Raw genomic sequence first — 187,033 nt, forward strand, 5'->3', positions numbered from 1 at the left:
CCTCGTATTCCTTGCACCGGGTCAAATCCAGATTGGCAAAGTCAATCCTGCCGTCAAACCACTTGGGATGACCACGTTTTCCTGTTTTCTGCTCCAATGTCGGATAGTACAGGATTACGTCATTCCGAAAGCGGCTGATGACATGGAAATCGTTCTCACACATAGGTGTTATGAATGTTTCCTTGGAAAAGAATGCGTCTGCAACCACCGTTCTGGACAGGCTCTGTAGCTTGTCTTTTCTACTGATAAGATAGCTGCTGTACCAGTCAACGAGGCTCTTGTCCATATTATCCAAGGTCTTACAATCCGGCGTCTGAATGGAACCTAAAGTCATGCATTCATGATTGTCGATGTCAATGACACCGATGCCCATGATTTCCAGTCCACGCTTGTATTCTCCTGCACAACCAGACCAGAAGTAACCTATCCAAGGTGTCTTCTTGCCTGATTTGGGAATATAGGAAGGATCGATGGCGATGGCTTTTCTTTTGCCTGTGAGATGCTTGCTGATGATAGAGCCGTTGAACGCAAACCAGTCGAAAGTTTCATGCTCAAAAAGGTTACGATAAGTCTGTTCTGAGAAACAGCCATATCTGCCCAATTGGAGGAAGTTTATACGATCCGGGATGGCCATGAATAATTTCATGGTGTCCATGAACGTTTTTTCAAAAGGTTTTTGTATATTCGCTACTGATTTGAGAGCCGACAGGCACTCGGATTGGTATTGCATAAGGAGTGTTTCTTTAGTCATAATCAGAAGAGTTGAGAGACTTCTAATTTACTAAAAAACCAGCGAATTATGCAATACTTTTTTACCTTTATTATCAGCAGGTTAGCACATTTTTTTCAGCACATTTCTTCATGCTTAACCATTCGTTTTAGACAACATTTCAATGACCTCTTTAGTGTTTCCGAACCGACTTTTGCCGGTTTTATTGTTTAACTTTTAATTTTTCGGTAAAAATTTACCGAAGTATTGAATTTATAATAGGAGTATTAATATTATTATACAATATTTCATATCTATCAGCACAAATTTTTGAAAAAAATCCTTCGTGGAAAGAAAATTTCAATCAGGGTAATATACCTGATGCGAGTTATTGGAGCTATGTATTAGGAATGAGAGGAAAAGAACTCGAATATTATACCAATAGCAGAGAGAACGTGCATATAAAAAGTGGAAAACTTATAATCAAAGCTATTGAAAAACAAAAGGGAAATGCACTATGTACTTCTGGCAGAATTCATACACAAGGAAAAGTTTCATTTTTATATGGCAAGCTAGAAATTAAAGCAAAATGTCCTACAGGAAAAGGAATATGGCCTGCAATCTGGATGATACCAGAAAAGTGGTCTTTACCATTTGGAGAAATAGATATTATGGAATATATTGATTGTTGGAAAGCAAAAAAATATCAAATTAATATCCATATAGAAACTAATAAAAATGGGGAAAAAAACAGAAAAACATATCCCAAAATGGTAGAAGCTAATGTTAATCAATACCATATATATACTTTGGAATGGTACAAAGATAAGCTTAAATTTTTTCTGGACCATAAACTTTGTTATGAGTTTAATAAAGAAATAGGAAAACCATGGCCATTCAATAAACCATATTATCTCATACTAAATGTAGCTTACGGAGCATGGGGAGGTACATGTGGTATAGATAATTCAAGTTTTCCGCATGAAATGAAGGTAGATTGGATAAAATATTATAAACTAATAGAGCAATGAAATATATACTTGTAATAGATCATATTGCAACAGGAGGAGCTGAACGAATTCTGATTGATTATTATCATCATTTAAAAGAGAAAGGATATCATCCTTATATATTTGTATTATCAGGTTTTCCAGGACAAAGTAAATGGACTAAAGATATTAAAAATATAATTTACGGTTCCAGTGGTGATGAAGATAATCTTATAAGAAAAGGCATACAACAATTAAGCTTATACTTCAAGCTAAAAAAGCTCATTCAACAAGTAAAACCAGATGTTATATTCTCGTTTTTAGAAAAAAGTAATTTATTGACTATTTTAGCTCCTTCTACTGCAATTAAAATTGTATCTGTACATAACGTTTTATCTATTCAATATACAAAAATCAAATCTCCTAAAATTAAAAACATAGTATATAACATTATAAAATGGATGTATAATAAATGTCCAAACGTTATCGCTGTTTCTAAACAGGTAAAAGATGATTTGATTACATCATTTGGAGTAAAAATTGATAATATCTGCATAATCAACAACTATGTTGACAGAGAAAATATACAAATCAAAGCGCAAGAAACAATTGAAAACTTCACATTCCTACCTGAAAGAAAATATATTATGAACATTGGTCGTTTTTCCGACCAAAAAGCGCAATGGAAGCTATTAAAAGCATTTGCATTATACATTAAAAATACTAGTGAAAATGTAGGATTAGTTTTAATGGGACATGGAGAATATACAGAAGAACTCAAACAGTTAGCTCAAAAACTACAAATAGAACAATATACAACTTTCCTTCCCTTCAATATAAATCCATATAAGTACATGAAGCATGCTCATCTTTTTGTATTATCCAGCATTTATGAAGGCTTCCCCATTGTATTAGCAGAAGCCTCATCATTACGTTTACCTTTTTTGGGAACTCAAAAAGCCATACCTGAAGAAATGTTCGACAAAAAAACATTTTGGGAAGAATGTATTTTCCAAAGCAGTTCACTAGAAAAAGATTTTTCAACAACAATACATCAAGACGAGCAAGCTTTAGCCGCATTAATAAAAAAAGGAGTAGAAGATGAAATTTTCAGACACAAGATATTAGAATCTACAGCTCTATGGGAACAAAATAACACAAAAAAGAAACAATTTGAGTGTTATGATTCTATTGCAAACCAATAAAGATATAAACATGTTCTCCACTTTAATTAAAAATATTATTTCTACAGAAAGCAAATCTATCAATCAACTCTTTAATCAAAAAGGGCAAATATATACATTTCTAAATCCGGTATCTTATTTGACTGCTTTAGACAACAAGATATTATTTGAACAATTTGATGGTATATTTGCTGATGGTTCAATCCTTGTAGCTGCTATAAAAGTCCTATATGGAAAAACAGTAACAAGACGAAGTTTTGATATGACTTCACTTGCTCCAGAATTACTGAAGTATGCAGAAGACAATAAAAAAACTATTTATATAGTTGCATCCAAACAAGAACAAGTTGAAAAAGCTATATCTATATTCAAAGAAAGATATCCCTATCTACAATTCTCAGGATATAGAAATGGATATTTTTCTTCTGAAGATGAAATGGATATAGAAGCTGCATATATTACAGAAATAAATCCTGATTTTCTTATCGTTGGTATGGGAGTATTAATGCAGGAAAAATTTTTACTTAAAGTAAAATCGAAAGGCTTTCAAGGCATTGGATTTACTTGTGGTGGATTTATTCATCAAACATCAAAAAATGAAATAGAATATTATCCAGCATGGGCAGATAAACTGAACCTACGATTTATTTATAGAATGTATAAAGAAAAACACACTCGCAAACGATATTTACAAGCTGCATTTTTATTTCCAATACGTTTTTTCTTTGAACGAGTTATAGGATAATTATATTTTCAGCTCTTAAAATACAATATAAACGACATAAATATTAAGTTTTCCGCAGGAAGTAAACAATTCTAAATCTATTAAAACCAGCATGCAAAATCATATAGTTATTATGGCAGGCGGCATAGGAAGCCGTTTCTGGCCCATGAGTACATCCGAATATCCCAAACAGTTTATCGACGTAATGGGGGTAGGAAAATCGTTGATTCAGCTCACGGTGGAGCGTTTCAAGGACATCTGCCCGAAAGAGAATTTCTGGGTGGTGACTTCGGAAAGGTATGTCGACATCGTAAAGGAACAGCTTCCGCAGGTTCCGGCTCAGCATATTCTGGCGGAACCGGAAGCAAGGAATACGGCGCCGTGTATCGCGTATGCATGCTGGAAGATCCGAAAGGAGTTTCCGCAGGCGAACATCGTGGTGACGCCTTCGGATGCGCTGGTGATTGATACGGCGGAGTTTGTGCGCTGCATTGCCGTGGCGCTGGAGAAAACAGCGGACTCGCAGGCTATCGTGACCTTGGGGATGAAGCCTACCCGACCGGAAACGGGATACGGGTACATAGCTGCTCAGGGGGAAGCGGACGCAAAGGGTATCTGCAAGGTGGAAGCGTTTAAGGAGAAACCGGATGTGGAAACGGCAAAGGGATATCTGGCTGCGGGAAATTATTTCTGGAACGCGGGGATATTTGTGTGGAACGCGGACACGATTACGAATGCCATACGCAGGTATGCGCCGCAGATTGCGGGAGTGATGGACGAGCTGGAGCCTGCCTTGTTTACGGACAAAGAGGCGGAGGAGCTGAAGCGGCTCTTCCCTACTTGCGAGAAGATTTCCATCGACTATGCGGTGATGGAAAAGGCGGAGGATATCTTTGTACTGCCGGCGGAGTTCGGATGGAGTGACCTGGGTAGCTGGGGTTCGCTGCGCACGTTGCTGCCGCAGGATGAAGCGGGCAATGCCAAGGTGGGCGGCCGGGTGGATATGTACAACTGCCGGAACTGTGTGGTGCATGCGGCGGAGCACAGACAGGTGGTGCTGGAAGGTCTGGAGGGCTACATCGTAGCGGAGAAGGACAGACGGCTGCTGGTGTGCCGCCTGAGTGAGGAGCAGCGCATCAAGGATTTTGCTGCGGGGAAGTAAACGGGAATCGCCACGATTCCTGCTACTGAAAGATTTTGATTCTCCATTGTTTTTTTAATCCTTTTATCTTATTCATTAGGAAATAAAGAAAAAAATTTGTTCTTTTGTATTAGAACCAAATCCAAATATATGAATACTACAGTTTTTAATCCGGCTCAATTGCAAGTGCTTGAAATGATGTCGTTTGTGGATAGTCCTGAAGCATTAGCAGAACTTAAAAAGGCTATTTCTGACTATTTCGCCAAGCAAGCGCAAAAAGAAATTGACCGTTTGTGGGAGAATGGAGAATTAAATGAGGAAAAAGTCGATAAATTCTACCAACTACATGAACGTACTCCCTATAAATGAATATGAGAAACATTGTATTGGATACAAACTCACTGATTATTGCAATTTCAGCGAAGAATGACTGCCATAAAGTGTGGCAATCATTCTTGAATGGAGACTATACGTTATGTATAAGCAATGAAATCGTAGAAGAGTATCTGGAAGTCATGACTCGCAACATTAATAAGTATGTAGCCGAAACGATTATCTACACGATTCTTACTCGTGAAAATGTAAAGAAATTAACTCCTCACTACCGTTTTCATCTAATTACAGCAGACCAGGATGACAATAAGTTCGTAGACTGTGCCATAACAGCCAATGCGGAATATATCGTGACGGAGGATCACCATTTCAATGAACTTAAAAATATATCTTTCCCATCAGTTGCCATAATTAATTTGAAGGACTTCGCAAAAACATTGTAAGTCTAATGGTTGATTGTCGACGAATATATCAACTTGCATATTACTGATGATCGGCAGAACAGAATCTATCGGTAGTAGCGTAGTACTGAGTGAGGAGCAGCGCATCAAGGACTTTGCAGCGGGGAAATAACCGGAAATCGCCACGGTACTCTATACGGAGGGTATCGTGGCGATTTTTTTGTATTGGCTTGGCACTTTAAGGTTTATTTGTTTACTTTGTAAGTATCAACTACTAAATGCATTCAGTATGGAAAGCTATATTCGTTTTGACTGGGCTATGAAGCGCCTGTTGCGCAACAAGGCTAATTATGCGGTGCTGGAGGGACTGCTTACCACACTGCTGGAGGAAAAGGTGACCATCCAGAAGCTGCTGGAGAGTGAAAGCAACCAGGAGGATGAATTCGACAAGTATAACCGTGTGGATATGCTGGCGGAAAACTCGAAGGGAGAACTGGTGCTCATCGAGATTCAGAACAATAATGAGTATGCGTATTTCCAGCGGATGCTGTTTGGCGCTTCGAAGCTGGTAACAGAGTACATCAACCGCGGACAGGGATACGACAAGGTACGTAAGGTGTACAGCATCAACATCGTGTATTTCTCTCTGGGACACGGCAAGGATTTTGTATATCACGGAAAGACGGAGTTCGTGGGAATTCATGAAGGGGATGTGCTGGAACTGAGTCCGTTTCAGAAACAGACATTCAAAGTGGACAAAGTGAGCCAGCTTTATCCGGAATATTATATACTGAAAGTAAATGATTTTAACCGGGTGGCAAAGACGCCGCTGGAAGAATGGATTTATTACCTGAATACGGGAAATGTGCCGGAGAATGCTACGGCGCCGGGACTGAATGCGGTGAAGGAACGGCTGAAGCTGGATCGCATGAGCCGGGAGGAGCTGAACGCGTATTACAAACACTTGGATAATATCGTGATTTTACGGGACAATATAGAAACGGAACGTGCAGAAGGTCGTGCAGAAGGTCGTGCAGAAGGTCGTGCGGAAGGTCGTGCAGAAACACAAACCGCTATTGCACGTAACCTGAAGTCGCTGGGCATGAGCAACGAACAGATTGCAGCAGCTACGGGACTGGCAGAGGAGGAAATAAACAAGCTGTAAACAAGTGCAAAAGTTATTTCATTTTTACATTAAAGAAAGCAGATGCGACTGAATATTACCCATATCAACAAAATAAAGAAAGCTGACATTATTCTAAATGGTTTGACTGTCATTGCCGGAAACAATGATTCGGGAAAGAGCACAGTAGGAAAGCTATTGTTTTCAGTCATTAAGTCACTCAGTAATGCTGACAGACTGAGCTCACAATCGCAGGACAGAATCATGAGATTGAACTGCGCAGCACTTTATATGTATGTAAAGCATACCGAGACAGAGTCGGGAGAAAAAATCAAAGGGGTGATTCTGCCGTCTACTGCTGCCGCTTTCCTGAAAGAGGTGGAATCTTTTGCGAATGACAAACGATGGGTCAGTCAGCTGAAAGATAAACTGGAAAAAATAAACATTGTACCGCAGCAAAGGGCTAAAATTATAAGAAGCATAGACCAACTGGTACAATTGGCTACCGAAAGCAGCAACTCCGAAAAAATGCTGGAACGGGCTTTCCAAAGTATCATAGGAGCCGAATTTCTTAATTCTATCTGTACATACAATACTGAAATGTCTGAAATTTGTTTTTCTGAAGAACAGGGGAAAGATATAACCATACAGATAAAAGAGAATAAGGTAACGGGGTTTAAATGTAAAACGGAAACTTTTGTCAAAGACGCTACGCTGGTAGAATCGCCACTGTATATTCATCTGATAGATATCCTGGCAAATGCACAAATGCCGGGAGGACATTATTTCAATATTGCCGGAAAGGATGTATTACGCCCGCTGATAAATTATCACATAAAGGATATGGCACAGAAACTGGATGCTTTCCGTTTCTCGCTGCCTGATAACGTCTACTCTCCTTTTATACAAAAGGCACAGACACTTACTGATAACATCACTGGCGGACATTTCTATTTTGACAATGCAAAACGAAACATGTACTGGAAAAAGGGAGAACAGAATTATGCACCGGTTAATGTTGCTTCCGGAATAAAGGCTTTCGGTGTCTTGCAGATGTTACTGGAAACGCAAGCGCTGGATGAAAGTAAAATTCTGATATGGGATGAACCGGAAAATCATCTGCATCCGGAATGGCAGATCAAATTCGCGTCTGTGCTGGTAGAACTTGCCAAAGCGGGAATCCCTATCTTAATAAGTTCACACAGTCCTTATTTCATACAGGCCGTGAGATATTTCGCTGATAAATTGTCGATGAATGACTTTGTAAATTATTATCTGGCAGAGGAAACAGAAGACGAACTGTGTGTGCTGGAAGATGTTACGGACGATTTGAACCGGATTTTTATGAAACTGGCACAGCCTATGAATGAAATTGTAAACCTTGGCTTGTAACTGCAATGAATATGACTCCTGAACATATTTACAAGCAGGTAATGACAAAAACAGGTGTCACACCATGCAGTCTATGTCAGTTGCATGTTCCTTGCCGGCACACACCTTCTTGCCTCTCTTTACAACAAACGCCTGTTATCAATCTGGATGAAGTGGAAACACAATGGCACAGTGCGCAGGGATGTGCTTCTTCTCCTTCGTCTGATGCTCTTTCGTATACGGAAAAGGTATTGTGCTTTGTTGAACTGAAAGGGTGGAAAGAGTTTTTGTCACATCAGCCAATTGCTCAAAAACCATTGGCTTCCGAAAAGGAAAAACAAGTACTTGAAAAAAGGATAACCAGACAGGCAGGAAAATATGACTTGCAACGCAAACTGCTGGAGAGTATAAAGTTATGTGAAGATATTACAACCTGTAACCTGAACACAGGGCAAATTCAGATTGCTTTTATTCTGGTAACGGATGTAAATGTGGCAAGTAATCCTCTAAATGTACTAACACAGCAACTGAATATGCTGGCATTCACGACATCAAGCCGGGAAAAGGTTTGTACTTCGGCATTAAAAAAGCAACTGGATACACAGATTCGGGAACACAGAACTTATTTTATCGGTTGCAGAGATTTCGATGCGCTGATGTCGCAACTATAAAGTAGAATTTCATTTGACTTGTCTGATATTTTATATTAGCTTTGTAACAAAAGAGCATTTCCATGATGAAAAACTATACAATCGCTGTAGCGGGTACGGGCTATGTAGGTCTGTCTATCGCTACGTTGCTGGCGCAGCATCACCGGGTGGTGGCTGTGGACGTGATTCCTGAAAAGGTGGAGAAGATCAACAACCGTATCAGCCCGATTCAGGATGAGTATATCGAGAAGTATCTGGCGGAAAAGGAACTGAACCTGACGGCTACGCTCGACGGGGCTTCGGCTTACCGGGAGGCGGACTTTGTGGTGATTGCGGCTCCTACGAACTACGATCCGGTGAAGAATTATTTCGATACGTCGCACGTGGAGGAGGTGATCGACCTGGTGCTGGAGGTGAATCCGGATGCGGTGATGGTGATAAAGAGTACCATCCCTGTGGGTTACTGCCGGAGTCTGTATGTGAAGTATGCGGAGAAGTTCCGTACCTCTCCTGCCCTGGCGGGAAAGAAGTTCAACCTGCTGTTCTCGCCGGAGTTTCTGCGTGAGAGCAAGGCGCTGTACGACAATCTTTATCCGAGCCGCATCATCGTGGGATTCCCGAAACTGATAGCGGGACTGGATGAGGAGAACAGAGCCATCAAGGAAATCGCAGGTGAGCAGCTGGAGGAAAAAGCGCACGAGTTTGCGGCATTGCTTCAGGAAGGGGCTATCAAGCCGGACGTGGACACGCTGTTCATGGGTATGAAGGAGGCGGAAGCGGTGAAGCTGTTTGCCAATACGTATCTGGCGCTGCGTGTGTCGTACTTCAACGAGCTGGATACGTATGCGGAGGTGAAGGGACTGGATACGCAGGCTATCATCCAGGGTATCTGTCTGGATCCGCGCATCGGCTCGCATTATAACAATCCGTCGTTCGGCTACGGGGGCTACTGTCTGCCTAAGGATACGAAGCAGCTGCTGGCGAACTATCAGGATGTGCCGGAGAATCTGATTCAGGCGATTGTGGAGAGCAACCGCACGCGCAAGGATTTCATTGCCGACAGGGTGCTGCACAAGGCGGGATATTATGATTACTACAACCGGGGCAGCTATAATCCGGCGGAGGAAAAGGAATGTGTCATCGGGGTGTACCGCCTCACGATGAAATCGAACAGCGACAACTTCCGCCAGAGTTCCATTCAGGGTGTGATGAAGCGCATCAAGGCGAAGGGAGCTACGATTATCATCTACGAACCGACGCTGGAGGATGGCAGTACGTTCTTCGGATCGAAGGTGGTGAACAGACTGGAGGATTTCAAGGCGCAGGCGCAGGCTATCATCGCCAACCGCTATGATGCGTGTCTGGACGATGTGAAGGAGAAGGTATATACGCGTGATATTTTCCGCAGGGACTGATAAAAAACAAAACAGAACGGTATAAATGAAAAGATATTGTCAGACGTTGGATCTCTACGACGACAAGGAGTTGATAGAGGCTTACGTGGCAGAGCATGCGCACGTATGGGAGGAAGTGAAAGCGGGCATCCGTGAAGTGGGTATCGTGGATATGCAGATTTATATTTACGGCAACCACCTGTTTATGATTATGGATACGACGGACGAGTTTGATATGGAACGTGACTATGCCCGACTTGCTACACTGCCTCGTCAGGCGGAATGGGAGGAGCATATGTCCAAGTACCAGAAGGTGCTGCCGGGACAGTCTTCTCAGGAGAAATGGAAGCTGATGGAACGGATTTTCAAGCTTTGAAAATCCGGACATACTGATAGAGAAAATGAATGGTCGTATCAACACTCAAGAACAGAGCCTGATACGACCATCATATACGGGTATCTCCGCGGCTGTCGGTGCAGGTGGGAGTACACGGCGTGGGCTATCTGCCGCGCAACCACCGTCCGTATTACAGCATCCAGCCGCACATGTCGGTGAAGTATTTTCCGGGAGAGGACTACACAGTCATTTCATGCGGGCGGCACACTCGCGGCACACGCCCTTTACCATGTAGTTGATGCTGTGCAGACGGAAGCCTTCGGGCAGGTCGACAACGGGAATGTGGATGGACGGAAAGCAGAAGGTACGGTGACAGACTTCGCAGTAGAAATGCGTGTGCATGTCGTCGACGGTACAAGTGTCTTCGTCGGGACAGACCTCGTACTTCAGTGAGCCGCTGCCGTCTTCGATGTCGTGTACCACGTGGTGCGCCAGGAAATGATTCAGCGTACGGAAGATGGTGGAGCGGTCGACAGTGCCCAGCAGTGTTTCAAGCTCGATGAGTGACAGGGCACACGGGGATTCGAGCATGGCTTTCAGCACAAGGATGCGTACGGCTGTAGGTTTTACTCCTTTCTTTTCGAGTCTGACGGCATAAATTTCATTTGTTTCCATGATGTTTTTATTGTTTTCTGCTGTTCCGTTGACGCAAAGATAGGCATCTTTTATTGCAACCCGGTTGCATCGAGCTGTCCGGAATAATGAATGGGCTGCCTGTTGCGCATGGTGACATGAATGTTTGCCGAACCGTCGTCGTACAAGTCGACCGAGAACCTGAAGTTGTCTTCGCTGGTCGTAGCCTCGAACGTTATCCGGTAGCGGTCTTTCTTGAGCTTGCTGGAGTAGTTTTCTACGGGAGCCTTGAAGCGCAACCCCTCTCCTCCTCCATAGGGTATCTGATAGACCCTGCCGTAGTAAGGCAGATAGACATCGACAGAGTCTTTCTTCATCTGCAATCCGTAGGGTGTAGTCAGCGGAATGCTTCTGCCGCTCATAGGATATGCCATGCTTGCCTCCAGCTTGAATGTGCGGCCGTTGACCTGTTCGCCGACATAGGTCTTGAGAGCCTCTTTCTTTTCCTCACGGGTCTGTGCACCCGATGTACCTGCCACCAGCAGGAACAGTACAGCAACGATAAGATATCGGAATATTTTCATAAGTTTCTCCTTTCTGATTGGTTGACCGATGCAAGATAAACAAAAAAATCTGTTATTCATTCTCTATGTCGGAGAATGAATAACAGATTTAATTAAAATTCAGTTATTTATAATTATCGAACCTGAATAACCAGATAGCGTGATACGCTCCAGAACTGGTTAGGGTTAGTAATCTTCAAAGTAAGCTGTCCCTTGTCGTCCTTAGCAAGTTCGTACGAACCGGCAGGATGAGTAGTCAGCAGTGTAGCACGCTTAGAGTACAACTTGATTTCTTTATCCTTACGGATATCGATTTCTGTAAAGTAGTCTTTATTGAACTCATTGTCTTTCAGCACATCACCACGGTTCAGAATCTTCTGATCTTTCAGTTCCGACTTCGTACCGAATACATACCATGCAGTATTGAGAGCCTTATCCTGAGCAGCAACGGTCTTTGTCTTAGCCTCGTTTTCGGCAGTCAGCTGATCGACGTTCTTGTTCAGATCGGAAACAGCCTCATCGAGTTCGGCGATACGGATATTCTTCGAAGCCAGTTCAGCCTGAAGGGTTTCAATCTGGCGTTGTTTTTCTTCCAGCTGGGCAGTCAGGTTCTTGATAGCCTTTTTAAGCTGTGCCGACTGGTAGTTGCTGTTCTTAAGCTGTTCTTCCAGTTTGGCAATCTGTTCACGGTTTGATTTCAGTTTTTCGCTGATAAAGCGGATATCTTCCTTGATCTTGTCGGCGCTCGATTTGTTTTCGATAGCATCGCCGGTAAGATCCACACGGTTTTCAGCTTCATTGATTTCGCGGAAGCCTTCCTGAATTTCATTGAATGCTCCCATTATTTCATCCAGTTCGGCATCGCGGTTAGACAATTCGATCATCAGCGAGTCGTTCTGAAGTTTCAACGCATCTTTATTCTGGCCTGCATTATTACAAGAAGCAAGCACGGCCGCAGCACATAATGAAAATAAAACAACTTTCTTCATAGTTTTTTATCTGTTTAGAATTTATAACTTCAATCTTCTTTTCCTGCCAGTATAATGACAATTTCTCCTCTCGGCTCGGTAGCCGTGAAGTGTGCAATGACTTCCTGCAAGGTTCCCCGCACGCTTTCCTCGTGTATCTTGGATATCTCACGGCAGACAGAAACCTGACGTTCGGGACCGAATATCTCGGCAAACTGGGTAAGCGTTTTCACCAGCCGGTAGGGTGACTCGTAGAAAATCATCGTGCGCGTTTCTTCTACCAGACCGTTCAGACGGGTCATGCGTCCTTTCTTCTGAGGCAGGAAGCCTTCGAAGCAGAAACGTTCGTCGGGCAGGCCTGAAGCCACCAGCGCCGGAACGAAAGCCGTAGCTCCCGGAAGGCACTGTACCTCGATATCGTTTTTCACACATTCGCGTACCACCAGGAAGCCGGGATCGGATATGCCCGGAGTTCCCGCATCGGAAACCAGTGCAATGGTTTCGCCTGCCTTCAACCGGTTGATAATCCCCTCTACCGTCTTATGCTCATTGAACTTATGATAAGACTGCATCGCATTCTTGATTTCGAAATGTTTCAGCAAAATGCCCGACGTGCGTGTATCTTCCGCCAGAATCAGGTCGGCTTCCTTCAAGATACGGATGGCACGAAAGGTCATATCTTCCAAATTACCCACAGGAGTAGGAACAACATATAATCTTCCCATACAATATTTCAACTGTTAATATAGCAAAGATAGAAAGTTTTTAATCTCACTAGTTAATTTCATTCAATATTTAACAGTTGTTGTGTATAAAATAGCCGAAAAATGAAATTTCAGATAGAAGATAAGGCAAATTAACGACACAAATTGTATTTTTGCACCAAATTTTAGAACCAATGGTTGTTTTTTCAGAAGATCATACACATGAAACGTGCCGCAGAGGAAGAATAGAAGTTGTCTGCGGTTCGATGTTTTCGGGCAAGACAGAAGAACTGATCCGCCGCCTGAAGCGTGCTACCTTTGCCCGCCAGCGGGTAGAAATATTCAAGCCGGCCATCGATACACGCTACTCGGAAGCGGAAGTGGTTTCGCACGACAACAATTCGATTCCTTCTACTCCGGTAGACTCGTCGGCAAGCATCCTGCTGTTCAGCTCGGAAATCGATGTAGTGGGCATAGACGAAGCGCAATTCTTCGACGACGGACTGGTGAACGTATGCAACGAACTTGCCGACAGAGGGGTGAGAGTAATCATTGCCGGACTGGACATGGACTTTAAAGGTGTACCTTTCGGTCCGATGCCTGCCCTGTGTGCCATCGCCGACGAGGTGACCAAGGTACATGCCATCTGCGTGAAATGCGGAGATCTGGCCTACGTATCACACCGTACCGTAGCCAACGACAAACGGGTGTTGCTGGGAGAAAAGGAAGAATACGAGCCTCTGTGCAGATGTTGTTACCGGAAAGCGGTAGAAGAGGAAAAAAAGGCTCAGGCAAGTCATTCGTAAAGATCCGGCCGGCCAGAATGGAACGGCAGACCGGCACTCAAGAATAAATAAGGAGATAAAAAGCGGCTGCCGGCATGTAAAAAATCAGGCTGTCCGAATGTAAGAGCTCCGGCAGGAACGGGAATCTACAAGATTTCAGGAAAACCGGTTTGCAAAGGCTTATTTTTTCGAAAGCAAAATACGCTATAAATCAGCAAGATAAAAACGCAAAGGAAAATTTATTTGAAAAAACTTGCCAAAACATTTGGCAGTTTCACTCAAAACACCTACCTTTGCACTCGCAATCAGAAAATGAATGCAACACAGGTTTGATTCGCTAGCTCAGCAGGTAGAGCACAACACTTTTAATGTTGGGGTCCTGGGTTCGAGCCCCAGGCGGATCACCAAAAGAAAACCATCGATAACTAAATTATCGGTGGTTTTTCTTTTTTATATATCCCGATGAAAAAACTGCCCAAACACAGAGCTTCCGATATCTCCGATACTGGCATACACCTTCGTGTATTTTCAGCAGACGGCATACAACATACCCCTGTCGACTATGCGCATCAGGATGACTACTATATGTTCGGCTTCATCGAATCGGGTGAATGTGACATCCATATAGACTTCAACAGCTACAGGCTGACGGCGCATTGTGCCGCTCTGGTATTACCCGGACAGGTACACAGCTTTGTACAGGCTACCGGACTGAATGCGTATATACTGATGATTGACAGCGCATTCATTGAAGAAAATTCCAAAAGACCCTTCGAACAATATACACTTGGCACACAGACGGTAGAACTGTCACCGGAACAGCAGACTGAACTTACATCGCTGTTTACCATCCTGGCCGGCAAACTGGCACAGACCAGCAAACATCCACAGACACTGGCACTGCACCTGTCGCTTGCCATCATCGACATCATCGGAGAAGCTATCACCTCCAAGCAAACGGCTCATAGCCTGCCCCAACGTTATGTGGAGCATACCATCACCTTCAGAAACCTGCTCAAACAGCATGTAGAGCACAGCCACAGTCCCAGTTACTATGCACGCATGATGAATATCTCGCTCATGTATCTCAACGAAGCGGTTAAAGGGACGACGGGGTTCAGTGTCAGCCAGAACATACAATATGAAATTGTGACAAGAGCCAAACGGAGCCTGATATATACCAGTAAAAGCGTAAAGGAAATAGCTCAGGAACTCGGATTTGAAGATTACGCTTACTTTACCCGGCTCTTTTCGAAAACAGCAGGAATATCTCCAACAGACTTCCGCAAAAACCATAAATAGTCCAAGTACTCCCCTATCTTATCCATTGCCTCCGTTTCTTCATCGGGCTAACTTTGCATCCGGAACAACACGAAGTATGTATGCCGGACATACCCCGAACTGTACCGGCTAACCCTAACAAATAATAATCATGAAGAAACAAAGAACATTCTACATCGACCTCGTTCTGGCAGCTATATGTCTGCTCACTCTTATTACCGGTCTGATTATCCATGCGGCAGGTCATGGTATCGTACAGTCAAATGTAAAAATCTGGAGAGTTACACATATCGTATGGGGAGTATTGTTTCTCATCCTGTCCACTGGACACATAAGGGCTCACCGGGGATGGTATAAAAGCTTGCCCGAAAGATTCAGGCAACGCAGCAAGGTTACGGTTTGTCTGTCGGCCGTTTATTTACTGACAAGTGCGACAGGCCTCATCCTGATATTGCATCGGGAAAATGCCGGCACTCATTTAGGAGTACCGCATTATCAGGCAGGTATCCTGTTCGGCATACTGGCAATCTGGCATCTGTGCGGACGTATGAAAATACTCCTGACAATGAGAAAACACACTGAGACAAGGCCTCAGAAAGGGTAGGAACGGGGATGAACGGTAATTTGAGCAGATATTATTATTCATTGAATAAAGATTTTTGTTTAAATTAATGTAAAAAGCCTTTCTTTGCTTAGTCTGTTCTAAGGGACAGGTATCTTTTGTATAAACAAACTAATAAGCTTATGAAAAAAACATTAATTGCATCTATCTTATCAACATTATTCTTAACTGCATGCGTAGGGAACAAACAAGATAATTCTGCTGTTCTCACAGACTCCGGGCTGAACCCTCAGAACTTCGTTACTGACATAAACGGAAAAAAGACAGGTCTATTTGTTTTAAAGAACAAAAACAACATGGAAGTGTGTGTTACCAACTTCGGCGGACGAATCGTTTCGGTGATGGCTCCAGACCGTAACGGAGTAATGCGCGATGTGGTATTAGGATTCGACTCTATTCAGGATTATATAAAATATCCTTCCGACTACGGAGCAAGTATCGGCCGGTATGCAAACAGAATTGCAAACGGACGTTTTACACTGGACGGTACAACTTATCAATTGCCACAGAACAATTACGGACATTGTCTGCACGGTGGTCCTAAGGGATTCCAGTATGTAGTATATGACGCTACCCAGACAGACAGCAGTGAGGTGAAACTGTCTTACTACGCCAAAGATATGGAACAAGGTTTCCCTGGAAACGTGAACTGTACGGTTACCATGCGACTGACAGACGACAATGCCATCAATCTGAAGTACGAAGCGGAAACAGACAAACCGACTATCATCAACATGACCAACCATTCTTATTTCAATCTGGACGGAGATCCAGCCAAAGGAAATGCTGATTATTTATTAATGGTAAATGCCAGCCACTTCACACCGGTAGACAGTACATTCATGACAACTGGTGAAATTCTTCCGGTAGAAGGAACTCCGATGGATTTCCGCCAGCCCGCCGTACTTGGAGAACGTCTGAATGAAGAAACAGAACAACTGAAAAACGGTCACGGTATTGACCACAACTGGGTACTCGATACCAAAGGGAACATCAACGAAGTATGTGCTTCTCTGAAATCGGAACAGAGCGGTATCAAACTGGAAGTTTATACAGACGAACCGGGAATCCAGATTTACACCGGAAACTTCCTGGATGGCACACAAACCGGAAAGAAAAATACCAAATACAACTTCCGCGCTTCTGTATGTCTGGAGACTCAGAAATATCCGGATACGCCCAACAAGCCTGAATGGCCTTCATGCGTATTACGTCCGGGAGAAAAATATACAAGCCATACAATCTTTAAATTTGTTGTAGAATAATAAGCCATCATGAATCTTAGAAAATATATTTCAGTAATAGGTTGCTGTGCGGTATTGTCCGCATCTGCCGTAAATGACGGATATACCAATCAGGACGTATGGAGTGCTTATGAGGGCTTCAACAAGACTTTTCTTGACAGTAAAAAATACATTTACAAGACCGATACTTCCTTTCCAGAAGCAGTAGACCGCTGGAAAGGAGCTGCTGCAATCTGGTGCCAGCCGATGTACTGGGACATGTCGATGAACGCTTATCGCCTGGCTTGCAAACAGGGAGATAAAAAGCGTAAAAAGGAATTCAAGGAATTAAGCCGTAAAATATTTGAAGGAAATAAAGCACAATATGCCGGATTCAACTTTCATGACAACAATGAAAATACCGGCTGGTTTATTTACGACGATATCCAGTGGTGGACCATCACACTGGCACGTGCTTACCAGTTGTTCGGCGACGATGAATATCTGAAACTCTCGGAAGCCAGCTTCAGCCGTGTATGGTATGGCTCAGAAAAAGTCGGAGATACCGGTTCATACGACCCGAAGAAAGGCGGGATGTTCTGGCAATGGCAGCCGATACAGCATCCAAAGCCAAACGACAGTGACCGTGACGGAAAAATGGCATGTATCAATTTCCCGACAGTCGTAGCTGCGATGACACTTTACAACAGTGTACCTAAAAACAGAAAGCCATCAGCAGACAAAATTCCTCTGTATCAGACACGCGAACAGTATCTGGCCAAAGCAAAAGAAATTTACGACTGGGGTGTAGAGAATCTGTTCGACAAGCAAACAGGAAGAATAGCCGACAGCAGACACGGACAACACGAACCGGCCTGGAAAACCCATGTGTACAATCAGGCAACTTTCATCGGTGCTTCTGTACTCTTGTACAAAGCTACCGGAGATAAAAAATACCTGGACAATGCTATTCTGGCAACAGACTATACGGTGAAAGACATGTCGGCAGAACATGGAGTGTTACCATTCGAAAGCGGTATAGAGCAAGGGATTTATACAGCAATTTTCTCACAGTATATTGCAATGCTGGTATATGACTGCGGACAGCAGCAATATGTCCCCTTCCTGAAAAAAACAATCGCTACCGGATGGAGCAACCGTGACAAAACCCGCAACATCTGTGGAGGAGAATACACAAAGAAGTTATCGGAAAATGAAGTTATCGACAGTTATTCCGCATCGGGAATACCGGCACTAATGCTGCTTTTCCCGGCTAATTAATTTCATTTAGTAGAAACAATGAGAACAATCTGGATTTTACTGCTATGCATCTGCTCCGGCATAAAAATGCTGGCACAAGACAATAATACCTCTAATGTCGCATATCAGGACGAACATACTCGCTTTACGATAATCAGTGACGGAACGATTCGTATGGAATGGCAGAAAGACGGGAAATTTGTCAACTCTCCGTCTTTCGTAGCCGTCGAAAGGAGTTATGCACCGGCAGAATTTCAAGTACACGACTCGGATGGGTGGATTGAAATTACAACCAGCAAACTCACTCTGAAATACAAGAAAGACAGCGGAAAGTTTACTGCAAGCAACCTGGCTATTGATTCAAAAAATATCACTCCATCCTTCCACTGGAAACCGGGTGATACCAATGCCGGAAATCTGAAAGGTACATTCCGCACGTTAGACGGATACGACGGCGACATTTTCGTTGGAAACGGGAATGACAATGGTGACCATAAGCCTATGCCGATAGAAGACGGAATATTGTCGACCGACGGATGGACCTTGATAGACGACTCTAAAGGACTGCTGTTCGATGATTCGGAATGGGCATGGGTAACCGAACGCCCTTCCGGTGAGGGACAGGACTGGTACTTTATGGCCTACGGACATAATTACAAGAAGGCTCTCAAAGACTTTACCACTTTTGCCGGAAAAGTACCTTTACCTCCACGATATGCTTTCGGATACTGGTGGTCCAGATACTGGAGTTATTCTGATGACGAACTTCGGGATCTGACTGCCAAATTTGATGCATACGACATACCGCTGGATGTGTTAGTCATCGACATGGACTGGCATTACGTAAACCCGGGAAGAGGCGGATGGACCGGTTATACATGGAACAGATCTCTTTTCCCAAATCCGGCACAATTCCTTCAGTATCTGAAAGGTAAAAAACTGCAGGTTACACTCAACCTGCACCCTGCCGGCGGCATTGAGCCATACGAAGAGAGATACAAAGATATGGCTAACTGGATGGGAATGGATCCCAGCAGCAAGCAGCGGATAGATTATTGCGGTTCAGACAAACGGTTCATGAGTGGATGGCTGAATACCATTCTGCGCCCGATGGAAAAAGAAGGAGTAGATTTCTGGTGGCTGGACTGGCAGCAGGATATGTTCGACAGACATATAAAGACACTGAACAATACATGGTGGCTTAATTATGTACTGTTCAGCGACATGGAGCGCAACCGTACAACCCGTCCGTTGCTGTATCACCGCTGGGGAGGCCTGGGAAATCACCGTTATCAGATAGGTTTCTCCGGTGATTCCTACAGTACATGGAAAACGCTGGAGTTTCTCCCCTACTTCAACTCTACCGCATCTAATGTGCTTTACGGTTACTGGAGTCACGATCTGGGAGGTCACCAGTTTGCCAAAGGCGTATCGGAGCTGGACAAAGAACTATTTGTGCGCTGGATGCAGTTCGGAGCATTCAGTCCGATTATGCGTACACACTCCATGAAAAGCTCGGCTATGAACAAAGAGCCCTGGGTATTCAACCAGGAATATCTCGGTGTACTGCGCAACACGATACGCCAGCGCTATCAGATAGCTCCTTATACTTATACCATGGCACGCAAGACATATGACGAAGGTATCTCACTCTGCCGTCCGATGTATTACGACTATCCGGAAGACAAAGAAGCTTATCAGTTTAAAAACCAGTATATGTTTGGAGATGAAATGATCATAGCCCCCGTTACATCGCCTATGGTCAATGGCTTCGCTACAACAAAGGTGTGGCTGCCTGCCGGAAACGACTGGTACGAATGGCATACCGGTACACTGCTAAAGGGCGGACAGACTGTAGAACGTGTCTTTACCCTCGACGAATATCCTGTGTATGTAAAAGCCGGTGCCATACTTCCTTTCTACGGTGACGTAAAAAATCTGCACGGAAATGACGAGACTGTCAGATTTACATTATTCCCCGGAGGAAACGGTTCTTTCTCGTTCTATGAAGACAACGGTAATGACCAGACTTACCAGAAGCAGTATGCACGTACTCAAGTTTCATCTGTTCGAGACGAAAATACGCTGACCGTAAATATTGGTGAACGCAAAGGTAATTATCAAGGCATGCCTAAAAAGCGCAATTACAGTATCGATATTTTAGGTTCTGCTCCAGCAGTCCGGGTTACCGTCAACGGTAAGGAAGCGGCATACAGCTACGATGGTACTGAATTGAAGCTCAGCATTTCACTGCCCGACAGTAACTGCAAACGTGCATATACGGTTAAGGTAACCTATGACAGCAACCAACCGGAAATAAACGACGGATTGTATGGCAAATTCAAACGAATGAAAAAGAGTTTTGTTGAAATGAGATACCGAAACGCCAGCATCGATTATATCGAGGAACTAGGTGATATGGAAACAACCGGACGAGCCGTAACTTATGATAACAGTTCGTTTGCCGACCGCATCAATGAGTTCCGTAAAAATTACGACAGCCTCCCCGAATTGCTGAAAAAGCAGAGACTAAACGAAAATGATATCCGCTGGTTCCTGCAATCCATTCACTGGCAAAAAAATTAAGACTATACGTTCAAATACTCCAAAACAGAATTCTGTGAAAATCAGAATTCTGTTTTTCTAATTATATAAAGATACATATCAATGCAAGCAAGACTCAATCTAATCCGACTATTCATGCGCAAATAAATCTGATTTATTCCCTTCAAACAGATAAATATTATAACTTTGTACCTAAACATGAAAAACCATTATATAAGACTGACGTATGCTATCGAAAAGCCACTTAATTAAATACTTCTTAATACTATTCGCTCTTTTATTCAATCATCAGATAAAAGCCTCTTCGTTATTCGTAATCGACTCTTATACAGTAAAAGACGGATTGTCACACAATACAATATGGTGTGCTCTGCAAGACAGTTACGGTTTTATCTGGCTAGGAACCAATAATGGTTTAAATTGTTTTGACGGACAAAAAAATACAATATACCGAACTTCTTCACAAGAAAAGGCACAATCGCTGGGCAGTAATTTTATCTTTTCCCTATTTGAAGACAAGCAGCGTCAAATATGGATAGGAACCGACTGCGGTATATACATTTACGACAGAAAAAACAGTTTTAAGGCATTTACACAGACAACTAAATTCGGAGTATCGATCAGCAGTGAAGTAAGAAAGATAGTCCAGTTTTCTGATGATCAAATCGCAATAGCCACTTTAGGACAGGGAGTATTTTTCTATAACCTGAAGACCAAGGTTCTGGAACAAAACAACCAGTGTCAATCATTTATATGGGATATGTATGTGGATGCCAAAAACGAAAAGTTGTATGTTTCGTCTTTGCAAGAGGGGATATTATGTTTTAACAAGAATCAAGAACTGCTTCACTCATATCCCCTGCATACAAAAGCAGAAAAGACAAACACAACTTCATTGAAAGCTAATTCTATATTAGCGGCAAATAACCGGCTATGGATAGGTACTGACAGCAAATATTTATTCGAGATTGACCCTTCGTCAGGCCAGACAACATATCACAGACTAGAATCCAGCAAATTTCAGATTATACAATGTCTGATCAGTTTCAATCCGGAAACATTCCTGATCGGTACAGACAACGGTGTTTTTCTATACAACTATAAGACACAGGTATTATCGGAGTTAACAGAAACCTACAATATCAACAATGCCGTTGTAAATCAGAATATTAATTCTTTCATGAAAGATAAGGAAGGTGGAATATGGGCTTTAACCAATCAGGCCGGAGCAGTTCATATCATACCCAAAAATAAGATATTCAACCAGCATATTATCCCTAATAATCCAATCGTAAACACGTTTTACGAGGATAATCTTCACCGTATTATCTGGATAGGTACCCAAAAAGGACTCTTCAAATACAATATAGACAGTAAAGAAATTCAGGAATATAACCTGGCAGAAAAAGAAAAACAAATCTTCGATATACGAACTCTTTGCCTGAACGGAAACGAACTCTGGATCGGAACGTTCTCGAACGGTCTGAAAGTGCTTAACCTGAGCGACGGAAAAATAAAAAGTTATCACCACTCGTATAATACCCCCAATACAGTATGTAGTGACAACATCCAAAAAATATATAAGTGCAACAACGGAACCATTTATATAGGAACCAACTGGGGACTGTGTTATTATAATTCGGAAGAAGATAACTTCAGAGTAGAAACATCGGTCGGAGCCATGATTTCCATTACAGACATTTACGAAGACTCGCACAACAATCTCTGGATAGCAACTGCCAACAACGGAATATTTTACAATAACAGAAAAGACAATTACTGGAAACACTATGAACATAAACAAGGAGTAAACACATCTCTAAGCAGTAACTCCATCGTAACTTTATTTGAAGACTCCAAACAGAAGATATGGCTGGGAACCAATGGAAACGGTCTTTGCCAATTTAATCCGCAAACAGAAACATTCACTACTTTCAACAGCAACAATAAACAGTTGTCTACACTTGTAGTATACTCTATAGAGCAGGATTTTTCAGGTTATCTATGGGTTACCAGTAACATCGGTCTGACCCAAATAAATCCTCAAAAAGAAGAAGAGTACCAGCACTTCACTACATCTGACGGACTACAGGAAAACCTGTTCTGCGAACGTGCTTCTTACAAGACATCAGAAGGAATTCTGTTATTTGGAGGAGTCAACGGATTCAGTTCATTCAAGCCGTCGCTGGTTCAGAAGAATACGTTCATACCTCCTGTATATATTACCGATTTTGTGCTGACACACACAGATACAACTTTGGATATACGGAAATTACTGAACATTGAGCAACCCATTTATTTAACCCAAGAGATAAAAATACCTTTCCATTACAATAGCTTTACAGTCTATTTCTCATCTTTAAGCTATCAGAATCCTAAAAAGAATCATTTTTCATTCAAACTGGAAGGATTCGATACAGAATGGTACAATAATGTAGAGGGTAATTTTGCGTCTTACAACAACCTTCCGCCAGGAAAATACTGCTTACTGGTAAAAGGCTCGAACAACGACCAGCAATGGAATGAGGAGACAGCCCGGTTATGGATTATCATCACTCCTCCCTGGTACCGTTCTATCTGGGCATATATTGTCTATACACTATGCATAATCGGCAGTATAGTCTATACATTACATAAAAGAGAACAACATTTAAAAAGAAAATATCGGAAAAGAGTAGAAGAATATCAGATTGAAAAAGACAGAGAAGTATACAAAAGTAAAGTAAACTTCTTCATAAACCTGATTCACGAAATCAGAACACCTCTTACATTAATTAAACTTCCTCTGGAAAGCATCATGCATGTGAACATAGACAGAAAAATGGAGGAACGGTACTTAAATGTTATCAACAAGAATGTGGATTACCTGCTAGGAATAACCAATGAACTGCTTGATTTTCAGAAAATAGAATCAGGAGAAATCAAACTTCACCTTCAGCAGCATGATATATGCCACTTGATTAATGATATTTATCAACAGTTTATCGGATCTACCGATTTAAGAAATATCAGCCTGTCAATCCATATACCTGAGAATTTTCAGCTTGAAGCACTGATAGACGGTGAAAAGATCAACAGAATACTGGTCAACCTATTAAGTAATGCAATGAAATATGCCAATAAGGCAATTTCAATAGGTATCGAAAAGAATGACACAGATTTTTCTATCCGGGTAGAAGATGACGGCCCTGGCATATCAGACAACGAGAAAGAAAAAATATTCCAGACCTTTTACCAGATAGCTGACGAAAAATCTGTTCAGGGAAGCGGTATCGGACTTGCTTATTCACTTGCACTGGCCGAAACCCATCACGGAACACTCTGCGTAAAAGACAGTCATCTGGGCGGGGCAGCATTCGTTCTGACTCTTCCTATCTACAGCAAAAATGAACAAAAAGAAGAAATAGGCATCATACCAGACTCACAATATACAGCCGCAAACGATAACAGCAATGATTCGCCTGATGCTCCTCAATATAGTGTACTGCTGGTGGAAGACAACACTGATCTTTTGGAAATGGAGTACTCCGGTCTGGAAAAATATTACCATGTACTGAAAGCTAAAAATGGTATTGAGGCTTTACAAGTCATCGAAGACAATGATATAGATATTGTAGTCAGCGATGTCATGATGCCACTCATGAACGGTCTCGAACTGTGTGCCAAAATCAAGAACAATATCGAATACTCACACATACCTGTCATCTTGCTAACAGCGAAGGTTTTGCCAGAAGCAAAGGTTGAAGGCTTTTCGTATGGTGCAGACGCCTATGTAGAAAAACCGTTTACGATTTTGCAACTACATATGCAAATACGCAATTTGCTGAAACTGCGCACAACATTCCAGCAACATATGACTTCGTTCCTTCCTGATGCCAAACCAGAAGAAAAGGAAGAAGAGGAAACAGGTATTCAGTTAACTCCTCAAGATCAGGAGTTCATCAAAAAGATGCAAGAAATTATAGAGCAGCAACTGGCAGATGAAGGTTTCTCAATCGACACACTTGCCTCAGAAATGAACATGAGCCGTTCTAATTTCTACCGGAAGCTAAAAGCTCTTTCTGTAATGCCACCTAACGACTATTTAAAAAACTGCCGTCTCAATAAAGCTGCACAGTTACTAAAAGAAGGCTACAGAGTTACAGAAGTATTCGAACGTACAGGATTCGGATCGTCTTCTTACTTTGCCAAATGCTTTAAAGCCAAATTTGGAGTACTTCCCAAAGACTATATCTCCAATTAAAATAATTGCTGTCTGATAAAAATCTTTTGCTTTTACGCAGTTTTTATCAGACAGCAATAAAATTTCCAATTAGCCAGAACAAGCGAAAGGCTGATTCTTTACTCTCTTGAACTGTAAATGGAAGTTTTTTATTTTACTTCTTCAATTTGTACACTCAAAATACCAACTGCTGCATGAGGCAAAGGTACAATTCTCAGACGCAGCCCTTCAGTGGTGATATCTTTACCCGGATGAACCATATTGTATTGGTCTTTCAGCATCCGATATTCATCTGTCACATAAATTGGAAAAGTTTTCCATTCTCCATTCTGTTTATACTCCAATGACCATGATTTCGGAACCTGTACACCTCCACCATCATCATACCAGTATACAGAAAAACTTTGCAGTGCAATCGGACGCTTCAGGATAAATTCAACAATTTGCTCCTCACCTTTTTGCGGCCAACTTGTCCAACGTGGAATAGAGGTGTCAAAAGAATTGGCTGGATACCCATTGGTCAACATTGCATATACATCATCCCTATCAAATGTATGTGTAGCTTTTATATCCGAAATATACTCAGAAATTTTAGGTATAGATGCATTTGCCAAAGAATCATTTTCTGACAACCATACAATCATAGCGTCATCGCCTCGATTATCCCAAGCATAATAAGGAAGTAAAGTAAGAGAATGTACATCCTTGTCTTGAACAGAGTGCGCAGGCATTGTTATAAAATCTATATATTTCAATGCACCTGCTCCCTTAGTAATACTTATATCCTCAGATGGATTCACAACATAACTTGCCGGCATGGCAACATTATCTACAGACTCTGCACAATATACTAACGGGCCACGAGTAATACATACACGATCTATATCTGCTTCTACCTGAGAAATAGCCTTATTGTAACGGACTAGCATAGGAAGCTGTAGTTCTACCAGATCTCCACTTTTCCAGGCACGTTCTATGGTAACAAATCCTTTATGCGGTTTCACAGATACCTCTTTCCCGTTCAATAAAACTTTCCACTCAGCCGGTTTATCATTTAAATAATGATATAACTTTCCAGGAACAAATTGTTTGCCTGCCCACGTTGGAATCCGGAAATGCATGGCAAACTTTTGCTTTGACTGCTCTGGTTTTATTTCAAAACGTACAGATTCATCAAAAGGATAGTTTGTTGTCTGTTTAATCGTTACTTTCCCATCAGACAAAGGAACTACTGTAGAAGTACCGGCATAAAAAGTACAATAAATATCATTATCGGTATGAGCATACATCATTCCCGGTATCTGAGGTATCAACCGGGCAATATTGGAAGGACAACAAGCCGTACCAAACCAAGGAGAGCGTCCTTTCAGGCCTTGATTAAATGCATTACGTGCATCAGCTTCCAACGGATTTACATAAAAGAACTTATTCCCATCCAAATTCACCCCAGCTAACACATTGTTATATAATGCTACCTCAGCCACATCGACATACCTGGCGTCTTTTTTTGTCAAGAACATCCGATAGTTAAACATTACATTTCCTACGGCGGCACAAGTTTCATTATAAGCATCTTTATTAGGTAGTACATACTCTGGACCAAAGCCTTCAATACCATGAATAGCTCCCAATCCCCCTGTAATATGCATCCGCGTATCTACAATATTATTCCAAATGCTATCAAGAGCAGGCTGCAAGCTCTTATCACCTGTTTGTGCCAATACATCAGCCATACCAGCATAAAGATAAGTGGCACGAACAGCATGTCCAACCGCTTTAGTCTGCTCACGAACAGGCAAATGCTGCTGTGCATAACTAGGTGCCATTACACCTTCTCCTTCGGGCTGGTAAGTGACACCACGAATATCAATAAACTTTTGAGCCATCTTCAGATAAAGTGAATCTCCTGTTGTACGATATAGCTTAACCAATGCAAGTTCTATTTCCTGATGACCAGAAGCCTGATTTACAGGATTACCATTATTATATTTAGGATCTCCTTCAAAAAAGACATGGTTTATATGACGTGCATTTTTTTCAGCAATTTTCAGCCATTTATCTTTACCCGTTGCCAGATAATAAGCAACTGCCGATTTGACAAACTTATAAAATCATAGAAAAACATATAGAATCCTATAATTTATGTTGTCTTCCTGTCTCAACCTTGCTGGTTGCAATTCCATTTCTTACGAAGCGGGAAAGCAGAGCCGTCAAGTCCTCAGGCGTAGATTCGGGGTAATCTGCCCCTATTTGTTTTTTTATGATAAGAGAAAGAAGATTCAGACTTGCATTGTAATCACGATCTATTATAGCACCACACTTAGCACAATGATAGATGCGGTCGCTCAATCTTAAGTCTTGCTTTATATGACCGCAAACACTGCATGTTTTGCTTGACGGATAGAAACGGTCGGCTTTCAGAACTTTAACCCCGTTCAGCAGCGACTTGTATTCTATCTGTCTGCATAACTCACCGAACGCCACATCTGAAACGGATTGGGCCAGCCTATGGTTGCGCACCATTCCTTTCACGTTCAAATCCTCCAATGCAATATGCGCATAGTGGGTGGTAAGTATTGTAGTGACCTTCTGTGTGAAATCACGTCGTATATTTGCCACTTTTCTTTGTGCATTGGAAAGTCTGACAGACAGTTTCCTGTAGTTGTTCGACTTTTTCTTGCCTTCCAAACGTTCCTGCTTGTTTCTCGCGTGTACACGTTTGTCAAGCTGTCTGCTTATTTTCTTTATTTTTCTCAGGTTCTTTTTCAGCGGCTTCGGATTCTCTACGGCAACTCCGCCGGAAAGTATCAATGCTGACTTTATGCCAAGGTCAATCCCTGCCATCCGGACTCCCTTGTCGGTGTCAGCGTTCGGATGGGTACGCTTGTATTCATCCTCCGTCGCTTGGACACTGAAAGATGCAAAGTATTTGTTTCCCTGCTGTGATATTACCACTCCGTTTATCTTCCCGATAAACCGCAGCCGTTCAGTCATCTTCACCCAGCCAAGATTGGGGACTTTAAGATACTGATGCTTCTGTTTTCCGTTGTGTGGTATCTTTCTGAAAGCCTTTGAATTGCGATTGGTATCAGATAATGAAACCTGGTCACCGCCAATATAGAAACTGCCTTCGTTATCCTTCTTTCTCTTAAATTGCGGATAGGAAACGATACCTTTCTTCAAATCTTCGAAGAACTTCTTGAAAGCCTTTCCAAGATTAATAAACGGCTGCTGCGTAGCATATTTTGTGACTTCAACGACAAACGGGAACTCTTCTTTCTTGATAGCATTGAACGCTTTCTTCAACCCATAAGCATCTACTTTATCACCTTCCTTATAACGGCGTTGCCATTCGGCAAGCCCCCAATTATAAGCAAGACGGGCGCAACCGAATGCCTTGCGGAAGTAGCTCTTCTGCTTGTTGTTCGGTACGAGTTCTATCTTATGGGATATGGTTATCATTCTTTACTATTCAAATTTTCGGCTACTGCCTTGTTTACATCTTCTAATAATTTCTTGTTTTTGTTACTTCTACTTCCATACAGACGGGCAGAAAATACGGTGATGATTTCCAGAACGTCCTTTGCAAGTTCTTCTTCAAACCTTACGTTTTCCTCTCCTTTATTGATAATTATTACCTCCACCTCCTTGGCCTCACAAATAGCGAACACAAGTTCTGCGCCAAAGCGAAGGAGTCTATCTTTATGCGTTAATACCAATCTTCTCACTTGCCCTTCAAGGATGAGATTCAGAAGTTTTGTCAATCCTTTCTTGTAGTAATTCATGCCACTCCCAAGGTCTTGTATTACTTCATATTCAAATCCTTTCTTGGCGCAGTAGGATTCAAGGACAGCAACTTGGCGTATAAGATCTTCCTTTTGGTCGTGAGATGAAACACGGGCATAAGCAATGGTTTTTAATCCGTCTTGAACCATGTGAAGGTCGTCCTTGATGTTTTTCAAAGACTCTAATCTATAACGTCTGTTCCCTCCACGGGTCAGTTCATCAGGTTTGAGCAATCCTTTTTTGTCCCAATTGCGAAGCGTGGTTGTGGTTACTCCCAAAACCTTTGCGGCCTCTCCGATTGTCATTAACTTCTTCATGTATGCAAAGCTAAGAAAAAGATCATACTTATAAAATATACTTCTATCTTTTTATATGATTTTATAATTATAAGCTAACAGCAGTTAGCCCCTTCGTACATATGTCCCATATTGTATAATTCATGGCTATGGACTACCCATGAGTACGGCTTATCTCCCATTCCAGCTCCTCCCCAATGTTCATGTGAAGCCGAAACTCCAGTTGTATGAGCCTCATATAAATATCCATCCTCTTCTTGTGCATTTCCGATGAGATCTATAATGCTATCCATCGTATGCTCTAATGCTAAATCTTTTTCCAAAGTCAACAGATATGCAGCTCCCTCCATCACTTTATAAAGGTCTGAAGCTACAAAACGATGCGGGAATGGAAGCTCATCTTTCACTCCATTTAAATAATTTCCGGTTTTACGCAAATTGTCCATGGCAGGGCGTACTTTTTCCAAAGCAAAGGGAACAAGTACTTCTTTTTAAATCTGTAAACGTGGCAACCAAAAATTATCTTCGAGAATTACTTCATTAAAAGAAACGGGCTGAAGCACATCACTACTTTTCGTCTTCTTTATCGAAGCATACGATATAAAAGGAAGTAAAATAAATAATGTACAAATTACAGTGTTTGTCTTCATATTAAATATAAGTAGTTCTTTAAATATACGTATATACTTTAATTGTCCTAACGGTTTTCTATAATTGAAGTTTTACCTTATCTGTAACAGATATGTTTCTATGTTTTAAGGCAGTAACGTCAGTAGACCAACTATTGCTACTAACATTACCGCCCAACAAATGATAAACAACCTAAGATAAAACTTACAATCTTATCTCATGACAAATCATTATCCAATGGTTTTATCCTATAACCCATTTACTTCCAGGAATAAGCGATATGATCTTCGTTGCAATAAGGCTCGAAATGAATGTACAGACAGCAATACAAGGAATAGCCATAACAGTAGGCAATGCCAAATTGTGCTTAAACAAGGCAGCCCACAATCCTAACCAGAATATATGCATCAGGTACATACCATAACTCAACTTTGACATTTCAGTTACCCACCGTGGAGCAGAAGGAGCCTTAATGGTGCTGAATATCAGGAATGTTCCGGCAGTAAGAAGTACACAGTTTATGGTGCAGAAAGCCCATCCGATTTCGATTACAGGAGTTGAGAGTATTTCACCTGGAACGGCCTGACAATAAAAAGAATAAATGGTCCACAATGCACCTATTACCATCAGGAGTCCACCGCCCCAAAGACGTTTAGAGCGACTCCAGGTAAGATGTACACGTATATAATGTGCCAGCACAAGATAACCTAAATAACCTGAGAAATACCATAACATATGGTACTCATTCCAGAAACACTGTCCCCATACTTCACCCGCTACACGATTCAGATAAGGCATACATGTCGACACCAGAAAAAGCACAATAAAGAAACGTTCCTCTTTCGCACTAGCTTTACTGATCCACGGTGAAACGATCGGGATAAACAAATAAAGGCTTATCAAAGGATACATAAACCAGAGATGTCCTGCCAAAGTCGGAAAATTCAGCCATATACGTGACAAATCTTTCACCGAGGTAGCTGAGTCAATTTGTCCCCATAACATCGGCAACGTGCTATATAAAACCATAAAGATCAAGAACGGAGGCAATATGCGCATAAAGCGATGACGATAAAACTGCCACATGTTCTGTCCTTCCTTCATCGGAACAAGAAGAAAAGCAGACACAATCATAAAAAGTGGAACCGACATACGTGAAAATCCGTCGTATACAGATACCCACAACCTGTCTGTCTCTGATGCAAGGTATGACTGTGGACCTACCATATCAGTAGATCCGGCAGCACCATAAAAATTCTCGCTAGCATGCACAACCATTACCAGAAAGCATGCGAAAATACGTACATAATCTAAAAAAACAATACGTTTCATTCTTTATAAAAAATCTATTGAGTTATCATATCAATATTTACCACTTAACGTTTACTTCTACTCCATCGGGGTTATTTTCAAACCGAACTAGCAAAGTAGAAGATTTCTTGTCCCAGTTACTCTTCCAGTCAAAATGTTCACCATTTATCATTACTTCTTTAGGAACGGAAGGCAAATAAACTCGGGAAACATTCGTCGTGTTCAACGGACTTTTAGCAATAAAAGAGTATTCCTTCTCACCCAGTCTTTCATCACTGATTCTTGATGCCCCACACAAAACATGCGCTTTACTCTTCTCTGTTATTTTCCGCAAATCATACAAATAGGCCTGCTCTCCCGGATTAATCTTTTTCTGAGAAATAACAGGCAGGTCTTTATCGAACAAATCAATATACAACCCTTTAATTTGTACAGGTTTAGAGGAAATACTTTCATCCAGGACGACCGCAATGACATATGCACCACGCTGGACAACAAAATTATTCTTCAGTTCAACTTTTTCACCACTCACCTCCTTATAAAGAGAATATACACACTCTTTAAACACTTTGTTACCATCCGGTTCCAACGCAAAGTATTTCGGATCGCGGCGTATAACCTGTATTTTTCCTTTACCCACCGTATATTTTCCGGCAGCCGGTTTTCTGTCCAGTCCTGCTAATTCAAACAAATGTTCTGAAGGCGAATGATATGCATAAGGAGATTTATTCCACCATTCAGGAACCTGCTGATACGGATCAATATCCTCTCCACAGTAAATCAGTGCACCACCGTTTTTTACCCAATCGACCAACATCTGGTGATAACGTTCTTCCATTGGCTTCATATTGGAATAAGACATAATCAAAACCTTTACATCGGCCAATGTTTGCTTGAACGGCAAGTTTTCCATATGTACAATTTCTACCGGAATACCGTCTTTCATCAATGGTAAGGTCTGTCCGTAAAAACTGGAGAAAGAAGGATCATCATAACCGTCATGATTAGGAAAACGCTGGAACATCATCGAGTTTGCCATCAATACGCCAATGCCGTGAGTTCCACTAACAGCACAATCTGACACTTTGATGTCGTTCAGCGTATTTATCATGATCTGCATCTGTGTAGAATAATCGCGGGGAATACGCTGCTTTTTGTCAGTTCATGCTATATCATACAATCCCTGATATATACGGTCGGGCCATGGCATTACTTCATACGTATCTACATCCGAATACATCAACTGAGCTGCAAAAGTAGCCTGATAATTTATTTTATAATCGGTCCAGTCTTTCGCACGGTCTTCAATAGAATCAGTCAGAAAATACATCTTCCGTCCCAAAGGAGCTGTCATCGATTTCATACAGCCATATTCGAGAAAAGCATTTTCAAAGACTCTCTCCTTACGCACCCCTTTAAAATAATTCGGTTCGCGGGATGTACCAGTCCATACTTGAGCGATATAGCCGTCAACACAATCAAGCGAAGCTAAACTAGCTTCCGGACTCACAATCTGCCATGAAGTATAATTTATCAGAGAATGGGTAGGGACATAACATTTTACTTCCAATCCCTTGCTCTTACCATACTCTTTAGCATAAGAAAATATCTCATCCAAGGCGCGATAATACAGCCAATATTTCAGTTTATTCGACAGATAAGTCATATCCGGTGAGCCTTGCTGATCCTGCCATGGCGTTCCATAATAATTCATCCATTCTTCCTTAAATGCATTACTATAGCCTCCTCTCATCCAAAACTCAGGTTCTTCCAGATAGATATCTGTAATGCCTGAATCTATCACCCGCTTTATCTGCTTTTCTTTCATGTATCTGATAAAGCTTTCGGTTGGAACAACATAAGATGCGAGATGTCTGCACCATTTTTTTCCCGCTGTCCTTCGCGCAAATGATCGGTCACTCCATCCCATTTTCCTAAAAAATAGTCCTGATAATCTCCCCAGGCTACTCCCGTCATAAACTGAATGCCATATCCTCTTTTACGCCATGATTCTATACGCTGTTCAAAGGTCATATTCGGTTTATCTACCGTGCCATATACCATTACGGCATCGGCACGAATATCTGTTTCCTGCTTCCAAGGTTCTGCTGTCTGAAATATGGCCTTGGCATCCTGAGCATTTAGTGTTTCTGCAACACACGCCAGCCCAAGCACGATATTAAATATTGTCTTCATAAATAAGCAATTTTCAAAATAAGATATAAGCAAGATATCTTTTACTCACGACTGAATGAATAAGGAGCATCTTCAGGTGCGATACCTCTGTTCTTGTTCGGTTTGTCACCCATTACATAGTCAATCGTACCGCCATTTTGCAGAGTAGAATAAGTAATGTAATTCTTGGTATATTCCTGACCGTTTACCTTCATGTCCTGAATGTAATAGTTGGTCTCACTGTTCTGAGGAGCATTGATTACAATGTTCTTGCCATTTTCAAAATGGATGGTTGCTTTCTGGAACAGCGGAGCACCAAGTACATACTGGTCGGTTCCCGGACATACCGGATAGAATCCCAGTGCTGAGAACACATACCATGCAGAAGTCTGTCCGTTATCCTCGTCACCGCAATAACCGTCGGGAGTCGGAGTATACATGCGGTCCATTACCTGACGAAGCCAGTACTGAGCCTTCCATGGCTGCTTGGCATAGTTGTACAGGTAAATCATGTGCTGGATAGGCTGGTTGCCGTGTGCATAGTTACCCATGTTCATCACTGTCATCTCACGGATTTCGTGAATCGGGAAACCGTAATAGCTGTCGTCGAATACAGGAGGTACAGAGAATACAGAATCCATCATTGTCACAAACATGTCATCACCGTCCATCAGGTCAATCAGTCCCTGAGGATCGTGGAATACAGACCATGAATAATGCCAGCTATTACCTTCGGTGAATGCATCACCCCATTTCAGCGGTGAGAACGGAGCCATGAACTTGCCATCCTTATTCTTGCCACGCATCAGCAGGGTTTCCTTGTCGAACAGGTTTCTGTAATTCATGGCACGTTTGGCAAACAGGTTCACTTCCTTCTTCGGACGCTTCAGGTCCTTTGCCAGTTTATAGATACACCAGTCGTTGTAAGCATATTCCAGTGTACGGGCAGCATTCTCGTTGATCTTCACATCGTAAGGTACATAACCCAGCTTGTTGTAATATTCATATCCCAGACGTCCGGTTGAAGAAACTTCCGGATGTACATTTTCCGTTCCGTGAATCAGACCTTTATAAAGAGTTTCCAGATCGTCCACCTTCACACCCTTGAAGTAAGCATCCACCAGGATGGAAGCCGAGTTGTTTCCGATCATGCAGCCACGGTGTCCCGGGCTTGCCCATTCGGGGAAGAAACCGCTTTCCTTATATGTATTGATAAGACCTTCCTGAATTTCCTTGTTGACAGACGGATAAATCAGGTTCAACAACGGGAACAGGCAGCGGAATGTATCCCAGAAGCCTGTATCGGTATACATATATCCCGGAACTACCTCACCGTTGTAAGGACTGTAGTGTACGATCTGTCCCTGTGCATCCACTTCGTAGAACTTGCGCGGGAAGAGCAGTGAGCGGTACAGACAAGAGTAGAAAGTACGGTACTGGTCGAGATTGCCGCCTTCCACTTCAATCTTGCTTAATACATCGTTCCATGCAGCCTTGCCCTTTTCTACCAGCGTATTGAAATCATCGTTACCCAGTTCCTTCAGGTTCAGCAAAGCCTGTTCAGGACTGATGAATGAAGAAGCCACGCGTGCATGTACGGTTTCTCCCTTTTTCGTAGCAAATCCGATGATAGCTCCTGCATGGTCTGCCTGCTGTTCCGTACCGTTCTCCTTTACGATACTGTCGGCAACGGTAGCCTGATAAGTGAACGGCTTGTCGAATTCGATAACGAAATAATTCTTGAAGTTAGCCGGAACACCGCCACTGTTCTTGGTAGAATAACCGATGATACGGTTGTTTGCCGCATCAATCTTTACATACGAACCCTTGTCGAAAGCATCTACCACTACATACGAGTGTTCATTTTCGGGGAAAGTAAAGCGGAACATGGCAGCACGTTCTGTCGGAGTCAGCTCGGTTACAATGTCGTATTCTGCCAGATACACTTTATAATAATATGCCTTTGCAGTTTCGCTCTTGTGAGCAAACCAGCTGGCACGTTTGTCTTCATTGAATTCCGGTTTGTTTACCATCGGCATGATGGAGAACTGTCCGTAGTCGTTTATCCACGGACTGGGCTGGTGAGTCTGCTTGAATCCGCGGATCTTCGTAGCTGTGTACTGATACATCCAGCCGTCGCCCATCTTACCTGTCTGCGGGCTCCAGAAGTTCATACCCCACGGACGCGCGATGGCCGGATACGTGTTACCCGTTGACAGCTCGAATGTAGACTGAGTGCCGACCAGCGGGTTTACATAATCTGCATAATTGGTTGCTTTGGCAAAGCTCAAAAAGCCTGCCAGAAAAATAAGTAATGACAGTTTTTTCATGGCTTATCTTATAATCAAAATATTTACTTTGTCAATTTAACAGGAGCAACTCCTTCAAAAGTAATCTTCACAGGTTTAATGTAACCATTCTCATCGAACTCCATCTTATCAATGCAAACTTGACGTTCATTAATACGGTTACAGTCCAAAGGACGACGATGATATACGATATAATATTCATCCTTACCCGGGATTTGTATGACAGAATGGTGTCCGGCTCCGGTAGCTACTTGTGGATCTTGCTGAAGGATTTTTCCAATTCTTTTAAATGGTCCCATTGGAGAATCGGCAATAGCATAAGCAACACTGTAATCAGGACCTCCCCATCCTCCTTCTGACCACATAAAATAATACTTGCCATTTCTTTTCAACATAAACGGTCCTTCCACATATTGTTCAGGCGTAACTTCACGATACATTGTTCCATCCTGAAAAGGCTCCAGACCTAATAAATCAGAGCGAAGCTTCACGACATTACAATGTTTCCAGCCACCATAATACATGTAATAACTACCATCATCATCACGAAAAACAAACTGGTCAATAGGCTGAGCACCATTTATGATTTTATCAATCAGTGGCTTTCCTAAAGCATCTTTATACGGTCCGGCCGGAGAATCCGAAACAGCTACACCTATACCTCCTTTTTGCTTCTCGTTCTGTATATCATTTGCACCAAAAAACAAATAATATTTCCCGTTAGCCTGAATTACCGATGGAGCCCAAAGAGCATATTTTGCCCATTTTACATTTGTTATCGACAAGACCTCCGGATGCTTAACCCAATGAACCAGATCCTTGGAAGAAAAAGCATCAAAATGCGTCTGAAGATTATACTCCTGATTGATTGCATCTGTCTCTCGTTTTAAATCCTGACCGTATTTTTCAACATCTTCACCATATAGTAAAGAAAGAGTAGGATATACCCAGAATGTATCTCCATATATAATACCTTCCGGATCAGCATACCAGCCAGCAAATATCGGATTTCCGTTTTTCTTATCTCCCTTATTTTGTGATGATGCTATACCTGGCAAACATAAAAACAGTACAGCAGCGTAAAAAAATCGTTTTAAAATCATAGATTATCCAATCATACTTTATAAATTATACATGCCTGATTAAAAAACAGGACACTAGTGTCTCTTAATAATTGTAAAAAGACTCGTTAATTATTTGATTTACAATATTTGTTTTCAAAAAATGCTTGTCGCACATTTGAATCAGTTACCTTAGGGGTCGGGTCAAATTGCGATAGCTATGAATATTAAGAAATATGTTTTCAGTCAAATGACTTCATTCCTTCCCAAACGCTATTTTGAGCGGCTGGTAGAAAAGAGCAACGACAGAACAAAAAGTTGGAGCATCAGTTTCTGGAACCAACTATTAGTTCTCATATTTGGTCAGCTGGATGGCTGCAACAGCCTTCGAGAACTGACTGATATTACCATTGCGCATTCTTCTAAGTCATATCATTTAGGGTTCGGCAAGACTCCAATAACACGTAGCACTCTGTCAAAAGCTAACATGCTAAGAGACTATCGCGTATTTGAATCTTTTGCCTATCACATGGTAAACCTGGCTCAACAAAAGCGAATTGACAAAGAGTTCGATTTGAACGGAACTTTTTATGCTTTTGATTCAACAACAATAGACTTATGCCTGTCATTGTATGATTGAGCCCGATTCAGGAGTACAAAGTCTGGCATCAAAGTCCATACCCAGTTGGATATTAGAACTGAAATTTCCACTTCATTCACGATTACAGATGCAGTAGTGCATGATGTAAATGCCATGGATAGTATAGCATATGAACCGTTTGCCTGTTACATATTCGACAGAGGATATTTTGATTTGCGCCGTCTTTATCACATTAACGAAGTAAGTTCATTCTTTGTGATAAGAGAAAAACGCAGACCTAAATATGAGATCACAGCAGGTGAAGATGTGCTTGAAGGCACTGATAATGTCTTGCAAGATCAAACTATAAGATTCACAGGAGAACGAAACTGTACGAATTATCCTTCTGAAATAAGACGTATAGTTTACTACTCTCCTGAAATGAACAGAACCTTTACCTACTATACAAACAATTTCTATTTGAAGGCTTCTGACATAGCTTTACTTTATAAAAACAGATGGAAAGTGGAGCTGTTCTTCAAATTTTTAAAGCAGCATCTTCGAGTAAAATCCTTTTGGGGGAACTCTGAGAATGCAGTCAGAATTCAAATATATGTGGCTATCATTACTTATTGTTTGGTAGCCATTATTGAGAGTGAATTAAAACCCAATAGGGACATCTACGAAGTAATGAGAATCCTTGGTAGTTCTATGCTTGTAAAAGACAATATCAAGGATCTATTTAGCCATGCTGAATACGACATCCTTTACAAAAATGACGGTCAGCTAGAATTGGATTTTACATCATAATGAGCCATATTGAGATGTTTTACATTTTTTAAGAGACACTAGTGAGCCATTATACTAAACAAACTTCTTATTTTCATAACTTTAATATTGATATGGTTTTATAACTTCATTTTTACTTACTGATATATCATATATGCCTTCTGAGTTCTTTTTCATTTTCAAAGGAACTATACGTGTTTTGCGGGGAGAAACACATGAATCCGAGTTATGAACATGATATACGTAATAATAATTCCCTTTGGTATTCTTGAATATGTCTCCGTGACCAGAGCCGTTTTCTCCTACAATACTTCGATGAAGTATAGGGTTGTTCTTATATTTTTTCCAAGGACCAAGCGGAGAAGATGAAGTGGCATAACCTACAGCATAATCAATATTCATAAAATGATTAGCAGAATAGAACAAATAATATACCCCATCTATTTTTATAACACTTGGACCTTCCATGATAGGATCTGACACATAATTAGACGTACTTTCCCACGGCTCTGTACAAGTAAGACATTGTTTTAATGTCCCAGGTATAATTTCACCTTTCTCTACATCAAACTCACATACCCAAATATAGTTTCCTTTATTGAACCTGACATGATATAGATAACATTTACCGTCATCGTCTTTAAACAGGAAAGAATCTATGTTTTTCTCACTTGCATCAATAGGTTTTACCGTATCTTGTCTAAAAGGTCCGAGTAGATTCAAAGACTTAGCCAAAACGGTTTGCTCGTTTGCAGTATAAGTCAAATAATTCATATTATTAAAACTAAACCACTGAGGTGCCCAAAAGCCAGTTTCACCAAATGTATGGTCATTTTTCTTTAATATATAAGGATTATCGCTTAAATACCATTTCTTTAAATCAACAGATTCCATTACAGTAAAACCTTCTGAAACGTTATCCCCTGTACCAGTAAGATAGTATTTCCCTTGGTTCTGAATAATGGTAGGATCTGCAAACAAAATATCTTTGCCCTCTGACTCATTAGTCGCTTGTACTTTTTTTTCAGAAAATCCGCAACCTACAATTGAAGAAGCAAAAACTGTTAATAATAACAACCTGACTGTAGTCATAATTATCTCCTTTCACTAGTGTCTCTTAATAATTGTAAAAAGACTCGTTAATTATTTGATTTACAATATTTGTTTTCAAAAAATGCTTGTCGCACATTTGAATCAGTTACCTTAGGGGCCGGGTCAAATTGCGATAGCTATGAATATTAAGAAATATGTTTTCAGTCAAATGACTTCATTCCTTCCCAAACGCTATTTTGAGCGGCTAGTAGAAAAGAGCAACGACAGAACAAAAAGTTGGAGCATCAGTTTCTGGAACCAACTATTAGTTCTCATATTTGGTCAGCTGGATGGCTGCAACAGCCTTCGAGAACTGACTGATATTACCATTGCGCATTCTTCTAAGTCATATCATTTAGGGTTCGGCAAGACTCCAATAACACGTAGCACTCTGTCAAAAGCTAACATGCTAAGAAACTATCGCGTATTTGAATCTTTTGCCTATCACATGGTAAACCTGGCTCAACAAAAGCGAATTGACAAAGAGTTCGATTTGAACGGAACTTTTTATGCTTTTGATTCAACAACAATAGACTTATGCCTGTCATTGTATGATTGGGCCCGATTCAGGAGTACAAAGTCTGGCATCAAAGTCCATACCCAGTTGGATATTAGAACTGAAATTTCCACTTCATTCACGATTACAGATGCAGTAGTGCATGATGTAAATGCCATGGATAGTATAGCATATGAACCGTTTGCCTGTTACATATTCGACAGAGGATATTTTGATTTGCGCCGTCTTTATCACATTAACGAAGTAAGTTCATTCTTTGTGATAAGAGAAAAACGCAGACCTAAATATGAGATCACAGCAGGTGAAGATGTGCTTGAAGGCACTGATAATGTCTTGCAAGATCAAACTATAAGATTCACAGGAGAACGAAACTGTACGAATTATCCTTCTGAAATAAGACGTATAGTTTACTACTCTCCTGAAATGAACAGAACCTTTACCTACTATACAAACAATTTCTATTTGAAGGCTTCTGACATAGCTTTACTTTATAAAAACAGATGGAAAGTGGAGCTGTTCTTCAAATTTTTAAAGCAGCATCTTCGAGTAAAATCCTTTTGGGGGAACTCTGAGAATGCAGTCAGAATTCAAATATATGTGGCTATCATTACTTATTGTTTGGTAGCCATTATTGAGAGTGAATTAAAACCCAATAGGGACATCTACGAAGTAATGAGAATCCTTGGTAGTTCTATGCTTGTAAAAGACAATATCAAGGATCTATTTAGCCATGCTGAATACGACATCCTTTACAAAAATGACGGTCAGCTAGAATTGGATTTTACATCATAATGAGCCATATTGAGATGTTTTACATTTTTTAAGAGACACTAGTGAGCCATTATACTAAACAAACTTCTTATTTTCATAACTTTAATATTGATATGGTTTTATAACTTCATTTTTACTTACTGATATATCATATATGCCTTCTGAGTTCTTTTTCATTTTCAAAGGAACTATACGTGTTTTGCGGGGAGAAACACATGAATCCGAGTTATGAACATGATATACGTAATAATAATTCCCTTTGGTATTCTTGAATATGTCTCCGTGACCAGAGCCGTTTTCTCCTACAATACTTCGATGAAGTATAGGGTTGTTCTTATATTTTTTCCAAGGACCAAGCGGAGAAGATGAAGTGGCATAACCTACAGCATAATCAATATTCATAAAATGATTAGCAGAATAGAACAAATAATATACCCCATCTATTTTTATAACACTTGGACCTTCCATGATAGGATCTGACACATAATTAGACGTACTTTCCCACGGCTCTGTACAAGTAAGACATTGTTTTAATGTCCCAGGTATAATTTCACCTTTCTCTACATCAAACTCACATACCCAAATATAGTTTCCTTTATTGAACCTGACATGATATAGATAACATTTACCGTCATCGTCTTTAAACAGGAAAGAATCTATGTTTTTCTCACTTGCATCAATAGGTTTTACCGTATCTTGTCTAAAAGGTCCGAGTAGATTCAAAGACTTAGCCAAAACGGTTTGCTCGTTTGCAGTATAAGTCAAATAATTCATATTATTAAAACTAAACCACTGAGGTGCCCAAAAGCCAGTTTCACCAAATGTATGGTCATTTTTCTTTAATATATAAGGATTATCGCTTAAATACCATTTCTTTAAATCAACAGATTCCATTACAGTAAAACCTTCTGAAACGTTATCCCCTGTACCAGTAAGATAGTATTTCCCTTGGTTCTGAATAATGGTAGGATCTGCAAACAAAATATCTTTGCCCTCTGACTCATTAGTCGCTTGTACTTTTTTTTCAGAAAATCCGCAACCTACAATTGAAGAAGCAAAAACTGTTAATAATAACAACCTGACTGTAGTCATAATTATCTCCTTTCACTAGTGTCTCTTAATAATTGTAAAAAGACTCGTTAATTATTTGATTTACAATATTTGTTTTCAAAAAATGCTTGTCGCACATTTGAATCAGTTACCTTAGGGGCCGGGTCAAATTGCGATAGCTATGAATATTAAGAAATATGTTTTCAGTCAAATGACTTCATTCCTTCCCAAACGCTATTTTGAGCGGCTAGTAGAAAAGAGCAACGACAGAACAAAAAGTTGGAGCATCAGTTTCTGGAACCAACTATTAGTTCTCATATTTGGTCAGCTGGATGGCTGCAACAGCCTTCGAGAACTGACTGATATTACCATTGCGCATTCTTCTAAGTCATATCATTTAGGGTTCGGCAAGACTCCAATAACACGTAGCACTCTGTCAAAAGCTAACATGCTAAGAAACTATCGCGTATTTGAATCTTTTGCCTATCACATGGTAAACCTGGCTCAACAAAAGCGAATTGACAAAGAGTTCGATTTGAACGGAACTTTTTATGCTTTTGATTCAACAACAATAGACTTATGCCTGTCATTGTATGATTGGGCCCGATTCAGGAGTACAAAGTCTGGCATCAAAGTCCATACCCAGTTGGATATTAGAACTGAAATTTCCACTTCATTCACGATTACAGATGCAGTAGTGCATGATGTAAATGCCATGGATAGTATAGCATATGAACCGTTTGCCTGTTACATATTCGACAGAGGATATTTTGATTTGCGCCGTCTTTATCACATTAACGAAGTAAGTTCATTCTTTGTGATAAGAGAAAAACGCAGACCTAAATATGAGATCACAGCAGGTGAAGATGTGCTTGAAGGCACTGATAATGTCTTGCAAGATCAAACTATAAGATTCACAGGAGAACGAAACTGTACGAATTATCCTTCTGAAATAAGACGTATAGTTTACTACTCTCCTGAAATGAACAGAACCTTTACCTACTATACAAACAATTTCTATTTGAAGGCTTCTGACATAGCTTTACTTTATAAAAACAGATGGAAAGTGGAGCTGTTCTTCAAATTTTTAAAGCAGCATCTTCGAGTAAAATCCTTTTGGGGGAACTCTGAGAATGCAGTCAGAATTCAAATATATGTGGCTATCATTACTTATTGTTTGGTAGCCATTATTGAGAGTGAATTAAAACCCAATAGGGACATCTACGAAGTAATGAGAATCCTTGGTAGTTCTATGCTTGTAAAAGACAATATCAAGGATCTATTTAGCCATGCTGAATACGACATCCTTTACAAAAATGACGGTCAGCTAGAATTGGATTTTACATCATAATGAGCCATATTGAGATGTTTTACATTTTTTAAGAGACACTAGTGAAAACAGGACTATCATGACTATCTGAAGAAATACTATTTTCTACCTCAGGCCAACCATCTTTCCATTGTAACGGATCGAGCATCAATACCCGACCTTCAGGATCGGCAACTTTTACAGCATGATAAAACAGCCAGTCCTGTCCTTTTTTATCAGTTATAACCTCTGAATTGTGCCCCGTTCCAACAAAATTAGTACTACCCTTGATTAATATTTCGTGCTGATTGTCAAGCATTGACCGGCCTTCTTTATTCCAATAGGGTCCCATCAAAGACTCAGACCTTCCAACTACCGTCGTATAAGTACTTTTCAACCCCTCGCAACAACGACCGATTGAAGCAAACAAATAATAATATTTTCCCCTTTTATGGATATAAGTACCTTCGTACGCATCACCTGCAACTCGTAACGGGCGGGTATTTTCTTTCAAAGACAACCCATCATCCGATAACTCTACAGCATAAATTCCATGAAAACTTCCAAAAAACAAGTATTTTTTGCCTCCATCTTCTATGTAAAAAGGATCGATACTATTTCTGACTCCTATTTCATTACTTCGAAAAAGCATCCCATGATCTTCGAACGGTCCTTGAGGAGAATCAGAAGTAGCAACTCCAATTCCACAAGTCCACTCGCCACCCCATGTAGACATTGAGTAATACAAGACATATTTTCCATCAATCAGATTGATATCGGGTGCCCAAAGGCTTCCATTAGGTACAAAATGCGGACGTGTATTATCAGTGAAGGCAGTTCCCTGAAAACTCCAATCGACTAAGTTTGTAGAACGATAAATCGGCAGATTACGGATATTCTCCGTAGCATAAAGCCAGAAAGTTCCATCAGAGGCACGAATTACGGTAGGATCAGGCAAACTTTCATCTATTATCGGATTGTGATATCTATTTTGTGCCACTCCCCCATATGCCACAAAAGCCAAAACAATAGATGCCCATATTTTTGTTTTCATAATAATAAAATTATAAAATAAGGATCAACAGCATAAAAAGAGATATTTACACTCCTTTTATGCTGTTGTATTAACAACTCTTTTACAAAGATGGGGAAAAGAAACGAGCCTGACACGCAAAAATTATTCAGAAAAGAAAAAAATCTAACCTTTCATTGAAAATTTTATTACATGTCACTTTTAAAGCAATAGTTTCCAGAGCCTAATTCAATTATCCAATTATCCCCTTCACACTGTATACTATGAGCTTTTGCCATTTCTGTTTTTTCGGGATGTAGAGATAAAGGAATATACAACGTTGCAGAACAGTTAGCAGGAATAGTAACATTCCACGAAAAACATCCTTCAGTTCGAGTCCAGTTGCTAACAATTTTACCAGATACAGACTGATAAGAAGCATTGACATAGTCCAGTCCGTCCGGGAAACATGGCTTCATCTCAATATGACGGAATCCAACAGATTCTTTTGAATTTTTTATGCCTGCAAGGTTTTCATAATACCATATCAGCAAGTCACCTAGAAGCATAACATGATTAGCCGAGTTCATATCAGGTGCTGCTGTGTCTCCATTCCATAATTCCCAAATTGTAGTAGCTCCTTTTTCAATCATATATCCCCAGCTAGGATAGTCTGTATTAGTCACAATTTTATAAGCAAGATCTTCTCGACCATGTTCTGTCAGTCCCCTCATTAAATGCTGTATTCCTACAACTCCTGTGCTGACATGCCCTTTACAATCTTTTTCAGTCTTTTCGACGACATTATTAAAAACACGTTTTTCGTAACCATCCGGTACTAACCCATAACGAAGAGACAACAAATTTCCCGTAACTGAATTATTTCCATACTGGGCAGTTTCATAATTGAAAAAGCGTTTATTATATGCTTTCTTCAAGGCCTCAGCATGTGTCTTATAATTGTCAATATCTTCCGAATGGCCTGATATCCGAGCAAAATCAATCATTTTATACAACAATCCATAAAATGTAGTACTACCTAAAATCGCCCCATCAGTTTTTCTCATCGGATCTTGAGAGTGAATCAATTCCGGAGCTTCTGGAGGCATACACCAGTCGCCCCACTCATCACGAACCACAAGTCCGTCTTTCATTGAGTTCTTGTAAATATACTCTACCCAGCGTTTCATTGAATCATAATGTTTTACGATAGCAGTAGCATCTCCATAATGACGATACAGCATTTCGGCTGCTAAGATATAAACAGACGGCCATGTCACATCTCCTGCATAAATAGTCCAAAAACGAGGAGATACGGCTGAAATTACACCATCCTCACGTTGGGATTCTTCTATATCCTGCAACCATTTGCGGTATAACAACGCATTATCAAATACAAAACTTTCCCCCCAGCAGCCGGTTGCACGATCACCAAGCCATCCATGGCGTTCATCCCGTTGAGGACAGTCTGTCGGCATATTATGATAGTTTCCTCTAATGCCCCAATAAGCATTTTTGAAAATCTGATTGATAATAAAATCTGAAGTTTCGAAATGTCCTGTCTGCTGCATTCTGTCATACATAACCTCACCAACAAAATCTTTGATATCAGGATCTCCTTCCACACCATCGATTTCAACATAGCGGAAACCATGATAAACAAAAACTGGTGCCCAAGAAAAATAGCCATCAACAGAAGGAGTAAAAATATCGGTAGCTTTCGCCGAACGTAAATTAGCTACATACAATGTACTATCAGGATTAATGATTTCAGCAAAACGCATAACAACTTTTTGCCCTGCTTTTCCTTTAAAAGATGCTTTCAGTCTGCCTACCATATTCTGTCCCATATCTATCAAGACTTTTCCTGATGCCAGTCGGGTAACCGATGACGGATGAATGCGTTCCATAATGGCAACTGACGGAGATGGCTGGGCTAACAATCGTTTGCATGGAACGGACATTATATCCACGTTCCTCCATGTAGAATCATCATATCCGCTCAAGTTCCACCCGGGCAATTCTTTCTTCATATCATACTCTTCTCCATCGAACTCATTATTTGCGACAATAGGTCCTTTCGATGTAACTTTCCAGGTTTCATCCGAAGCTATGATTTTCTTGCTACCATCAGTGTATTCTATTTCTAGTTGCGCCAATAAGCGAGGCAGACCAAATCCTTCCATTCCACTTCCTCTCACCCAAAAATATCGTCCATTACCGAGGATAACTCCTAAGGCATTATCCCCTTCCTGCAATAAATCAGTAACATCATACGTATTATAATATACTGTTTCAGAATAAAATGTAATGGAAGGAGTAAGTAAATCTTCACTCACACTTTTCCCATTCAGAAAAGCCTGATAATATCCTAATCCACTAATATAAAGCGTTGCACGATCGATATGAAACGAAGCCTGAAAGTCTTTTCGCAAATATCTGGCAGCCAACCGTGTATGAAGTTCCGTCTGTGACTCTCCTGAATTTGACATTGCATTTTCACCAATCCATTCAGCATGCCAGTCTTCGGCATGCAACATTCCAGTAGAAAATCGTTGAATCGCACTCCAACTACTCATTCCATGATTTGTCTGCACACGAACTCTCCAATAATATTCTTCGCATGACTGCATTGGCAATCCTTCATACTCAATCTGCATTTTATCCGATTGAACCAAACCTGATTTCCAAATAAGATTATCACCACGTTTAAGGTCACGCAAATCAGCAGCTAACTGAATTTCGTACCCTATTTGTTTTACATCTTTTACATCAGATGCCAGCTGCCATGAAAAATGAGGATTTTTAAGATCTATTCCTAAAGGATTCTCCTGCATTTCAACTCGAGGGTATACCACCGATATCTTTTTGGCCATACATAAAGAACAGCCCACAAACAAGAATAAAAACAGTATTTGAAATTTCTTCTTCACAAATATTATCGAATATCAAGATTAACAATATATTATAATGAAAAAAGTATTTTTCAAACAATAAAGTCTGTATAAACTCCATGATAAGTTATCAAAACAGAATTTATACAGACTTTTTTAAGAATAACAGATGAGATTATTTTACCAACATTTTATCCATCAGGACTTTCATCCAGTATCCACCTATTACAGAACGAGCACGGAATCCTACCCATTCTCCGCTATCTGTATGATGCCAGTCACTGATAGGAACACGAGAAGGAGTTTCATTGATATATTTATACAAAGGATCTACAAACTTCTGGAAAGTTTCCATATCAGAAGCCATTGCAGCAGTCCACATAATCCAGTCGGACTTAGTATATTCCTTACGGCTATCCAAAGGCAGACCAAAAGCATTTTGTTTTGTCAGATAATAGTTGATTTCCTTATCGATAACACCTGGGAAAATATTCAATCCCCACATTTTATCCCAAACCATATTATATTTCTGACTCCAAGTATTAGCACGGTCGAAAGCTAAACGGTAATGATCGTTTTCTCCTGCCATTTCCATCCATTTCTGAGCCATCTTCTTTGCTTTTTCTGCATACTCGTCTGCCACATTGTTCAGGCCCAGCATCTTAGCCATTTCACTATATCCGGCAACTCCCATAATAGCTTTTACAGAAAGATTGGCATTATGTGCCCAATGTCCTGCAAAGTCATCTGTACAAAGCTGGTTTTCCGGATCCTGACCATATTCAACCAAATAATCAGTCCAGATAGTAAGTAAATCCCAGTACTTTTTAGCATAATTTGCGTTACCTTCAGCTTTAGCTATAGCAGCAGCCAGAATAACCATATTACCACCTTCTTCTATCGGCATATCACCTCCGTAAACCTGACCATTAGCAATAGGATAAGTTCCTAAATCATGAGCAGGGAAAGGTTTATTCCATCTGCCAGTTGCACTATATTCGAAAATACTTGTCATCATTGCTTTTTGCAAATCAGGATTATAAGCAAGGAACAAAGGAGCAGAAGGATATGTTAAATCTACAGTATTAATACATCCATTACTGTTGTTTTCTTTAGAGAAGAACATTAAATTACCTTCTTTGTCGGTAAACAATTTATGAGCAGCCATTACCTGACGATATGAAGCAGCACAAATTTCAGCATATTTTTTACCTCCAGCTTTCTCTGCATCTTTCATGATCATAGCATCAAAATCACGGCAACGTTCCATTACATTCTGATAATTTTGTTTTGCACGTTCAAACGCATCAAAAATAGAAACCTTGCCATCATGTTTCCAATATGCCATACGACGTTCATACATGTATTCGATTGAATATACGTCATCGTATCCGATCATCATGAAGCCACTCTTTCCTGTAGATGAAACATTTCCCAGATCTTCAGAATAAGCCATAGCCGGCATTTCATCGGCATTACGCGTAACTACCTCATTTTGTCCAGGCATCAATTCACCTTTACTTGCAAAAACAGCCTTCATGTCGACATAGTCGCCCAAACTCACAGAAGTATTGGCACCATTATTACCTGCCAAATAAGCATATCCCCAGTCTATGCAAATCAAATCGCCTTTACGACCTGTAATAGGCTGATCGATACTACCAGCCTGCACATAACTGATTCCGTTTTTCTTAATAACTTGTGCTCTGGTTGGCTGAGTCATCTCATTAATAGTAAGCTGTGGAGTTGTCTCAATATAAACTTGAACATCATGATTTTTCTTATCAGTAGATGTGGCTTGATAAGAGATATAGTTGATAGGAGTAGAAATCAAATCAAGATCATCAATCAACATAGGAGCAGTAAATACAACATCCAGCTCTACCGGTCCACATGTAAAAGTATAATAAGTCTGAGTTGGCAATACGTCTACCGACTTTTGTATAGCGATATTTTCAAATCCGGCTGTTTCTTTATTAGTTGTATATAATCCAAAATCGACATACGCTCCTCCGGTTGTATTATGGCAATGTGCAGCGATGACATTCTTTCCTTCGCGCATTTTAGCACGTACCTTGTCTGATAATTCCAAAACAACATTATTCTTCCATGAATAATCGGTAGCAACCAGTTTTTCTCCATTGAGATACAATTCAAAGACATCATCGTGTGAGTATTTAAGATAAATAGGAGTATCTGCCGGAACATCATTCAAATTAAACTCACGACGTACCCAAATATCTTTCGTATTCCAGCTCGTTCGTACAACAGGCATGTCATTTGTACCGAAAGCTCCCTTTCCTTTTTTCCAGCCTTCGGCATTATAATTCACAGCTGTCCATTCACCTTGAGGTGCATCAAAAGTATAATTACCTTCCCATTCTTCACTTCCGGCCATAGGCAATAAAGATTCAAGTGCCTGTTTTCCCATGAAACGATACACTTTTCCATCTACACGCACAGCACCAATAAGTGATTTTTCATCATTAGTCCAATGTCTGGTTGTACCTTCATTTAACTTATCATAAGGCGACCAAATAGAAAGATAAGGATCAGAAGTTATTAAAGGCACAGAAGGAAGTCTTAAATCTGTTTTTTGTACAGGAGTAAATAAATCTGTTGCCTGAAGCTGGGCAAACAGCCCCATAGCGAACAAGGTTGTAGCTGTAAGTTTCTTCATTGTTTTTACTTATTTTGGTATTAAATTAATTAATGTTCTTGTTTCTAAAAAAACAACCGATTGAATCCACAACCGATTCAAAGTCATTTTGTAAATCTTTCAATCCTATGATGCAAAAGTATGCCGTAATGATAAAAAATAGCGGAAATAATTGTTCAAAAAATAGAATTTACAGTTCAAAACAATTAAATCCGCTATTAAAAAAATTATTTATATGATGATAATGAAAACTTTACCATTCAATAGCTTGATCCTCATCAGGAATCTGAGTATTAATCTTACGTTCAAGAGTCATTGTTCCTTTTACATGATATGGGATTTCTCTACCCTCAACAGATGTATAATCGACAAATGTATATTCAATATTAAATATTACATATCTGTGTTTCAAATAAGGAAGTTCTTCATCCATAATCTCTGCAATGGTATATGCTGCCTGGTCTTTCTTTAACTGCTCTAATTTCAGGTTTTCATTTTTAGTAGACAGTTCAACCATTTTTGTTTCAGGATTAAAGTAAAAGTTTACCTTATAATCTTCACGATTTATCAAGTCCTCTTCCATGGCACCGGCATAAAAGAAAATAGTATTTTCATCTACCACCTGTCCTGTTCGGGTATTTCTCACAATCGGATTGGCTTGATCGTAACTACCATCTTCATTCGAAATAAATGTTTGCAAAGTAGTTGTACTATATGTACCAGAATAATCGTTAAACGGCTTAATGTTCAACAAAGCCTTGGCATAATTCTTACGAGGATGACCAAGATATGTTCCCGGCTCATCTACAACGGTCAGAGGCAAGACCCAGCTTCTAACCATATTAATTCCCATAAGGTCAAAATCAATAGGCAATGTGATAACAGAAACTCCCTGCGGTACATTTACTGTACCAGGGAAATTATAATGCTCAGGTGTAAGCTGTAAGAAATATAAATCTTCACGGCCAAAACGTTCATTATTCAAGATTCCCAACGTATCATTATCTACTTCGACCTTCACATTCAAATCTTTCTCATTAAAGGTTGAACCACTTATGATAACCGGAAGCTGATAGGTAACCTTTCCATCTTTCTTATAGCGAATATAAATATCAGTTACGCCATTAGAACCAATGGGGGCCTTAAACGATACATACTGCTCGTACTGTTCATCTTCCCATTCATTATTGCAGGAAACCCAACAAAATGAAACAAGCAATAGAATAATATAAGAATATATCTTTTTCATTATTTTTCTGTTTATAGTTAATTAATCATTATATGTCCATCCTGGATTCTGAGTCAATAAACGGTTACGTTTTAATTCACTATGACTAATAGGCCAGAAATACATTTTCCGTGAAAAGTTAGTAGGCAACGAAGGTACCACTACCGGAATATGGAACAAATCTTTATACTGCCCTGTCATCAACGTATTGCAGCCATAAATAGGTTGAGATTCTTCTTTTTCTGCATCTTTCCATCGGCGCAAATCATAATATCTATGTCCTTCTCCCATCAGCTCAATCATACGTTCCCGTTTAATTTTTTCCCGGAACAAATCTTTACTTGCATATTCGGCAGCTGTATAGTCCGGAATACCAGCACGGCAACGGATAGGACGAATACCTTTTTTCATTTCATTTATATCACGCTTTATGGTATAAGTCTTGCTTCCATCCCATGACTCTATATTATGTGACCCATCAAGCTCATTTAAAGCCTCAGCATAAATCAATAATATTTCAGCATAGCGAATAGCAGGTTCTGCTTTTCGACGTATTCTACCCATATCTCTATTTTCATTAGTGTCATAAGGGTGTACAAACTTTTTAACGCCAATACCGGTACGCAACCAGAAAGCATTATTATTGTTATATCCATTACCCATACCACGATAATAAAATACCTGCTGATTTCTGTTTGCATCATTCGATTCGTTCAGCAAGAACCAGGTTGATCCATTATAAGCGACTGAAGCATAGAATCGTGGTTCACGCTGCACATATTGTAAAGAAACGCCAATACGATGTTCACCCAATTCCGGATAGTTTTCCTGATTTGTTTCATCAACAAATCCCGTTTCACGTACAGTACCATTAGCACCTCCTATTTCAAGGTCTTTTCCAGGACAATCCGAACCGTCATTCATGTAATAAGCATCACACATTTTTTGAGTCAAACCATGCGTATTCCAACCAGTCGCACTAGTTGGCAATTGGTGTACTACCATTATATCAACTCCTTCTGAAGACTGGTTCTGACCACGTGTAAAAATCAACTCATAATTATCAGAAGCACTTACTTCTCCGTCAAACAATGAGCGATAAGATTCAAACGGATCAATATCCTGCCATCCATCAGGCCAAGTATGCTCAGAAAAATCTCCGTCCTTATACGGTTCAATCGTCACAGGATATCCAACAGAACCAGAAGTACGTCTTCCCAAGTGATAAAGGTCATATCTTCTCCCGTTAGCCTGATTTCCAGGCAATTCCATCACATCAAGAGCAGCAGCTGCAGCTCTTGCCCATTTAGTTTCATCATACTCCTGTGCAATCAGATGTTTTCCATCGAAATTTACCATATCACTGAATTTTTCAGTATCACTCGGATGAGGATTATTAATAGGGCTCGCAGCATACAGCAATACTTTAGCACGTGCAGCCAGAGCTGCTCCTCGAGTAGGACGAGCGATTGCTAAAGGACCTCTCTCCAATGGTAAGTCTTTTGCTGCAATCTGCATTTCTGATGCAATAAAATTAGCCACTTCATCATAGCTGGAGCGTGCTACAGCCAAATCTTCATACTCTTGTGTAAAATCCATACCCTCATCAGGCATAATAGGTATAGGTCCATATTTACGCAACAACAGCCAATAATAATAGGCACGTACAAAACGAGCCTGTGCCTTATAGTCAGCACGTTCTTCTTCTGTAAATTTTGTATTACGATCTATATTATGTATAAAAACTGAAGCTTGGTAGATACCGGTATAGCATTCTCCCCATGGACCTTGTTCCCATCCTTCATCATACTCACCATTCTTCCATTTTTTATATTTATCATCACGGTCACCAAAATACATATCGTCTGCAAAGCAATACATCGTAAAACCCTTACTTGATACATCCGCATTGACACCTATAAGATGTGAGTAAGCATCAGATAACCATCTTTCCGAATAATCACGGTCGGCAAACACTTTTTCAATAGTCATACGATCTCCAAAGTACCGGTCTGCATCCAGTTTATCTTCGCAAGAAGACATTGAGAGCAAAAAAAGTGCAGAATATAATAGATATTTATTTTTCATAAGACAAGATTAAATATTAACAGTTAAACCAAATGTTAAGCTTCTAGACAATGGATATTCTGTACCTGTTGAGCTATGCAATTCCGGATCCCAAAGTTTAAACTTAGAGAATGTCAGAATATTGCTTCCACGGAAGAATACACGTATATTATTGAACATGATTTTATTTACAATCTGCTTGGGAAGTGTATAACCAAACTCCAATGTCTTCAAACGCAAATATGAACCGTCACGCAACCAGAATGTAGAAGCACGGTAGTTATTACTGTTTCCTCCAAATGACAAACGAGGATATTCTGCATTCGGGTTTTCTGTTGCAGGATTACCTGATATGTCAGCAGAAATCCAGCGGTCAGATTCGGCCACATCCTTCAGCACATTACCCCATTCACCCGAACTGAATGCATAGACAGTAGGACCACCAATAAAGAATGAACTCTTTCCTGCACCCTGGAAGTGAACGTTCAAGTCAAATCCTTTCCATGTACCAGAAATACCAAAACCATAAATCATATTCGGTCTGGTAGTAGCTCCAATAGCTACACGGTCGCCATCATTTACTACACCATCACCATTTACATCCTTATATTTAATATCTCCCGGCTGTACTGTTCCAAATTCCTGTTTCGGGCTATTACGAATATCATCATAATCCTTGAAAAGTCCCAAAGCAATCAATCCTTTAGCCTGATCTACTCGATAACCTTCTTCCATCTGGTATGGATATACATTGTTTTCTTCATCTTTTTCCAGAACGGTATTCTTGCTATATGTGATATTACCTCGTACAGTTATATCAACTTTTCCTATTTTCTGGCGATAAGCAAAATTACCATCAAAACCTTCAGACAATACGCTACCAACATTTGCTCTTGGAGTGATACCCGAAAGACCAATAATAGCAGGCAGATATTTACGTTCCATCCAGATTCCATCTCGCTGTTCATGGAAATAATCGACTGTTGCAGTAAACTTATCATTGAAAAGTGAAAGGTCTACACCCACATCATGTTTGGTAGCAACTTCCCAAGTAGCTCCTACAGAAGCTACACCTGTATATTTCAATCCGACATATTTACGATCGTAGGAGTAATCTCCCCATTGATAACTTCCTCCATCACCAATTGTGTAAAGATACGGGAAGCGATTTTGAGTACCTCCAAAATTATCATTACCTACTTTACCCCAAGAGTAACGTAACTTAAACATATTACACCAAGGAGCTATTTTTTTAATCCATGGTTCTTCTGCCACATTCCAAGCTACAGAAAAAGCTGGGAAGAAACCGAATCTATGACCATCGGCAAAGTTTTCAGATCCATTGTATCCAAAATTGAAATCAGCAAAATAACGGAACTTCCAGTTATAACTGAAACGTCCAGCCAATCCCATATGACGTCTGGCTATACCATTCTTAATATCATCACCAATATTTACTGTAGCTACCTGAGTATCATAATTAAACTTAACCAATCCACCAATGTGATGCTCATTAAAGGCACGATCGTAATGTAACTCAGCTTCGAATACTTCTTTACGATTACCCTCAGAAGAACTGCTCTGTGTCATCAGCTGTTCATCCGAAACCTGAGTAAAGACTAAATTTCCATACTCATCACGCTGACGCTGTGCCTTCCACTGTTTAGGCCATTTAATACGGTCAATATTCGTTTTATTCCATGTATCAAAACCAAAACGTCCAACGAATCTCAATCCTTTAGTGATAAAATCCAACTTCTGCTCCAGCGTGATATTAGTCTGAACTGTATTTTCCCAATGTTCTTTATAACCAGTCTGAGTAGCCAGCACCCATGGGTTAGTCTGTTCTCCCGTTCCATAAGCCGGTACATAACCGTTTGAATACATAACAGGAATACTGATAGGATTCTGATACATCAAAGATTTCCAGATATCTTTTGACAGTCCCGGTTCATTCCATTTTCTTAATGATCCAGACACACCAACTTTCAACAATGTTGTCTTAGTAATATCAATATCAGTGTTCAATCGATAATTCCATGTTCCTGCATTTGTATTAGTGTTATAGTCCTTCCGGAGAGCTTCATCCGTATTATACATACCATTTTCCTGCAAATAGCTGACAGACACGAAATATCTAGCAGTAGATCCACCACCGTTCAGATTCAAGTTCGCACGATATTGCATAGCTCCGTCACGCAGCAGCATACCCATCCAGTCAACATTCGGATAAAGATCCGGGTCCAGTCCTCTGCGTAAAATTTCCAATTCTCCAGGAGAGTAAATAGGTTCCTGGTTACGAGTAATACGTGCTTCATTCATCATATTTGCATAGGTAATACCATCTGCAAATTCAGGTGTAATAGTACGGGTATTATAAGAAGTTTCCACCTTCGCATCAATATTGATTTTACCAGCACCACCATGTTTAGTCGTAATCAATACAACACCATTTGCACCTCGTGAACCATAAATAGCTGTTGCAGAGGCATCCTTCAATACAGAGAAAGATTCAATATCTTCAATATTTACATCATCCAAATCACGCTCAAATCCATCAACCAATACCAAAGCAGACGTATTTGCACCAAATGTAGAGATACCACGTATCCAGAACTCAGAAGTATTTTGTCCCGGCTGACCAGAAGTCTGCATAGCCATAATACCAGGAACATTACCTGCCAAGGCGTTTGACAAGTTTCCACCCGGAGCTGTTTGAAGTTCCTTTACTCCGACAGTTGTAATAGCACCGGTAACACTGATTTTTTTCTGTGCACCAGTACCTGTAATAACGACTTCATCGATAACATTATTCGAAGATTCCTTCATCTGGACATTTACCACTTTCATGTTTTCCTTAATCAATACCTTATAAGTATCAAATCCAATATATGAAAACAACAAAGTGCTATATGCATCTATTTCAATCCGATAACGACCATCAATATCGGTAATTGTACCCAGTCCGGGAGCATCTTTTACTGTTACGTTTACACCTATCAGCGGCTCTTTATTTGAATCAACAACTGTTCCCGATACGATAACTTTTTCAGCCCAAACAGTTGTAGCGGTGAAGAACACCAAAAGAAATGTGATAATATTTTTCATTTTATCCGTGTTTTTCATTTATTACTTACTGTATTCTCTGCACTAATCTCCTCTTCATCCGACTCATGTGCACTATCTTCATCCTCCATAGCAATTTTACGGATAATATGATTATCCATATCCCCCACATAAAACACATTATTTTGCTCATCGTATGCCAATCCACGAGGATTATTGAAACGGGCCTCACCACGTAGTGTTCCATCTACATATCCCCTAGCTTCATTATTAAGGTTTGCACTACCACGACCTGCATACGTTGTAACAACACCTTCCGGAGTTAACACACGAACACAATGGTTACCTGAATCTGTAAAATAGAAATCATATACGTCACTCTTATTAGCTTTTACATACTCCGGATTTTTAACAAAGACACCTTGATAAGGAGAGTTCAAACGAGCGTTAGCTCCTACACCATCTACCCATGCACTCTGACCTACTCCACCAGCTATAAGGTAAGGAACACCGAATGTTTTTTTCGCTTTGTCATAATTCATACGCATGATATAATGGCGATTGATTACAACAAGATAAGCATAGTCCCCACTAGGATGAATCACAATATTAAATTCCCATTCATTATCTTGAATAGTAGTAATATATTCGCGATGTGCCATACAGTTTTCAGGTCCTACTCCCCATTTATGATAGTCGAAACGATAAAGTACACCTTTCGAGAAATTATTATAATACATTTCATGGTTAACCGGATGAATTGCTACTCCATTACACTGTCTTCCGGCAGCTAACACCCCAGCATTTCTAAATTCTCCGTTTCCATTTTTTGTAACATAAATCGCACTCTTACGATCCTTGTCATTATCGCCGCCGCCGCCATCATCACTGGCTACTATCAATGTATCACCATCCGCAGTCCACGAAAGGGTTCTCATACGACGAATACCAGCTTCACCGGTCGTCAAACCTGTACGAACAACCTTCTCGTCTAAATCAAAAATACGAATTGGTTTTCCGTTATCCTGCGACATATAAAGTTCTGTTGAATCATTCGGATTAAACGAGAACCATGTAGGTTCTTGTACACCATAATAATTTATAAATGATTCATCAAAAGCTCCATCTACCACATCATATTTACCATCATCACGCACTTTTCCATACAGCGTACTGACCATCATTTCTCTATTATAGTGAAATTTCTCAGAAGCTGTAGCTGTTTGATCACCAACCGTAACGGATACAGTTCCTTCATAACTTTTTGCAGGAACCATACAGTAGATAAAGTTACTTTTCGCACTTATCAATACAGCCTTTTTGCCGCCAATGAAAACCTTAACCAAGGATGTATCCGTTCCAAAGTTCTCACCTTCAATAACCATCTGTGTCTTTACCGCTCCCGAATCTGGAGTAAAACCTGTAATCGCAACAGGAAGACTTGGATCATAAGGGATATTCCCTTCTTCTGATATGCTATCTTTACATGCCGATAGCCCCAGAATAAAACTCAGTATCCAATAGATACCACCATGTTTTACATGCATCAAGTTTTTCATAAAACATTAAATAAAAAGTTTAAATCATAAATTAAATTTAAGATTGTAAAAATCAATCAACGCAAAAGTAATTTGAGGTATATAATACAAGGAAAAATATCTATTCAAAAAAAGAAAGAAACTATTCAGAATAGTATTTCACATTTTATAAATCACTAATATTCATCATTATAAACAAGAAGCAAGTACATAAAAAGAAAATCCGCTTCTATGAATAACAGAAACTCAATTCAAAAAATATCTTTTTTAATAAATAAAAATTCTGCGTAACAACACTTAATTCTACCTCCAACCCACCCGTTATACCCTATACTACAACTATATCACGAATCAATATACAACTTTTTATCGCTGAAAATTTACTGCGTATTTTTTAGCACCTAATTTTAAAAGTCATCTCTTCTAGCTTTAATCCTGTTACAAAGAAAATAAACTTCTATTTTGAGCAGACCAAACCCTTCCCTTAAAAAACTTCCCCCTTCCAGCTTCGTATCACAAAGCCGAAAGAGGGAAGAACATATTTATCTGCAAAGATTAACTAAAAACTTATTTCAATTCAAATACGGTTTTCGACTTTATATCTTCCGCAGAAGCAGCTATAACAGCCTCAAATTTTCCAGGTTCTGCAATCCATTTATGCTGCTTGTCATCAAAAAAGCTCAAAGACGATTTGTCTATTGTAAAAGAAACTGTTTTAGTTTCTCCAGCAGCCAGTTTGACTTTACAGAAACCTTTTAATTCTTTTTCCGGACGAGAAAGTGAGCTCTTTTTATCACAAATATAAAGCTGAACGATTTCTGCTCCTTCTCTCTTGCCTACATTAGTAACAGGGACTGTCAGCACAATTTTTCCATCCTGAGTCATTTCTTTAGAATCCAGCGTAACCTTGCCGTACTCAAACGGAGTATAACTTAATCCATGTCCAAAGGCAAACAAAGGCTTAATATTTTCCTTATCGAGCCAACGGTAACCCACAAAAATACCTTCATTGTATTTCGCATCCCAGATATTCTCGTTCTCTCTCTTTACACCAGGATATTCACCCAATTCATGAGCTCCAACATCTTCCAGGCAAACAGGGAAGGTAAAAGGAAGTTTACCTGAAGGATTGACATCTCCCAAAAGGACAGATGCTATGGCGCTTCCGGCTTCACTGCCTAAAAACCATGCCTGAACAATAGACGGCACAGATTTCACCCAAGGCATAGCAACGGCATTACCCGATATGTTTACGACAATCAAGTTTTTGTTCACTTTTGACAAAGCTTCTATCAGCTGATCTTGTCCGTAGGGCAATCCCAGCTGTGCACGGTCTGCATCTTCACAATCCTGTCCTGCACTTTTATTTAAACCACCAAAGAAGATTACATAATCGCATTCTTTTGCCAGGCTGACAGCCTCAGCAATCAATTCTTCCGGCGAACGGTTATCTGACAAATCCTGTCCTGTAACAACTCCGTTGTATTCGCCACTGGCATCTCCGACATATCCTCTTGCAAAAAGAACTTCTGCCTTGCCGGCAACTCTCTTTTTCAAGCCATCGAGCGGTGAAATTTCATGTTTTACCTTCAAAGAAGAGCTACCTCCGCCAACGGTCATCATCTTCAATGCATTCTCGCCAATTACTGCAATTTTTGCAGCTTTATTCAAATCAATCGGAAGCACATTTCCTTTATTCTGAAGCAACACGATACCTTCTTCTGCAATGGTACGGGCCGCATCAAAATGTTCAGGACTTCCCATAGATCCGAAAGGACGATTGCGGTTCATTGTCGTACGGAATGAAAGACGAAGGATGCGACGAACTTTCTCGTCCAGCTCTTTGGTTGTATATTTACCCGATTTAATTTTATCCAGATAAGCTTTAGCCAGATAATAATTGTCATAAGCATTACTTGCTCCGTTCGACAGTCCGTTGGTCCAACTTCCGAACTCTAAGTCCAAACCGTTAGTAATGGCCTCGTCAGTATCGTGAGTACCACCCCAGTCGCTGACAACAACTCCGTCAAATCCCCATTCACCTTTCAATATATCATTCAGAAGATATTGATTATGGCAGCAATGCTGGTCTTTATAAAGATTATACGCTCCCATGATACTCCATGCATGACCTTCTTGCACCGCAGCTTTAAAGGCAGGCAGATAAATCTCATACAAAGCTCTGTCATCGACAATCACATTGGTTGTATGGCGATTGACTTCATGATTATTCAGAGCATAATGCTTTACACAGGCGGCAACGCCATTACTTTGAACCCCTTGTACATAAGGAACCACCATCTTGCTGCTAAGATAAGGATCTTCTCCCATATATTCAAAGTTACGTCCATTCAAGGGTGTACGATAAATATTTACGCCCGGTCCTAATAAAATAGTTTTATTTCGATAGCGAGCCTCTTCACCGATACTCTTGCCATACAACAAAGCCATGTCAGGATTCCAGGTCGCAGCCAGACATGTTAATGCCGGAAATGCAACACATGAATCGTTTGTCCATCCGGCCTGATCCCATTCGTCCCACAAAACCTCCGGACGAATACCATGAGGTCCGTCAGTACACCAGATCTCAGGAATACCCAAGCGGGAAACACCGGGAGAACAGAACTTAGACTGAGCATGAATCATAGCAATTTTCTCTTCCAGTGTCATTCTGGACAAGGCATCTTCAACACGTAACTCAACAGGCTTTGTATCATCTAAATAAACAGGTGTATCGACAGACTGCGCCGAAACAGAGGCAAACAGAACAAACGCCAACGCACCTAACAATATTTGTTTTTTCATGATATTAAATGTTTTATGATATTTCAAGAACTATTTCAACTATTGAAAACTAAAACCTAACGAGTGAATATATTCCTTTTGAGGTATGCAATTTTCTTTCTTACAATTCTGAATGAAATCATTCATCGCTTTCCGTACCATCTGCTGTTCAGGACGTGCCTTACGAATTTCGGCATAGCTGCCTCTGGGAGATTCAGAAAAGGCAACAATATGATTCCAGTTATCAGGCATCTGGATTCCCATTATACACGAGTCATCCTTTTTCTTATAAGGCCAGAATGTCCATCCTATATTATTTTCTTCCATGACTTTGCAAAAAGATGACTGCCATTCTGAAGTATTATGTCCTATCTCTCCCATATACATAGGTAAATTTACACTATCACGAAAAGCTATGAATTCCTGAATTGCTTCTTTCGTAGGAGCTCCGCCATAACGATGACAGGTATACATCAGTTTATCATCATATTTGGCATCCTTAAACGGCTTAAAGTTGCCATTCCATTGAGAACCTCCCAATAATATGATATGGTTGGTATCGACTTCACGTATTGCCTTGACAGCACGCTTATGCAAAGCTTCCAATTTACCATTCAACTCCTCCATGTTATCGAAATACGGAGCAATCGGCTCATTTATCAGTTCATAACCTAATATTACAGGTTCATTTTTATACCTTTCAGCAATGTTTCTCCAGATATCACAGAATAACTGCTGGCTACGTTCGCTTTCGAATAACCAGGGATAACCATAACTATCGTCAATATTGTCGCCAGTCTGTCCGCCCGGAGCATCGTGCATATCCAAGATCAAATACAATTTATTATCTCTACACCAGTTAACAACACTGTCAACACGTGCAAATCCATCTTGTTCCGCTGTCAGTCCCATATAATCTTCATCAGTAAATAGCTTATAATGGAACGGAAGGCGGATTGTATTTGCTCCCAAACCGGCAATAAACTCTATATCACGACGAGTTATATAATTGTCTTTAAACTGTTTCCAAAAATCGGCCGTAAAATCAGGTCCTACCAGTTCACAAAACATCTGGTTAATCATTCTGGCAGAATTGGTATTGGTGAAACCAAACATATATCCTTCAGGATTTAACCAGTTTCCCAAATTAGTACCTTTTATGTGTAAGGTATCTCCATCCGGTTCTATCAGACAGGCACCTTCAACATGTACAAATTTATTCTCATCCAGTTGATTTTCAACTTCCTTTTGAGATTGCTGGCAAGAAAATAAACATCCGGCCAAAGTGAGTGCTATAATCTGTTTTATCATAAAAAAAGCTCCTATATTTATTCTGCGACATTAAACTCAGTTGTCAAGCCTCCCTGACTATCGGAAGCTACCCACAATTTAAAGTCGCCCGGTTCAACTACCTTCTTCATATCTATATTCCAAAAAGCCAATTCTGATACCGGCAAATCAAACATAACCTGCTTAGATTCACCAGGCTGTAAATTGACACGCTGGAAGCGCTTCAACTCTTTCACCGGTCTGGTTACAGAGCCAACTTTATCTTGCACATATAACTGTACAACCTCTGTACCTTCATAACGTCCGGTATTTTTCAATTCAACAGAAACTTTCAATGTATCACTGACCGTCAATTTGCCCGAAACAATCTTCAGATTACCATAACTGAATGTCGTATATGACAAACCATATCCAAATGGGAATAATGGTGTAGAACCTGCATCAAGGAAGAAAGAACGGCATCCCACTGAAGTCTGTCCTGCTTCCATCGGAATTTCATCAAGCAACATTTCTTTCTCCAATGCCGGTCGTCCGGTATTATTGTGAGCATAATACATTGGAAGCTGACCTACCATCTTAGGAAATGTAACAGGTGTTTTTCCGCTTGGATTCACCTTTCCGAACAAGATATCAGCCAAAGCAGGTCCTCCCATTGTACCCGGATGGAAAGCATAAAGTACAGCATCCGATTCTTCTACTTCTTTAGCTATTGTCAGTGGTCGGCCTGCCATAACAACAGTAACAAGAGGTTTTCCTGTCTGTGACAATTTTTCTATCAGTTCCGATTGCAGACCTTGCAAGTTCAAATCGGCCAGAGAATGAGCCTCACCTGATAAAATGGATTCTTCACCTACAAAAGCCAATACGACATCAGCTTGCTTAGCTGCATTGACAGCTTTTGCCAATCCTGTTGTCTGTTTGTCGCGGCTATATGCCAGTGCCGGTTCATAAATAATACGCACCTTATCGCCATATACAGCACGCAATGCAGCCAAAGGAGTCTGCGTATGTGCTTTTTCTCCATCAAACACCCAAGTTCCCATCTGATCATGAGGAGCATCGGCCAAAGGACCAACGACAGCTACAGTATGTACTTCGTCAGCATTTAAAGGCAATGTCTGATTTGTATTTTTCAAAAGAATAACCGACTGTTCTACAGCCTGTTTTGCCTTAGCCAAATGTTCTGGTGAATATTTTACTGATTGTGGAGTAGAAACATAAGGATTTTCAAACAAGCCCAATCGGAATTTTAAGCGCAAGATGTTACGAACCGCCTCATCTATCTGTTTTTCGGATATTTTATTCTCTTTCACCAGATTTTCCAAGTTGCCAGAAAAAGCTCCACTAACCATATCCATATCGACACCTGCATCAAGTGATTTTTTTGCAGCATCGGCAGCGTCTTTACAAAAGCCATGAGTAATCATTTCGGTAGCAGAAGCCCAATCGGTAACAACCATTCCATCGTACTTCCATTCTTCCCGCAAGACATTCTTTAAAATAAACTTATTACCGGTAGAAGGCACTCCATCATTGTCATTAAAAGATGTCATAAAAGTTGCAGCTCCAGCTTTTGCTGCTGCTTCAAAAGGCGGAAGATATACGTTACGCAACAAGCGTTCCGGCAAGAAGGTTGAGTTATAATCTCTTCCACTTTCCGCAGCTCCATATCCTACAAAATGTTTTGCACACGCAGCAATAGAAGTCGGATCATTCAGTGAATCTCCCTGGAAACCTTCAATCATAGCTTTTCCCAATACAGCTGTAAGATAAGGGTCTTCACCACAGCTTTCGGCAATTCTTCCCCAACGTGGATCACGGGATACATCAATCATCGGAGCAAACGTCCATCGTATACCATCGGCAGAAGCCTCAATAGCGGCAACTCTGGCAGACTCACGAACCAGATCCGGGTTAAAAGAAGCAGCCTGTCCTAAACAAATCGGAAAAATTGTTTTATATCCATGAATAACATCACGTGCCATCAGTACGGGAATACCCAGCCGTGACTGCTCTACGGCTGTCTTCTGTATCTTATTTGCGACTTCCGCATTTACAATATTCAGAAACGAACCAACTTTTCCTTCTTTGACCAAAGCATACATTTCTTCCTCACTACCATACGGACTCAGCTGGTTCATTTGGCCGATTTTCTCCTGAAGTGTCATCTTCCCTAACAGATTCTCGACCTTTTTCTCTATCTCATCTTTTCCTGTTTCCTTTTCTCCGGATGAAACACAAGAAAAAAAAGAAAATGTCGCCACCATAAGAGAAGCCGACAGTAAGTATATTTTATTTTTCATAAACAAATTATTTACATTTCAGGAAAGGCATTCCAATGATATAAATCACTGAAAAGCCTTTCCTCATTGTGATTAATATGGATTCTGTGTCAAAGTTCCAGCAGACTTATCGATTTCACTAGACGGTATAGGCAAGTACTTTTTGTTATCTTTATAACCACGACTTCCTAAAACCTCATTAGCTTTTCCTGAACGTACCAGATCCCAGAAACGCTTACCTTCACCATACAATTCAAGATGTCTTTCTTCCAAAACATTATCAATATTGGCAACAACCTTATGAGCTCCCAAATTTTCTACAGTAGTACGATAAGCTCTGGCTCTTACCTGATCCAGATAATTTTGTGCCTCGGCAGTATCGCCTCCAGTACGCAATATCAGTTCGGCTGCATTCAATAATGTTTCAGCATAACGGTATACACGTAAGTTATTTCTATAATTCAAGTCCTTGTCACCCGTACACTGACTATTTCCACCCTGGCGAGGTAAATATTTCAACAAGAAATAACCAGTATCTTCATAGCGCGGTGTATACGAAGCATTCGGATGAGTTTCTTGATATTTTGCAAAATTCAAAATACCGCCGTCCTTACGCTGGTCATCATCGTCGTAAGAATTATACAAGTCCGGATTCACGGTACCAAATCCCCATCCGCCTGCAAACTTTTCATCTTTACATTCGTTTATTCCGATCAGAGTAGGAAGAACTGTACCACCGGCAGCAATCGGATTTCCCCAGCTACGCTGAGCATTCAGATCGTGATAGTTTATTTCCCAAATGGATTCTTCACACCATTCGCCTGCATCTTCCCACATTCCAGCAAAATCATCATGCAGACTATACAACTGAGAAGATATAATAGAGCGCATATCCGACAAGACTTCAGCATAACGGCTTTCATCGTTCTGATACATCACAACTTCTGCTTTCAGCATTTGTGCGACAGCTTTGGTAACTCTTCCTTTCATTGTAATATCAACAGATTCGGGCAAGCGATTTTCTCCCAATGCATAATCCAGATCTTCTATAATTTTCGGATACACTTCATCTGCTGAAATCTGCTCTACCAAATAAGGAGAAGTAGAAGGATTCACGGTATAATAAGGTATGTTTCCCCACAATTTCCACAGCCATGTATAATAATAAGCTCTCAGAAAATGTGCTTCAGCCAAATAACGTTCCTTATTTTCCTGAGATATACCAGGAATACCATCCATTTTTGCCATAACAATATTGGCACGGTTGATTCCTGAATAAAATACACTCCATAAACTACTGCAAACGATTTCGGGAGTAGCTGTAAACTTATGCATGCGATGCCAGTGCTCATTATCTTGCTCTGTTGAACCTCCGGCATAAATATCGTCCGACATAACATCTGCAACCAGATTCAAAGGATTATACTGTCCCAGTCCCCAGTCAGGCCACTGCAAAGGATCGTAAGCAGCAACCAGTGCACTATAAATACGTTCTTCCGAGTTATAATACTCATCCTCGCTTATATTCACGGTAGGATATACTTCCAGAAAAGAATCACTGCAAGAAGCCAAACTCATTAGTGCTAAAGCACCACATATAAAATATTTTTTCATTTTTTCTCAGTTTAAAAGTTAGAAAGTAATATTTGCGCCAACTGTAAATGTCTTGGCCTGAGGATAAACTCCTTTATCAACACCTAAAGAAGTACCACCTGAAGAAATTTCCGGATCGAAACCATCGTAGCCTGTAATTGTAAACAGGTTTTCAGCTCCAACGTATACACGCAAATTCTGCACAAAGAATTTTGTTGTTACAGCCTTAGGCAAAGTATATCCTAACTGAATATTCTTCAGACGTAAGTATGAACCGTCTTTTATATACAAATCAGAAGACAACCAGTTTCCATTTTCATCATTTTCACTCAAACGAGGATATTTGTTGGAAGTACCTTCTCCGTGCCAGCGGTCTAACATATAAGAAGGCAGGTTAATGCTCTTCAAGTCAATACGGCGAGAACCATCAAAGACATCATTACCGATAGTACCCTGGAAGAAAGCATTCAGGTCGAATCCTCTCCAGTCTAAAGCGATAGAGAATCCTACAGTCCAGTCTGGCATACCTTTACCGATCTTCACACGGTCTGCGTCATCAATCTTTCCATCTCCATTCGCATCAACAAAACGTACATCTCCTGGCTGTGCATTAGGCTGGATTTTCTCTCCCTTTGAATTTACATATGAATTGACTTCATCCCAATTCTGGAAGATACCAGCAGTTTTCTTTCCATAGAAGAACGGGAAAGGTTCTCCGTTTTCGGCACGTGTAATTGTTCCGATATTCTGGATAGCATCATAGTTAGCCCAACCTTCGGCATTACCCAGTTCGATCAGTTTATTTTTCAGGTAAGAAGCATTGGCTCCGAATTTAACATTCAAATCAGAAACCTGGAATCTATAAGACAAATCCATTTCAATACCAGAGTTTTCCATCTTACCCACATTACCCATCGGAGGAGTATCACCAACATAAGCAGGCAACGGCATCTGCATCAGCATACCATCTGTTTTCTTCTTATACCAGTCTACTGTAAAAGTAAGTGCATTACCCAAAAATCCGAAATCCAATCCCAAATCAGTCTGGCTGGTTTCTTCCCATTTCAAATCAGGGTTAGGCAATCCATTAGGTTTAGCTCCTACCACAATAGCTTCATTGCCGTTAGCACCAAAAATATAATTGTTACCACTGTTCATAATGGCTGTATAGCGGAAGGCATCAATACGTTCATTACCATTCTTACCCCAGCTTGCACGTAATTTCATAGAAGTAAGCCATTCAGGACGTTTTTCCATGAATTTTTCATTTGTGATATTCCATCCTAAAGATAATGAAGGGAATACAGCATATTTGTTATTCGGGCCAAAGTTAGATGAACCATCCCGACGTATTGTTGCCTGGAACATGTAGCGTTCAGCATAGTTGTAGCTGACACGAGCAAACATAGATGCCAGTGTTGAAAAAGGCTGAGCTTGTCCTGTAGCTTCCTGATCGGCTTTTGTTCCTTGTCCGAAGTTGATGTTGGCTTTATCAGGATCCAGAGATTGCAAATTGTAGTTCTTTCCCCACAAGGTACGTCCCTGATATTTCTTTGCAGACTGTCCTAATATAACAGATACTGAGTGCTGTCCAAAGGTCTTGTCATACGACAATACATTTTCCAGCTGCCATGTATATCCTCTGTTCATGCCCGACCATGCAGAAGACTGAGTCTGACTGTTGCTCTTTCCCAGATAGTAAGGATATATCCAGCCATCATTTCCCCAGAATGCCAAATCAGCACCATAAGTTGTTTTAAACTTAAGACTGTCCCACAGTTGAAGTTCACCCCAGAAAGAAGCGACGAATTTATCAGAGTTGTTTACATCTCCCGGCAACTCCAATTGAGCCAGCGGATTGGTTATTTCGTTATACGCATCACCAACAATGGTATAAACATTTCCATTTTTATCTTTTATTGCTGTAGGATATTCTTTCAATACAGCTTCAGGATCTTCAGCATACACAGGGAGTGTAGGAGCAATCATCAGCGCACTACCCAACGGACCACCTTTTTCATTGTTTGTATCAACTCCTACTGATTTAATACGAGTATAACCGATATTGGTTCCAATTTTAAATGATGAAAGCCAGTTACGGTTTTTAGTCTGATCGAACAATGTATAATTAGAATTCATACGTAAAGTGAAACGTTCGTAATTTGAACGATCGAAATTACCTCCAACAATACCGTCTTGCTTGAAATATCCTGTTGACAAAAAGTATGAACCTTTATCAGAACCTCCGCTGACACTTATCTGGTGATTCATTATCGGTGCATTAGAGTTGAACAAAGCATCTTGCCAGTCTGTTCCCTCTCCTGCTGCTTCCGGATTGGCATAAGGAGCATCTTTGCCTGAGTTAACAGCCATTTCATTCATCAACGTTTCGTACTCAACTGCATTAAGAACATCTCTCTTTCTCCAAGGATTTTGCCAACCGTATGAGAAGTCATAGCTAATAACAGCTTTTCCTTTGCTTCCTCCTTTTGTAGTAACCAATACTACACCATTGGCAGCACGAGCACCATACACAGCAGCAGAAGCTGCATCCTTCAAGACCTCGATAGATTCTATATCAGAAGGATTCAAATAATCGATACCACCATCAACCGGCATACCGTCAACGATGTAAAGAGGGTCAGAATTGTTTATGGTACCAATACCACGAATACGTACCTTTGCAGCATCACCAGGCTGTCCGGATGCAGAAGTAACCGTTACTCCTGAAGTCTGTCCCTTCAACATATTATCTACACGGGTAGGAGTTACATTTTTCAAATCGTCAGAGCTAACCCGGCTGATAGATGCTGTCACAACACTTTTCTTTTGAATTCCATAACCTACTACAATGACTTCATCCAAAGTTTCGGTGTCTTCTTTTAAAATAAAATTCAAAGGTTGTGTACCTGTTGCCTTTTTCATTTGCGTTACATAACCAATGTACGATACTTCAATTTGAGAACCATCTTCTACATTGGCAATACTAAAATTACCGTCAAAATCGGTTATCACACCATTGGTAGTTCCCTTCACCAAAACGCTGGCTCCAATTACCGGCTCGCCCGATGAATCTTTGACGTTTCCACTTACTGTTATTTGTTGTGCAAACAAATGAACAGAAAAACACAATAAACAACATAGAGACAATACAAACCGAGTAATCTGTACCGGTTGAAAATTGTTCTTCATACTAGTAAATTTTTTAGTTAACATAATAGAATATTTGATTAAAAATTCTGGAAGCAAAATTAGATACTAAAGGACGTTAATCTATTCTAAAGTAAAGTCAGCAAGTAAGATTACAAAAAGATAACATACTGATTATCAATGCATATATAAAACTAACAGGTAAACTATACGATTGACATATAGAGTGACTTATACGCCTTTACAAGTCTGAAAAGCAGCTTTCGGGAATGAGATTTACCTCTTCTTCCCATTACAACAGGAAAGAACAAGCTTTTCTAAAACATGAACAATACAAGAAAACAAGCCATAGCACACTACAAAATAGCGTGTACTATGACCTGTTCTCAACCGGAAGAAAAACTTAAATCAAGAAGTTCTCTCCGCTAAAAAAGTCTATTTTGAATTTCCTATTACTTGCCTCCTCTTCCCAACAAGCGAACAGCTTCGGCAAATTTATCTTTAGGTATAATTGCTTTATTTCGCATGCGCAACCTATGATTGTACACTGTTTGAGGAGAACAATGCAAAAAGTCAGCAATCTTGACACTATCATTTATACCCAATCTGACCAATGCATAAATACGAACTTCCGTGTTCAGTTCGCTTGCATCTTTCAATAAAATCTGCTCTTCAGGACGAAGCAAAGAATTTAAATCCGCTACAAAGTCAGGATAAACCCGCAAAAAGATAGCATCAAAATTGGCATAAAAGTCTTTAAGTTCGTTTTGAGTCAATGAAGAGTTATCAGTCAATTGTCTTGCCTCTTCAAACTGACCAGTCTTTAGTTTACGGTTAATGTTTTTCCGATACTCATCCAACTTACTGATATAGTTCGAGCAAATAGAGAACACATGTCCGATATATTCTTCTTTTACATCATTCGACTCTTGAAGCTTCTGGTTAGCACTTCTAAGCAGTTCATTCAAGTTCTGAAGCTCCTGATTGGCTAAGGCCAGCTGTTTATGCATCTGTGAAAGTTCAACAACATGTTGATTAAGAGAGTGATTTGCAGAATCCAGTTCTGTACGCGACTTTCTCAACTTTTTCGTCTGACGATAAAGACCAATCAAGGCCAGTACCAGGATTATCGAGAAAAAAGTAACTACATACAAATAATTTTGCAATGAATTACGCCATCTTATATCACGTTGCTGATAATTAGCATATATCTTATCTAATTCTGTAGATATATTAATGATACGCACCCGGTTGGGATAAAGCAAAGCAGCCTTCAAGCAATAATTCATGTAAGCATACGCGCGGTCAATATCTCCTGCATCATACAATAACGATGAAAGTTCCTGCAACGAAGCAATATCGCGATTGCAGACTCTCAAATCAGCCATTGCCGAATAAATCAGATAAATCATGGTTTTTTCTTTATCTCCTAGCCGCTTATACATATTCGAAAGGCCATAAGCGTTCATTGCATCCAGCCGTGTATTATGATGAGAAGACAATACAACGTTCTCTAAGGCCGAAAACAAGCTATCTTCAGGAGAGAGTTCATTACATGACGCTACACACCACCAATAAAGGGGATCTTTCGGACGGACTAAGGCCAGCATGTGCTTATTGGCATTCTCGAACTCATTATAATACTTATTATTAACCTGCTTCTGGTCGCCCATATATTGCCCTAAATGCGAATACAGGTAAGAACGCTGATAGTAATACGAGAGTTTCAGTCCGTCAGACAAACTGGTAGAATCAACTTTTTCCAGCACTTCACCTGCTTCTTTTAACAATCCTGTTGCAGCAAACATAAACGAACGGTTTATCAGCCATTCATCCTGCCAGTCCTTCTTTTTAAGTTCGGTAGCAATCTGTATATTACGGTCAACGTATTTCATTGCAGAATCAGCATTGAATACGAAAGATTCGTCATATAGCATTTTATTTATCCAGAATTCCTCTTCAAGATTTGCAGCATTCGATAACTTTTTCTTCAATTGCGCTATTTTAAGCTCTTTCTGCGATGCCAACTCTCCAGTTTGTACTAATATAGAATCGAGTGTAGCAAGAAGCTGCGGAATCTCTTTTTCCACCGATTCCGCATAAATCCATCCAATCCAGTTAACTAGCAGCCAAAATAAAATGTGCTTCCTCATAATATCTTTTATATTAGTGCAAAGTTAACCAAAATTCAGAAAAAAAAGATTAAAATCCATTTCGCAATATTTACCGGTCAGGCATAACTTCAACAAAAAAATTTCCTTTACACGCTTACTTCATGACAAACACAAAGCTTACGCATAAAGGAAATTTCCCTGTATAGTATATGTTCAATTATCAGAACAGCTTGCTAGGATATTCTCCAGAGTCGGCAAGAGCCTGCAATTTATCAACTACACCCTGACGGTCGGCTGCATATGTTACTCCAAACCAGCGAGAAGTAGTATCAAGAACTTCTACAGTAGCAGTACCATCGTTGATCAGCTTATTGACCATGAGCGGAATGTAGTATTCAGCTTTAGGCTTATCGATGTTTTCTTTCAGGAAGTCGATGAAATATTCTTCAGAGTAGTTGAAATAGTCAGGAGTGAAGCCCCACATATTCATTGAAACCGGAGTATTATCTTCGATGCCTACCCATTCGCCATTTTCATCTTTATAAGAAACGACACCGTTAATACGCATAATTTCAGTACGTTCTACTACTGTTGTCAGATGTCTGTTTTCGTCGGTAGAACAGATACCGCGAGCTACTGTACCACTTTCACTCAGGGTATTTCCAACACGGAATCCTACCATACAATATGTATTCTTAGCTCCTTCAGGAAGTTCAGACAAGAATTTACCGATTACAGCAAAACTGTCACGTCCGTAGAAGTCGTCAGCATTGATTACGGCAAAAGGTTCACGGATCACTTCCTTACCCATCAACACTGCATGGTTTGTACCCCATGGTTTTACACGTTCAGCCGGACAAGTAAATCCTTCAGGAAGCTTGTCGATGCTTTGAAATACTACTTCTACTGGAATATGGTTTTCGTACTTGCTGATGATTTTCTTACGGAAATCTTCTTCAAAATCTTTTCTGATTACGAATACAATCTTTCCAAATCCGCCACGGATAGCATCAAAAATGGAATAATCCATAATTGTTTCACCATTGGGACCCAGACCGTCAAGCTGTTTCAAACCTCCATAACGACTTCCCATTCCGGCAGCCAGAACAAACAAAGTTGGTTTCATAATATATCTTTTAAAATTAAGTTATAGCACAAAGGTAAAGAATTTATATAAATACAACTAAATAGTTCCAGAACAAAATGAATACTAATTCGGTTATTTTATATAAATTCGCACAAACAATACAGCTTGACTTGGCCTATGAAAAAATATCTGCGATGGACAGGGATCGCCGTAGCATCTCCGTTCATATTATTTATATTGCTATGTATTCTGATATACATACCTCCTATTCAGAATTTTCTGGTAAACACGGCTACACGCTACGCTTCCGAAGCCACAGGTATGCAAATCTCGATAGGAAGAATCTCTCTTTCATTTCCGTTAGATTTGGTAGTAAACAATACCGTAATTATCGACAAGCAGGATACCATACTGAATGCCAAGAAATTAACAGCGAAGATCCAGTTAACTCCCCTGCTGAGAAAGAAAATCGAACTTGACGGTCTGGAGTTGAGCAAGGCATCTGTAAATACGGCAAACCTCATCGAAGGTATGACGCTGAAAGGAAATCTGGGAGAGCTATTCGTATCCTCACATGGCGTAGAGCTCGATCCGGAAACTGCCATTGTCAACACTCTTTCTTTAAAGGATACTCATTTATCCATCTGCATGGCCGATACTACAGCCTCAGATACGACCAGCTCGCAACCGGTTTTCTGGAAAATACAACTGAAAAATGTTGATTTCGAAAACGTTTCGTTTGCCATGCAAATGCCGCTGGGTACATTCAGCATGTCAACATCGCTCGAAAAGCTTTCTCTACGGAACGGACTGGTTGACTTACATAAGTCGGCATACTCGGCAGGTTCACTTAAACTGACAAACGGTAGTGCTTATCTTGATACCAATACACTTCCTGCTGCCGAAGGATTCGATGCATCGCATATCGGCATTACCAACATCAAGCTGGATGTAGACTCTGCCTACTATGCCGGAAATGATATCTATGCCAATATCCGCGACTTCAACTTAAAGGAACGCTCCGGACTGGAAATTGTTTCAACAAAAGGAAAACTGGTATCGGATGCCAAGACACTGAAAGTTCCGTCGTTGCAGATAACAACCCCCGATTCGTATCTCGAATTCAGCGCATCTATGGACTGGGAGGCGACTGATGCTGAAAAAGACGGTATGATCAATGCTCGTCTGATGGCTGACATCGGCAAGAATGATTTACTGAAGGTTATCACCGGAATGCCGGAAGATTTCATAAAAAAATATCCGTCTGCCCCATTGCAGATACGTGCCGGCATAGACGGAAACTTGAAGGAGATTCGTCTTACCACGCTCTCGGCAAGCATTCAGGATGCTTTCCGTGCACAGGCTACGGGAAGTATTACGTTGCCTATGGACAGTCTCCAGAGAAACGGTAACATCAATTTATCGGTAGAAACGGGCAACTTGAACTTTGTAGAAAGTATGCTCAGCGGTGTCGTGCTGCCATATGGCATGAAACTGGAAGGAGAAGCTTCGGTCAACGGCAGTCTGCTCGGAGCAAACATGCAGTTCTTTCCGGGCAAAAAAGCCAATGTTATTTTAAAAGCTGACTATGATTTGCAAAAAGAAGGCTATCTGGTCGACCTGAATATCGACAGTCTCAACATACACGAGTTTATGCCGCATGATTCGATATTCGGACTTTCGACCTCACTGCATGCCGAAGGAAACGGATTCGACTTTTTCTCTCCGAAAACATCCGCTCTGCTGAAGGGTGAGGTTTCACACTTCCGGTATGGCTCGCTTCTGTTTTCCGGAGTCACACTCGATGCCGGTCTGAAACACTCTCAGGCTTCAATGATGCTGAATGTCAACAACCGGGCAATAGACGTATCGGCCAATTTGCAGGCATTGCTTCAGCCGAATATGATAAAGGCCGACCTGAACACCCATGTGCGGCTGTTAGACTGGCAGGCATTGTCACTTATGAGTACGCCTTTCAGTTCGTCGATGAACATCGAGGTGCATGCACAGACGGATATGAAGCAACGCCACAAAGCACGTGCTACCGTCAGCGGTATACAGCTCGTAACAGCCGAAAGAAACTTCAGGACTAAAGACCTGCATGCCGGTTTCGATATGGCTACCGATTCGGTAAGGGGATATGTCAATGCAGGCGATTTGACTTTCCTGTTCAAATCGGCCAACAGCCTCGACAAGTTTATGAGCAAGAGCGACCTGGTAGCCAAGGAGTTTGGAGAGCAGTGGAAGAAAAAACACATAAATCAGCGCCTGATCAGAGAAATGCTGCCTTCGGCACAGTTGAAAGTATTCTCCGGATCAGACAATCCGGTGGCCAACTTCCTGGCTTCACAGCATGTAAACTACAATCGTCTGCGGGCCAGCTTCAGTACTTCGCCGGAAGACGGATTAAACGGTTCCATCGACTTGTACGGCTTGCGGACCGACAGTCTTCAACTGGATACGATTTACTTCAAAACGTTGCAAGACTCTGTGCAGGTGAAATTCTACAGTGGTGTAAAGGCTCTTGCCAACAAACGTCAGGAAGCCTTCGACATTTCACTGAACGGATATATCGGATCTACCGATGCACAACTGGCAATAGGTTACCTGAACGGTAAAAGAGAAACCGGAGTTGATCTCGGCCTAAAGGCACAGCTACGCCCCAACGGCATCAGCATGCACATCACTCCGGACAATCCTACTCTGGTATATCGTCCGTTTAAGGTGAACCACGGCAACTATATCTATCTGAGTGACGAGGGACGTATCCATGCCGACGTCAAGATATACGATGAGAATCATTCCGGATTATCCTTATATTCTACTCCGGACTCTCTCGTACAGCAGGATCTTACCGTAGCTCTCAACCAGATAGACATAGCTGAGTTCCGGCGCATCATCCCATATATGCCCGACATAGCCGGCTTTATCAACGCCGAGGCACACTATATACAAAGCGAGTCGAGCATGCAAGTTGCAACCGACATAGGAATCAACAACCTTGCCTACAACAAACAACAACTGGGCAACTGGGAAATGAGTGCCGTATATCTGCCTAAAGAAACAGGAGAACACAGCATAGACGGCTTCCTGATGCTGAACGATGAAGAAATAATGAGCCTGAACGGAACGTACCTTTCTGCCACGGGGAAAAATGATAAAGATAATCTGACGGCAGATGTGAACCTGCATCATCTGCCGCTGAAGGTAGCCAACGCATTCATTCCCGATGATATAGCCAGGCTGAAAGGCGACCTGGACGGTTCGATTTCCATAGAGGGTTCCACGTCACAGCCCGTCTTGAACGGAGAACTGGAACTTGACAGTGTAATAATCAATATTCCACAGGCTTCACTGAACCTGCAACTCGACAACCGACCGCTGAAGATTGAGAACAGCCGACTAAAATTCGAACGCTTCAACATCTTTACCAAGGGAAAGACACCGTTCAGCATAGACGGTTACGTAGACATGACCGACATGGCTGCCATGGATATAAACCTGAAAATGGAAGCGCATAACTTTGAGCTGATCAATGCCAAACAGACCAAAGAGTCGCTGGTACACGGTAAGATTTATGTCGATGTAAATGCCATGCTGAAAGGACGGCCGGATGCCCTTACCATGAGAGGCAACATGAATATTTTAGGAAGCAGTGATTTCACTTATGTACTGAAAGACTCTCCGCTGACCGTAGAAGACCGCCTGAACGAAACTGTCACGTTTGTGGACTTCAGCGATACGACTCACATAGCCAAGCCTCACATTCCTGCCATGTCGCTGGGAGGTATGGATATTTTGATGACACTTCACATCGACGAGGCTGTGCAGGCACGTGTCAACTTAAATGAAAGCGGAAGCAACTACATGCTGCTGGAAGGTGGAGGCGACTTGTCATTCCAGTATCAGCCCGACGGAAACATGCTGCTCAACGGCCGTTATTCGCTGATAAGCGGAGAAATGAAATACGAAATGCCTATCATCCCGCTGAAGACTTTCTACATTCAGGATGGAAGCTATATCGAATGGACCGGAAACGTTATGAACCCGAATCTGAACATAAAGGCTTCGGAACGGGTGCGTGCGTCGGTTTCTTCCGATGGAGAAAGTACGCGTATGGTAAACTTCAACGTGGGAGTGAATCTGACAAACCGCCTGGAAGATCTGGGCTTTACCTTCACACTCGAAGCTCCCGACGACGGTGCCATGCAGAACGAACTCGCTGCCAAATCGGCCGAAGAGAAAAACAAGCTGGCTGTCACCATGCTGGTTACGGGTATATATATGTCAGAAAGCAATACCGGAGGCAAAGGATTCGACACCAACAGTATGCTGAACTCGTTCCTGCAAAGTGAGATAAACAAGATAGCAGGAAATGCACTGAAAACAATAGATATAAACTTCGGTATGGAAACGACCGATGAAGGCGCAACCGGAAATACCCGTACGGATTATAACTTCCAGTTTGCCAAACGATTCTGGAACAACCGCTTCCAGGTTATCATCGGAGGAAAAATATCTACCGGAAACGATGTACAGCAGCAAGACGAGTCGTTTATCGACAACATTTCGCTGGAATACCGTCTGGACAACAGCGGTACACGCTACATCAAGATTTTCCACGACAAGAATTACGAAAGCATACTCGACGGTGAAGTGATAGAAACAGGAGCCGGTATCGTACTGAGAAAGAAAGTGAGCAAACTAAGCGAACTGTTCATCTTCCGCTCCCGCAAAAAGAAACAGCCCGAACAAACAACAGAAAACTGATTGAAGCATAATTACATATCCATGAAGAAATATAAAACATATCATATCCTGACGCTTCTGCTTGCAGCCATGATGGCTGTATCATGCTCTACAACAAAGCACTTGCCGGAAGGGGAAACCTTGTATCTGGGATTGAAGAAAGTAACCATCAACAACGAAGACAAGAGCAAGGCAGGACAAAAGGCACTTGCCGAAGCGGAAGGAGCTATCAGCATTGCTCCGAACAACGCCATCGTGGTAAAGCCCAATATCCGTTTTCCGATACCTTTCGGACTATGGATATACAATCGCTTTGAAAGGTATGAAAAAGGCTTCGGAAAGTGGATATTCAAAAAACTGGCTGCCAAACCGGTATATGTTTCTACCGTAAATCCAGAAACCCGAATAAAAGTAGCGTCCAATCTGCTGCACGACTACGGGTATTTCGGCGGAAAAGTAACTTACCGGGTAGACAGTACCCGTAACCCGCGGGCTGTAAAACTGAGTTACGACATCGATATGGGAAATCCGTACTACATAGATACCGTGACATACGAAGGATTCAGACCACAAACCGACAGTCTGATTCATGCACATTTCGACGAACGGCTGATACACAGCGGAGATAATTTCGACGTGACGGTCCTGAATCAGGAACGGCAGCGTCTGATAGACCTCTTCCGCGACAACGGATACTACTACGCAAGAAATGAATTCATCACTTTCCTTGCCGATACAATCATGCGCAAAGGGTACGTCAAGTTAAAGATTGTACCCCGGCAAAGTATTCCCGAAGAAGCCCTCCGCACGTATCATATCGGACATACTTCTGTGTACCTGACGGGATATAACGGTGAACAGCCTGACGACTCACTGAAGATGCGCAACTTTACCATCTATTACTCCGGAAAGAAGCCGGGCATCCGCTACGGCGTACTGCGCAAGCGTTTCCTGTACCGTAAGGGAGAAGTCTATTCGCAGACCAGACAGAACTATACCCAGGAAGCTCTGGCACGACTGGGTGTGTTCAAGTTCAGCGAGTTTCAATATACTCCCCGTACAGGAGCAGAAAAAGATACACTCGACGTACGCGTGAATGCCATGTTCGACTTGCCCTACAACAGTGAGCTGGAGCTTAACGTCACTACCAAGAGTACCAAGCAGACCGGTCCCGGAGCCATATTCAACCTGTCGCGTAAAAACTTCCGCCGCATGGGAGCCTCACTCAATCTGGAGCTGAAAGGTTCATACGAATGGCAGACCAGCTCAACCGTCGACGGCGACAAGTCTGTCATGAACTCTTACGAACTGGGAGCAGCCCTGTCACTGGAGTTCCCTCGCCTTGTACTTCCATGGGTACGCGACCGCATTGACCCGTTCCGCTTCCCGTCGCAAACGAACTTCAAGATTTATGCCGAACAGGTAAACCGTGCACGATACTTCAAGATGCTGTCTTTCGGAGGAACCGTTTCGTACAGTTTCCGCCCGTCAAGAAGCATGAAACATACCGTAACACCACTCCATCTGGCGTTCAACCATTTGCAGCACCGTACGGCTACATTCGACTCGATTGCACAGGCCAACCCCATGCTGTTTCACAGTCTGGACGACCAGTTCATCCCTTCGGTCACCTATACCTTTACCTACGATGATTCATGGCGTCACCGCCGGATGCGAATATGGTGGGAAAACTCTTTCAGCTCGGCAGGTAATGTCACCTCACTTATTTATGCAGCCTTCGGCAAGAGTCTGAAAGAAAGAGAAAAGAAATTCCTCGGAACTCCATTTGCACAGTTCCTGAAGTTCTCGAGCGAGATACGACCGCTTTACTACATCAACGACAAGCAGCAGATTGCCGGACGACTGATGGCCGGAGTAATCTGGGCATACGGTAACAAGACCATTGCTCCCTATAACGAACAGTTCTACGTAGGAGGAGCCAACAGCATACGTGCTTTCACGGTACGTTCTATCGGTCCCGGACGCTTTCATCCGGCCGAAAACGCAGCCTATTCGTACGTAGACGAAACGGGAGATATCAAGCTGGAAGCCAACCTGGAGTATCGCTTCCGCATTTTCTCCAACCTTTTCGGAGGCAATCTGAACGGAGCATTGTTTCTCGATGCCGGAAACGTATGGCTGATGCGGAAAGACGAAGCACGTCCCGATGCGCAGTTTACGTTCAACAAGTTCTTCGACAATATTGCACTGGGAACAGGTCTGGGTATCCGATACGACTTGTCTTTCCTTGTACTTCGCCTCGACTGGGGAGTAGCCCTGCACGTACCTTACGAAACAGGAATCTCCAAATACTACAACATACCGAACTTCAAGGACGGAATGGGTATCCACTTCGCAATCGGTTATCCGTTCTAAAATTAGAACAAACTATATGCAGAATACAGGAAAACCCACTGAATTCTGAAACAATATCCCCAACTTGCTAAATAAGTTGGGGATATTGTTCTTTTATTAACAAAATGTAATATAAATACCTAATTAAAGATAATAGAATTCATAATCTGCCATTCATGACGAGCATCAAGCACAAGCACTCCGGCTGAACTTAAATCGATAGGCTCATCTTCACCATAATTCTGCGATTGCCTCTTTTCCCCCATCGTATACAAACGATTACGTACAATACTAAAACAAGTTTCTGTATCAATATTATCGAGTTCGGTAATCACAGTACGTCCGTTCTCCCCATCAGGCAACGATACCAATGTACGGTCTTCACCTGCAGTTTCGTAATTACGTAAAATAATATCCCAATACTTTATCACTCTTCCTTCCGCATCAAGCATCTGCATTTGGAAAGTAGGTATTCCTTCTTCCACATCTCGCTGCGTCATAACAACCGAAACCCAAAAGCTATCACCGAACACCGTACCCCTCGGTAATGAAATCGTCCCCTTAGGATAGGCTTCCTCATCAGTCCGCCAGTTCGTATCGGCACTATCCAGATAACCATCACCATTCATATCCAGCGGCAACTGCACATTCTCTGTATTACCTGGAAACCACTTGCACAAATCAACCTCATATACAGAAAACGCATTGTTCACTGCCGATCCTGCCAGTGCACAGTCATAATCCATACGCGGATTCATGCCGTTTATCACATTATCCTTATGAAAATCGAAAGCATCGTCCACACTTCTGAATCCTCCGAAGATAATAGTCTGATTACGTTTGGTCGCAACTAGCCGCAGCTTAGCCACACTACTGCCGTTTACCTGCACCGGCACACGGGTAAAATAGCCGAACGTACCCGCTACCTGCCGGCGAGCTACCATCAGTCCATGCTGTGCCTCTGCTTCAGCACTCAGTTTGGAAAGAATCACTCCATTTTCCACCAAAAAAATTTCTGCACCTGCAAAAACTTCTTCAGCATACCCTCCATTAGGGACAGTTACGGTTTCAGTCTGATTGTAATAATCCCCTACTTCTACACCTTTAAACGGCTCATAGCCTCCGTAAGTTCCGCTTTGGTAACCAATTACATATGCCATGTAATTCTTTCCTTCCTCCAGACACTCACTGCCGGTAAGCGTAATCGTGGCATATCGTCCCTGTCCGTCTTCAGTACTCCAGGGATAACTTGCTTTGTTATCCGGATTACTCCAGTTTTCAATCGTCTTTTTATATACCACCTTTGCCGGGCTCTGATACTCCACAATCAGTATACTGAGCTTGTCGAACGTCTGCGTAGGTGTAACGCTCGAAATAGGACGGCGTGATGTGACAGTAGCCGGATTCACCCCTTCTCCACCTTCAAAAAGCTCGCCCACACTTTCTACCGCTACAGTAAACGTCTGCTGCAGTGGCTTCCCATTCTGTCCTTCTGCATCAAGCGACGACGAATCGCTGCAGGCAGAAAGAAGCATCAGGACGATGCCTGACATATAAATCAATCTAGTATATTTCATAAGTTAATCATCCAATTAAGAAACTTCATACCCTTGTAACTACCTTACACAGTGCCAATTGTTATTGCAACACGCCAGAACAGTCTATAGGTTTTGACGGAATCCCCAGACAATAAAAATGATTTGCCTCAATCGGGAAAAGATACTTGTCGAGGTCGTCGATAATACCTGTGCCTATATCAGTTTCGTCTTCGAAATCAAGCCCGTCGCTATTTTGCCAAGGCTTTATCAACCGTACCTTTTTGCTGGAACCTACAATACCGGTCATGGAGGTAGTAACAAACTCCGCTACAAGCGTATAGTCGTACAGCTCCCTGTCTGGGATATTGACAGGCAGCATAAATGCCGTCAGGGAACATTTGTAAGCATAATCAGAAACGACTCCTGAGCCAGGTTCTGGAAGATATAAATCATCCTTTGTAAAGGTCTTATCCATCAGTACCCTGCCCTCTTCGTTGAAAGAATCATTCCCGTAAGGGCTGGTAATATAATCTGTAATTCCACTTGCTGCTGGAGCACTGGGCAATAGTTTCACTTGTGTATTCTGCGAATTATAAAGCAATATTCTCACGCGCTCTACTTCCAGCGGAATCTGATCCAGGCAAACCTGCAGACCTGCGACTCTGCGCCACAAATTAATCTCACCAATATTCTTGTCACTCTCCGATGCTGGCTTATCTACGTACCCCGTAAAGAATTCCGAATGTGCCATATCAGTCGGAGTTTTACCTTCTTGAAGTGTAATCGGATCAATCAGCTTACTGCCTGTCTGAATAGACTCAGGCAAGCCATAGGTTTCTTTCGAGTTCATCCCGTCATAGTCTGGCATATTATCTTGCCCTGTCGCTCCATCTACACCTACCGCTACCAGCCGGTAAGTTTTTCCGACCGTAAATGTATAAGCAAACGTATACCGCATTACTGCCGTTTTATCCGGAAGATTATTAGCTCCAAAGTATTCTCTCCACCCCACATTAAAGCGGGCTTTACACTCACCATCGGTCCCAGCTTTGTCCATTTCGTAAATATAGAGATATACATCCGTAACGTGCTGCACACCACGAATATTATTTCCATAATCTCCATCATAAACCGGCAAGGAAGTACGGGTCTGCAAGTCACTCTGAGCCGCAATGGTAACCGTTACTCCCTCAACAGTCTGTATCGGTTCATTCTCCTTGCTGCATGAGGCTCCCAGCAGGAGGAAGCCACACACAGTCAGGGCACAAAATACAGCATGTATGAATTGTTTCATTTTCATAACCTACTTTCCTTTCATTCTTTTACGAGATAGAAACGTCCGTCATTACTCTTCATCGCACCTGCATTTACTGTAAGCGAAGTACCATCCAGCAGGTAGCGCTTTCCTGTCTGCTTGTCAACCAGTGTCCATCCCTTCCAGTTGCTGCCATAGTCCAAAGTGAATTCTGTCTGTTGCGAACCGTCCTTTACCATGAATCCTAAACCCACACGAGTTGCATTACTCATTTTCTGAATATCGAGCGCACGCTTGTCGGCTACGGTATACACCTTTACCTTCGGCATAAAGTCCTCGTCAATCAGTGAAACAATATCCTCCTTCGCATTGTATGCATCCGATGCTCCGGCACTGCGAATCAGCGAACAAGAACTTACAGAGTTACCCGATACAGCCGAGATTTTCATTTCGCCTGCTGTCGGAACAGAAGCACTGCGGGAACTTCTGGTTGCGGTACTTGCAGAAGGCTGTACAAACATATCCGAGGTATAAGTTATATTAACATTGTCTGAAGTATAACCTTCTAACGCCTCTACATAAAATGCCTGCAACGGTGCAATGGTGTTGCTCTGTTCTCCAGCTACATTAAAGCTTAAATCTCCGTTTTTACCTAAGGAAATTCTGACCAATCCCTCTTCTTCTCCGAAAACACTTTCAGAATCTATGATACGGATAGCCTGAACAAACTGTTTATTTTCTGTCAGGAATGTCTTTATATCCAGATAACTCATAAACGGATTGCCTGCCACAAAATAGGTAGCTCCTTTTCCATCATTCCGCAATTCAAAAGTAAATGAATTACCTGCATTCTCCGGATTAAATCCACTCACTTCATAAGCAAATTTTCCATTCATATTTCTTGCTTCTACCGGCAAAGTTTCTTTTTTAACACATTCGCCGGAAAGCGTATAATAATTGTACTCGGTATATGCTTTCGGGAAACGAAGACGATAAGAAGTTCCCCAATCATTTCCAACCATCATCTTGATGCCCTGTGCCTGCTCGTACGGCTGAGCCACGGCATTGAATGTACGACTCCAGTCGGCAGTAGCAACTACAGTACCGTTAGTACCAGAAGTTGCAGTTGTAACCGCACGACTGTACATTTTCTGACGTACTATCGGATTGTGTCGCACTTCACGATAAGTAGCCCCATTCAGCGGAGTAAAGTATGCCGGCATCTCAGGCGAAACAAACATATCGCCCGTAACCATGCCGTGAAGCGGAGTAGAAATCATATGATACATACCGCTTTGTACTTCCATTTCCACGTATGCACAGTCATACTCCAGATATTGTGTATTGAGTACAGCAGCTCCCGGTTCGAAATGAATATTCGCACAATAGTTACCGCCATAGAATTTATCTACACTACCCCAAGCATTCAAGTCAGGATAACGTGTGGCTCCTGCAGGAATCACCACATTAGTACATCCCCAAGGAGAACCGTCCGTCCAGTTGCTCCAGTTGTTCCAGTCGGTATCTGACGCATTTCTCTTCCAGGTAGTCTTCAGCGGATGTACCTGAGCACGCAGCCCGTTGTAAGTAGACAATCCCGAAATAGAATAATCGCCTACCGGCAATGACAATTCAAAGAAATAGCCCTTATCATCCTGCCGCAATTCAGCCTCCTGTTCTATCTTCTGTCCGTTGCCGTTATACGGATAGCAGGTAAATGTAAGTTTAGTACCAACTTTATCATCCTGAGCATCGACAAAGATACGTACATTGCCCAAATAGGTTGTTTCATCCACACAAACATGTTCGGTTATACTCTTATATGCAATGTCGGTTTCTCCTTGATCATCCGGTTCTTCCGCACAGTCGGGAATACCATTTCCGTTGGCATCCGGACGGATATAGAAACCCGACAGCCAGACTGTTTCGAGCGCATCTGCCAATGAAGGGAACGAAATACGTACTTCATCGTAATCCTGTAAAGGAGTAACCTCCATATAAGCCAGTCCGGCATCGCTTATCACCTCGATGGAAGCCAATCCGCCGGAAGTAGACTCACTTGCTACCGCCTGTCCACCATTGTATGCCGCAATTGCCACATTCTGAAGAACAGACGCATTCAGCACATATCCCGGCGTACGGAGTATGGCACCTACTGGCTGTCCGCCTCTGATGGAATTAAATTTTACAGCCACGGTAGAACGGCTTATCAGGCTGACTCCAGCTACAATAGAAGCCGCTGTCTGCTGACTGTTGTCGATTACGTACGACAGGTTGTTCATGGTAGCCCCCACACTTGCCGCCGACGAAGATTTTGTTTCCGCATAGTTGATAGTCGCCCCATGCTTCTGTGCCGTGATCATTTCCATACAAGCCTCCGATGTCCCTGCATACTCTTCGCAAGTAGTGGGTTCGTAGAAAGCATAATACAAACGGAAGGTATTCAAATTGACATTCAGCAAGCCTGCAGTCCAAAGCTCCACCTGATCGAATGTCTTATCTGTTTCCACATAAAAACGTAACTTGCTTCCGTCGTTTCCTACCAGTCCCACTCCTATCGCGTCATTTTCTGCCGTCAGTCCGGAAAACACTTCTTCACCATCTTTATACAGTCTGATAAAGAAAAACTTCAAGACATCGGCACCCAGCAGCTGATTATTTGTCTGCATCACAAATCCCACGCGGGTCTTTCCTCCTTGCGGAGCAATGTCTTGAGAAGAATGTACACCAGCCAGACTGCCAAACTGAATCAAGCTCAATACATTGGTAGCTTCTGCATAATTAGTATAATCACCATCAACCAGATTCTGGCGGTTGTTTATCTTATTGAACAAAGAAATACCTCCCTGTGATCCACTGGATTCAACCACCGTATACTGTCCTTGGTTCGCAGAAGTATTAATCATCATCGTATTACAACCCGCCACAGCTTCTTTTTTATTGCGATGAATCACCGCATACGACCATGAAATTTCTTTTTCTTCTCGGGTATATACAGCCTTTACTACATAGTCACCATTTACTGTCATGCCGGTCATGTGGTTGCCCGATATAGAAGGAGATGTAGCTCCGCTGGGCCAACTAATAAGTGAATAGATTACAGAACCTTCCGATGGTGTCGGGAGGTTGTAATAATCGGTAGAAATGGTATCATTGCCAATGGTAAAATAAGAGGATACGTCTATCTCTACCGGGTCGCGGGAGTAGGCGTAATGAACTTTCACTGCTGATAACAAATTAATACCAGAAGGTAAATCAAGTTCCAATCTTCGGGTATCCTTTTTTGTTAATATCATGCTAAACTCTCTTGCGCCTCCTGCTAAAGCAGATACTCCGATACCACTTTCCGTATTAATGCTTTGAGGATTATTATCACCTGTGTCATAGGCATTTAATTTAGTAGCTCCTAAAGAAATAGAAGCTAATCCACCTCCAGTTGTATAATATCCTACTTCTGAACCAACGGGTATCGTCGCTCCAAAATCTACACGACATGTGAGCCCACCCAAAAGTCCGCTTACAAGTTCACATACCGGTCCATCATTTAGATTCTTGTTTACTAAATCTCCTTTCGACAAAGAATGTAGTGGTCTTTCCTGCTCAGCGTAAGGATATTCATGTTTTTCTGCCGCTATCTTTTTAGGATTCTCCCCCACAAACGCATAGTAGAACTCCAGTCCACTAAGTACATCGACACTGATGGAAGCACAACCGATTCGTACTTCATCGAAAGGTTTAGTAGTAGTGAATGAAATTTCACTTAAACCTCCAGATACATTCAAGAGATTTAAGTTTAGTAACTGAAATTTATCACCACTTCCTGATGTAGAGGAACCGTCTTGTTCTTTGCCTTTTAAATAAGTCTTTACCCAAAAGCCTTGCAATACATTTAAGCTTAGTAAACCTCCTGGGGCTTTATACAAGAATCCGACCTTAATGCCATTAGAAGAATCGTAGTAAACACGATTGACATCTTTTACAGACAAAATTGGAAGCCCTGCATTTACCTCTGCCAATCCCTTCAGACTAACAGAGTTATCTAAGTTCTTGTCTACCAAATATTCCAACTTATTATCCGAGTTACTTAAAACGCCTACCAAATTCTTGGTTATCTGGTTGATTACTCTTCCTTCACCCACCAAAGGGACACGACAATTGGGCTTGTATGTAGCACCGGTAGCATCCTGTACCACATCAAGTCCCGAGGTACTTGCAGCCTCAGCACGTGTTCCGCCTTGTTCGAAAGATTGCACCGAGGGAAGTAAATCCTCATCGCGGCATGAATAAAATACAACTGTCAGCAGTGCAGCCAGAAACAGCGGCACCGATGCAGACCATTTCTTTCCGGCTATTCGACAGGCGGAAAGAAAACTCCTTTGTCTGGATGTCTGGAAAAATACGCTCATTATCTTTAAATTTTATAGTTTTTACAATATTTCTTCACTTCCCCGTCGTGCATAAAACGGTACTACCTGACTGCGGTTTTACGCGATTCTTTCTCTGAATAATGACGGAAAGCTGCCTGGCTCTTGCCTTCGGAATAATCATGAAAGACAGGCAGTCTTCCGGCTCCGATTCGTATCGTTCATGAGAAATCTCACTGTTGCCGGCGTCTTGCAGAAGAGCTTTTTGTTACTTGACTTCGGAAATTCAAAAAACAGGGTAAAATAGTATTGCCTGATTTTCAGGCAATACTATTTGATTTATCATTCTGAAAATTAATCCAATTCCATTCCGTGAATCACTTCCCAGTTATCGTTTACTTTCAATACAAGTTCTTGCTTGTTGTTCAATGATTCTGGTTTGTCATTTGGATTTTCTGGATTTGGATCTGGATCAACACCCGGCTTTCCGGGATTAGCTTCATCATTCATTCTGGTACCAATACCATACAAGTGGTTACGTACAAGGCTGTAGGTGTTTGCAGATGTATCTGTAATAGTACTATCCCAATTTCTATTCCAGTATGTAATTGCCTGATTCAACTGAACATCAGTTGAACCCAGATTCACTTTCCAGCTTCTAAGTACCTTTCCACCTGCATTTGTCAATTGCAAAGTCAAAGTCTGTTTTCCATCTACATGTGCAAACGGGATAACAAATTCACCACCAAAAGCAGAACCTTTCTGGAAAGTAGGATGACCTTTTCCATCTGAAGAATATGGATTTTTCCAGTTTTCACCCGCATCAATCAAATTATCTTTGTTATCATCCTTAATAGCAGTAAACCATTTATTCAAATCAATAGTGCTAATCACACAAGTATCACTTCCAGATTTGCCATTGGTACCGTTTACTACATATTTTACATTAGCATTACCAGAACCATTTCCAGTAAGATCAAAGCTATTGAAATTACCAAGAACCAATGACTTATTCTGAGCACTTGCAACCAGTTTCAGATACCTGGCACCTTCCATAAAAGGAATATCTTTAACGTAGGCAAAAGCACCTGCTACCTGACGGTTCAGTACTACCGGTTTCTTGAAACCTTTTCCCTTTTCAACAGTCAATTTCATCTGTCCGGCAAAGATTTCTTCACCAATCTTATTCGTATCGCCCCCTTTAATTGGCAACACCATGTTTTCGCTGAAAGTATATTTACCTCCACCTTCTTCTATCTTTTTAACTTCAGTAACCTTAGTTAAATCATAATCACTAGTAGCACTATAACCTACCGCATAAATCTTATAAGTACCGGCAGCAAGTTTATCTGCACCCTTCAGTTCAATAGTAGTCTGGCGACCGTGACCACCGGTAGTATATACTGTTGAAACATCATCAGTATTCCAATCAGAAATTTCTTTTACATACTTTACATTACCAGCACCATCACCATCACAAATCCACAGCTTCACATTTTCAATAGTCTGTTTAGCCTCAGCACTATACAGCGGACGTCCGGCACGGGTAGCCAGTCCGTCGCCACCATTTTCCACCTGAAGTGTGATAATCTGAGCACCGTCAGCTACACTCTCTACACCATTTCCGTCTTGCACATAGACAACTTCCTTGTCGCAAGAATAGAATGACAATGACGCCATCAAAGCCATTCCCAATAAATAGTTTTTCTTCATACGTAAAAAATTAAACTATAAATAATAACATTATCAATAATCGGTCAATCAATCCAGTTCCATATCGTGCAGTAACTCCCAGTTGTCGTTTACCCGAAGGTAAATCTCGAAGTCGCCCTCACCGCTTCCGCCTTCGTCTACATACACATACTTCAGGATGGTAATCTCGTTACGCCCCATGGTGATGTTTATGTCCTGTGGCTCCAGCGTAGGATAATAAGCAGCTCTGCCCTGACTTCCGGCTGCCGATTTGTCGATAAACATCACACTCAGCGTAGAACCTTCGTACGACGGCGACGGACACATCAGGGTTTCGCTCTTTATTTCACTGCGTATCTCCTGCCACTCGAGCTCGGTATGTATATCGGTCAGACTAGAATAATGGAAACCATTGTCTACAAAATTGTAAATATCCTGTATATCCTTGGTGGAGAAGTCGATGTTATCGGGGATTCCCTCCGCCTTGATAAGCAAGTTGCCCTTGGTACGCTCCATGGCAAGCGAATGTTCTTCGTTGCCGTAACGATAGTCGAACGTAGCACTTGCCAGATAGATGTCGTTTGCCGCCGCACCCACAGCTTCCATTTCTGCCGTAGTAGCATCTTCTCCCAGCGGTTCATCGCTCTTCATGTTTCCCCATACGGTAAGAGTATATTTTCCATACGGCAACGACTCGGGAAGAGTGATAAGCTGAGTCTGATTATCGTTGTCTACCAGCGTATTTTTCTGCTCTGCCACTACCTTTCCTTCGGCATCGTGTACAATGTAATATAGCGTGCTCACGTAATCGCGAAACGGCAGGTTTTCTGCCTTGCGCTCCATCAGTCCCAGCTTCACGGCATCGTCGATGTTGAAGTAATTCTTATCTTTTACTGTAAGCGTAACCTGCAGCGGCGGACAGGGAGGAATGGAGTCGCGTATGCAACTGCTCCACAGAAGACACACAGCCACCGGCAATACATACAATATCTTTATTCCTTTACTCATAGTCTTTTCCTTCTGTCAATGCTTGAAATGCCGGTGTCGTAAGGTAAGGAAGGAAATCCGGCTCTGTTTGCATTCGTTCCTTTAATCGGCTGTCGGGCAGCGCATGTTCCAAACGGGCTGCTACCTCGTCTGCCTCTTTCTGCATACGTGCAGCCACCAGCGCACGTACGTATTCTGCCAGCGGAGTGTGGTCTTCGCAGCGATCCATAATGGAAGCCGCATGCTGTGTATCGCCAACACTGAGCGATACAACCGCCGCATTCACGTCTTCGTACCCTTGCATCAGCGTGTATGCCTCTTGCAGCTTTCTTTCCTGTGCCTTAAGCAATGCCAGGTTGTAGCGCGCCTGAGGCAGTTCGGTATTGGTCTGAAGCAGCTCAATAGCTTTTTCGTTGTTTCCCTTATATACATATACGGCTGCCTTGGTATTCAGCACCTCGGGTGAATATTCTTTCAACCCGTTGAGCACTGCCTCGGCCTCATCTGCCTTGTCTTCACGCAGCAGAAGTACCGCCAGATTATTGGCTGCCACCTGCGACTGCGGGAAGTAGTGCAGAATGGTACGGTATACCTCCTTCTTCTCTTCGGGAGTCTTCTTCAGGGTCGATACGCGCAACAGCTCTTCTTCATTGAAGGCATCGGGACGCTTGCCGTACATGTCGAGCAGTTCGGCATCGGTAGTGAAACTCTTCAGTGTATATGTATATACGTATTCTACCTTGCGGTCTTTCTGCAAGTAATTGTTTTTGATGTCGTTCCAGCAAGACAGACGGCGGATATAGTGTTCTGCCACATCGTCGTTCTCGGCATTATACTTATCTAATATTTCTCTTACCTTCAGCGAGTCGGGGTGTCCGTCGGCAATCATTGCCTGCAGCACCGGCATCCAGCCTTCGGGACGGGAACCGACACTGAAACGTGAAGCCTGCGACGCACTGATATGAAGCTGGTCTACCAGCCAGTTTTTGGCAGAATTGGCACGGTTGCGCGACAAGGTAGTATTGAAAGCATACGAACCGTCAGCCGATGCCATACCGTAAATGCTTACCCTGTTCAGTGTGGCAAGCGAGTCTGTCACGATTTTCTGCAGCGTAGCAAGCATACGGTTCATCTCGTTGCGGTTATCACCCAGCGAGAGGTTGATGTCGTAACGGTTTATCACGAACTGCAACAAAGCTTCTCCTCTGCCTTCCATAACCTTGGGACGGATAACAAACTCTGGCTCAATCCAGTTCAGTTGAAGCGATTTCTTAGGTTCTATCAGCGTAGGGATATTGTTGATGTAAGCAATATCTACGGTATCGGCAATACCACACTCACCACATCCGTCGGTAGAAAGTACGGCCACAATGCGTCCGCCGTCAATATCGGCAGGCACGGCTACCCGTTCGGAATAGGTTACATCGTACTCCTTGCGGTTGTTTACCTTGCGTGCGACATTTGCCAGTGTATCAACATAGCCGTCGAGAAGTACACGGCGGTTCATTTTCTTACTATAGATAGGAGCATCGAACACCATAGGAGTGTATTCTGCCAGCATAGAGTCTTTCTGCAGCAACTGCGGAACAACAATGAGGCGGGTGCGACCTGTAAAGGCCTTTGCCGGAATGTGAATATTCACATCCACACCCACAGTAGACATGCTGTCGGGAGTAAGCGTACGCACCGGTGTTACCGCAACTTTCTTATTCATACCCGATGATGCACAGCCGGCTACTCCAAGCCACAAGCATCCAGCCCAGATTAAATATGTATATCTGAATTTCATATTGCAAACGTTTAAAAGATATAAGAAACCGATACAGCCAATTTTGTAAGCCCCCAATAATCTTTGGTCTTGTCTTCATGGCACTTACTACAAGGAATGCGGGGACTCTCCTTATACCACAGGCGAGCGTATCCGGCACCAATCAGCGCTTCCAGATTCCAGTGCGACGACAATATCCAGTTGTAGCCATAGGTTACTCCCCCTCCGGTCAAGCAACCGTCGTATCGCTTATCACTGAAACCTCCATAATATTGTGCTCCATGCAAGTGAGCTCCTACAAAATGACCTTCAAAACTCTCGCAGAACCAGTATCTCAATTCTGGTTGCACAAGCCAGAAACGCATCTTTCTGTCATCCCTAAACGTCCAAGGATTGTATGCCAGCTGCCAGTCGGTAGTAAACTTTCGGCTCAAACCAATTTCAACGCTGGCATTGGGGGTAGTAGCTCCCCAATAAAGAGCATTTGTCTTCAAAGCTACGTTTTGAGCATTTCCGTTTCCTCCGAAACACAGAAAGGCACATAGAAAGAGTAATTTTCTATATTTCCGTATCATCTACACTATCATTTTATTTTTTTGCAAAGGTAAACAGCAACGGAAATACAAAAATTACAAATTCACGTCAAATAATTACAATTTACAATCACCCTATAATTCTAGTCAACCTATACAGTTTTTTCCAATTGCTTCTTTTCGTATTTCTTTAGGAGTCTTTCCAAAATATTTTTTACAGAATGTATCCAGATACGAGGTTGAAGAGAACTTATATTTTTCGGCAATCTCACTAAATGACAAATTGCTCAAAGCAATATCGCGCTTCACAAACTCCTGTTTACGTAATAAGAGCCAGTTTTTAGCTGTTTCATTGAAAGTTTCCTTAAAGCGCCGATTAAACGTACTCTGACTCATATTTGCCTGTAAAGCAAAATTCTTGACATCAAATATCTTGCGGCTATTCATTAATACAAAATCCTTAAATTCTAAATTTTGGCCCAAAACGGGATAGAAAAACAAAGCCAGTTCTTCTTTTGTATATCCGGCACGCAAATACAAGAAAAGTTCATCACGCTTTATCTGATGATAGTGTATGCACCCCAATCCCTCTTTTAAACAATCTACTAGTAAAGAAAAGAAACTTTGCAAGCGTATATCTAGTTTCAAGCAATATGGATTTTGACAAGCGCTTTCAGATATAAAATGCGACAACTGTTGAATGGAAAAACGCGAGCACAACTTCAAATCGTTTGTAAACGAACATAATAATAAGGTCGTAGCTTTCCGAGCAAAGGTCGTTATTTGTTTATTTTTTGGAAGTAAAAACATATACCCCAATTGAGGAGTAAAATATTTATCTATTTCATATCTTATCTCAATATCTCCTTGTAACAAAATAACCAAAAAAGTTGTATTAAGAAACCGACGTTCCACAGTATGCCCTTCGGGAATCTCCATCAACGTAAAAACTTTATTGAATTCTTCCGCATAATTAGTACACGAAATATGTTCATTTTTATACAAGAGTGTCATGCCTTTTCACTAATTAGGTTAATACTTACTCCTCAAAAAGCTTCTTTGACTTGTTAAGAACTTTACATATCCATTTATAAAAGCACAACAAATATAATTATTCTCTATATAAAAAACACAAAAAAAAAGTTTTTTTCCTAATTAAACTAATCTTTCTCTAATGAAAATATGCTAAAATCAATAAGTAAAAACAGGCTAAATAGCCAAAACTTATCAACAAAAAATCCGGAAATTTGTACAATATCCTTTTGCTTTTGTACAAATTTCCGGAAAGGTTCCCCGATAAAAAAATCTCAATTATTTGTTTTTCTGCTTTTCACGGTATTCGGTAGGAGTCATGCCAAAGCGTTGCTTGAAGCACTTGCTGAAGTAACGCGGATCGTTGATTCCCACCATATACGAAATCTGTGTCATGTTAAACTCTCCAGTCTCGATAAGCTGGGCAGCACGTTTCACACGCATTTCCTTGATAAATTCTATCGGAGCAAGTCCGGTCAATGATTTCAGCTTCTTGAAGAAGACTGAACGGCTCACAGCCATTTCATGCACCAGATCGTCTACAACAAGTTCTCCATTGTCGATATTCCGTTCCATAAAGTTTGTCAGCTGCTCCAGGAAACGACGGTCCTGCTGCGACATGACATCTACCTCTTCTTCCTCATTTTCCACTTTCGGAGGATTGATATCCATCAGGTGGTCGCAATAGAACTGACGCAACTTCTGACGGCGTGCCAGCAGGTTATCAACACGTGCTTCGAGGTAAGTGGCACTGAACGGTTTGGTGATATAACTGTCGGCCCCCAGTTCCAGACTCTGCAACTTGGTGTCCATATCGGTCTTTGCAGTAAGCAATACGATTGGAATGTGGCTGGTAGTCAGTTCCTCCCTCAGTTCCTTCACCAGAGTTATTCCGTCCTTCTCGGGCATCATAATATCACTGATTATGATATCGGGCACATACTTAATGGCTTTCTCCAGTCCTTCCACTCCGTTGGCAGCTTCTATAATGCGGAAACGCTGGCTGAAAATGCTCCGCAAGAAGAAGCGCAACTCCAGATTGTCTTCTATGAGCAGCATTGTCTTTGTTTCAGAAACCGATGCCTTGTCTGCCTCATCAGCAGCAGGAACAGCTTCCGGCTTATCCTCCGGTACAGCAACGGCAGGAGTTTCGACATCCACAGGCAAGGAATGCTTGGATGCTTCACCGATTATTTCCACGTTATCCGACAAGACAAATTCGGCATTCTCACCGTAATGGTCTTTTCCCTTCAGGAAGTCTACGCTAAAGCAACTGCCTTCTCCTTCCTTACTGTCTACATGTATGCTGGCATGGTGCATTTCCACCAGTTCTTTCACAAGCGAAAGTCCGATGCCAGAACTGTTCGGATTGAACAGGTTCTTATCGAGCAGGGTTTCAAAACGTACAAACAGTGAAGCCTTCTTATTTTCAGAAATACCTCTACCCTGATCCTGCACTCCTACGGTAACCGTATCTTCATTTTCAAGGATAAATACGGTAATGTTTTTTCCGGGCTGCGTATACTTGAATGCATTCGACAGCAAATTGAAGACTATTTTCTCTACCTTGTCAGCGTCTACCCACAACTTGAGCTTAGGCTGTTCGGTTTCGAAAATAAAATCAATCTTGTTCGATTCGGCTATGGATTCAAAATTCTCCATAATCTTATGTACAAACGCGACGATATCAATCTGTTCGATGCATAGTTTCATCTTGTGATTCTGTATCTTACGGAAATCCAGAATCTGATTGACAAGCCTCAGCATCCGATGTGTATTACGTTCTACCACCTGCAACTGTTCGCGTACGTCCTTACTTAAATCCGAACGTTTCAAGATATATTCCAGCGGTCCCTCTATCAAGGTAAGCGGTGTACGGAGTTCATGAGAGATATTGGTAAAGAAGCGGAGCTTCATGTCCGTTACCTGCTGTTCGACAGACACCTCATGTTTCAACCGGTAAATAACGAAAAGTGTATAGGCTCCAACCAGCAGAATCAGCATAAAGCCTAATGTGTAAATCACATAGGCATAAGGAGTCTCCCAAAACGAAGGCTTGACGGTTATCCGCAAGGCACGTTCGTTCTCCACCCAGATACCGGCTCCGTTGGTCGACTTCACACGAAAGACATAATTACCTTTCGGCAGGTTTGTATAAGTAGCCGTACGCTGTTTACCCACATAATTCCACTCCTTATCGAACCCGTCGAGCATATAGGCATACTTTACATTTTCCGGGAAACTCATATCCAGAGCAGCAAAAGAAAGCGTTACGGTGTTTTCCTTATGCGACAAATACAAATGCGACAAACTGTTCAAAGACTCAGGCAATACGGATTCCGGTCTGGGAACAACATCTTTATTGGCTATCTTCAAGCCCGACAATACAATGCCAGGCACATAGGAGTTTTTCCGTATCAGTTCGGGAGTAAAGCACAAAAGTCCTCTGTTTGTTCCGAACAGCAAGCGTCCGTCTTCGGCACGTATTGCCGTACTTTCTTCAAACGAAAGCTCCTCTCCTATCTCCTGCTTCAGATAATTATCGAAATGATGGTTGACAATATCCATCTTGCTCAGACCGCTTTCCGAACCAATCCATATATCTCCTTTCGTATCTTCGGCAAGTGAAGAAAGTACATCGGTAGGAAGTCCGTCTTTTGCCGAATACGAAGTAAACAGGCCGTTACCATTCTTATCAAGGCTCTTAAGCTCATTCAGTCCTCCACCGAAAGTAGCAAAAAACAGACGTCCGTCGTGTGTAAGCAAGATATCGTATATATCGTTGCAGCTCAACACTTCACGCTTATTAGGCATGCACACGAACAAATGAAAATCAATCGTATCGGGACGTTCGAACTTTTCACTGAAAGCCAGCAGTCCATTGGAAGTAGCTACCCACAGCATACCTTTTTTGTCGAGCAACATACGACGTGCCTTATAGCAACGTTCCATTGGATACGATTTCAGATTATTGCGCGAGTTTATAAAACGGACACTTCCATCACTCTCCTTTTCGATGTAATCGATACCTCCACCGAAAGTAACAACCCAGATACGACCGTAACTGTCTTCACACAAGTCGTACACATTGTTATGGCTCAGACTATAGATATCGTTGGCATCGTAAGTATAATGAAGCATCTTATATCCGCTTCCCTGCGGTATCAGCTGAACGATTCCGTTTCCTTTCGTAGCAATCCAGATATTTTTTTTCGAATCCTCTATTATCTTATAGGCAGATCCTCTGAAAGGAGTGCCAGTAAGTGATATGCGTCCGTCGACTGTAAGATAACCCTGTAACTGGAAGTCAAGAGAATACACAGAAACTTTACTATTACGTGTACCTATCCACAACTGCTTACGGGAATCCTGACAAAGCGAACGTACCTGATTGGCATTGGTATCGTACTTACAGTTCTGCGGCTTAATCAACTGGAATTCGTTTTTGAAGAATGTAACCTTATCCAGTCCTTTGGAATGAGTGCCCAGCCATAAATTGCCCTGATGGTCGAGCATCATAGCATGAAGTTTGTTTGAGAAGCGCCATGCATCTGTTCCCACTTCATTATAGAAAGGCTTCAGCTCATTACTTTCTCTGTCGAACCAAGACAGTCCTCCTCCTACCGGATGTACCCACAGATTGCCTTGCTTATCCTCGCAGACAGCAAACTTTGGAGCATCACCCGGTTCTTTTTCAACCGGAACCTGTTCCACCTTGAACACCTCCGTCGACGGATTAAAATGACAGACCGTACCAATCTTGTTTACTTCGAACCAGACCTCATTATGACTGTCGACATATATTGACCGTATCGGATGCTGAGAAAAATCAAATTCATTTTTCAGACCGTAATACTTCAGTGATTCGAGCGCTGCATCTCCCACAACAAAGCCCGACCGGCGGGTAGCCATAATGACCTTTCCTCCAGACAATTCCCGTATGCTTATCACATCGTCCTGCAAGCCCAGGTCTTTCAACTCGAATGTTTCATCCTTCAGCGAGTATTTCCATACCCGTCCTTTATTAGAGGTAAAATATACGTGTCCGTTAACGAATGCAGCCGAAAAAAAAGACTGGTTAGGCCGTCCGGATTCAGGATGCGTATTTACAAAAAAAGGAGTCTGCTTTCCATTATTACCTTCGATGCAAAGCAATCCATCTTTTGTAAGTAGCCACTCTCTGTTTTTCTTGTCTAAAAAAACAGTCTTGATAGCAGTACCTTTTTCTTTTGAAGCAGTAGACAAATAAACTTTCGAAGCAAGTGTTCCGGTTTTCCTGTCAGGCACCACTCTGATACCTCCGTTTTTATCAGTAAGCAGCCATACAGTTCCATTATCCAACGGCAAGATAGAAGTTATAACCAAGTCTTTTTCAGCCCCATTTGCCGTAACTTCGGTAAACGCTTCCATCCGCTTATCGAAACGGAATGCCTTCCCATCGTAAGTAATGCACCATACATCTCCATACTTGTCGACCTGCAAATGGTCTACACGATTGGAACTCCATCGCATATCGTTTTCCTTACGGGCCTTATAAACCTTAAAGTCGTAGCCATTGAAGCGATTGATTCCATCCCACGTTGCAAACCATATCATACCGTCGTGATCCTGTACCATATCCATTACCGAATTCTCGGACAGACCATTCTCCTGAGAATAATGAGTAAACGTACAGTTCATTTGTGCCTGAGCTAAAGCACTGACGAACAAAAGCAAAAGGATATAAAAAAATTTTCTCATACTAAATTTCTGCTATTCGGACAAAAATAGGAAAAATTAAATGATTCCGCAAACATGAAAATCGGAGGGAGTCTAAAATTGTTTAAAATATTTCCCTTACAAAGATTCACTGGCAACCCAACCGATACAACGAGTAGGAGGAAAACGAAGTAGTTTTCTTCCTACTTTCGTTTTCCGACCTCTCACACCACCGTACGTGCCGTTCGGCATACGGCGGTTCTTTACTATGGATGCCTTTCGTATTCTTCGAAAGACACTTCCACGACATCTTCTTCAACCATCCATTTGTAGGTCTGCGCTCCTTTATACCCTTCGCATTCCGTCCTATCTCTTTAAAGGTAGCCCAATACTTCTGTTTTGGTTTTATGCATTCGTTCCAACAAACGGTAGTTTTCAGTTATGCCGTTTAAATAAAGTTTGGTCCTTCCCTATAGGCATACATGCCTTGGGTACTACGACCTCTGCTGACTTCTCACGGCAAGCTTTACTCCATCATGGTACTTCGAATCATTCATCCTCACCATATGTCCGTGAGACATCCTCGGATAAGGGTATTAACTTTCAATCTTATGTCTGCTCCATTTACACTAACCGTCCCGAATAGCTATAGGGCTTTAGTTTGTTTCGCAACCTTACCCACGGTCATATGCCTTATATGAAGTTTCTGTTCGTCAGACCAGATGTTTGCCGCCAGCTTCTTTCAGATTCCAACTCGCGATGGACACCCTTGCTTTTGGCTGTATGATTCCCGCTATTAGGGCTCATTGGGGACTTGCACCCGTTAGCTAATACTCATGCCGAGCATACGAACAAAAAACGGAGTATCCGCCATTATGCGAATCTCCGTTTTCGAATATTATTTAAAACCGGCGATGGGGAGGACCACCAAATCCTCCATGACGTCCGCCAGGTCCGGGAGGCGCAAAGCCGGGACCTCCCTTACCAGCTCCCTTACCGCCGAACAGGTTCAGACGATAGATGAAATGTACCATGCAATAGCTATAAATAGCATTATACTCAGTATCCTGACGCATAGCAGCCGTAATTACACGACTGATATTGCTCTGGTTTCTCAATATATCATAGAACTGAATACTTACGGTAGCAGCATTTCCCTTCAAAAAGTCCTGAGAAATCTGAGCGTTCCAAATTAGTTCATCGGTATTCATACTCGACTCGGCATATCCTCTGCGGGAGTTCTGCGACAAATCTGTAGAAATGGACATATTCCACGGCAAACGCACATTGGTGCTGGCTCCATAAGCAAACTGATAAGTATCCAGATTGTTGCTTTCCTGATAACTGTTTCTCGAATGGGTATAATCGAGTGAGCCATTCAGAGAGAACTCCCACCAGTCATTACGGTACGTACCTCTTAAACGTTCACCCAGCGACAAGCGTTTGGTAATATTCTTGTCTGTATCAGAAACAAGATCCTTCTCGCTTATATAGCTCACCATATTCTGGTAATTTGCTCTGGTAAACGTATTGATGGTATATTTCTTGTTTCTCAAGGCAATGTTGGTTCCCACCATTCCGATCAGGTTCCAGTTTCCGTTAATATTTTCAGGAGTAGTAACATATCCACCGGTTTCCGAATCGTAGACTTTGCGGTCGCTTATATTGTTCATGATATTCTGGTAACGGAAAAATGAAAACATTCCCCGTTGTTTTTCCGTATTAAAGAAATTATATTCGGCACGCAATTCATTTGTAAATGTCGGCTTCAGTCCTGGATTACCGTTCCGAATATTAAGCGGGTCTGTATTATCGGAGATAGGCAGCAAATCTACCATGTTCGGCTGAGAAGCCTGTCCGCGATAACGCAAGCGCAACTGACTGGTTTTTGAGAATTTATAGCGGAAATCGAATGTCGGAGTAAAATTAAATACATTTCTGACAGTCGTTGTATCCAGATCACCTTTCTTATAAGAAAGATCCGACTTCTGAGGCTGGAAGCTGACTCCCGCATTCAAGCGCATCTTCTCACGTATCCAGCGGAAAGTAACATCCATCTGGTGATTATAATAATTATAGGCTGCACTCTTGCTCAAGTCGTTGTTGAGCACTCCCGGATTACTTTCATTCACTCCGTCACCAATCGTCCAGTTGTCACCCATATCGAATGTAGAATTATCTGTGGTAGAGTGTTTATACTGGAAATTGTAGCTGAACTGCAAAAATCCCCCGGTAAAAATCGGCTCACTGTACGTCAGACGCGCACTATAATCGTAGCTCTTTGTAGGAGTTGTAATATAGCGGTTCAATATTTCCATACGTTCTTCCGGAGTTTTCTGGAAATACTCTGTTTCCGATGTAGAAAACTGTTCACTGCTGCTATTGGTGTAATTATATTTTCCACGGAATGTAATATTCCGGCCAAGCTTGCCTAATCTCCGGTTCACGAGCACCGAACCTCCTACAGTCAGGTCATCACCTTTTTTCAGTGTATTCTTCAGCACCGTATTGATAATATCTTCTTCGGAAACCAGCGAAGTCAAGTCGTCCGTACCGAAAAGTTCATCAGTTGTATATCCAGGATCCTGACTGAATGTATAAGAGTTCTGTCCGTTGGTATTGTCGGTCTTACCATAGCTGAAACGAGGACGGAATACAAAAGTAGTCATAGTATCCGGTTTCCACTCGATAAAGGCATCTGCCACCAGCTTGGTAGTTTTATTGCGAGAATGGTCTAACGCGTTTTTAAAAGAACTGCTTTCCGATGATACAAAAGTTTCGGATGCCTGTTTACTGACGATATCAGCATCCTTATAATTAAAGTTGACACTTCCTTCAGTCTTCAACTTTTCTGTTTCAGTGGCAAAGTTCACACCTGCCATTTTCACAGCAGTCAGACCGTTTCCTCCCTTACGGAATCCTCCACCTCCACCGGGAAAAGCATTGTCATTTACGTTATTGACCGAACCGATGGCAGTCAGCTGGTTCTTGTTGCGGAAATGATTGATCATCACCTTTCCGCTATAACGGTCTTTCGTACCGGCAGCCAGATCGGTATTACCAATCCATCCCTGATTCATTCCGGGCTTCACACTCAGGTCGAGCACGGTTTCCTCTTCTCCATCGTCCACACCAGTCATTCGTGCCATATCCGACTGTTTTTCATAGGCACGTATCTTATCGATGATATTAACCGGCAGGTTCTTCATGGCGATATTAGGATCATCGGCAAAAAACTCCTTGCCGTCGATCATAATTTTCTTTATTTTCTTTCCGTTGATCGTAATTTTACCGTCATCGTCAATTTCTGCTCCCGGCAATTTCTTAACCAGTTCTTCCAGTGCAGAACCCTCCGGAACACGATATGCAGAGCTATTGTATACCAATGTATCTTCGGCAGCAGTAACCTCTGGTGCCTGAGCTACAATGACAGCTCCTTCAAGCATAACTGCATCCGAGTGCAGGGAGATTGTTCCCAGATTAAGACGTGGTTTAGAACTCGTTAATGTAATAGGCTGAAAAGACGGCGAATATCCGACAAAGGAAACCTTCAACAGGTATTTACCCGGACGAGCTGACAAAGAAAAGCGTCCGTCCAAATCAGTCACATTACCAGCTACCATCGAACTATCTTTCAACGCAAGAATCTGTACCGTAGCCTGCATCACCGGTGAGTTATCATCTCCATCGACAACTGTACCCGAAACTAAACCTTTGCTACCTCTGCTTTGTCCAAAAGCGTATATCCCACAGGATAACAGTAGCAGCCCCATAACCCAGTTTTTCATTATTCCGATCTAATCAAATGTTTTAACGCTGGTTTGACATCAAAACATTTTAAAGGTTTAATATTGCAACCTTTTTTAAAACTTATTTTTTTCTGAACGTTTTTTCTATACGATGCTTCTGATACAAAAACTCCCAACAAATCACACAGATAATCAGATAAACTATTCCGACAGAATTGTCGGCCACCTGCAAATCTTGGTTTACTGCTCCCTTTATCAGCATCACGATGTAATACACTCCCCAGATATATAAGGCATATTTCATAGCTTTACTGCGCAGACATGCCGTCTCTTCGGCCTCATCCTTTACTTTAGAGAGAAAAATCATGAACAGCGACAGCCAGACAACCAACTTAATCCCCAATTTTACATAAATCAGATTCCCGTCGTGTACCTGACCAAACATATACATCAACAAAGGCACAAAAACAGATAAAATAAGTAATGCGTATCCTGCTATTCTACAGGCAACCGGTAATATTCCTTTCATAAATCAATTTATTGGTAAATTCAGCACAAAAATAATTAATTGTCAACGTACACACATGTACTTTTTACTTTTTTTCTATTTTTGCAGGAAAAACAATAGATTTATGAGTAAACAAGAAGTTGTAATCTGCCATAACCTGGAAGAAAACCTGCAAAAGGCAGTCACCAGCAAAACATACGATAAATTATTTATTCTGACCGACGAGCATACGCGCACGTATTGCCTTCCGATTATCGAAAAATATCCGTTTCTTGCACAGGCAGAACATATTTGCATCGGAGTGGAAGATATTCATAAGAATCTGGAAACTCTTGCCTACGTATGGAGCCAGCTTAGCAACAAGGGAGGTACACGCCACTCACTGATGATCAATCTGGGCGGAGGTATGATAACCGACCTGGGTGGTTTTGCAGCTGCTACTTTCAAACGAGGTATCGACATGGTTAACATTCCTACTACATTACTGGCCATGGTAGATGCTTCTGTAGGAGGAAAGACAGGCATCAACTTCAATGGGTTGAAAAATGAGATTGGAGTGTTCGCACCAGCCAATTATGTTCTGATAGACTGTGAATTTCTTAAATCACTCGATTATCCCAATATCTTGTCGGGATATGCGGAAATGCTGAAGCACGGACTTATCAGCAACACGGAGCACTGGAGCGAGCTTATCAAATTCGATATGGAGCACGTAGACTACAAGCATCTGCAACAACTTGTCGCTACTTCCATCGAGGTAAAAGAAAAAGTGGTAGAACAGGATCCTTTCGAGAAAAATATCCGCAAGGCCTTAAACTTCGGACATACCGTAGGTCATGCATTCGAAAGTTTTGCTCTGGAAACAGGACATCCTGTATTGCATGGATATGCCGTAGCATGGGGAATGGTGTGCGAACTATATTATTCACATCTCAAGGTTGGTTTCCCCAAAGACAAGTTACGCCCTACCATACAGTTCATCAAGGAGCATTACGGAAAACTGGCATTCAGCTGTAAGGATTATGACCGTCTGTACGAGTTTATGAAACATGATAAGAAAAATTCCTCACTGGGCAATGTCAACTTCACCCTACTCGGTGAAATAGGTGATATCCATATCAACCAAAGTGCCACTCAAGATGAGGTATATGATATGTTCGACTTCTATTGCGAAACAATGGGCTAAAAGGCATTATTAAAGATATTACAGCGACAGCTTATTCTAAAAAAGCAGAAAAAGCATATGAAATAATTTGCTAATTTAAAATAAAGCCTTACCTTTGCATCCGCAATTCGGGGTGTAGCTCAGCCCGGTTAGAGTACGCGTCTGGGGGGCGTGTGGTCGCTGGTTCGAATCCAGTCACCCCGACTGGTAGAAAGCATTGATAATCTGATGATTATCGATGCTTTTTTATTTTAATCTAACTCTTGGTTTTACGATGAAAAAGGGTAAGAAAACGACGTTAGTGTAAACCATAGTGTAAACCGCTGCACAACCTTTAAAACTATGAGTATCAAGGTTTCAGTGATTTGTTTTAAGAGCAAGGTGTTATCAAATGGAAACCACCCTCTTATGTTACGCATTACAGAGAACAAAAAACGAGTGATGAAAAGTTTAGGAATCTCCATAAACCCTAAATATTGGGATTTCGGCAAAGAAGAACCTAAACCTAAATGTCCGGATTACGAATTAATCCAAAACATCATTCTAAAAGTAAAATCTGAATATCAACATTTAATCTTAGAGAAGTTATCAAAAAATGAAGAATTTACCGCCTCTTCATTAATCAACGAGCAAAAAGAAGAAATCAAGGCTAAAACAGTTGAAGAGTTTTACTTGTCATTAATAGAAGAATTAAAGCAAAAAGGCAGAATTGGTAATAGTTACGCTTACTTGAACTCATACAATACTTTGAGAAATTTTAATCATGGGAAGAAATTGAACTATACTTTCAGCCACATTGATGTAACCTTCTGTCGTAAGTTTGAAGATTGGATGCGTAGTAAAGGAAACAAAGATACAACTCTCAGCTATCAATTTCGGACTCTACGTGCTGCATTCAACAAGGCAATTGAAGCTAAAATTGTAGCACGAGAAAAGAATCCGTTCATTAAATACAAATTAAGCCATTTCAACACAAAGACTATTAAACGAGCTTTATCCAAGAAAGATATTATGAAAATTATCAATGCGAATTGTATTGGGAAGAGCGAGCTTAGACAGCTTACGCATGACTTATTTTCATTCTCATATTTATGTGGAGGAATCTCATTTGTGGATATTGCCAATTTAACCCCTAAAAACATAGTGGATGGTAGGCTTATCTATCAACGGCAAAAGACACATGGAAACATCAACCTCCCTCTTTCAGACAAAGCACAGAAAATTATAGATAAATACATTGACTATCAGAAGCAAGCAATCTATCTATTTCCTATTCTACATGGAAAGAAACATATTACTCCTATGCAAAAAAGTAATAGGGTACACAAGGTCTGCCATCAAATAAACCAAGAGTTAAAAATATTCGCTAAAGAACTGAATATAAAATCAGAGGTCACAACCTATGTTGCCCGTCATTCATTTGCAACCATTTTAAAAAAATCAGGAGTTAATATAGGAATCATATCTGAAGCATTGGGGCATCAAGATATTAAAACCACTCAAATCTACCTTAGCCGTTTTGATAACGAACAAGTAGATGAAGCAATGAAAAACTTGTTGTAGTTTATTGCATTAATGATTTTCATAGCTGAAGCACATATACTATATATTAAAATTGCTTAAAAAAATAAATCAGATTATCGTTGTCAAGAAAAAAAATAGGATATTTGCAATCAATATGGAAGCTAAAAAAGCAACATATAGTATTTCTTTTTTTGATATGAACTTATCTAAAGGAAGAATAATTATTTTGGAAAAAATGACAGGAAAAAATCTGCATTTAGTCACAAATGCCCCATTTATTTCGTAATTTTTTTCAAAAGTATGATCATATTATTGAATAAACTATTTAAACTAACAAAAACAGATATAAAAAACATAGAGATATAAAATAGAGTAGAAATAATTAATAGAATTAATGGGCATAAATGACTTAAATATAAAAAGTTATTTATGCCCATTTTTATTGCTAAATAATTAAACTATGGAATTTTCAGCAAAAGCAATTAATACAATAGCTGACCTATACAGTAAGTATGGTTGGAAAAAAGGTAGCGGATACACTGTTTTAAGTTTGCTTGCCATAGCAGGAGGTTACTACCTCTTTATGGAAATAAAAAAAGCAAATCAAAACAATTTATCGAAAAACCGCAAACAAGAAACAAAATTTGCTTCTTCATGCAGGATGGAAGAAAATAAAGCAAAAACAGAAGAAAAAATAAAAATTATTAACGCAAAAAAAGAAGCAACTATTGAAATAAAAAATCTACAACACCAACAAAAAATGGAAAGGGATAAGGCAAAAACGATTCCTTTATTTGCCACCAATGATATGTCAAAAAATAAGATTGAAAGCTATCGTGAAGCAGTACTAAATGGAACAGTTGATAAGACTATAGAACGTTGTTTAGGATACTCTTGGCTAAAAGAAGGGTATGACACAGGGCTTGTCGGTCCAACGGACTGTGGAAAAACAACTTTCATTATGCAGTTAGCTATTTCATTAGCAAGAGGAGAATGTAACAATCTTTTATCACAAGAATGGCTTGAAACACCTCCAACCCCGGTTATTGTATTCACATTAGAACAAAATTACAGTGAAATCCAAAAATATTATGGAGAAATTATTGACAAAACACCCTTACTTGAAGTTTACGGAAATACTAAAATATACCCATCAGAGATAATTGAAATAATAGTAATCGAAAAGAACAAACATAAAAACAAAGGAATTGCTGTTTTTATTGATAATTACACAAAACTTGAAGAACTTTATGGAGTCAAAGCCATGAAAGAATTCAGCGAAAAATTAGAAAAGCTCCGTCTAGAGAATTCAGCACCCAATAAACCTATAACTCCACTAAAAGTATATCATACAAAATCAGATTGGAAACCAACACAACCATTAACATCTGATAATGTCAGAGGCAATAAAAATAATGTTTATTTCACGCAAAACTTCCTATACTTCACATACTGCAAGCATAGTAATGAACAGCGTGTACTTGGATTTATAAAATTAAAGCATGGTAATAAGAATATCGCATATATATTGGAATATGCGAATACGAAAATCAATCAGTTTTGTTATGTGAAAGAGGGGAACAAAAATGACATTGGTATACCTCCCAGTGAAGATAATAGTAAAAATGATAAACAAAAACGAGGAAGAAAATCGCGTTATTCCCTTGAAGAAATAAAATTCCTTTACAAAGAGATACAATCTGGTGCATATACGTATAAAGAAGTTGAAGAAGCCTATGGCATATCAAAAGACGCAATAAAAAAACGGATTCAGCGTTCTTAAATGATTCCAAACACAAAGAAAGCAGGGATGACAAATTCCCCATTACATCCATTTTTGCCTTCTGTCAGCAAATTGATATACAGCATAATACAATTATTATATATGTATATCATAATTTGTCCCTCCTACCTACCTTAATAAAGAAACAGGGCACTAAAAAATGGAAGTAAGCTGTTATGTAGCTTACTTCCAGAATTCACACCAGAATTGAAGGTTTATTTTCAATGCAGCTCCGGGAGAAGGAATTATTGCATTATGCCAACGAGCCTACACCGCCCCGAACGATCATCTTTGAATAAAATTTGATTACATTATCTCAATAAAAAACACTCGCTTTCCTTCCGCATTTTTACACTGTTTTTCTTTGACTGACAAATAAGCAGAAAGATCTGTTGCTTTAGCAGTCTTACCCCAAAGCCCAAGATTATCATATATCTGTTGGAGCATGTTTTTTACGTCTCGTTTAGAATAAAGTACACCAACCTCGAAAGCTTGTTGGCAAGCCTTCCTTATTGGTTCTTGAACGAGTCGTTCATTGTAAGCTTTTTCCACTTCTGATTCCTGAAAATAAAGTTTCTGCAATACATCATAACCGAACATGTCATACCAAACATGAAAACTTAAATCAATGAATGGATTCTGTAAAAGAATTTCATCATACTGAGGACAACAATGCCTAAAATCGGCATATATAGATAGCCGATCTTCTTCGGGTGTATTGTAGTATTTATTTTCAAAATTCTTAACATCCTGAGGCTTCTGACGCATCTTTAATACAGACTGAATTCCGGTCAAAAGTTGGCAGGAATTTTGATAGTAGAAAAACCTTTGATACCACTTATTCCATCTCGCTACCATTACTAGATGATTGAACCCAAGAGTTTCACAGCCGTTCTCCTGTAGAACGTCAATATAATCATCCGTAAACTTTTTATCCGCTGCCTTATCACGGTATAGCTGGATAAGCAGATCTTTCGCATCAGCTGGAGCAGTCTGAAAGATTTCCAAAATCTTTTTTGAATTCTCTTCCATTTCATTTTGTTTCTGCATGAATTCCTCTTTATTTATCACTTCAGGCTTTGTCTTGTAATAGATAGTAGCATCGTTTCTGAAATGATTTGCATACAACCGCTGCCTTCCAAGTATTTGTGGAACATCAAGCACAATATCCAGTGTCTGCCATTCTTTCCCAGCATTAATGAATATATAAGTACTAGCGTTAGTGGAATAAAAATCAATACCCTCGAAGGAGGCTTTTGTACAAAAAGTGAAAGGCTTGTTTACTGGATTATTCCTGTCTGTACATAAACCACCTATTACAAAGCCTTCCGGTAAAAGTGATGATTTGCTGTCAGAACATAGAATCGTCACTTCCTCCGGTTTCAAATTATTTTGCTTGATAATATTTAGTATGGACTTGACTTCATTTAAGAAAATGCAAGCTTCGTGAGATTCTACAACAAGACCTTGTACGAATTTCCTTTCAAAATAGCCCGTCTTTCTATACCGTTCTATTAATTGACCACATATTTTTTCTGCACTCTCGCCTCTCTTCATCTGGACTTCTTTCAAAGTCGGTTCTTCAATCACATCAGGATCCCATTCCAGCTTGCAATAAGGAATATTTGCAAACTGAGGTATATAGTTAAGATACATATCCGGTATAGGTGTGGCAGAGAGATAACAGATACGGCTTACTTCATTATCCAAACGCATCAGAAAATTCATATCCGTATTTCCTTTGAATGCGGCATCCCCAATCAGACATTGAAATTCATCCACTACAAAGAGGAATGAATCCGTTTCCCTTCTTGAATTGAGTACGTCAAGCACCTTTCCCGATGAGTCCAGTGTAACCAATATTTTAGCCGGTTTCGGTGAATGACAGAAAGGATTTTTCCCATGATAGCTAAGATAACATCCCAATTGCGACATTTTTTCTTTAATTGCTTCTTCTCTATCGTTACATAAGGGAATATGGAACAAGAAGGTATCAGGATGTTGGATGTGCTTATCCTTCAACACTTGAATACGTGGAGAAATTATCACAACAGACAAGCTGGAGTTTAGAAACAATGATGTACCTCCACAACCTGTCAATGTCTTGTTTAGAATAAACTTTCCGTCTATCGGTAAAATATTATCAATAAGTTGACTATAATCGCTCATATACCTACAGCCTTTAGGCATATTAATTATTTGTAGTTGATTCATAGTATCATTCATTATCCTTGCAATTTTTTATTCATAAAATACCATTATTAATGAGTAAACAGAATGCAATATTTTTTCTATATAAAGCATATTCTTTTAAGTAATATTCCTGATTTCAAGAAAAAAAGTTGCATTCTTTCGTTTGTTGTAGGCAAACGCCGCTTGAGTGGTATAATACACTTATTATGTCTGCCTTCGGTTTACTCATACCATATTAAACTTTCAATATATCCTAAATTGCAATATTTCAAAGTTATCAGATTCTGCCTTATAAGCATTTCTTACATGGCTTACAATTTCATCTTCACTCATAGTCCGATCTTCCCAACCATCAACAAAGTACTCAATAGCAAAGTCTTCATCTACTCCCCATTTGCACATCAGACAAGCCAATTTAAATATACTATTAGCTCTTTGACCTTCCAGCCAATATTCAGGATGTTTCTTCTTCCATACTGAATCCATAATTCGAATAATACTTTCATCCGAAACGCTCTTTACACTATTACCGGAATATTGTTTTGAATAATTTTGAGGTTTTATGGTTGGTATATAATGAAAAGCAACCGGACTACGATTAACCCAAATATCCGGATCATAGCTAAGATAGTTTCTTCTGGCTATATCCTTACAGCTCTCATCTTTACTTGCTACATCGAATTTCTTCAATAGTTGTTCATACAAGTCCCTATGCAAGTCCGGATTTTCATTATCATGCAGTACTAGAGCTTTCAGTCCTTCTCCACTGGGAGTAACAAACACACAGACTACACATGGAGTAATTATCAAGCGATTTCGTAGATGTATCATTTCATCTCTTGTAGCTATATGGTCAAAATCCATAGCTGTAATACACGAATAATCATCCAGTCCCTTACTATTAACCTCTAAAAATCGGGCATTATAAGCAACAGCAGGCAATAATCTGGATTTCCAATATTGCCTATCTTCTTCTGGTACAGTTCTGATGTGTTCAATTGCTTGTCTTAGTGTATATTTCCCATATTCACTATCATACAATACTAAATCCCCATTACGAATAACTTCTACAACTTCATTAAAGTCAATATATTGCAAACCATACTTTGTGTAATTAATTCTTTGCAATAAAGTAAACATTTTGTCTTCTTTCATAATTTCATTGTTTATTCTGAAACTCTTCTTTTTTTCAGATATAAAGTTTTCAGGCCCTTCAAATTTCCCATTTTTATTAAATGACAAAAAAGGAGACAGTCTCAAATTCGACTATCTCCTTACATTATTATTATTTCGTCTGTATTCGCAATATGATGGAGCCTAAATTTATCTCCAGCCAAGCATCCTTTATTTTACTGGCACCTAATCTTTTAGCACTTTCTTTATAAATCTCCAGAAAGTCTGACTGTTCCAGATTATAAATTATATGTCCTAAATAAGGCATAGGAGGAAGAGGTGATGGCATTTTAAATCCATTATATCCTTCTCCAGTTATTATTAAGGCATCAGCAGCATTTATATCCTTCTCCGGATTAGCCCCTAAAGTGGAATAGTCTAAACATCTATTGAAAAACATGGCTACAACATTTCCTAATGTATATAGCTTAAATTCAACTTTATCTTTACCAACATAAGCATCCAAATCTTCCTGCACCGCTTTTTCAATTTCACTAATGTTTGTTTCAGTTATGGTATATACTTTACCCATAACGAATACCTTCTTTTCTTTTTTCATTACTGTCTCCTCCTTAGTTTAATACGTGATTTTCATTATGATACAATCGGGATAACATCTTATACCGATTTCTTCAACAATCCCTTCCCCTTTACATGTAAATAGTAACAGTGTCTTATAGAACTGAATGAAGGTAGTTACATCGGTATAGAAATTTTTACCATTAAAACACAGTGGACTAATTAATGGATAACCACCCATCTTTTTAGGAGTAAAGGCTCTAAGACCAATACCTGATAAAATATTTGCGTCAGTATCATATATCACTGGTTTGTCTGGATTGATATAAAAGTCACGAATAAATTTCATAATTACATGATTTTCGCTTAACTCCTCAATCGCGAAAGACACCATTCCACCAGTTGTTTCCTCCAAAGAATCATTTACGGCTGATTCAATCTCCTCTATCGTCATTGTAGTATCGAGGACTTCTCTGTTTGCAATAAAATAGTTTTTCATAGTTTAGATTTTTGTGATTTAATAGTTAATTTGATTCCTAATTCTTTAGAAAGATAAGATACTAACCCGGTATAAGCGTCCGTTCTTTTTCTTTCTCTTGGGCATATCTCCAGAAGTTCCTTCAGTGTTATTTCAATGCAGAGACCAGTTTTAAAATTCTCTCCATACCTCTTTCGTAAGGCTTCAACATCTTTCTTATACTTTTCAGGGATAGGTTGGGCGATTGTACTACTTTTTTCGATAACATCAGGAGTAGTTTCTCTAACCTGACGCTCTGACGATTCTTCTAAAGTACCATCAAAGAATATATTCATTAGATTTCCTAACATAGTTGTTGATATTATTTTTGTCATTAGTTAGAGTTTCAATCCACCAGAATCGCGTTTTGTCATTTTGAGAGATAGATACAAAAAAAGAACGACTAAGTTTTTATTCTTAATCGTTCTTTCTTAATCATTTAATTGTATTACTTATGGATGTTTATATATAGTTGGTCTAGGATTAGGATGTTTTATAGCTTTGGAGTTTGATACACCTCTTGTTTGTACTTGATTTTTAGCTGCTACAAAATCAGCGTGTCCCAGTGCATCAAATTTCACAAATTCCTCATAATCGTATTTCCAGCTATCACCATAAGCCAGTTTCATTACACGTTTATAAATGATTTCACGGCTCGGCGCATTGAATTGCATAATTATATTTCCTCCCATGATGCTATGCTCTGTTGGTCGGTAAATACCTTTAGTATAATAGTCACCTCCTTCAAATATTCCTATTTCTTCGTCAACATAACGAGAGTCAGACATAAAGTGCGACCAATTTACCTTGTCTACGGTATTATTCAAACTGAGATTGAGGAATTGACCATAGGATTGTCTTCTTTTAACATCTTCAATAGTGTTTGAAGGTAGTGTCATATCATACATGGCATATTCATCTCCAAGTAATCCAAATCCATGTCCATTCGCCTCATGCCACACTAATTCTGAAAGTTTATCGTCAGAATCATTTGGATAAGTAACGTAAGCTATTGTAAAGCCATTATCATACATCATACATTCTCCAGCACGAACCATTTCATTAATCACAATAATGGTCTGTATATTATCCGAAGTGTTTACTCCAAGTGCCTTTTGTACATATTCTAAAACTTTGTCATCATTTCCTCCTACACCTGCACCTAATGGGATAGTTTCAAAAACTGTTTCTTTTCCCATTACATTGTTTTTGGACACGGCTTTTACCATAATGACATCATAATAATCTCGTAAAGATTTAAATGGTTCAAGCACGAAATAAGATTCCATTGTTTTTCTCATAATCTCCTCATATTTCCCTTCATTTTCCATATCTTTATCAACAAAGGCATCTCCCATTAAAACCAATTTGATACCATTACCTTTACTATGAGTCTGTAATACCTTTACTTCACCGTCCTTTGAGTAATCTGTAGATGTATACAATTCTGTATAAAGTATATAACCTATTTGTTGAAATAGTATCCAAGTTCCTGGTTCCCAACTCATCCACTTAGGAGATTGGTACAAAGCAGGAGGAATTTGGCCCTCAAGTCTATTAAAGGCAAGTTGCAAATTTGTCAAGTTAGGCAAATAGGCGAATCCTTCCGGTATATTTCCTCCTATGTTATTGTAGGAAATGTCAAAGCGTTTTAGATTGCTTAACATCCCTACATTCTCAGGTATAGTACCAACTATATTATTTCTGTTCTCTTGCGGATAAACCGTATTACCTATTCCCAGCGCGTCAGCATTCCCAATGCTGAATATTTCAAGGCTTGACAAATTACATATTGAGGTTGGAATATCACCCGTAAGTAAGTTATTACCACAAGAAAACTCTTTCAGATTAGACAAAGAACCAAGCTCGTCAGGGATACTACCAACCAACCCATTTCCTGCTATATTCAATATTTCAAGTTTAGATAAATTCTTAATATCAACGGGAATTTCACCTGACAGTTTATTCAGGCTTAAATCCAACTCCTTTATATTTTTAAGCGTTGTTATATTCTGCAAAGAGCCTTCAATATTATTTGCGCACAAATTGAGAGACTCAAGATTGCCTGCATTAGATATTTCAATCGGAATTTCTCCCGAAAATCGGTTTTGGGACATATTTACTTTTCTCAGGCTCTTGACAGAAGACCATATATCAGTAGGTATTTCTCCAGAGAATTGATTATGAGCAACATTCAGTTCTTCCAATGATGTATTTGCTATTTCCACTGGCAGCGATCCGGAGAACTCATTATCCCCCAAATCTAAAGTTCTCAGCTTGCTTAAATTACCTATGAATGACGGAATCTCTCCTTTAAAAAGATTTTCAGTCAGACCAATATAAGTAAGATTGGTCAAATTTCCGATAGCATCGGGTATATTCCCAGATAGTTGATTATACCTTAAATCCAAATACTCAAGATTAGTATTTTCTATTGAAATTGGAATTTCTCCTGAAAGATTGTTTCCCCATAGTCGAAGTTGAGAAAGCCCTTTTAAATTCCCTATTTCATCAGGTATTATGCCTGATAAATTATTTGCTGATAGGTCTATTTCATACACTTCTCCTTTTGCTTTCACACCATACCACTCACTTATTGGTTTATCACTACACCAGTTTGTATTATTTTTCCATGCTTTTCCATTGGTTGCATTATATAATGCTATTAAAGCATCTTTTTCCATTTCCTCTTCTGCACCGTCCAAATACAAAGAATATACATTACCAGGTTTGAATCCACCCTTAGGGGCATGTTTTTGCAGTAATAAATTGAGAGTATGCTCTCCAGGAATATCTGGAGCATAAAAAATTTTTATTATTGCATTTTCAGTTTGGGGCAATATTGCAATATAGCAAGTTATTTTTTCTGCATTTCCAAGTTCTTTTTGAGTTGGCAAATTATTATAATATATATTTTTTTCGTATGAAGCATTATCTATCGCTTCTGTTTTAAAATTAAAGAAACCAGAGCTACAACTGATATTTTCATTTGATGTAATTGTTAGATTCCATTTATCTATTTCTTCGCTAATTTGTTCTAAAGGAATTGTTATTTTAAGAAAAGCAAAACAATGCTTAAATTGTAATGAAATCTTTCCGTTGCTAATTTGACTTGAAGCATATAAGAAATCGTTTCCTGATGCCTTTTCTTTATAGTCTTGAAAAGTTGAACTAGGTAATTGAATTTTGCCATCAGAAAGAGAATATTGATAAGGATAATAAGCATAAACACTTTCTCCTTCATTAGCCTGTATTTTTTCTCCACAAGCTTCAAATGTACAACTGTTCCCTTCGTTTAATGCTTTATACTCAAGATTCTTTTGCTTTTCCGAGATTAATCCAATAGCATCATTTTTATTCCACTCAACATGTACAACACCATCATCTTCTACAAATGTTGTTCGAGTATTAGCAAAATTTGCTGTTACCACAATATCTCCTTGAGTTGTTTTAAACAAGTCTTCCTCTCTGCATCCAATAGAAAATATAACAGAAAGTAACAAAATTATATATTTAGTCTTTTTCATATAGTTATTTATTTTACCAAGGTATGTTAGGCATATCATCAATATTTCCATCTGGATTTTTAAGTCCTTTACCATATTGAGAAATTTTAATTTCTTGTTTTATTTTCTCACTTGAAAGAACAATAAAACCTATTCTATCTTCTTCCATTAAATTTTCTACTATAGAAAAGTTTAATTGCTTTTCAACCAATTCTCGTGTTTCTATTGGCTTAATCCAACTGTCAGACACGGAAACATTGAATTTTACATTAGAATTGACACTAAAACTTAAAACTTCTCCTTCTGATTTTACCTGATACTCATTTCTTGCAACTAGAATAGCCCCCTTATACATCTGATAGATTGAAACTGTATCTGCAATGGTTTCATCTTCCGTATTGTAGAATATGATCTTCGCTTCTCGTGAATCGTAGTTTTCATTTGGTTCAACTTGATAATGTCTTGTATGGGTAGATACAGCCCTACTTTGAATTTCTGTAATCCAGTTTGCACCGGAAGGCATTTTCACATCGTAACCAACCGTACTATTTATTTCTATATCAACTGTACCTCCTTCTTCAGGGAGAGTGAAGTCCTTTTGTGTCAAGGTTATAAAATCTCCATATTCCTGATAGACCTTAACTGTTTCCGACAAGTTACCGCTTTTAATGATAATTTCTCCTTCCCGTTTGGATTCGGTATCATTAAAATCTACTTTAAAGTTCAATAAGCTACTTGTCAAGGCTCGTGTATCCTGATTTTCTACCTGTTTTATCCAATCAGCTTTAACTTCTATCTCATATTCAATATTAGCTTTGACCTCCACGCTGATATTTCCTCCACCACTGGGAACTTCATATTTGGAGGATGTTACGGTTAAAGCGTCTTTCTGCTTCTGTGTTACAACTATCTCTTTCTTATCATCTCCACATTGCAAGACAATTGTAGCATTACGCTCATCATAAGTTTCATTGGCTGTTGCTGTAACAGACAATTCAATATCACCACTCTTCCCAGAAGAAGGATTAATTGTTATCCAGCTTTCAGCTCGGTCGTTTATCATTGTAGCATTCCATTCTCCTGTTGCGGTAAATGGAATATTGATTGTACCTCCCTGTTGTGATATAACAGGATGAGTATCTCCTTCATCAATCGTAATTTTGAATGATGGATTAGGAGAAGGATTCTCATTATCGTCCTTACATGAATATAAACCTATCAGTAAGAACATAAAAACTGAAAACAAATAAGATACTCTCATTCTCATTATAATACGATTTTTTAAGTTAGACATTTCTTATAAAAAGATACCGTTATAATATCAGACCGATAAGCCCCCGAAGTCAGTATTAGATTAAACAAAAAAGAAAGGCATAGGACTTGTTCTGCTATTCATCGCAACTAGGTATCGCCAAACACCATACAGAAATGAATAAAAAGAAACAATACTCCCATGCCTGTTGTTATGTTAGTTGATACAACATGGGCTGTACCAAGAACATACACAAACAGAAAATGAGCGTAATATTGTCCTTTATCCCTCTGTTATGAAATTGGCGATTTCAGTTGCAGGATAAAAGCAAAAAACGCTTTCTATTATGATCCAACCATTTCTCCGGTCAGACTTTACAAATATACGTTTTTTGTTCAATATTACGCTCGATAAAGAGTATTATTTCTTCCAAATATAAGGCTTTTAACTATCTGATAAGCGGCAAAAAGAGGAAAAAGCAAAAAGAGAAGCCAAGTTTTACCTCAGCCTCTCCTTTTACATATTATTCTACTACCTCAAAGACATGGAACGAATACCAAACATCTTCATCATCGTACTGTTCCACATAGTCATCTAAAGCCTGAACTATATCGTTTTCTGTAGGTGGTATTGTTTTCCCAACGATTTCTGAAACACAATCGGCTGCTTCTTCTATTGTCCGAAAATATTCGCAATCATCGTAAGAATCCAAGTAATATATCTCCGGAAAATATTCACCACTTGAATCATTGGTATAGTACACTCCACATCCCGGTTCTTCTTCACGATAATACACTTTGATTGAAGGGAATCTTTCTTCAATTATTTCTCTGACTCCCTCTTGTTCGCACCAAGCGGTAGATTGATAGATTGTAAGTACATTATCCTCCATATTATATCCGGTAATTTCACCACGACACCTGTATTTTTCCCAATCACCGCCAAGTTTAGTGACAAGATTACCGAGCCACCATTTACCGAAACCGTTCTTTACAATTGAAGTCTTGCGCTTTTCGATATACTTCAATACTCTATACAGTGATTTTACTTCTTTCGGTTCACCTACGCATTTATAGGTACAATCACACCAATTAGGCATTTTCTACCTCCTTTCCATCCTTGTATCTGTAAAAATTCAGATTTTCAGTAGTCATCCAATAACAATCAGACAATCTGAATCCATACTTACCCTCGATTGTTGTAAGGAATGATTCAAAGTCCTCGTAGTTTTCTGATTCTCTTAGTTCATTTTCCGTCAGCTCTATTATATTTAAAGCTCCACAGCAATAATCCAGTATCAATACATATTTGGGTTCCATAATTTTTCACTTCTCATTAAATGAATACTCGTTGCCATAGGATAAAGTCTTTTCACTTTCACATAGGCAGACATTTGATTTCTCGCATCTATATGTACTTTAATCCGTACATGATTGATTGTAACGCTAAAATGGTATCTTGTCATGCTATCGTAAAATAGTTAGGTTCATTAGGGTTGATACTAACAATTACAGTTTTTATACCATTAGGCACTTTCTTAATTTGAGGTCGAAAAGGAATTATCTTTTCTGCGCCTCCTTTCTGTTTTTTCTCTTTCATAACAAACCGTATCTTTTAATCAGTTTATATACAGTGGATTTTGTGAAAGCACAGCCTTTTGAAGATACAAACCCTTCATTGTTCAGTATCTCCGCCATTTCTTTATAGCTGTGATTCTCTTTCACCAAAGTCCGTAACATTGCAACAGCCCTCTTGTTATTGGGATTGCTGTCCGCTTTAGCCTTACAGGTATTTATACTGTTCTGAATAGCTTGTCTGTGCTTATTCAACAAATGCTCAGGGTTTCCAAGTCTGAACCCTCTGCTTTTCTTCGCCTGTAATGATGCTTTAGTCCGGGCTGCTATCAATTCTGCTTCATATTGTGATATTGCGGAAATGATATGCAGCACCATTTTGTTTGCCTGTGGAAAATCGCAGAACACAATCTCCACATCGCTTTCCAATAAGCCGGACAGAAATGAAACTGATCTTGCCAGCCTGTCCAACTTTGCAACAATTAAGGTAGCATCTTCTTTTCTACACAGTGTCAATGCTTCCTTTAGTTTTGGTCGTTCTGATTTACGTCCGCTTTCCACCTCTACAAATTCAGCTATGGGATTTGTGTCATGCAGGTGGTTGCGTATGATTTCCCGTTGGGCTTCCAGTCCGAGTCCGCTAAGCCCTTGCTTATGGGTCGATACACGGAGATAAGCTACATATTGACTGTTCATTTATTATTGAATTTAACATCCGTTCCACCGGTTAGATGGTCGTCTAATCTTTGGAACGGAATCGGTTGAATACAAAAAGGGGAATATATGAGTGTCCTAAAATCCAAATTCTCACATATTCCTCGATAACACGAATTATTGTCTGCCTTATATGGCTACCTTATATACAAGTCCGTATTTTGAACAGATATAATCATAAGAGGATAAGCCATATTGAACAGTGTCGTCTATCACATTTACTATTTTGTCAAGTGGTACACAATTATATACAGCTTGTGATTTCTGATTTTCCGGTTTGAACGCTATCTGATAAAGACTCATTTCTGACAAAAAACGAATCTCTACCCAACATCGTATTTTAAACAGATAAAAAGCCGTACCTCTATCTATGACCTTTACATTGCAAAAATCAATTTCCCATGAAAATGGCTTTATGGAGTTCTGCAATACGTCATGCCATATTATACGACAGATTTGCTCATTATATTTTTCTTTTTCCATATCTCAAAAGAATGATAACAACATATACTCGTTTTTATGGTCGGACTCTGTCAAGAGCCTTTCCATTGTGCTTATGATTTCTTCCACAGGCTCATCGAGTCCGTCCAGTGCTTCCTTGATTTCTTTTCTTTCTCCTGCATCAAGTTTATCATAAGATTTCAATTTTTCTAAGCCAAGTTTAAAGTCATCCCTGTAAACTTCAACATCATCGTCCCAGCTTTCACCGGCATAAGAGATTCCGAGTGATGTAAGCAGATTATGAAATTCTACTACCTTGTAGTTGAATCCTAAAGAAGATGAATATTCGATTTCATACTTCTTTACCACGTGTAATCTGTGTCCCATATTTGTCTATCTATTTTTTTGCGGCTGACAGAGTTGTAAATACATCATTTTCTATATCACCGCCACTGTTAATAATAAATGCCTGAAAATCATTGGAAGAGAAACATATTATTTTGTTCCCCTTGTATATTTTCTCATCCATCATCTGTAGTATTCCTTCATATAACATTCCTCACACAGGCTTCCGTAATCGTTCACTTCAGACCGTGTGAGAGGTTTTCCGCAATATTCGCATTCTCTTACTACCTCATGATGGGTTTCATGAACCGTCTGATACATCGGTTTGTCAGCGTTTTTCTTGCCATAGAGGAACTCCATTTCGTCCTTATGTCTATTGTTTTTCTTTTTCATCTTTTCTTCCGTTTTAATCGTTATTACTACTTCTGAACCGGTAAAGTCTTCATCGCAGTGAAGGCATTGAAAACTGTATCCTTCCGTTTCTGACTTTATAAGTTCTCTACCGCAGATAGGGCAGTGATGTTCCTTACTCATACACATATCCTTATTCCAGAATTATCTTTATATCTTCATTAATCCACCCTCCTAAAGGATCATCATCAAAACGCCTTCCGAAATAGCATATATGGTCATTCAGTTTTTTGTTTTTATAGAAACTGTAAACCTCTTCTTTTCCGGTGCCGTAATTGAAAAGATTTTCGGTATCTCCAAAATATAGCCCTTTATCGTTCTGAAAGACCGGACGGTTCCAGTCATCTATTGCCACGAATTTTAATCTGAGTTCTTTCATTGTTGCTTCTCCTTATTGTTTAGTTCGTTCTACATAAAAGAAAAGACCGGAGAGACATCATTATGTATTATTCTACACTTGTCTCCCCGGTCAATGTTCCGAGTTGTTAAATTGATATTACCAAAGCCCCTGCAACTTTTGAAGTTTTCATGTAGGACTCGAAATCAATATCGGGATGGTCTTTTTTGAATGCCTGCAAATCAAATGAGGTTCTTATTCCCGGCAGTTTTCTGGTAAGCCTCATGGTGTCTGTAAACCAAGACCTGACATCCAGCAGTTCCATTTCTGACAGAATATTTGATTTGAGGACACTTAGTTTTTCCTCTACTTCATTCTTAGTCTGAATCAGTTCCCTTATTTCCGATTCTTGATTTCTGATATTTTCCGGTATGCTGTAGGGATTATTGAATTGTTCCCCTCTTAAATCACAGTCCATAAGTTCCTTGCAGACATCGGAAGGTATCCGGTTCACAAAAATCACGTCCTTTATATGATCGAATGTACCGTCTTTCTTCGGCTTGTTCCTAAGGTGTATTATGAAAAGCCTGCCAACTTTAGCCTTCCTGTTCTGAAACTCAAACAAGTAAGCATAGATACTAAGCTGCCATCTTGCTTTTTCAAGTTTATCGGATGTCATCGTTCCATAGGTCTTTATATCGCCTATGTCAAACGTGGTATCATCAACTCTATATACCTTGTCAATCATGCTTGCCCAGTTCTTACTGTCCGTCACACAATATTCAGAGCATTCATGAACCAACCCGTGTTCTTTGCAGATTTCAATGTAATCTGCAACTTCCTGAGTACCGTCATTAATCCAGTGTTTATCAAAATCCTCAATGGAAGCATGAACATCCGTACCATATTCCGCTGCCGCCATCATCATTTCTTCAGGTACTCCTTCAAATTCATCAGGAAATAACTGTCTTTGAATCATTCCTGTTATGCCTGACAGTTCTTTACCGTCAAGCAGATACTGGTGCAGTTCTTCATTGAAAACCACACCGCTTTCTTTAAGTTCCATTCTTTTTGTTTCCATAATTAAACCGCTTGATTAAGTTGTAATTTCCGTTCTGTAAATAAAGCCTTGATTTCAGTATTGCCCGTTACTTCATTTTGATGTTGCTTATAAAGTTCCATCAGTGAGTCCTGAGTCTTGCATTGCTGTAGAGCTGTTCTGATTCCTACATATTTATCTGTTACGGATTGTTGGACAGCCCTGCTCTTTCTTGTTCTCTTTGGTTGTTCCGGTACAGTTTCTTGCGTAGCGGCATTATCATCCGCCATTTTATCAGGTATATCTTCTCCTGCGTAGATGTAAAGTCCAAGCCCGAACATTGCCAAGTTTTTGACCAGACAACGCATGATAGTCTTGTTGATGTCAAACATACTTGCCGCTTCTACGGTTCTTTCTACATACTCTTTCTTGAACTTGTCAAACACCTTGTATGTGTAGGGTTCAAGTTTCATCGCCTTATTGGAAGTGTTCATTACAGGCAACCACATTTCATGGGTCACATCATCTGCTGTAACTTCCGTATATACGATAATTCCTATCCTCTCATCTGCAAAATATGGGAGGTTGGTGATTGGATCTTTTACAATCCTATAGGTTGCGCTTGGGCAGGCTCTTTTAAATTCCGCCCAGGCATTAGCCCAACTAAGGTAGCTCAGGTTTTCTCTTTTCTCTACCTTATCATTCATATCAAGCGAGTAAAGAGCATCAAAATAGACTGCTCTTCTTTCATCCGCTGTAGCTCCTTGCGGAACTGTCGGTTTTATAAATTTACACATGGTCATTGCTGTTTTAAACTGTTGGTTATGTGATTAAGTCTCTCCTTGTATTTCGTATTGACATATTCAAGGCAGATGCTTCTCATAACTTCTGCCTTGTCCTTCTCGTCATATACATAATAGCAGGTCTGTGGATTTCCGTAGCGGTCATCCCTCTTGATTGTTCCTCTAAATTCTCCCTTCTTAAAGAAATCATTGAATGGAACGCTTAAACTGGAGTCTGTATTGTCAAGCTGTACATAAATCAATATATATGGTTTGCCTTTGTATAGCCATATTCCTTCAACTAAAGAGTTCCAGTTGTTTCCTTTTCTTCTGTCGGGATTTATGTAAAATTCATAATTCCTGCTTCCTTTTCTTCTCCGTCCTGTCTCCTTGACGATTCGGAGTATTGTTTCTTTTGATATGCTTGATAATTCCACCCGTGTGAGATTCTTTATGATTTCAATCTTTCTGACAGGTGATGTTCTCTTGAAAAGTTCAATGTTTATGTCTGTCATTTCTTCTTTAATTTATTGATGTGAAACAAAAAAGAGGAGGAATACATCATCTTGGTTTACAAGTGTTTTCGATAAACTTTGATAATGTACACCTCCTCCGGTATATCTTATGAAAGACTTCTTATGTCCTTCTTTAGTTCAGGAACCAACTGTAGCCTTCGGTATCGTTACCTTCTATGGCTTGTTGTATTCCCAATGCAAAATCAGTACAATTCCGGTTCCTGTCAAGCCAGGTATCTATATAGGAACTCTTGACCGCTTCATTAGCCAGTTGCAACAAATTCCAACAGGTTATAATTTCTCCTTCTTTCTTTCCGAAATTAGGGTTTGACACATAACCTTTTACCATTGTATTTACAGCCTGATCGCCTATGTTCAATGATGGCAATGCTTTTTGTTCATTCACGGGTAGAAATTGGTATAACCTTAATCTGCCAATTATCTTGCAGAACAGTTCTTCTGAAATTTCCGTTGATTGTAGATTCTCCAAAAGTCCCAGTGTTTCTTCCTTGCGTGGATTGAAACCGCTGAACAGTTCCAAAGCCTTCTGCATTATGTCGGCTTCTGTCATACATTCTATCGTTCCTGAAAACCCGTCGCACGTCAGGCACAGGTTTGAACACACTCTCACTTTCCAGCCTACAAATATCTTAAACTTCATCGGAGTCTGTGGTCTGTAGAGTTTGTCCTCATTGTAAGCACGGACACCGCCAATACAAAGGTTTACTGTTTGTCCGTTGATGGTATTTGTAAGATTTCTTGCATGGGCTACCCAGGCTAATCTTTGGTAGAACACGGTCTTCTCATCTTCTCTCAGTTCACTTGCTTTCTTGTTTTGAGCTGACGGTACACGTCCGATTATTGGATGTGAAACTCGGCATTCAACAGGCGTGAGTTCTCCGAATATCTGTTCTGCGACTTTTGATACCGCACCGATAAAATTCTGATGCGAAATGGTAAGTGTATTATCACAGAACGTAGGGATGATGTTCTTGTTTGTCAGTTCTTCAAGCGTGATAGCCGAAGTGTTGGATTCTATAAAATTAGGATGGTTCCCCATTTCATCCGGTGCGATGATTAATTCATTCCCGGTTGATTCAATCACCATGTTTGTTGCTTCCGCTTCTGTTTTTGAAACGGCAAGCTGTTTTTGATTTTTCTTCATTTTCTTAAAGTTTTAAATAGTTGATAATCCGGTAAACGAAAAAAAGCCAAGAGGTTTATTTCTTTGCTTTTACAAATAAACTTCTTAGCTTCTTTACTCCTTTCAGTATCGAAGTTGCTACCTCCAATACCGTTATTATTACATCTTGTGCTTTATCATATTCCATCAGGTAAAACACGTTATTTATTTTCAGTTGATGTATCGGCACCAACTTTACTTGCAGCAGCTTTCTTCTTGCCGCAATACTTCTCTGCAAGTTCGATGATTACAGAACCTGCCACAATGATTTCAGCCACATAAGCCGCAATCTTGATTCCTTTAATTAAATTTCCCATTCTCTTTTGATTTTAAATTGTTGATATTTACGTTATTAATCTCTTTCTATTATATATTATTCTCACATATAAGGCTTTCAAGGTATCAAATAGGGAACGGAGAAATAAAAAAGAAAGCCGTTATCAAAACTCCTCGCTTTGACTTGGCTTTCCACTGTTCCATCGTTTTCATACATAAAGACTAAAGCTGTTATGACTACTGACGGTTTTCCAGTCATCGAATTGACACCTGACCATCTTCTGAAATTCAGGCTCAACCCGGCATATATTTTTATTATGCTTGAAACCTATGCACTACAATATGATGTGCTTGTGTGTTTCAAGCTGTTCTTTATCATATATAAGGATTTAAGGGGATTTGAAAGGTTAGATTTAAACTAGAAGTATATGTTAAATAAAACCATTTCATTATATTTTCTCGTATATTTTGTTTCCAAAATAGGAACTATTTAGTATCTTTGCCGTTGTCAGTAATCAACAAGAATGGAAGCTAAAGCCAAATTTAAAATTATATATTCAGAAGAAACCATTACCTTTTTGAATACCCTCAATGAAAAAGCAAAGGCAAAAATCATGTACAATGTAAATAAAAGCAAGTACGTGATCGACAAGGAGCTTTTTAAGAAATTGGACGATGCCGATGATATATGGGAATTCAGAACTTTATATAATGGCATTTCATATCGGCTATTTGCTTTTTGGGACACAGAAAAAGAAACATTGGTAATTACGACACATGGAATAGTAAAGAAAACCCAAAAGACACCACCTAAAGAGATTGAAAAAGCCAAAATGATAAGAAAAGCATACTTCAATTCTAAAAAATAAAAGGATATGGAAGAAATGAAATTCTATACGGAAGAAGAAACATTAAATAGAGTTATTGGCGCAAAAGGCACCCCGGCACGCAACAAATATGAAGATGATATTAACAATTTCCTCATAGGTGAAGCCATCAAGCAAACCAGAGAAGCAAAAAACTTGACTCAGGAGGAACTTGGAGAATTAATGGGAGTGAAAAGAGCGCAAATATCCAAAATAGAAAGCGGAAAGAGCATTACTTTCTCAACAATAATCAGGGCATTTAAGGCTATGGGAGTAAATTCAGCCAATCTTGACTTAGGTACATTGGGAAAGGTAGTTCTTTGGTAATTTTGAGTGAATAATCAATTTTAATATTAACAGCAGCAATTTATACTATTGTAAACCATAGTGTAAACCGGAGAACAAAGAAAAAGCTTAACTATTGATAATCAGATATTATCAATCTATAATTCTCAAAGTCTGGGGGGCGTGTGGTCGCTGGTTCGAATCCAGTCACCCCGACTGGTAAAAAGCATTGATAATCTGATGATTGTCGATGCTTTTTTTGCTTTTATGCATATTGCTGTAAGCGGCGGCTTAATCGAGCAAATTAAACCAGCAATTAAACCAAGAATTAAACCGAATTCTTATGGACGCTACAATTTCAGTGATTTGCTACAAAAGTAAAACCCTAGCAAATGGGGAGCACCCTTTAATGTTGAGAATTGCACAGAATGGGAAAAGCACCTACAAAAGTCTTAAAATATCTGTTGCAGCAAAACATTGGGACTTTGAACGAACAGAGAATAAATATCATTCTTAAAGAGGTGAAGAAGAAGTACAGGCTAAAGATTAAAAACTTTTCCTGCCATTCACTTAGAAAGACCTTTGGTAGACAGGTCTACAATATGAACAGTGAGAATTCAGAGCTGGCATTAGTAAAGCTGATGGAACTGTTCAATCATAGTTCTGTTGCCATTACTAAAAGATACTTGGGATTAAGGCAGGAAGAAATCTTACAGACTTATGAATCTTTAAGCTTCTAAATAATAGTCAGGTAGATTTTTCGGAAAAAGTTCTCTTTAATGGGGACACTCTGAAAATCTACCAACATTACTGTGATTTTTTGTTCTGCTATACCCAATACAGAAATTGAAGAAAATGTAGGTCAATTACGACTAGATATAAATATTAATATAATAGCCAGTATAATCCCACCGAACTGTATTAGATATATAGTTAAATGTGTAATAATAAAAGCTTTATTTTGAATATTAAAAAACCTTTCGCTAACTTTGCAGCAATTTCAGTGACCTATCGAGTTAGGACGCTGGAAGGACATAATTAACGAGAGGTGTTATTGATATTATCTTCTACATTCAAACTTCGCAACTTTGATATTGGAATGAAGATGATGGCAATAGCACCCACACTTGATATATACCTACCTTATATTTGTAAGGTTTCTATATACCGTTTGGTGTGGGGCTATTGTTTTATCCATTCCAAAGGTAATGCGAAGACCTGAATGTAGGGTAAAATTAATAGTTTTCCCACACCTTATTTTATTAATAGCTTTCTTTGGGGAATTGAGAAAGGTTTATACTATTTTATTATGAAGAAACTTGTTCTATGGAGTGTCCTGTTATTACTTTGTGGCTGTGAATCAAAATCTACTCAAGTAAAGAATAAAGCAACTGATTTATTAGAGGATTATACTAATGCATTAGACAATGCAAAATCAAAAGAAGAAGTAAAAATCTTAAAGGAGGAGTTTGAAAGAAAAGGTGAAATGCTGGAGGATGAAGTTAATAAATTGCAAGAAAGCGGTGATTATTCTCTAAAGAATATGCAAGATATAATGCAGGATGAAAAGTTAAAAGGACTTGTAGAGCAAGCAAAGGAAGCTGAACGAAATGCTTATAATCGATGTAAAGAATAGCTAAAGACAAAAAGAAAAATTATTTACCAGATTAAACGAATAAAAAAAATAGCAATGAAAACATTTAGATTAATTGGAATAGCTTTATTCGCTATAGTAATGTGTGTGAATTTTGCTTCTTGTAGCAAAGATACTGATATACTCACTGATAATGAAATTATCGCTAAGTCCAAAAAACTTATAGGGATGAAAGAAACGGAAGGTGATAATACATATATTTGGGAGTTTTCGTATGATTCAGAAGGAAAACTTTCGTCTATTATATATTCATTTGATTTATATGGTGGTAGTAATAGACAGCAGCAAGTAACTCATTATACTTGGCGTAGCTTCACTATTATTGCTGAAAGTGATTATCAAACTCGAACCTACACGCTTGATGAGAATAACCTAGTAAAAACAATTCGTAGCGATAAAGAAACAGATTGGAGCAATGCACAATTCTCATACAATTCATCTAATCAATTGTTAGTGGCAGATAATGGTACTTATTCCAATAAATATACTTGGGAGAATGATGAAATATCAAAAATTAATTCAAATGATTCTTATTCAAATATCATATATAGTGGAAAAACCTGTAAAGGATATTTCCCTTTATACAATTATTATGATGATATTTTTTATGCTCATCCCGAATTAATAGGTTTACGTAATTTACAATTACCAGAACGAGAGTTCTATAAATACAAAGACAGCCAAATAGAATTTGAATATAGTTATATATTTGATGAAGATGGATATGTGGAAAGTTGTACAATGGTAAGGACTGAAAAGAATCTATCGAATAATTCTAATACAAGTACAACCATTTTTACTTTCAAATGGGAATAGTCTTGTGAACCATAACTAACACAAAAGCCAACCTACCCAATCATACGGATAAGTTGGCTTTTTCAGTTCTAGAAAGTGTCGCTTAGTAAAACAAATTAGAACTATTTGACACTATGATTAACTCTTCGCGTAAACCACAACGTCAACCGTATTTGATAACTCCACATAAAACCTGAGTAATTCGCTGGCTAAATATAAATTGGGGTCAGTAGAAATTTAGTGGGGATACGCATATAGCTTCGCAATGCGGAATAAAAAGAACTTCTTATCAGCTACTCCTCTTAGATTTGCTCTGAACAGTTTAATTTTTGCATTGAACGATTCTGCCATCGCATTTGAAGAACGATGGTTGTAGAAATTCAGTATTTCATCATAGTGCTCATAGAAAGTAGCAGCAATGACATTAAAAGAATGCATCCCTGCTTCTTCTACTTTATTATACCATCGTGCCATAGCCAAACGTGCAGCGTCCTTTATGGTATTCTTAGAGAAAATCATCCGCAGGGAATGGCACAAACCGTATGCCTTTTTGATGTCAGGGTATTCCTCAAATAGGATTGCTGCCCTTTGCTTCTGTTTTTCTGTCCATTTATCAGCTGACTTGAAAAGCAGATACCGGGAGCGTATAAGTAATTCCCTACGGGTATCGCCATTGGAATATCGGTATGGGACATAATCTTCGTTCTTCCGCTTAGCTTCTTCCATTTCCTCATTGGCCTGCTGTATGGCATCCCAACGGTGTTTGATGCGTAATTCCTGCACAGCATCACAAGCTAATCTCTGAATGTGAAAACGGTCTATCACACGGCTGGCTTCAGGAAATGCAGTCCGTACAATCTTGCGCATGGAGTCTGAAAGGTCAAGTGTCACTTCTTTAACGGCATAACGGCTTTCCTCGTCAATTCGTTGCAGCACAGCTATTACATCCTCTGATTTAGTTCCTGCCACGACAGCTACCAGGGAGCACTCTCTCGTACAGGCATCACGGTTGGTTACAAAGGTGTAAAGTTCACCGTTGGAGAGTGAGGTCTCGTCAATCGCCAGATACGGTCCCATATTTTCCGGAAACAGCATCCATTCACCGGCATGGGATAACTGTTCCCAATTACGATATCCGCTGAGAACCTCCTTGTACTGTTTTTCAAATGTATGACCATCTATATGATAGAATTCCTCAAGCGTACGGCAGGTCACTGGGGATGTCTCCATACGTTTCTTTAAAAAAGCCCCAAATTCTTTGGAGTATCTGGTTCCCTTGGCTACAACATCGAGGTCGATGGGAATACTGAAACTTTTACCTGTGCGCAAGTCCGTCCAACGACGACGTCTGATCTTGAGGATTACCTTATGGTCCCGTATGGGAAAGTCTGTCACATTAACAGCTTCCATAAAACCTTTGGATTCAAAATGTTCGTCATTGCTTAACTTGGAATTCATCTTTTCATCCAGACTAATATGAATCTCTTGAGAGGTTTGTTCAACTCCAGAGATAAGAAAGTAATCTAATATCTGAGCCGGCAACACGAGGCTGGCTAGCATATTCAAATAATCGTTTTTCATAATGCGAAGTAAGCAATACTTTACGAGTATAAAAAATAATCCCCACTAAATTTCTACTGACCCATAAATTGCTGATCTGAATAGAAAGAATTTAATTCAATCTTGCAGAATCAATTCCCCAATGCACAAAAAAAAATGGATTTAATAAATTCTGCTTAGAGAAATCTATTAAATCCATTTTTCGTGCGCCTGATAGGACTCGAACCTACACGCCTCACGGCACCAGATCCTAAGTCTGGCGCGGCTACCAATTACGCCACAGGCGCGAAGTAAAATATAACTTAAATCAGTATATATTTCCTTTTTGCGGTTGCAAAGATAGACTATATTTTTGAATTTGCAAAATATTAGAGCTAATTCTTTAATATTTTACATGCTGTTTCTATAATAGTATCTTTTCCTTGCTGCACATCTTCGCTTGTCATGTCTACTTTCACGTCCGGATCGATGCCAAACTCCAGCTGATTCATTTCCGGATCGAACATCGGACTGGCAGAAAAGCGGATAGACCAGCCGTTAGGTATTTCAGAGCTGAACGGCAACCCTGAGCCTCCTCCGGTCTTATCGCCTACGATTGTAACATTCGGAAACTGGTTCATGCTGTTGACAAAATCGTTTGTCGCACTATAAGAGCGCCGGTTGGTGAGCACTACTACCTTTTTCTGCCAGCGTATACCGTCGGACGGTTCTATGTAAACAGGCTTTGGTTCGGAAAGGTCACTGTGTCCGGGACCTGTCTTGTGACACATGTATCCCACAAGCATTTTCTCGTTTGTAAACCGTGCAGCCAACTTCTGTGCTGTCGTCAGGTTACCTCCTCCGTTATTCCTCACATCAATAATCAGCCCGTCGCAAATAGCAAGCTTGTTCAGCGTCTGATCCAGATTACCATCGCCTATCCCGTTGGAGAAACTGGAGCAATAAATATACCCGATGTTGTTCTCCAGAATGCTGTAAGTCAGTCCGGAAGAATTCGTATAGTCTTTCCCCAGATAAATACTCTGAATACTGTCGCTGAAATTGCGCGGATAACTGTCGAACCATTCCCGATACTGTGACGTAGCAAGTGAACTGGAAAGATTCACATGACCGTCGCGTAACTCGTTTACCATATCCGACAAGACCTCGAACAGGTTTTCCCAAGTCATATCCGACGTGATACGACGGGCATACCGTTCGTGCACTTCATTCCAGTCGAGTCCATACTCCTGGTTCTTATAATCGAGAAAGCAATACTGTTCATCTATAATCTTCCACAGTGCCTCAAAGTTATCTTCAGGCGTATTGCCGGAAATATCTTCCCGTATACAGGAATTAAAAATCAGAAGTCCGGACAAAGCAATATATACAATACACGCAAATCGTTTCATAAGCTAAAAGGGAGTTACTTTAAGTGGCATGCTGATACGTTTCTTCCCGCGAAGCAAATACAGGTTGCGCACGAAGCCTATCATAAAATCGTGTGAATAGGTATGGCTTTTCAGGTTGTTGACCTTTGCCTGCTGAATGTCGCACACATATCCTACACGCATCACGACATTGCGTATCGGAAAGTCCAGCGTAACCATCTGTCGCAGCGAAGGATTATTGTGCAGCGAAGTAAACAGTACATTCCGTCCTCCATTGCCTAACGAAAAGATTTCATAATACGACTCACCGTATTCGGGCGAGAACATAACGCCCAGCAGCGGAAGATTTGCCTGATAACGCACCGTCAGCGGATAGCGTGCGATGTGAAATTTGTAGATAACCATACCCGATGCTCCCAACCCTCCGTATGCCTTAGCCTGAGCCGGATTGTTGGAATTACGCCGGTTATAAACCACACCGCCGTTCAGGTCGAGCATCGGTCCTACAAGAATCTTCAGCTTATCATCGTTCATGCGGAACTGATAATGCAGGGCATAGCTCCAGTTTACCAGTCCGGCATACATCTCAGCAGTCTGAGAAATATTCTTGTTATACGAGGCATTGATCTGAAACAGACTTTGCCCGGATACGTTTCCTCCCAGCATACGTGTCATACGCATGCTTTCGTGCATAAACCTGACTTCCGTTCCGCTATATTCCAGCGGAGAAAGATATGTTTCGAATACGTTGCTGTGTCCCACTCCTGCCATTGTAGAGCGCATTACGTAGCGCGTGGCCCGCAAGCTGTCTTCCTGCGCATACAAAGAAAAAACGGCCCCGAGTGCGATGAACAGCGTAATAAGCTTTCGTTTCATTGTTCCGGTTTTAAAATAATGTCATTTGTTCATTGTCTTCTTCCGCAACATTATCATTTTCCGTTTCTGGTGTATCTGCATCTTCCATATCTTCCTGTGGTTCCGGACGACGGGTAGGCTCCAGCTCCTCGATGCGGTCTACCGTAAATGTAGTCAGGCGCTTGCCTTTTGCCTTGAAGCTCTTGACACCTACAAAGTCGCTTGCCTCTATAATCAACGCTTCCCTGAAGCTGTCGTGTCCGCCGAACACAACCTGCAAACGGGGATAAACTTCACCCGAAAGCAGAATCAACTGGTTGTGTTTGTTTTCGCCCAGATAGTTCAACCGTTTGGCTGTCTGCTCGAACGTAAAGCGTTTCAGATATGGATAATTCTGCTGGTCGGCATCATAGAGCACTGCTGTCCAGACCTTCTCAGCATCAAATTTCTCAATAAACTGTATATCGGCATCGTAGTGGTTATTCAAGTCGAAATCGGTTGTATAGAATTCACCGTTCTTATGCACAACCAGAATGCTTTCCCCACTCTGGAATTCTCCGAGATACTGTCCGCGACCGTCGTAATTCAGACGAAGCACATCATGGTCGAACCATACCTTTCTGCCTCCCAGTGTAGAGCCTCCACGCTGTTTCAGACTGATTTTATGCACTTCATATTTGGTCAGCAGATTACCCATCGACTGTCGTCCCTTGATGTTAATGGTACTGAAGTCTTTTTCGAATATCAGCTTCTTGATACGCGGATTCGGGCGGAGTGTCACCTTGATAACCTCAGCTTCCCCGTTCGGATTGGCTGTGAAATATACAATTTTCGATCCGGGAGTTCCCTGTGTCACATCGTATTCACGGTCGCGTATCATCGACGTTACATTGAAACGCTTGATATAGTGGAATCCTTCTTTCCCGTCACGATAAATCACGTTATAGATCGTACGCTTGTCGTTCTTCTTGAAGATATTCACGTAGAGAATGTTCTTGCCTACGAACAGCTTGTCCGAAACACGCACGATTTTATATTTTCCATCTTTATAGAAGATAATCACGTCGTCGATATCGGAACAGTTGCAGATATACTCGTCTTTCTTCAGTCCCGTACCGATAAATCCTTCCTCGCGGTTGATATACAGTTTCTCGTTGGCCTCGGCCACCTTGGTTGCCACAATCGTATCGAAGTTTCGTATCTCCGTACGCCGCGGGAAATTCTTTCCGTATTTCTCCTTGATGCGTGTATACCAGTCGATGGTATATTCAGTAATATGAGCCAGATGATTGTCTATTTCTTCGATATCCGCTTTCAACTTGGTAATAAACTCGTCCGCCTTATCCTTGTTGAACTTCAGGATACGCGCCATCTTTATCTCCATAAGCTTGAGGATATCCTCCTTAGTCACTTCGCGTACAAACTGCGGATAGAAAGGTGTCAGCCGTTCGTCGATATGTTCGCATGCGGCATCCATATTCTCAGCCTGTTCGAACTGCTTGTCCTTGTAGATACGCTCTTCGATGAAGATTTTCTCCAGCGAAGCGAAATGCAAGGTTTCCAGCGTTTCGTTGCGCTGGATGTTCAGTTCCTGACGAAGCAGCGAAAGTGTATTGTCTACCGACTTACGGAGTACCACACTGACAGAAAGGAAATGCGGCTTCTTGTTGTCGATGACACAACAGTTGGGCGAAATATTCACCTCACAGTCGGTAAAGGCATACAGGGCGTCGAGTGTCTTGTCCGACGAAACGCCCGGAGCCAGATGTACCAGAATCTCCACCTTGTCGGCGGTATTGTCGTCCACCTTCCGTACCTTGATCTTACCCTTTTCGATAGCTTTCAGGATAGAATCAATCAGTGAAGAAGTTGTTTTTCCGTACGGTATTTCACTGATGCAAAGAGTTTTATTATCTATCTTGGAGATTTTGGCACGTACACGCACTACTCCCCCACGCTCACCGTCGTTATAGCGCGACACATCGATGGAACCTCCTGTCTGGAAATCGGGATACAGATGAAACTCCTCTCCGTGCAGGTAAGCAATGGCCGCATCACACAGCTCATTGAAGTTGTGCGGCAATATTTTCGATGAAAGACCTACGGCAATACCTTCCACTCCCTGAGCCAGCAGCAGCGGAAACTTGACAGGAAGCGTCACCGGTTCACGGTTTCGTCCGTCGTAAGAAGCCTGCCATTCGGTTGTCTTCGGATTGAACACCACATCGAGCGCAAACTTCGAAAGACGTGCTTCAATGTATCGGGGAGCAGCGGCATCATCACCGGTAAGAATATTTCCCCAGTTTCCCTGACAGTCGATAAGCAGATCTTTCTGTCCCAGCTGTACCAGTGCATCGCCGATGGACGCATCACCATGAGGATGGAACTGCATGGTATGTCCTACGATATTTGCCACCTTGTTGTAGCGTCCGTCGTCCAGGCGCTTCATAGAGTGCAGGATACGTCGCTGAACAGGCTTCAGTCCATCGTTGATATGAGGAACCGCACGTTCCAGAATAACATACGAAGCATAGTCCAGAAACCAGTTCTGGTACATACCGCTCAATTGGTGTTTTACAGTTTCGTCGCCCTGGTCGACAGGCTTATAGTCAGAATGTGCTTCTTTATCGCTTGATTGGATATCGTTTTTATCGAAAATATCTTCGCTCATATAAGTGATTTAGTGGAAAAACAACAGACAAAAATACGAAAAAAAATATTCCTATTATATATATTGCTGAAAATAAACCTGTATTTAGTCGAACGAATCTTTCATACGGATGCTATTGTTTTCAAGAAAATATCAGCTTCTTTTCCTAAAAACATCAGCATATTTTCAGGAAAATTTGTACAGAAAATCAGTGTACGGACAGTGGGCCGCAAAGGCTTCCCTGCACCATCCGGCAATGAGAATTTTATTTTTTCATCTCATTCAAAACAGGAATGGTAAGCGGAATAGCAAGCAGGAACGAACAAAGATCGGACACCGCCTGACACATTTCCACCCCCTGCAAACCGAAGAAATGAGGGAGAATCAGGATGAAAGGGATGAAAAACAGTCCCTGCCGCGCAGAAGACAAGGTGACGGCACGTACAGGCTTGCGGATAGTCTGCAACATCATGTTACACAAAATGACCCATGCTCCTAAAGGTAAAGTAATGAGCTGCCAGCGTAAGGCACGTGTTCCGGTTTCGATAACATGCGGATCATCGCGGAACCACGATACGATCTCGGGAGAGAAAATGTAACCGATAACCGAACAGACAGCCAGAAACACAACTCCTGTCTTGACACAGAACCAGAAGCCTTCGCGTACACGACGGTAAATGCCTGCTCCGTAATTGAATCCGCACACCGGCTGGAAACCTTGTCCGAAACCAATCACAAAAGAGTTGATAAACATACAGATACGGGTAACGATAGACATTCCGGCAATGGCTGCATCTCCATAAGCTCCGGCTGCCACGTTCAGCAGAATGGTAGAAAGGCTGGCAAGTCCCTGACGACAAAGCGAAGGGCTTCCACCGAATACGATTTCTTTCAAATATGCCGGTTTCAAGGTAAAATTTTTGAAACGGATGCGGATATTTGTACCTCGGCTGTCCATTACGAGCAACACCAGAAAACTGCATATCTGGCTCAGCAAGGTAGCCCACGCAGCTCCCGAAACACCCATATCGAATACAAAGATCAACAGCGGATCGAGCCCGATATTCAGAACCGCTCCTACAATGATACCCACCATGGCGTATACCGCATTCCCCTGAAAACGCATCTGGTTATTCAGCACCAGCGAAGAAGCCATAAAAGGTGCACCCAGCAAAATAGTCCCCAAATACTCCTCTGCATAAGGGAGGATAGTAGGCGTAGATCCCAGAGCAACACAGATTTGAGAAAGATACAAATGCCCGAACAAGGCTATGATGGCTCCCGACATGAAAGCATAGAAAAAGCCTGTAGATGCCATTTTTTCTGCACTTTCGTAATCTTTGGCTCCCAGCTTACGAGAAATATAATTACCCGACCCATGCCCGAAAAAGAATCCAAAAGCCTGAATGATAGCCATAACAGAGAACGAAATTCCGACCGCAGCCGTCGACTGTGTGTTAATCTGCCCCACAAAATAAGTATCAGCCATGACATAAAAAGAAGTAACCAGCATGCTGATGATGGTAGGCACAGCCAGTGAACCGATAAGACGGGGAATCGGAGCTGTGGTCATAAGTGTATATTTATCTTTCGTACTCATTGTTTTTTCACGGATGTTTCTGCAAAAGTAGAAAAAAATAACCACCTTTCCTTACAGATTCCCTCCATTCATAAGATAAATTAAGACAGCTATTCTTCTTTTTTGCTTATAAATACCTATCTTTGTGACCTACTATGTAATGAAAATAACATACATCAAAAAAAATAAGAAAGAAAAATGGCACAAGAAGACGTTTTCAAGAAACTTGTTTCACACTGTAAAGAATATGGTTTCGTATTTCCTTCAAGTGAAATTTACGATGGACTGGGAGCCGTATATGACTACGGACAAATGGGTGTGGAACTGAAAAACAACATCAAACAGTACTGGTGGCAGAGCATGGTATTGCTGCATGAAAATATCGTAGGTATTGATTCGGCTATCTTCATGCATCCTACTATCTGGAAGGCTTCGGGACACGTGGATGCGTTCAACGATCCTTTGATCGATAACCGCGACTCGAAGAAACGTTATCGTGCCGATGTGCTGATTGAAGACCAGATTGCTAAATACGACGAAAAGATCAATAAGGAAGTTGCAAAAGCCGCAAAGAAATTCGGTGACGCATTCGATGAAGCTCAGTTCCGCAGCACTAACGCACGTGTACTGGAACATCAGGCTAAACGTGATGCTTTGCACGAACGCTACTCAAAGGCAATGAATGCAGGACCAGACTTGAACGAATTGCGTCAGATCATCCTGGACGAAGAAATCGTTTGCCCGATTTCAGGAACTAAAAACTGGACTGAAGTACGTCAGTTCAACCTGATGTTCTCTACCGAAATGGGATCTACTGCCGACGGTGCTATGAAAGTATATCTGCGTCCGGAAACTGCTCAGGGTATTTTCGTAAACTACCTGAATGTTCAGAAAACAGGACGTATGAAAGTTCCTTTCGGTATCGCTCAGATTGGTAAGGCTTTCCGTAACGAAATCGTTGCACGTCAGTTCATCTTCCGTATGCGTGAGTTCGAACAGATGGAAATGCAGTTCTTTGTAAAACCGGGAACTGAACTTGAATGGTTCCAGAAATGGAAAGAAACTCGTTTGAAATGGCATAAGGCACTGGGATTCGGCGACGACCACTACCGTTACCACGACCACGAAAAACTGGCTCACTACGCTAATGCCGCTACCGATATCGAATTCCTGATGCCATTCGGATTCAAGGAAGTAGAAGGTATTCACAGCCGTACTAACTTCGACTTGAGCCAGCATGAAAAATATTCTGGCAAGAGCATCAAGTACTTCGATCCGGAAATCAACGAATCATATACTCCGTACGTTATCGAAACATCTATCGGTGTAGACCGTATGTTCCTGAGTATCATGAGCGCTGCTTACCACGAAGAAACGCTGGAAAACGGAGAAACTCGTGTCGTACTGAAATTGCCTGCTGCACTGGCTCCAGTAAAACTGGCTATCATGCCGCTGGTAAAGAAAGACGGTCTGCCTGAAAAGGCTCGTGAAATCATGGACGATCTGAAGTTCCACTTCCACTGCCAGTATGATGAAAAAGACAGTATCGGTAAGCGTTACCGCCGTCAGGATGCCATCGGTACTCCGTATTGTATCACTATCGACCACCAGACACTGGAAGACAACTGCGTAACTCTGCGTAACCGTGATACAATGGAACAAGAACGCGTGGCTATTGCCGATCTGAATAGTATTATTGCCGATAAGGTTAGTATCACTAGTCTGTTGAAGACTTTGCAATAAAAATTTTGAATGTGCATGAATAAAAATATATTATGGTTGTTAGGCATCCTTGTTTCACTGAGTGCAGGCTTTACTTCTTGCAGTGAAGATACACAAACGGCCGATCCGTATAGTGACTGGGCAGTGCGCAACGATGCCTATATCGACTCTATCGCCTCCGTTTGCGCGAATCCTCCTGCCGGAGAACATTGGGAAAAAGTATTGAACTATAAGTTACAGAGCGATGCTTCAGAGGATCTGGGCTATCAGGACTACACTCCGGGGAAAAACGATTATGTGTATATGAAGCTCTTTCCGGAAGATAATATCGAACCTCTGGGAATTTCTCCTATGTCGACTGATATGGTAAGTGTCCACTATCGCGGAAAATTAATAAACGGAACGGTCTTCGATGAAAGTTTCTCTGGAGAATGGAATGGAATGGTAAACGAACCCAGATCATTTGCGGCTTCAGGTGTAATTACAGGCTGGACAACTGCTCTGTTGAAGATGAAAGAAGGACAGCATGTCGAACTGTATATCCCTAATGGTATGGGATATGGATCGGTAGAGCGTGATGTTATTCCTGCATATTCTACGCTGATATTCGACCTTCGTTTAGAAAAAGTCATCCACCCGAAAGGACCGGATGACAGATCGCGGAAAATGAAACAAGAATAAAATTTATTATATCTTGACATGACAAAAAAAGAGAGAACGCCGATTTGACGTTCTCTCTTTTTTTTATGCTTTATCGTTGTGCAGCTTTATTATTCTTCGTCAGCATCAACCTTTGCTTCTTCTACTATTTCATCAGGAACTTTGTCTACGCGTACGTATTTAGATACTTCAGTACCTTCTTTTACTGTCCATACCATTGAGCCTGACTGCATCAAATCTGTTACGATATATTCGTTGTTCCAGTCGCCGTTTTCATAATCATACTTTCCGCTGAGAACGTATCCATAATGGCCATCTTTCTCAACCGAATAAGTACCTGTGATATAACGTGGATACATGCTGTCATGCTTCTGATACATTTCAAAGTTTCCTTTGCGGTCGAACTCTATATAGATATAGAAATCTTCGGGCAACTGTTCGCCATTCAGTTCTGCCAGCTTCCATGTGCCCTGAAGTGTAATAGGTGTTACTTCAAGAGAAGGCTCCAATACTTCGTCTTCGCTACATGAGAAGGTTGTCAGCGAAATGACAAGCAACATCAAAATCTTAACTATTTTACTTTTCATAATATCTTATCAATTATATTTTTACTATTTCATTTATCGATTAAATTAATCTCAATACTGAGTGTCCTGTCGCTTGGACGTCCTGTTACTCCATCCAGAATCAGCGGAGCATGAAACTTTTCAGGCTTTCCGACAAGTTTCGAAGCGTCGACGCTTATCACGATATCTGCTTCCTGTCCGGGTTTGATAACCTCCGGTTACGTTCTGAATTCCATATATTTAGGCAGATTCATAACAGAAAGCCGCAAATCGGTCTTCCCGCTATTGCCACATAAGATTCTTTGTAAGTTAAAGAGAGGAAAGAAAATTTTTTTGCACAGAAAATGAATTAAAATTATTATATTTTTGCCTTCTTTATCAAGAATACCTCCTGACATCTAAACAAACAGGAGATTCGAATACACATAGAAATAGTAATTTGAATAAACAAAATATAATCCTCAAAAACAAATATCACATCTAATAATAACACATGCCAACTTCACTTACGGCTGACAAGAGTCCATATACGGCAAAGAGATACACCATGCAACTCTCCCAAAAAGTACATTCAGAAAGCAGTATCAAACTGTACCAGAATTAAAGAATACTTCAAACTAGCAATATTCAGATGATTATGGTTTAGGCAAAATATTTAAACAAATCAACAAGATTACTAACAGACTACTATCATATTTACACAAAAAAAGACAACCTTAAAAGTTTCTAGGTTGTCTTTTTATATCTCTAAATCACTTTTTAACGATACCCGAAGGCTTAGGTAATGGCTTTCCTAAACGGACAGGCTTACCTAATATCGGCATATTATTCTTATCCCATGAAATCTTCTGTAAGCGTGGTGTTCTACTCTCACTTTCTCCGGTAATTCCATTAGGTATATTTCTTGCATTATAAAGCATATACCATTCTGTACTATCTGGAGAAGGGATAAATGAGGGACTGCCTGGTCCCCACACACTGTCTTGCGGAGATTGATAAAATACCGGATCTGTTGTTTTTTTCCAAGACTTCGGATCCAATAAATCAGCATCAGCACTACAGCTTAACATTCCGATACAATAATAAGGAGACCAGCATCCACTAGCTGAATAATATATAATCAAATTTTTCTTATCCTTAGAATATAAAAATGTAGGAGCTTCGTTTACATAAATCGGATAGGCAGTACGACTTCCATCAGGATTAACCCACTGCCGTTCCCAGTTATATTCCGGCGAAGATAACATAATACGTTCTCCGTCTAAAGTCCATGGATTTTTCATTTTTGCAATGTAAATACATTGGGTTTCTTCCATAATGCGTCGCTTAGGCCATCCTGACCAAATAAGATACTGCACACCTTTATGCACAAAAGTAGATGCATGTATTCCCCAGTTCCATTCCTGATTAGTCATAATGGGACCTTTCTGTTTAAAAGTTCCCTCCATCGGAGTTCGTGCATCATTTTCTAATACATATATTTGATGATTGTCCGTATTTCCGTCATCAGCAGCATAATAAATATACCATTTATCATTAATCCGATGTATCTCCGGAGCCCACAAGTTATGCATACTCTTGGGATCAGTAGGTCGCCAAACTTCTTTACAAACAGCACTACCCATATCTGTTATATCATTAGTTTCCCAAAGTAGAATCATATCATTTGTTTCATGAGTATAATAATACTTTCCTCCATAAAATAAAGCATTAGGATTACTTCCAGAAGAAAAAATAGGATTAATAAAATAGTCATCCTCTACTTTTAACTGATTTTTCCCCGAATCCGTACATGATAATCCCCCCAAGACAACTATCCCTAAAAAGAAAATTATATTCAATTTCATAAACTAAAAATATCTAGAGAAACAAAAATAATACAGAACATTAGAAAATAAATGCCAACTTTTTTGTCAAAAGTACGTAAAATTTATCTTTTTCACTCCAAAGATTCAAATTTTATTGTCAGTAAAACAAAAATGGTCAGTTTTTTTCATTAATGTACTTATTTTTTTTGTTGATTCTTTCTTAAAAACACAATTTTTGCAACAGAGAAAAAAATCGATTAGCTATGAGAAATATGAATATCAAAACAGCTATTTATTCCACGGTAATCATACTGCTATCTTCTTGTGGACAGATAAAAGCGCCCCATCAGGATGAAAGCATTACAATGGTAGAAAAACCAGTTCTTGGTAATTCCACCTCTAATTATGTCAATAATCGTTTGCCGTTATTGCCCCAACACTTCATAAAACTACCCGTCGGAAGTATTCAACCCGAAGGTTGGTTGAAAGAGTATCTGATACGTCAGAGAGACGGATTAACCGGCCACCTGAATGAAATCAGTGCATGGTTGGAAAAAAATAATAATGCATGGCTTACCACACAAGGAGATCACGGATGGGAAGAGGTTCCTTACTGGCTCAAAGGATATGGCAATCTTGCGTATATCCTAAAAGACAAAAAAATGATTGATGAAGCTAAAATCTGGATTGAAGCAACCTTAAAAAGTCAGCGTCCTGATGGTTCATTCGGTCCTATTAATATGAGAGGTGACAAGCCTGAACTTTGGGCACAGATGATTATGCTCTGGTGCTTGCAGTCATATTACGAATATTCCAATGATTCCCGGGTACTTGACTTAATGACCAACTATTTTAAATGGCAGCTTAATCTGGCTGATGAAAAATTTCTGGAAGATTACTGGGAAAACAGCCGCGGAGGAGATAATCTGCTGAGTGTATATTGGTTATATAATCATACAGGTGAAGCTTTTCTCCTTGAACTTGCTGAGAAAATACACCGTAATACAGCCGACTGGACAAAACCTTCATCATTGCCCAACTGGCATAACGTAAATATAGCTCAATGCTTCAGAGAGCCAGCTACCTATTACTTACTAAGTAAAGATTCTGCTATGCTGGCAGCTAGTTATAATGTACATCATCTGATCAGACGTACCTTTGGACAAGTTCCGGGAGGCATGTTTGGAGCTGACGAAAATGCTCGCATGGGATATATTGATCCACGACAAGGAGTTGAAACCTGTGGTATGGTAGAACAAATGGCCTCTGATGAAATCATGCTAAAAATTACAGGTGATCCTTTTTGGGCTGAAAACTGTGAAGATGTTGCATTCAATACCTATCCGGCTGCAACAATGCCCGACTTTAAAGCACTGCGTTATATAACTAGTCCTAACCAGGTTACCAGCGATGCGCAAAACCACCACCCCGGAATTGACAACTCTGGACCATTTTTAGCAATGAATCCTTTCAGTTGTCGTTGTTGTCAGCATAATCATACCCAAGGATGGCCTTATTATGCCGAACACCTTGTATTGGCAACTCCCGACAACGGAGCAGCACTCGCCCTATATGCATCCTGCCAGGCAGATATTACAGTTGGGAATAATCAGAAAATAAAACTTATAGAAAAGACCAATTATCCTTTCGAAGAGTCTATACAACTATTAGTCCAGACAGAAAAAAATGTAGATTTCCCTCTTTATCTGCGAATTCCATCATGGAGTCCAGACGCTTCCATCAAAATTAATGGTAAAAAGGTAAAGACTTCATTAATAGCAGGACAATATGTCCGTATCCAACGAACATGGAGCAACGATGATGTCATAGAGCTGAATGTGCCGATGCATCTAAACTTACGCACATGGCAAGTCAATAAAAACAGTGTGAGTATCGATTACGGCCCCCTGACCTTCTCGCTAAAGATACAAGAAAAATACATTAAGCGTGACAGCCGTCAGACTGCTATCGGAGATTCACAATGGCAAAACGATGCAGATGCAGAAAACTGGCCTTCATTTGAGATATTCCCTGCATCAGCCTGGAATTATTCTCTTGTTCTGGATAAAGAAAATGCTTTAAAGAATTTTGAAGTTATTCGGAAAAACTGGCCTGATAACAACTTCCCATTTACTCAGGAAAGTTGTCCAATAGAAATCAAAGCAATAGGCCGTAAAGTACCTTCATGGAAGGTAGATCAGTATGGACTTTGTCATGAACTACCAGAAACGAATGCGCCTAAAGGAGAAAAAGAAAACATAACTCTTATACCTATGGGAGCAGCACGTTTGCGTATCAGTGCTTTTCCCAATACTTACGAATAATTAACCCAAACTAAATAAACGATGAAAAAACTAATTACAACAGCTGCGCTTTTTCTGGCATTAGCATTTAATGTTAAAGCTAATGATTTGCCTCGCAAAGAATATCCACGTCCGCAATTTGAACGGGAAGACTGGATTAACCTGAATGGTACATGGACCTTCGATTTTGATTTCGGACAGTCCGGTGTTGACCGTCAGCTTCAGAATTCGGAAAAATTCAGCAAGAACATTATAGTTCCATTTTGTCCGGAAAGTGAATTGTCTGGAGTGAAACATACAGACTTTATAAACTGTATGTGGTATCAAAGAAAAATTTCCATACCAGCTAACTGGAACGGAAAGAAAATATTCCTGAATTTCGGTGCCGTAGACTACTGGTGCGAAATATACATTGACGGAAAGAAAATTCAGCAACACTGGGGAGGAAGCTCATCTTTTGCAATAGATATTACACGATTTGTACAGGCAGGAAACACTCATAACCTGGTTATTCAAGTAAAAGATGATTTAAGAGGAGGAAAACAAACCGGTGGAAAACAATGTACAAACTTTTTCTCAGGAGGTTGTTCTTATACCCGTGTCACAGGTATCTGGCAAACTGTCTGGATGGAAGCCGTTGCTTCAGAAGGTTTAAAAGATATGGTTATACGCACAGATATCGACCAGAAACAATTAGTAGCTACCCCCAGCTTTTACAAGGAATCGGATAACATATTAGAAATCATACTGAAAGACGGTGATAAGGTTATCAGTAAAAAGCAGGCAACATGCTCTAACAACACATGCATTGTACTTCCGGTCAAGAACATGAAATTATGGTCGCCGGAATCACCATTCTTGTATGAACTGACTTATCTGGTTAAAGACAAATCAGGAAAAGTGCTTGATAAAGTCGAATCATATACCGGCATGCGTAAGATACATATTTCTGATGGAATATTCTACCTGAACAACCAGCCTTATTTCCAAAGACTGGTATTAGATCAGGGATATTACCCCGACGGAATATGGACTGCTCCATCAGACGAAGCGCTTAAAAATGATATTATTTTAGGTAAAAATGCAGGATTCAATGGCGCACGTTTACATCAGAAGGTATTCGAAGAACGTTATTATTATTGGGCAGACAAACTGGGATACATTACCTGGGGAGAAAGTGCAAGCTGGGTAATGGATGTGAACGATGAAATTGCGGCACGTAACTTTATCAGTGAATGGAGTGAAATTGTGGTACGCGACCGTAACCACCCATCATTAGTAACCTGGACTCCTTTCAATGAAACATGGGGAAGCCGTGACGGTTCTTATCCGCGCTTAATCCGTGACATCTACCACATGACAAAAGCTATGGATTCTACTCGTCCTATCAACGATGCAAGTGGAGATGATCATGTATTGACTGATATTTGGAGTGTCCACAATTATGAACAAGATGGTACGCGTTTATCAGAACAGTTAATATTTAAGGAAGGAGAAGAACCTTATCGCAACAGCCGCGATAAAAAATATTTGGCCGTATATGAAGGACAACCTTATATGGTTGATGAATTTGGAGGTATAGGATGGATGGCTCCCGAAGAACGTAAAAACTCATGGGGATATGGTAATCTTCCACAGACAGAAGAAGAGTTTTATACACGTTTGCAAGGACAGGTAGAAGCACTGAAAGGAGCTAAGCATGTAATGGGATTCTGTTACACTCAGCTGACAGATGTTGAGCAAGAGAAAAACGGTATTTATTATTATGACCGTACTCCTAAATTTGACATGAAACGAATCAAAAGTATTTTCGAACTGATTCCTTCTTCACATACCAACTTAAAGTAAAAAGATTTTTTCAGAATATCCAATAGACAATAATTGACAATAGGTAAATAATTAAGTTAAAAAGTTTTCAATAGAATAACAATACAAATTTCTGATTAAGAAATCACTAGCCTGAGGCTGAATTCTGATCCGTATCCCCGATAGAATTCAGCCTCTTCTATATACCTTTCCTTCTTGCCTTATCCAATCTTGTCTCACTAAAATTAGTATCTTTGCAACAATAAATAAAGCACTAACATTTAACAGACAATAATTATGTTCGACAACAATGAAGAAATGTTTCCGATAGTAGATGAGGAAGGAAATATCACAGGAGCTGCTACACGAAAAGAATGTCATAGTGGTAGTAAATTACTCCATCCGGTAGTTCATCTGCATGTTTTCAACGATAAGGGTGAGCTATATTTACAAAAACGTCCTGCATGGAAAGATATTCAGCCCAATAAATGGGACACTTCGGTTGGAGGACATATTGACTTAGGTGAGAGTGTGGAAATGGCCTTAAAAAGAGAGGCTCAAGAAGAACTTGGCATTTCCGACTTTACTTTCGAACTGCTTACACATTATGTTTTTGAGTCGGACAGAGAAAAAGAACTGGTATTCTGCCATCGTACTATTTATAACGGAGAAATCTCTCCCAGCAACGAACTTGACGGAGGGCGTTTCTGGTCAATAGAAGAAATAAAAAACAATTTAGGAAAGGGAGTATTTACCCCCAACTTCGAAAGTGAATTTGCAAGATTAAAGTTCTAAGCAATCATTATTTGACAGTACCCAATTATTATTCATTTTTCGCTTGTAAAATTGATTTACATCAAGAATTATACAAAGAGAGGTCAAAATATGCTATACAACATAACAACATATACTCAAAAGATGTAATTTTGTGCTGCAAAACATAAAACAAGACTACTCTAGATAATTGAGAAGCTTAAAAAACTATTCGTAAAAAGTTTCCTCATCATGGAAGAAAACCATGTGAAGATTTGGAAAACGATGACACGATAACAGCACTGATTAATCAGCATGTCTGAAAAAGCAATGAAAATGTAAATTACAAGCAAATAAGAAATTAAGCTGTGTGTCAAAAAAGCACCACAGATTACACTGTTCAAAAACCGATAACAGATTTCCGAGATCAGCGTAATCCGTGGTGCTTTCTAATTTTAAACGATATCAATATTCTACTTTATCAGTTTTATTTTCCCAATCACGGAAAGCTTTAATAGCCTCCTCAGGCAATAACACTTCAGACTTCAGCTTACGGTCTGCCGGTTTCAAATCAAGTTCTTCATATATAAAGGCGTCATCAAAACCTATATCAGCAGCATCATTCTTGCTATTTCCATAATACATTCTATCTAAATGTGCCCAGTAAATAGCTCCCAGACACATCGGACAGGGTTCACAGGAAGTGTAAATCTCACACCCGCTCAAATCGAAAGTCCCTAATATCTTTGCAGCCGTACGGATAGCACTAACTTCAGCATGTGCCGTAGGGTCACAATCTGGAGTTACACGATTTACTCCCATCGCAATAATCTCACCATTTTTAGCAATAACTGCGCCAAACGGTCCTCCTCCCTCAGCTACATTTTGTACTGAAAGTTCTATGGCTTTACGCATCAGTTCTTCTTTTGTCATATCAATTCCTCCTAACATTTTATCTCTATTTGGAAAGATACAAAAAAAATCAGAAAATAGAAACTGAAAGCCAATTAATCTCTTTCTACATAAACCTTTTTACTTCCGAAGGCACAAAATAGAGTCAGAGTCAGAAAAAAGCATTATCAATTAAAAAACAATATCTCCAAAAACAAGAAAACCTCCCGTCTAGATTTCCCAGAACGAGAGGTTTCCGTTTTTTATTATAGAAAAGGGGGGAAGATTACATCATGCCACCCATACCGCCCATACCCGGAGCAGCCATCGGCATTTCAGGTTTTTCTTCTTTCTTTTCTACGATGACACACTCTGTAGTCAAGAACATTCCTGCAATAGAAGCTGCGTTTTCAAGTGCAACACGAGTTACTTTAGCAGGATCTACAACACCGGCTGCATGCAAGTGTTCGTAAACATCGGTACGTGCATTGTATCCGAAATCACCTTTACCTTCACGTACTTTCTGTACAACCACTGCTCCTTCTTTTCCGGCATTGGCTACAATCTGACGAAGCGGCTCTTCAATAGCACGCTTGATTATTTCGATACCAGTTGTTTCATCTGCATTGTCACCCTTCATGCCTTCCAATGCGTCAATAGCACGGATGTAAGTTACGCCACCGCCCGGTACAATACCTTCTTCGATAGCAGCACGAGTAGCACACAACGCATCGTCTACACGGTCTTTCTTTTCTTTCATTTCTACTTCGCTGGCAGCACCTACATAAAGAACAGCTACACCACCTGACAATTTAGCCAGACGTTCCTGAAGTTTTTCTTTATCATAATCAGAAGTAGAATTCTTCATTTCAGCCTTAATCTGGTTGATACGTTCCTGAATCAACTCTTTCTGACCAGCACCGTTTACGATAGTAGTATTTTCCTTAGAAACAGTTACCTTATCGCAAGTACCCAGCATTTCAATAGTAGCCTGTTCCAGTTTCAAACCTTTTTCTTCGCTGATAACTACACCACCAGTCAATACTGCGATATCTTCCAGCATAGCCTTACGACGGTCGCCGAAGCCCGGAGCCTTCACTGCACAAATCTTCAACTGGCCACGCAGACGGTTTACAACCAATGTTGTCAATGCTTCACTGTCAACATCTTCGGCAATAACCAACAAAGGACGTCCGCTCTGAACTGCCGGTTCAAGGATAGGCAAGAAATCTTTCAGGTTAGAAATCTTCTTATCGTAAATCAAGATGTATGGGTGTTCCATCACACATTCCATCTTTTCTGTATCAGTTACGAAGTAAGCTGACAAATAACCACGGTCGAACTGCATACCTTCTACTACACCGATAGTAGTATCAGTACCTTTTGCTTCTTCGATAGTGATTACACCATCTTTAGAAACCTTACGCATTGCATCAGCAATCAGTTTACCGATAACCGGATCATTGTTTGCAGAAATAGTTGCAACCTGTTCAATCTTATCGTAGTTATCACCAACTGTTTCAGCCTGTGCCTTGATTGATTCTACAACTTTAGCAACAGCCTTGTCGATACCACGTTTCAAATCCATCGGATTTGCACCGGCAGTAACGTTCTTCAAGCCTACACCCACGATAGACTGAGCCAATACAGTAGCAGTTGTAGTACCGTCACCAGCATCATCACCAGTCTTCGAAGCTACAGACTTAACCAACTGTGCACCTGTATTCTGGAACGGATCGCTCAATTCTACTTCCTTAGCAACTGTTACACCGTCTTTTGTAATATGAGGAGCACCGAATTTCTTTTCGATGATAACATTACGACCTTTCGGACCGAGAGTTACTTTAACAGCGTTAGCCAATTCGTCTACACCTTTTTTCAACTGATCGCGAGCATCAATGTTGAAGAGAATATCTTTTGCCATAATAATCTTAATGTTTTAAAAGTTCAACTTATGAATTATCCCAAAACTGCGAGAACGTCACTCTGACGCATCATCAGATATTTTACTCCGTCGTGTTCGATTTCAGTACCTGAATATTTTCCATACAATACTGTATCGCCAACTTTCAATATCATTTCTTCATCCTTTGTGCCATTTCCTACTGCCACAACTTCACCCTGCAATGGTTTTTCTTTTGCTGTATCAGGAATGATAATACCACCAATCGTTTTTTCTTCTGCAGGAGCCGGAAGAATCAGGACTCTGTCTGCTAATGGTTTAATGTTCATAGTCTTTATATTTTTACTTATTTATATATACATTTTATTTATATCCTTGAAACGGACATTTGACTTGTTACGAAAAACGTGCCAGACTTCTTTCATGACATTCTGACATGGTTTTTCTGACAAAATCCACTTTTTCTACTGACATACTTGCCAAACAGAATCTCAGCGTTCCTCTAAAATATCAAATCAAGACTAGCTTCGATTAAAACTTTAACTGTATCTTTACATTCCAAACATAACAACATCTACAGAAAATGGAAATACTTTACCTTATCATTACGCTCCTTATCGGAGGACTTATCGGATATTTCATAGCTTCACGCCAGTTAAATTCATTAAAGACTCAGCTATATTTACAAACAAAGCATCATGAAGACTTGCTGGAAGCAGAAAAAAAGCAACATGCAACCGAAACAGAAAGATACAGAGAAGAGAATCTGCGCATACAAAATCAGGCAGAAAATAACATAAAACTGGTCGTAGAAGCAAACCGGCAGGTAGCTGCCCTACAGGCGGAAAAGCGTGCACTCGAAGAAAAACTCGACCATCAAAAACAAGAAATCGTAAATCTGCATAAACAGTTCAACCTGGAATTTGAAAACATCGCCAACAAAATATTCCAACAGAAGGCAGAATCATTCAATAAACTAAGTGCCGAAAGCCTCAGCAACTTATTAAATCCTTTCAGAGAAAATCTGAACGAATTCAAGCATCAGGTAGCCGAGGTGTACGACAAAGAATCGAAGCAGCGTTTTTCACTGGAAGACAAGATTAAGGAACTGGTACAACTGAACAAGCAGATAAGTGACGAAGCCAATAACTTGACCCGTGCGCTGAAAGGTGATTCCAAGACACAAGGAAACTGGGGAGAAATGATTCTGGAATCGATTCTCGAAAACTCCGGACTGCGGGAAGGAGAAGAGTATTTCCGTCAGGAATTTTTAAAAGATGAACATGGAGAACCTTTACGTAACGAAAACGGCCAACGCCTGCAACCAGATGTTCTGGTAAAGTATCCCGACAACCGTCAGGTAATCATCGACTCAAAGGTTTCACTCACAGCCTATGCCAATTATGTAAACAGCTCTGAACGTAGTGAACAGGAGCAATACCTGAGAGCTCATTTATCTTCCGTAAAAGCTCATATCGACGAACTAAGTCAGAAAGACTACTCCCGATATAATATCTCCTCGCTCGATTTCGTAATGATGTTCATTCCTAACGAGCCAGCCTATGTACTGGCCCTGCAAACAGATCCGAATCTCTGGAACTATGCCTACAAGAAAAAGGTCGTGCTGATGAGTCCTACCAACCTGATCGCGGCACTCAGGCTGGCACTCGATCTGTGGAAACGAGAATATCAGGAAAAAACACCCAGGAAATAGTAAAAAGGGGTACTGCCTTATACGAAAAACTGGTAAGCTTTACCGAAACATTCGAACGTATAGGTGAAACATTAAAGACTGCCTCAGCAGCTTACGATACTGCACTCGGACAATTATCGGCAGGAAAAGGCAATGTGATCCGTCAGGCAGAAATGCTGAAAGAACTGGGAATTACCCCTAAAAAGAAACTATCTTCACGCCTGATCAGTCAGGATGAAGACAAGGACGAAAGCGAATAACCGGCAAAAATAATCCGAAACCGGTCATCAGCAACCGGTTCCGGATAAAAAGCAGAAGTTCGTATGCCTCTTGGCAAGACTTGATATTATAGTGTCCAACCAGAAGTCCAGTCGTCACCGCTCTTCACCGCACCTTTATAGTCGGTTTTAGTAAAGAAGCTGTCTGCAGACAAATCTTTTCCTCCGTCAAGAGTACCTACATATTTGCCTGTCCATGAGAATTCCTGATTTGTCATGTCACCATTACAACAAATCATTATAATATCATCCAAATTGGTAGCACACAGATAATAACACTCGCGTTATCTTTTTCACGCTATTTCATTGCCAATTCATTGTCAGCTATCTCTGAATACCGTTTCTCTGAGAAGAAGCCCGCCATTGATGTATATTTTGTCAATGGCGGGTATTATAATTCTATTTCAAACTCACGTAATATGTGAAGGATTACTTAAAGACTACCTTATCCAGACGAAAACAGAAACCCTCTCACAAACTTTTTCGAAAGCTTTCCACTTTTTAGATAACCTTACCTATTATATTTGTAACCAGTACTCCATTTCTGGAGCCTGCGTTTGTCCGTTTGGTTCCATTTACTACTAATTTATATTCTCCTGCAGGTAGGTTGATTTTTACACAAATCTGTCCGAATGTAATGTTCTGTTTTATTTCTTCCGGAATATCCGGGTCATTCTCAATACCTTCACAACCATAATCCTTGTAATACAAAACATTCCATCCAATGGGTTCCCCTATCATAATATGCAACTCGGTGAGAGGGATTTCAGAATATGTCGTATGTATAATAAGCTGCATTTCTTTTTGTAGTGTGATTTTATAATACACATGACGCGCTTCTGGTTCATTTGGATAGACCAGATTTCCGCTTTCATCTGTATAAATGAATGTTTCATAAAATGCTCCAACAGCTGTGTTGATTGTGTCCGAAATAGTGAAATCTTTATCATGTGTACCTAAATTATAGGAGAAGTAAGGATCTCGTCCCCGGAACATACCTTTTCCTACTATTTCCAGTTCATCTTCTGCCACAGAAGCAATATCTATAGTAAAATAGAATCTGCCTCCCAGCATATCATTAATGCAGATTCCCTCTTCTGTTTCAGAAGTTGACATTGGCTCCTTATTTGAGTTATAAAGAACAATGGGCAGAAAAGAGGATTTACTTTTGGCATTCAACATAAAATTGACATTCTTTTCCATGTGGAACTGGTAATACAGTTTTTGTATACCCAATTCTTTGTGTGCTTGTACATCACTGAAAATCTGGCTAAAATGGAATTCATGTTCTTTAAAAGTTCCCAAATCAAAAGCTGTATCAAAAGATTTTCCGGTGATAGGTAATCCTATGACATTAAAATTAAGGGATCCGTTGTATAGTCCTCCGTTCGATTTCTTGATCCCATTCAATACAAAGCGGTATTCACCAGCGGGGAAAAGCCGTTTTACATAAGTCTGTCCAGCCGAAAGGGAGTTCAATAGCATGGATTTCAATTCCTCCGATACTTCCGGATCGGCTTGTATTTCTTCCATACGATAATTTCCTCCAGTTTCGTGATACAGCACTTTCCAGTCATAAGGTTCTCCTTGCATGATGTGAAATTCTGTGCTAACCTTCGAATCGGCTGTATGGATTATCAGCTTCATGGGCTTTTCCAATGTAAGAATGTAGTAAGTATTATGTGTTCCGGCTACCGAACCTACAGATTCTCCTTGCTCATTCTTATAGTAGAAATTGGCATCATACGTTTCTGTGCTTCTACAGTCGCTGAAATTAAAACCGTTTTCATTCGGTTTTATTACATAAGGATGAGTTGGGCTACTGCCGCCAATAAAGCCACTGAATAGAATTTCAAGCTTGTCGGAATGATTACGTACTACATCCAATGCCATCATGTATTCTCCTGATGGCATATTATCTATGGTCATGTAGGTATCCGATGCTTCGTGCGTATATAATGGTATTTCAAGGTCTTCATCCTTTCTGTCGAATATGCGGAATCCTAAATATTTTTCTTCTGTGCAGAATGGGCGTATATACTTAATCGTAGCTTTACGCTCCAATGTAAAAGAAAAGAACATTTGGAAAGTTTGCAGATTCCCTACATATTTCACCATATCATATGTTCTGACACATGAAAATTCATGCTCCTTGGCCGAAAATAAATCAATGGCTTTGGCAGGTTCCAAGCCGGGCAATGTATCATACGCGATGGTATGCAGATTCGATACTTCTCCGCAGTCGTTCGATACCTTCAGGCGCAGTTTGATTTCTCCTCGTTGGGTTCCGGGGATGGTGGTTTCTACTTTAAACTTCTTATCCGTTTCTGTAACGGTAACGTATTCTGCATCTTCGCTCTCTATGGCATAGGATATGCCTCCTTTGTAATGGAAGAACTCATTGCTTGCGTCTATGATAACCGGGGTTCGTTCTGTCATTACGTGGGATGTTTCAAGGCTGGTATTGATAGTTGGTTTTCCCGACCAGACTTCATTCGAGTTTAATGGAATACTTGCTTGTTCATATTGAATAGTAACATTCACATTTAAATAACCTTGTTCTGTTGCTTGAAATACAGCAGTACCTGTTCCTTGCCCACTGTAAAGTTTCGCATGTTGTACAGCTTTCCATACAATCTTTTCTCCACCTTGTAAGCCATTGATAGTATATGTTACATAGCTACCAATGCAGGTCGAAGATTTGTTGGCTGTTAATGTATAGGGATTCTTTACTTCTACATTCAGGCATCCTTTGCCTACAGTAGCTTTTATCATGTTTTTGTTTAAATATTGGACTTTGACAGATAAATTGATGAGTCCTTGTCCTAATTCTATGGCTTGCAAGGTTTGATAAAGATGGTTGCGATTAACTCCTGGGGTTCCAATTTTTTTAAAAAGTTGATTGGGTATATCCCATATTTGCTCAATTTGATATTGTTTTTCATCGCTATAGTCTTTTCCCAATAAGGTTTCACAAGATATATTCATACCTAATTTAATTTCCGGGGGAATTGTTTGTAAGGTCAAGGTAGGGGTTGTGACAGCAAACAACTTAGTTACATAATTGAGTATTGTACCTTTTATTCCATTAATAGAAATTTGGGCGTCTTTACATTCTTCAACCCAAAAAATTTTAAATTTAAAAGATTTAGTCCCTTTTCTATAAGATACTTGGTAAAAGTTAGAAGGTAGTTTTTTATCTATGGTAGCAGAAAAGAATCCTGCTTCTCCTTTTACTTCATCCCAAATATTACAATTAAAAATTGTATCTTGTGTTAGTTCTTGTTCGAAATCAACGGTATACTCTTCTTCTGTTCCGGTTTTGGGATTAAAATTACCTGTTATTTTCATAGTCGTATAAATTATGATTAAACAATCAGTTTGTAAATTCATTTACATCCAACAAAAAGATATTCTGTTCGTCTCTGTGTACAATTACGGATTTATTCATCCATCGGTCGATTTGTCGTTCTTCATCTATGTATCTCACTTGGAATGTAGCTTCACTGGCATAATCTCTGCACATCGCTGTAGGAAATGGGAATCTGTTTAGTAGGGTAAAGGGAAGGATGCACTCTTGTTTCTCTGGGGTAAGGAAGAACTGTTTGTCCATCTCGTTCATGTGTATTTCAAATCTGCCTTGTGAAAGATTATAGGCAAAGAAGCGGATGTGGCCATTGTATTTGTAGCAGACAAATCTTTGTTCTGTGGCAGTATTGAAAACTCTATCCATGTCTACGTAAATGTCGTATGGATAACTTTTTCGTGGTTGAATATCTTCCTGGAATCCGTTACGCGCAATAGTAGTATCACAGTAGATAAAGGTGTTACTGAGTGGGCAGTTTTGCAGTTTACCGTCATCATATATTGTAAACAGGTCTCCATAGTTTCCTTGTTCATCTTGTGTGCATAATGTTTTTCCGTTAGGTACTACTGTCAGTTTAAACCAATATTCTTGATTTGCATCTCGGCGTACTACTGCCTTGCTTAAGTCGTCAAATAATCCATAAGAGTATGTATGAAGATTATCCAGCCGTACAGATATTCCGTAGAGTGTGTTTCTGTCTGTCAGAACTTCTTCTCCATAATCATTTGTCAACTCTCCGCTGATATCGGTAAATGAGGTCTCTACAAAGTTTGGCCTACTACGTGGGTTATCGTCGTCCCTGCATGCTGCAAGCATGAAAGGTACAAATAATAAAATGAGTACTTTCAGTTTCATAATTTAATAGTATTAGATTTGGTCGTAATGTAGATAAATATTTTAAGATGGAAAAATCGGATGCTAGGTTTAACGCAGAAAGAATTTTCTTATATCTGCCTAAAAACACATGACTGTCTGTCAAAATGTCGCTGAAAAGACTGGTATGCTTACATTTAAACGGTCCCTTTTATTAGTTAGTAACTGGTATTTTACTGACATAAAGAACATTAACAAAACATAAAGATTGAGAACATCTGCAAAAAAGGTATTTTACATGCTATATAGCATGTATTATAACTTGTCTGAAGTAGGAACGAAATAGATAAGGAGAAATTATGAAACAAGTTTTGAAGGCTGACAGTACTTGTATTATAGTCCTACCTTTTAAAAGGAAAAGAGGTTATTTTGCCTCCTTTTCTCTTTTATCACCATTACAATAAATCATTATAATATCATCCAGATTGGTGGTGTACTGCTTGCTGATGTGTTCGCATTTGAGATGCCACGACTTGTCCGTAGTGCCCTGGACAGCTACCTTAATGGTATTGTGGCCGTTCTTGCGGTTGATGGCATCTATGGCAGCGGCCAGACGTGACTGCTTCTCACGGTCTATGGTATCAAAAAGGTTGGTCTGGACGGCAGAGTCAGGAACTATGTTCCAGACAATGACACCGGCTTTTTATATAAATATCCCCCCTCTTTACGGAAATCCATACGGAGTGCCCGGACTGCGGTGCTTACAAGCTCCTGGAGGTCGTTGGTCGGTACCTGCAAGTGGATGGTGCGGTTGATGCAGTGCTACGGAAGATCCAGACGGAAACGACTGGTATAGGCAAAGACTGTTATTTCCGTGCAACAGCTATGCTGCATACGGAGCTTGCGCACACATTCGGAAGAAAAGTTGGCGACAGCTTCCTCGAGGCTGGAGAGTTCGGACAAGCCGGAGTCAGGGGGAAATTAATCCGAAACCGGTCATCAGCAACCGGTTCCGGATAAAAAGCAGAAGTTCGTATGCCTCTTGGCAAGACTTGATATTATAGTGTCCAACCAGAAGTCCAGTCGTCACCGCTCTTTACAGCACCTTTATAGTCGGTTTTAGTAAAGAAGCTGTCTGCAGACAAATCTTTTCCTCCGTCAAGAGTACCTACATATTTGCCTGTCCATGAGAATTCCTGATTTGTCAGATTGCCAGTAGCCTGAGCAAAGTCTGCATTTGTATAGATTCCCTGCTTAGATGACAATTCACCACTGATAGCAACATACTCCAGTTTTGAAGTACCATCTTTTAAAGCATTCTCTGTTTCATTTGTTTCTACAGTCAGCGGTTTGCCTTTGCCTGTTATGATTGTATTGTAAAGTTCTACCTGAGTTCCGGCACGCAAGCGTACTCCCTGAGCATCTCCACCGTTTCCAATCAAAGTAGCATTGGCAATTGTCGGATGTGCAACCGGAGTTGCCGCATTGTTAGTACCATTATTGTCACATTCCATCAGGCAGTCGCAAGCATATCCCAGTGAAGATTCACCTTCCTGATAAGCAACCAGGAACTGTGCTTTCCCGTTCCATCCTTCAGTCCAGTCGAAAGAGTCGTCACTACAGCTTGTCACAACCATATATTTTACATTGACAGAACCTCCAAAGAATTCAAATCCATCGTCCGATCCCTGATAAGCCTGCAAATGTTCTACAGTAGTTCCATTACCAACACCATAGAAAGAAACTCCGTTTGCTTCATGTTCTTCATCAAAAGCATATCCGGTATATTCCAAACGGATATATTTCAATGTACCAGAGTTGTCAGCATCATTGTTTCCTCCATAAGGTGCATTACCTATTTCTGATTTTCCCGATCCATTATTTGTATGAGCATAACCGCAGATATGCAAACCTCCCCAAGCTCCTGCTTCTTTCTTTTCAGAAGTCATAACAATAGGCTGTGCAGCTGTACCCTGCGCATCAATCTTAGCACCCTGTTCGATAAGAATATAATCTACTGTTTCATCGTGCTGTGCTACGATAGTAACTCCCGGCTTGATAGTAAGAGTTGCTCCCGATTTAACATGAACACCTCCGCTAAGTGTATAGGTTTTTCCAGTTTCCAACGTTACATTTTCGGTAATGTCACTGTTAAGAACATAGGTATCTTCTCCTCCATCACCCGGATTATTGACAGGATCTTCATCACTGCTGCAAGAGGTTGCAAAAAGAGATACGCCAGCTATCAATGCCATTGTTGCAAACTTCCAATTCTTTTTCATACTCAAAATGTTTTGTTTAAGTTAGTTGTTTAGAATTTATTTTGATTATAAGTTATATGTCACACCGATTTCAAAACTGCTTCCACGTTTGAAGCGCTCAACTTCTACCTTTTCTCCTGTAGAGGGAACTTCCTGTTTGAAGACAACAGGCTGATTAAGCAAGTCGTTTATCTGTAGTTTCAATGAAACTTTTTCATTGAATTTAAAGCTACTTACAAAATTCATAGTATGTACCGGCTGCTGCTTGACATCTCCCAGTCCGGAAATACCGACCGACTGAATACGAGGACCTTGCAGGTTATAGACCAAAGCTGCACTCAACTGTTTCACATCGTCCAGACGCGGAGTATAAGTGATATCAGCATTCACCAGATAAGGAGATGCTCCTTGCAAAGCACGCTGAGTATTGGTATATGCTCCTCCTTCGGGAAGCTTTACGTCAGTATACATAAACGAAGCGTTGGCTCCCAAACGTAAATCACGTATCAGTTCTTTACGGAATTCAACCTCCAGACCGGCAGCCATACCATTATTGGCATTCTGGAACGAATGGATAGTAGCTCCTCCCGACAATTGCTGGATCTGCTCAATAGGGTCTTCCAGATATTTATAATAAGCTGTTGCCGAGAACATATCACCGTTTTCTCCAAAGAACTCATAGCGCAAATCGAGGTTATAGTTATAACCGTTCTTCAAATCTGCATTACCTCGGATCTGTGCCGAACCATACGATTCCTGATAAAGGAAAGGAGCCATTTCGATAAATGAAGGACGTGTCACTGTACGCGAGAATGAAAACCTGAAACTGTTTCTTTTATCCAGCTGATAACGTAAGTTCATGGCAGGAAACAGATCGTTGCTGTTTAAGTCACGGCGCTGCAATTTTCCTCCGTCTTCTGCATAATTCACCCATTGTTTACTGCTTTCATAGCGTATTCCTACATTTACCAATAGAGCTTCTACCGGATAAATATCAGCTAAAATATATCCTGCATAAATTTTATTTCCAGCTGTATAACTATCTTTGGGCTGCTGAGAGCGTGAGATAGAAACAAGTCCACTTTCTATAGCCTCCTGATTCAGGAAACCGGAAGGTGTATAAATATCCTCTTCACCTCCAATCACCGGATTCAACTTATTCAAATTATAATAAAAGCGAGTTGAGCTATAGTCGCGTGTCTTGTCCTTGTAAGTAAATTCAGCCTGCAACTTGTTCTGGTTTCCAAATTTATAGTCACCCGACAGATTTCCTACCCATTCTTTTTCATCAAGTACACCAAAATAACGCATGGTTTCCTGACGGTTCAGCTTAAACAAATTGATTTCACTACCTTCTCTGATAAACATAATCTGCCGGCGGTCGGGTTCATCACTCGAAGTCTTGCTATACGAACCACTCCAGTTCATACTCCATTTGTCACCGAAAAAGTGTTTTCCACCCAACTGATGGTTTTGCAGTGTATAGACATGCGTTACGTTATTGCTACCAATCAAGTTATGATCTTCATAATCATATCCTTCACGAAGCATGTAATTGTCTATAGCATTGCGGGCATAGAAAAAAGTATAATTCAACTGGTCTTGCTTACGGAAACTATATCCCAGACTACCTAATCCGGCAATCTTCAATTCACTGGAATAACTGTCATAACTGAAATCATTCAATGTGGTTCCGGTAGCCTCCAGCGTACGTACACTGGCATCAAGCATCGTTTGCTGTTCATTGCTTACCCCCATTGAAGCCAGCAAGCTAAGAGTATTCCCGTTTATATCAAAATTCTTTCCGAACCCTACGTTTCCACCAAATTCAGGTAAAGACTTACTGCGAGATACATCAAAACTGGTATTGAACAACTGATTTTTTCCGGCATATTCCTCAAAATCCACTAGCGACATATCACGTAACTTATTGTCGAGTGACGGAGTTTTAAACAAAGTTCCATCACGATCCATCTGATAAGTATCTTTTCCTAAAGTATTGAACTTGCCCCCGGTATTAAACGAAAGGCTGAAAAAATCTTCACCAGTCTGCTCTTTTGTACCTATGTCGATATGTGCACCTGAATAATCGGCAAACGAATTGGCCTCATAGACTTTACTTACGGTAATATTCTTCACGGTAGAAGACGGGAACAAGTCAAGCGGTATCAACTTATGGTCAGGATTGGGAGAAGCAATAGGCAACCCGTTCAATGTCGTCGTGCTGTAACGGTCACCCAGTCCGCGTACAATGATTTGTCCAGCCGAAGCAACCGACACACCGGTAATCTTCTTCACGCCTTCTTCTACATTGGAAATTCCCTTTGTACTCATTTCCTTCGCCCCGATATTTTCGATAGCTACACTCGACCTCTGACGCTCCATCATCAACGAACGTTCATTCTCCAGATTCTTCCTGGCTACCACCGTAACCTCATCAAGCTGCTGATTATCGGGAGCAAGTGCTATAACCAACTCATCCTTCTGCCCTTTTTCTACGACAATTTCCTGTGTCTTATACGAAACATACTGTACAATCAGCGTACATGTTTTGCCTTTTATATCTTTAATTTCGAACCGTCCGTCGATATCAGTAATAACTCCTGTCGTGGTTCCACCTACTTGAACAGTTGCTCCGATAAGCGGCTCTTTCGTTGAGTTATCAACAACCACACCTTTTAAAGTAAAAGCCTGGGCACTGACACTTAAAATCATCGCCGAAGCTGTAAGAAACATCTTGTTAGTTTTAATCATCCTTCGCTACTAATTTTTTCTGATGCAAAAATAGAGCGGTGATATTTCGTGCCGATTGCATCCTTTTGATGATTTACTTACAAGCCAATTACGTTTGTATTACTGAAATATCTTACTGGAGGAAAATTCCAATTTATAGTTTAAAATAAGATCTAATCAAGAATATTCATTTACCCTTCAAAATTTATCAGCTTCTTTTAGTAAAAACATGATGATATTTTTTATTTTTTTGTACAAAATAAAAAAAAACATCAGGATAAATTCCGGCAAACAAGCTGATAATTTAATGCACATATAGAAATCACTTTTCCAGATAAATTCAGCCTATGATTTGGTTTGCTTGAATACTCGATCTATATATACAATTCACCCCCTTCACATTGCATTAAGCATGTGAAGGGGGTGAGAAATAACAAATAAAAATTTTCTTTCTATCAGCGTATAGCAGCGATCAATTCTTCGGGAGCCAGCAAGTTCTGTTCGCCAGTAGCCATGTTTTTCAGCATGACCTTGCCTTCGTTCATTTCATTCTCTCCCACTATAGCAACAAACGGAATAGCTTTCGCATTTGCATAACTCATCTGCTTCTTCATTTTCGCACTGTCAGGATAGATTTCGGCACGAATACCGGCCGCACGTACTTTAGCCAATACCGGAAGTACATAGGCCGCTTCCGCCTCTCCAAAGTTGACAAACAAAAGCTGAGTACCGAATGATGCATCTTCCGGATACAAATCAAGCTGATTCAACACATCGTATATACGGTCGGCACCGAAAGAGATACCCACTCCCGACATTCCATCCATACCGAATACACCTGTCAAGTTGTCATATCGTCCACCGCCACTGATACTACCAATCTGCACATCGAGCGCCTTAACTTCGAAAATAGCTCCAGTATAATAGTTCAGTCCACGTGCCAAAGTCAAATCCAGTTCAACTTCCGACTTGATTCCAAGTGTAGAGATTGTTTTCAAAATGAATTCACTTTCTTCTACTCCCTTCAAGCCTGTTTCGCTGGCAGCAAGTACAGATTTCAGTGTTTCAAGCTTCTCTTCGTTCGAACCGCTTAACAAGATTATTGGCTGCAACTTGTCGATAGCTTCCTGCGGAATGCCTTTCGAAGCCAGTTCGGCATTGACATTTTCCAGACCAATCTTATCAAGCTTATCAATAGCTACGGTGATATCGACAATCTTATCAGCTTCACCGATGATTTCTGCAATACCTGTCAGGATCTTACGATTATTAATCTTAATAGACACCCGGATACCGAACTTGCTGAATACTGCGTCAATCATCTGTACCAGCTCTACTTCATTAAGCAACGAATTGCTGCCTACGACATCGGCATCGCACTGATAAAATTCACGATAACGGCCTTTCTGAGGACGGTCGGCACGCCATACGGGCTGTATCTGAAAACGCTTGAAAGGAAAGCTTATTTCATCACGGTGCATCACCACATAACGGGCAAAAGGTACTGTCAAGTCATAGCGCAAACCTTTTTCACAGAACTTACTTGCCAGCTTGGCTGCATTACGGCTTAACAACTCTTCATCAGTAAGTCCTGAAAAATAATCTCCGGAATTCTGTATCTTGAACAACAATTTATCTCCTTCCTCACCATACTTTCCCATCAGGGTAGACAGGTTTTCCATAGAAGGAGTTTCTATCTGCTGAAATCCATACAAATAGAATACTTCGCGAATGGTATTGAATATATAGTTACGTTTCGCCATTTCAACAGGCGAAAAATCTCTTGTTCCTTTTGGTATACCTGGTTTTGTTGCCATAATGAATCAAAGTTTATTTATTTCGTTGCAAAAATACATGAAATATTTGAATTTGAAAGCTGATACAGAAGAAGATATTTCCTGATACAGACAATAAAAAAGCGCAAAAGCATGTCAGCCGTAGTAGGCCTACATACTTCTGCGCCTGCTTTATATTATTAAACTGCTGTTATCAGTCGCGGCGGTTGGTAAATATCATAATGTAATAAACCAAGGTAGCCAGTGAACTCAATGCAGCAACAACATATGTATATGCAGCCGACTTCAACGCATCCTGTGCCTGACGGTGGTTCGACATATTTGTTACCCCTGCACTGCTTAACCATACCAAAGCACGACGGCTGGCGTCTATTTCTACCGGTAACGTAATAAAACTAAATAAGGTAGTCATAGCAAACAGACAGATACCAATCAGCAGCAACTGCGGAAAAGTATTAATCATAAACATACCGGCCAGCAGTACCCACTGTACGATAGAAGAGGAGAACTGAACAACCGGAACTAAAGCCGAACGCATCTGCAAGGGAGCATATGCTCTGGCGTGCTGAACAGCATGTCCACATTCGTGCGCAGCAACTGCCGCAGCAGCCACGCTACATGTATTATAAACTCCTTCACTCAGATTGACAGTTTTGTTTGTCGGATTATAATGGTCTGTCAACATTCCGGGAGTGCTGGTTACTTTCACATCGTAAATACCGTTATCACGCAACATTTTTTCTGCAATCTCCCTACCCGTCATACCGTTGCTCAATGCCATGCGAGAGTATTTATCAAACTTACTCTGCAAATTCGACTGTACTAAATAACTGATGAGTGCAATGCCAATAAATAAAATCCAATACATATAATTATACTTTATGTGTTTCTATTCAATTTAAAATCATACAAATACTTTGCCAAAAGTAAGTAAAAAAACAAGAATCTTACAAACCTTTCCAGGCTTTTGACGATTATTAAGTATGTTCTTAAATATTCTTTTAAAAAAATCCCTCTGACTAACACACAGATAATCAATGGATTAAAAATTAAGCAAAAGATTATTTTCACATTTTCTTCTAAAATATTTGGCAGATTAAAAATAAACACCTACCTTTGCACTCGCAATCAGGAAATGAATGCAACACAGGTTTGATTCGCTAGCTCAGCAGGTAGAGCACAACACTTTTAATGTTGGGGTCCTGGGTTCGAGCCCCAGGCGGATCACCAAAAGGAAACCATCGATAACTAAATTATCGGTGGTTTTTCTTTTTATATATTCCGATGAAAAAACTGCCCGACCATAAAGGATCAACGTAATAATCTGAGGGGTTAATTCAATAAATATTATCTTTGCCTACAAGAATAAAAATAAAATAGGATCAACGTAATAATCTGAGGGATCTGTTGGTTAAGCATAAATTTTAGCTAGTCTGAACAAGCTGAGGGGTGCATTGAATCAACATAAAAAACATCAAATGTATATGATGATCCCTCATAAATTACCGGTAAGAGGAATCATTCATATACCAATTGCCACACATAGTTCCTTAAAACTTATGCTGATATTTTTTATAAAAAATCAGGAAAAGTAGTAATCCTATAAACGCAAATGGAACTCCACATAATGCAGGGTAGCGATATCCTTCGCTGACAGCCAGTCCACCAGCATAAGCACCAACCGCATTACCTAAATTGAAGGCAATCTGTACGCATGCACCTCCTAACATCTCTCCTCCAGGAGCTACACGAATAATCAGTACTTGTTCCGGACTGGAAACGGCAAACAAGCCGGCAGTACACAACGTCATGAGTATAGCTGCACACCATGGATTAGGCGAAAAGAAAAACAGCAGTAACAAAACCACACCAATCATACCCTGAACTACTGTTCCAACCTTTCCGGGCGTATAACGATCTGACATACGCCCACCGACCAGATTACCTACTACCATACCAAAGCCCGCCAGTACCATAAGAGCCGTCATACTACTGGTCTGGAAACCGGATATCTCAGTAAGCATCGGATTGACATAACTGTACCAGCAGAACACGCCTCCGTTACCCAATGCGGTTGCTCCGAGAATCAGCCAGGGCGCAGGCGACTTGAGGAAACGGAACTGCCCCTTAAACCCGTTATCCTTCAAATTTTCTACCTGTGGAACCCAACGATATATATAATATAAGGTAATCAGTCCCCAGAATACCACAAGCAAGAAAGCAACACGCCACGAAATCGTATGACTCAAGGAAGTACCCAAAGGAACACCAAACAAATTGGCAACTGTCATGCCTGCTATCATGATAGACACAGCCTCCGACCCTTTTCCTTCATCTGCCAGCTTACCAGCTACAATGGATGCCACACCGAAATAAGCGCCGTGCGGAAGACCGGATATAAAACGACCAGCCATTAACACCCAATAATTGGGAGCAGCAGAAGCACAGAGATTTCCGATAATCATAAGCAGCACCAAGGCCAGCAATGTTTGCTTCAACGGTCGTTTGCGTGCCAGAATCAGCATCGGAGCACCACAGCAGACACCCAATGCATACGCAGAAATAAGATGACCAGCCACTGGAATACTAATACCCAAATCTTGGGCTACATAAGGTAAAATACCCATCATGGTAAACTCGGCAATACCCAGCCCTAGTGTACCAAAAGCCAAAGCTATCAGACTCTTTTTCATTTTTCTGTCACTATAAAATCATTATTTCAAACCTATATTTTTTTAAGGAGTGCAAAATTACAGTTTTATTTATTCTTCGTAAACGACCTGAATAAAAAATAGAAACAGCCAATATAATTCATAAATTATTCTCTGTATTTCCTTTCAAATGATTCTGCAACAAACACCATAAATAATTTCTTTGAAAGAACATTTTTCGCTAACTTTGTTATTGAAGCAATTTAATCACGAAATATTCTTTACTAATTCAAGAACGAAGTAGTACCGAAAAGAATATTCACGTAAAACCCATAAAAATCAAAAGAAACATCACACAACTAGCTTTAACCTATTTCTAAATTTAATAAGCACACAGTATGAACATGAAATATGCATTAAGCAGTATTCTACTATGTTTCAGTCTATTTTGTCTGCCAAGCTGCAACGACAATGAAACTCCCGCCAACACTCCTGACGGAGAGGAAGTAGAAGAAGTGATCAAAAGTTACGATTGGCAACTGGAAGGTAAGTGGGAATATGCATCGAATAATGGCAATGATTTCTCCCGAACACTTGTTTTCGAGAAAGACGGTAAAGGCTCTTATGACGACGGTACGCTGGAATGGTACTGTTCCAACAATCATTTGTACATTGATTTCGACAACGGCAAATCCATCAAAGATTGTGACTATCTGTTTTATGGGGCAACTCTTCAGTTGAAGAGTCCTCAACTGTCATATATCCTCGATTGTCCTTTTATCGGTTCCTGGCTTGCAACCAACGCACACAACCATTTTACCGGCTCCACCTTCTATTATACTTTTGCCGCTGATGGCAATGCCGAGTGTTTCACCTTCAATACTTCCGGCATTTGGGAAAGTCAAAAATACTCCTGGCTCAGGACTCAAGACGGTATCCAACTGCTATCTAATATGGCTACCAAAAACCTCATCTGTGAGGCGGATGCAGAAAAATTGACGATACAAGGCGACGGAGAATTCAGTCATACCAGTCCGTTCTATGGCAAATGGAAGTCTGTCTATTCACAGGACGGCATCATCGACGAAAAAGATGAGAATTTTTCCACCATCGAACTTTACCAAAGAACCGATGATGATTACTTTGTCTACTATGAGAAAGATAACAAATACGCCAGCTTCCAAGGTCCGATGTCTATCTTGCTTCCCAACAGAGCTTTATTAATAAATCCAGCCGATGGCAGTGATCCTCTGTTCCTCTATTTTCGTTTTTATTATTCAAAAGATTCTGAAAAGGTTTATCTGGAACTAAGCAAAGACAACTCATTTACAGAATATACAAGATATGAATTTGTAACAACATTATGAGTATGAAGAAAGCAATATTACTACCTATGCTGTGCCTCATCGCCTTATGTGGATGTGAAAAGAGCACTGAATTATCCGAAATTACCGGAAATCCTGAAACAGAAACGCCGGAAAACGGAAGCCTGACCTTTCAGTTGAATGCAGATAAGACAACCTGCAACTTACTGGATTTGACTACTTTCTCTATTTCGTTCAATCGTACCGTTTCCATGTGGGACATCTCCAATCAGTTTGATTCAATAGTATGGATAGTAGAAGACAAGGATAAAAATCTTCACTCATTCCGTATCATGGAACAGCAGGAAAAAACCTTTTTATGGAGTCACTGCTTTTATTATCCCGGCGAGTATAAGACATACCTGTCAGGATATAAAGACAAAGAAGAAACTTTCAGAAGTGAAACTATCAATCTGCAAGTTGTTACAAAAGACTTTTTAGGCTGGAAATGGAACGAATTTCCTGATGAGCCAGACCAGAAGAGAACGGGTACCGTAAACCTGTTCAACAGCGACTTTGAATTGACATATTATAACCATCTGTCCGACAATGGTGTCCCTGGGTGGAACCTCTATATATTTAATTCTGCCGGAGAAGACGAGCAGGTATTCTACGAAAAATCATCCGATGTACTTTACCGCTACATAACAGGAATATACGGTGCTCCGTCCATCGACAAAAACTCTCCTGATCTGGCAGAAGCATATACTGCCGATTTTGATTATCATCATGACCATGCGACTCCTCTGGCTATTTGGGAAACCGACCAGACACGCATCGTACAGCTTCGGATTGATGACAGTTGGCCTATAGCTTATATTTATGCAGAACCGCTTTCCAGAAGATGATTTGCCTGAAAACAACAAATGACAATAATCAAACGGAAAAGAAACGATGTCAAGACTTCATTCTAGCATGAATAAACTTGACCTGAAGCTTAAAAGCCAAAGAAAATCTGATTAAAAGTCAGTTGTTCTACCAACCGAACAAAGAATGGTACACCCTTAAAGGCAAAAAAGATTCAAAATAGAGAAATTAGATAAACGTACTTATAACCTATAAGTTACAACAGACAAATCTCCTGCTTTAGTCTTCATTTATTTATATGACTAAAAGCAGGAGATTTTTTACTTTTAAGTTTCAATCTATACGATTGTTACTTAACCGTCCCTTTCAGGCCCTGTAGTTATAAACCATAATTTCCCGGAGGATTATTTTATTCTGACTTATCCTTTCTTTGGGTGTTATAAGTCGCCTGCGTATTAAACACAAAAACATCTTTTCTCAAAATGAGTCTTAATACACTTATAATATTACCCTCCTCATTATGATTAAGAAAAATAAAACCTTATTTTTCAACTAATGTAATGCCATCCAGACAGAAATAGTTCGGAGTATTCATACCATAATCACCTGTATCGGTAGATTCCATTTCGAAAGTCACATATGCAGCATTAGCCAGCGGAGTCCAGTCGAACCATTCCCAAGTATTCACAACAGAACTCTTTCCATCACGATAGTCGGCCAGATAGAAAGTGCTTCTTCCAACTTCTTCGCCAGAAGCTGCATGACCGATTGCAGTTACAGTAAAATAATCACCATCTTCGAAAGGACCTTTTACATATCCGCCTCCATCATTACCATCCTTCACAGCTAAATAAGCATAAGTAGTATTAGTTATATAAGCTCCCTTGAACTGATATGTACCAGCCTGCAAGTTAGTCAATTTAGTAGGATTCGACAAAGCTACAGTAAGATATACACTGCCATCCTTACCCTTTCCGGTTATCGCGCTGAGATTAGAATATCCCGGAGTAGTTACATCGGTAGTATTGGTATAGGTAAATCCGCCACCAAAGCCCCAATCACTAAAGTAGCTGTTACATTCTATCAGCGATTTGCTATCAGTAAATGATGTAAGCTTATATCCCCAGTCCCCGTAATCTTCACCTTCAGTAGGGGCAAATGATGTATTAGGTTCCGTTAATTTGTCTTCGAAGCTAACTGCCACTTCCTGCTTTGCAGGTACTGTCGGTTCATCATCGTTACTACAACTCCACAATCCCACGCATAAACATGCGTACAAAACAAAAAATAACTTTTTCATCTGTCGTTAATTAATTAAATGATTAAAATATAGTTTACTGATTATTTCTCATAATGTAAATTCTCCACTCCGGTAATCTCTGTCGAAAGTTCTCCTATCTGAGTACAATACTGATTGACAGCCGTATATATCTTCACAAAATCAATCTGATCGAGAGCGACTTTATTACCTTGAGCATCTACAGCCCAATCTATCTTAAACTTCGACATCTCCGTACTGTTGGGATGATTATCGGCATATCCCCAGTCGTAAGCATAACCTACCCACACTCCGTTTTCTTGAACCGCATTATCTTTCAGGCGTGTTCCACGGAAAATCAGGCAATCACTCTCTTCCCAAAGCGGATAATACGATGACTGCTGATGAAAAGTATTCCGATACACATACCCTTCATTTCCCTGATTATCTGTCCAACGCACATCAGCATTTTCAGGTACAGGGCGATAATAAGTAATCTCATAATCACGTATTTCGGTATCTGTTTCATACTCACTGCCGGCCAGTTCGTACCATTCATCATCGGGCAGCCCATTACTGTTTTCATCTTTCGAAACTAGTACAATACCCGGTTCTGCACTACCACCAGGACGGTCCTGCCAAGCGTTCGGATTATAGTTGGCATTACCGTAAATTTTAAAATCGTATTCTCCCGGAACATTTGGCACGGGTTGAGAAAAGCCTAACACAATATAGCCCCCGTATGCCCCTAACGACAACAATGATTTTTTCCGAAGTCGTTCGGCAGCATAGTCCAGTACCTGTTGCTTGGTTGTAAAGCCCTCAGCATAAGCAGTCGTAACCGTATTCATATATTGTGTAGGAGCCGGAACATAATCGAACACTTTATCGGCATAAGCAGCCATTTCATCCGATTCATCGGGATTATCCGGAGTATCTACACCGGCAGCCTCATCACGGAACAGCACGGTATTCGGATTTAACCCGATTCCACTCAGGCGAAACATAAGTGTACCTTCAGGAGTAAAGCATAACAAATCACCATCTACCTGATAATTGTACGCTTCGGTTATATACACATTGCTGCTATAAGGATTTACCTGAATGGAGAACGGGCGTTCTATATTTGTTCCATCGGTAATAAACTGACTCCGTAACACCGTACCTGAAGTAAGATCGAACACCTTGAATGCAGCCTGTCCGGTCGAATAATCGTAATTATAAAGGTAGGCGATATTATAATCGAAAGCAAAATCCATTACCGGTTCGTCATAAACTTTTTCTACAACATCCGACTGTGAGTTTATTTTTACCAGTTTATAGTCACCCTGCTCTATCTGTTCTCCTTGTGTAGCTACCCATACACTATGATCGGGACCGGCAAGTATCTTTCCCGGATTAGGACCGACTTCAATTTTTTTCGTTTCTGCAAAAGTTGACAGGTCGACAACAGATACCGTACGGTCAACTCCCACTCCAGCCCAGTCTAATCCACCTGAATTGGACACATAAAGTTTTCCATCCTGCGCACAAAGATCTTCCGGATTACGTCCGACTTCCGCAACTCCGTCTATCTCCAGAGAAGCAGTATCGATACGAGCTACGGTTCCATCATACGAACAGACATAAGCTTTTCCCGAATCAAAAGTAATGGCACGAGGCTGACGGGAACTGCCATTATCGGTCAGCATCGGAATCTGCTTTACGGAAAGCCCAGACTGAAGGTCTATTACCTCTACTGTACTGGAAACATTTACCACAACATATAATTTACTACCGTAAATATCCATGTCGTTAGCGGTATCTCCCAATCCGCGATGATTCAGCGCACGGAAATAATCATACGAACAGCTATTCGTCAGGAAGGAATATCTTGCCAGTGTACTGTTGTTCAAATTAAACAACCCTTCATTCAAGATATACATTTCTGCCGTTCCATAGTCTTCGACTACCCCATTTGCTTCACCGGGTGTATAAGGCTTGTCTTCCAAATCATCGCAACCGGCAAACAGCAAAACCAACGAATATATAATAACTACCAGTTTCCTCATATTCATCAATATTTCACTCCGACTGTTATCCGGAAAGACCGTCCGGGCATCGGAAAGTTTTTCACTATTTCATAATTTTTATCTGCCAGATTCAGCATCTCAAGTGCCAGCGAGAGGTTTGTCTTTTTCCAACGGAACCCCCGACGTACAGAAACGCTATGATCAGTATATCCGTCCAGCCTGTTCTTGGCTATATTCTGTCCCAACGCATAGCGTTTGCCGGAAAACAGCATGGAATACGACAAGTCTACCCACGGTGTTTCGAGTACTGCCTGTCCGGAACCTGACACACGCGGTGTATAGGCTATCTGATGCTTATACGTTTTTCCTTCAAGAGTAGAAGGATCTGAGTTCGTAACATCCAGCGCACGCTGATAAGTGTAATTACCCGATAGGCTCAACACATATTTTTCTGCCGGCTGTACACTAACACTTGCTGTAAAGTCTATTCCTTTTATATCGACTTTGCCCAGATTTACCATACTCCAGATAAACAGGTTCTTGGTCGGTATCGCTACTATCTTGTCGGTTATCCGGTTGGAATAAGCATCCACTGTTGCCGATACATAAGGAAGCCAGTCAGAAATGCGTTTACTATATGTCAGTCCGACATTCAGCTGGCTGGCATTTTCCGGCTTCAGACGAATATTACCGGTCTGTCCGTAATACAAATCATTAAAACTCGGCAAGCGGAAAATATCTTTATAAAAGAAACGGATACGAAACTCCTCTGAAGCAAATGGCTTAAATGATACACTGGCATACGGAGAAAGTTTCCGGTGTCCCCCGGCACTGTTGCCTTTTGCTACATCTTCATAAATAACTGTAGACAAAACAGAAGCTGAAAGCGTCATCCAGTCGTTGACATATTTCCCAGCCAGCGCAGTAAGCCATGAGTAACGCACTGGCTTGGCAAAATCTTTCAAGTCGCAGTTCATACGGTTAACGATTCCGTCGGTTGAAAGAGAAAAAGAAAGACAGTCCAGCGCCCGGAACAACACTGCCGTAGAAAGATAATATTCCTGCTGAAAATAACTGTTCTCACTTTGTCCGGTAGTTCCTTTATAATCTGGGTCCAGATAATGCTGGTAGGTCCAGTTCCATTTGCCCGAAGCCTGAAACACCCATTTACGGCTGAACTCTTTTTTATACTGGCTCTGGATGAAAATATTTTTATCCCACAAATGTTGTGAGGAATAATCGTAGTACAAAGTTGTTGCATTGGGAAGCCCGCGTAACGACTGACAATAATAAGCTTTCAGCTTCCATTGTTCCGTATCAGAAAAATTACCGAACAGACCTGCCTCGGCACGGAATGTCTGCACTTCCGTATTCTTGCGTTTTTCACGACTCGACTGATCACCTTCCTCGCCGTAATATAATGTATAAGGATAATGCCCATCGGATGACATCCATTCCGCATCTGCTGTCAATGCCCATTTTTCACCCAGTTTCTGTTCATACAAAACTGAAGGATTCACCAGTCCCCATGAACCCGATTTCACAGATGCGTTCAGATTAACAGACTTGTTATTCTGAAAAACAGGAGTAAGTGTCTGGATATTCAAAATTCCAGCTGAAGCGAAAAAACGTGCAGGCTGAAAAATCTGGTCACTTTGCCCGTTGCTTAACATCAGACGGTCTACATTTTCCAATGAAAAGCGACCGATATCCACCTGTCCGGTCTGACAGTCGGTAACAGCTATTCCATCGTATCCCACTACTGTATGCTGTGCTCCCAGACTGCGTATAGAAACTGTTTTCAGTCCTCCTATTCCTCCATAATCTTTCACTGTCACACCAGAGAAGTGTTTGACAGCATCGGATACCTGCATCACATTCAGGTTTTTCAGCTCTTCGTGAGAAAAGATCTGAAGAGGAACAGCCGAACGAACTTCACGCGTCTGGTAGCGGTCGGAAACCACAACCTCCGGTATGGAATAGACTTTCGTTGTATCTATTTCCTGACTGCCATAACATTGAACGGCACATCCAATCAGCATCATCCAACTACATACAATATACTTCATATTTTCTCAATACTTAATGTAACAGCAAAGGAACAGCCTTTGCATTGCCTGCGAAAAATAAAGCAATGGGGTGAACAGATAGAATATGCACCGAAAAGTCATCCCACGCTTTTTCCTCGAAAGCTGTGAAGAAATATGCATGGCAGGTCTTCTGACTTATTCCTAGTCGCAAACTACCTTCCCGGAAACAAACATTTCTCCAGTGGTCTGAACGACTGTTTGCGACATTTATATAATATGGAATTTACAGCAGCGGGACTGTTCAGGACTCTCACCTGATTCCCTTTTAATCACCAGATTATCTTCTAAAAACAGATAATCTCTTGAACCAATGCGCCACAAAGGTAAAAAGTTTTTTCAATAAGCCGAAAATATTCTGTATTTTTGTAGACAAGCAACTATAAACATATAAATTATGGCAAAAGAACTCGAATTGAAGTACGGCTGTAATCCTAACCAGAAACCGGCACGTATCTTTATGCAAGAAGGAGAGCTGCCAATTGAGGTATTGAACGGACGTCCCGGATATATCAATTTTCTGGATGCCCTGAATGGATGGCAGTTAGTAAAAGAACTGAAAGAAGCTACCGGCCTGCCGGCTGCAACATCATTCAAGCATGTCAGCCCTGCAGGAGCAGCTATCGGGCTGGAGCTGGATGATACAATGAAGAAAATTTATTTCGTAGACAACCTTCCTCTTTCTCCTTTGGCAAATGCGTATATTCGTGCGCGTGGTGCTGACCGTATGTCGTCTTACGGCGACTTCATTGCGCTGAGTGATGTATGCGACGAAGCTACAGCACGTTTTATCAACCGCGAAGTTTCTGACGGAGTCATTGCTCCGGGATATACAGACGAAGCACTGGAAATTCTGAAGAATAAACGTAAAGGAACATATAATGTTATCAAGATAGATCCGGAATATCGCCCTGCTCCGATAGAACGTAAAGATGTATTCGGAATCACTTTCGAACAAGGACGTAATGAAATCAAACTGAACGGCGACGATTTATTCGCAAACATTCCTACTCAAAACAAGAATTTCCCGGAATCAGCACGCCGCGACTTGATGATTGCACTGATTACATTAAAATATACACAGTCGAACTCTGTATGTTATGTAAAAGACGGACAAGCTATCGGTATCGGAGCCGGACAGCAGAGCCGTATTCACTGTACTCGTCTTGCAGGAAATAAAGCTGATATCTGGTATCTACGCCAGCACCCGAAAGTATTGAATCTGCCTTGGGTTGAAAAAATACGCCGTGCCGACCGTGATAATACAATCGATGTCTATATCAGCGATGAACACGATGACGTACTTGCCGACGGTGTATGGCAGCAGTTCTTTACAGAAAAGCCGGAAGTGCTGACTCGCGAAGAAAAACGTGCATGGCTGGATACACTGAAAGGTGTGGCTTTGGGATCGGATGCTTTCTTCCCCTTCGGTGATAACATAGAACGTGCCCACAAGAGCGGAGTAGAATACATTGCACAAGCTGGTGGTTCAGTGCGTGATGACCATGTAATAGCTACATGCGATAAATATGGCATAGCTATGGCATTTACAGGTATCCGTCTCTTCCATCATTAATTGCACAGTCCATAGAATATTAAAAACAATAAGCGGACAGCATAAGGTCTTCATTCCCCCCTATAGCTGTCCGCTCCTTTTATTTTTATAAGTACCTAAAATTTATATCCAAAAGTTGCAAAGATTCCCAAGTTGCGAGGTCCTTTTTCCCACATACGGGCCAATCCGAATTCACCTTCTACACCTACAATATAATGACGGAAATCCAAATTTATACCAGCCTGTATACCTGCATCGAAACGACGGAGACCGTCCCAGATTTTGATATCTCCCACACACGCATCATTAAACGTACCCCACGATGAAGTAACATCATCTGCTTTCTGTTCGGTTTTACCCACTATTCCACAACCAATATATCCACCTCCAGAAATAATCACATCAAAATTCTTTGGGGTTCCGATATGGAAAGCTGCCAATAACGGCATTTCAAAATAATTCTGATTAACGGTTTGTTTGGTATCGTTTACCAATGAATATTTTGCACCTTTGGAAGTCCAGTTAAGACCAGTCTGAAAAGACACCCAACCTGTAAGAGGGATATCTACACCTACACCTATCCGCTGATTAAACAAAGCTTTTGCAGACCCGAATCCATCTCCCATCCATGAAGAGGCCCCCAAACCAACTTTCACGTTCCATACCGGTGCTTGAGCATTAACAAGCATAGCCGATATCATACACAACACTAAAAGATACAGTTTTTTCATATTTCAGACTTTTTTGTTAAGAAATCACATCTATTCTGCCAGCAGCGCATCCCAATAAAGGATTCAGTGCAAACTCCTAAAAACAAATATAGGAATATAACTAAATATTGCAATCAAAAGAAGGGAAAAAGAATTGAAAAACAACGATAATGGCTAAAATATCCGACATTTTTACATCTGTCTGTTTTTATAATACAATAAAAAAGCCTCCCGCATGCTAGTTCATGCGAGAGGCTTTCAGTATATTCATAGAATTTTATTCAACCGTTCTGATTAAAACTCATAATCGATACCGATTGAGATATTTTCTCCATCCAAAGTAACACCAAAGCCATCAGCTCCTCTGAAATAATCATCACGATAACCGGCAAAACCTACTTTGGTAATGAAGCTGAAGCTATCATTCAACTTAATAGCGAGCCCTGGTTTCAAACCTATTTCAAATCCATTTACAGAATCTCCATGCTTAGGTTTTGATGTAGAGAAGCCCATTCCCATATCTATAAACAGACGTACTATCTTATTTTCATAGAAAGAATAACGAGCATATGGAGCTATGGCAAAACTGTTAATATGAGACGAAACCTTTTCATCTCCCACATCATAATGTGTTCCTTCATGAGAAAAAACAACTTCGCCACCTACAGCCCAACGCTCATTCAAATTATAGCCAAAATCGGGTGAGATAGAGAATGAGGTTACATCGGCATCACAGTCTCTCCAAAGGCTGATACCACCACCCAAATACATCTCCTGTGCATATGATGACAAAGCGGCCATCATTACAACTACAATCATTAAAATCTTTTTCATAATTACATAAATTAGTTAGTTATTAAATAATATGTCAAGTTTCCGTTTTCTTAGTTTTATCCATTCTTATGACGGTTAGCACGTCGACGACGGTATTCAGCTTTCATCTTTGCAGAGCCTGAGCCATGCAATCCGGTGATATACGTTTTCTTCTTTGCCTTTGTCTTTACCTTATCTTCTTTTTTAGCGGTAGAAGGCTTGCTGCCTTTAAAGACAATTCCTTCGGTCAATATCTTTTCTATATCCATACAATGATTTTCTAAATTGATTCTTAATTTATTTTTTAGGAACTAATCTCACATGATTTCCAGTCTTTGTACAGACCAGTGTGCGCTTCAGCAAGTTACCGGTTTTCATATCAAAAAGAAGTCCCGGATTAAGGTGCTGTCCATTTATTCTGATCTCAAAATGCAAATGTTCGGTTGTAGCCCGCCCTGTACGTCCCGTTAGGGCAATAGGTTGGCCAGCCTTTACAGTATCTCCCGCTGCCACCATATTCTTTGAATTATGACTATAAATGGTTTCGATTCCATTGTCATGGCGTACAACTATCACTTTGCCATATCCACCATAATGTTTAGCCATACGCACAACACCATCGAAGACACAACGGATAGTATCGTTGGCACAGGTTTTAATATCCGAACCACTATGTCCTCTACGAGCACCGTATGCCGATATAACCTTTCCTTTCGGAAGAGGGAAACACCACATCGAATCGGACAAGTTTTCCAGATGAATCTCAAAACTATTTCCGTTTGCAAAAAGCTCCGGAGTCTTTACACGAATGTGATTACGCTCCATTACCGAAAAAGATCGTACAATCGGATCGGACGCATACATCAATGACATACACCCTATCCATCCCAAAAGCAATAAAACGACGTGTATTCTTAGTTTCATCATTCGAAATATACAATTTTCACTTCCTGAGCCTCAGCAAATTCTTTTAGTAAATCGACCATATAAGTTACATTTTCTTCCAGTCCTTCGCTTCCACTATATCCATTCATTATAGCAAGCAGGTGTGTAGTACCTTCGCTTATTTTGGTCCGTTCGTTATCGCTGGTAGGAGTACCTACACCACCTACAGCATCACGATATACAGGCATGCCTTCGATATTCAGTTCTCCTCGGCCTATTCCTTCGTAAGGTTCTCCCGCTTTTCCTATACCTAATACCAGACGGTCACCTTGTATTTTATCCAGATCAAATCCGCCAATGGAATGTCCACTGTATATGGAAGCCAGATTAATCAAATCGACCAGGGTATCTATCTGATACAAAGGAATACCCCTCAATATACGGCGACACAAGGCTTCTGAAGAAGGACGATAGCGACTGGGATCTTTTCCACATTTTTTATAAGCCTGCCGGGTTGCCTGAATGGCCGGCATTTCTTTGATGGAGTCGGTGGTATATTTAGAACGGTATAACACAGTAAACTCGTCAATACGTTTCCACAATTCCTCATTATAGGCAGTATTTTTTACAGTTGCAAAAACAGCTGCTCCCCGAAACTGCGGCCAAGCCTGTTTCAGCTCTTCAGATACTTCTATCACTAAATTCTTCATTGTATACTGATTTATTATTTCTAAAAACAAAAGCCTCCAGACAAATATAAGTCAGGATTAAACCGATTTCAACATAATGCCTGACAAAATACGTCCCGAAGCTATACCTTGCCTGCGTGCCGAGAAAAAATCGGCATTTTCTTTCCACGTACAAATACCACTTAGCTCTATATTTGATGGGAGTACACCAAAATCAAGCAGCTGCATACGGTTTGCTTCCCACAAATCAATATGCCACTTTTCCTGACGCGATGCTATACGCTGCATATCGAATCCCTGCTGTTCGAAGCAAGTATAGACCTCATCACCTACCTCAAAAGCTTCCAGTGATATGCTAGGACCTATACAGGCTACAACATCCTTCCCCTGTGTTCCATACGTACGGTTCATTACCTGCAACGTTTCGGTTATGATACGTGCTACCGTACCTCTCCATCCTGCATGTATGGCAGCAACCACACCCTGCTTTGTATCGAAACACATTACCGGAACACAATCGGCAGTCGACACACAGATACACTTGCCAGGAACGTCAGTAACCAACGCATCCACACCTTCCAGCAAAGAAGCCCGCAAACTCTCCGGCTGTTTACAGAATTCTCTATCAACAACCCGAACCTCTGCACGATGTACCTGATGTGGAATAACCAGTTCTTTCTCTGTACCAGGTAATAAAGAGCACAGCAGACTTCTGTTTTTCAATATGTTCTCCATAACATCGCCGCAATAGTTGTTGCAATTAAACGAAGCATATTCTCCTGTACTATATCCTCCGTGGCGAGTTGTAGAGAAACAAAAAATGCCGGGGTACGATTTCATTAAACCATACTCCAACATTCTTTTATCTTCTGAATAGTGAATCATTACTTCTGTGGTTCGTCGTCCCAATCTATTTCCTCGTATTCGTAGTCGAAATCTTCATCGTCGTCAGCATCTTCATATTCGAAATCGAAGTCTTCATCTTCACCCATATCCTTCAATTCCTGCTGAAGCTTAGTAACATCTTTTGCACGATGCACAATAGACGCCTGACGAAGTCCTTCCAGGCGGTTACTGTCTTTATTCAATTCCTCCCACAATATATCTTTCAACTGCTGAATTCCGATATTGGCAACAGAAGAAATAAATACATAAGGTATATTTTCAGGCAATGTAGGTGTCAGCATTTCTATCAGCTCTTCATCCAGCATATCACATTTAGTGATAGCAAGTACCCGCTGCTTGTCAAGCATCTCCGGATTGAACTTAGCCAGCTCGTTCAGCAAGATATCATATTCACGGCGAATATCATCAGCATCACCGGGAACCATAAAGAGCAACAACGAGTTACGTTCAATATGCCGCAGGAAACGAAGTCCGAGCCCCTTACCTTCACTTGCACCTTCTATAATACCCGGTATATCTGCCATCACAAAAGACTTGCCTTCACGATAAGAAACGATACCCAGGTTCGGTTCCAGTGTAGTAAACGGATAATTGGCTATTTTCGGACGCGCAGCCGAAACTGTAGATAGAAGAGTGGATTTTCCGGCATTCGGAAAACCGACCAGACCAACATCTGCCAATAGTTTCAATTCCAAAATAACAGTCATTTCCTGCATCGGCTCACCAGGCTGTGCAAAGCGTGGAGCCTGACGGGTTGCCGTACGGAAATGCCAGTTTCCTAAGCCTCCACGACCACCTTTCAGCAGAATGACTTCTTGTCCGTCGTCAGTAATATCGCATACATATTCGCCTGTTTCTGCATTGTAAACGACAGTACCGCACGGCACTTCAATAACCTTGTCTGCACCATCTTTACCGAAACTTTTGTTCTTCGAGCCATTACCACCATGTTCAGCAAACACGTGACGCTCGTACTTCAGGTGTAGCAAAGTCCAGTAATTGCGGTTTCCCCGCAAGATAACATGACCTCCTCTACCACCGTCGCCACCGTCAGGACCTCCGTTGGGCATATACTTTTCACGGCGCATGTGTACCGATCCGCGCCCTCCCTTACCGGAGCGGCAGTAGATTTTTACATAATCAACAAAATTCGATTCAGCCATAATATTTCTTTGAAAAATTAAATGAGTCAACCGCCTGTCTGACGGTTTTACTTAATGCAATCGAGATTGCACTGTCTGTTACAAAAAAGAGAACGAGAAACCTCCAAACGGAAGTTTTCTCATTCTCCGTTTTTCATATCTTCAATTAGAGTTTATCGATAGCAGAGCAAATATCTGCAAAGATACCATCCATAGAACCCAAGCCATTGATGTGGCAATATTTGCCATCATTCTTGTACCAGTCAATCAGAGGAGCAGTCTGAGAATGATAAACTACCAAACGTTTCTTGATAGTTTCTTCATTATCGTCAGCACGACCAGATTCCTGTCCACGTTTGATCAGACGAGTCATCAGTTCATCTTCCGGAACTTCCAGGTCAAGCATGATAGAAACTTCCTGACCGCGTACTTTCAACATTTCTTTCAAAGCTTCTGCCTGAGCGATTGTACGTGGAAAACCATCGAAAATAACACCTTTGCTATCCTTGAAGCTATCGAATACGCTAGCCAGGATATCTATCATCAAAGCATCTGGAATCAACTGACCGTTATCGATATATCCTTTGGCAGTTTTACCCAGTTCTGTACCATTCTTGATTTCTGCACGCAAAACGTCACCAGTAGAGATGTGGTTCAAACCATATTTCTCTACGATACGAGCACTCTGAGTTCCTTTACCTGAACCCGGTGCGCCGAAAATTACAATGTTCAACATCTTTATTACCTTTTATTTTAATTATGAATAATTATTCTATCACAGTATAAATATCACGATAGTTTCGTCCCAGTCCGTCGTAGTCAAGTCCATATCCTACGATAAAGTCATTAGGAATGTTCATTGCCACATAGTTAATGTCAAGCTCAACCTTCAGCTTATCCGGCTTAACCAGCAATGTAGCAATTTTAATGTCTTTCGGACCGCGGGCACGCAATGTTTCTACCAGCTGCTTCATAGTCAGTCCCGTATCGACAATATCTTCTACAATCACCACTGTACGTCCCGTGATATCATCACCCAAACCAACCAGTTCTTTCACTTTACCGGTAGAAGAAGTACCTTCATACGAAGCCAGTTTTACGAAAGAAACCTCACAAGGCATAGTCAAGTGCTTCATCAGATCAGCCGTAAACATGAATGAACCATTCAACACACTTATGAAAAGCGGATTGGTTCCCGGCAAATCACGATTGATTTCATCTGCTACACGAGCCACTTCCTTCATTATTTGCTCCTCAGGAATAAAAGTCTTAAAGCGTTTATCTTTGATCTGAATTACACTCATAATATATAAGTTTATAAAATTGGGACAAAAATACGAATTATCCCTCAAACTTCTATACTTTTTTCGTACTTTTACCGACAAATAGCTATTTAGAAAAAAGATGAAAATACTTAGTTGCACTCAGCAAAAACAGGCGGACGCATATACAATCACCCAAGAAAACATACTTTCCATCAATCTGATGGAAAAAGCAGCCTCGCTGCTAACTGATGAAATTTGCCGTCGTTGGGATAAATCTCACCGAATAATCATATTTGCAGGCTCTGGAAACAACGGAGGAGATGCCGTTGCCGTAGCACGCATGCTGTTCCTGAAAAATTATACAGTAGAAGTATATCTGTTCAATATCACCGGAGTCTTGTCGGACGATTGCATGAAGAATGTACAGCGCCTGCAAGAATGCGGATTCCCTAACTATCACGAAATCAGTAACAGCTTCGACCCACCTCAGCTGACAAAAGATGACATCGTGATAGACGGACTTTTCGGTTCAGGACTGAACAAACCGTTAAGTGGTGGATTCGCATCGGTAGTGAAATACATCAATGCTTCACAAGCTACGGTTGTATCCATCGACCTGCCTTCCGGATTGATGGGAGAAGACAACTCAAACAATATCCGCCAGAACATCATACGGGCTGACCTGACATTAAGTATCCAGTTGCCGAAACTGTCTTTCCTGTTTGCCGAAAATGAAGACATCGTAGGCGAATGGAAAGTACTGGATATAGGCATCAGCAAAAACTTCATAGAAGAAGCCTCTACTCCGTACTTCATCACTGAAGCAAATGAAATACGCCAGCTGATCAAGCCTCGCAGCCGTTTCGCACATAAAGGCAATTTCGGACACGGCCTGCTGATTGCCGGCTCATACGGTATGGCAGGAGCTTCCATATTAGCGGCCCGTGCATGTCTGCGTTCGGGTATAGGCTTACTGACAGTTCATACTCCTGTCCGCAACCATGACATTGTACAGACCAGTGTACCCGAAGCAATGGTACAAAACGATGTACACGAACTCTATTTTGCCGAGCCCGTAGACTTGGATAACTTCCAGGCACTGGCTATCGGTCCGGGAATCGGTCAGGAAGAAGAAACCGCACTCGCTACATTCGACCAGCTGAAAGAATGTTTCATTCCTCTGGTTCTCGACGCTGACGCACTGAACGTATTCAGTACACACCGTAATTACCTGAACCGGATTCCGAAACGGACAATCCTGACACCGCATATCGGAGAACTGGAACGTATTATCGGAAGATGCAACAACAGTTTCGAACGTCTGACCAAAGCCAAAGAGCTTTCTGCCTATCTGCAATGTTACATTGTACTGAAAGGAGCTTACACTGTAGTTATTACCCCCGAAGGCAACTACTACTTCAATCAGACAGGTAATCCGGGTATGGCAACAGGAGGAAGTGGTGACGTACTGACCGGTATCATCCTCGCCCTGCTGTCGCAAGGATATTCACAGGAAAACGCTTGCCGTATAGCCGTATACGTACATGGTCTGGCAGGTGATATTGCCCGCAACCGTGTAGGAGAAATCAGCCTGACAGCAGGCGATATCATTGAAGCCCTACCCGAAGCATGGAAAAACATTACAGAAACTAAATAACAAACCATTATGAACAGAACGATTATTGCATTGGGATTGTTGGCATGCTCAACACACATTGCAGCACAGGATGTAAATATATACACACCGGGCACAGACGAAGGCATCGTATACTTTCTGCCTAAAACAGCTCTGGAAGTAAATATTATAGCCACACGCATAAGCTATCAACCGGGAGAGCTATGCCAATATGCCAATCGTTACCTGCGCATGAACAATGTAAATCCTCAACCGGAAACATACTGGAAAATCAAACAGATTGATGTTCGCTCTATCGGAGTTCCCGATTCTACAAAAGCATATATCATCAAGCTGAAAGATAAAAGCACCTTATCAAATATTGAGCTGACAGAAAACGGGATAGCCAAGGCTATAAATACCACTTTTCCTAAAGAATACGAACAGCAGCAAGGATACGAACTGGAGAAATCTCTTCCACATGAAAGTACACGCAAGTACATGACAGAAGAGATCCTGATGGCAGGTTCGACAGCGAAAATGGCGGAACTGACAGCTAAGGAAATTTACAATATCCGCGAAAGCAAGAATTTGATCTTGCGAGGACAAGCTGACACCATGCCTAAAGACGGAGCTTCACTCAAGCTGATAATGGACAATCTTGACAAACAGGAAAAGGCACTTACACAAATGTTCGCCGGAACAACCGATCGCGAAGACAAGGTATTTACCTTACTTGTTACTCCGGAAGACAATACAAAAGATAAAATCGTATTGCGTTTCTCACGCCTGTTAGGAGCCTTGTCTACCGACAATCTGGCTGGTGATCCTATATATATCAGCATGAGCAGTACAGCTCCTATACCAGCTCCGACCGATGACAGCAAGAAGAAAAAGAAACCAGAGGGAGCTATCTATAACATTCCGGGCAAAGGAAATGTTTCTGTAAGCTACCAAGGAAAAAAATATTTCGAAAAAGACCTTCCTATTACTCAGTTTGGTTCTACAGAGGTTTTGGTAAATGAGCTTTTCAACAAGAAAATAAACACACGAGTAGTGTTTAACCCCGAAACCGGAGCAATTCTGAAAATAGATAAAGACTAACTAGCAGTCGTTATCCTGAAATAAATAAAACCGGCAGGATTCTGTTCATTCAGAAATCCTGCCGGTTTTATTTATTTCAGTCTGTTAACTACCCTGATCGTTACTTGATATTAGCTTCTTCCAGCTTATATCCAAATTTCTTGTCGGCTACCTTCAAAGCGAAAGCAATAATCAACGACAATACTGCGATACCTGTAAATATACACATCGGTAATGTATAGTCATACAGATTAGCTCCATTTGCCTTTCCTACCACGCAATACTTATCCAATACGATACCAATCAATGTCGGTATTCCCCACAATCCGATATTCTGAATAAAGAATATCAACGCATACGCAGTACCCAACTGGTGAGCAGGGAATATTTTAGCAACCGAAGGCCACATAGCAGAAGGTACCAGCGAGAAGGCAATACCCAGCGCAATCATCAATACAATAGCAATCCAAGAGCTTGTAATGAAAGGCAACGCATATATACAGTGTACAGCAATCAGCATAGCCGCACCAAGCATCATGATAGAAGCAGCTTTTCCTCGCTTGTCTACCATACCACCAAACACCGGAGTAAGGAACAAAGCTCCTAAAGCAGGAAGTCCGGCAAAGAATCCGGCAACACTTTCATCAATACCATATTTACTGATCATCAGCTCGGAAGCAAATTTCTGGAACGGGAATACGCATGAGTAAAACAATACGCAAAGCAAGGCTATCAGCCAGAATCCCGGATTAGAAAGAATCTTGGCAACATCCTTGAATGAGAATTTTTCTTCCGGAGAATTATCAACTTCAGCTTCAATCTGGCGATCCAGTTTCTTATCAAGAACAGAGAAAGCAAAGAAAGCTATCAATCCACCGATCAGACAGATCAGACCTACCAGCACCGGAGTTGTAATCTCGTACGCACGTGCCATCGGAATAGCAACTGCATAAGCGGCCTGCGAACCTACACGTGCCAGCGCAACCTGTACTCCCATGGCTGTTGCCATTTCTTTTCCGCGGAACCATTTGGCAATCATCTTCGTTACTGTGATACCTGCTACTTCAGCTCCTACACCAAAGACAGAATAACCAGCCGATGCAACAAACACGCTTACTTTATATCCCAAAATTGTGCCTGTAGCATCTGCCATACCCGTCATAGCATAATACTCCAGTCCTGTACCCAATACCATCAGAATAGTAGCCAGCTTTCCGGTAAACCGAATACCAAAACGGTCAAGAATCAGCCCACCCCATATCAGCATCAAAAAGAAAACATTCAGGAAGCTATAAGCTCCGGTAAAAAGTCCGAACTCACTACTATCCCACTTCAAATCGGTTTCAAGCATCGTCTTCAGCGGTGCAACCACATCGTTCACATAATATGCCGCCATCATCGTGAAGGCAACAATTGCCAGCGCTCCCCAGCGAATAGCCCGGGAATCATTCAGTTTTTTAAGATTCTGTTCTTTCATCTATTTTTTATCTATTTTTTATATATTTCTTAAAAATGCGACAAAGATACGTTTTTTTTCATCGTTTCTATTTCATTTTTCAAAATATATTCTAACTTTGTAACAGAACGTAACACACATTATATAAGTAAAACGCGTGCAAGGTTCATTACAATTTTAATTTACCAACTAATAAAATCAACCATGAAAAAAACAAAACTTACGGTTCTCTGCGCCATAATGAGCGGAAGCCTATTATTTTCTTCCTGCATCGGTTCTTTCGGACTGTGGAGCAAATTGAAAGATTGGAATCAAGGACTTGGCAATAAATTTGTAAACGAAATCGTATTTTTGGCTTTCCACATCGTTCCGGTGTACGAAGTTGCTTATTTTGCCGATGTACTGGTTTTGAACTCTATTGAATTCTGGTCAGGTTCTAACCCTATAGCACAGGTAGGCACCGAAAAGACAGTACAAGGAGAAAACGGAGAATACCTGGTACGTACAAATGCCGATGGCTATACCATCATCAAGAAAGGTGAAGAAGACAAACCTTTAGATTTGGTTTACAACAAAGAAAAACGTACATGGAACGCCGTTGCCGACGGACAGACATTCGAACTGATAACCATGAATGAAGACGGCACTATTACATTTAAGCAGAAAGACGGCACTCCGATGACCGTTACTCCTGATATGATGGGTATGTCAGTTGCGAGAGCAGCTCAAAACAATTCATTATTCTTTGCAGCAAGATAACTTCCAAAAGAAGCAAAATCATAACAAAAACGCAGAACTATCATAAAGATAAGTTCTGCGTTATTTTTTATGCCCCACAGACTTCAGGCAACAGACATGAAGCCAACCGGCCAAAACATACTCTGTCCAGCTCTATCAGCATCTCATACAAAAAAATAAAAGCAGCCTCTCCACCACGGAGAAGCTGCTTCGTTATTATAATTTAGGTGTATAAAGTCTTTATTATCTGCTTGTCATTAGCACTGAGCCAATTTACCGTCTGAACCCAATACGTTCAAGATTTTATGCTTGTACATCTTTTCCATGTTATCACGAGCAGGACCAAGATATTTACGTGGGTCGAATTCTGCTGGTTTTTCAGCAAATACCTGACGGATAGCAGCAGTCATTGCCAAACGAGAGTCAGAGTCGATGTTGATCTTGCAAACAGCTGATTTAGCAGCTTTACGCAATTCTTCTTCAGGAATACCGATTGCAGCATCCAATTTACCACCGAACTTGTTGATAGTATCAACTTCTTCCTGAGGAACTGAAGAAGATCCGTGAAGAACGATAGGAAATCCAGGAAGTTTTTCCATAACTGCATCCAATACTTCGAATGCCAAAGGAGGAGGAACCAAACGACCTGTAGCTGGATCAACGTGGCACTGTTCTGGTTTGAACTTGTAAGCACCGTGAGAAGTACCGATTGAGATAGCCAAAGAATCGCAACCTGTACGAGTAGCGAAGTCGATAACTTCTTCAGGGTTAGTATAAGTGTGGTGTTCAGCGCAAACTTCATCTTCTACACCAGCCAATACACCAAGTTCGCCTTCTACTGTTACATCGAACTGATGAGCGTATTCAACAACTTTCTTAGTCAAAGCTACGTTTTCTTCGTATGGCAAGTGAGAACCGTCGATCATAACTGAAGAGAAACCTAAGTCGATGCAAGATTTGCACAATTCGAATGAATCTCCGTGGTCAAGGTGAAGAACGATTTCAGGATGTTCGCAGCCTAATTCTTTAGCGTAAGCTACAGCACCTTCTGCCATGTAACGCAACAAAGTCTGGTTTGCATAGTTACGAGCACCTTTAGATACCTGAAGAATAACCGGAGATTTTGTTTCAACAGCTGCTTTGATGATAGCCTGCAACTGTTCCATATTATTGAAGTTGAATGCAGGGATAGCGTATCCACCTTTGATTGCTCTGGCAAACATATCTCTAGTGTTTACCAAGCCTAATTCTTTGTAATTAACCATTGTTGTAAATTTTATAATTGTTAGTGATTAAATTCCATAGGCAAAGTTACAAAGAATTGTAACAAATCTTCCTTTCATTGCATGAAAAAAGTGCTCCACTCATGAACATTTTGACCTAAATCATCGGTCATTTCACTTAAAAAGCATTGGATGTAAAGTGTATATTACAAATTTTACAGACTCATTCTGCTTTCTCTTCCAGAAAATCAACATCCATTTTTTTGGCCATCCGCCAGCTTCTTACACCTTATATTATATAATAACAGAACAATGCAGCCAGTGGTCATCTTTCAAAACTACAGCAAGTTAAATAAAAAATTATGCAAATCATTTTCTATTTCAAAGAAAAGCAGTATCTTTGCAACCCGAAACAGACCATTACACACTATATATTTTGCAGTGTTACCACATATAGCAAATAATAACAATAAAAGTATATACTGAAATGAAAAAAGGCATTCATCCTGAAAACTACCGTCCGGTAGTATTTAAAGACATGTCAAACGGTGACATGTTCTTGTCACGTTCAACTTGTGCAACAAAAGACACAGTAGAATTCGAAGGCGAAACTTATCCTTGTGTTAAGTTGGAAATCTCTAGCAGCTCTCACCCGTTCTACACAGGTAAGTCTAAATTGGTAGACACTGCAGGACGTGTTGATAAGTTCATGAGCCGCTACAACCGCATCAAGAAGTAATCATTACTTGCAGAAATATAAAATCGGGCGTTTCTTTCACGTGAGGAACGCCCGATTTTATTTTTACCGTCACACAACTTATCAGCATATCATATCAAAAACTTCAGCATATTTTGAGAAAAACATGCTGAAGTTTTCTGTAAAATTCGTACAAATATTCCACAAAACTTGCTGACGTTTTTTCAATACCTCCCGGCTTTACCAGCAAGCCTTAAAGGAAGCCGCTAAATTCTTAGAGATTATCCTCTCTATCCATACCCCTTAAAAACAAATCAGGTATTGCCGAAACCATCCGAACGAACGGCCTCAACAATACCCGAACATGAAAATATAAGATTTACAGCAAATATTACTTAGTATCCTTTGCACGTATTTCTACACGACGAATCTTACCGCTGATTGTCTTCGGAAGTTCATCTACAAACTCGATAACACGTGGATATTTGTAAGGAGCTGTCACACGTTTTACATGATCCTGCAATTCCTTTATCAGCTCCGGACCGGCTTTCTGCTTGTAATCCTTTGCCAATACAATCGTAGCTTTTACTACCTGACCGCGAATTTCATCGGGTACACCTGTTATGGCACACTCTACTACTGCCGGATGGGTCATCAAAGCACTTTCTACTTCGAACGGGCCAATACGATAACCGGAACTCTTGATTACATCATCCGCACGGCCTACGAACCAGTAATAACCATCTTCGTCACGCCATGCGACGTCACCGGTATAATAAACTCCGTCGTGCCATGCTTCGCGAGTCAGTTCTGCATCACGATAATACTCTTTAAACAATCCCAGCGGTTTTCCCTTATCGGTACGTACAACGATTTGTCCCTGTTCACCATCTTCGGCCGAACGTCCGTCGGGTGTAAGCAGGTCGATATCGTACTGCGGATTAGGAACACCCATACTGCCTGGTTTCGGATCCATCCATGGGAAAGTAGCAAGTGTAAGAGCTGTTTCTGTCTGTCCGAAACCTTCCATCAGGCGGATACCTGTGATTTTCTTGAATGTTTCGTAAACAGAGTAATTCAATGCTTCTCCCGCCGTAGTACAATATTCCAGTGAAGACAAATCAAATTTGCTCAGATCCTCACGAATCAGGAAGCGGTAAATAGTAGGAGGTGCGCACAATGAGGTAATATGATAATCGTGAATCTTCTGCAAGATATCGGCAGGAGTAAATTTCTCATGGTCGTACACAAAGATATTTGCTCCGGCAATCATCTGTCCATACAGCTTACCCCATACAGCTTTTCCCCATCCGGTGTCGGCAATAGTAAGATGCAGACTGTTTTCATGAAGATTATGCCAGAAACTTCCGGTAGCAATGTGTCCCAACGGATAAGTAAAATCGTGTGCCACCATCTTAGGTTCTCCGGTAGTTCCTGAAGTAAAATACATCAGCATAATATCATCGTTGGTATTTGCATGTTCAGGACGGACAAAAGGAGCTGCACTTTCCATTCCTTTATGGAAATCTTCAAATCCTTCCGGATATTCAGGACCTACACTGACAAGCTTCTCTACGCTCGGACATTCAGGCATTGCATCCAGAATATGTTTGGTAATGACTTCTTCTCCCGCAGCAACAATCATTTTGATAGTAGCGGCCTTGCAGCGGTAAACGATATCTTTCTTAGTCAGCAGGTGGGTAGCCGGAATCACTACTGCCCCTATCTTGTGAAGGGCAATGATAGAGAACCAGAATTCATAACGGCGTTTCAGAATCAACATCACCTTGTCGCCATGTCCGATACCCAGACTCTGGAAGTAAGAAGCCGTCATATCGGTATATTTTTTCAAATCGGCATAAGTAAACTGAATATGTTCTCCTTTATCGTTTGTCCAGAGAAGAGCGTTTTTATCCGGACGCTCGGCAGCCCATGCATCTACTACATCATAACCGAAGTTAAAGTTTTCGGGCACTTTTATTTTGAAGCGCTTTATAAAATCCTCTTGTGAGGTAAAGCTAGTTTGATCTATAAATCGTTCTAACATATATCTTTTGCTTGTTTTTTACTAGTTGTTTGTATTGTTATTGCATTACTACAGCCAGGAATTTTACAGTTTTTCCATCCAGAGCCAACATTCCGTGAGGCTTGCTTGAATCAAAATACAGGCTGTCTCCCGGATTCAATATCAATTCCTTACCATTGATATTCAACAGCATACGTCCCTCTATCACCAGGTTGAACTCCTGTCCTTCGTGGGTATTGAAATATACCGGTGTATTTTCCGGCTTCGGTCCTACCGTTACAATAAACGGATCAGCCTTACGTCCCTTAAAACCAGAAGCAAGCGACTGATATTTATATGCCTTAGTACGTTCTACGGATACACCTGTTCCACGACGGGTAAGAAAATAAGATTTCATCTTAGGTTCTTCACCAAACATCAGTTCGTCTAGTGTAATACCGTATTTTCGTGCTATCCGCTGCAAAACACTTACAGAGAAGTCGCACTCACCCGACTCAATAGCCTGGTACTCCTCTACCGTAAAGTTACAGTCGGCTGCAACTTCCTCTACACTCAAATCCAAAGCGTCGCGCAAACCTTTCAAGCGTTCGGCTATCTGCTTAATTTGTTCATCCATATCTCAATACTTCGGTAAATTTTTACCGAAAAATTAAAAGTTAAACAATAAAACCGGCAAAAGTCGGTTCGGAAACACTAAAGAGGTCATTGAAATGTTGTCTAAAACGAATGGTTAAGCATGAAGAAATGTGCTGAAAAAAATGTGCTAACCTGCTGATAATAAAGGTAAAAAAGTATTGCATAATTCGCTGGTTTTTTAGTAAATTAGAAGTCTCTCAACTCTTCTGATTATGACTAAAGAAACACTCCTTATGCAATACCAATCCGAGTGCCTGTCGGCTCTCAAATCAGTAGCGAATATACAAAAACCTTTTGAAAAAACGTTCATGGACACCATGAAATTATTCATGGCCATCCCGGATCGTAT

General features: G+C 40.6%; 140 protein-coding genes, 4 tRNA genes, 6 pseudogenes and 1 riboswitch. Of the genes and pseudogenes, 51 read left to right on the forward strand and 99 right to left on the reverse strand.

What is annotated here, in order from left to right; translation table 11 throughout:
• On the reverse strand, positions 1 to 751 hold a 751-nt coding region (locus tag BACCOP_RS15615; RefSeq protein WP_007570859.1), incomplete at its 3' end, for a hypothetical protein.
• Positions 752 to 1,119: 368 nt separating this feature from the next.
• Between BACCOP_RS15615 and BACCOP_RS15620 the strand changes: the two genes are divergently transcribed.
• The 11 genes from BACCOP_RS15620 (at position 1,120) to BACCOP_RS15670 (ending at position 10,395) form a co-directional block, all read left to right on the forward strand.
• Positions 1,120 to 1,740 carry a glycoside hydrolase family 16 protein gene (locus tag BACCOP_RS15620; protein ID WP_007570862.1) on the forward strand — a complete coding sequence of 207 codons (621 nt, stop codon included), beginning with the start codon at positions 1,120 to 1,122 and terminating at the stop codon, positions 1,738 to 1,740.
• Entirely contained in the window at positions 1,737 to 2,903 is a 1,167-nt protein-coding gene (locus tag BACCOP_RS15625) for a glycosyltransferase (RefSeq protein ID WP_007570864.1), read from the forward strand. The genes BACCOP_RS15620 and BACCOP_RS15625 overlap by 4 nt, the downstream gene beginning before the upstream one ends.
• Before the next feature lie 10 nt (positions 2,904 to 2,913).
• Positions 2,914 to 3,627: a WecB/TagA/CpsF family glycosyltransferase gene (locus BACCOP_RS15630; RefSeq protein WP_040312186.1), complete on the forward strand. Its 714-nt coding sequence runs from the start codon at positions 2,914 to 2,916 to the stop codon at positions 3,625 to 3,627.
• A gap of 91 nt (positions 3,628 to 3,718) precedes the next feature.
• Positions 3,719 to 4,768, forward strand: a complete 1,050-nt coding sequence (locus BACCOP_RS15635; protein ID WP_007570868.1) for a mannose-1-phosphate guanylyltransferase — start codon at positions 3,719 to 3,721, stop codon at positions 4,766 to 4,768.
• Positions 4,769 to 4,897: 129 nt separating this feature from the next.
• On the forward strand, positions 4,898 to 5,116 hold the full coding sequence (locus BACCOP_RS15640) for a hypothetical protein (protein WP_007570870.1): 219 nt from the start codon (positions 4,898 to 4,900) through the stop codon (positions 5,114 to 5,116).
• A 2-nt stretch (positions 5,117 to 5,118) separates the two neighbouring features.
• A complete protein-coding gene (locus BACCOP_RS15645; protein WP_022125977.1) occupies positions 5,119 to 5,523 on the forward strand; it encodes a putative toxin-antitoxin system toxin component, PIN family in 405 nt (134 codons plus the stop codon).
• Positions 5,524 to 5,770: 247 nt separating this feature from the next.
• The gene (locus BACCOP_RS15650; protein WP_007570874.1) at positions 5,771 to 6,646 is read left to right on the forward strand and encodes an Rpn family recombination-promoting nuclease/putative transposase; all 876 of its coding nucleotides are present in this window, start codon (positions 5,771 to 5,773) and stop codon (positions 6,644 to 6,646) included.
• Positions 6,647 to 6,688: 42 nt separating this feature from the next.
• Positions 6,689 to 7,996, forward strand: a complete 1,308-nt coding sequence (locus BACCOP_RS15655; RefSeq protein WP_007570876.1) for an AAA family ATPase — start codon at positions 6,689 to 6,691, stop codon at positions 7,994 to 7,996.
• 11 nt (positions 7,997 to 8,007) lie between these two features.
• A complete protein-coding gene (locus tag BACCOP_RS15660; RefSeq protein WP_148315586.1) occupies positions 8,008 to 8,646 on the forward strand; it encodes a hypothetical protein in 639 nt (212 codons plus the stop codon).
• 65 nt (positions 8,647 to 8,711) lie between these two features.
• The gene (locus tag BACCOP_RS15665) at positions 8,712 to 10,040 is read left to right on the forward strand and encodes a nucleotide sugar dehydrogenase (protein ID WP_148315589.1); all 1,329 of its coding nucleotides are present in this window, start codon (positions 8,712 to 8,714) and stop codon (positions 10,038 to 10,040) included.
• Positions 10,041 to 10,065: 25 nt separating this feature from the next.
• Entirely contained in the window at positions 10,066 to 10,395 is a 330-nt protein-coding gene (locus tag BACCOP_RS15670) for an L-rhamnose mutarotase (RefSeq protein ID WP_007570879.1), read from the forward strand.
• A 207-nt stretch (positions 10,396 to 10,602) separates the two neighbouring features.
• On the opposite strand, the gene BACCOP_RS15675 is transcribed toward BACCOP_RS15670, so the two are convergent.
• The 4 genes from BACCOP_RS15675 to rsmI form a co-directional block, all read right to left on the reverse strand.
• The gene (locus tag BACCOP_RS15675; RefSeq protein WP_007570880.1) at positions 10,603 to 11,031 is read right to left on the reverse strand and encodes a Fur family transcriptional regulator; all 429 of its coding nucleotides are present in this window, start codon (positions 11,029 to 11,031) and stop codon (positions 10,603 to 10,605) included.
• 50 nt (positions 11,032 to 11,081) lie between these two features.
• Positions 11,082 to 11,573 (reverse strand): DUF4251 domain-containing protein, encoded by a 492-nt coding sequence (locus BACCOP_RS15680; protein WP_040312174.1) that lies wholly within the window; start codon positions 11,571 to 11,573, stop codon positions 11,082 to 11,084.
• Positions 11,574 to 11,686: 113 nt separating this feature from the next.
• Positions 11,687 to 12,541, reverse strand: coding sequence for a Cbp1 family collagen-binding glycoprotein adhesin (locus tag BACCOP_RS15685; RefSeq protein WP_007570882.1), 855 nt, complete (start codon positions 12,539 to 12,541; stop codon positions 11,687 to 11,689).
• Positions 12,542 to 12,570: 29 nt separating this feature from the next.
• Complete coding sequence (gene rsmI / locus BACCOP_RS15690; protein ID WP_007570883.1) at positions 12,571 to 13,245, reverse strand: 16S rRNA (cytidine(1402)-2'-O)-methyltransferase; 675 nt, start codon at positions 13,243 to 13,245, stop codon at positions 12,571 to 12,573.
• A gap of 173 nt (positions 13,246 to 13,418) precedes the next feature.
• Between rsmI and BACCOP_RS15695 the strand changes: the two genes are divergently transcribed.
• The 8 genes from BACCOP_RS15695 (at position 13,419) to BACCOP_RS15730 (ending at position 25,203) form a co-directional block, all read left to right on the forward strand.
• Entirely contained in the window at positions 13,419 to 14,030 is a 612-nt protein-coding gene (locus tag BACCOP_RS15695; protein WP_040312175.1) for a thymidine kinase, read from the forward strand.
• 310 nt (positions 14,031 to 14,340) lie between these two features.
• Positions 14,341 to 14,416 (forward strand) — tRNA-Lys (locus tag BACCOP_RS15700).
• A gap of 55 nt (positions 14,417 to 14,471) precedes the next feature.
• Positions 14,472 to 15,311 carry a helix-turn-helix domain-containing protein gene (locus BACCOP_RS15705; RefSeq protein ID WP_007570886.1) on the forward strand — a complete coding sequence of 280 codons (840 nt, stop codon included), beginning with the start codon at positions 14,472 to 14,474 and terminating at the stop codon, positions 15,309 to 15,311.
• Positions 15,312 to 15,441: 130 nt separating this feature from the next.
• On the forward strand, positions 15,442 to 15,894 hold the full coding sequence (locus BACCOP_RS15710) for a DUF4405 domain-containing protein (RefSeq protein WP_007570887.1): 453 nt from the start codon (positions 15,442 to 15,444) through the stop codon (positions 15,892 to 15,894).
• Between the two features lie 140 nt (positions 15,895 to 16,034).
• Positions 16,035 to 17,177 carry an aldose epimerase family protein gene (locus BACCOP_RS15715; RefSeq protein WP_007570889.1) on the forward strand — a complete coding sequence of 381 codons (1,143 nt, stop codon included), beginning with the start codon at positions 16,035 to 16,037 and terminating at the stop codon, positions 17,175 to 17,177.
• Positions 17,178 to 17,186: 9 nt separating this feature from the next.
• Complete coding sequence (locus BACCOP_RS15720; RefSeq protein WP_007570890.1) at positions 17,187 to 18,416, forward strand: glycoside hydrolase family 76 protein; 1,230 nt, start codon at positions 17,187 to 17,189, stop codon at positions 18,414 to 18,416.
• 18 nt (positions 18,417 to 18,434) lie between these two features.
• Entirely contained in the window at positions 18,435 to 20,981 is a 2,547-nt protein-coding gene (locus tag BACCOP_RS15725; RefSeq protein ID WP_040312176.1) for a glycoside hydrolase family 31 protein, read from the forward strand.
• A 205-nt stretch (positions 20,982 to 21,186) separates the two neighbouring features.
• Positions 21,187 to 25,203 carry a hybrid sensor histidine kinase/response regulator transcription factor gene (locus tag BACCOP_RS15730; RefSeq protein WP_007570892.1) on the forward strand — a complete coding sequence of 1,339 codons (4,017 nt, stop codon included), beginning with the start codon at positions 21,187 to 21,189 and terminating at the stop codon, positions 25,201 to 25,203.
• 128 nt (positions 25,204 to 25,331) lie between these two features.
• Here BACCOP_RS15730 and BACCOP_RS21450 read toward each other — a convergent pair whose 3' ends face one another.
• From BACCOP_RS21450 to BACCOP_RS15770, 9 genes and pseudogenes are all read right to left on the reverse strand, one after another.
• Positions 25,332 to 26,474 (reverse strand): glycoside hydrolase family 127 protein, encoded by a 1,143-nt coding sequence (locus BACCOP_RS21450; protein WP_338091397.1) that lies wholly within the window; start codon positions 26,472 to 26,474, stop codon positions 25,332 to 25,334.
• A gap of 15 nt (positions 26,475 to 26,489) precedes the next feature.
• A pseudogene (locus tag BACCOP_RS21455) lies at positions 26,490 to 27,275 on the reverse strand (glycoside hydrolase family 127 protein); the annotation flags it as partial.
• A 40-nt stretch (positions 27,276 to 27,315) separates the two neighbouring features.
• Entirely contained in the window at positions 27,316 to 28,644 is a 1,329-nt protein-coding gene (locus tag BACCOP_RS15740) for an RNA-guided endonuclease InsQ/TnpB family protein (RefSeq protein ID WP_007570894.1), read from the reverse strand.
• A complete protein-coding gene (locus tag BACCOP_RS15745) occupies positions 28,641 to 29,285 on the reverse strand; it encodes an IS607 family transposase (RefSeq protein ID WP_007570895.1) in 645 nt (214 codons plus the stop codon). Before BACCOP_RS15745 ends, BACCOP_RS15740 begins: the two co-directional genes overlap by 4 nt.
• A gap of 74 nt (positions 29,286 to 29,359) precedes the next feature.
• Entirely contained in the window at positions 29,360 to 29,710 is a 351-nt protein-coding gene (locus tag BACCOP_RS15750) for a beta-L-arabinofuranosidase domain-containing protein (protein WP_007570896.1), read from the reverse strand.
• A 427-nt stretch (positions 29,711 to 30,137) separates the two neighbouring features.
• Positions 30,138 to 31,226: an acyltransferase gene (locus tag BACCOP_RS15755; RefSeq protein ID WP_007570899.1), complete on the reverse strand. Its 1,089-nt coding sequence runs from the start codon at positions 31,224 to 31,226 to the stop codon at positions 30,138 to 30,140.
• A 37-nt stretch (positions 31,227 to 31,263) separates the two neighbouring features.
• Positions 31,264 to 33,401 (reverse strand): annotated as a pseudogene (locus BACCOP_RS21460) (hypothetical protein).
• Between the two features lie 41 nt (positions 33,402 to 33,442).
• Positions 33,443 to 35,710 carry a GH92 family glycosyl hydrolase gene (locus tag BACCOP_RS15765; protein ID WP_007570906.1) on the reverse strand — a complete coding sequence of 756 codons (2,268 nt, stop codon included), beginning with the start codon at positions 35,708 to 35,710 and terminating at the stop codon, positions 33,443 to 33,445.
• 23 nt (positions 35,711 to 35,733) lie between these two features.
• Positions 35,734 to 36,792, reverse strand: coding sequence for a glycoside hydrolase family 43 protein (locus BACCOP_RS15770; RefSeq protein WP_007570908.1), 1,059 nt, complete (start codon positions 36,790 to 36,792; stop codon positions 35,734 to 35,736).
• 178 nt (positions 36,793 to 36,970) lie between these two features.
• Between BACCOP_RS15770 and BACCOP_RS21205 the strand changes: the two genes are divergently transcribed.
• Positions 36,971 to 37,390, forward strand: a complete 420-nt coding sequence (locus BACCOP_RS21205) for a DUF4372 domain-containing protein (protein WP_007570910.1) — start codon at positions 36,971 to 36,973, stop codon at positions 37,388 to 37,390.
• A gap of 15 nt (positions 37,391 to 37,405) precedes the next feature.
• Positions 37,406 to 37,984 (forward strand): annotated as a pseudogene (locus BACCOP_RS21210) (IS4 family transposase); the annotation flags it as partial.
• 237 nt (positions 37,985 to 38,221) lie between these two features.
• Here the strand turns inward: BACCOP_RS21210 and BACCOP_RS15780 are convergent.
• Positions 38,222 to 39,211: a glycoside hydrolase family 43 protein gene (locus tag BACCOP_RS15780; RefSeq protein ID WP_007570914.1), complete on the reverse strand. Its 990-nt coding sequence runs from the start codon at positions 39,209 to 39,211 to the stop codon at positions 38,222 to 38,224.
• A gap of 139 nt (positions 39,212 to 39,350) precedes the next feature.
• On the opposite strand from BACCOP_RS15780, the gene BACCOP_RS15785 reads away from it, so the two are divergent.
• The gene (locus tag BACCOP_RS15785) at positions 39,351 to 40,520 is read left to right on the forward strand and encodes an IS4 family transposase (protein ID WP_007570916.1); all 1,170 of its coding nucleotides are present in this window, start codon (positions 39,351 to 39,353) and stop codon (positions 40,518 to 40,520) included.
• Between the two features lie 81 nt (positions 40,521 to 40,601).
• Here BACCOP_RS15785 and BACCOP_RS15790 read toward each other — a convergent pair whose 3' ends face one another.
• On the reverse strand, positions 40,602 to 41,591 hold the full coding sequence (locus BACCOP_RS15790; RefSeq protein ID WP_007570914.1) for a glycoside hydrolase family 43 protein: 990 nt from the start codon (positions 41,589 to 41,591) through the stop codon (positions 40,602 to 40,604).
• Positions 41,592 to 41,730: 139 nt separating this feature from the next.
• Between BACCOP_RS15790 and BACCOP_RS15795 the strand changes: the two genes are divergently transcribed.
• Entirely contained in the window at positions 41,731 to 42,900 is a 1,170-nt protein-coding gene (locus BACCOP_RS15795; protein WP_007570916.1) for an IS4 family transposase, read from the forward strand.
• 28 nt (positions 42,901 to 42,928) lie between these two features.
• On the opposite strand, the gene BACCOP_RS15800 is transcribed toward BACCOP_RS15795, so the two are convergent.
• The 14 genes from BACCOP_RS15800 to BACCOP_RS15865 all read right to left on the reverse strand — a co-directional run bounded on the left by BACCOP_RS15800 (position 42,929) and on the right by BACCOP_RS15865 (position 71,661).
• Positions 42,929 to 43,912, reverse strand: a complete 984-nt coding sequence (locus tag BACCOP_RS15800; protein WP_007570917.1) for a family 43 glycosylhydrolase — start codon at positions 43,910 to 43,912, stop codon at positions 42,929 to 42,931.
• 167 nt (positions 43,913 to 44,079) lie between these two features.
• A complete protein-coding gene (locus BACCOP_RS15805; RefSeq protein ID WP_235776973.1) occupies positions 44,080 to 46,728 on the reverse strand; it encodes an alpha-L-rhamnosidase in 2,649 nt (882 codons plus the stop codon).
• A gap of 211 nt (positions 46,729 to 46,939) precedes the next feature.
• Entirely contained in the window at positions 46,940 to 49,444 is a 2,505-nt protein-coding gene (locus BACCOP_RS15810; protein ID WP_007570920.1) for a glutaminase family protein, read from the reverse strand.
• A gap of 232 nt (positions 49,445 to 49,676) precedes the next feature.
• On the reverse strand, positions 49,677 to 50,672 hold the full coding sequence (locus tag BACCOP_RS15815; RefSeq protein ID WP_007570921.1) for a DUF4973 domain-containing protein: 996 nt from the start codon (positions 50,670 to 50,672) through the stop codon (positions 49,677 to 49,679).
• 21 nt (positions 50,673 to 50,693) lie between these two features.
• Entirely contained in the window at positions 50,694 to 52,739 is a 2,046-nt protein-coding gene (locus tag BACCOP_RS15820) for a RagB/SusD family nutrient uptake outer membrane protein (RefSeq protein ID WP_007570922.1), read from the reverse strand.
• Positions 52,740 to 52,748: 9 nt separating this feature from the next.
• Positions 52,749 to 55,826 carry a SusC/RagA family TonB-linked outer membrane protein gene (locus BACCOP_RS15825; protein WP_148315587.1) on the reverse strand — a complete coding sequence of 1,026 codons (3,078 nt, stop codon included), beginning with the start codon at positions 55,824 to 55,826 and terminating at the stop codon, positions 52,749 to 52,751.
• A gap of 14 nt (positions 55,827 to 55,840) precedes the next feature.
• Positions 55,841 to 57,343 carry an IPT/TIG domain-containing protein gene (locus tag BACCOP_RS15830; protein ID WP_007570924.1) on the reverse strand — a complete coding sequence of 501 codons (1,503 nt, stop codon included), beginning with the start codon at positions 57,341 to 57,343 and terminating at the stop codon, positions 55,841 to 55,843.
• 546 nt (positions 57,344 to 57,889) lie between these two features.
• Positions 57,890 to 60,127: a glycoside hydrolase family 3 C-terminal domain-containing protein gene (locus tag BACCOP_RS15835; protein WP_007570925.1), complete on the reverse strand. Its 2,238-nt coding sequence runs from the start codon at positions 60,125 to 60,127 to the stop codon at positions 57,890 to 57,892.
• A gap of 39 nt (positions 60,128 to 60,166) precedes the next feature.
• The gene (locus BACCOP_RS15840; protein ID WP_007570927.1) at positions 60,167 to 61,417 is read right to left on the reverse strand and encodes a glycoside hydrolase family 5 protein; all 1,251 of its coding nucleotides are present in this window, start codon (positions 61,415 to 61,417) and stop codon (positions 60,167 to 60,169) included.
• A gap of 17 nt (positions 61,418 to 61,434) precedes the next feature.
• Complete coding sequence (gene bglX, locus BACCOP_RS15845) at positions 61,435 to 63,699, reverse strand: beta-glucosidase BglX (protein ID WP_007570929.1); 2,265 nt, start codon at positions 63,697 to 63,699, stop codon at positions 61,435 to 61,437.
• Between the two features lie 72 nt (positions 63,700 to 63,771).
• Entirely contained in the window at positions 63,772 to 65,292 is a 1,521-nt protein-coding gene (locus BACCOP_RS15850) for a RagB/SusD family nutrient uptake outer membrane protein (RefSeq protein ID WP_007570930.1), read from the reverse strand.
• 18 nt (positions 65,293 to 65,310) lie between these two features.
• Positions 65,311 to 68,463, reverse strand: a complete 3,153-nt coding sequence (locus tag BACCOP_RS15855) for a SusC/RagA family TonB-linked outer membrane protein (protein ID WP_040312178.1) — start codon at positions 68,461 to 68,463, stop codon at positions 65,311 to 65,313.
• Between the two features lie 410 nt (positions 68,464 to 68,873).
• Positions 68,874 to 70,574: a DUF6377 domain-containing protein gene (locus tag BACCOP_RS15860; protein ID WP_007570932.1), complete on the reverse strand. Its 1,701-nt coding sequence runs from the start codon at positions 70,572 to 70,574 to the stop codon at positions 68,874 to 68,876.
• 181 nt (positions 70,575 to 70,755) lie between these two features.
• Positions 70,756 to 71,661 carry a glycosyltransferase family protein gene (locus BACCOP_RS15865; protein WP_007570933.1) on the reverse strand — a complete coding sequence of 302 codons (906 nt, stop codon included), beginning with the start codon at positions 71,659 to 71,661 and terminating at the stop codon, positions 70,756 to 70,758.
• A 138-nt stretch (positions 71,662 to 71,799) separates the two neighbouring features.
• Between BACCOP_RS15865 and BACCOP_RS15870 the strand changes: the two genes are divergently transcribed.
• Both BACCOP_RS15870 and tamL read left to right on the forward strand, forming a co-directional pair.
• Positions 71,800 to 76,392, forward strand: a complete 4,593-nt coding sequence (locus tag BACCOP_RS15870; RefSeq protein ID WP_007570934.1) for a translocation/assembly module TamB domain-containing protein — start codon at positions 71,800 to 71,802, stop codon at positions 76,390 to 76,392.
• A 21-nt stretch (positions 76,393 to 76,413) separates the two neighbouring features.
• Positions 76,414 to 78,747 (forward strand): translocation and assembly module lipoprotein TamL, encoded by a 2,334-nt coding sequence (tamL, locus tag BACCOP_RS15875; RefSeq protein WP_007570936.1) that lies wholly within the window; start codon positions 76,414 to 76,416, stop codon positions 78,745 to 78,747.
• Between the two features lie 119 nt (positions 78,748 to 78,866).
• Here tamL and BACCOP_RS15880 read toward each other — a convergent pair whose 3' ends face one another.
• The 9 genes from BACCOP_RS15880 to BACCOP_RS15920 all read right to left on the reverse strand — a co-directional run bounded on the left by BACCOP_RS15880 (position 78,867) and on the right by BACCOP_RS15920 (position 96,635).
• Entirely contained in the window at positions 78,867 to 80,303 is a 1,437-nt protein-coding gene (locus BACCOP_RS15880; protein WP_007570938.1) for a hypothetical protein, read from the reverse strand.
• A gap of 61 nt (positions 80,304 to 80,364) precedes the next feature.
• Positions 80,365 to 81,564: a FimB/Mfa2 family fimbrial subunit gene (locus BACCOP_RS15885; RefSeq protein WP_007570940.1), complete on the reverse strand. Its 1,200-nt coding sequence runs from the start codon at positions 81,562 to 81,564 to the stop codon at positions 80,365 to 80,367.
• 14 nt (positions 81,565 to 81,578) lie between these two features.
• Complete coding sequence (locus BACCOP_RS15890; protein WP_007570943.1) at positions 81,579 to 85,925, reverse strand: hypothetical protein; 4,347 nt, start codon at positions 85,923 to 85,925, stop codon at positions 81,579 to 81,581.
• Between the two features lie 312 nt (positions 85,926 to 86,237).
• Positions 86,238 to 87,596, reverse strand: a complete 1,359-nt coding sequence (locus tag BACCOP_RS15895; protein ID WP_007570945.1) for a hypothetical protein — start codon at positions 87,594 to 87,596, stop codon at positions 86,238 to 86,240.
• 48 nt (positions 87,597 to 87,644) lie between these two features.
• A complete protein-coding gene (locus BACCOP_RS15900; protein ID WP_007570948.1) occupies positions 87,645 to 88,583 on the reverse strand; it encodes a FimB/Mfa2 family fimbrial subunit in 939 nt (312 codons plus the stop codon).
• Positions 88,576 to 90,351 carry an OmpA family protein gene (locus tag BACCOP_RS15905; protein WP_007570949.1) on the reverse strand — a complete coding sequence of 592 codons (1,776 nt, stop codon included), beginning with the start codon at positions 90,349 to 90,351 and terminating at the stop codon, positions 88,576 to 88,578. The genes BACCOP_RS15900 and BACCOP_RS15905 overlap by 8 nt, the downstream gene beginning before the upstream one ends.
• Positions 90,352 to 90,362: 11 nt before the next feature.
• Positions 90,363 to 90,905 (reverse strand): DUF3575 domain-containing protein, encoded by a 543-nt coding sequence (locus BACCOP_RS15910; RefSeq protein ID WP_007570950.1) that lies wholly within the window; start codon positions 90,903 to 90,905, stop codon positions 90,363 to 90,365.
• Positions 90,906 to 91,010: 105 nt separating this feature from the next.
• Positions 91,011 to 91,511, reverse strand: coding sequence for a helix-turn-helix transcriptional regulator (locus BACCOP_RS21215; protein WP_227994709.1), 501 nt, complete (start codon positions 91,509 to 91,511; stop codon positions 91,011 to 91,013).
• Positions 91,512 to 92,174: 663 nt separating this feature from the next.
• On the reverse strand, positions 92,175 to 96,635 hold the full coding sequence (locus BACCOP_RS15920; protein WP_007570957.1) for a hybrid sensor histidine kinase/response regulator transcription factor: 4,461 nt from the start codon (positions 96,633 to 96,635) through the stop codon (positions 92,175 to 92,177).
• Positions 96,636 to 96,744: 109 nt separating this feature from the next.
• On the opposite strand from BACCOP_RS15920, the gene BACCOP_RS21220 reads away from it, so the two are divergent.
• On the forward strand, positions 96,745 to 97,239 hold the full coding sequence (locus BACCOP_RS21220) for a hypothetical protein (protein ID WP_083779594.1): 495 nt from the start codon (positions 96,745 to 96,747) through the stop codon (positions 97,237 to 97,239).
• Positions 97,240 to 97,495: 256 nt separating this feature from the next.
• On the opposite strand, the gene BACCOP_RS15925 is transcribed toward BACCOP_RS21220, so the two are convergent.
• Entirely contained in the window at positions 97,496 to 100,381 is a 2,886-nt protein-coding gene (locus BACCOP_RS15925; RefSeq protein ID WP_007570967.1) for a TonB-dependent receptor, read from the reverse strand.
• An 82-nt stretch (positions 100,382 to 100,463) separates the two neighbouring features.
• The gene (locus tag BACCOP_RS15930) at positions 100,464 to 100,871 is read right to left on the reverse strand and encodes a hypothetical protein (protein WP_007570969.1); all 408 of its coding nucleotides are present in this window, start codon (positions 100,869 to 100,871) and stop codon (positions 100,464 to 100,466) included.
• Between the two features lie 103 nt (positions 100,872 to 100,974).
• Between BACCOP_RS15930 and aroB the strand changes: the two genes are divergently transcribed.
• The 4 genes from aroB to BACCOP_RS15955 all read left to right on the forward strand — a co-directional run bounded on the left by aroB (position 100,975) and on the right by BACCOP_RS15955 (position 105,322).
• Positions 100,975 to 102,036, forward strand: coding sequence for a 3-dehydroquinate synthase (gene aroB, locus BACCOP_RS15935; RefSeq protein ID WP_007570971.1), 1,062 nt, complete (start codon positions 100,975 to 100,977; stop codon positions 102,034 to 102,036).
• Between the two features lie 108 nt (positions 102,037 to 102,144).
• Positions 102,145 to 102,219 (forward strand) — tRNA-Pro (locus tag BACCOP_RS15940).
• A gap of 138 nt (positions 102,220 to 102,357) precedes the next feature.
• The gene (locus tag BACCOP_RS15945; RefSeq protein WP_007570973.1) at positions 102,358 to 103,578 is read left to right on the forward strand and encodes a site-specific integrase; all 1,221 of its coding nucleotides are present in this window, start codon (positions 102,358 to 102,360) and stop codon (positions 103,576 to 103,578) included.
• A 421-nt stretch (positions 103,579 to 103,999) separates the two neighbouring features.
• The gene (locus tag BACCOP_RS15955; RefSeq protein ID WP_007570976.1) at positions 104,000 to 105,322 is read left to right on the forward strand and encodes a hypothetical protein; all 1,323 of its coding nucleotides are present in this window, start codon (positions 104,000 to 104,002) and stop codon (positions 105,320 to 105,322) included.
• Between the two features lie 306 nt (positions 105,323 to 105,628).
• Here the strand turns inward: BACCOP_RS15955 and BACCOP_RS15960 are convergent, their stop codons facing one another.
• From BACCOP_RS15960 to BACCOP_RS20720, 20 genes are all read right to left on the reverse strand, one after another.
• Positions 105,629 to 107,548: a DEAD/DEAH box helicase family protein gene (locus BACCOP_RS15960; RefSeq protein WP_007570978.1), complete on the reverse strand. Its 1,920-nt coding sequence runs from the start codon at positions 107,546 to 107,548 to the stop codon at positions 105,629 to 105,631.
• A gap of 210 nt (positions 107,549 to 107,758) precedes the next feature.
• Positions 107,759 to 108,670 carry a BT4734/BF3469 family protein gene (locus BACCOP_RS15965; protein ID WP_040312194.1) on the reverse strand — a complete coding sequence of 304 codons (912 nt, stop codon included), beginning with the start codon at positions 108,668 to 108,670 and terminating at the stop codon, positions 107,759 to 107,761.
• Positions 108,671 to 108,800: 130 nt separating this feature from the next.
• On the reverse strand, positions 108,801 to 109,247 hold the full coding sequence (locus tag BACCOP_RS15970; protein ID WP_007570983.1) for a hypothetical protein: 447 nt from the start codon (positions 109,245 to 109,247) through the stop codon (positions 108,801 to 108,803).
• Positions 109,248 to 109,265: 18 nt separating this feature from the next.
• On the reverse strand, positions 109,266 to 109,706 hold the full coding sequence (locus BACCOP_RS15975) for a hypothetical protein (protein WP_007570985.1): 441 nt from the start codon (positions 109,704 to 109,706) through the stop codon (positions 109,266 to 109,268).
• Positions 109,703 to 110,059, reverse strand: coding sequence for a hypothetical protein (locus BACCOP_RS15980; protein ID WP_007570986.1), 357 nt, complete (start codon positions 110,057 to 110,059; stop codon positions 109,703 to 109,705). The genes BACCOP_RS15975 and BACCOP_RS15980 overlap by 4 nt, the downstream gene beginning before the upstream one ends.
• 117 nt (positions 110,060 to 110,176) lie before the next feature.
• Positions 110,177 to 113,251 (reverse strand): fimbrillin family protein, encoded by a 3,075-nt coding sequence (locus BACCOP_RS19310; RefSeq protein WP_185150237.1) that lies wholly within the window; start codon positions 113,249 to 113,251, stop codon positions 110,177 to 110,179.
• Positions 113,252 to 113,264: 13 nt separating this feature from the next.
• Complete coding sequence (locus BACCOP_RS15995; RefSeq protein ID WP_185150238.1) at positions 113,265 to 114,497, reverse strand: BACON domain-containing protein; 1,233 nt, start codon at positions 114,495 to 114,497, stop codon at positions 113,265 to 113,267.
• 508 nt (positions 114,498 to 115,005) lie between these two features.
• On the reverse strand, positions 115,006 to 115,581 hold the full coding sequence (locus tag BACCOP_RS16000) for a hypothetical protein (protein WP_007570989.1): 576 nt from the start codon (positions 115,579 to 115,581) through the stop codon (positions 115,006 to 115,008).
• On the reverse strand, positions 115,574 to 115,801 hold the full coding sequence (locus BACCOP_RS16005; protein WP_007570990.1) for a hypothetical protein: 228 nt from the start codon (positions 115,799 to 115,801) through the stop codon (positions 115,574 to 115,576). The genes BACCOP_RS16000 and BACCOP_RS16005 overlap by 8 nt, the downstream gene beginning before the upstream one ends.
• A 142-nt stretch (positions 115,802 to 115,943) precedes the next feature.
• Positions 115,944 to 116,081, reverse strand: coding sequence for a hypothetical protein (locus BACCOP_RS20520; RefSeq protein ID WP_007570991.1), 138 nt, complete (start codon positions 116,079 to 116,081; stop codon positions 115,944 to 115,946).
• Positions 116,078 to 116,752, reverse strand: coding sequence for a recombinase family protein (locus BACCOP_RS16010; protein ID WP_007570992.1), 675 nt, complete (start codon positions 116,750 to 116,752; stop codon positions 116,078 to 116,080). Before BACCOP_RS16010 ends, BACCOP_RS20520 begins: the two co-directional genes overlap by 4 nt.
• 147 nt (positions 116,753 to 116,899) lie before the next feature.
• On the reverse strand, positions 116,900 to 117,253 hold the full coding sequence (locus BACCOP_RS16015; RefSeq protein WP_007570993.1) for a hypothetical protein: 354 nt from the start codon (positions 117,251 to 117,253) through the stop codon (positions 116,900 to 116,902).
• Positions 117,254 to 117,256: 3 nt separating this feature from the next.
• On the reverse strand, positions 117,257 to 117,598 hold the full coding sequence (locus BACCOP_RS16020; protein WP_007570994.1) for a hypothetical protein: 342 nt from the start codon (positions 117,596 to 117,598) through the stop codon (positions 117,257 to 117,259).
• A 141-nt stretch (positions 117,599 to 117,739) separates the two neighbouring features.
• Positions 117,740 to 118,090 carry a hypothetical protein gene (locus BACCOP_RS16025; protein WP_007570998.1) on the reverse strand — a complete coding sequence of 117 codons (351 nt, stop codon included), beginning with the start codon at positions 118,088 to 118,090 and terminating at the stop codon, positions 117,740 to 117,742.
• A gap of 10 nt (positions 118,091 to 118,100) precedes the next feature.
• Positions 118,101 to 118,346, reverse strand: a complete 246-nt coding sequence (locus BACCOP_RS16030) for a hypothetical protein (protein ID WP_007571000.1) — start codon at positions 118,344 to 118,346, stop codon at positions 118,101 to 118,103.
• Between the two features lie 106 nt (positions 118,347 to 118,452).
• Complete coding sequence (locus BACCOP_RS16035; RefSeq protein WP_007571001.1) at positions 118,453 to 119,385, reverse strand: PD-(D/E)XK nuclease family protein; 933 nt, start codon at positions 119,383 to 119,385, stop codon at positions 118,453 to 118,455.
• A gap of 2 nt (positions 119,386 to 119,387) precedes the next feature.
• Entirely contained in the window at positions 119,388 to 120,140 is a 753-nt protein-coding gene (locus tag BACCOP_RS16040) for a Sak single strand annealing protein (RefSeq protein ID WP_040312181.1), read from the reverse strand.
• A 2-nt stretch (positions 120,141 to 120,142) separates the two neighbouring features.
• Positions 120,143 to 120,640 (reverse strand): hypothetical protein, encoded by a 498-nt coding sequence (locus BACCOP_RS16045; RefSeq protein ID WP_007571003.1) that lies wholly within the window; start codon positions 120,638 to 120,640, stop codon positions 120,143 to 120,145.
• A 133-nt stretch (positions 120,641 to 120,773) separates the two neighbouring features.
• Complete coding sequence (locus BACCOP_RS16050) at positions 120,774 to 121,748, reverse strand: DUF3871 family protein (protein WP_397434037.1); 975 nt, start codon at positions 121,746 to 121,748, stop codon at positions 120,774 to 120,776.
• A gap of 236 nt (positions 121,749 to 121,984) precedes the next feature.
• Positions 121,985 to 122,140 carry a hypothetical protein gene (locus BACCOP_RS20720; RefSeq protein ID WP_007571005.1) on the reverse strand — a complete coding sequence of 52 codons (156 nt, stop codon included), beginning with the start codon at positions 122,138 to 122,140 and terminating at the stop codon, positions 121,985 to 121,987.
• Between the two features lie 483 nt (positions 122,141 to 122,623).
• Here BACCOP_RS20720 and BACCOP_RS16060 point away from each other — a divergent pair, with 483 nt between their 5' ends.
• The 6 genes and pseudogenes from BACCOP_RS16060 to BACCOP_RS20525 all read left to right on the forward strand — a co-directional run bounded on the left by BACCOP_RS16060 (position 122,624) and on the right by BACCOP_RS20525 (position 125,720).
• Positions 122,624 to 122,968 carry a type II toxin-antitoxin system RelE/ParE family toxin gene (locus tag BACCOP_RS16060; protein ID WP_007571009.1) on the forward strand — a complete coding sequence of 115 codons (345 nt, stop codon included), beginning with the start codon at positions 122,624 to 122,626 and terminating at the stop codon, positions 122,966 to 122,968.
• Between the two features lie 6 nt (positions 122,969 to 122,974).
• Positions 122,975 to 123,292, forward strand: coding sequence for a helix-turn-helix domain-containing protein (locus tag BACCOP_RS16065; RefSeq protein ID WP_007571011.1), 318 nt, complete (start codon positions 122,975 to 122,977; stop codon positions 123,290 to 123,292).
• Between the two features lie 367 nt (positions 123,293 to 123,659).
• Entirely contained in the window at positions 123,660 to 123,767 is a 108-nt protein-coding gene (locus BACCOP_RS21225; RefSeq protein WP_235776975.1) for an Arm DNA-binding domain-containing protein, read from the forward strand.
• A pseudogene (locus BACCOP_RS16070) lies at positions 123,742 to 123,990 on the forward strand (tyrosine-type recombinase/integrase); the annotation flags it as partial. The gene BACCOP_RS21225 and the pseudogene BACCOP_RS16070, both read left to right, overlap by 26 nt.
• A gap of 569 nt (positions 123,991 to 124,559) precedes the next feature.
• A complete protein-coding gene (locus BACCOP_RS16075; RefSeq protein WP_007571018.1) occupies positions 124,560 to 124,886 on the forward strand; it encodes a hypothetical protein in 327 nt (108 codons plus the stop codon).
• Positions 124,887 to 124,940: 54 nt separating this feature from the next.
• Positions 124,941 to 125,720 carry a DUF4595 domain-containing protein gene (locus BACCOP_RS20525; RefSeq protein WP_007571019.1) on the forward strand — a complete coding sequence of 260 codons (780 nt, stop codon included), beginning with the start codon at positions 124,941 to 124,943 and terminating at the stop codon, positions 125,718 to 125,720.
• A gap of 216 nt (positions 125,721 to 125,936) precedes the next feature.
• On the opposite strand, the gene BACCOP_RS16085 is transcribed toward BACCOP_RS20525, so the two are convergent.
• The 7 genes and pseudogenes from BACCOP_RS16085 to BACCOP_RS16110 all read right to left on the reverse strand — a co-directional run bounded on the left by BACCOP_RS16085 (position 125,937) and on the right by BACCOP_RS16110 (position 133,734).
• A complete protein-coding gene (locus tag BACCOP_RS16085) occupies positions 125,937 to 126,929 on the reverse strand; it encodes an ISAon1 family transposase (RefSeq protein WP_155162804.1) in 993 nt (330 codons plus the stop codon).
• A pseudogene (locus BACCOP_RS20530) lies at positions 126,895 to 127,280 on the reverse strand (ISAon1 family transposase N-terminal region protein). Before BACCOP_RS20530 ends, BACCOP_RS16085 begins: the two are co-directional and overlap by 35 nt.
• Before the next feature lie 184 nt (positions 127,281 to 127,464).
• Positions 127,465 to 127,546 (reverse strand) — tRNA-Leu (locus BACCOP_RS16090).
• Positions 127,547 to 127,633: 87 nt separating this feature from the next.
• Positions 127,634 to 128,650 (reverse strand): S41 family peptidase, encoded by a 1,017-nt coding sequence (locus tag BACCOP_RS16095; protein ID WP_007571023.1) that lies wholly within the window; start codon positions 128,648 to 128,650, stop codon positions 127,634 to 127,636.
• 3 nt (positions 128,651 to 128,653) lie between these two features.
• On the reverse strand, positions 128,654 to 129,505 hold the full coding sequence (locus BACCOP_RS16100; RefSeq protein WP_007571025.1) for a DUF3316 domain-containing protein: 852 nt from the start codon (positions 129,503 to 129,505) through the stop codon (positions 128,654 to 128,656).
• Positions 129,506 to 129,515: 10 nt separating this feature from the next.
• The gene (locus BACCOP_RS16105; RefSeq protein WP_007571027.1) at positions 129,516 to 132,155 is read right to left on the reverse strand and encodes a DNA gyrase/topoisomerase IV subunit A; all 2,640 of its coding nucleotides are present in this window, start codon (positions 132,153 to 132,155) and stop codon (positions 129,516 to 129,518) included.
• Between the two features lie 244 nt (positions 132,156 to 132,399).
• Complete coding sequence (locus BACCOP_RS16110) at positions 132,400 to 133,734, reverse strand: MATE family efflux transporter (protein WP_007571028.1); 1,335 nt, start codon at positions 133,732 to 133,734, stop codon at positions 132,400 to 132,402.
• Positions 133,735 to 133,911: 177 nt separating this feature from the next.
• Here BACCOP_RS16110 and BACCOP_RS16115 point away from each other — a divergent pair, with 177 nt between their 5' ends.
• Together BACCOP_RS16115 and BACCOP_RS16120 are read left to right on the forward strand one after the other, a co-directional pair.
• Entirely contained in the window at positions 133,912 to 135,456 is a 1,545-nt protein-coding gene (locus tag BACCOP_RS16115) for a glycine--tRNA ligase (RefSeq protein ID WP_007571030.1), read from the forward strand.
• A 15-nt stretch (positions 135,457 to 135,471) separates the two neighbouring features.
• Positions 135,472 to 136,116, forward strand: a complete 645-nt coding sequence (locus BACCOP_RS16120; RefSeq protein ID WP_007571032.1) for an FKBP-type peptidyl-prolyl cis-trans isomerase — start codon at positions 135,472 to 135,474, stop codon at positions 136,114 to 136,116.
• 89 nt (positions 136,117 to 136,205) lie between these two features.
• Here BACCOP_RS16120 and BACCOP_RS16125 read toward each other — a convergent pair whose 3' ends face one another.
• The 3 genes from BACCOP_RS16125 to BACCOP_RS16130 all read right to left on the reverse strand — a co-directional run bounded on the left by BACCOP_RS16125 (position 136,206) and on the right by BACCOP_RS16130 (position 138,508).
• Positions 136,206 to 136,682 (reverse strand): lipocalin family protein, encoded by a 477-nt coding sequence (locus BACCOP_RS16125; protein WP_007571034.1) that lies wholly within the window; start codon positions 136,680 to 136,682, stop codon positions 136,206 to 136,208.
• Between the two features lie 29 nt (positions 136,683 to 136,711).
• Positions 136,712 to 136,843 carry a hypothetical protein gene (locus BACCOP_RS21320; protein WP_007571035.1) on the reverse strand — a complete coding sequence of 44 codons (132 nt, stop codon included), beginning with the start codon at positions 136,841 to 136,843 and terminating at the stop codon, positions 136,712 to 136,714.
• A gap of 570 nt (positions 136,844 to 137,413) precedes the next feature.
• Positions 137,414 to 138,508 carry a glycoside hydrolase family 43 protein gene (locus tag BACCOP_RS16130; RefSeq protein ID WP_007571037.1) on the reverse strand — a complete coding sequence of 365 codons (1,095 nt, stop codon included), beginning with the start codon at positions 138,506 to 138,508 and terminating at the stop codon, positions 137,414 to 137,416.
• A 224-nt stretch (positions 138,509 to 138,732) separates the two neighbouring features.
• On the opposite strand from BACCOP_RS16130, the gene BACCOP_RS16135 reads away from it, so the two are divergent.
• The 3 genes from BACCOP_RS16135 to BACCOP_RS16145 all read left to right on the forward strand — a co-directional run bounded on the left by BACCOP_RS16135 (position 138,733) and on the right by BACCOP_RS16145 (position 143,373).
• Positions 138,733 to 140,793, forward strand: a complete 2,061-nt coding sequence (locus BACCOP_RS16135; protein ID WP_022124765.1) for a beta-L-arabinofuranosidase domain-containing protein — start codon at positions 138,733 to 138,735, stop codon at positions 140,791 to 140,793.
• A 21-nt stretch (positions 140,794 to 140,814) separates the two neighbouring features.
• Positions 140,815 to 142,620 carry a glycoside hydrolase family 2 protein gene (locus tag BACCOP_RS16140; RefSeq protein WP_007571039.1) on the forward strand — a complete coding sequence of 602 codons (1,806 nt, stop codon included), beginning with the start codon at positions 140,815 to 140,817 and terminating at the stop codon, positions 142,618 to 142,620.
• Between the two features lie 252 nt (positions 142,621 to 142,872).
• The gene (locus BACCOP_RS16145) at positions 142,873 to 143,373 is read left to right on the forward strand and encodes an NUDIX hydrolase (protein ID WP_085960436.1); all 501 of its coding nucleotides are present in this window, start codon (positions 142,873 to 142,875) and stop codon (positions 143,371 to 143,373) included.
• Between the two features lie 423 nt (positions 143,374 to 143,796).
• Here the strand turns inward: BACCOP_RS16145 and BACCOP_RS16150 are convergent, their stop codons facing one another.
• The 3 genes from BACCOP_RS16150 to BACCOP_RS16160 all read right to left on the reverse strand — a co-directional run bounded on the left by BACCOP_RS16150 (position 143,797) and on the right by BACCOP_RS16160 (position 146,454).
• Positions 143,797 to 144,264, reverse strand: coding sequence for a nucleoside deaminase (locus BACCOP_RS16150; protein ID WP_040312200.1), 468 nt, complete (start codon positions 144,262 to 144,264; stop codon positions 143,797 to 143,799).
• A gap of 244 nt (positions 144,265 to 144,508) precedes the next feature.
• Complete coding sequence (gene groL, locus BACCOP_RS16155; protein WP_007571042.1) at positions 144,509 to 146,146, reverse strand: chaperonin GroEL; 1,638 nt, start codon at positions 146,144 to 146,146, stop codon at positions 144,509 to 144,511.
• A 35-nt stretch (positions 146,147 to 146,181) separates the two neighbouring features.
• On the reverse strand, positions 146,182 to 146,454 hold the full coding sequence (locus tag BACCOP_RS16160; RefSeq protein ID WP_007571044.1) for a co-chaperone GroES: 273 nt from the start codon (positions 146,452 to 146,454) through the stop codon (positions 146,182 to 146,184).
• A gap of 695 nt (positions 146,455 to 147,149) precedes the next feature.
• On the opposite strand from BACCOP_RS16160, the pseudogene BACCOP_RS16165 reads away from it, so the two are divergent.
• Positions 147,150 to 148,078 (forward strand): annotated as a pseudogene (locus BACCOP_RS16165) (DNA recombination protein RmuC).
• 86 nt (positions 148,079 to 148,164) lie between these two features.
• Here BACCOP_RS16165 and BACCOP_RS16170 read toward each other — a convergent pair.
• From BACCOP_RS16170 to BACCOP_RS21465, 4 genes are all read right to left on the reverse strand, one after another.
• Positions 148,165 to 148,314 (reverse strand): hypothetical protein, encoded by a 150-nt coding sequence (locus BACCOP_RS16170; RefSeq protein WP_218958483.1) that lies wholly within the window; start codon positions 148,312 to 148,314, stop codon positions 148,165 to 148,167.
• Positions 148,315 to 148,597: 283 nt separating this feature from the next.
• A complete protein-coding gene (locus BACCOP_RS16175) occupies positions 148,598 to 151,447 on the reverse strand; it encodes a hypothetical protein (protein ID WP_040312184.1) in 2,850 nt (949 codons plus the stop codon).
• Positions 151,448 to 151,472: 25 nt separating this feature from the next.
• Entirely contained in the window at positions 151,473 to 152,318 is an 846-nt protein-coding gene (locus BACCOP_RS16180; RefSeq protein WP_007571051.1) for a hypothetical protein, read from the reverse strand.
• A gap of 382 nt (positions 152,319 to 152,700) precedes the next feature.
• Positions 152,701 to 152,967, reverse strand: a complete 267-nt coding sequence (locus tag BACCOP_RS21465; protein WP_317618152.1) for a DUF4113 domain-containing protein — start codon at positions 152,965 to 152,967, stop codon at positions 152,701 to 152,703.
• A gap of 128 nt (positions 152,968 to 153,095) precedes the next feature.
• Here BACCOP_RS21465 and BACCOP_RS21630 point away from each other — a divergent pair, with 128 nt between their 5' ends.
• Positions 153,096 to 153,296, forward strand: coding sequence for a hypothetical protein (locus BACCOP_RS21630; RefSeq protein ID WP_185150239.1), 201 nt, complete (start codon positions 153,096 to 153,098; stop codon positions 153,294 to 153,296).
• Positions 153,297 to 153,334: 38 nt separating this feature from the next.
• On the opposite strand, the gene BACCOP_RS16190 is transcribed toward BACCOP_RS21630, so the two are convergent.
• The 4 genes from BACCOP_RS16190 to BACCOP_RS16205 form a co-directional block, all read right to left on the reverse strand.
• Complete coding sequence (locus BACCOP_RS16190; protein ID WP_007571054.1) at positions 153,335 to 154,558, reverse strand: hypothetical protein; 1,224 nt, start codon at positions 154,556 to 154,558, stop codon at positions 153,335 to 153,337.
• 45 nt (positions 154,559 to 154,603) lie between these two features.
• Positions 154,604 to 157,291: a TonB-dependent receptor gene (locus BACCOP_RS16195; RefSeq protein WP_007571055.1), complete on the reverse strand. Its 2,688-nt coding sequence runs from the start codon at positions 157,289 to 157,291 to the stop codon at positions 154,604 to 154,606.
• A 434-nt stretch (positions 157,292 to 157,725) separates the two neighbouring features.
• Positions 157,726 to 159,087 carry a histidine--tRNA ligase gene (hisS, locus tag BACCOP_RS16200; RefSeq protein WP_007571056.1) on the reverse strand — a complete coding sequence of 454 codons (1,362 nt, stop codon included), beginning with the start codon at positions 159,085 to 159,087 and terminating at the stop codon, positions 157,726 to 157,728.
• Positions 159,088 to 159,259: 172 nt separating this feature from the next.
• Positions 159,260 to 159,934 (reverse strand): zinc metallopeptidase, encoded by a 675-nt coding sequence (locus tag BACCOP_RS16205; protein WP_007571057.1) that lies wholly within the window; start codon positions 159,932 to 159,934, stop codon positions 159,260 to 159,262.
• A gap of 286 nt (positions 159,935 to 160,220) precedes the next feature.
• Between BACCOP_RS16205 and BACCOP_RS16210 the strand changes: the two genes are divergently transcribed.
• Positions 160,221 to 160,296: transfer RNA gene (locus BACCOP_RS16210), tRNA-Lys, on the forward strand.
• Between the two features lie 320 nt (positions 160,297 to 160,616).
• Here BACCOP_RS16210 and araJ read toward each other — a convergent pair.
• Positions 160,617 to 161,759 carry an MFS transporter AraJ gene (araJ, locus tag BACCOP_RS16215; RefSeq protein WP_007571060.1) on the reverse strand — a complete coding sequence of 381 codons (1,143 nt, stop codon included), beginning with the start codon at positions 161,757 to 161,759 and terminating at the stop codon, positions 160,617 to 160,619.
• A gap of 356 nt (positions 161,760 to 162,115) precedes the next feature.
• Between araJ and BACCOP_RS16220 the strand changes: the two genes are divergently transcribed.
• Both BACCOP_RS16220 and BACCOP_RS16225 read left to right on the forward strand, forming a co-directional pair.
• Positions 162,116 to 163,084, forward strand: coding sequence for a hypothetical protein (locus BACCOP_RS16220; protein ID WP_007571062.1), 969 nt, complete (start codon positions 162,116 to 162,118; stop codon positions 163,082 to 163,084).
• Between the two features lie 2 nt (positions 163,085 to 163,086).
• Positions 163,087 to 163,929 (forward strand): hypothetical protein, encoded by an 843-nt coding sequence (locus tag BACCOP_RS16225; protein ID WP_148315588.1) that lies wholly within the window; start codon positions 163,087 to 163,089, stop codon positions 163,927 to 163,929.
• 500 nt (positions 163,930 to 164,429) lie between these two features.
• Here BACCOP_RS16225 and BACCOP_RS16230 read toward each other — a convergent pair whose 3' ends face one another.
• From BACCOP_RS16230 to BACCOP_RS16240, 3 genes are read right to left on the reverse strand one after another with little or no spacing between them, the layout of a single operon-like run.
• Positions 164,430 to 165,188, reverse strand: coding sequence for a DUF4465 domain-containing protein (locus tag BACCOP_RS16230; RefSeq protein WP_007571066.1), 759 nt, complete (start codon positions 165,186 to 165,188; stop codon positions 164,430 to 164,432).
• A 41-nt stretch (positions 165,189 to 165,229) separates the two neighbouring features.
• Positions 165,230 to 167,203 carry a YncE family protein gene (locus tag BACCOP_RS16235; protein WP_007571068.1) on the reverse strand — a complete coding sequence of 658 codons (1,974 nt, stop codon included), beginning with the start codon at positions 167,201 to 167,203 and terminating at the stop codon, positions 165,230 to 165,232.
• Complete coding sequence (locus tag BACCOP_RS16240) at positions 167,203 to 169,203, reverse strand: TonB-dependent receptor plug domain-containing protein (RefSeq protein WP_050756987.1); 2,001 nt, start codon at positions 169,201 to 169,203, stop codon at positions 167,203 to 167,205. The genes BACCOP_RS16235 and BACCOP_RS16240 overlap by 1 nt, the downstream gene beginning before the upstream one ends.
• 149 nt (positions 169,204 to 169,352) lie before the next feature.
• A riboswitch (cobalamin riboswitch) is annotated at positions 169,353 to 169,575 on the reverse strand.
• 67 nt (positions 169,576 to 169,642) lie between these two features.
• On the opposite strand from BACCOP_RS16240, the gene BACCOP_RS16245 reads away from it, so the two are divergent.
• Positions 169,643 to 170,821 (forward strand): phosphoribosylaminoimidazolecarboxamide formyltransferase, encoded by a 1,179-nt coding sequence (locus BACCOP_RS16245; protein ID WP_007571073.1) that lies wholly within the window; start codon positions 169,643 to 169,645, stop codon positions 170,819 to 170,821.
• A gap of 95 nt (positions 170,822 to 170,916) precedes the next feature.
• Here BACCOP_RS16245 and BACCOP_RS16250 read toward each other — a convergent pair whose 3' ends face one another.
• The 9 genes from BACCOP_RS16250 to hpt all read right to left on the reverse strand — a co-directional run bounded on the left by BACCOP_RS16250 (position 170,917) and on the right by hpt (position 177,249).
• Positions 170,917 to 171,531, reverse strand: coding sequence for a porin family protein (locus BACCOP_RS16250; protein WP_007571075.1), 615 nt, complete (start codon positions 171,529 to 171,531; stop codon positions 170,917 to 170,919).
• A 273-nt stretch (positions 171,532 to 171,804) separates the two neighbouring features.
• Entirely contained in the window at positions 171,805 to 172,344 is a 540-nt protein-coding gene (locus BACCOP_RS16255) for an outer membrane beta-barrel protein (RefSeq protein ID WP_007571077.1), read from the reverse strand.
• A gap of 56 nt (positions 172,345 to 172,400) precedes the next feature.
• Positions 172,401 to 172,592, reverse strand: coding sequence for a hypothetical protein (locus BACCOP_RS16260; protein ID WP_007571078.1), 192 nt, complete (start codon positions 172,590 to 172,592; stop codon positions 172,401 to 172,403).
• A 28-nt stretch (positions 172,593 to 172,620) separates the two neighbouring features.
• Positions 172,621 to 173,196: a M23 family metallopeptidase gene (locus BACCOP_RS16265; protein ID WP_227994785.1), complete on the reverse strand. Its 576-nt coding sequence runs from the start codon at positions 173,194 to 173,196 to the stop codon at positions 172,621 to 172,623.
• Positions 173,197 to 173,246: 50 nt separating this feature from the next.
• Positions 173,247 to 173,918 (reverse strand): B3/B4 domain-containing protein, encoded by a 672-nt coding sequence (locus tag BACCOP_RS16270; RefSeq protein WP_007571080.1) that lies wholly within the window; start codon positions 173,916 to 173,918, stop codon positions 173,247 to 173,249.
• Positions 173,919 to 173,975: 57 nt separating this feature from the next.
• Positions 173,976 to 174,782, reverse strand: coding sequence for a peptidoglycan editing factor PgeF (gene pgeF, locus BACCOP_RS16275; protein ID WP_007571081.1), 807 nt, complete (start codon positions 174,780 to 174,782; stop codon positions 173,976 to 173,978).
• Complete coding sequence (gene obgE, locus BACCOP_RS16280; protein WP_007571082.1) at positions 174,782 to 175,966, reverse strand: GTPase ObgE; 1,185 nt, start codon at positions 175,964 to 175,966, stop codon at positions 174,782 to 174,784. The genes pgeF and obgE overlap by 1 nt, the downstream gene beginning before the upstream one ends.
• Positions 175,967 to 176,111: 145 nt before the next feature.
• Complete coding sequence (locus BACCOP_RS16285) at positions 176,112 to 176,681, reverse strand: adenylate kinase (protein WP_007571084.1); 570 nt, start codon at positions 176,679 to 176,681, stop codon at positions 176,112 to 176,114.
• 31 nt (positions 176,682 to 176,712) lie between these two features.
• Positions 176,713 to 177,249 carry a hypoxanthine phosphoribosyltransferase gene (hpt, locus tag BACCOP_RS16290; protein WP_007571086.1) on the reverse strand — a complete coding sequence of 179 codons (537 nt, stop codon included), beginning with the start codon at positions 177,247 to 177,249 and terminating at the stop codon, positions 176,713 to 176,715.
• Positions 177,250 to 177,349: 100 nt separating this feature from the next.
• Between hpt and BACCOP_RS16295 the strand changes: the two genes are divergently transcribed.
• Together BACCOP_RS16295 and BACCOP_RS16300 are read left to right on the forward strand one after the other, a co-directional pair.
• Positions 177,350 to 178,867: a bifunctional ADP-dependent NAD(P)H-hydrate dehydratase/NAD(P)H-hydrate epimerase gene (locus tag BACCOP_RS16295; RefSeq protein ID WP_007571088.1), complete on the forward strand. Its 1,518-nt coding sequence runs from the start codon at positions 177,350 to 177,352 to the stop codon at positions 178,865 to 178,867.
• A gap of 9 nt (positions 178,868 to 178,876) precedes the next feature.
• Positions 178,877 to 179,929, forward strand: coding sequence for a DUF4831 family protein (locus tag BACCOP_RS16300; protein ID WP_007571090.1), 1,053 nt, complete (start codon positions 178,877 to 178,879; stop codon positions 179,927 to 179,929).
• A 100-nt stretch (positions 179,930 to 180,029) separates the two neighbouring features.
• Here the strand turns inward: BACCOP_RS16300 and BACCOP_RS16305 are convergent, their stop codons facing one another.
• On the reverse strand, positions 180,030 to 181,385 hold the full coding sequence (locus BACCOP_RS16305; RefSeq protein WP_007571092.1) for an MFS transporter: 1,356 nt from the start codon (positions 181,383 to 181,385) through the stop codon (positions 180,030 to 180,032).
• A gap of 183 nt (positions 181,386 to 181,568) precedes the next feature.
• Here BACCOP_RS16305 and BACCOP_RS16310 point away from each other — a divergent pair, with 183 nt between their 5' ends.
• On the forward strand, positions 181,569 to 182,123 hold the full coding sequence (locus tag BACCOP_RS16310; protein ID WP_007571094.1) for a DUF3332 domain-containing protein: 555 nt from the start codon (positions 181,569 to 181,571) through the stop codon (positions 182,121 to 182,123).
• A gap of 236 nt (positions 182,124 to 182,359) precedes the next feature.
• Here BACCOP_RS16310 and BACCOP_RS16315 read toward each other — a convergent pair whose 3' ends face one another.
• Positions 182,360 to 183,367, reverse strand: coding sequence for a class II fructose-bisphosphate aldolase (locus BACCOP_RS16315; RefSeq protein ID WP_007571096.1), 1,008 nt, complete (start codon positions 183,365 to 183,367; stop codon positions 182,360 to 182,362).
• Positions 183,368 to 183,812: 445 nt separating this feature from the next.
• Here BACCOP_RS16315 and BACCOP_RS16320 point away from each other — a divergent pair, with 445 nt between their 5' ends.
• A complete protein-coding gene (locus tag BACCOP_RS16320; RefSeq protein ID WP_007571099.1) occupies positions 183,813 to 184,064 on the forward strand; it encodes a type B 50S ribosomal protein L31 in 252 nt (83 codons plus the stop codon).
• A gap of 349 nt (positions 184,065 to 184,413) precedes the next feature.
• Here BACCOP_RS16320 and BACCOP_RS16325 read toward each other — a convergent pair whose 3' ends face one another.
• Complete coding sequence (locus BACCOP_RS16325; protein WP_007571101.1) at positions 184,414 to 186,069, reverse strand: AMP-binding protein; 1,656 nt, start codon at positions 186,067 to 186,069, stop codon at positions 184,414 to 184,416.
• 37 nt (positions 186,070 to 186,106) lie between these two features.
• A complete protein-coding gene (locus tag BACCOP_RS16330) occupies positions 186,107 to 186,664 on the reverse strand; it encodes a helix-turn-helix domain-containing protein (protein ID WP_007571103.1) in 558 nt (185 codons plus the stop codon).
• Positions 186,665 to 187,033: the final 369 nt, after the last annotated feature.

The sequence above is a fragment of the Phocaeicola coprocola DSM 17136 genome (genome assembly GCF_000154845.1).
GTDB classification, from domain to species: domain Bacteria; phylum Bacteroidota; class Bacteroidia; order Bacteroidales; family Bacteroidaceae; genus Phocaeicola; species Phocaeicola coprocola.

Bases quoted from the DNA above. Each gene is read 5' to 3' on its own strand.
- BACCOP_RS16015 (WP_007570993.1), bottom strand. From the start codon at position 117,253: ATGGAAAAAGAAAAATATAATGAGCAAATCTGTCGTATAATATGGCAT.
- BACCOP_RS16315 (WP_007571096.1), bottom strand. From the start codon at position 183,367: ATGGTTAATTACAAAGAATTAGGCTTGGTAAACACTAGAGATATGTTT.
- BACCOP_RS16260 (WP_007571078.1), bottom strand. From the start codon at position 172,592: ATGGATATAGAAAAGATATTGACCGAAGGAATTGTCTTTAAAGGCAGC.
- BACCOP_RS16060 (WP_007571009.1), top strand. From the start codon at position 122,624: ATGGAAGCTAAAGCCAAATTTAAAATTATATATTCAGAAGAAACCATT.
- BACCOP_RS16040 (WP_040312181.1), bottom strand. From the start codon at position 120,140: ATGTGTAAATTTATAAAACCGACAGTTCCGCAAGGAGCTACAGCGGAT.
- BACCOP_RS16160 (WP_007571044.1), bottom strand. From the start codon at position 146,454: ATGAACATTAAACCATTAGCAGACAGAGTCCTGATTCTTCCGGCTCCT.
- BACCOP_RS16170 (WP_218958483.1), bottom strand. From the start codon at position 148,314: ATGACAAATCAGGAATTCTCATGGACAGGCAAATATGTAGGTACTCTT.
- BACCOP_RS16305 (WP_007571092.1), bottom strand. From the start codon at position 181,385: ATGAAAGAACAGAATCTTAAAAAACTGAATGATTCCCGGGCTATTCGC.
- BACCOP_RS16240 (WP_050756987.1), bottom strand. From the start codon at position 169,203: ATGATGCTGATTGGATGTGCCGTTCAATGTTATGGCAGTCAGGAAATA.
- BACCOP_RS15835 (WP_007570925.1), bottom strand. From the start codon at position 60,127: ATGAAAAAACAAATATTGTTAGGTGCGTTGGCGTTTGTTCTGTTTGCC.
- BACCOP_RS15755 (WP_007570899.1), bottom strand. From the start codon at position 31,226: ATGAAACGTATTGTTTTTTTAGATTATGTACGTATTTTCGCATGCTTT.
- BACCOP_RS15795 (WP_007570916.1), top strand. From the start codon at position 41,731: ATGAATATTAAGAAATATGTTTTCAGTCAAATGACTTCATTCCTTCCC.
- BACCOP_RS15890 (WP_007570943.1), bottom strand. From the start codon at position 85,925: ATGAGCGTATTTTTCCAGACATCCAGACAAAGGAGTTTTCTTTCCGCC.
- BACCOP_RS16285 (WP_007571084.1), bottom strand. From the start codon at position 176,681: ATGTTGAACATTGTAATTTTCGGCGCACCGGGTTCAGGTAAAGGAACT.
- BACCOP_RS16005 (WP_007570990.1), bottom strand. From the start codon at position 115,801: ATGGAACCCAAATATGTATTGATACTGGATTATTGCTGTGGAGCTTTA.
- BACCOP_RS16205 (WP_007571057.1), bottom strand. From the start codon at position 159,934: ATGTATTGGATTTTATTTATTGGCATTGCACTCATCAGTTATTTAGTA.
- BACCOP_RS15780 (WP_007570914.1), bottom strand. From the start codon at position 39,211: ATGACTACAGTCAGGTTGTTATTATTAACAGTTTTTGCTTCTTCAATT.
- BACCOP_RS21450 (WP_338091397.1), bottom strand. From the start codon at position 26,474: ATGATGTATGCTCATACCGATAATGATATTTATTGTACTTTTTATGCC.
- BACCOP_RS16020 (WP_007570994.1), bottom strand. From the start codon at position 117,598: ATGGGACACAGATTACACGTGGTAAAGAAGTATGAAATCGAATATTCA.
- BACCOP_RS15655 (WP_007570876.1), top strand. From the start codon at position 6,689: ATGCGACTGAATATTACCCATATCAACAAAATAAAGAAAGCTGACATT.
- BACCOP_RS15660 (WP_148315586.1), top strand. From the start codon at position 8,008: ATGACTCCTGAACATATTTACAAGCAGGTAATGACAAAAACAGGTGTC.
- BACCOP_RS16125 (WP_007571034.1), bottom strand. From the start codon at position 136,682: ATGAAAAGTAAAATAGTTAAGATTTTGATGTTGCTTGTCATTTCGCTG.
- BACCOP_RS16115 (WP_007571030.1), top strand. From the start codon at position 133,912: ATGGCACAAGAAGACGTTTTCAAGAAACTTGTTTCACACTGTAAAGAA.
- BACCOP_RS15975 (WP_007570985.1), bottom strand. From the start codon at position 109,706: ATGAAAAACTATTTTATTGCAAACAGAGAAGTCCTCGATACTACAATG.
- BACCOP_RS16255 (WP_007571077.1), bottom strand. From the start codon at position 172,344: ATGAAAAAGATTTTAATGATTGTAGTTGTAATGATGGCCGCTTTGTCA.
- BACCOP_RS16140 (WP_007571039.1), top strand. From the start codon at position 140,815: ATGAAAAAACTAATTACAACAGCTGCGCTTTTTCTGGCATTAGCATTT.
- BACCOP_RS16300 (WP_007571090.1), top strand. From the start codon at position 178,877: ATGAACAGAACGATTATTGCATTGGGATTGTTGGCATGCTCAACACAC.
- BACCOP_RS16325 (WP_007571101.1), bottom strand. From the start codon at position 186,069: ATGTTAGAACGATTTATAGATCAAACTAGCTTTACCTCACAAGAGGAT.
- BACCOP_RS15955 (WP_007570976.1), top strand. From the start codon at position 104,000: ATGGAATTTTCAGCAAAAGCAATTAATACAATAGCTGACCTATACAGT.
- BACCOP_RS15635 (WP_007570868.1), top strand. From the start codon at position 3,719: ATGCAAAATCATATAGTTATTATGGCAGGCGGCATAGGAAGCCGTTTC.
- BACCOP_RS16230 (WP_007571066.1), bottom strand. From the start codon at position 165,188: ATGAAAAAGTTATTTTTTGTTTTGTACGCATGTTTATGCGTGGGATTG.
- bglX (WP_007570929.1), bottom strand. From the start codon at position 63,699: ATGAAAAATAAAATATACTTACTGTCGGCTTCTCTTATGGTGGCGACA.
- BACCOP_RS15645 (WP_022125977.1), top strand. From the start codon at position 5,119: ATGAGAAACATTGTATTGGATACAAACTCACTGATTATTGCAATTTCA.
- BACCOP_RS15910 (WP_007570950.1), bottom strand. From the start codon at position 90,905: ATGATACGGAAATATAGAAAATTACTCTTTCTATGTGCCTTTCTGTGT.
- BACCOP_RS20520 (WP_007570991.1), bottom strand. From the start codon at position 116,081: ATGAAAGAGAAAAAACAGAAAGGAGGCGCAGAAAAGATAATTCCTTTT.
- BACCOP_RS16085 (WP_155162804.1), bottom strand. From the start codon at position 126,929: ATGGAGACATCCCCAGTGACCTGCCGTACGCTTGAGGAATTCTATCAT.
- BACCOP_RS15680 (WP_040312174.1), bottom strand. From the start codon at position 11,573: ATGAAAATATTCCGATATCTTATCGTTGCTGTACTGTTCCTGCTGGTG.
- BACCOP_RS15905 (WP_007570949.1), bottom strand. From the start codon at position 90,351: ATGAAATTCAGATATACATATTTAATCTGGGCTGGATGCTTGTGGCTT.
- BACCOP_RS16010 (WP_007570992.1), bottom strand. From the start codon at position 116,752: ATGAACAGTCAATATGTAGCTTATCTCCGTGTATCGACCCATAAGCAA.
- BACCOP_RS21205 (WP_007570910.1), top strand. From the start codon at position 36,971: ATGAATATTAAGAAATATGTTTTCAGTCAAATGACTTCATTCCTTCCC.
- BACCOP_RS15790 (WP_007570914.1), bottom strand. From the start codon at position 41,591: ATGACTACAGTCAGGTTGTTATTATTAACAGTTTTTGCTTCTTCAATT.
- BACCOP_RS15900 (WP_007570948.1), bottom strand. From the start codon at position 88,583: ATGAGTAAAGGAATAAAGATATTGTATGTATTGCCGGTGGCTGTGTGT.
- BACCOP_RS16175 (WP_040312184.1), bottom strand. From the start codon at position 151,447: ATGAAAATAACAGGTAATTTTAATCCCAAAACCGGAACAGAAGAAGAG.
- BACCOP_RS15920 (WP_007570957.1), bottom strand. From the start codon at position 96,635: ATGAGAAAATTTTTTTATATCCTTTTGCTTTTGTTCGTCAGTGCTTTA.
- BACCOP_RS16095 (WP_007571023.1), bottom strand. From the start codon at position 128,650: ATGAAACGATTTGCGTGTATTGTATATATTGCTTTGTCCGGACTTCTG.
- BACCOP_RS16030 (WP_007571000.1), bottom strand. From the start codon at position 118,346: ATGAAAGAACTCAGATTAAAATTCGTGGCAATAGATGACTGGAACCGT.
- BACCOP_RS15730 (WP_007570892.1), top strand. From the start codon at position 21,187: ATGCTATCGAAAAGCCACTTAATTAAATACTTCTTAATACTATTCGCT.
- BACCOP_RS16135 (WP_022124765.1), top strand. From the start codon at position 138,733: ATGAGAAATATGAATATCAAAACAGCTATTTATTCCACGGTAATCATA.
- BACCOP_RS21225 (WP_235776975.1), top strand. From the start codon at position 123,660: ATGTTGAGAATTGCACAGAATGGGAAAAGCACCTACAAAAGTCTTAAA.
- BACCOP_RS16100 (WP_007571025.1), bottom strand. From the start codon at position 129,505: ATGAAACGAAAGCTTATTACGCTGTTCATCGCACTCGGGGCCGTTTTT.
- BACCOP_RS15980 (WP_007570986.1), bottom strand. From the start codon at position 110,059: ATGACAAAAATAATATCAACAACTATGTTAGGAAATCTAATGAATATA.
- BACCOP_RS15965 (WP_040312194.1), bottom strand. From the start codon at position 108,670: ATGAAAGAAGACAAAATGTTTACTTTATTGCAAAGAATTAATTACACA.
- BACCOP_RS16270 (WP_007571080.1), bottom strand. From the start codon at position 173,918: ATGAAGAATTTAGTGATAGAAGTATCTGAAGAGCTGAAACAGGCTTGG.
- BACCOP_RS16245 (WP_007571073.1), top strand. From the start codon at position 169,643: ATGGCAAAAGAACTCGAATTGAAGTACGGCTGTAATCCTAACCAGAAA.
- obgE (WP_007571082.1), bottom strand. From the start codon at position 175,966: ATGGCTGAATCGAATTTTGTTGATTATGTAAAAATCTACTGCCGCTCC.
- BACCOP_RS15765 (WP_007570906.1), bottom strand. From the start codon at position 35,710: ATGAAAAAACTGTCATTACTTATTTTTCTGGCAGGCTTTTTGAGCTTT.
- BACCOP_RS15710 (WP_007570887.1), top strand. From the start codon at position 15,442: ATGAAGAAACAAAGAACATTCTACATCGACCTCGTTCTGGCAGCTATA.
- BACCOP_RS15930 (WP_007570969.1), bottom strand. From the start codon at position 100,871: ATGAAAGGAATATTACCGGTTGCCTGTAGAATAGCAGGATACGCATTA.
- BACCOP_RS16250 (WP_007571075.1), bottom strand. From the start codon at position 171,531: ATGAAAAAACTGTATCTTTTAGTGTTGTGTATGATATCGGCTATGCTT.
- BACCOP_RS15665 (WP_148315589.1), top strand. From the start codon at position 8,712: ATGAAAAACTATACAATCGCTGTAGCGGGTACGGGCTATGTAGGTCTG.
- BACCOP_RS16035 (WP_007571001.1), bottom strand. From the start codon at position 119,385: ATGGAAACAAAAAGAATGGAACTTAAAGAAAGCGGTGTGGTTTTCAAT.
- BACCOP_RS16190 (WP_007571054.1), bottom strand. From the start codon at position 154,558: ATGAAAAAGAATTGGAAGTTTGCAACAATGGCATTGATAGCTGGCGTA.
- BACCOP_RS16310 (WP_007571094.1), top strand. From the start codon at position 181,569: ATGAAAAAAACAAAACTTACGGTTCTCTGCGCCATAATGAGCGGAAGC.
- BACCOP_RS15850 (WP_007570930.1), bottom strand. From the start codon at position 65,292: ATGAAAAAATATTTTATATGTGGTGCTTTAGCACTAATGAGTTTGGCT.
- BACCOP_RS15705 (WP_007570886.1), top strand. From the start codon at position 14,472: ATGAAAAAACTGCCCAAACACAGAGCTTCCGATATCTCCGATACTGGC.
- BACCOP_RS15640 (WP_007570870.1), top strand. From the start codon at position 4,898: ATGAATACTACAGTTTTTAATCCGGCTCAATTGCAAGTGCTTGAAATG.
- BACCOP_RS16000 (WP_007570989.1), bottom strand. From the start codon at position 115,581: ATGCCTAATTGGTGTGATTGTACCTATAAATGCGTAGGTGAACCGAAA.
- BACCOP_RS16295 (WP_007571088.1), top strand. From the start codon at position 177,350: ATGAAAATACTTAGTTGCACTCAGCAAAAACAGGCGGACGCATATACA.
- BACCOP_RS15740 (WP_007570894.1), bottom strand. From the start codon at position 28,644: ATGATAACCATATCCCATAAGATAGAACTCGTACCGAACAACAAGCAG.
- BACCOP_RS15770 (WP_007570908.1), bottom strand. From the start codon at position 36,792: ATGATTTTAAAACGATTTTTTTACGCTGCTGTACTGTTTTTATGTTTG.
- BACCOP_RS15675 (WP_007570880.1), bottom strand. From the start codon at position 11,031: ATGGAAACAAATGAAATTTATGCCGTCAGACTCGAAAAGAAAGGAGTA.
- BACCOP_RS15860 (WP_007570932.1), bottom strand. From the start codon at position 70,574: ATGAGGAAGCACATTTTATTTTGGCTGCTAGTTAACTGGATTGGATGG.
- BACCOP_RS16320 (WP_007571099.1), top strand. From the start codon at position 183,813: ATGAAAAAAGGCATTCATCCTGAAAACTACCGTCCGGTAGTATTTAAA.
- aroB (WP_007570971.1), top strand. From the start codon at position 100,975: ATGAGTAAACAAGAAGTTGTAATCTGCCATAACCTGGAAGAAAACCTG.
- BACCOP_RS20525 (WP_007571019.1), top strand. From the start codon at position 124,941: ATGAAAACATTTAGATTAATTGGAATAGCTTTATTCGCTATAGTAATG.
- BACCOP_RS15895 (WP_007570945.1), bottom strand. From the start codon at position 87,596: ATGAAGAAAAACTATTTATTGGGAATGGCTTTGATGGCGTCATTGTCA.
- BACCOP_RS20720 (WP_007571005.1), bottom strand. From the start codon at position 122,140: ATGGGAAATTTAATTAAAGGAATCAAGATTGCGGCTTATGTGGCTGAA.
- BACCOP_RS16050 (WP_397434037.1), bottom strand. From the start codon at position 121,748: ATGGTGATTGAATCAACCGGGAATGAATTAATCATCGCACCGGATGAA.
- BACCOP_RS15725 (WP_040312176.1), top strand. From the start codon at position 18,435: ATGAGAACAATCTGGATTTTACTGCTATGCATCTGCTCCGGCATAAAA.
- hisS (WP_007571056.1), bottom strand. From the start codon at position 159,087: ATGGCAACAAAACCAGGTATACCAAAAGGAACAAGAGATTTTTCGCCT.
- BACCOP_RS15865 (WP_007570933.1), bottom strand. From the start codon at position 71,661: ATGAAACCAACTTTGTTTGTTCTGGCTGCCGGAATGGGAAGTCGTTAT.
- BACCOP_RS16330 (WP_007571103.1), bottom strand. From the start codon at position 186,664: ATGGATGAACAAATTAAGCAGATAGCCGAACGCTTGAAAGGTTTGCGC.
- araJ (WP_007571060.1), bottom strand. From the start codon at position 161,759: ATGAAAAAGAGTCTGATAGCTTTGGCTTTTGGTACACTAGGGCTGGGT.
- BACCOP_RS15695 (WP_040312175.1), top strand. From the start codon at position 13,419: ATGGTTGTTTTTTCAGAAGATCATACACATGAAACGTGCCGCAGAGGA.
- BACCOP_RS15815 (WP_007570921.1), bottom strand. From the start codon at position 50,672: ATGAAAAAGATATATTCTTATATTATTCTATTGCTTGTTTCATTTTGT.
- BACCOP_RS15870 (WP_007570934.1), top strand. From the start codon at position 71,800: ATGAAAAAATATCTGCGATGGACAGGGATCGCCGTAGCATCTCCGTTC.
- pgeF (WP_007571081.1), bottom strand. From the start codon at position 174,782: ATGATTCACTATTCAGAAGATAAAAGAATGTTGGAGTATGGTTTAATG.
- BACCOP_RS16120 (WP_007571032.1), top strand. From the start codon at position 135,472: ATGAATAAAAATATATTATGGTTGTTAGGCATCCTTGTTTCACTGAGT.
- BACCOP_RS15650 (WP_007570874.1), top strand. From the start codon at position 5,771: ATGGAAAGCTATATTCGTTTTGACTGGGCTATGAAGCGCCTGTTGCGC.
- BACCOP_RS15685 (WP_007570882.1), bottom strand. From the start codon at position 12,541: ATGAAGAAAGTTGTTTTATTTTCATTATGTGCTGCGGCCGTGCTTGCT.
- BACCOP_RS15620 (WP_007570862.1), top strand. From the start codon at position 1,120: ATGAGAGGAAAAGAACTCGAATATTATACCAATAGCAGAGAGAACGTG.
- hpt (WP_007571086.1), bottom strand. From the start codon at position 177,249: ATGAGTGTAATTCAGATCAAAGATAAACGCTTTAAGACTTTTATTCCT.
- BACCOP_RS15785 (WP_007570916.1), top strand. From the start codon at position 39,351: ATGAATATTAAGAAATATGTTTTCAGTCAAATGACTTCATTCCTTCCC.
- groL (WP_007571042.1), bottom strand. From the start codon at position 146,146: ATGGCAAAAGATATTCTCTTCAACATTGATGCTCGCGATCAGTTGAAA.
- BACCOP_RS15630 (WP_040312186.1), top strand. From the start codon at position 2,914: ATGTTCTCCACTTTAATTAAAAATATTATTTCTACAGAAAGCAAATCT.
- BACCOP_RS16235 (WP_007571068.1), bottom strand. From the start codon at position 167,203: ATGAATATGAGGAAACTGGTAGTTATTATATATTCGTTGGTTTTGCTG.
- BACCOP_RS16150 (WP_040312200.1), bottom strand. From the start codon at position 144,264: ATGACAAAAGAAGAACTGATGCGTAAAGCCATAGAACTTTCAGTACAA.
- BACCOP_RS15855 (WP_040312178.1), bottom strand. From the start codon at position 68,463: ATGAAGAACAATTTTCAACCGGTACAGATTACTCGGTTTGTATTGTCT.
- BACCOP_RS16195 (WP_007571055.1), bottom strand. From the start codon at position 157,291: ATGATTAAAACTAACAAGATGTTTCTTACAGCTTCGGCGATGATTTTA.
- BACCOP_RS16025 (WP_007570998.1), bottom strand. From the start codon at position 118,090: ATGAGTAAGGAACATCACTGCCCTATCTGCGGTAGAGAACTTATAAAG.
- BACCOP_RS16225 (WP_148315588.1), top strand. From the start codon at position 163,087: ATGAAGAAAGCAATATTACTACCTATGCTGTGCCTCATCGCCTTATGT.
- BACCOP_RS16065 (WP_007571011.1), top strand. From the start codon at position 122,975: ATGGAAGAAATGAAATTCTATACGGAAGAAGAAACATTAAATAGAGTT.
- BACCOP_RS15745 (WP_007570895.1), bottom strand. From the start codon at position 29,285: ATGAAGAAGTTAATGACAATCGGAGAGGCCGCAAAGGTTTTGGGAGTA.
- BACCOP_RS16110 (WP_007571028.1), bottom strand. From the start codon at position 133,734: ATGAGTACGAAAGATAAATATACACTTATGACCACAGCTCCGATTCCC.
- BACCOP_RS15970 (WP_007570983.1), bottom strand. From the start codon at position 109,247: ATGAAAAAAGAAAAGAAGGTATTCGTTATGGGTAAAGTATATACCATA.
- BACCOP_RS16220 (WP_007571062.1), top strand. From the start codon at position 162,116: ATGAACATGAAATATGCATTAAGCAGTATTCTACTATGTTTCAGTCTA.
- BACCOP_RS15825 (WP_148315587.1), bottom strand. From the start codon at position 55,826: ATGAAAAATATTATCACATTTCTTTTGGTGTTCTTCACCGCTACAACT.
- BACCOP_RS15750 (WP_007570896.1), bottom strand. From the start codon at position 29,710: ATGGACAATTTGCGTAAAACCGGAAATTATTTAAATGGAGTGAAAGAT.
- BACCOP_RS15925 (WP_007570967.1), bottom strand. From the start codon at position 100,381: ATGAAAAACTGGGTTATGGGGCTGCTACTGTTATCCTGTGGGATATAC.
- BACCOP_RS16180 (WP_007571051.1), bottom strand. From the start codon at position 152,318: ATGAAACTGAAAGTACTCATTTTATTATTTGTACCTTTCATGCTTGCA.
- BACCOP_RS15715 (WP_007570889.1), top strand. From the start codon at position 16,035: ATGAAAAAAACATTAATTGCATCTATCTTATCAACATTATTCTTAACT.
- tamL (WP_007570936.1), top strand. From the start codon at position 76,414: ATGAAGAAATATAAAACATATCATATCCTGACGCTTCTGCTTGCAGCC.
- BACCOP_RS15885 (WP_007570940.1), bottom strand. From the start codon at position 81,564: ATGAAAATGAAACAATTCATACATGCTGTATTTTGTGCCCTGACTGTG.
- BACCOP_RS15625 (WP_007570864.1), top strand. From the start codon at position 1,737: ATGAAATATATACTTGTAATAGATCATATTGCAACAGGAGGAGCTGAA.
- BACCOP_RS15800 (WP_007570917.1), bottom strand. From the start codon at position 43,912: ATGAAAACAAAAATATGGGCATCTATTGTTTTGGCTTTTGTGGCATAT.
- BACCOP_RS16265 (WP_227994785.1), bottom strand. From the start codon at position 173,196: ATGTCATTGATGTATGCGTCCGATCCGATTGTACGATCTTTTTCGGTA.
- BACCOP_RS15670 (WP_007570879.1), top strand. From the start codon at position 10,066: ATGAAAAGATATTGTCAGACGTTGGATCTCTACGACGACAAGGAGTTG.
- BACCOP_RS15840 (WP_007570927.1), bottom strand. From the start codon at position 61,417: ATGATAAAACAGATTATAGCACTCACTTTGGCCGGATGTTTATTTTCT.
- rsmI (WP_007570883.1), bottom strand. From the start codon at position 13,245: ATGGGAAGATTATATGTTGTTCCTACTCCTGTGGGTAATTTGGAAGAT.
- BACCOP_RS15820 (WP_007570922.1), bottom strand. From the start codon at position 52,739: ATGAAAAATAAATATCTATTATATTCTGCACTTTTTTTGCTCTCAATG.
- BACCOP_RS15945 (WP_007570973.1), top strand. From the start codon at position 102,358: ATGAGTATCAAGGTTTCAGTGATTTGTTTTAAGAGCAAGGTGTTATCA.
- BACCOP_RS16105 (WP_007571027.1), bottom strand. From the start codon at position 132,155: ATGAGCGAAGATATTTTCGATAAAAACGATATCCAATCAAGCGATAAA.
- BACCOP_RS15995 (WP_185150238.1), bottom strand. From the start codon at position 114,497: ATGAGAATGAGAGTATCTTATTTGTTTTCAGTTTTTATGTTCTTACTG.
- BACCOP_RS16130 (WP_007571037.1), bottom strand. From the start codon at position 138,508: ATGAAATTGAATATAATTTTCTTTTTAGGGATAGTTGTCTTGGGGGGA.
- BACCOP_RS16045 (WP_007571003.1), bottom strand. From the start codon at position 120,640: ATGACAGACATAAACATTGAACTTTTCAAGAGAACATCACCTGTCAGA.
- BACCOP_RS15880 (WP_007570938.1), bottom strand. From the start codon at position 80,303: ATGAAATATACTAGATTGATTTATATGTCAGGCATCGTCCTGATGCTT.
- BACCOP_RS15960 (WP_007570978.1), bottom strand. From the start codon at position 107,548: ATGAATGATACTATGAATCAACTACAAATAATTAATATGCCTAAAGGC.
- BACCOP_RS19310 (WP_185150237.1), bottom strand. From the start codon at position 113,251: ATGAAAAAGACTAAATATATAATTTTGTTACTTTCTGTTATATTTTCT.
- BACCOP_RS16075 (WP_007571018.1), top strand. From the start codon at position 124,560: ATGAAGAAACTTGTTCTATGGAGTGTCCTGTTATTACTTTGTGGCTGT.
- BACCOP_RS15830 (WP_007570924.1), bottom strand. From the start codon at position 57,343: ATGAAAAACTTGATGCATGTAAAACATGGTGGTATCTATTGGATACTG.
- BACCOP_RS15810 (WP_007570920.1), bottom strand. From the start codon at position 49,444: ATGAAGAAACTTACAGCTACAACCTTGTTCGCTATGGGGCTGTTTGCC.
- BACCOP_RS15720 (WP_007570890.1), top strand. From the start codon at position 17,187: ATGAATCTTAGAAAATATATTTCAGTAATAGGTTGCTGTGCGGTATTG.